Genomic DNA, 229,186 nt, shown 5'->3' with positions numbered 1-229,186 from the left:
GCTTCGGCTTCTTCGGTGGGGGCGGGGCGGGCCTGGTGTACGCGACCTGCGTCAACATGGTGGGGAAGTGGTATCCGGAACGGCGGGGCGGGAAGACCGGATTCGTCAACGGCGGCTTCGCCTACGGTTCGGTGCCGTTCATCTTCCTCTTCACGTCCTATATGGACCTTTCCAACTTTTCGGCTGTCCTGCTCGTGGTCGGTGTCTTCCTGGCGGTGGGGCTCGCGGCCAGCGGCTTCTACTTCCAGGACCCGCCGAAGAACTGGTGGCCATCGCACGTCGACCCGCTGAAGGTGTCCGAAGACCCGCGGGTCCGCCGATCGCTGCGAAAGAACCCGCCCGCGGTGAAGCAGTACACGCCCCGCGAGGCGCTCCGGACCGGGATGCTGCCGCTGATGTGGTTCTGCCTGCTGTGCACGGCCGGGGTGAACATCTTCGGCATCGCGATGCAGGTCCCGTTCGGCAACGAGATGGGTTTCGCGGGCGGGATCGTCGCACTGGCGATGAGCCTGAAGGCGATCATCAACGGCACCGGCCGCGGTGTGATCGGCTGGATCTCCGATCGCTACGGCCGTCGGCAGACCCTGTTCATGGTCTGTGTCGTGCTCGGCCTCGCGCAGTTCGCGGTGACCGGTGTTCGGCTCGATCGGCAGCATGCCGTTGTTCCTGCTGGCCTCGATGGTCTCCGGTTTCGGCGGCGGTGCGATCTTCCCGCTGTTCGCGGCGATGACCGCGGACTTCTACGGTGAGAACAACAACGCCAGCAACTACGGCCTGGTCTACAGTTCGAAGCTGATCTCGGGCATGGTCGGCTCCGGGGTCGGCGCGATGGTCGTGGTGGCGTGGGGTTACGGCGGCGCGTTTTTCCTCGCGGGCGGAACGAGCCTGTTCGCGGCCGGGCTCAGCCTGCTGCTGCATCAGCCAGGGCGTTCGCGGACACGGACTCCTCGGCGTGAGCAGGAATTGAATCCCGCTTAGCCCTCTTTCGGACGTTCGTGGAAGGCCAGCCTGGTGCGTTCGGTGTGCTGGTTCATGATCCGTTCGGCGGCGGTGGCGTCACCGGCGGCGATGGCCTTGATCAGTTCCTCGTGCTCCTGCCAGGCGTCGTGGCTGCGAGGACGGGCGATCGGCGTGTAGTACCAGCGGACCCGGCGATCGACCATGCCGATCATCTCGGCCAGGACGGTGTTCCCGGACAGCTCGGTGATGAACGCGTGGAGCGCGGCGTTGGCCGCGACGAGGCCTTCGGTGTCCTCGGCGGCCAACGCCTCCAGCCCGGTTTTCTGCAGTTCCCACAGGCGTTCGACGTGCTTGTGGTCGGCCCTGCCGGCGGCGAGACGCGCGGAGTGCGCCTCCAGCACCGTGCGCACGCTGAGCAGTTGATCGGCTTCTTCGTCCGTGGGCATGTGCACGAAGGCGCCTTGCGCGGGGCGGAGGTCGACCCAGCCTTCGCTTTGCAGGCGCTGCAACGCTTCCCGGACCGGCTGCCTGCTCACGCCCAGGAACTCGGCGAGGTCTGCCTCGACCAGGTGCTGTCCGGGTTCGAGGGTCCGGTTGATGATCAGCTCCGCGAGCGCGTCGTAGACGACCTGGCGCAGCGGCGCCGGCCGCTCGACGCGTTTGGCCGTCGCCGAGCTGAGCGTGCCCTTGGTGCGGCGGCCGGTGGGGCCGCGGTCGGGCAGGGGCGAAGCGGACTGGCTCACAGGACCTCCGGATGTCTTGTTCCTGTCCCAGGATACAGCTTTCTGTATGCAAAATCCCGACATTTCACCGCTTCGCCTCCGTAAGTCCCTCAAGGAGGCCTTCACGGACTTACGGAGGGGTGAGCGCCGGTATACCGGGCGTTGACCGACGAGGGGGAAGCGGGCTATTCTCGATATACGAAAGAAAAGTTCCGCAGAGCGAAATTGCAGAGGTTTCGATGGCTGATCTTGCGGGTTCGCGTCATGCGCTGCCCTACGTGCTGAACCTGTCGCTGGTCTTCACCGAGTTGCCGCTGCTCGACCGCGCGGAGGCGGCGCGCGCGGCGGGCTTCACCGCTGTGGAGTACTGGTGGCCGTTCGAGACGCCGGTGCCGGACGCCGCCGAGGTCGACGCGTTCGTGGCGTCGGTCGAGCGGGCGGGCGTCGCGGTGACCGGGCTGAACTTCTTTCCCGGCGACATGGCGGGCGGCGACCGCGGCCTGGTCACCTGGACCGGTCGCGAGGACGAGTTCGCCCGCAGCGTCGCCTCCGCGATCGAGCTCGGTGAGCGCCTCGGCTGCCGCCGGTTCAACGCGCTCTACGGCAACCGGATCGACGGCGCGGATCCGGCCGGGCAGGACAAGCTCGGCCTGTCGAATCTGGCGCTCGCGTCGGACGCGGCCGCGCGGATCGACGCGGAAATAGTCTTGGAACCGTTGTCGGGGGCGGAAAAGTACCCGCTCAAGACCGCGGCCGACGTGTGGGAAGTGCTCGACGAACTCGGGCAGGACAACGTGAAGCTGCTGGCCGACCTGTACCACCTGGCGGTCAACGGTGACGACCTCGACACGGTCACGACCGTCCACACCGGACGGATCGGCCATGTGCAGATCGCCGATGCCCCAGGGCGCCACCAGCCGGGGACCGGAACGCTGGACATCGAGGGTTACCTGGAGAAGCTGCAGACGGCGGGCTACCGCGGGCAGGTCGGGGTGGAGTACAAACCCGACGGGCCGAGCGCGGATTCGCTGTCGTGGCTGCCTTTCGAACGAAGGGGACTGGCATGACCAAGCTGGGATTCATCGGACTGGGGATCATGGGCGGGCCGATGGCGGGACACCTCGTCGCCGCCGGCCACGAGGTGAGCGGATTCGACACGAACGCGGACGCCCTCGCGAGGTTGGAGGCCGCGGGCGGCCGGGCGGCGAACGGGGTGACGGACGCCGTGGCCGGCGCCGAAGTCGTCATCACCATGTTGCCGAACCATCCGCAGGTCGAGGCGGTCGTGCTGGCGGCGGGCGGCGTGCTGGAGTCGGCGAAACCGGGCACCCTGCTGATCGACATGAGCACGATCCGGCCGGAGACCTCCATCGAGGTGGCCGAGCGGGCGGCCGAACGGGAGATCCGGGTGTTGGACGCGCCCGTTTCCGGTGGCCAGGCGGGCGCCGAGCAGGCCTCACTGTCCATTATGGCCGGTGGTGACGAGACGGACTTCGCCGCCGCGCTCCCGATCCTGGAGGCGGTCGGCAAGACGATCGTCCACGTCGGGCCGCACGGCGCCGGACAGGTGGTCAAGGCGGCCAACCAGCTCGTGGTCGGCGGGACCTACGCGTTGATCGCCGAAGCCATCGTCCTGCTGGAGGCCTCCGGCGTGGACGCCGGGGTCGGGCTGGACGTCCTCGCGGGCGGCCTGGCGGGCAGCCGGATCCTCGAACTCAAGCGGAAGTCCATGGTGGCGCGGGACTTCGCGCCGGGCTTCCGGATCGACCTGCACCACAAGGACATGGGCATCGCGCTCGCCGCGGCCAGGCAGGCCGACGTCGCGCTGCCGATCACCGGGCTGGTCGCCCAGCTCGTCGCCGCCGGACGGGCGATGGGCCACGGCTCGCTCGATCACTCCGCCCTGCTGAAGGTCGTCGAAACGCTGTCCGGCGCGGAAAGCAAGGAGTGAGGAATGCCCAGAATCCCCGCCATGCAGGCCGTCGTCGACGTCCTGGTCAGTGAAGGCGTCGACACCGCGTTCGGCTGTCCCGGCGCCGCGATCCTCCCGCTGTACCACGCGATGCAGGGCAGCGGCATCGAGCATCTGATCGTGCGCCACGAAGAAGGCGCCACCCATATGGCCGACGGCTGGGCGCGGACCACCGGCAACGTCGGCGTCGCGATCGGCACCTCCGGGCCTGCCGGGACGAACATGATCACCGGGCTCTACACCGCGCAGGCCGATTCGATCCCGATCCTGTGCATCACCGGGCAGGCCGACTCGCGGAAGCTGCACACCGAAGCGTTCCAGGCCGTCGACATCGTCGAGATCGCCAAGCCGGTGACGAAGTGGGCGGTGCAGGTCAAGGAGGCGGCCCAGCTGCCGTGGGTGTTCCGGGAGGCGTTCCGGATCGCGCGCTCCGGCCGGCCGGGGCCGGTGCTGATCGATCTGCCGATCGACGTCCAGCGGCAGGAGATCGAATGGGACTCCAGCATCGACTCGCCGCTGCCGGTCATCAGGGCGACGCCGTCCCCGGCGCGGGTCGAGCGGGCGCTGGATCTGCTGCTTGCCGCCGAACGGCCGCTGATCCTCGCGGGTGGTGGCGTCGTGCTCGGCGACGCGAGCGACAGGCTGCGGACCGTGGCCGAACTGCTCGGCGTCCCGGTCGGCGTGACGCTGATGGGCAAGGGGACCTTCCCCGAGGACCATGAACTGTTCGCCGGCATGGCCGGTATCCAGACGTCGCAGCGGTGGGCGAACGCGGCCTTCCTCGAAGCGGATCTGGTGCTGGCGCTCGGCGCGCGGTTCGGTGACCGGCACACCGGTGACCTCGACGTCTACCGCGGGAACCGGAAGTTCATCCACGTCGACATCGAGCCGACGCAGCTGGGCAAGGTGTTCGGGCCGGACCTCGGGATCGTCTCGGACACGGGCGCGTTCCTGGACGCGCTGATCGAGGCGGCGTCGAAGCGTTCCCTGGCACGGGATCGCGCCTGGCCGCAGCGGATCGGAGCACTGAAGGAGAGCCTGCCCCGGCGGGAGGATTTCGAGGATACGCCGATCAAGGCGCCGCGCGTGTTCAAGGAGATCAACGAGTTCTACGGCGAGGACGCCTACTTCGTCACCGCGATCGGGCTGTACCAGATCTGGTCCGGGCAGTTCCAGCGCGCGCACAAGCCGCGGCACTACCAGGTGTGCGGCCAGGCCGGGCCGCTCGGCTGGGAGATCCCGGCGGCGATCGGGGTCAAGAAGGCGAAACCGGAGGCCGAGGTCGTCGGCGTCGTCGGGGACTACTCGTTCCAGTTCCTCGTCGAGGAGCTGGCGGTGGCCGCACAGTACGACGTCGGGTTCGTGCTGATCATGCTGAACAACGAGTACCTGGGGCTCATCCGGCAGGCCGAGACCGGCTACGAGATGAACTTCGAGGTCGACATCCACTACGACAAGAACGGCACGGACAACGTGAAGGTCATGGAGGCCTACGGCTGCTCCGGCACCCGCGTCACCGAGCCGGGTGAGATCCGGGCGTCGCTGGAATGGGCGCGCAAGGAGGCCGAGCGGACCTCGCGGCCGGTGCTGGTGGAGATCATGATCGAACGCGAAGGGAACGCCGCGATGGGCAAGGCGCTCGACAGCGTCGTCGAGTTCGAGCCGATCGCGGGCTGATGACGGTGCCCGGCCGCCACCCCGCGGGCGACCGGGCACCGTCAGTTCGTCAGGCCTTGCCCTGGTCGTTGCTCAGCCACTTCTCCGGCCGGACGCGGACCAGCACGGAGTTGTCACTGAGCGCCCCGTCGACGTACTTCGTGCCCTCTTCCCCCGGCAGGTAGCGGTGCGCGATCTTCAGCGCCTGCTCACGGGTCGGCGGCGTGTCGTTGGCGATGACCGGCCCCTCGGCCGTCACGTACTTGTACGGGAAACTCTCGGACTGCGCGACCAGGCTGAGCCTGCCCGCCTTCTTGATCGCCTTGTCCTTGACCGAACCGCCGTCCATCCAGATCAGGAGTTCCCCGCCGGGCTCGTAGTCGTACCAGACCGGTACGGCCAGCGGGGCCCGTCCTTCCCGTTCCACGGCCAGGACCCCGATGTGGACCTCGCTCAGGAAGGCTTCCCGTTCTTCGGCGGTCATGACGAAAGACGACATCCGTGTCTCGCTTCTCTCGGTTGACGATCTACGAGAAGCGATAACGCGGCCCGTGTTCAGGACATTCCGGGCACCCGCTCGTCCACCTGTCCGTGAAGGCCTCCTTCCCTACTTTGAAGGTAGGCAAGGAGGCCTTCACGGACACCGGGGGTACGCGCTACGGGGTCGGAGAGGTGGAACTGGTCGGGGTCGAGGACGGCGCCGCGGACGTGCTGGACGGCGGAGGCGTCGTCGAAGACGGGGGCTTCGAGGAGGAAGGCGGCGTGGACGAAGGAGGGGTGGACGAAGGGGGCGTCGACGACGGCGGTGTGCTGGTCGGCTTCGAGGGCGAACTGCTGCTCGGCGGAGTGCTGCTGCTCGGCGGGAAGGACGTGCCGGGCAGCGGGGTCGGCGGCGCCGTCGTGCCGGGCGGGGGAGTGCCGGGCAGGGTCGGGACCGGGAGCTGGCCGCCGGGTGTGTCGGCGGCGACGTTCGAGGAATCGGGCGCGCCGACCGGGACCTGGCTGTCCGGGAACGTCGCGACACCGCCGCGATAGGCGACCGCCCAGCGGATCACGGTGTCCACATAGGACAGCGAGTGGTTGTAGCGGTACACGGCCACGCGCTGGGTCTGCTCGGACGTCAGGTCGACGCCGCCGGAGCAGAGGTAGCGGCCGGAGCCCAGCGTCGCGTCGTAGATGTTGTTCGGGTTCGACTCGCCGTCGCCGTTGCCGTCGGAGGCGTAGCCCTTCCACGTGGACGGGATGAACTGCGTCGGGCCGACGGCGCGGTCCCACACGGTGTCACCGTCGTATTTGCCGCCGTCGGTGTCGGGGATCGCGGCGAACGGTCCGGCTCCGTTGAGCTGCGGGCCGAGGATCGGTTCGAGGGTGTTGCCCTTCGCGTCGACATAGCCGCCGCGCGCGTGGTTGGACTCGATCCGGCCGATGCTGGCGATCAGCGCCCAGTCGATGTGACAGCCGGGCAGTTCCTTCGCGAGGATGTCGGCCGCGTTCTTGTAGGCCTTCATCATGCTCGCCGGGATGCCGAGCGCACCCGACGGCGCGAACGAGCCGCCGACGTTGCCGGCGCTGCCGGGAACGGTCAGCGGATCGGGATTGGGCGGCTCGGGGAGACTGCCGTCGACCGCGATCTCCGGGACCGTGCCCGCCGGCGGTTGCCAGGCCGCGGCCTGGTTCTGCGGTACGACGGGCTTCGGTGCGGCGATCGGGGCGTCGGGACCCGCCGACGCGGTGACCGCGGGCAGGACGGCGAGCGCGCCACCGGCGAGCGCGAAGGCCGTCCGGTGCCGGGCGGACAACCTGTCCGTCTGTCGAGGGCGGTGCTTCGGCATGTTCTCTCCCGCAAGGTCGACTCCGGGCAAAACTATCCGATGCAACCGAATTCCGGGGAGGACACAACGAAAAACCTGTGAACCTGTCGAGTTTTCGTCCGCCCGGCACAAGACCTTCGTAGTGAAGTTGTCAATTTCACGCTGAGTTCACCGAAACGTCAGCAGAATCTTCCGTCACTTCGGCGGTGTGGTCTGAACCGCGTGCAAAGAAATCTTTGCACAAGTGTCTTTGCATGGCTACCCTGGTGCCATGACCGGTCCGCCGACGCCCGAAGAGATCACCGATCCCGCCGTGCTGAAGGCGATGACGCATCCGTTGCGCCGCCGGATCATGGAGGCGCTGGGCCGCGAGCCCGCGACGGCGACGAAGCTGGCCAAGGAACTGGGGGAGAGTTCGGGCGCGACCAGCTACCACCTGCGGGAACTGGCGAAGTACGGCTTCCTCGACGAGGCGCCGGAACTCGCGCACGGCAAGGAACGCTGGTGGCGCGCCAGGTCACGCGACATCCGCTGGCCCCGGCACAGCGAGCAGAGCGACGAGATGCGCGCGGTGTTCGACGAGGCACATCGCGCCGCGTTCACCGAAGACCTGGAGCAGATGGCCCGTTTCGTCGAACGTCGCGGCGAGCTGGGTGAATGGGGCGACGCGCTGGTGTTCTCGCGCGGCGCCGTGTACGTCGACCTCGAAGAGCTCAAGCAGTTCTGGGAGGAGTACCTGGAGCTCTTGCGCCGCTATTGGCGGCCGGAACCCGGCCCGGACGCGCGGAAGGTGTTCGTGCGCTGGACGGCGTTCCCGGATCCGGACGGGGACTGAAGGAGGGGAGCTGAAAGACCGGTGGGAGAGCGGCCACTCGACCACCGGGATCGCGTCACCACGCCGGACGGCGTGTCTTCACGAACGACTCCACACACAAAGGGGGAGCAGCATGCTGCTCTGGAAAAGAATCGCGGCCATCGGGGCCGTGACGAGCCTGCTCGCGGCGGGGACCGCGACGGCCGCGCAACCGCCGGACGGGGCATCCCGCGCGGACGCCACCATCCGCTACACCGAGTACGGCATCCCGCATATCGTCGCGAACGACTGGGTGAACCTGGGTTTCGGGCAGGGATACGCGGCGGCCAAGGACAATATCTGCGCGATCGCGGACGTCGCGGTCACGACACGGGCCGAACGTTCCCGCTGGCTCGGCCCGGACGCGCCGCCGACGAGCGGGGTGAGCCAGGCGAGCACGAACCTCGCCAGTGACCTGTATTTCCAGGGCCTCAACGAAAGCGGCGCCGTCGAGCGGATGATGGCCGAGCCCGCGCCGCGCGGGCCGTATCGCGAGGTCCGTGAACTGATCCGCGGGTACGTCGACGGCGTGAACAAGTACCTGCGCGCCGGCGAGATCACCGACCCGGCCTGCCGGGGCGCCGGCTGGCTGAAGCCGATCACCGAACTCGACGTCTACCGGCACAGCCACGCGGTCGGGATGATCTTCGGCCAGGGCGGGGTCGCCGATTCCATCACCGCGTCCCTGCCGGGTGCCCCGCCCGCGGGCACCGGCCGTGAGCAGATGACCGGCGAGACCGGGATCGGCAGCAACGCGATCGCGATCGGCTCGGCCGCCTCGGCGAACGGACGCGGTATCTCGCTGGCCAACCCGCATCTGCCGTGGCAGCTGAGCGGGACCAGGCTGTGGCAGTCGCAGCTGAGCCTGCCAGGCAAGCTGAACGTCAGCGGCGCCGGTATCCCCGGTATCCCGCTGATGTGGCTGGGACACAACGAAACGGCCGCCTGGAGCGGGACGGCCACCGATACGACCCGCACGTACACGCTGTTCGAGCTGAAGCTCGTTCCCGGCTCGCCGACGATCTACCTGGTCGACGGGAAGCCCGAGCGGATGCGGCGTAGCGACGTGAGTGTCCTGTCACGCAAGGCAGACGGCACGCTGGAGCGCATCGTGCGTCCACAGTGGACAACCAGGTACGGGCCGGTGACCACCCGGCTCGGGCAACGGGAACTGCCGTGGACGGCGTCGAGCGCTTTCGCGATCGCGGACGCCAACGCCGGGAATCTCGCGATGACGAACTCGATGTTCGAGATCGCCCGCGGCCGGACGGCGGGGGAGATGATCGGCGCGGTCCGCGAGACGCAGGGACTGCCGTGGATGAACATCGTCGCCACCGACGATCGCGGCCGGGTGGAGTACAGCCAGATCCACGGGGTCCCGCACGTCACCGACGAGAAGGCGGCGCGCTGCAACACCCCGTTGGGCAAGGAACTGTTCGACGCCGACGGGATCGCGGTACTCGACGGCTCCAGGACGGCCTGCGCCTGGGGCCGCGACCGTGACGCGCTGCGGCCCGGCGTCTTCGGCCCGGCCAGCCTGCCGACCCTGAGCCGGGACGACTACCTGGCGAACTCGAACGACAGTTACTGGCTGTTCAATCCCGCCGAGCCGAAGACCGGCTTCCCTCGGATCGTGGGCCCGGTCCGGTACGAGCAGAACATGCGGACGCGGGGCGGTTTCGTCGAGATCGCCGACCAGCTGGCGAAGGGCGGCTTCACCGGCCAGGCCATGCGGGACCTGATGTTCTCGCATCGGGACCATGCCGCTGAACTCGTCCGGAGCGATGTCGTCGGGATGTGCCGAACGATGCCGGGGATGGACCCCGCGTGCGCCGTGCTGGCGGGCTGGGACGGGCGCTCCGACGCCGACAGCCGGGGTGCGCTGCTGTTCGACCGGTTCTGGTCCAGAGTGGACCGGTTGGAGCCGGGCCCCTGGAAGGTTCCGTTCGACGTCAAGGATCCGGTCCACACCCCGAACACCCTCGACACCGGGAACGCGGCGATCCGCAAGGCGCTCTCCGACGCCGTCGCGGAGCTGAAAGCGGCGAACATCCCGCTCGACGCGCCCTACGGTGACAACCACTACGTCGTACGCGGCGGGAAGAAGATCCCGCTGGGCGGCGGGACCGCCGGCCGTGGTGTTTACGACTCCCTCGGCGGGCCTTGGGATCCGGCCCGCGGCTACACCGAGATCGTGCACGGTGGGACATACCTGCACGTCGTCGCGTTCGACAGCACCGGATGCCCGGACACGACGACGCTGCTGACCTATTCACAGTCCGCGAACCCGACGTCCGCACATCACAGCGACCAGACGGAGCTGTACTCGCGCAAGCAGTGGGTCACCGAACGGTACTGCGAGAAGGACATCCTCGCGTCGCCGTCGCTCGAGGTGGTCCGGGTGAGCAGGCGATGATCACGGCCTTGTTCGCGGCTGCTGCCTTGGCGGTGTCTTCGCCGGCACCCGCCGCCGCGCCGTCCGGCGACGTCTCGTTCACCAGCCACGGCGTGACCTTGCGCGGAACGGTGGTCGCACCGGAAGGCGGTGGCCTGTCACCGGGGATCGTCATGGTGCACGGTTCGGGTGAACACGACCGGGACGACTACCGCGCCGAGGCCGAGGCCTTCGCCAAGGCGGGGATCGCGACCCTGATCTACGACAAGCGGACCGAAGGCTATTCGCTGTTCGAGCGGGACTACTCGGTCCTGGCCGACGACGCGCTCGCCGCGGTACAGACGCTGCGCTCGCGTCCGGGCGTGGATCCGGCCCGCGTCGGGGTGTGGGGTCTGAGCGAAGGGGGCTGGGTCGCGCCGTTGGCGGCGTCGAAGTCGAAGGACGTCGCGTTCGCGGTCACCGTCGGTGCCAATGGGGTCTCGCCCGACCGTCAGCAGTCGTGGGCGTTCGAGACCTATCTGCGGCACGGCGGTGTCACCGGCTCGATGGTGGACATGGTGGCGTCGACGAACATGCGGACCCTCGCCGGCGCGGGTGCGTTCCCCGAGGCCGGATACGACCCGGTACCGGTGCTGGAGAAGGTGCGGCAGCCGGTGCTCGGGCTGTGGGGTGAGCTGGACCGGCTGACCCCGCCCGGCGAGGCCGTCCGGATCTTCCGGGAAACCCTGGACCGGGCCGGGAACCGGCAGTACACGCTGAAGGTGTTCCCGCAGGCCCAGCACGGGCTGCGGCAGACCACGGACGGTTTCGACAAGCTCGACGGCTTCGCGCCCGGCTATCTCGATCTGGTCGGGACCTGGGTCAACGGCCTGAAGGACGAGCCGTTCGCCGACCCGCCGCCGGTTCAGGCGAGCCAGAGTGCCGCCCTTGCTCCGCTCGCTTGGTACGAGGCGCCGTGGGTGCAGATCGGGGTGTGGGCGTTGGCGTTGCTGGCGTTCGCCGCGTACCCGGTGACGGCGTTCCGACGGCGGGAGGTCGTACCGCTCGCCCGGCCCGCGCGCTGGCTGGCGTCGACAGGGTTGCTTGCCACCGTGGGGTTCCTCGCCTATTACGTCGTGCTGACGACGGGGGCGGCGATGGCGCCCGGCCCGGTCCTTTTCGGACGGACATTGCCGTGGCTCGCGCTGCAGCTGATCGCGGTCGGTGTCGTGGTCGCCGGTGTGGTCACGGTGGTTTCGTGGTGGCGGAGGAAGGAGCGCGGGGGAGTCCGGGTCGGGCTGCTGCTGGCCGGAGCCGTGCTGTTCGTGCCGTGGGCGGTCCACTGGGGACTGCTGGTGCCGTGAAATGAGCCTGGGTGCCGGGCGGCCACCCGGCACCCAGGCGAACGGAAGCCGCGTCACCACGCCCGAGGGCGTGTCTTCACGAACGGACCTCCGGATCTGAAGATACTCAGGACTTCGGGGTGACGGCGAACCGGCGCAGTTCCAGCGCCGGGTTCTTGGCGCGCACCTCGGAGATCCGCTCCGCGGAGACCTCGCCGGTCGCGGTTCCCGTGCGCTCGCCCAGCGAGGCGACGACGACGCCCATCGGGTCGACGATCATGCTGTGCCCCGAACCCGCCGGAGCCGCCTGTCCCGCCGCGACGAGGTAGATCGTGTTCTCGATCGCGCGCGCCCGGACCAGCGTGGTCCAGTGGTCCTCCTTGAGCGGGCCGGGCATCCACTCCGCCGGGAGCAGCACCGCGTCCGCGCCCGCGTCGACCAGACGGCGGGTGACCTCGGGGAACCTCAGGTCGTAGCAGGTCTGGAGACCGAAGGTGATCCCGTCGGCCTCGAACGTCTCCGGGGCTTCGATGTCGCCGGGGCGGACCAGTTCCGATTCGCGGAAACCGAAGGCGTCGTAGAGGTGCAGCTTGCGGTACAGCGCGGCGATCGCCCCGTCGGGACCGGCCGCGACGAGCGTGTTCGAGATCCGCTCACCGCCGGGGAGCGCTTCGTTGATGCCCGCGACCACGGTGATCTGCCGGTCCTTCGCGAGACCGCGCAGCTCGGTGACGAACGGGCCGTCGAGTTCTTCGGCCGAGGTCACGAATTCCCGGCTCATCGTCGGTACGGTGAACAGCGAGTACTCGGGCAGCACGGCCACCCGCGCACCGCGGTCCGCCGCCTCTCCCACGAGGGAGCCGACGCGGGCGAGGTTGGCCGCTTTGTCGTTGCCTGGCGCGAACTGCGCCACCGCGACGTGCACCATGGGACCCCTTCCAATCAGTGGAACTCTTGTATACATGATGGATACTTGACTGGTCCAGGTGTAGGGTCGGTCGCGGAAAGTAGCGGCATAGAGGGGGAACGAGATGACTGTGACCGCCGAAGGGGGCGGCCCGGCGCGCGAGCGGGTCTACACGTGGCTGCGCGACGGAATCATCTCGGGCGAACTGGAAGGCGGCCGCTTCCTCGACGAAATGTGGGTCTCCGGCGTCGTCGGGGTCTCCAGGACACCGGTGCGCGAGGCGTTCCACCGGCTGGCCGCCGAGCGGTTCATCAGTCTGCTGCCGCGCAAGGGCGCGCAGGTGCGCACGGTCACCGCGAGGGAACTGGAAGAGGTCTATCAGAGCAGGCAGCTGATCGAAGGCCACGCCATCGCGGCGCTCTGCGCGAACCGGGCGGGCGCTCCCGCCGAAATGACGGAACTGATCGAAGAGATGGCGCGCGCCGGCGCCGAAAGCGACTGGTTCGCCGTCTCTGGGCTGGACCGGCGATTCCATCGCGCCATCGTGAACGCCGCGGGGAATACCGTCCTGACCGAGTTGTACGACACGCTCCGTTCGCGGCAGCAACGGGTCACGGTCCGCGCGCTGGAGGCACGCCCGGAGCGGCTGACGGTGATCAACGACGAACACCGGGCGCTGGTCGCCGCGCTGAACGACCACGACGTGAAAGAGGCGTCACGGTTGCTGGCACAGCATTTGCGCCCGGTGTCCGAGGTGATGTCGGTGCTGCCTCAGGAAGGCTGACCCGGCTGGTCGTGCGTCGAGCAGTGGATCCCGCCGCCGCCCGAGGCGATGGTCGAGATCTTCACCGGCACGATCTCCCGGCCGGGGAACTGCTCGCGCAGGATCTGCTGGGCACGCTCGTCCGCCGCGGCGTCCCCGAACTTCGGCACGAAGACCGACTTGTTCGCGATGTAGAAGTTGGCGTACGAGATCACGCTGTCCTCGCCGTAGCCTTCCACCTTGTCCGGATCCGGCTGGACGAGGTCGATCACCTTGAAGGGTTTGCCGTCGGCGTCGGTCGCGCTCGCCAGCGCCGACCGTGCCTGATCGGCGGCGCGGGACCACGAGTCGGGCGGGGTACCAGGCGCCGCCTTGTCCAGGAGCACGACGCCGGGCGCGGTGAACCGGCCCAGGCAGTCGACGTGCGCGTCGGTGATGTCCTCGCCGCGGACGCCCTCGAACCAGATGACCTTCCGGACGCCGAGCACCTTCTTCAGCTCGTCTTCGATCTGCTGGCGGCTCTTGCCCTTGTTGCGGTTGTCGTTGACCAGTGAGCTTTCGGTGACCATCAGCGTGCCGGCGCCGTCGGTCTCGAACGAACCGCCCTCGGCGGTGATCCAGGTTTCGGTGCGGGCCAGACCGTACTTGCCGAGCACGGACCGGGCGACGGCGTTGTCCTTGTCGTGCGGTTTCTGTTTGCCGCCCCAGCCGTTGAAGTTGAAGTCGACGCCGGCGACCTTGCCCGCCTCTTCCACGAACACCGGCACGGTGTCGCGCGCCCACAGGTCGTCGACCGGGATCGGGACGACCTCGACGGTGTCACCGCACGCCTGCTGAGCGGCGTCGGCGTGCTCGGGCCTGGCAAGGAGCACCACCGGTTCGAAACCCGCGATCGCCTTGGCCAGACCGGCGATCTCCTCGCGAACGGCGGGCAGATCCTCGGCCCAGATGGACTTCGACGCGGGCCAGGACATGTACGTGCGCGCGTGGCTCTCCCATTCGGCACCCAGCTTGCGGGCGGCCGCTGCGGCGGGCTCCGGCGAACCGGTCGCCGGAGCGGGCGCGGCGGGAGTTCTCGACGGCTCGGAACACGCCGCGCTCCCGACGGCGACGGCGCCGACCGCTGTCAGGGCGCGCAGAACCGTACGGCGGGGCAGGGACGAATCGAACACTGTGCACTCCTTGGCTGAACGGGTGCCGACACGATAGCATCCTGACTGAAAATTCAGTCAGTATCGGACCGCTAGGGTGAACACTCGTGTTCGAACGTCAGCAGAAGATCTTGGAAGCGGCCGTGCGGGTGATCGCGCGCAGCGGTGTGAGGGGCCTGCGGGTCGAGAAGATCGCGGCCGAGGCCGGGATCTCGACGTCGCTGATCTACTACCACTTCACCAACCGGGCCGGACTGCTCCGGAAGACGCTGGAGTTCGTCAGTGACCGCGCCGCGACGTACACCGAAGCGGCCGCGGCCGAGGCGGCCGATCCGCGCGCCGAACTGGAACTCGTGCTGTTCGGGGAACTTCAGGACACCCAGGCGGTGCGGGAGAACAGCACGGCTTGGGGCGAACTACGGGCCAGCGCCGTCTTCACCCCCGAACTGCGCGAACCGCTGGCCGAGTCGACCCGGATCTGGGTGGACGAGGTCGCCGAAACGATCCGGCGCGTCCACGGCGCCGGGGTCAAGGCCGAGGATGCCGCGGAACGGCTCACCAGCCTTGTCGAAGGACTCAGCGAGCGCTGGCTTTCTGGTTCGATGGACCTCGACAGGGCACGGGACCTGTTGCGCGGCGCGATCGCGCTGGAACTGGACAGGGCGGGGACCTGAATGGGACTCGAGAAGGTCGTCGGCGCCATGCGGGACAACCTCACCGTCCGGCGGGTCTACGGCGAGCCCGTCGAGAAGGACGGTGTCGTGGTGATCCCGGCGGCGAGCGTCATCGGTGGTGGAGGCGGCGGGCACGGCACCGAACAGGCCAAGGAAGGCGAGGGCGGCGGATTCGTACTCGCCGCGCGACCTGTCGGCGCGTACGTGCTCAAGGGCGGCGACGTGCGCTGGGTGCCCGCGATGGACCTGACCTTCCTGGGGCTGGTCTTCGCCGTCATGGTCGCGACGATCCACAAGGCAAGACGGGCTCAGTCCCGTCCCTGAGCGGTGATCCCGGTCAGGATGAGATCGATCCCGGTGAGGAACTGCTCGCGGTCGTCGTGCTCGCGCACCTGGCCGGCGATCGATTTCATGAACGGGAACTCGCCGGAATCGAGGTCCTCCCACGCACTCGCCGCGGCGTGGAGGAACTCGGCACGGTCCACGCCGTCGAGCACGCGGACGTTCGCCGCGTTCTGGCCGGCGGCGCCGAAGATGTAGTGCGCCAGCGCCGAGGTCGCCGTGAACCAGGTGGCTTCGGGTACACCCAGCGCGCTGACCCGTTGCCCGATGCTCTCGAAGATCCGTGGTGTCACCGAGCCCCAGGGACTACGGGAAAGCTGGACGGCGAGTTGCGTGGAAAGCCACGGGTGCCGGGCGATCGCTTCGAACAGGCCCAGCGCGAGGACGCGGATCTCTTCCTCGGGCGAGCCCGTGGGGTCGACGGCCAACGCGTCCGAGATGAGGGAGTCGGTCGCGGCGTCGAGCAGTTCCGCCTTGTTCGCCACATGCCAGTAGATCGCGCCGGGACCGGTGGCGAGGCGTTCGGTCAGCGTCCGGAAGGTCAGCCCGCGCTCGCCCGCGGCGTCGAGCAGCTCGACGGCGGCCTCGACGATGCGCTCGCGCGACAGTGCGTCCTCGCGGGTCCGTTGTGCCATGCCGTCATCCTGGCAGTACCGAACGGACGCGGACCGGGCGCTTTCGGGTTAGTTTCCCTGTATGGCGAAAAGCTCGGCGGTGGAGATCGAGGTCGGCGACCGGACGGTGCGCGTCTCGAGCCCGGATCGCGTCTACTTCCCGGCGCGGGGTGAGACCAAACTCGATCTCGTCCAGTACTACCTCGCCGTCGGCGACGGGATCGTCCGGGCGCTGCGGGAGCGGCCGTGCATGCTGCACCGGTTCCCGTCCGGGGTCTCGGGGGAGAAGGTCCACCAGAAGCGGGTGCCGAACGGTGCCCCGGACTGGCTGCAGACCGTCCGTGTCGACTTCCCCTCCGGCAGGCACGCCTACGAACTGTGCGTCACGCATCCCGCCGACGTGATCTGGGCCGTGCAGATGTCGACCGTCGAGTTCCATCCATGGAACTCGCGTCGCGCCGACACCGAACGCCCCGACGAGTGGCGGATCGACCTCGACCCGATGCCCGACTGCCCGTTCTCCACCGTGCGGAAGGTCGCCGGCACCGTCCGGGAGATCCTGGGCGAACTCGGCATCACCGGCTGGCCGAAGACCTCCGGCGGCGCCGGCCTGCACGTCTACGTCCGGATCGAGCCGCGGTGGGGTTTCCAGGAGGTCCGGCGGGCGGCGCTCGCGTTCGCGCGCGAGGTCGAGCGCCGGATGCCCGACGAGGTCACCACCACCTGGTGGCGCAAGGACCGTGATCCCGCGAAGCTGTTCGTGGACTACAACCAGAACGCTCGCGACCACACGATCGCGAGCGCCTATTCGGTACGCGGTGTACCCGAGGCCGTCGTCTCGACGCCGATCAGGTGGGACGAGGTCGACGACGTCGAACCGCGCGAGTTCACCATCGCGACCGTGCCGGGTCGCTTCGCGGAACTCGGCGACCTGCACGCGGGGATCGACGACACCGCTTACTCGCTCGACACCCTGCTGGAGTGGGCCGACCGCGACGGCCTCGATGCCGAGGGTGAGTGATGCCCGCGGCCTCGTTAATGTCGCGAAAGCCACTTTCGGGACACCCGCTGCGAGCAGATACGCGAGCGGTCGAGCACGACACGTTTGCCTTGCCTCTCAATGGAACCATCTTTCCCGCTCACGAGGCCGGGGGCTGCGCGGGTGTCAGGATCGACGGTGAAGGAATTGGGACGTTGAGTGTCCAGATTCCTTCACCGTGGCGGGATCGCTCCGGTCTCGGACCTTGATCAACGGAGGTGTCTTGCTCGCTCGCCGCCGCGTCGGCTTCGAATGTCGCGAAAGCCACTTTCTTTCGGGACATTAGACGTCCTGAAAGTGGCTTTCGCAACACCTGCTGCCAGCAGATACGCGAGCGGTCGAGCACGACACGTTTGCTTTACCTCTCAACAGAACCATCTTTCCCACTCAAGAGGCCAGGAGGTCACTTGCCGACGTAGGCCGCCAGGTGCTCCCCGGTGAGCGTCGAACCGGTCGCCACGAGGTCGGACGGCGTGCCCTCGAAGACGATCTTGCCGCCGTCGTGACCGGCGCCGGGGCCGAGGTCGATGATCCAGTCGGCGTGCGCCATGACCGCCTGGTGGTGCTCGATCACGATCACGGACTTGCCCGCGTCGACGAGCCGGTCCAGCAGGCCGAGCAGGTTCTCGACGTCGGCGAGGTGCAGGCCGGTGGTCGGCTCGTCGAGGACGTAGACGCCGCCCTTGTCGCCCATGTGCGTCGCGAGCTTCAGCCGCTGCCGTTCACCGCCGGAGAGGGTGGTCAGCGGCTGGCCGAGGCTGAGGTAGCCGAGGCCGACGTCGTTGAGCCTGCCGAGGATCGCGGCCGCGGCGGGGATGCGTCCTTCGCCTTCGGAGAAGAATTCCACGGCTTCGGACACCGGCATCGCGAGCGCCTCGCTGATGTTCTTGCCGCCGAAGGTGTACTCCAGCACCGAAGCCTGGAACCGCTTGCCCTCGCACTCCTCGCAGGTGGTCGAAGTGCCCGCCATGATGCCGAGGTCGGTGTAGATGACGCCCGCGCCGTTGCAGTTCGGGCAGGCGCCCTCGGAGTTGGCGCTGAACAGCGCCGGCTTCACGCCGTTGGCCTTGGCGAAGGCCTTGCGGATCGGTTCGAGCAGACCGGTGTAGGTGGCGGGGTTGCTCCGCCGCGAGCCGCGGATGGGCGTCTGGTCGACCGAGACCACGCCCTCGGCGGCGGGGATCGAGCCGTGGATCAGCGAGCTCTTGCCTGAACCCGCGACACCGGTGACGACGCAGAGGACGCCGAGCGGGACGTCGACGTTCACCTTCCGCAGGTTGTGGCGGTCCGCGCCCCGGATCTCCAGTTTCCCGGTGGGCTTGCGGACGCTGTCCTTGAGCGCCGCCCGGTCGTCGAGGTGCCTGCCGGTGCTGGTGTCGCTGGCGCGCAGGCCTTCGACGGTGCCTTCGAAGCAGATCGTCCCGCCCGCCGTGCCCGCGCCGGGGCCGAGGTCGACGATGTGGTCGGCGATCGCGATCGTCTCCGGCTTGTGCTCCACGACCAGCACCGTGTTGCCCTTGTCGCGCAACTGCTGGAGCAGGTTGTTCATCCGCTGGATGTCGTGCGGGTGGAGACCGATGGTGGGCTCGTCGAAGACGTAGGTGACGTCGGTCAGCGAGGAACCGAGGTGCCGGATCATCTTCGTGCGCTGTGCCTCGCCGCCCGAAAGGGTGCCGGACGGCCGGTCGAGGGAGAGGTAGCCGAGCCCGATGTCCACGAAGGAGTCGAGCGTGTGCAGCAGCTTCTCCAGCAACGGCGCCACCGACGGTTCCTTGAGCCCGCGGACCCAGTCGGCGAGGTCGCTGATCTGCATCGAGCAGGCGTCGGCGATGTTGACCCGCTTGATCTTCGAAGACCGCGCGAGCTCGCTCAGCCGGCTCCCGTCGCATTCGGGGCAGACGGTGAAGGTGACCGCCCGGTCCACGAACGCGCGGATATGCGGCTGCATCGCCTCCCGGTCCTTGGACAGGAACGACTTCTGGATCGTGGGGATCAGACCCGAGTAGGTCAGGTTGATACCGTCGATCTTGAGCTTGACCGGCTCCCGGTAGAGCAGGTCGTCCAGCTGCTTCTTGGTGTACTTCTTGATCGGCTTGTCGGGGTCGAAGAAGCCGCAGCCGCGAAGGATGCGGCCGAACCAGCCCTCCATGGAGAAACCGGGGACCGACAGTGCGCCCTCGTTGAGGGATTTGGTGTCGTCGTACAGCGCGGTGAGGTCGATGTCGTTGACCTTGCCGCGGCCTTCGCATCGGGAGCACATACCGCCGGTGATGCTGAATTCGCGGCGTTCCTTCGTGGTCCGGCCCGCCTTCTCCGTGGTCACGGCGCCCGCGCCGGAGATCGAGGCGACGTTGAAGGAGAAGGCCTGCGGCGAGCCGATGTGGGGCTTGCCGATCCGGCTGAAGAGGATGCGCAGCATCGCGTGGGCGTCGGTGGCGGTGCCGACCGTGGAGCGGGGGTCGGCGCCCATCCGCTGCTGGTCCACGATGATCGCGGTGGTCAGGCCGTCGAGGACGTCGACCTCGGGCCGGGCCAGCGTGGGCATGAAGCCCTGCACGAAGGTGCTGTACGTCTCGTTGATCAGCCGCTGCGACTCGGCCGCGATCGTGTCGAAGACCAGCGAGCTCTTGCCCGAACCGGAGACACCGGTGAACACCGTCAGCCGGCGCTTCGGCAGCTCGACGGCGACGTTCTTGAGGTTGTTCTCGTTCGCGCCCAGCACGCGGATCAGGTCGTGGCTGTCGGCGGGGTGTTCCTCGGGCTGCTGCGGCCTGGTGGTCTTGCGCATCTTGTCTCCATCCTCATGTGGGCCGCGTGTACGGTCCGTCAGCCCCACCGGGCTCGATCTAACCAGTTTCGAGCCGTTCGTCCTCTCCGAACGTGCGGTGATCACGCTAGGTGCGTCCGGCGGCTCTTCGCTTCTCGATTCCTGACCGGTGGCGCCTGTTGAGGGTGAGGTGCGGGCAGGGGCGGTCGGGTGTGGAGGATTCGGGACGTTGGACGTCCCGAATCCTCCACGCTTGGCCTCGTTGGTGAAGCACGTTCTGAACCCTTCGTCGGTAGCCACCCTGCTTCGTCTCGGCGTGACGTGGAGCAGGGTGTTGGCTGCCCACTCGGTTGTCAGCCACAGGTCGTGATTGGCGCCCTTGATCAACGGAGGATCGGGGACGTTGAGTGTCCCGGATCCTCCGTTGATCAAGGACCGAGACCAGAGCGACTCACGCGACGATGAAGGAATCCGGACATTCGACGTCTCAATTCTTACATCGTCGGACCCAGCACTCACCTGAAACGCCACCTTCGCGCAAGTGCAGGTGTAGGTAGGCAAAGACCGGTTCGCCCTGACCCCGCTTACCACTCACGACCACCTGTACCGCACTAGAGCAGGGGAGCGAGCAGCTTCTCGCCTTCGGGCCACGGCCCGTGGGCTCCGGTGAGGTGCCCGACGGGGCCGGCGTCGGTCAGCCGTGCGCCCCAGCTTTCGCTGAACGAGCGTGCGCGGGCCGGGGTCATCCAGCGGTCGTTGCTGCTCGCGGCCACGATCGCGGGGAACGGGAGGGTGAGGCGGGGGATCGGCGCGATCCGGTCAGCACCTCTTCCCGGTTCTCCTCGACATCGGCGGGGGTGACGAACAGAGCGCCGCGCACGGGCCGGTCTCCTCCGCCCGCGAGCCAGTGCAGCACGGTCAGGCAGCCGAGGCTGTGCGCGACGAGAACAGGAGGTCCGTCGGTCTCCGCGAGCGCCTCGTCCAGCCTGGCGACCCAGTCTTCCCGGACGGGTGCGTCCCAGTTGTCCTGGGCGAATCGCTTCGAGCCCGGATACCGGTCACACCACACGGACTGCCAGTCACCGGGCTCGGGACCGAACCAGCCGTCGACGAAGAGCAGACTCATGACGTCCAGTATTCAGACGCTCCAGCCCTCGCTCTTGGTCGCCTTCAGGTAGTCCTCGACCGGCGGGCCGACCGGTCTGCCCTCGTACTGGGTCGACAGCACCACCGATGACCTGATCTCGCCGTGTTTGCCCAGCCGTTCGAAGAGACCTTCGAGATGCTCCAGCGACACGGCCCGCACCTTGAGCATGGTGCAGCGGTCGCCGCTGAGCCGGTGCAGTTCGACCACCTCGGGATAGTCCTCCGACTTGCTGGTGCGCAGCAGGCAGCTGCCGAGCGAGCAGCGCATTTCGACGAACGCCTGCAGGCCGTACCCGGCACGACGGGCGTCGACCTGGGCGCGGTACCCGGTGACGACGCCCGCCTCCTCCAGCCGCCGGACCCGTTCGGCGACCGCCGGCGCGGAGAGGTTCACGCGGCGGCCCAGTTCCTTGAACGAGAGCCGTCCGTCGCTCTGGAGCGTTTCGAGGAGCCGCCAGTCGAGGTCGTCCAGCGCTCTTTCCGAACGTAAGGTCATCGAGCCAGGATTCCTTTCATGATGCGCCTCGCACCCCCGCGAGGCCTTCGTCAGCCTATTCGCCGGGGCGGCCGGAATCCCTAGGTTTGAATCATGAAACCGATGCTCGCGCTCTTCATGGGCGTCGCCTGTCTCAGTACCGCCGTCGTCGGCCTGTCCACCACGGCGGCGTTGATCGTCGTCGAGCACGCCGGTGCCGCGTGGAGCGGGCTGCCGAACGCCGTGCTGGTACTCGGTTCCGCCGTGGGTTCGCTGTCTTCGGGCGTACTGGCCGCCCGCTTCGGCAGGCGGCTCGTCCTGGTGCTGATGTACGGCGCCGCGGTGGCCGGCGCGCTGATCTCGTTCGCCGGTGTGCTCGGCGGGTCCGTGGTCGCGCTGGTGGCGGGGATGCCCCTGATCGGTTTCGGCAACAGCGGGGCGCAGCTTTCGCGGTACACGGCCGCGGACCTGGCGCCCGAGCACCGCAAGGGTTTCGCACTGTCCACAATGGTCTGGGCGGGGACCGTCGGCGCGATCGCGGGGCCCGCCTTGATCGCGCCCGCCGCGGCGCGGGCGGAAGCCGCCGAACTGCCCGCGTTGTCCGGTCCGATCGCGGCGGGGGCGGTCGTCGTGGCCATCGCCGTGGTCGCCGTCGTCACCCTGCCGCGCAACCTCGCCGCGCCGGCGGAGAGGGCGCCGAGGCGGGAGCGCATGTCCGTGCGGAACCCGGTGATCCTCGGACCGCTCGTGGCGATGGTCGGCGCGCAGCTGGCCATGGTGGCGGTGATGACGATGACCCCGGTCCAGCTGCACGAGCACGGTCAGGGGCTCGACGTCGTCGGCTGGGTGCTGAGCGCCCATCTGATCGGCATGTTCGCGCTGGCGCCGCTGTCCGGCTGGATCACCGACCGCTGGGGCGGCCGCGCGGCCATCTTCGGCGGTATCGGCACGCTCACCGTCGCGGCGGTCACCGCGATCGGGGCACCCGATTCGCATCATGTGGGAATCCCGGTCGCGATGTTCCTGCTCGGCTACGGCTGGAACCTGGTGTTCGTCGGCGGCAGCGGCATACTCAGCCGCGATCTCCCGCCCGCGCAGCGAGCGAGGGCGCAGGGCACTGTCGACGCCTTCGTCTGGGGGACCTCCGCGGCGGCCAGCCTTCTCGCCGGGCAGCTGTTCGGCCTGGGTGGCTACGTTCTGGTCGCCATCGCGGGCGGTTTGTGCGCCCTCGCGCCGCTCGCGGTGATCGGCCGCCGGGCGGGCGCGGCCGAGCCCGTTGAAAAAGCCGGGCTCCACTGATCTGCGAAACCGGGGTCCTGCCGTCATACTGCTTCACTCCGACACGAACGAACCCGTGATGACGCAGATCACGTCGGTGACCGATTCGGAGGGTCCTAGGGTGAAAGCAGACAAGGTGCGGGAGATCGGGGGTGCACGATGAGCGAGTTCGCGGTGAATCTGCGGGACCGGGTACGGCAGGCGAGGGAAGACGTCCGGATCGCCAGGCGGGACTCGGACGACGATCGTGCCTCGGCCGTCGGCGCGGATCTGGCCAACCTGGAACGGCTGGCCGCCGAGCACGGGGTGGACCTGCCGGAGCAGACCTCGGACGACGCACGGGCGTGACCCCGGCTTCCGGGCCGGTGACCGGCCTTTGACACCCTGGGGCGCGTGACCGAAAGCCTGAACCGGATCCACGCCTTCCTGGCGGATCACGAGCCGCCGACACCGTGCCTGGTGCTGGACACCGACCTGGTCGCGGAGCGTGCGGCCGCGGTCTCGGCGGCGTTCCCGGACGCGCTGGTCCGGTACGCGGTCAAGGCGAATCCCGCTCCCGAGGTGCTCGACGCGGTGCTGTCGACGGGGGCGGGGTTCGACGTCGCAGGCACGGCGGAAATCGCGCTGTGCCTGTCCCGCGGGGCGCGAGCGGCGGAGCTGGCGTACGGCAACACGATCAAGAAGCCCGCGGACATCGCGTCGGCGTACGCGTGCGGCGTCCGTGAGTTCACCACGGATTCCGCCGGTGATCTGGCGAATCTGGCCGAGCACGCGCCCGGTTCGCTGGTGTCGGTCCGCCTGCTGACCGGCGGCCCGGACTCCGTGACGCCGTTCGGGCACAAGTTCGGCTGCGAGCCCGCGGTGGCCGCCACGCTGCTCCGCCAGGCCGTGGACGACGGCCTGCGGCCCGGAATCGCCTTCCACGTCGGTTCACAGCAGCCGGATCCGGCGGCGTGGGAGATCGGGATCGCGACCGCGGCCAAGGTCGCCGCCGACGCGGGCGTCAGCCTCGAGCGGCTCAACATCGGCGGCGGGTTCGCCACCGAGCACCGCGAATCCGTGCCGTCACTGCGGGATTACGCGGGGGTGATCCACGCCGCCCTCGCCGAGCATCTGCCGGGACCGGAGCTGCTGCTGGAGCCGGGCCGCGTGATCGTGGCCGACGCCGGGCTCATCCGGACCGAAGTCGTCCTGGTCACCACCCGCGCCGCCGCCGACGAACGCCGCTGGGTCTACCTCGACGTCGGCAGGTACAACGGGATGGCGGAGTGTGAGAACGAAGCTGTCGCGTATCGACTGGACGCCGTCGGCGTCAAGGGCCCGGAAGGACCGGTGGTCCTCGCGGGGCCGACCTGCGATGGTGACGACGTGCTCTACCAGCGGACGCCGTGCGCGCTGCCGATGTCGTTGAAGGCGGGCGACCGGCTGGACATACCGGGTACCGGGGCGTACACGGCCAGCTACTCGTCCATCGCTTTCAACGGAATCGAGCCGTTGCGCACCTATTGTGTGGGGAGGTTCGCCGATGCCGGGTGAAGAACCACTCGTCGGCCGGTTCGCCGGCCGCCACGTACTCGCGGAGTTCGAGGGGATCGAGCCGTCGCTGCTCGACGACGCCGAACTCCTGAAGAAGACCCTCGCCGACGCGGTGACCGAGGCGGGGGCGACGGTCTGCGAAGTCGTGTCGCATTCCTTCGCCCCGCAAGGGGTCACCGTGCTCGCGCTGCTGGCCGAATCACACGCGTCCGTGCACACCTATCCGGAGATCGGCTCGGTGTTCGTGGACGTGTTCACCTGCGGGGACCGGGCGGACCCGGAACGGGCGGTCGCACTGCTGGCGAAGATGCTGGGCGCCGGCACCGTCCGGATGTCCACCGTGGAACGAGGAGAGAACTGATGGCGCAACGAGTGATCGTCGAGCCGATGGGCGCGGGGCTCACCCGGAACTGGACCGTCGAGGAGGTTCTGTTCGAGGGGCGCACCGCGTTCCAGAACGTCCTCATCGGACGGACCGCGCAGGGGATCTCCCTGTTCTGCGACGACGAACGGCAGAGCACCGAGCTGAGCCAGCTCGTCTACCACGAGGCACTGATGATCCCGTCGCTGCTGCTCGCCGAACGCGTCGAGCGGGTGCTGATCATCGGCTCCAGCGAGGGCGTCGCCTCCGAGCTCGCGGTCGCCGCGGGAGCCGAGGTGGTCGACCACGTCGACATCGACGCCGAGGCGGTGCGTGCCTGCGCGGAGCACCTTCCCTACGGCTACACGCTCGGCGATCTGGCGCGTGCCGAGCGCGGCGAGGGGAAGATCCGCGTCCACTACCGCGACGGCTGGGAGTTCCTCGCCGAGGCGCGGGAACGCGGGGACTCCTACGACGTCGTCGTGATCGACCTGCCGGACGAGAACGACGATCCGTCGGCACAGCACAACCGGTTGTACGGCGCCGATTTCCTGGCCAGGTGCACGGCGCTGCTCGCCGAAGGGGGAGTGGTCGGCTGCCAGGGCGGCTGCCCGACGCTGTGGCGCAACCAGACGCTGGCCGCGTCTTGGCGCCGGTTCACCGAGTCGTTCGGCACCGTTCTCTACTACGGTTCGGACGAGCACGAATGGGCTTTCCTGAGCGGCAGGCCCGACGTGCTCGCCGATCCCGGCGCCCTCGTCGCGGAGAGGATCGGCAAGGCGGGAATCGGTGAGTCCACTGTGGACGAAGCCGCGCTGCGGGCGAACACGGTCCCGCCGATTTCGCTGCGACGCCACTGACCCGACGCCGGGACGGCTTTGCGTGGAGGATCCACCATCTGGGCGTTGCCGGGTGTCGCGGTAGGGGGCCAAAATCGCTCTGGTGAATTGCTGGTGCGAGGGGATCACCTCAGAGGTTGACAGGGAATCCGCGGTCTGTGCGGCGTTCGCGAGCCTGACCGCGAGTGTCATGGAAGACCTCGGTCCGGATCGGGTCGTGGACACTTTGTCCAGCGAATGCGCGCGGCTGCTGCCGATCGATTCCACGGAAGTCTTCCTGCCGGGCTTGAAACTCGAACGTCATCCGGCGGCGGTCGAGGAAGGGCCCGTGCTCGAGTCGTTCGAAACCGGGAGTGACATCGCCGTTCACGACCTTTCCGCCGAGGTCCGACGCTGGCCCGACTACGTGGCGAGAATGGTCGGACAGGGCTATTCCACGGTTTCCGCGCTTCCGTTGCGCGCGATGGATCAAACCGTCGGCTCGATCGCATTCCTGAGTGTCGAAAACGCGGTTCTGAGCGCTGAAGATCATCGGCTCGGGCAGGCGCTCGCCGACGTCGCGACCCAGTGTCTCCTGCAGCAGCGGGACTTGCGCCACTTCCGGACGCTTTCGGAGCAGCTGCAGACCGCGCTCGACAGCCGGGTGATCATCGAGCAGGCGAAGGGCATGCTCGCCGAGCGTGCTCATGTCGATGTCAGCGACGCTTTCCAGCGTTTGCGCGCCTTCGCGCGCAGTTCGAACAGGAAGCTTTCGGAGGTCGCGCACGAGTTCGTGAAGGGTACGCTGGACAACGAAAAACTTCTTCGGCCGCGGAATCGGTGACAACTGCCGAAAAAGCACCGGCAATTGCCGGTAGGGTCGTTGGTCACCGGAACCGGGGACTTGTCCCGGCGAACGCGCGACCGTGCGGCCCTAGGGCACGAGGACCCGATCGGAAAGGCTTCACGCAGAGAAAGGATGCGTGAGGGTCATGGCGCTGTTGGGAAGCCTACTTGGGAAGAGTCGTTCGGTGCGGCCGAGCCTGCTTCCGTTGCTGAAGTTGAGGTCGGCGGCATTGACGCTGCGGTCCGGGTACGGGCTGGCGCCGACAGGTTCGGGGACGGTCTGCTTCGTCGCCGAAGGCCGTCCGGGCGCGGGGACGGAGGCGGAGTTCATCGCCGGTCTCGCCGGGGATTCCGTCCGCCGCAACGTGGTCACCCATGACGCGCATGGGCGGACGATCGTGCGCTGCTGGCGGGAGAACGGCGATCTGGGCTGGCTCCTCGACGACCTCGTCGACGTCAACGAGAGGCTGGCTCAGGCCGGGTTCGCGACCTGGTTGCTGTACACGGCGGTCGACTTCGCCGAGTTACGGGACATGCGTCACCCGAGGCTGACCATGGTCTACCGGCGGGAACGCGGTGCCTTCTACCCCTTCGCCCCGCGCGGGACCCGTGGCCGGGACCGGGCGATGGAACTGAAGATCCGCTCGTCGCTGACCCGGATCGTGCCGATGGAGTCCGACATCGGCCGGTGGCGCCCGGTGTGAGGACGCTCCTCAGCCGGGCGCGCCGCTGAGCCAGCCGCGAAGTCGCTGGACACGCCGGTCCTGCGGACGCCAACGCGGGAAGTGGTACCGGCGCCGGGCCCGCTCGGCGGGGGCCGCGTCCTCGAGATTCCGGACGGCGGTCAAGACGTCGTCGATCAGCGGAGCGTGCGTCTCTGGTTTCGCCGCGACTCTCGGCAGCTTCTCGAGCTCGGCCGAGAGCAGTGTCCGGACGGAGCCGACGTACGCGCCGGGACGGCGGCGGGTCTCGCAGATTCTCGTGGTCACGTCCCGGTCACCATCCCATACGACGGGTTCAGTGGTTCGTCTCCTTCGACGATGCGGTATCGCGAACCGTTCCGGTCACCGCCGAAGGTTGTGCCATCGAGGGCACAAAGACCCCACTCGGTCGCCGTACGGGTACCGCGGGTCACAGGTCGGCGTCGAAACGACCGGCCCGCCGGACGCGGTGGGAGAATGCCCCGTTTCTCGTTCCGGGAAAAAGGACTTCATGCCCTGTGCCGTCGCCGCGCCGACGGGCAGGCTGTCGGCGGACGTCCGCCGGTTCCGGCGGCGGGACGGGAGGCCGGTGATGACCGGGAGCCAGCGGCGTGCCGCCGTGGTCGTCGGAGTGGACGCCTCGCAGTCGTCCCGTGCGGCGGTGCGCTGGGCCGCGGGAGAGGCGGCGAGACGGGACAGCACGCTGAAGCTCCTCCATATCGACGGTCGCCGTAGGGAGAGCGAAGCCGCGCAGGACAACCTCGCCGCCGCGAGTGTCGCGAGGGAAGCCGAACCTTCGGTGGCCACCGAACACGAAGTGAAACCCGGCGGGATCGCCGACGAACTGGTCGCGGCGTCCGGGGCGGCGTCGCTGCTGGTGCTGGGAACACACGGGTTCGGTGCCCTGCGCGGAGCGCCGATCGGCACGGTCGCCATGGAGGTGGCCGGGCACGCGAGATGTCCGGTGGTCGTCGTCCGCGGCCTGACCGCTCCACGCCGGGGCGAGGTGGTCGTCGGCGTCGATCCCTCCGGAGACAGCGAACGAGCCCTGGTTTTCGCGCTCGACCGTGCTTCCGCGCGGAACACCGACCTGGTCGTCGTCCATGCCTGGCACGACAGCGTGCTGGAGGCCGGTGCCGAGCTGGCGAGTGTCGAAGAGTCGGAGGAACGCGCACTGGAGGACCGGGTGGCGGCCTGGCGTGACAAGTATCCCGGCGTCGTCCTCCGGCTCGCTGTCGTCCGTGACCGCAACGTGGCCCGTGCGCTCATCCGGGTGGTCCCGAACGCGGGACTGATCGTGATCGGATCATCCGGTGGCGGGCTCGGGAGCACGGCGCAGGGGCTGCTGAGCCGCGCCCGGTGCCCGGTCGCGCTGATCGGGCGGGCCGCACGCGGGTGAATGCGGCCGCGGGCAGGATGGATTTCCGCGATTCTGCCGGACAATGGTCCGGCTGAACCACGATCGACGGAGAAGGTGCATGCCGAACCCGACCTCCCCGCAGCCCATGCCCCCGGCCGCGGCCCCGATCCGGGTGCTGCTCGTCGAAGACCACAAGATGGTGGCCGAGGCGCTCGCCGCCGCGTTCGAAGAGTTCCCGGAGATCGACCTGGTGGCGTCGGTGGAATCCCTCGCGCACGGGATGATCGCGGCCGGGAACCAGCTGCCCGACATCGTCCTGCTCGACCGGCGCCTGCCCGACGGCGACGGGATCGAGGCGATCGCCGGATTCCACGCGGTTTCGCCGTCGAGCAGGGTGCTCGTGCTGACCGGCGACGCGAACAGCGCCATCGCCGCCAGGATCCTCGAGGTCGGCGGAGCGGGCCTGCTGCTGAAATCCGGCCTCCTCGACGAGCTGATCACCGCGATCCGGACCGTCGCGGCAGGCGACGTGGTCATCGACCCGGAACTGCTCAGCGGCGCGCTGGCCATGTTGGCCGGGAGCGGCGACCGGCTCGGGCCGGTGCTCACCCTGCGGGAGCGGCAGGTGCTCGGGCTGATCGCCGAAGGCGCGGGAACCGACCGGATCGCCGAAGAGTTGCGGCTCGCGAGGAATACCGTGCGGAATCACGTGCAGCGGATCCTGGTGAAGACCGGAACGCATTCGAAACTGGAAGCGGTGGTGCACGCACGCAAGAATGGCCTCCTCGAACGGCCGTAGCGGGGAGACGTATCCGAGTGCCAAGCTGCACTATGGCCATGTTGCCATCGGAACAGGCGCCTGAACAGCGCAGCGCTGTGCTCTTCGAGCTGTTCGTGCACAGTGTCGTCGACTACGCCATTTACATGCTGGACGTCGACGGCCACGTGATCAGCTGGAACCCAGGGGCGGAACGGATCAAAGGATATTCCGAGCAGGAGATCCTCGGCCGTCACTTCTCCGTTTTCTACACCGAAAACGACATCGCCGAGGGCAAACCCGGCGAAGAACTGCTGATCGCGGCCGAGATGGGGAGTCATGAGGACGAGGGCTGGCGGCTCCGCCGTGGTGGTGAACGATTCTGGGCCAACACCGTGATCACCGCCTTGCGGGACGAGCAGGGTGCCCTCGTCGGTTTCGGCAAAGTCACCCGTGATCTCACCGAACGCCGGAAAACGGAGGAGGAAACGACCGGCAGGCGGCTGGCGTTCGCCCATTTCGTCCGCGCACAGGAAACCGAACGTCGCCGTATCGCGTGGGATGTTCACGACGATTCGATCCAATCGATGATCGCGGTGAGCATGCGGTTGCAGATGCTCGCCGCGCAACGGCGTGATCCCGCGTTGAAGCAACTCGACGACGCGATTCAAGGGGCGATCCAGCGGCTGCGGATCCTGGTCGCCCAGTTACGCCCGCCCGCGCTGAACGACAACGACCTGGTCACCTCTGTCCGCGACTATCTCGACGAGGTCGTCTCCGGCTGGGGTCTCGACTGCACGCTGCACCACGGTTTCACCGCCAAACCGCCTCCGGATCTCGTCATCACAGCCTTCCGGATCCTCCAGGAGGCCCTGGTGAACGTGCGGAAGCACGCGAACGCCTCCGCCGTCGTGGTCTCTTTGACGGGACAGGACGGCGGCCTGCTGGCGAGGGTCGTCGACAACGGCGACGGGATGAAGGTCGGCGGGGAGCGTTCCCGTGATGCGCTGTCGGGTGAGCACATCGGAATGGCATCGATGCGTGAACGCGCGGAAGCGGCGCAAGGATGGTTCCGGATCTCCAGCAAGCCTGGCGAAGGTACGTCGGTGGCCTTCTGGATTCCGCTGGGCCCTCCCGTGCCCCTGCGTGGATGACGGTAGCCCCCTGGACCTGCGGGGAGCCAGAACAAAGGAGGCATTTCGATGCCGGAACCGAGTGGAAAACGTGGGTCGCGAGACGCGGGGCGAGTGGGTGCCGCGCTCAAGGACGAAGGCTTGCAGCGGCTGTTGGAGGGATTGAAGGCGGTTCGCGACGGCGATTTCAGCACGAGGCTTCCCCAGGAGGACGACGTCCTGATGGACGAGATGGCCGTCGTCTTCAACGGGATGGTCGACCAGCTGGCGTTGTTCACCTCCGAGGTGACCAGGGTCGCGCGGGAGGTGGGGACCGAAGGCAAACTCGGCGGGCAGGCGGCGGTGCCCTCGGTTTCGGGGACCTGGAAGGACCTCACCGATTCGGTGAACGCGATGGCCGGCAACCTGACCGGTCAGGTCCGCGACATCGCCGAGGTCGCCACAGCGGTGGCGAAGGGTGATCTGTCCCAGAAGATCACCGTCGACGTCAAAGGCGAGATGCTGGAGCTGAAGAACACGATCAACACGATGGTGGATCAGCTGTCGTCGTTCGCCGACGAGGTGACGCGAGTGGCCCGCGAGGTGGGCAGCGAAGGACGGCTGGGCGGGCAGGCGGAAGTGCCCGGTGTGGCGGGGACCTGGCGGGATCTGACGACGTCGGTGAACTTCATGGCGGGCAACCTGACCGATCAGGTGCGGTCGATCGCCGAGGTCACCACGGCGGTGGCGAAGGGTGACTTGTCGCAGAAGATCACGGTGGATGCGCGGGGCGAGATCCTGGAGCTGAAGAACACGATCAACACGATGGTGGATCAGCTGTCGTCGTTCGCCGACGAGGTCACGCGAGTAGCCCGCGAGGTCGGAACCGAGGGCGCGCTCGGCGGACAGGCCCAGGTCCCTGGTGTGGCCGGGACCTGGCGGGACTTGACGACGTCGGTGAACTTCATGGCGGGCAACCTCACCGCGCAGGTGCGGTCGATCGCCCAGGTGGCCACGGCGGTGGCGAAGGGTGACTTGTCGCAGAAGATCACGGTGGATGCGCGGGGCGAGATCCTGGAGCTGAAGAACACGATCAACACGATGGTGGATCAGCTGTCGTCGTTCGCGGACGAGGTGACACGGGTGGCCCGTGAGGTGGGCACCGAGGGGCGGCTGGGTGGTCAGGCGGATGTCAAGGGTGTGTCGGGGACGTGGAAGGGGCTGACCGAGTCGGTCAATGTCATGGCCGACAACCTGACCGACCAGGTGCGCTCCATCGCCGAGGTCACCACCGCGGTGGCCAAGGGCGACCTCTCGCAGAAGATCCGCGTCGACGCGCGCGGCGAGATCCTGGAACTCAAGGACACCATCAACACGATGGTCGGCCAGCTGTCGTCGTTCGCCGACGAGGTGACCCGTGTCGCCCGTGAGGTGGGTACGGAAGGGCGGCTGGGTGGTCAGGCGGATGTCAAGGGTGTGTCGGGGACGTGGAAGGGGCTGACCGAGTCGGTCAATGTCATGGCCGACAACCTGACCGACCAGGTCCGCTCCATCGCCCAGGTCGCGACCGCGGTCGCCCGCGGGGACCTTTCCCAGAAGATCACCGTCGAGGCCAAGGGCGAGGTCGCCGCCCTTGCCCAGACGATCAACACGATGGTCGACACGCTGTCGGCGTTCGCGGACGAGGTCACGCGGGTGGCGCGCGAGGTCGGCACCGAGGGCATCCTCGGCGGGCAGGCCAGGGTGCCGAACGTCGCCGGCACCTGGAAGGACCTCACCGACAACGTCAACTCGATGGCGAACAACCTCACCGGGCAGGTCCGCAACATCGCCCAGGTGACCACCGCGGTCGCGCAGGGCGACCTTTCCCGCAAGATCGACGTCGACGCGCGGGGCGAGATCCTGGAGCTCAAGACCACCATCAACACGATGGTCGACCAGCTTTCCGCGTTCGCAGCCGAGGTCACGCGGGTCGCGCGCGAGGTCGGCAGCGAGGGACGGCTCGGTGGCCAGGCGGAGGTCGAAGGTGTTTCCGGTACCTGGAAGCGGCTGACGGAGAACGTCAACGAGCTCGCCGGGAACCTGACGCGCCAGGTCCGGGCGATCGCCGAGGTGACCAGCGCGGTGGCCACCGGCGACCTCACCCGGTCGATCTCCGTCGAGGCGCAGGGCGAGGTCGCGGAACTGAAGGACAACATCAACGCGATGGTCCAGTCGCTGCGCGAGACCACGCGGGCGAACGAGGAGCAGGACTGGCTCAACAGCAATCTGGCGCGGATCTCGGGCCTGATGCAGGGCCACCGGGACCTGCGGGTGGTCGCCGCGCTCATCATGAACGAGCTGACCCCGCTGGTCGGCGCCCAGCACGGGACGTTGTTCCTCACCGAGTCCGGCGAGGACGGCACCCGGCTGCGGCTGATCACCAGCTACGGGCGCAGCGACGACCCGGACACGCCGTTGGGCTTCGCGATGGGGCAGTCCCTGATCGGGCAGGCCGCGCAGACCAAGAAACCGATCGTCGTCGACCGGACACCGCCGGGCTTCGTGAAGATCTCGTCGAGTCTCGGCTCCGCCCCGCCGGTCACCCTGATCGTGCTGCCGATCGTCTTCGAGGACCAGGTGCTCGGTGTCATCGAACTGGCGTCGTTCGGCGAATTCACCGCGGTCCGCAAGGATTTCCTCGAACAACTGATGGAGACCATCGGCGTCAACGTCAACACGATCATCGCCAACGCGCGGACCGACTCCCTGCTGGAGGAATCCCAGCGGCTGGCCGCGGAACTGCAGGCGCGGTCGGAGGAACTCCAAGCCCAGCAGGCGAAACTCCAGGTGTCCAACGCGGAACTGGAGGAGAAGGCGGAACTGCTCGCCAGGCAGAACCGGGACATCGAAGTGAAGAACTTCGAGATCGAGCAGGCCCGGCAGGAAATCGAGGAACGTGCGCAGCAGCTCGCGCTGGCGTCGAAGTACAAGTCGGAGTTCCTGGCCAACATGTCGCACGAACTCCGGACCCCGTTGACCAGCCTGCTGATCCTCGCCGGGGTCCTGTCACAGAACTCGACCCAGAACCTGACCCCCAAACAGGTCGAGTTCGCCAAGGTGATCCAGTCCGCGGGCACCGATCTGCTGCAGCTGATCAATGACATCCTCGACCTGTCGAAGGTCGAGGCGGGCAAGATGGACATCCACCACGAGCCGTTCCCGCTGCGTCAGCTGCTCGACTACGTCGGCACGACGTTCCGCCCGCTGACCGCGGAGAAGGGACTGGACTTCCAGGTCACGGTGGAACCCAATGTGCCGGAACTGCTGTTCACCGACGAGCAGCGACTACGGCAGGTGCTGCGGAACCTGCTGTCGAACGCGGTCAAGTTCACCGAAGACGGCAGCGTCGAGCTGAGGGTGAAACTGGTCGACACCATCGTTTCCCCCTCCGCCACGGGTCACGAGTCCTTGGTCGCCTTCAGTGTCGCCGACACCGGGATCGGGATCGCCGAAGAGAACCTCGAGTCGATCTTCGGCGCCTTCCAGCAGGCCGACGGCACCACCAGCCGGAAGTACGGCGGCACCGGGCTCGGTCTCTCGATCAGCCGCGAGGTCGCCTACCTGCTCGGCGGTGAGATCCGGGCGGACAGTGTGCTGGGGTCGGGGAGCACGTTCACCCTCTATCTGCCGGTGGCCAGGTTCACCGCCACCGCGGGACTTGGTGAGTCCACTGTGGACAACATCGGGGCGGAGCGGCAGGTCCTGGTGGTGGAGAGTGAACAGAACAGCCTGCTGACCCTGCTCGCCCGCGGGGTCGCGGCGGACGTCGCGGACAGCCATGGCTCGGTCCAGGTGCGGGCGGTGGCCACTCCGGCGGAGGCGTTCGAGGAGTTGAAACGGGACAGCTACCGCTGCGTCGTGCTCGACACCAGCATCCCCGGAACGAGCGCGCTGACGTTCCTCAAACGGCTCGCGGAGGGCCCGGATCCGGTCAAGGCCCCAGTGCTGGCGTACGCGACCCGCAAGCTCAGTGCCGCTCAGGACCGGCTGCTGCACGCGCACGCACGGGTGCATCCGGTCGAACTGCTGCCGTCGCTGGACACCCTGCGGGAACGCATCATGCTGCACATCTCGGCCAGTGAACTCGAAGGCATCCTGCCGCTGATGCACCAGCCCGAAGAGCCTCCGGTGGCCGTCGAGGAGACGGCCGAGGTCGCCGATCCGCCGTCCGATCCGCCGTCCGGGCCGCCGCGGCTGCGAGGGCGCAAGGTCCTGCTCGTCGACGACGACGCGCGTAACGTGTTCGCGATCTCGGGGATGCTCGAACTGCACGGACTGTCCGTGGTGCACGCGCCGAACGGCCGCAAGGGCATCGACGAACTGCTGGCCGACGACGGCATCGACCTGATCCTGATGGACGTGATGATGCCGGAGATGGACGGCCACGCGACGACGGCGGCGATCCGCGAGATGCCGAGGTTCGCCGGCCTGCCGATCATCACGGTGACCGCGAAAGCGATGGAAGGGGACCGGGAGAAGAGCCTCGCCGCCGGGGCGAGCGACTACGTCACCAAACCCGTGAACGCGGAGGAACTGCTGGCTTGTATGGAACGCTGGCTCGCGGACTGACGTCCTGGCTACTCCGTCCCGTTGGCGCTGTTCGCGCAGAGGCGGCGGATGGCCGCGACGATCTCGGTGTTGGGGCTTCCCTTCACGAGGTACTCGGTGACGCCCGCCGACGCCATTTGGGCGATGGAGCGGGAGTCGCTGTGCGCGGAGAACGCCAGCAACCGGGTACGGGGCACCCGTCGCCGGATCTCCTTGGCCATCCACGCCCCGCCCCCGCCGGGGATCCGGACGTCCAGGATGGCGACCTCGGGGGACAGCAGTTCCGTGAGCTCGACCGCCTCACCCGCGTTCCCGGCCACGGCGACCACTTCGATGTCCGGTTCGGTCTCCAGAAGGGCGCGCAGGGCGTCACCGATGACCGGGTTGTCGTCCGCGACGAGCACCCGAAGTCTGGGGGGCGGCGTTCGGTTCATTGCCCAGTCCGAGCCCGCGGGGTCTGCGGCGCCGGTGGTGGTCGCGGGCCCCCCGCCGATCATGACGTGACTCAGCAAGAGACTCGTCGGTCGCCTTCGCTCGGCTGTTCGACGAGTGTCCTGGCTACGTCGTGGATCTTCATGTTGTTGTTGCGGCAGAACGACCGTAGCAATTCGAACGCCGCGCCGATGTCGATTTGGTAACGCTCGGCGAGAATTCCCTTGGCCTGCTCGATCGGCAGCCGGTGGTCGAGCGCGTACTGGAGCTGCTCGGCGCGAGTCCGGTAGAAGCGGATGCGGTTGCGCATGGCCACGACGTCGTCGGTCGGGTCGGAAGGGCCGGACGAAGTGGCCGGCGAAAGCGTGGTCTCGGACATGACGGGATCGTCGCAGCGGTGGAACTCTTCGGGGAAGAACAGAACGTCCTGACTCGAATGATGCAAATGAACCTGGTCCGGTCGGCGGCAGCCACTCGAACGGGTGCCGAACAGGGCCCTTTGGCCTGTCGCAGTGACCGGTCGTGCGCCGTACGCTCTCATCCGAGGAGGGAAACCGTGGAGGTCGGAATGCTCCGGGTGTTTCTGGTCGACGACCACGAGGTGGTCCGTCGAGGGGTCGCGGACATGCTCGAGGAGGACGCGGATCTGTGCGTCGTCGGTCAGGCCGCCACGTTTTCCCAGGCGGTGGCGAGGATCCCGGCGCTGCGGCCGGATGTCGCAGTGCTCGACGTGCGGCTGCCGGACGGCAACGGCGTCGAACTCGCGCGGGAACTGAGATCCAAGATCCCCGAACTGAAATGCCTGATGCTGACTTCCTACACCGACGAACAGGCGATGCTCGACGCGATCATGGCGGGCGCGAGCGGCTACGTCATCAAGGACATCCGGGGGATGGACCTGGTGGCCGCGGTCAAGGAGGTCGGCCTCGGCCGGTCACTGCTGGACACGCGGGCCGCCGCGACCCTGATGGCGAAGTTCCGCGACGACGCCGCCAAGAAAGGCCCGCTCGCCGGGCTTTCCGACCAGGAGCGGACGCTGCTGGAACTGATCGGCGAGGGCCTGACCAACCGGCAGATCGCCGAGCGGATGTTCCTCGCCGAGAAGACCGTCAAGAACTACGTGTCCCGGCTGCTGACGAAACTCGGCATGCAGCGGCGCACCCAGGCGGCCGTGCTGGCCACGGAACTGCGGCGGCAGTGAGGGTTCCTAGCGCTCATGCGGAGACGAGCGTGTCGAGCAGGACGTCGTCCAGCGGGCGCCTGGGTGTCCACGGCAGTGGCAGGCCGTAGCCGACGCGCAGCAGCACCTGTGGCCACACCCCGCAGCCGAGAAGGCTCCTGAGCTCGGCGCGGGCCGCGCGGACCATGACCGGCGGCGAGATGAACGACGCGTCGAGACCCGCGCCCGTCGCAGTGAGCAGCACCCGTTGCAGCGCCTGCCCCGCCTGGAGCCGGTCGAGCCGTTCGTCCGTCAGCGACCCGATCACCACCACCAGCGGATCAGGCAGAGCGGCGGTACTCGCGCCGCCGAATCCGTCGAGTAGCCAGCTTTCGTCGGCGGGGGAGCCCTCGGTCGCGTAGGACGGCACCCCGTCGCGAGTCCCCGCGCCCAAACCGGTCCAGCGGCCGAGTTCGGCGACGAAATCGGGATCGTCGAGCTGGACCCGGCGGGCACGGACGGTGAGATCACGCAGATGACGGCACTGTTCGGCGTCGAGGCTCGGCATCCATGCGTGCTCGAGTTCGGTGGCGTGGCGGAGCGTGGTGAGCGTGGACCGCGGGACGGCACCGGGCAGGAACGGACGCCGGTTGGTACGGCGGCGGGTGATCGCACGGGCGAGCCGGGAGACCTTCGGATCGGGGGTGCGTTCGGCGAGCGGGCGGACGACGGCCAGCAGGTCGGGGTCGGCGCGGCTCGGCATGAGGGTCGTCGCGGGATGGAAGCCCAGCGCGTGGATCGCCGTCCGGAGGGTGAAGAGGGCCGCGCCGCACGAGAGGACGAGTTCACGACCGTCCGGATCCGTGACCGGTAGAATACGGCGCGGATCGGCGTGTAGTTCGATCCCGGTGCCGGTGCACCGGAAAAGCCAAGGTTGGGTGTTGTGCGTCGACGGCGCCAGCGTGGCCGACCGGAGCACGGAATTCACCTGTTCGGAGTTCAAACGTCCGACCTTGGTGACTTGTAAGGTCATGGTTCCTCCCGCCGCTGCGCCACGGGCAATCCGGTTGTCTCGATGAGACGGTCCCCGCCCGCGGTGCAGGCCGAAAGAGGAGAAAGTCACCACGGCCGCGAGTCGTCCCGATCTTCGGAGGCGCAGCAGGATGTCGGGTCAGGACCGGCTCGGCGGAAGTGACGACCGGATCACCGGCGCGCTTTCCCAGCTGCGAGTTCGTGAGGTGCTGCGGGATCTCCAGGACCGCATCGAACGGCTCATCGGCACCCGCGACAAGATGGACGGCCTGCTCGAAGCGGTGCTGGCCGTCGCGTCGGGGCTGGAACTGGACGCGACACTGCGCCGGATCGTGCAGGCGGCGATCGATCTCGGCGAAGCCACGTACGGCGCCCTCGGGGTGATCGCGGACGACGGTTCGCTCGCGGAGTTCGTCTATCTCGGTATCGACGGCGAGACGAAACAACAGATCGGGCATCTCCCGAAAGGTCACGGCCTGCTGGGTTTCGTCATCGACGAGGCCAAACCGGTACGGCTGGCCGACATCTCGCGGCATCCCGCGTCGGTCGGGTTCCCGCCGTGCCATCCGCCGATGCGGTCCTTCCTCGGCGTGCCGGTGCGGGTGCGTGACGAGGTGTTCGGGAATCTTTACCTCACCGAGAAACGCGGGGAGAGTTTCACCGATGACGACGAGGTGGTCGTCCAGGCGCTCGCCGCCGCGGCGGGTATCGCGATCGAGAACGCCCATCTGTACGAGCAGGCCCGGATCCGTCAGCAGTGGCAGGCCGCCACCAGCGAGGTGACGACGGAACTGCTGGGCGGCACCGACCCCGTCGACGCGCTCAACCTGATCGCCGGCCGGGCGCTGGAACTGACCGGCTCCGACCTCACTTTGCTGGCCCTGCCCGGTCCCGGACGGCTCGACGTCAGCCCGGACGGCGAGGACGAGGCCGACGAACTCACCATCGCCGTCTGCGCGGGCGCACGGGCGATGGAGCTGACCGGGGTGCGGATCAGCGTCGCCGCCTCGTTGCCGGGTGCGGTCTACCGCGACCGGACCCCGCGCAGCGTGCCGGACCTGGTGCTCGGGCCCGAGGGGGAGTTCGGCTTCGGGCCGACGCTCGTGGTGCCGCTCCGGGCGCGGGAACGCACGTCCGGGGTGCTGATGGCGGTGCGGAATCCGGGCGCGGTCCCGTTCGAACTCGCCCAGCTGCCGGTGGTGGCCTCGTTCGCCGACCAGGCCGCGCTCGCGCTGCAGCTGGCCGCACAGCAGCGGACGGCGAGGGAACTCGATGTGCTCGCCGACCGGGATCGGATCGCCAGGGATCTGCACGATCACGTGATCCAGCGGCTGTTCGCGGTCGGTCTCGCCATGCAGAGCACACACCGCCGGGCTCATTCGCCCGAACTGCAACGGCGGATCGGCGACAGCATCGATCAGATGCACGAGATCGTGCACGAGATCCGCACGGCGATCTTCGACCTCCACGGCGGCGAGGCAGGCCAGCAGGGCGTGCGGTTGCGGCATCGCCTCTACGACTCGATCACCGAACTCACCGACGAGACCGCGATCCATCCGACGGTCAGCCTTTCCGGCCCGCTCGACTCGATCCCTTTCCCGTTCGCCGAAGACGCCGAGGCCGTGGTGCGGGAAAGCGTCGGCAACGTCGTCCGGCACGCTCAGGCGAGCAGTGTTTCGGTGAGCGTCGCGGTGAAGGAGGACGTCCTGCGGATCGTGGTCACCGACGACGGTGTCGGCTTCGTCGGCGAGCCCGGCGGCGTCGGCGGGCTGCGGAATCTGCGCGATCGCGCGGAAAAGGCGGGCGGGACGTTCCGGGTGGAGACACGGGAAGAGGGCGGGACCAGGGCCGAATGGTCCGCCCCCTTGCGCTGACCGTGGTCAGTTCGCCGACTGCCCGGCGAGGATTTCGTCGACCTCGATCGAGCGGGCGACATCGGAGGCGACGGTCTCCAGCAGCTCCGCGGTGAGGTCCGAAAGCGCCCGCGTCACCGCGAGATAGGAGCCGATCTGGGAGTTCGAACTCGCTCTCAGCCCGGCCTCCGCCAGCCCGACCCCGATGAACTCCCCGCCGTCCTCCACCCGGAGCAACGCTTCCGCGCGCACCCGGTACGGCTCGTGCCGCAGGGAAACGTCAATCGTCCATTTGTCCGTCATCGTCGGCTCCGTTCCGGTCATCGAGACTCCCATCGCGGCCGTCCGCGGCACAGGGTCCTAAGTCCTCGCTGCCCGGAATCGAGGGCGAAAGTCCTTGGAATTCGTGACCGGCGGCCGCTGCGGTCGCCGGATACCCCGGCCGAAGGTGGACCAACCCCATTCCCCCGGAGCCCACGATGAAGATCCCGTTACCGAACCACGTCGACCAGGCGGTGGCGGCGGCCATCCGCGCACCGTCCCCGCTCAACACGCAGCCGTGGCGATTCGTCGTCGACCGGGACCGGATCGAGGTGTGGCTCGACCGCACGAGGGTTCTCCGGATAGCCGACCCGGACGCCCGCGAGGCGCGGCTTTCGTGCGGCGCCGCGATCTTCAACCTGATCGTCTCCTTGCGATCCAACGGGAAGACGCTCTCGCTCCGGGCGATGCCGACGCCGGGGGAGCCGGACCTGCTCGCGGAACTCCTGATCGGCGGCGACCGGTTCTCCTCGCCCGAGGAACGGAAACTGGTCGAAGTCGTCTTCCGCCGTCACACGAACCGTCGTCCGTTCCTGGCCCGGCCGGTACCCGCCTGGGCACGGACTTCGTTGCGCGCGGCCGCGCTGGTGGAAGGCGGGCTGCTCGAACTGTTCGGCCGCGGTGACCGGGCGAACGCGGTCGCGCGCGTCCTGCACCGGGCCGACGCCGCGCAGGCGCGCAACGGCGCGTTCCAGGCGGAGGTCGCTCTGTGGACCAGGCGGACGGCCAACGCCCCGGACGGCGTCCCGGCGGCCACCCAACCGCCGTCACCGCACGGGATCCCCGCGCAGGAGTCGTTCTTCACCGCCGAACCCGAAGGCGGTGAGCCGGTGCTCGGCGCGGTGCTGACCGCGGACAGCGGGCCCGCCGCGGACCTGCGGGCGGGGATGGTGCTGCAGCGGGTGCTGCTGACCGCGACGGCGGCAGGACTCGGATCGTCGTTCGTCGGCAGGCCGTTCGAGACCCCGGAGACGCGGACCGCGATGGACCGGATCTTCGCCGACCTGGGCCGCCCGCACGCGGTGGTGCGCCTCGGGTACGGCCGCCCGACGCCGATGACGGCCCGCCGTCAGGTCAACGAGGTGCTGCTCCGGCGGTCCGAAGCTGCCCTCTGACCACGGGCCATCTCGTCGACACGCACGTTTCCGATCACCGCCACCGGCCCGTCATCCTGGGCGGATTCAGTCTCCGTATGAAGATCATGCGGAATTCCTTGGTGGCGCTGGCCATCGCGGGCCTTTCGGTCGCGGCGTCCGCGCCTGCCGTGGCGGACGCGGGTGCACGCGATCGCGGTTCGATCGTCATCACCGAGCAGGCGTCCAAGCGGATCCTGGTCCTGCCCGCCGACCGGGCCTCCTGGCGGGACCGGAAGGTGAGCTGGTCGTGGGCGCCGGGCGCCGCCAACGGATTGGCGGACCTGGCCGGATCGTGGAGCAACCCGAGCGACGCGAAGCTCGCCGAGCGAGGTGGCGAGAAGTACCTGCTCACGTCGGCTTCGGGTGGTTTCGCGGCCGTCGTGCCGTATCCGGCGGGGGACCGGGCGTACTGGGCGGCGAATGTCGGCGGTCCCGCCAATCCGCACAGCATCGAACTGCTGCCCGACGGCAACGTCGCGGTGGCCGCCAGCACCGGCGGCTGGGTGCGGGTCTACACCGCTTCGCAAGGGCAGCGCTCGACGACCTACGCCGAGTTCCCGCTGGTGGGGGCGCACGGCGTGGTCTGGGACGCGGGCCGGAACGTGTTGTGGGCCCTGGGCACCGACTCGCTCGTCGCGTTGGGTGTCGGTGGCACATCCGCCGCGCCGGTGATCACCGAGCAGCGGCGGGTACCGGTACCGAGCAAAGGCGGACACGACCTCCAGCCGGTCCCGCACCGGCCCGACCTGCTGTGGGTGACCACGGAAGCGGGCGTGTACCAGTTCTCGAAGACGAGCGGCGGGTTCACCCAGCGGTACGCGGGCGCGCGGGAGATCGACCGGCCGCACGTGAAGAGTGTTTCGACGAATCCCCGGACCGGGCAGATCCTGACGGCCTCGATCCAGGACGGGCACCTGTGCACCTGGTGCACGGACGCCGTCCAGCTGGCCTTTCCACGCGCCGAGCTGGCGCTGCACGGCGCGTGGATCTACAAGGCCCGCTGGTGGATCGGTTGAGCGGTGATTCCATGTCGGTACCGGCCGTTCGGGGGGCTGCCCGGCCGGTACCGACACACCAGAGAAGAGGGAACCCCGTCGCGAGAATGACGCCTGGCCGCGTCTTTCACCTGACCGAGTGAATCGGGCCGTTCGGCGGGCGACGTTGACCCGTTCGGGGTATATGCCTCACCCGAGGAAGGCCTGCAGTTCGTCGATGACGGTCTTCGGCTGCTCCTCGGCGACGAAGTGACCGGAACCGGAGACCTTCCGCACCCGGACGTCGGCGGCCTTGGACGGCAGGACCGCGGCGAGGTAGTCGTAGTTGAACTCCGAACCGAGCCCCAGCATCGGCACGGTGATCTTCCCGTAGGCTTTCTGATCCTCGATGTCCTTGCCGAACGCCTGATACCAGCCGTTCCCGGCGCGGATCGCGTCCGGGCGGTCGTACGCGGCGGCGTAGATCGCCCGGTCCCGGTCGCCGATCGACGCCGGGTCGGCCAGCAGGTGGTCGAACATCCAGTCGACGAGGAAGCGCGCGCGGCCGGTCAGCAGCTGTTCGGGCAGGGTGGCGACCTGGTTGAAGGCGAACCACCAGACGTTCACCGGCTGTCCGGGCGGGGCCAGCATCGGGATCTGGTAGAGGCTTTCGTCGGGGTGTGAGACGTCCATGAGCGTGACGGTCTTCGTCGCTTCGGGATGGTTGGCGGCGAAGCTGAACGCGACCATGGCGCCGATGTCGTGCCCGGCGATATGCGCCTGGCGGTAGCCCAGCGCGCGGACGAGTTCGAAGATGTCGCGGGCCATCGTCTTCTTGTCGTAGCCGCCCTGCGGCTTGCCCGATCCGCCCATGCCCCGCAGGTCGACGGCGATCACGCGGTACCGCTTCGCCAGCGTCGGCATGATGCGGCGGTACTGCCACCACGTCTCCGGCCAGCCAGGCAGCAGGATCAGCGGCTCGCCCCGGCCGCCGGCGACGTAATGCAGCCGGACCCCGTTGACCTGGGCGTACTCGCTGCGGAAACCGCCGGGCAGGGACCGGGCGAGCTCCGCGTCGCCGGGCGTGCCGGACTGGCCGGCCTCGGCGATGCCACCCGAGGCCACCAGCGCGGCCGCGGCACCCGCGCCGAGGGTGAGCATGGACCGGCGGTTGAGGAAGGAACGGCTGTCTTCGGTCATGTCGTTGATCGTGGCCCCGTCGCGCCCTCGACCGTGAGCGGTGTTTTCGCCATCCGGGGTCGGTTTTGAGCCAAGCCGGTCAGGCCAGCATGGGCTCCGGGACGCCCAGCCTGGTGCCGAACGTCTCCCGGTACGCCACCGGGGTGACCCCGACCTGCCGCCGGAAGTGCGGCCGGAGCGCGGCGGAGGAGGAGAACCCGCAGTACCTGGCGATCTCGTCGACCGGGAGGTCGGTGGATTCGAGCAGCTGCTGCGCGCGGATGATCCGCTGGTGGGTGAGCCACGTACCGGGCGCGGCGCCGGTGATCTCGCGGAACCGGCGGTCGTAGTTGCGCCTGCTCATATGCGCCCGCCTGGCGAGTTCCTCGACCGGGAGCGCGGTGTCCAGCCGGGTCAGCGCCCAGGCCATCGTCTCCGAGACCGGGTCGCCCTCGTCGAGCTCCGGCATCGGCGATTCGATGTACTGCGCCTGCCCGCCGGGCCGGTGCGGCGGCACGACCATGCCCTTCGCCAGCCGGTTCGTCACCTCCGCGCCGCACCACGAGCGGATGAGGTGCAGGCCGAGGTCCATGCCCGCGGCGCCGCCACCCGCGGTCAGGATGTCGCCGTCGTCGATGTAGAGCACCGATTCGTCGAGGCGGACGGCGGGGAACCGGGCCGCGAGCAGGGGCGCCATCGCCCAGTGCGTGGTCGCGGGGCGGCCGTCGAGCAGTCCGGCGGCGGCCAGCACGAAAGCACCGCTGCACAGTCCGGCCACCCTGGCGCCCCGGCCATGGGCCGCGCGGAGTGCCTCCAGTGCCGCTTCCGGCGGATCCTCCATCGGCGACCGCCAGTTCGGGACCAGCACCAGGTCGGCGTCCCGGACGGCGTCGAGGTCTTCGGGCACCGGGACGGTCAGGCCACCACCCCGCAGTGCGGCGCCCGGTTCCCCGCCGACGACCCTGATTTCGAGGTCGGGCAGCTCCCCGAAGGCCGCGGCCATCTCGAACACCCCGAACGCGAAGGACATCGCGCCGAGCGACGCCCCGTTGAAGACCACCACCGCCAGCCGTCTCATGGGCCGATTCTAGAACTCGTGAGCCGTTCGCATGGCCGGATCCGTGAAGGACTCCTTGAGGGACTCAGAGTCCCTCAAGGAGTCCTTCACGGACTCGACGATCGCACGTTCGGCTGGGGTGGTGGAGCTGGTTTCCGACTGTCCGAAGGGGACGGTAGATTCGCCGGAGAGCAGGCTCGGGGAAGGAAGCGTCGATGTCGTATCCACAGGGACCGCAAGGACCACAGTGGGGGCAGGGTCAACCGCAGCAGGGCTACCCGCAGCAACCACATCCCCAGCAACAGCAGTACCCCCAGCAGCAGTACCCGCAGCAGGGTTATCCGCCGCCGGGCTACGGCGGGCCGCAGTTCCCTGGGCAGCAGCCGCCGAAGAAAGGCAACGGCCTCTTGATCGGGCTGATCGCCGGCGGTGGCGCGCTCGTGGTGGTCGTCTTCGTGATCCTCGCGTTCGTGGCACCCGGTTTCCTGTTGAGCGACAAGAAGTCCTCGAATTCGGCGAGCGCGACCGAGACTCCGCTCAGCCTCGACTGGGGTCCGGTGCTGGCCGGTAAGTTCATGCTCGCGGTGTTCGGCGACGAGCCCGACAAGGCCGCCGAGTCGGCTTGCGCGGACGCCAAGGACAAGGTGCGGGAGGCGGCGAAGGCCTTCGGCGACAAGAACGCCTCGCTCACGGCCAAGGAGCCGAAGGAGGTGAGTCCGAACCTGCTCATGGTGACGATGTCCGGAAGACTGAACTACGAGTCGGACTTCACCGCGACGATGGAGGTCCGGCGGGAGAGCGGCGACAAGTACTGCATCTCCGCGGTCTACCCGTTGCCGCCGGTGAACTGAGTCAGGGGAGCAGGCAGGCTCATCACTGATCGATCGGCCAGGTCTCGTCCTTCAGCAGCCGCTTGAGCACCTTCCCGGTCGCGTTGCGGGGCAGCTCTTCCACGAAGTACACGTCGCGCGGAACCGCGAAGCGCGCCAACCGATGGTGGATGTACGCGCGGACGTCGTCCGCGCTCATCCGGGCGCCGCGTTTCGGGACGATGTACGCCGCGAACCGTTGCCCGAACTCGCGATCCGGCACGCCGATCACGGCCGCTTCGTGGACGCCGGGCAGCGCGACGATGGCTTCCTCGACCGGGCGAGGGGACACGTTCTCCCCGCCGGACACGATCATCTCGTCCGCCCGGCCGGTGACGAAGAGCCGTCCCGAGGCGTCCTGGTAGCCGACGTCGCCGGTCGCCATCAGTTCCGCCGCGCGTGGCACGCTCGCGCCGTCGGTGTAGCCCTCGAACAGCATGTCGTTGCCGACGAAGATCTGTCCCTCCCAGCCCGGCGGGACCCGGTTGTGGTCGTCGTCGAGGATGGCGACCCTGGTGCCGGGCGGGCAGCGGCCCGCGGAGGTCGGCGCGGCGCGGAGGTCCTCGGGCGTGGCGATGCTGGCCCATGAAACCTCTGTGGAGCCGTAGAAGTTGTAGAGAACGTCGCCGAAGGTGTCCATGAACTCGGTGACGATCGGCCCCGGCAGCGCGGATCCGCTGCTGGCGACGATCCGCAACGACGAAAGGTCGTACCGGGTGCGGATCCGCTCCGGCAGGTCGAGGATGCGCTGCAACATGATCGGGACGGCGAACAGCACACCGCAGCGATGTTCGGCGATGGTCCTCAGTGTCTCTTCCGCGTCGAACCGGCGGATCAGCGACAGCGACGCGCGTACGGCCATCCCGATCTGCATCCCGGCGAGCCCCCAGCTGTGGAACAGGGGCGCGGCCACCACGAAGCGGTCCCCGCTGTGGAGCGGGATGCGGTCCAGCATGGCGGCCGACGTCGCGAGGCCCTTGGGAGTCGGGCGGCGCGCGCTCTTGGGGGTTCCCGAGGTGCCCGAGGTGAGCACGACGAGCCTGCCGATCCGGTCCACCGGTTTGAGTTTGGTGGCGGGCACCCCGGCGATCAGCTGGTCGATCGTCGGGTAGCCGTTCTCGGTCTCCGGCCAGGTGGACAGCCGCAGGAAGTCGCCGGGGATGCCGGCGATGACCTTCGAGAACTCGTCGTCGGCGAGTACCGCGACCGGTTCGTGCAGGCTGATGACGTCCGCGACGGCGCCGGCGGAAAGCCCGGTGTTGAGCAGGATCGCGTCCACCCCGAGTTTGCTGCACGCGATCAGCGACTCGACCATCGTAGCGTGGTTGCGGCACAACAAGGCTATCCGGTCACGGGAGCGGACTCCGCGCGCCGCGAGCGCGTTCGCGAGCTGGTTGCTGCGATCCGCCGTCTGCTTGAACGTCCGGATGTCGCGTTCGTCGTGCAGCGCGACGTCGTCGGGCACACGGGCCGCATTGGCGGAGTAGCCGCCGGCGACGGTGGCGCCCCATTGCGACAGCGAAGTGAGCTGCCGGGCGATCTTGTCCGGCCGCGCGGCCGCGATCACCCCGGCCTTGATCAGGGTGCTCGCGGTGTGCAGCGTGGTGGCCTTGGTATGCGCCGGTTCCTCGTGAGGTGACGCCGCCTGGCCGGAAAGGTGCAGATCGATCCGCCGGGCCATCGCGCGGATGGTGCGTTTGAACGAAGCGGCGGACACCAGATGCGAATTCCTCGCCGGAAGCATCAGCTGCGCGACGAGTTCCGTGCCGCCTTCGGGAGCCTGTCGCAGCTCGATCGAGACCCAGTTGCCGTCGTCCTCGACGCCGCACCAGACGACGTGTTCGCCGGGCCGCCAGACCCTGGCTTCGATGTCACCGACGACCAGTGTCCCCGGCCGCGGTTCCAGGCGGACAAGGCATTTCGGGCCGCGCCCGCGTTCGGCGGGCTGCTGGATCTCGCACCAGCTGATCTCCGCGACGAACCTCGAGTAGGACTCGGGATCGCCGATGACTTCCCAAACCTGGCCGGGAGCATGCCCGAGAATCGAGCTCGCCTGGACCACATCGTCTCGCATGCGATTCGCCTCACCACGCGCGTTCGGGTGTTGACCGGGCAGCTGCCGGCGCCTCCTTCGTCGTTCGAGTTCGGCGAACCTACCAGCAATCGGCCGAACGCAATACTCCGAACGATCGCGGGTTCGCGCTCGCCCAAGGGAACCACTTCGGAAAGGGTAAGCGCTCGGGCACCGGGAAGCCGTCTGAGGAAAGCGTTGATCGCGACGTCCGATTCACGCCAGCCTCCGGGGCGAGACCCGGCGAAGCTGGCGAACGTGACAGCTACGACGTCGGCGGCCGAGACCGCGCACACCCGTATCGAGCCCGGAATTCTCTACTTCGGCACCCCCGTGGTGCTCCTCTCGACAGTCGACCGGACGGGTTCCCCGAACCTGGCTCCGATGTCGTCTGCGTTCTGGCTCGGGTGGCGCGGCATGCTCGGGCTGGGCGCGAAATCCAAGACCGCGCAGAATCTCATGCGCAACCGTGAATGTGTTCTGAATCTCCCTTCCGACGCCATGGCGGCCGCCGTCGACAAGCTGGCGCTGACCACCGGCTCGGATCCTGTCCCCGGCCGCAAGTACGAGCGCGGTTATCGGTACGAAGCGGACAAGTTCGGCAAAGCCGGGCTCACCCCGGTCGCTTCGGAAACGGTCGCGCCGCCGCGTGTCGCCGAATGCCCGGTGACGATGGAGGCCGTCGTCGAGGCGGTCCATCCGCTCGCCGAGGACGACGAGGCGCAACGCGGCGGGATCCTCGTGTTCGAGGTCCGCGTGCAGCGTGTCCACGTCCACGACGACGTGCGGATGCCGGGCACCGACGACCGGATCGACCCGGACCGGTGGCGGCCGCTGATCATGAGCTTCCAGAAGCTCTACGGCCTCGGCCCGCAGGTGCATCCGTCGACGCTGGCGAAGATCCCGGAGCGGCTCTACCGGGGACCCGACATCGAGCGTGCGCGGAATCAGTCTTCGCGGGCGAACGAGAACCGGCTCACCAGCGGCAACCAGCGTTGATAGGACGCGGCCTGCTCCGGCCACGAGCCGCCGGACAGGCCGCGTTCGAGCTTCGGCCGCAGTTCGTGGTCGTCCAGCGACGACATGACCTCGGCGGCGCTGTCGCCGGGGTCCGCCCCGGCGAGGGTGGCGAACCACGCGGAGGACTCCGGATTCCCGACGTGGAGCGCGAGCAGGACCAGTACCGCGCGAAACGGTGCCTCGCGGCTGCCGTCGGAGAGGAACTCGGCGAGGTCCTCCCCGGCGAAACGGGCCCGCAGGAGGCGATACAGGTTCAGGAGCCTTTTCGCGGCCCGCGGGGAGCGGATGAGCGAAGCGAGCGTCGGCAGGAAGTCCAGTTCCGCCGGTGAGATCACCAGACGGGGAGGTCGAGGGTCTGTTGTGGACTGTCCGGACGACGGTGGCGGTGCTTCCTCGTGCGGAGGAGGTTCGGTCGCGACCGGAGGGCGATCGCCGCTGGACCGCTCCGTTCCGTCGGGAACGGGCGCCGGTGTGGCGACCTGACCCTCTGCGGCGGCGAGCCCGCGCACGAGCCCCGCGAACCCTGGATCGTCCATGGGGGACAACGTGAACGGCACCTGGAAGATCTTCTCCAGGTAGCTCTCGGCGAAGGTCTCCGGATCGTCACCGAGCATCGCCTCGTAGTGCTGCTCGACGGCCTTCTTGAGCCATCGGGAGTCGACGCCCACCACGACGACGAACACCGGCAGCGCCAGCAGGAGATGGATGGCTTCGAGCACCTGGACGACGACCTTGGGCGGGCAGCGATCGAGGTCGTCGATGTAGAGCACGGTCCGTTCGATCTTCCCGGAACCGTGCGGCACCTCGGCGAGCATGGTCGCGAACGTCTCAAGATCCTTGCGCAGCAACGAGACCACGCCCAGATGCTCGACGTAGTCCGAGACCCGTGACTCGGCGAACGACACGAGGTCCAGCCCCGGAGCCAGATCGGTGACGGCCCTTTCGAGCCTCTCGGATTCGGCGTCCAGTTCGGCCAGCCGCCGCTCGGTCTTTTCGTCCTCTTCGGACGGACCGCCGAGTTTGTCGAGCGCCTGGTGGATCCGGCCCGCGCTGGCGCGCATCCGCAGGACGACGGTCAGCGCGGAACCCGCCACGGTGAGCACGCCGAGCACGCCGGAGATCTGCGACCGGCCGACGAGCAGCGTGACGACCAGGACCGTCAGCAGCCCGCCGATCAGGACCAGCAGCGGGAACGGATCCTGCCGCAGCCGTCGCCAGAATTCGGCGACGTCCGAACGCAGCCCTCCGGTCTCCTGTGCCAGCCGTTCGAGATCCTCCGCGGTCGGCCGGTCGACGCCGAGCCTGGACGCGATCCACGCCTTGTCCGTCTCGGTGAGGCTGTCGAAAACGGCATGGACGTACTCGCGCGGCTTTCGTCGCCTGCGCTTCGCTTGCTTCTGTTGCGCTGTCAGGGTTCTGCGTTCGAGCCGGACCGCGCTCAGCCTGCCGAGAAGGGTCTCCTCGGTCTTGCGGCGTTCGGCGAGCGCGTCGGCCTGGCGCTGGAGGTCGTTCTCGGCGCCGCTCGCGGCGAGGTTGTCGAAGATGTTGGTGGCGAGGCTGGCGAGGAGGTTCGATTCGCTGTAGTGCCAGGCGTTGAAGCTGATCTGGCGGACGCTCGAACAGTAGGAAGACACGGACTTCCCGTGTGTCCCGGCTGCTGTTTCGGCCTCCCGCGCGGAATCGGCGAGTTCGCGGACGCGCAGCTGCATCTGGCGCATGAAGAAACTCTTGCCGGAGCCCCAGCTGCCGAACAGGCCGATCGACAGGGGAGGGGTGATCATCCGGGAGACCACCAGGTCGGCGAGCATGCGCACGTCGGTGCCGATGCCGAGGCGGTCGATGCCGTCGTCGGTGTCGGGCCGGTAGTCGGCGACGTGGGCGGCGAAGAAATCGGCGACCAGCGGCGACGGCTGGAGGCCGGCGAGCTGATAGGCCCGGCGAAGAGAGCCCGATTCGGGGAACATCTGTTCCGCGGCGGCGCGCTCACCTCCGGAAAGATCCGTATGGAGCCGTACGATGGATGGGCTGAGGGGATCGAGCACCCCGCGCAGTCTCAGTTTCTCGTACTGGTCTTCCCGGACGAGCCCCAGGGCGCGGCGAGCGGTGTTACGCCCGAGCCAAGTCGCCAAGGCACGCGAAATGATGTCGAAGTTCCCGTCGAGCTCGCGATCCAGCCACACGACGGCGGTGGTCGGACCCCGTGGTTGAGCGAGACTGCTGCTCTGCGGCTTGGTGATCAGTTCGTGGTCGGGGTACATCTCCAGCAAGGCTTCATAGGCTGTCCGTCGCGCTCCCGAATTGCGCTCGTAGACGATCAGGGTGAACCGGGCGATCGACAGCGAGCGTCGGACGTCCGGATCGGCATCCCTCGGCAAGTACGGCTGCAGAGCTCCGCCGGGTGGTTGGTTCTTCAGCAGAATCGCCGGATCGACGTGGCGCACCAGCACCATCCGTGCTCCCCTCCCAAGGCCGAACGGAAAGGGCAGTCTAGAGGGCATCAGCTCAGCTGTGGGTGAAACTCCGCCTCCGTTCGGTCACCTCTCGCTACGTTGATCTCATGGCTGGGGAGAAGCTCGACGGTAGATACGTGAAGCTCTGGGCGGCGAGTACGACCTCCGCGTTGGGCAGCGGTCTCACGACGGTGGCGGCGCCTCTGCTGATCGCTTCCCGCACCGACGATCCGTTCGTCGTCTCGGGCGGGTTCGCGGTGGCGTGGCTGCCCTGGCTGCTCTTCGCGCTGCCGGGCGGGGTGCTGGTCGACCGGGTGGACCGGCGGAAACTGATGATCATCCTCGACTGGATCCGCGTGCCCGCCGTCGCACTGCCTGCCGTCGCGATCACGATGGGCGACGTCAGCATCGCCTTGCTGTACGCCGTCCTTTTCGTGATCAATTCGAGCGAGGTCGTGTTCCGGACGGCGGGTGGGGCGATGCTGCCTTCGATCGTCCCGAAGACGTTGCTGGAGCGGGCGAACGGACGGCTGTACGCCGGGACGACGCTGGCCCACGGCATGCTTTCCGGGCCGCTGGGCGGATTCCTGTTCGGTGTCGCGGCGAGCATCCCGTTCTACGTCAACGCCGGCACGTACGCGGTGAGCGCATTGCTGCTCGGCCTGATCGCGGGCGCCTACCGGTCGCGGCCCGAGGACGGCCCCGGTGAGCCGGTGAAGCGGCGCTCGATCCGGGCGGAGGCGGCCGAAGGATTCCGCTGGCTCGCGGGCCAGCGCCTGCTGCGGACCATGGTCGGGCTGATCGGCCTGCTGAACCTGACGCTGGTCGCGGCCACCTCGGTACTGGTACTGCTGGCGAAGGAGCGGCTCCACCTCGGCGCGGTCGGCTACGGCCTGCTCTTCAGCTGCATGGCTGTCGGCGGTCTGTTCGGCTCGGTCACGGGCGACCGGCTGATCGCCTGGTGCACGCCGACCTGGACGTTGCGGATCGGGCTGCTGATCGAGGCCGGGACCCATCTGGTGCTGGCGACGAGCACGAGCGCGACGGTGGTCGGCGTGACGATGTTCCTGTTCGGGGTGCACGGCGCGCTGTGGGGCATCGTCGGCAGTTCCCTGCGTCAGCGGCTCACCCCGCCCGACATGCTCGGCCGCGTCGGCAGTACCAGCTTGTTCATCGTCGCGGGCGGGAACTGCGTCGGCGCGCTGCTCGGCGGCGCGGCGGCGTCGAAGTTCGGGCTGACGACGCCGTATTGGGCGGGCTTCGTGGTGGCGATGATCGTTTCCGCGGTCACCTGGCGGGTCTTCGACCGCGCGGTCGTCTCCGCGGCCTACGCGGAAGAACCCACTGTCAGCCGTTGATGCCGGTGAGGGCGAAGAACTCCTGGCGCGAGCGGGCGTCCTCACGCAACGTGCCGAGCAGGGTGGAGGTGACGGTGCTCGAACCGGCGGCCTGGACACCGCGCAGGGTCATGCACGAGTGCTCGGCTTCGATCACCACGCCGACACCGCGCGGCTCGAGCTGCTCGTCGAGCCAGTCGGCGACCTGTTTCGTGAGCCGCTCCTGAACCTGCGGACGGCAGGCGAAGTGCTCGACGATCCTGGCCAGCTTGGACAGGCCGAGGATCCGTTCGCCGGGCAGGTAGCCGACGTGCGCGACCCCGACGAAGGGCAGCAGGTGGTGCTCGCAGACGGACCGGACCGGGATCCCCCTGGCGAGGACCAGTTCGTCGTAGCCCTCGTCGTTGGGGAAGGTCGTGAGGTCGAACGACCGCGGGGTGAACAGCTCGGCGTACGCGCGTGCCATCCGGCCAGGGGTGCCGCGGAGGCTCTCGGAGTCCAGTGAGATGCCCAGTGCGGTGAGGAGGTCCGCGGCGGCGGCCTCGGCGGCCTCCAGGTCCGGCCCAGGCCCGGTTTCATGCACGACACGCAAGGCGGGAGTGGACATGAGGCCTCCTAAGGCTGACCGCGATCCCCAGTGTTGTTCGACTAAGATTTTTGGGCTTTTTACCACCCGCCGGTTCAGCCTACATGGTAGATCCGCAGTTCAGGATGTTCCGCCGGTTGAGATGGGCGATATCGTGGTGTACGTGACAGTGTCCGATCCGGACGGCCTCGACGTCCCTTCCATCGCCGCCGTGGCGGCGCTCGACGACGACCTTCGCCGCGGCATGTACGCCTACGCCCGGCGCGCGCGGCGTCCGGTCACCCGTGACGAGGCGGCGGCCGCGGTCGGGATTTCCCGCAAGCTCGCCGCCTTCCACCTCGACAAACTCGTCACGGCCGGGCTGCTCAGATTCGGTTTCGCGGCGGGCCCGGTGGTGAAGGTGGGGCGCAGGCCCAAGGTGTACGAACCGGTCGACGAGGCCATCCAGGTGCAGCTGCCCGCCCGGCGGCACGAGATCCTGGCGGGCATCCTCATCGAGGCCGTGCTCGCGGAGGGATCCGGTGAGACCGCGCGGGACGCCGTCCGGCGGGTCGCGGGGGAGCGCGGGCACGCAGCGGGCGAGGAAGAACGCGCGAGGATCCGGCCGGGCAGGCTCGGCGTGGAACGCGCGCTCACCGTGGCCGAAGGGGTGCTTCGCCGCTACGGTTTCGAGCCGAGCCGTGACGCCAGGACCTGTGTCCGGCTGCGGAACTGCCCGTTCCATCCGCTGGCCGCCGAGGCACCGGAGCTGGTCTGCGGGATCAACCAGGCCTTCCTGGCCGGTTTCCTGACCGGCGTGCGCGCCGGGAACGTGGAAGCGGCCCTCGTTCCCGGCGCGGCCGAGTGCTGTGTGGAACTACGCCAGGCTCGCTAGGCGGCGCCGGCGATCTGCCGCGTGGCGACGTTGAGCCGGTTCCAGGTGTTGATGGCGGCGATCGAGAGGACCAGGCTGGAGAGCTGCTTTTCGTCGTAGTGACGGGCCGCCTCACCCCAGACCTCGTCGTCGACCGGGTCCGCCCGGTCCGAGATCCGGGTGAGTGCCTCGGCCAGCCCGAGCGCCGCCCGTTCGGCGCCGGTGAAGTAGGCCGTGTCACGCCAGGCGGCGACGGTGAAGATCCGCTCGTCGGATTCGCCCGCCTTGCGCAGTTCCTTGGTGTGCATCTCCAGGCAGCCGCTGCAGCCGTTGATCTGGCTCGCGCGGACATGCATGAGGTAGTGCGTGGAATTCGGGACACCGGTGTCGCCCGCCGACTCCGCCAGCGCGATCAGGGCCTTCAGTGTCGCGGGGTTCGCCATCGCCGGGTTCGGGATCCGGGTTTCCATTCGTTCTCCTCCAGGGTTTCCGTCTTTGCTTTCACCGCACTGACGGATCACGGGGCGGAGATGTGACCGGGCCTTACCAAGGCACCACGTTGCCGTGGAGATCCAGGAACTGAAGCCCCGGCGCACCGGCTTGGGCTTCGAGGACGTCGACGACGGCGGGCATGCTCTCCTCGGCGGTGAGCGGGGCGCCAGGACCACCGAGCGGCGTCTGGTTGTGGCCGGGGTGGATGAGAAGTTTGGTCTGCCCGTCGTCGGCGTACCGGGTGGAGTAGCTGCGCATCAACTGGTTGAGCGCGGCCTTGCTGGCCTTGTACAGCTCGAAGCCGGGCCTGGTGTTCAGCCCGACGCTGCCCTGCCTGGATGACATGATCGCGACGGTGCCGCCGGGTACGACCAGGTCGCGGAGGGCTTCGAGGGCGCGCAGCGGGCTCAACGCGTTGGTGATCATCACTTCGGAGAAGGTCTCGGTCGAGACGTCGGTGATCGGCAAGTTCCCGCGATCGATCGCGGCGTTGACGAAGAGCAGGTCGAGCGCGGTGCCGTCGAGGCGCTCGCGCAGCGTGGCCAGCTGCTCCTCGCTGGTCATCTCCAGCGTTTCGACCCGCAGCCGCCCGTTCGAGGCGTCGGCCTTCGCCTGCAGTTCGCCGCCGCCCTGCCGGGTCGTGGCGATGACCCGCCGTCCTCGCCTGCTGAGCTCCTCGGCGAGGACGAGTCCCAGGCCGCGGGAGGCTCCGATGACGAGTGCCTGCCGGTCGGATGTGGTGGACACGGAAATCTCCTTGGGGAATCGGGTTTTGTCTAGACGCGACGTTGCGTCTAGACAGTAGCACGGCACCTGACGGCCGAGCGCGACCCGGCGGACCGGTACTGTGGCCGGCATGCCCGCCGTGAATTCGCAGCCCCGCAGGGCGCGCTCCGGCAACCAGCGCGACGAGGCCGCCCGCCTCGCCGTGCTCCATGCCGCGGACGACCTGCTCGTCGAGCACGGGTTCGCCCGGCTGACCATCGAGGCGATCGCGCGCCAGGCGGGTGTCGCCAAGCAGACGATCTACCGCTGGTGGCCTTCGAAGGTCGAGATCCTTCTCGACACGCTCATCGAGGACAGTGAAAAGCGCTTCGCGGTCCCGGCGGAGAAGTCCACTGAGGACGTCATCCGCGGGTACTTCCGCGGCTACGCGCGGTTCGTCACCCGTGACCCGGCCGGCCAGGTCCTGCTCGCGCTCATCGCCGAGGCGCAGCACAATCCCGAGACGGCCAAGAGTCTCCACGACCGTTATCTCGGCCCGCGCCGAGAGCTGGAACGTGAGTTGCTCGCGCGCGGAATCGAGGCGGGCGAGGTCTCGACCTCCCTCGACCTCGACGCCACGATCGACGCCGTCGTCGGCCCGATCGTCTACCGGGCCCTGACGGGAGCGACAGTTCCCCGCGCCCTGGTGGACGCGCTCTTCGCCGGGCTGCTCAAGCCTTAGACGGTCGCGGCCACCGTCGCGCGGTCACGGAGTGAGACGTCGAGCTTGAAGCCCTTCGGCTTCAGTGTAAGCAGCTCCTGGACTTTCAGCCGGTAAGCCGGGTCGCCGCGCAGGTCGTACCGGCTCAGCAGCATGCCGAGCACCAGCGTCGCCTCGTGCAGGGCGAACTGCCGTCCGATGCAGGCCCGTTCCCCGGTGCCGAACGGTTTGTAGACGTGCGCCGGGCGGGCACGGTTGCGCTCCGGGCTGAAGCGGTCCGGGTCGAACGACTCCGGGTCGTCTCCCCAGACAGGATCGCGGTGCAGTGCCGGGATGAGCACGAGGGCCCACTGCCCCTTCCGCATCGGGTACTCGCCGCCGACGACGGTGTCGACCTGGGCCTGGCGCGCGAACGCCGGCGCTGTCGGCCAAAGCCGCAGGGCTTCGTCGAGCACCCGCCGGACGTAGCGGAGCTTGGCGACCTCCTCGTAGGAAGGATCCGGGTTCTCACCCCAGACCTTGTCCACTTCGGACTGTGCGCGGGCGAGGACGTCCGGGTGGCGGGCGAGGTAGTACAGGGCGAACGACAGCGCGCCCGACGTGGTCTCGTGCCCGGCCACGAGGAAGGTGATGATCTGGTTCCGGATGTTGACTTCGTCCAGCGCCTCGCCGGTGCTCGGCTGCGTGGTGTTGAGCATGAGCCCGAGCAGGTCTTCGGTGCTCGGATCGTCCCGCCGCGCCTCGATGACTTCGGCGACGACGGAGTGGAGGAAGGCCAGGTCGGCTTCGTTGCGCCTGTTCGCCTTCCGGCTGAGGAGCGGGCCGACGACCGGCGGCTGGATCGCCGTCCGCTGCGCGTGCCGCAGCGTGCGGACCATCGCGGCGACGAACGGATGCGGTTCGGCGCGTTCGAACGACGAGAAGCTGTAGCCGAATCCGGTCCGCCCGATGGTCTCCAGCGTCAGCTTCGTCATGTCGTCCGCGACATCGACCTCGCCGCCCCTGTCCCACGTGTCCAGCAGGTCTCGGGTGATCGCCAGCATCGTCGGGTGGTAGCGCTGCATGGCGTTGCGGCTGAACGCGGGCGCGAGGATCTCGTGCGCGCGCCGCCAGTTCGGCTCCTCGTTGCGCGCGGTGAACAGCCCGTCGCCGCCGAGCGGGCGCAGGTTCGAGATCGCGGGCGTGACGTGCTTCGCGAACCGCTTCTCGTCGGAGAGGTCGGCGACCATCCCGGCGCCGTGGACGAACACGATCCGCCTGCCGAACACCTTGCGTTCGAAGACGGGCCCCAGTTCGGTGGCGTGCCGCATCGAGTCCTGGACCGGGGTCTTCGGCGAAACGCCGAGCACGTCGCCGATCAGCGGGATCCGGCGCGGGGGATGGGGGAGTGCGGTGGCCATCGGGCCCCTCCAGGGTGAGCGCTGTTGAATCGACATCCAATAGTGAGCGTGGCCCGCTACTGAACTCGTGTCAAGTAAGTACGATGACAGGATGGCGCCGAGTACTTCAGGAAGGCCCCGCAGCAGGCTGAGCACCGCCGAGCGGCGGGAACAGCTGCTGCGGATCGGTGCCCGCCTGTTCGCGGAACGGCCGTACGACGACGTGTGGATCGAGCAGGTCGCGGACATCGCCGAGGTGTCCCGCGGGCTGCTCTACCACTACTTCCCGACGAAACGGGACTTCGTCACCGAGGTCATCAAGGCCGAAGGCGAACGCCTGCTCGAGATGACCCGGTCCGATCACTCGTTGCCGGTCGCGGAGCAGCTGATGGCGGGCCTCGACGCGTATCTCCGCTACGTCGAAGCCAACGAGGACGGCTACCGGGCCTTGCACTCGGGCACGGCCATCGCGGTCGAGGACGTCCGCGAGGTCCTCGACAACAACTTCGCCGAGCAGGGACGCCGGATCCTGGAGGTCCTGTGCCCGGACGGCGAACCGCCGGAGACCCTGCGGGTGACCGTCCGCGGCTGGCTGGCTTTCGTCGTCGCGGTCTGTCTCGACTGGCTCAAGTACCGGCGACTGACCCGTGACCAGACTCGCGACCTGTGCGCGAAGGCGCTGCTCGACATCGTCGCCGCGTCACCGGACGTCCGTATCGACCTGTAGGGGCCGTCTTGCCAGGGATGAAGGTGTTCGTCACCGGGGGAACGGGGGCGATCGGCGGACACGCCGTCCCCGCGCTGGTGGCCGCCGGACACGAGGTCACCGCGCTCGCCCGCACTTCGGCGAAGGCCGCCCTTCTCGGCGCGCAAGGCGCGAAGCCGGTGATCGTGTCACTCTTCGACCGGGACGCGCTCGCCGAGGTGTTCGCCGGGCACGACGCCGTCGTCAACCTGGCCTCGTCCTTGCCGTCGATGGCACGCTTCCTCTCCACCAAAGCGTGGGAGGCCACCAAACGGGTCCGCGCCGAGGGTTCGGCGGCGGTGGCCGGCGCGGCGCTCGCGTCAGGCGTGCCACGCCTGGTCCAGGAGTCGGTCTGCATGATCTACCCGGATCGCGGCGACGAGTGGATCCGCGAAGACGTTCCCGCCGAGCACTACCCGGCGGCACTGGGGAACCTGGCCGCGGAGGCGAGCGCGAACCGGTTCACCGAGGCGGGCGGGACAGGGGTCGTCCTGCGGTTCGGCTGGTTCTACGGACCCGGTGCGACCCACAGCGAACAGCTGCTCGACCAAGCCCGGCGCGGGATCGGTGCGGCACTCGGACGGCTCGACGGTTACGTGTCGTCGATCCACATGACCGACGCGGCCGGCGCCGTGGTCGCCGCGTTGCGCGCACCCGCCGGGACGTACAACGTCGTCGACGACGAGCCGCTGACCAAACGCGAGTACACCGCCGCGCTGGCCGCGGCGACCGGGAAACGCCAGTGGGTCCGCGGCCCCGGCCGGGCCGCGTTGCTGCTGGGTGACCGGTTGACCTCGTTGACCCGTTCGGTCCGGGTCAGCAACGCGGCGTTCCGCGAGGCGACGGAATGGTCTCCCCGCTATCCGAGCGCTCGCGAAGGCTGGCGCGCGACAGCGGAAGCGCTCGCCGCCCGCTGAAGCCCGCGCGCCAGCATGACCTCGGCGCGTTCCTCGATCAGCTTCATCCGCGCGAGGCGCTCCGCGTCGTCGTTGTGCGCGGCGGAAGCGGTGACCTGGCCGTCCCATTTCCGGTAGAACATGCCGCAGGTGGCGAGGAAGTAGCCGTCGGAGGAGGCGTTCGCGGCGAGGACCAGTCCGGTGTCCTCCGAGGCGGGCAGCGCCATCCAGCCGCCGAGGTCCAGCAGCAGTTCGCGGCGGATGCACAACGTCCCGGCCACCACCGACGACACGTAGCCGTTGCGCTGCCAGTACCGGAGGATCGCGCCGCGCTCGATCGGCCCCTCCTCGGGATCGCTGTCGACGCCTGCCGTGGTCCCGTCCGGGAAGAGGTCGAGCACCCGGCAGGTGGTCCAGCCGATGGCGGGATCCTCCAGCGCCGCGATGTCGCGCGCGAGCGCGCCGGGCGCCAGGAGGTCGTCCGCGTCGAGCGCCTTGATCAGGTCCCCGGAGGCGCGGGACAGCGCCAGCATCCGGGCGACCCCAGGACCGCCTCGGCGGCCCGAACCGGGCAGTACCCGTTCGTCCGCGGGGAGGACGCCGTCGAGCAGGCCGGTTTCGCCGTCTTCCTGCACCACCCATTCCCACGTCCAGCCCGGCGGGAGTTCCTGCGCGACGAGGGATCCGTACGCCTCGGTCAGGTACGGCAGGCTCGGCGGGTGGACCGGGGTGAGCACGCTGAGGACCGGCATGGACATCACGTTAGCCCGGACGGCGGGCCAAGATCAGCAGATGCTCCTCCGGCGGTGTCCCCGGCTCGTCGGCGGTGAAGATCTCCGAGTGCGTCCCGGTGACCTCGAGCCCGGCCGCCCCGACCCGCCGGACGAGGTCGTCCGGCGCGAAACTGGTTTCGAGGAAGGTGTGGCCGAAGAACTCCGCCCGCACGTCCTCGGCGTCCCGCGGCACGGTGACCAGCGCGAAAAGGCCACCGGGCACCAGCCAGCGGGCGATGTCGGCGAGCACGGCTTCGGTGTCCTTGCGCGGCATCTGCAGAAACGGGAAGAAGGCGCAGACCGCCTCCCATGACTCGGGCGGCGAGGTCCACTCGCGCACGTCGGCGTGGACGAAGGTGGCGGCGGGAACGTGCTCGCGCGCGAGGTCGATCATCACCGGCGACACGTCGAGCCCGGTCACCCGATGCCCGGCGGCGGACAGATCCTCGGCCGCCGGCCTGCCGGTCCCGCTGCCGATGTCGAGCACCCGCGACGAGGGCGGCAGCGTGTCCAGCAGATGCCGCAGCGCCTTGTCGACCACCGGAGCCCGTCCGAAGACGTCGTCGTAGGCGGAACCAATGGCGTCGAACAGTTCCGCCGCCGTGACCGGTCGGTTCATTTCGCAGCTCCCCGGATCGAGTGGACCTCCGGCGAATCTACCGGCTACCGCGTTCCGGCGTACTCCACTGTGGACGATTTCGGCCGTCCCGCGCCGCCTGTTTAGACTGTGACCGCCGGATTTCCTGGGGTTTGGGGTTGTGAACATGGGTGTGTCGAGTGACGAGTTCCACCGGATGCTGGAGGCGCTCGCCGACGTCGAGCGCTCCGACGCGAAGGAGTGGGAGTCGTTCAGCGTGCGCGGGAAGCGGTTCGGGTACTACTGGCCGCGAACGCAGACCGTCGGTTTGAAGCAGACGCTCTCCGAACAGGAAGCACTCGTGGCCGAACGGCCCGATGTCTTCGAGGTGCAGTTCACGGCAGGGGGATTCGGCTGGGTGGTGGTCCATCTCGACGGCCTCGAATCCGACGAGCTGACCGAATTGGTCTACGAGGCTTGGCGGTTGTCCGCTCCCGAAGAACTGGTCGACCTGGTTCCGCCGCCGTGCTGACCTTTGACGTGCGTCACTATCGCGCTGCGGAACATTTCGCGCGGTGGTGCGTTGTAGAGAGTGTCGGTACGGATGGTGCCCACGGGCCTCAACCTTCGCCTTCATGGAATACCGGTCCGGCCGGAGCCATGTAGTGCCTTTCGCCGAGAGGCGGCCCACCGTACCGACCTTGGCTCCCGTTCCCGCTCGCAGGTAACCCCCAGGCCTTCGCTGAGCGGGGACGGGTCTTTTCTTTTGCCCCATTGGTGTGTTGACGCGGGTCACAGCGAATCGGGCTCGATGCCGGGGAACATTTCGGACGGTGCTGCGTTGTAAAGAGTGTCGGAACGGATGGTTCCCCCGGCCACAAACTCCCGCTTCTGCTCGCAGGAACCCCCAGCCTTCGCTGAGCGGAAGCGGGACCTTTTTCTCGGCCCGTCACCGTTTATCGGTGACCCCCTTTGTCGCGCCCAGCGCGATAAAGGGGGCCTTCACGTATTCCAGGATCAAGACTCCACAAGTGCCCCATCGGCCAGCCGAATCCGACGGTCCACCTTGATCTCGCTCAGGAACCGCTCATCGTGGCTCACGACCACGAAAGCCCCTTGATACGCACCCAGCGCGCTCTCCAGCTGTCCGACGCTGACCAGGTCGAGATTGTTCGTCGGTTCGTCCAGCAGCAGCAACTGCGGGGCGGGCTCGGCGAACAGGACGCAGGCCAGGGTGGCTCGCAGTCGCTCGCCTCCGGAGAGCACGCCGACGGGAAGCTGGCTTCGCGCGCCTCGGAACAGGAAGCGGGCGAGCAGTGTCATCCGTTGTGACTCGGGAAGGCCGGGGGCGAACGCCGCGAAGTTCTCGGCGATGGTCTTGTCGAGATCCAGCAGGTCCAGCCGCTGCGACAGATACGCGATCCGGCCCTCGGCCCGCTTCAGCACACCACCGTCAGGGGCGAGGTCGCCGTTGAGTACCCGCAGGAGGGTCGATTTGCCGGTGCCGTTGCCACCGGTCAGCGCGATCCGCTCGGGGCCGCGGATCGTCAGGTCGACGCCGTCGCCCGCGAAGACGTTCCGGTCGCCGTAGCGCACTTGGAGGTGCTCGCCGTGGAACATCGTGCGCCCGGCGGGGACGTTCGTACCCGGCAGGATCAACGCGATCTTCTGGTCGTCGCGAAGAGAGCGTTCGGCCTCGTCGAGACGGTTCTTCGCGTCGCTCACCCGCGCGGCGTGCGTCTCGTTCGCCTTGCCCGCGGATTCCTGGGCGTTGCGTTTCATGGTGCCGGCGAAGATCTTCGGCAGTCCGGCGTTGCCGAGGTTGCGGGCCGCGTTGCCCGCTCGCCGGGCGGCCCGCTCGCGAGCCTGCTGCATCTCCCGTTTCTCGCGTTTGACCTCTTGCTCGGCGCTGCGGACGTTGCGTTCGGCGACCTCCCGCTCGGCCTTGACCGCCGCTTCGTACTGGGTGAAGTTCCCGCCGTGGTACCGAAGATCGCCGCGGTCGAGTTCGGCGATCCGGTCCATCCGGTCGAGCAGTTCCCGGTCGTGACTCACCAGCAGCAGGCAACCCGACCAGTCTTCGAGTACGCCGTAGAGCTTGCGGCGGGCGTCGAGGTCGAGGTTGTTGGTCGGTTCGTCCAGCAACAGGATGTCGGGCCGTTTCAGCAGCTGCGCCGCCAGGCCGAGGGAGATGATCTGCCCGCCGCTCAACGTGCGCAGGCTCCGGTCCAGCGAGATGCCGTCGAGGCTGAGCCTGTCGAGCTGGGCGCGGGTGCGTTCCTCGATGTCCCAGTCGGTGCCGATGGTGGTGAAGTGCTCGTCGCTCGCGTCGCCGGACTCGATGGCGCTCAGGGCCGCGAGCTGCGGCGCGATACCCAGCACCTCGGCCACGTTCAGCCCGGCGGTGAGCGGCAGCGACTGCGGCAGATACCCGAGGACCCCCTGGGCGGAGACCGTTCCGGAGACCGGCCGCAGCTCACCGGCGATCAGTTTGAGGAGCGTGCTCTTGCCCGCCCCGTTGGGTGCGACCAGGCCCGTGCGGCCACCGGGCACGGTGAAGGACAGGTCGTCGAAGACCGGGGTGTCATCCGGCCAGGTGAAGGACAGGGCGGACACGACGACGAAAGCGTCTGACATGGAAATGACCTCGTGAAAGACAGCGGGCGCATCGAAGCAGCACCGCGGTGGACGTGGCGTTGAGGGGACGACGAAATGGCCACTTCGGCGCTACCGCCGGTGGCCTGGCAACTCCGGCTCACCCGGAGATGTCGTCTTCACCTGCCACGTCTGGTCTCCACGTTCGTTGATCGGCTACCTGCCCACCATAACAAGACCTGCCGGAGCGGGGCCACCGGAATCCCTGCCGCCGGCTCCGGTAAAGGCAGGAATACGGGACGCCCGGTACGACTTCCGTTTTGATTCCCATTGTTCGCAATGATTCCCGATGATCGGTATCTGTGATGTGGATCATATTCATTGAGGGGTGGTGACGGCACTTCTAATGTTCGTCAGGTGACGGTTTCCGCGACTGGGAGATCACGCGATCCGTCACCACCCATTTCCTTGACCTGGAGGGTTTTTCTCATGATGCCGAGTGCGAGATCCCGAAGACGAGTCGCGACCACGGTGACCGCACTGGGGGCGTTCGCCCTGGTCGCTCCGCCCGCGCAAGCCGCCGAAATCGCCGTTCCCTGCGATCCGGCCGCGCTGGTCCAAGCGGTCGCCGATGCCAACGCCACTCCGGCGCCGGACACGCTGTCCTTGGCCGCGAATTGCGTCTACACCCTCACCGCGGTCGCCGATACGACCTGGAGTTCCGGGCTGCCCTCCATCGAGGGAAAGCTCGGTATCAACGGCAACCACGCCACTATCGGCCGGGCAAAGGACGCGCCCCAGTTCCGGATCATTTCCAATTGGGGTGATCTGACGCTCGACAAGGTCACGATCACCGGCGGCCACGCTCCTGACGGCGTCGGAACCAACACCTACGGGGACGGAAACCTGGGACAGGCGGGCGGCGGAATCCAGAACTGGGGCCCGCTGACCATCACCGACAGCGTCATCACCGGCAACATCTCCGGCGCGGGTGCTCCCGGCGCGGACGCGACGGCCACGGCCAGTGCCGGTCGTGGTGGTAACGGAGGATTCGGTGGTGGGATCGCCTCCTACGGTTCCGCTCAGAACACGCTGACGATCACCGGCAGCAGGATCATCGGTAACACCACCGGTGCCGGTAGCCGGGGTGGTAATGGCGTGGCCGCCAAACCCGGTGGCCGGGGTGGCTCCGGCGGTTTCGGTGGCGGTGTCGAGGTCATCAGCGGCACCGTCCTGCGGATCACCGGTGGCGACGTCACCGGCAACAGCACCGGGACCGGTGGGCAGGGTGGTTCGGGAGGTCCCGTGGGCGGCGGCGCCGGAGCCGGCGGTGACGGCGGCGTGGGCGCCGGCGTGTTCGCGTCGAGCAGGCTGGGTGTCCTGTTGAAGCCGGCCATCACCGGCACCTCGATCACCGAGAATCTCGCGGGCCGCGGAGGTGACGCCGGGGTCGCCGGGCCGGGCGGGTACGCCGGGGGCTCGGGAACCGGAGGTGCGGGTGGCGGAGTGAGCGTGTTCTACGACAACCTCACGCTCGACGGCGGGAAGGTCAGCGACAACGCCGTTGGTGAGCCGGGGGCGGGCTCCTACCCGTATCCCCGTTCCGGTGGCGGCATCTACACGCTCGACGGACGGGTCACGCTGGCGAACGGGGCCGTGGTGAGCGGCAACCGGCCGGACAACTGCTCTTCCGTGGCGGACGTGCCGGGCTGTGTGAACAGCCCCCTCGCGCGGCGTGCCGCCGGGGCGGACGGTCAGGACCGGAGTGCCGTCGACCTCGCGACCGCCGAGGCCGCGAGCACGCGCAACTAGAGGTCAGGAAGGGGTCGTTCAGGACGAAAACGCCCTGAACGACCCCTTCCTGCCGCTGGTCCGAGGCAGGCGGGTCAGCTCAGCCCGTTCAGGCTGATCGCACGGGAGTACCAGAGCGCGCTCCGCTTCGGCGTCCGCCGCTGGGTCGCATAGTCGACGTGCACCAGGCCGAACCGCTTGGCGTACCCCTCGGCCCACTCGAAGTTGTCGAGCAGCGACCAGTAGAAGTACCCGCGCAGGTCGACGCCCGCCTCGATCGCGTCGTACGCGGCGCGCAGGTGCGAGTCGAGGAAGGCGATCCGGTCGGTGTCCGCGACGTCCCCGCCGATGAGGGCGTCCGGATAGGAAGCGCCGTTTTCGGTGATGTACAACGGGATCGGCCGGTACTCGCGATGGATCCGCAGCAGGCATTCGGTGAGCCGCGATGGCTGGACCTCCCAGCCGGAGTCCGTGCGCGGCGCGGCCTCGTCGGGGACGAAATGCACGTCGGGGACGCCCAGCCAGTCGGCGCCAGCCGGTTCGCTGCCGGGCAGGGGAGTGCCCGCGACCTGGTAGCCGCGGTAGTAGTTGATGCCGAGCCAATCGACCGGGGCCGCGATCGTGGCCAGGTCGCCCTCCCGGACGAGCTCGTCGATCCCCAAGGGGGCGAGGTCGGCGAGCAGGTCCGCGGGGTAGGAGCCGCGAAGCACGGGGTCGAGGAAAAGCCGGTTCTGCAGGCCGTCGACCCGGCGCGCCGCTTCGACGTCCACAGTGGACGAAGGGTTGGCCGCCGACACCGGGTACAGGTTCAAGGTCACGCCGGACGACGCCGCGGGGGCGTGCCGCCGCAGGGCGTCCATCGCGAGCCCGTGCCCTAGCAGGAGATGGTGCGCGGCCGCCACGGCGGCCTGTGGTTCCCGCCTGCCGGGAGCGTGGATCCCGCGCGCGTAGCCGAGCATCGCCGCACACCACGGCTCGTTCAGGGTGGACCAGCGCGGCACCCGGTCACCCAGCCGTGCCGCCGCCGTTTCGGCGTACTCGGCGAACCGGAACGCGGTCTCGCGCGAAGCCCAGCCGCCCTTGTCTTCCAGCGCCTGAGGGAGATCCCAGTGGTACAGCGTCGCCCATGGCTCGACACCGGCTTCGAGAAGCCTGTCGACCAGCCGGTCGTAGAACGCGAGCCCCCGCGGATTCGGCGCGCCGCCGTCGGGCCGGATCCGCGGCCACGACAGGGAAAACCGGTACGCGCCGAGCCCGAGCCGCCGCATCAGGTCGACGTCCTCGGCGTAACGCCGGTAATGGTCCGCGCCCGGCTCACCGGTGTCGCCGCCGACGACGGCGCCGGGGCGACGGGCGAAGACGTCCCAGATCGAGTCGGTGCGGCCGTCGGCGGCCGTCGCTCCTTCGACCTGGAAGGCCGCGGTGGCTGCGCCCCACACGAATCCGGGCGGGAACAGCAGCGCGGTCTTCGCCCGGACACTGTCGGGATGAGCGGACATGGTCACCCTTTCACGGCACCTTGCATGATCCCGGCCACGATCTGGCGGCCGAGGAGGAGGAAGACGATGAGGATCGGGATGGTGGCCAGCGTGGTCCCGGCCAGCACCAGCGAGTAGTCGACGTAGTAGCCGCTCTGCAGCTTCTCCAGCGCCAGCTGGACGGTGGGGTTTCCGGCGTCCAGCACGACCAGTGGCCAGAGGAAGTCGTTCCACGACGTCATGAACGTGAACATCGCCAGGATCGCCGCCGCCGGGCGGACCGCGGGAAGGCAGACGTTCCAGAAGGTCCGGATCATGCTGCACCCGTCGACCCGCGCGGCCTCGATCAGTTCGTACGGCACCGCGTCGAGCGTGTACTGGCGCATCCAGAAGACGCCGAACGCGGTCACCAGGTTGGGCACGATCACCGATTGCAGCCCGCCCGCCCAGCCGAACTCCGACATCGCCATGAACAGCGGGATGATGCCCAGCTGGGTCGGCACGGCGAGGGTGACGACGATGAACACGAACAACCCGTTCCGGCCGCGGAACCGCAGTTTGGCGAACGCGAACCCGGCCAGCGCCGAGAACAGCACCGTGGTGAGGGTGACCGTGCCGGACACGATCAGGCTGTTCGCGAGCGCCTTCCAGAACGGCACCGTGTCGAACACCCGCGCCGCGTTGGCGAAGAAGTTCCCGCCGGGCAGGAACGGCGGGACCCGCTCGGTGAGCATCCCGCTGTCCCGGCTGGCCACCAGGAACGACCAGTAGAACGGGAAAAGCGAGCCCAGTACGAAGATCGTGAGCACGACGTAGGTCGCCCGGCGGGGTTTTCCCAGCGCCGAAACACTTTGCTTGATGGTGGTCATTTCTTCTTCACCGCCGCGAGCCTGCCGGTGAGGAAGAAGTTCACCAGCGCGATCAGCACGATGATCACGAACAGCACCCACGCGATCGCCGAGGCGTAGCCGAGTTCGTAGTTCTCGAAGGCCGTTTGGTACAGGTACAGCGTCACGGTCTGGAACTGGTTGGACGAGCCGCCGTTGTTCGACCCCGGCATGGCGTCGAACAGTTTGGGCTCGGTGAAGATCTGCAGCCCGCCGATCGTCGAGGTGATGGTGACGAAGACCAGCGTCGGCTTCAGCAACGGCAGGGTGATGCCGAGGAACCGGCGCGTCGCGCCCGCTCCGTCGATGAGGGCGGCTTCGTGCAGCTCTTTCGGAATCGCCTGCATGGCAGCCAGCACGATCAGCGCGTTGTACCCGGTCCATCGCCAGTTCACCATGATCGCGATCGCGACATGGCTGCTGAACCGGCCGGCCTGCCACTCGACCGGGTCCAGTCCGATCGTCTGCAGCAGGCCGTTGACCAGGCCGTACTTCGGCCCGAACAGGTTCGCGAAGATGATCCCGAGCGCCACCAGGCTGGCGGCGTAGGGCAGCAGGACACCGACTCGCCAGCCGGTCGCCCCGCGCAGCCTGGCGCTGAGCAACGCCGCCAGGAGTACCGCGATGATCAGCTGGGGAACGCTGGAGAGCAGGAAGATGCTGACGGTGTTCTCGAGCGCGTTCCAGAACTGCGTGTCGGCGAACAGTTCCTTGAAGTTGTCCAGCCCGATGAAGTCCGGATGGTCGTCACCCGCCTCCCAGCTGAACAGCGAGACGTACGCCGTGTAGAGCAGCGGGAACAAGCCGACGATCCCGAACACGAGGAAGAACGGGGCGATGTAGAGGTACGGCGAGACCTTGACGTCCCACCGGCTCAGGCGATGGCGGAGGGTGGGCCGGGGCGACGTGCGCACCCCGGCCCGGCGCTCGTCCGGCGCGATCTTGTCGACGACGGTCATCGGTCAGCGCGTGATCTTCTTCGCGGCGTCGAGCAGCTGCGTCCAGCCCGCGTCCGCGGACTTGCCCTGTTCGACGGCCTGCAGCGCGGGGCTCGACGCGTTCTCTTGGATCTGACCGTCGCCGGGGCCCTTGTACTGCGGTTTGGCGACCTTCTTGGCCTGCTCGGCGAACAACTGGCCGATCTTCGCGCCGCCGAAGTAGGCGTCGGTCTCGCTCAGCAGCGCGGGGTCCTCCAGTGCCTTGACCTGGCTGGGGAAGGTGCCCTTCGCCTGGAACGCCTTGATCTGCTGCTCGGGTGCGGTCAGCCAGGCGGCGAGTTCGGCCGCCTCCTTCGGATGCTTCGACTGCGTGGGCACGGTGAGGTAGGAGCCGCCCCAGTTCCCGCCGCCACCGGGGAAGGCCGCGGTGACCGCCCACTTGCCCGCGTTCTCCGGACCGGAGTGTTCCTCGATCACGCCGAGCATCCACGCGGGACAGACCTTCGTGGCGAAGGCGCCCTGCTTGAACCCGGAGTTCCATTCGTTGCTGAACGCGGTCAGCTTGGCCGACTGTCCTTTCGCGACAGCGCCGGTCACCTTGGTCCAGGCGTCCTTGATGCTCTGGTTGGAGTCCAGCGTCGGCTTGTCGTCGGGCCCGATGTAACCGGTGGGGAGCTGGTTGACCATGGCGTTGAAGTTCTGCGCCGCCGAGTCGAACCAGGCCTTCCCGCCGGTCTTGGCGACGTACTGATCGCCCGCGGCGAAGTAGCTGTCCCAGGTCGCGAACAACGGTTTGACCGCTTCGGGATCGGTCGGCAGGCCCGCCGCCCCGAGCATGTCCTCGCGGTAGCACATGGCCAGCGGGCCGATGTCGGTTCCGTAGCCGATGACCTTGCCGTCCTTGGTCTTGGCCGCGTCGTACTTCCAGCCGAGCCAGCGTTCGGGCGAGGCCTCCGCCGGGCCGATCTTGTTCAGGTCGTTGAACTTCGAGCCCTTGTCGAGGACGTTCGACAGATGCCCTTCCTCGACCGCAGTGACGTCGGCGAGGCCGGAACCCGCCGCCAGTTTCGTGATCAGATCCTGGTGATACGGCCCGCCCTGGCCGGTCTTGCGGTGCGTGATCTTGACGTTCGGGTGCAGCCGCTCGTACTCGGGAACGAGCGCCTCGTAGCCGAACTCGGTGAACGTCGCCAGTGACAGCTCGACCTTCGCGTTCGGATCCGACGCGGCGGGCGTGCCGCCGTCGTCACCGCCGCACGCCGCCAGGCCGAACGCCGTCATCGTGATGCCCAGTGCCAGCACCAGGCCGTTCCGGATGCTTCTCACGTCATTTGTCCCTTGCTGATGGGGTGAGGGAGAAAACTGGGAGCGCTCCCAGGGATGCGCAGAGTTTGTTCCCAAGGCGAGATCGTGTCAAGGGCTTGTAATGAGAGTGTTTCCGCCCCACGGGAGCGCTCTCAGTGCCGCCTGCCGTCGGACACTAAGCTGTCGGTGTCCGGATGACGCTGAAGGTGAAGGTGACGCGGGTGGGGGCTCGACCAGAGGAAGACGGCAGGCCGACGCTGGAAGACGTCGCCGCGTCCGCCGGGGTCAGCCGGTCGACGGCGTCCCGTGCGCTGAACGACGACGGCTACGTCAGCGCGCGCTCGCGGGAGAAGGTCCAGACCGCGGCCCGCGAACTCGGCTACTCGCCGAACCAGGCGGCGCGCTCCCTGGTGACCAGGCGGACCGGCGCGATCGCGGTCGTGCTGTCGGAGCCGGAGGCACGGCTGCTCGACGACCCGTACCGCACCGCGGTCATGCGCGCGGGCTATCGCGAACTCGCCGACATCGGCTGCCAGATGGTCTTGATCTTCAGTGACACCCGCGAAGACCTCGATCGCACGGTGCGGTTCCTGGACGGCGGGCACGTCGACGGGGTGCTGGTGTTCGCGCCGCACCGGACCGACCCGTTGCCCAAGGCGTTGCGGCAGCTGAGGATCCCGGTGGTCTACGGCGGGCAGGCGGCGGGGCTCAAACGCGGTGTCCACGTCGTCGACTTCGACAACGAGGGCGGCGCGAAGCTGGCTGTCGCGCATCTGGTCGAGTCCGGGCACCGCCGGATCGCCACGATCGCCGGACCGCAGGACCAGAGCGCGGCGATCGACCGGCTTTCCGGCTGGCGCAAGACTCTCCTCGACGCCGGGCTCGACCCGGCGGACCTGGCCGAAGAAGGCGACTTCACGCTGACCGGCGGGGCGAAGGCGATGGCGAACCTGCTCGCGCGGCGCCCCGACCTCGACGCCGTCTTCGTGGCCAGCGACATGATGGCCCTCGGCGCGCTCCGCACCCTGCATACCGCCGGACGGCGGATCCCCTCGGACGTCGCCGTCGTCAGCTTCGACGACAACGCGACGCTGGCACCGGAGATGGACCCGCCGCTGACGTCGGTCCATCAGGACCCCCGTGAACAGGTCCACGCGATGGTCGAGACCCTGCTCGCGGTGATGGACGACCGGGATCTCAAGCCCCGCCAGCGGATCTTGCCGGTCTCGCTCACGCGTCGCGCTTCGAGCTGAATTCGATCTCGGTCTTCCTCCCGGTGACGATTTACGAGATCGTCGAGGAGTCGGTCATCAGCCGACGGTCCCTCATCGGGAGGTAACACAGTGCCGCGCATACGCCTCATCGTCTTGAGTCTGGTGGTCGCCGCCGGTTCCCTGGCGGGCGCCGGATCGCCCGCCGCCGCCGACGGACCACCAGGAGATGTCCAGTCCTATCTCGACGATCCACGGAAGGTGGCGGAGGGACAGGAGCCACCGCACGCCTTCCTGCGTCCCTACGCGGACGTCTCCGCCGCCGCCCGCCGTGACGAGCGGAGCCCGTACACGCTGTCGCTCGACGGCAAGTGGCGGATCGCGATGGCAGACAACCCTTCCCAGGTCCCGGCGGGGTTCCATGACGACGGCTACGACGCGTCGGGCTGGCGCGAGGTGTCCGTGCCGCACACCTGGCAGACGGACGGCCTGGACCACCCGATCTTCCGCAACATCGCCACCGAGATCCAACCCGACGACCCGCCGCGCGTCCCGCGTGACGTCAACCCGACCGGCGCCTACGTCCGCGACTTCGACCTGCCCGCGGACTGGACAGAACGCAGGACGTTCCTCCGGTTCGACGGGGTGACGTCGGCCTACTTCGTCTGGGTCAACGGGCAGTACATCGGCTACGACCAGGGCGGCTACACGCCGGCGGAATTCGATCTCTCGTCCGCGCTGCGGCCGGGGCCGAACCGGATCGCCGTGCAGGTGCACCGCTGGAGCGCGGGTGCCTACCTGGAGGACGTCGACCAGTGGCGGTACTCGGGCATCTTCCGCTCGGTGACCTTGCATTCGGCGCCGGGGACGTTCATCCAGGACGTCGGGCTGACGACCGACCTCGACGCGACCTACACCGACGCCACCCTCAAGGCCGCGGTCGAGGTCGCCGCCAAACCCGGTGGAACGACGGGTCCGCATCGTGTCGGCTTGAGCCTGCGTGACGCGGCGGGCAAAGAGGTCGGGGCGGCGAGCGGGGCGGTCGACGCGGGTGGCAAGACTTCGCTGACCCTGCCCGTCCGCAACCCCGCGAAGTGGACCGACGAGACCCCGAACCTCTACACGGCCGTCCTCACGCTGACCGTGCCCGACGGCCGGGTCACGCACATCACCAGCGAGACGGTCGGATTCCGCGAGATCGAGATCCGCGACAAACAGTTGCTGGTCAACGGGAAACGGGTGCTGTTCAAGGGCGTCAACCGTGCGGAGACCGACCCCGATCACGGGAGGCACGTGCCCCGTGCCGCGCAGGAACGTGACGTCGCCTTGATGCGGCAGCTCAACGTCAACGCCGTCCGCACCTCGCACTACCCGTCGGACCCCTACTTCTACGAACTGGCCGACCGGCACGGGCTCTGGATCGACGACGAGATCGACATCGAGACCCACAACCACGAGAACTGCGCTAGCTACTGCCAGGCGAACGACCCTGCTTGGCGGGACGCGTTCTTCGACCGGATGATCGGCATGGTCGAACGGGACAAGAACCATCCGAGCGTCTTCCTGTGGGACACCGGCAACGAGGCCGGTCTCGGCGCGCATCACTTCGCACTGGCGGAATGGTTGAAGGCGAACGAGCCGACCCGGCCGATCTATCACCAGTCCAACAGTCCCGACGGTGACGCGCCCTTCGCCGACGTCTGGGGGCCGCGGTACCCGTCCCCGGAGAAGTTCGCCGAACAGGCGAAGAACACCACGAAACCCCTGATCTTCGGCGAGTACGCGCACGCGATGGGCAACAGCCTGGGGAACTTCCGGGAGTTCTGGGACACGATCCGCGCGAATCCGCAGACCCAGGGCGGGTTCATCTGGGACTGGGCGGAACAGAACATCCGGCAACGGATCCGGACCACGCCGGACTCGTCCGGCAACGACATCTCGGCACACGTGACCGGCAAACCGGATCTGGTCGACGGGCATCGCGGCAAGGCACTGGCACTGTCCGGATTGGACGATTTCGTCGAGGTCTACCGCGACCGGAAACTCGACATCACCGGCAAGGCGCTGACCCTCGACGCGTGGGTGAAACCGGGGAAATGGACCGGTGACTTCCGCATCCTCGGCAAGGGCGACCACCAGTACGCGCTCAAGATGAAGGCACAGGACACCCTGGAGTTCTTCATCCACAGTGGAACGTGGCAAGCGGTGCAGGCCAAGGTCCCCGCGGACTTCTACGGGAACTGGCACCGCGTGAGCGGCACCTACGACGGTACTGCCCTGAGGCTCTATCTCGACGGCAAGGAGATCGGGAGCAAACCGTTCACCGGCGCGATCGACCCGTCGTCGGCGGAGGTCAACGTCGGCCGCGACTTCGAGACGTCGTGGAACGACCCGTCGAGTATCGGCTGGATGGGACGCGGCGCCGTCGACGACGTGCGCATCTACGACAAGCCGCTGTCCGCGGCGGAGTTGTCCGGTGCGACTCCGGCGGGTGGCGCGGTCCTGGCGCTGGACTTCGACAGCGTCACGGATCGGGGAAGCCACCTGTCGTACGGCTCCAGTCTGTCCGGTGTGGACGGTCTGATCGGTTCGGACCGTTCGGCGCAGCCGGAGACCGCGCAGATGGCGTGGGCACATCAGCCGCTCCGGTTCGCCTACGCCGGCGGCGCGGTGTCGGTGGCCAACGAGCGGCAGTTCAAGGGCACTGACGAGCTGAACCTGCGGTGGCGGATCCAGGAAGGCTCCCGGATCGTTGCCCGCGGCGAGCAACCGTTGCGCGTCGGTGCCGGGACGACCGGACGCGTCGCCATCCCGGCTCCGTCGAATCCGGCGGACCGCGAGCGGTTCCTCACCGTCGAGGCCGTGACGACCCAGGGCGATCCCATGCTCCCGCGCGGGCATGTCCTGGCGCACGACCAGTTCTCCTTGGGCGGCAAGCAGGTTCCGGGGCTGGACCGGACGCCGCTCGGCGGGAAGTCCGTCGAGGTGGCCGAGGACACGGCTTCGGTGACGACGTCGGCGGCAGGCGTCACGTACCGGGTGGACAAGACCACCGGCGCGCTGACGTCGATCCGGCACCAGGGCAAGGAACTGCTGAGCGGCGGACCGAAGCTCGACGCGTGGCGGGCGCCGATCAGCAACGAGACCTTCGCCTGGGGCCGGGCGGAAGGTGAGGACTGGCGCAAGGCCGGGCTGGACCGGTTGAAGACCACGGTCACCGGCGTCCGGGTCGAGAAGGACGGCTCGCGAAGCGTGCGGGTGATCGTGGACAGCCGGGTCGCGGCGCCGGACGTCACCGGGGCGTGGTTCGACCAGACGATGACCTACACCGTCGACCGGACCGGGACGCTGAGCCTCGGCAACAAGGTGGTGCCGCAGGGGAGTGTGCGCACTCTGCCGTATCTGCCCCGGATCGGTGTCTCGCTGGCGGTGCCGGACCGATATGACCGCTTCGCCTGGTATGGGCGGAAATCCGAGAGCTACGTCGACCGCAAGGACGGGACCCCGATCGGCGTGCAGTCGAGCACGGTGGATCAGCAATACGTCGAGTATCACCGGCCGCAGGACCACGGCAACCACACCGACAGCCGGTGGGCGCTGCTCACCGACGGCCGGACCGGTGGCCTGCTGGTCGGGGGAGCGAACGACGTCAGCGTGACTCCGTTCGACGACCTCGACCGGGCGGCGTACCCGTTCCAGTTGCAGCGCAACAACGGCTGGTTCACGCTGCACGCGAGCCACGCGGTGACCGGGGTCGGGGACACGCCCAACCCGGTGCGGGAACGCAGTCAGGTGCAGCAGGACCGCACGTACGAGTACACGCTGTCGCTGCGGCCGCTGACCTCGCAGGAAGCGCTGGCCGGGCTGCCGACCGGCGGCTGACCTTCGGGCCTCGTGAGTGGTGAGGACGGTTCCAACCGTCCTCACCACTCACGACCGTCGCGAGGGCGGTTGTCGCGGTGTCCTGAAGGCCCCCTTTGAGACGTTCAACGTCTCAAAGGGGGCCTTCAGGACACCCGTGCATCTCTGGCTCGTTCACGTCCCTGCCCGGCTGACCCCGCGTCCAGTGAGGCCGGGCAGTGCCGCGAAAGCCACTTTCGGGACATCAGGCGTCGCGAAAGTGGCTTTCGCGACACCCGCGGCCGCGGACTCGCGTGACGGAAGGGACGACACGCGTGTCCAGATGGACGCCACGCGGCGTACCCCGTGATCAACCGCGGCCACGATCCAGTAGGCACCTAAGACACCCTTGGCCCTGACAAGCCTTGCCACTCAAGAGGGATGGGTCGCCGCTTTCCGGGTGATGTCAGGCCGGTCCCGGTTTCACCACCCTTGTAGTCGCTAGTCTCGATCTTCGACTGCAAGGGAGACTGAATACATGGCGGAGTGGGCCGATCTGGTCGCGTTCGTACGACACGAATATCGGGTGGTCAAGGACGAACCAGACGAAATTCGCATCCGGTTGTCCTACGGCGACGACGATTACGAAGAGCGGGCTCAGACCGTGGTCATCGCACGGGAGATCTTCGACCGCCGCGAGGACTGGGTCCAGATCGCGACGCCGTTCGCGCGGATCGACGAGGTCGACCTGGCGACCGTGCTGACCGAGATCGGCAACACGATCGTCGTCGGGGGGCTGGTGATCATGGGGGAACATCTGGTGCTGCGGCATTCCCTGCCGCTGGTGAACCTCGACATCAACGAGTTCACCGACCCGCTCGAACTCGTCGCGGGCTCGGCAGAGCTGTTGGAACAGCAGTTCACCGGCCGCGACGACTACTGAGGCAGGCGACCTCTTCGAAAGAGGTCACGCGTTCGCATTCCTCTTCGGTGAGCTTGTTGATCGCTGCCCGGTACGCCTGCGCTTGGGCCGTGCTGGGCAGTTCACCCGACAGGAGGACCGGAAGCCCGAGTTCGAAGCCGCACCTGGCACGCGCTCCGTAGCGGTGCCGGGTGCGGGCGACGGCGGTGGCGACCCGGAGCCCGTGCTCGGTGCCCGGCGGTGTCGCGGGTTTGTCGGTCTCGATGGCCGCGAACCGGAAACCGTCGGCCCGGTCGCAGTTTTCGCAGCCAGCCGGACCCGCGCCGAGCCCGTTGCCGCAGTCGGCGCAGGGCAACCGGTCGAGAGCGGCGTCCACCACCCGCCATTCGAACGCGGAGGTGTCGGCGACGACCATCTCGGCGAGGTCGGCTTCCTCTTTGGCTCCGGCGGTCACGCCATACTCCACGAGGAACGACCGCCAGCGGGTCTCGATGGTCGCTTCGACGGCAGACAAGGCCTTGGCGGGGCGGCCGCCGCGCGGAAGGGCGGTCATGAGCGAGACCTTAATCGTCACTGGCCGGACACCGCGAGGAGTTTGAACGGGCGAGGGTCCACGCCGTGCCTGCCGACTTCCGCGGTGACGTCGCCGAAGAAGGCCCGTCCGGAGTCCTCCGGGTTCTGCCAGCTCGGTGGGGCGGACATGCGAATCGTGTGGATGATCCGGCCGTCCTCGGTGAGGGCGCAGACATGCAGATTGTCCTCGAGCTGGGCGCAGGCCACGCGGGTCACGGTCTCGGTGGAGGCCGGGTTCATGACGCGCATGACGTCTCCCCACACCGCTTGCCAGCGCGAGGTCGCTCGGATCGTGTGCCAGATCTTCCCGTCGGCGACCACGCAGACGTGAAGCAGCGTTCCGATTCCGGCGACAGCGACGTCCCCTATGCGGCCAGGGTCGTTGAGGTGTACCCGTCTCACGTCGTTGAACGGCTGCCACGTGCTCGAAGACAGCTGCAGGGTGTGCCAAAGGGTGTTGCCGTAGTCGAGGGTGCAGACATGAAGGCTTCCGGCGGCGTCGTCGGCGGCCAGCCGGAGGAATTCGTTCATTTCGAACGGAAGCCCGCTTTCGATCGGGGTGAACGATTGTGGCCAGCCCGGCGGAGCGGAAGACCGGATCGCGTGATTGACCGGTGAACCTTTGGCGGGTGCCGGTTTGCCGTCACGACGTTGAATCGGTGCGAACACCTGGAGGTCCGTTCCCGCACCTGCCGTGGCGACACCGTCCGGCTGCCCGGTGCCGAGCCCGGCGGCCGCCCCGACGTCACCCCAGCTCGACTGCCAAACCCCGTCCGGGCGCCGGAAAGTGTGCAAGATCCGCTCGTCCTCGGTCAGACCGCAGATGTGCACCGAGCGATCCACCGTGGCGCAAGCGATCATGGTGAACGGGGAACCGGTTCCGCCGACGATCGCGGTGACATCCGTCCAGGGGGTCCAGTGATCGTGCAGGTAGCGGTTGCGGATGGCGTGGTAGACCTTGTTGTCGGTTCCGACGCCCACGACGTGCAACGGCATCGAGCACCTCCTGCGGTGAGAGTGGTGCGGCTTGGCCGCTTTCGAAGTCGCGACGATCTCGTTGGCCGTTACCTGTCGCCGTGTTGCGCGCCGGGAGAAGGCGCGGTTGGGCCAGTCTGGCGGTATGTCTTCGAAATGGGGTGGCCTCACCGCTCTGCTGGCAGGGTTCTTCGTGCTCCTGCTCGACACGACGATCGTCGCTGTCGCGAGCCCGAGGATCCAAGCCGATCTCGGCGGGGACGTCGCCGCGCTGTTCTGGGTGACGGCGGGCTACCTGCTCGCGTTCTCGGTCCCGCTGCTGGTCGCCGGCCGTCTCGGCGACCTCTTCGACCCGAAGCGCGTCTACCTTTTCGGCATGGGAGCCTTCGCGGTCTCCTCCGCGCTGTGCGGGCTCGCGCCTTCGATCGAGTGGCTCATCGCCTTCAGGATCCTGCAAGGCCTGGCGGCAGCCGCGATGTCCCCGCAGCCACTGACGCTGATCCGACGGCTGTTCGCCGAGGACGAGCGGGGCCGGGCGTTCGGCATCTGGGGTTCCGTCGCCGCCGCTGCCACCTTGCTCGGCCCGATCGTGGGCGGGCTGCTGACGGCGAGCCTCGACTGGCGCTGGATCTTCTTGGTCAACGTTCCCCTTTGCGGCATCGCCGTCGTCATGGGGATTCGCCTGATTCCTGGAAGCCGGGGAGGTGCGGCCAGGTTCGACCTGCTCGGTGCCATGTTGAGCACGGCGGGCCTGAGTCTTCTCGTGTGGGCCTTGCTGTCCTGGCGCGCCCTTTCCTTGCCTGCTGCCGCCATCGCCGTCGCGTTGCTCGTGGGCTTCTGGTTCCGGGAACGCGGCCAAGGAATCGACGCACTCGCACCCCTTCAGCTCTATCGCTCATCCGGCTACTTGTCCGCGAGCCTCGCCATGGCGTCCCTGGGCATGACGGTCCTCGCGATGGCACTTCCGACCATGTTCTATCTCCAAGAGCAGCGCGGTTTCGGACCGATCGAGGCCGCCGTGGCCCTCGCGCCGGACGCCGTCGTCGCGATCCTGCTGTCACCCTCGGCAGGCCGTTGGGTCGACCGCGTGGGCGGGCGACGACCGGCGATACTCGGTATGAGCCTGCTTGCGGTGAGTTTGCTGCTCATGGGCCTCGTGGTCGTGCTGCAGCTGAATCCTTGGTGGATCACGGCGGGAGCCGCGCTTCTGGGCGCCGCCAACGCGATGGCCTGGTCACCGCTGTCCGCCATCGCGATGGCGTCGGTGGATCCGGACGCCGCCGGTGGCGCATCGGGCCTGTTCAACACGGTCAGACAGGTGGGCGCGGTGGCGGGGGTGGCGCTGACCGGCGCGATCCTGACCGGGCTCGAATCGAGGCCCGCCTTGGCTTTCGGTGTCGTGTTCGGGTTCATTCTTCTCGTCGCCGTTGGTGGTGTCGCTGCCGCGGTTCGACTTCCCGTGAGGTCGCGGGAAGTCGAACCGGTTTGAATCACTTTCGCCTTTTGACGTATGCGCGATGTGTTTTCGGCCGAACTGCTCAGTCACTCTTCAGTGGGAATTGAGCGGTTTCGCAGTCACTTAAGGTTGCGAACAGGTGTTCGACAGTTGTGGTATTGTGAAGAAGTGCCCGAGACCTTTCTTCCCGAGTTGCCGCAGGAGTTGTGGCGCGCCGGCAAGCTGGAGCTTGCGCATGGCGTGCGGCAGTTCCTGCAGGTGATGAGGGTCGCCTCCGCGGCGCTGGGCCAGTACCTGGCGGAGGTGGAGTCTCGGGGCGCGAAAGACTTATATGGCTATGGGTCCACGATTACCTGGTTCGCTGATGTGGCGGGGTTGTCGTTCGGTGAGGCGCGGTCGGTGGTGAATCAGGCGATCGCGTTGAACCCCACGCGGGCGTTGGATGGCAGTGAGGTTGCGGCGTTCGCGCCCGCCACTGCCGCTGTGGCGGCGGAGGGGCTGGTCGGGCACGAGCGGATCCAGCAGATCCTGGACATCCTGAGAAGGATCCCTGCGGATACGTCTGCCGAGGATCGGGAGTGTGCGGAGAAGATCCTCGCGACCCTCGCTCGTGATGCCGGGCCTCGGCAGCTGGCGAAGGCCGAGCAGGATTTGCTCGGCTGGCTCGATCCCGACGGGAACGAACCGAAGGATCCCGAACCTGCCGAGCCTCGCCGCGAGGTCACCCTGGAACGCCGCAAAGACGGCTTCTGGAAGCTGAACGGGTTGCTGGATGACGAGCTCGGGGCCCGGACGGCGGCCGCGCTGGAGGCGTACGCGACACCGCGCCCGGTGGACGAGTTCGGCCAGGCGGATCTGCGGACCAAGGCCGAACGCCAGGGTGACGCCTGGGCCGAACTTCTGGATCTGGCGATCGCGTGCCCGGACCAGCCCGGCACCAGCGGGTATCGCACCTTGGTGCACGTCACCATCGGCCTGGATGAGTTGAAGTCCGGTCTCGGGACCGCGTGCCTGGATTTTGTCGGGACGATGACCGCCCGCGACGCCCGGATGGCCGCCTGCGACTGTCTCATGCTCCCGGTCGTGATGAGTGCCGCGGGCGAGCCGCTGGATGTGGGGCGTCTGCGGCGGTTCGTCACGCCGGGACAGCGGCGGGCGTTGAACATCCGCGACAGGGGCTGCGCCTTCCCTGGTTGTCATCGAAGACCCAAGAACTGCCATGCCCACCATATTGATCACTGGGCAGACGGCGGACCGACCGATCTCCGCAATCTGGTGCTGCTGTGCGGTTTTCATCATCGGTTGATTCATCACGGTGACTGGCAAGTCCGGATGGCGGCCGATGGGTTACCGGAGTTCATCCCGCCCCAGTACTTGGACCCGCTCCGAAGATCTCGGCGCAACACCCTCCACCGCGTCTGACCTTGCACGACCCCGAGGAGCCCGTCGGCCACACCGGCGACGGGCCCCTCACCATGCCTGGGATCAGCGGTGGCGGCCCGATCGGGTCACAGCAGCACAGGCCGATCCGGGACGTACGCTGTGCGCCGTGAGCGAGTCCATCATCGACCCTGATCTCGTGCTGGCGCTGCATGAAGCCGTACGGCAGGGCGCGCCGGCTTCGCGGACCGGCGTCCGGCTGACAGCGCGCGGCTGGGCTGTCGGAAGCTGGACCGGGGAGTCCGCGTACCCGGTCGCGCTGACCGGTGCCGATCTGCCCGACGAGGTGGATTTCGCGGTGGCGAATACGTTGTGCGTCCCGAAGGAGACGGACCGGTCTCACTACGGCGTCCCGGACGAGCAGGGTGATTTCTTCCCCGGTCCGGACGGTGAGGCCGTTTTCGTGACCGGCCGCCTGCCGTGGACCGGGGCGTGGTGGTTCGACCCGTCCACCGCGCGACGGGTCGTGCGTGATGAAGAGGTCGAGTCGCTTTGGTTGACCGCGGGCGGTGTCTACGTTTCCGAACGCGCGGGGGACGAGGTGGTGTGGGCCGAACTGAACGCCGACCAGGCCGTGCGCCGCGTGTACGCGGCGGGTGCTGAGCATGACGAGGACTGCTCCTCAGACCTGGTCCGCGCGGCACGGCACGCGCGGGACGCCGTGGCGACGCTGACCGGCGCGATCGCCGACCTGCCGGGGGCGGTCGCCGCCGCGGAGACCGCCGCGGCCTTGTCTGCTCTGGTGCGCACCATCATGGTCACCGACCTTCGGGCCGCCAGGGCCCATGCGGCACGCCATGTCTACGAGTTCACCGATCGCGACATGGGCCGCGCCGCCCCCTTCCTCCGGCTGGGCCGATCGGCCGCCGAAAACCTCATCAAGGAAGGGCTTCAGGCCGACACCTGAGCCGCCCCTTAAACCGAATGCCTCCGCGCGAGCGCCTCCGAACCCTGGGCCAGCAAAGTGACATCGGCGCCGACCAGAACGAACGAAGCACCGGCGTCGAGATAGCGCTGGGCCTGTGCGGCGTCGAACGCGTTGACCCCGACTGGCTTTCCCTGCTCGCGAACAGCCTCGAACGTGCCGAGGACGGCAGCGGTGACATCGGGATGCGTCTGCTGTCCGAGCAGTCCCATGGAGGCAGCCAGGTCGGAGGGGCCGACGAAAACCCCGTCGACGCCATCGACAGCGGCGATCTCGGCGGCGGCCGCGACACCCGCCGTCGACTCGATCTGGACGAACAAGGATGTGAACGCGTCGGCGTTCGTCAAGTAGCCCTCGACGCGGTTCCAGCGCGCGGACCGGGAGAGGGCGCTGCCGACGCCGCGCACGCCCCGCGGCGGATAGCGGACGGCCCGCACGACGGCCTCCGCCTCCTCCGCGCTGTCGACCATGGGCACGAGCAGGTTCTGCGCGCCCAGGTCGAGCAGTTGCTTCAGCGCGACGGTGTCGCCGGACGGGGCGCGCACCATCGGCGTGATCGGATAGGCGGCGATCGTCTGCAGCAGCGACTGCACCGTCTCCAGGCCGGTGGGGGTGTGCTCGGTGTCGATGAGCAGCCAGTCGAGACCGGACCCCGCGCAGATCTCCGCGACGACCGGGCTGCCCGACGTCACCCACATGCCGATCAGCGGCCGTTCGGACAACTGATCCCGGAACGGCGGGTCTAGACGAAGCGGCATGTGATCGCCCCCAGGTCCCGGTAGTCGGCGGTCACGGTGTCGCCGGGGTGCACCCACATCGGCCGGGTGAACGACCCGGCCAGCACGATGTCGCCCGGATCGAGTTTGTCGCCGTGCTGTGCGAGTTTGTTCGCCAGCCAGGCGACGCCGTTCGCCGGATGGTTCAGCACCGCGGCGGCGACGCCGGATTCCTCGATGGTTTCGTTGCGGTACAACAGCGCCGAAACCCACCGCAGGTCGACGGCGTCCACGGCGACCGGGTTGCCGCCGTAGACCATGCCGCCCATGGCCGCGTTGTCGCTGATCGTGTCCACGATGGTCCGCCCCGCCATCTCGATGCGCGAAGACAGGATCTCCAGCGCCGGCACGACGTACTCGGTCGCCCGCAGCACGTCGAACACCGTGGCGTCCGGCCCGGAGAGCGACTCGCGGAGCACGAAGGCCAGCTCGACCTCGATGCGCACGTTCGAGAACCGGCTGTGCTCGATCACGGAACCGTTCTCGAACACCATGTCCGCGAAGATGGCGCCGTAATCGGGTTCGGTGATCCCGGTGGCGGCCTGCATGACCTTCGAGGTGAGCCCGATCTTGCGGCCGACCGGACGTCGTCCCGCCGCGATACCCCGGCGCCGCCATTCGTTCTGCACGGCGTACGAGTCTTCGACGGTCATGTCCGGGTAGCGGGCCGTCAGCAGCGGGATCGTCTCCCGTGCCTCTTCCGCGGCCGCCAGCTCATCGGCGATCGCGGTGATCGTTTCCTGTTCGAGCATGTCCCCGCCTCAGAGCTGGTTGCCGAGTTTGTACTCGCCCTGTTTCCAGGCCGGCAGTTCCCCGTCTTCGTCACCCTTGCGGGTGTAGGAGAAGCCGTCGGCGCCGATGGTGACTTCCAGTTCGCTGTCGTCGGTCCGCGCGACCACCGGCTGCGGTTTGCCGTCGAGGTCGAGCACCAGTGACGCGTCGGTGTACCACGACGGGACCACCGGCGTGCCCCACCAGTCGCGGCGCTGGTTGTCGTGCACGTCCCAGGTGACGACCGGGTTGTCCGGGTCGCCGGTGTAGTAGTCCTGCGTGTAGATCTCGACGCGGTGCCCGTCGGGGTCGCGCAGGTAGAGGTAGAACGCGTTCGAGACGCCGTGCCTGCCGGGGCCGCGTTCGATATGGTCCGACATCCGCAGCGAGCCGAGTTTGTCGCAGATGGACAGGATGTTGTGCTTCTCGTGCGTGGCGAAGGCGACGTGGTGCATCCGCGGCCCGTCACCGCCGGTCATCGCGGTGTCGTGCACGGTGGGCTTGCGGCGCATCCATGCCGCGTAGGTGGTGCCCTGCTCGTCCTGGATGTCTTCGGTGACCCGGAAGTTGAGGTCCTCCATGTGCTTCACCGCGAGCGGGACGTCCGGCGTGACCTGGTTGAAGTGGTCGAGCCGCACCAGCGCGCCCGGCAGGTGCAGGTCGTACCGCCAGCCCAGGCGCTCGACGTGCTGGACGTCGTGGAAGAACTCGATCGGGAAGCCGAGCGGGTCCTGCACGCGCACCGAATCGCCGATGCCCTTGGTGTAGCCCTCCTCGCGGCGTTCGACCCGGCAGCCCAGCTCCGTGTAGAACGCGACGGCCTTGTCCAGATCCTCCGGCGAGCGCACCCGGTAGGAGAACGCCGCGACCGCCGCGATCGGGCCCTGGCGCAGCACGAGGTTGTGGTGGATGAACTCGTCGATCGTGCGGAGACTGACCGTGTTCTCGTCCTCATCGGTCACCGTCAGGCCGAGGACATCGGCGTAGAACGCGCGCGACCGCGCCAGATCGGTGACGACGAGTTCCATGTACGCGCAGCGCAGGACGTCCGGTGGTGGAGAGGACGGCGTAGGGATCGGGTTCATGACAACATCCTTTGTGGACGGGGGAGTGGGGGTCAGCCCTTGCCGAAGGCGGGGTTGTGCACCTCGCCGAGATTGATGTGCACCGCCTGCTGGTCGGTGTAGAAGTCGATCGAGCGGTAGCCGCCCTCGTGCCCCAGCCCGGACGCCTTCACCCCGCCGAACGGGGTGCGCAGGTCGCGGACGTTGTTCGAGTTGAGCCACACCATCCCGGCCTCGACGGACTGGGCGAAGTTGTGCGCCCGCTTGAGGTCGTTGGTCCAGACGTAGGCCGCGAGCCCGTACTTCGTGTTGTTCGCCAGCGCCAGTGCTTCGTCTTCACTGTCGAACGGGGTGATCGCGACGACCGGGCCGAAGATCTCCTCCTGGAAGATCCGGGCGTCCGGTTTGACGTCGGCGAACACCGTCGGCGCCACGTAGTTCCCGGTCGGGAAGCCGTCGGGGCGGCCGCCACCGGCGACGAGCCTGCCTTCGGTCTTGCCGATCTCGATGTACTTCATGACCTTGTCGTAGTGCTCGGGGTGTACCAGCGCGCCGACCTCGGTCTTGGGGTCGCTCGGGTCACCGACCACGACGCGTTTGGCCTGCGCGGCGTAGCGCTCGACGAACTCGTCGTAGATCGCGCGCTCGACCAGGATCCGGCTGCCCGCGGTGCAGCGTTCGCCGTTGAGCGAGAACACGCCGAAGATCGTCGCGTCGATCGCGGTCTCGAGGTCGGCGTCGGCGAAGACGATGGCGGGGGACTTGCCGCCCAGCTCCATCGACAGTCCTTTGAGGAACGGCGCCGCGTTCCCGAAGATCAGGCTGCCGGTGCCGCTCTCGCCGGTGAACGAGATCAGCGGGACGTCCGGATGCTTGACCAGCGCGTCGCCCGCGTCCTCGCCGAAACCGTTGACGAGGTTGAACACGCCCGGCGGCAGCCCGGCCTCTTCGAAGATCTCCGCCCACAGCGACGCCGAAAGCGGCGTGAATTCGGCGGGCTTGAGCACGACGGTGTTGCCGGTCGCCAGCGCGGGCGCGAGTTTCCACGACTCCAGCATGAACGGCGTGTTCCACGGCGTGATCAGCCCGGCGACGCCGATCGGCTTGCGGTTGACGTAGTTGATCTGGCGGCCGGGCACCTTGTAGGTGTCGTCGGCCTGCGCGACGATCAGATCGGCGAAGAACCGGAAGTTCTCCGCCGCCCGGCGGGCCTGGCCCAAAGCCTGCGAGATCGGCAGGCCGGAGTCGAAACTCTCCAGCGCGGCCAGCCGCTTGTCCCGCGACTCGACGAGGTCGGCGATGCGGTTCAGCACCCGCGACCGTTCGCGCGGCAGCAGCTTCGGCCAGGGGCCTTCGGTGAACGCCTTCCGCGCGGCGGCGACGGCGCGATCGATGTCGGCCTTCTTGCCCGCGGCGGCCTGGACGTAGACCTCGTTGGTCACCGGGTCGAGCACGTCGAAGACGGCGCCGTCGGCCGAGTCGACGAGTTCGCCGCCGATGTAGTGCCGGATCCGTTCCGGGACACCGTTCGGGATCGGCCGGGGAGTCGTGCTGGTCAAAGGTCCTCCTCAGTCAGCGCTTAGCGCGTTCTCGGGCGTCCAGAAAGGCCTGCATGGTGGCCCAGCGGTGATTGCGCGCGGCGAATTCGATGTCGAGCGGGTCGGCTTTCTCGGAGATCAGCCGGAGGATCTCTTCGTGTTCCTCGACCGACCGGTGCGCCCGGTCGGGGACGAACGCGAAGGTCGAGTCACGCAGTCCGGACAGCCGCGTCCAGCCCTGGTGGACGAGGTCGAGGATCTGCGGATTGGGGCAGCATGCGAAGAGCAGCGAGTGGAACTGCTGGTTCAGCGCGGTGAACTCGTGCGCGTCGAAATGATCCAGCAGCGCGATCATCCGCTCGTTCACCCGGCGCGCCTTCGCGATGTCCTCTTCGGACAATCCCGGCGCGGACAGCGCGGTGGCGACGCCTTCGACCACGCCGAGTGTCTGCATGGCGTGGACGTACTCGTTCTGGTCCACCATCGCCACGCGGGCGCCGACGTTGCGCTCGAAGGTCACCAGCCGTTCGGCCTCCAGCCGCCGGATCGCCTCGCGCACCGGGACGACGCTCATGTCGAGCGCGCCGGCGATCTCGGCGAGGACGAGCCGGTAGCCGGGCCCGTACTCGTGCCGGGCGATCCGCTCACGCAGCCACTCGTAGGCGAGCTCGGACTTGCTGGTCGTCTTCACTGCTTCTTCTGCCATGCCTCATACCTTTCCCGCCACAACGGGTTGAGCGGGAAGAGCCCCTCGATCGGGCGGCCCTGGCCGACCTGCTGGGCGATCCAGGAGTCTTCGTCCTCCTGGACGAGGGTCGCGTCGGCGATCTCCTCGGCGATCGACGGTGGGATGACGACCACGCCGTCGTCGTCGCCGACGATGATGTCGCCGGGCAGCACGGTGGCCCCGCCGCAGGCGACCGCGACGTCGGTGTCCCACGGCACGTGCTTGCGGCCGAGGACCGCCGGATGCGGGCCCTGAGAGAACACCGGGAGCCCTGTCTCCGCGACGGCGCCGAAGTCACGGACCCCGCCGTCGGTGACCACACCGGCGGCACCGAGGTACCGCGCCCGCAGCGCCAGGATGTCGCCGAGTGTGCCGGAACCCCTGTCGCCCCTGGCCTCGATGACGATCACCTCACCGGTGCCGACCGAGTCGAAGAGACGTTTCTGCGCGTTGTAGCCGCCGCCGTGGGATTTGAAAAGGTCCTCGCGGTTCGGGACGAAACGCAACGTCCTCGCCGTGCCGACGATCTTCGAGCCCGGCAGGTTGGGGCGGACGCCGTCGATCGCGACGTTGTTCAGCCCGCGCTTGCGCAGCTGGGCGGACAGCCCCGCGACAGGCGCGCGAAGGAGCTTGGCGCGAAGGTCTTCACTGAGCGCGGGAGCTTCCTCTGCGACCGGTTCGGCCGCGGGAGTGCCCCAGGCCTCGGCGCGCTGCTTGTCGTCGACCTCGGGCAGGCTGCCGATGTCCGAAAAGGACCGGATGCCCTGGGAAACGGTGGTGTGGAGCCGTCCGCTGCTGGCGGAGGTGCCGGGGACGTCCACCTCGACCACGACGACGTCGCCGGGGGAGACCACCGTCGAACCGGCCGGGGTGCCGGTGAGGATGACATCGCCGGGTTCCAGCGTGAAGTGCTGGGAGAGGTCGGAAACGAACTGCCGCAACGGGAAGATCAGCCCGGCCGTGGTGTCCTCCTGCACCAGGTCGCCGTTCACCCAGGTGCGGATGCGCAGTGACGAGGGGTCGACGTCGCGAGCGTCGATGAGGCCGGGGCCGAGCGGGGTGTAACCGTCGCCGCCCTTGGAACGGACATTGGAGCCCTTGTCCGCGGTGCGCAGGTCGTAGAGGCCGAAGTCGTTCGCGGCGGTGACCGCGGCGACGTGGTCCCACGCCTCGTCCGGTTTGACCCACCGGGCCGCGGTGCCGATGACCAGCGCGATCTCGCCCTCGAAGGCCAGCAGTTCGGTTCCGGCCGGACGTTCGACCGTGCCCCCGGACGCGCCGATCGAGCTCGACGGCTTGAAGAAGTACGACGGGTTCGCCGGACGCCGCCCGCGCTGCTCGGCCCGTGACGCGTAGCTGAGATGGACGGCGATGATCTTGCCCGGCCGGGTGCCCATCGGACCGGACTCGCGGCCTGACGGCGACGTTGCCTCGTAAGTGCCCATGTTCCCCTGAATCCTCCGACCTTGCTTCGTATCTAATAACGTATATGATTCCGTGCCACAGTGGCAAGGCGGTCACCGAGTGGCCTTCGCCTCGCCCGTGGATCCCCAGCGGGCCGCCACTCGCGTCAGGCCTACGTCAAAGGAGTCAAAGTGTCGAATCCAGCGCAGGATGAGCACGCGTCCGGCCGGACCGCCCCACCGTCCTCCGACCGGCGCCGGGTCGCGTTCGCGACCGTCGTCGGAACCACCGTCGAGTGGTACGACTTCTTCGTTTACGCGTCAGCCGCCGGTCTCGTCTTCGGCAAGCTGTTCTTCTCCGGGCTCGGGGCGAACAGCACCCTCGTCTCCTTCGCCACCGTGGGCGTGAGCTTCCTGTTCCGCCCGCTCGGCGCGTTCCTCGCCGGGCACTTCGGCGACAAGTACGGCCGCCGGGTGGTCCTGGTGCTCACCCTGATCCTGATGGGCGCCGCGACCACGCTGATCGGCGTGCTCCCGACGTTCGACCAGATCGGCGTCCTGGCGCCGGTCCTGCTGATCCTGTTGCGGGTGCTGCAGGGTGTTTCGGCGGGCGGCGAATGGGGCGGCGCCGTGCTGATGGCCGTCGAGCATGCGCCGTCGAAGCGCCGGGGGCTCTTCGGCGCGTCACCGCAGATCGGCGTCCCGCTCGGTCTGCTGCTGGCTTCCGGTGTTCTCGCGCTGACCAGCCTGCTCGTCCCCGGCCAGGCGTTCCTCGACTGGGGCTGGCGCATCCCGTTCCTGCTCAGTGTCGGGCTGATCCTGGTCGGCCACTATGTCCGGCGCCGCGTCGAGGAGAGCCCGGTCTTCCGGGAGATCGCCCAGCGCCGTGAGCAGACCAGGACACCGATCGTGCGGCTGTTCCGCAAGCACGCCGTGCTGGTCCTGGTGGCCGCGCTGGTGTTCGCGGGCAACAACGCCGTCGGCTACATGACCACCGGCGGGTACATCCAGAACTACGCGACCAATCCGAAGGGGCCGATCGGGCTCGACCGCGGTCCGGTGCTGTGGGCGGTGACCGCGTCGGCGGCGACCTGGCTGATCTCGACGTGGGCGGCGGGCGCGGTGTCCGACCGGATCGGCAGGCGGCGGACCTACGTCATCGGCTGGATCGCGCAGCTCGCCGGAGTCGCGGTGCTCTTTCCCTTGGTGGACACGGGGAACATCGTGTTCCTGGCGCTGGGCTTGATCATTCTCAGCATCGGGCTCGGGTTCACCTACGGTCAGCAGGCGGCGTTCTACGCGGAACTGTTCCCCGCGTCGATCCGGTTCTCCGGTGTCTCGATCTCCTACGCGCTCGGCGCGATCCTCGGTGGCGCGTTCGCGCCGACGATCGCCACCGCGCTGGTCGACGCGACCGGCACGTCGGTTTCCGTGGCCGTCTATCTGGCGGGGATGACGGTCGTCGGCCTCATCGCCACCTTGCTGCTGCGCGACCGGTCCGGGATCCCGCTCGGACCGGACCACGAAGCCGAGCAGGCGGTGAGCCCGCTTCGCTTCGGCAAGTAGACCCGCCGTCCGTGACGCTCATCCGCCGAGAGCGTCACGGACGGCCTTCGCCGCCGCCTTGAGCCGCTCCGCGAGCTCGGCGGGGGCGCGCGTGCTGGACAGATAGACGACCGCGAGTGCCGCGGGATCGTGGCCGCGCAGGGGGAGCGGCACCGCGACGGCGCTGAGGTTCTCGATCACTTCACCGTGGCTGTCCGCGTAGCCGCGGGCGGCCACTTCCTGTATTCCCTCCGGCCAGTCCTCCGACGGGAGCTGGGCGAGGATCGCCCGGCCGGGGGCGCCGACGGTGAACGGATGCCGGGACCCAGGGCGCTGCGCGACGGACGCGACGGCGTGCCGGGGTTCCACGCTGACCAGGGTCACGCATTCCTCGCGGTCCATCACCGCCACGAAACACGTCATGCCGAGTTCGTTCGCGACCGCCGTCAGTTCGGGCAGCGCGGCGGCCTGCAGATCGTGTTTGATCCCCGCCGCGAGCGCGGCCAAACGCGTGCCGAGTTCGAACTTCCCGGCAGGCTCCCGTGTGAGAAGCCCGTGGTCTTCGAGCGTGCGGATGAGCCGGTACGCGATCGAGCGGTGGACGCCGAGCCGTTCGGCGATCTGATCGACGCTGAGCGATTCCTGGGCGTCGGCAAGGACTTCGAGCACGCGGATGCCGCGGCTGAGTGTCTGGGACGCGCTCGAAGCCTTGCGGGAGTCCGAAACCATCGTATACGATCCATTTCGATAGTTGAACTGGCTGTTCGATTATAGAACAGGAACCGACGATGATGTCACGCGAAACCAGTTTTTCTCCAGGATCGAGCCTCTATCGGCCGCCCGCGCAGTTCTTCCGAGGCTGTCTCGGTCGCTTCGCGACCGGCGTCGCGGTGGTGACCTTCGACGCCGCCACGAAGCGGCACGGCCTGACGGTGAACTCCTTCACCGCGGTCTCGATGGACCCGCCGCTCGTGCTCGTGTCGATCCAGCGCGCCGTGAAGAGTCACGACCTGCTCGAAGGCCGTCCGTTCGCGGTCAACGTCCTCGGCGCCGAACAGCAGGCGCTCGCGATGAACTTCGCGGGCCGCCCGAGTCCCGAAGGCGCGCCTGTATGGGTCGAAGGCGGGCACGCGCCGCGGCTCGGCGGCGTCCTGAGCTGGTTCGACTGCACGCCGTGGGCCACCTACGACGGTGGCGACCACACCCTGTTCCTCGGCGAGGTGCGGGAATTCGACTACCGCTCCGGCGACGCGCTCGGCTTCGTCGACGGCCGGTTCTCGACGATCCACGAATCCGCGCAAGGCCACGAATCCCTGTTCTGACAAGAGAAGGAGCCCGACATGGGAGCCCGCACCGGACAGCAGTACCTCGACAAGCTCAACGCGATGACGCCGGAGTTGTACGTCGACGGCGAGAAGGTGACTTCGAAGGTCGCCGAACACGCGGCGTTCCGCGACAACGCGCTGACCTACGCGAAGCTGTTCGACCTCCAGCATGATCCGGCGCACCGTGACGTCCTGACCTACGAGTCGCCGACCACGGGGGAGCGGGTCGGAACCTCGTTCCTGGTGCCGCGAAGCGAAGAGGACCTCAAGCGTCGTCGCGCCGCCTTCTCCGTGTGGGCTGAGTATTCCAACGGTTTCCTCGGCCGCACCGGCGACTACATGAACTCTTCGCTCACGGCGCTTTCGACCGCGAAGAAGTTCTTTTCCCAGGCCGATCCCGTCTTCGGCGAGCGCATCGAGAAGTACTACGAGATGGCGCGCGAGAACGACCTTCTCGCGACGCACACCCTGATCCCGCCGCAGGTGAACCGCTCGGTGTCCGGGAGTCAGCAGGGTGGCGGCAATCTTTCGGCGAAGGTGGTCGAGGAACGCGAGGACGGCATCGTCATCCGCGGGGCGCGGATGCTCGCCACGATCGCGCCGATCGCCGACGAACTCCTGGTGTTCCCCTCGACCGTCCTGCGCGGCACGCCCGAGGACGCCCCGTACTCCTACGCTTTCGCCGTCCCGAACGACGCGCCGGGGCTGAAGTACTTCTGCCGTGCCGGGCTCGGCCACGGCCGGTCGACCTTCGACGAACCGCTCGCCTCCCGGTTCGAAGAGATGGACGCGGTCGTGGTCTTCGACGACGTGTTCGTCCCGAACGAGCGCGTCTTCCTCTTGGGGCACCCGGAACTGTGCAACGCCTGGTACTCCGAGACCGGGGCCGGCGCGCTCATGACCCACCAGGTCGTCACCCGCACCCTGGCCAAGACCGAGTTCTACCTCGGTCTCGCGAGCGAGATCGCCGCCGCGATCGGCATCGGCGGCTTCCAGCACATCCAGCAGGACCTGTCGGAGCTGATCTCCTACGTCGAGATCGAGAAGGCCGTGCTGCGCGCGGCGGAGGCCGACGGCAAGCTGAGCGAAGACGGCGTGTTCCTGCCGAAGTGGGAGGTTCTCAACGCCGCGCGGAACTGGTATCCCACCAAGGTTTCGCCGCGGCTGACCGAGATCATCCGCAAGTTCTCGGCGTCCGGCCTCATGGCCCTTCCGGGTGAAGCTGACTTCGAGGCCGATGGCCGTCCCGACATCGACACGTACCTCCAGTCGGCCACGCTGCCCGCCAAAGACCGCGCGCGGCTGTTCAAGCTGGCGTTCGACGCGTCGGTGTCGAGCTTCGCGGGGCGGGAGTCGCTGTACGAGTACTTCTTCTTCGGCGACCCGGTGCGGATGGCGGGGGCCCAGGTGAACGCTTACCCGCGGGAGGCGCTGCAAGAACGGGTGCGGGAACTGCTGTCACGGGACTAGCGCCGATGGGCGTGAGTCCACAAGGGACATTACTTCCCACTGAAGCGCCCGTTTTAGGCACTTTGCGCAGCTTCATGAGGTGGTCGTGAGTGTTAAAGAGGGTTAGAACTCTCTTTAACACTCACGACCCCGCGGGGAACAGGTCATACGGGCGCAAAACGGACGCCGACTCGCCGCTAAATGTCTCATGTGGACACTCGGAGTGTGGCGGCCGCTGTGACTGCTGGTGCGCTTGATGCGGATGTGGTGACCCCGAAGTCTGTGAAGGCCTCCTTCGCTACCCTCAGGGTAGGCAAGGGGGCCTTCACGGATGTGGCCCGCGGGCCGTCACGCACGGTCCGAGGTGAGACACGCCCGAGATCACGCGAACTTGATTCATTCCAGAAAATGGGCCAGACTGCGCCCGTGCCCACGACCCCGGACTTCGAGCGGATGCTGCGCGGGGCCTCCCTGCGTGTGACGCGTCCCAGGGTGGCCGTGCTGACAGCGGTACGCGATCACCCGCACGCCGACACCGACTCGATCATCGGTGCCGTGCGTACGGAGCTCGGAGAGGTCTCTCACCAGGCCATCTACGACGTGTTGCGGGCACTGACCGCCGCGGGTCTCGTCCGGCGGATCCAGCCGTCGGGGTCCGTGGCACGCTATGAGTCCCGTGTCGGGGACAACCACCACCACGTCGTGTGTCGATCATGCGGTGCCATCGCCGACGTCGACTGCGCCGTCGGTCCCGCACCCTGTTTGAGCGCGTCGGACGACCACGGCTTCGTGATCGAAGAGGCCGAGGTCATCTACTGGGGCCTGTGTCCCGACTGTGCGATCGAACCCCGTTCCTCGAGCCCTGCAAAGCTCTGATCCTCGGAAGGATTCCCGTGTCTGACAGCCCGGACGCCGTCGTCGGCGAAATGAACGAAGAGAGCGCGGGCGGCTGCCCCGTCTCGGCGGGGCGACGCAACCACCCCACCGAAGGCGCGGGCAACCGTGACTGGTGGCCGAACCAGCTCAACCTGAAGATCCTCCGGAAGCACACCGCCGCTTCCGACCCGATGGACGCCGGGTTCGACTACGCCGCCGAGTTCAAGACCGTCGACCTCGACGAGCTCGCCAAGGACGTCGACGCCGTCCTCACGACTTCGCAGGACTGGTGGCCCGCGGACTTCGGCCACTACGGCGGCCTCATGATCCGCATGGCGTGGCACAGCGCGGGCACGTACCGCATCGAGGACGGCCGCGGTGGCGCGGGCGCCGGAATGCAGCGGTTCGCCCCGCTCAACAGCTGGCCGGACAACGGCAACCTCGACAAGGCCCGCCGTCTGCTGTGGCCGGTCAAGAAGAAGTACGGCCGCAAGATCTCGTGGGCCGACCTGATGATCTTCACCGGCAACCGCGCCCTGGAGACCATGGGCTTCAAGACCTTCGGCTTCGCCGGTGGCCGCGCCGACGTCTGGGAGCCGGACGAGGACGTGTACTGGGGTCCCGAGCGCACGTGGCTCGGCGACGAGCGGTACTCCGGCGACCGTCAGCTCGAGGGCCCGCTGGCCGCCGTGCAGATGGGTCTCATCTACGTGAACCCGGAAGGCCCGAACGGCAACCCGGACCCGCTGGCCGCGGCCCGCGACATCCGCGAGACCTTCCGCCGCATGGCGATGAACGACGAGGAGACCGTCGCGCTGATCGCCGGTGGTCACACCTTCGGCAAGGCGCACGGCGCGGCCGACGCCGACAAGTACGTCGGTGCCGAGCCCGAGGGCGCTTCGATCGAGGAGCAGGGCCTCGGCTGGAAGAACTCCTTCGGCAGCGGCAAGGGCCGCGACGCCATCACCAGTGGTCTCGAAACCACCTGGACCTCCACGCCGACCCAGTGGAGCCACGGTTTCTTCCAGAACCTGTTCGGCTACGAGTGGGAGTTGACCAAGAGCCCCGCCGGCGCCCACCAGTGGCAGCCGAAGGACGGCGCGGGCGCGAACACCGTGCCCGACCCCGAGACCGGTGAGCTCAAGCGCCCGCCGACGATGCTCACCACCGACCTGTCGCTGCGGTTCGACCCGGTCTACGAGCAGATCTCGCGTCGCTTCCTGGACAACCCGGACCAGTTCGCGGACGCCTTCGCCCGCGCCTGGTACAAGCTGACCCACCGCGACATGGGCCCGATCCAGCGTTACCTCGGCCCGCTGGTCCCGCAGGAGACGCTGATCTGGCAGGACCCGGTGCCCGCCGTCGACCACGAGCTGGTCGGCGACGCGGACATCGCGTCCCTCAAGGAGAAGCTGCTCGCTTCGGGCCTGTCGGTCTCGCAGCTGGTCTCGACCGCGTGGGCGTCGGCCTCGACCTTCCGCGCCAGCGACAAGCGCGGTGGCGCGAACGGTGCCCGCATCCGCCTCGAGCCGCAGCGCGACTGGGAGGTCAACGACCCGCAGACGCTGGCCCAGGTGCTGCGGACGCTGGAAGGTGTCCAGGAGGCGTTCAACAGCGCCCAGACCGGCGGCAAGAAGGTCTCGCTCGCCGACCTGATCGTGCTGGGCGGCGTCGCGGCCGTCGAGAAGGCCGCCAAGGACGGCGGTCACGACGTCACCGTGCCGTTCACCCCTGGCCGCACCGACGCGACGCAGGAGCAGACCGACGTCGAGTCGTTCGCCCCGCTGGAGCCGACCGTCGACGGCTTCCGCAACCACCGCGGCAAGGGTCACCGTCTCCCGACGGAGTACCTGCTCATCGACCGCGCGAACCTGCTGAACCTGAGCGCGCCCGAGCTGACCGTCCTCGTCGGTGGTCTGCGCGTCCTCGGCGCCAACGCCCAGGAGTCGAAGCACGGTGTGCTCACCGAGACGCCGGGGTCGCTGACCAACGACTTCTTCGCGAACCTGCTCGACATGGGCGTGCAGTGGACCGCCGCGAACGGCGACCAGGAGACCTTCGAAGGCCGCGACACCGCGACCGGCGAGGTCAAGTGGACCGGTACCCGTGCCGACCTCGTGTTCGGGTCCAACTCCGAGCTTCGTGCGGTGGCGGAGGTCTACGCCAGCGACGACGCCAAGGAGAAGTTCGTCCGCGACTTCGTGGCGGCGTGGGACAAGGTCATGAACCTCGACCGGTACGACGTGGCATGATCCGAGCCTGAACCTGGCTTGACAGCGGGCCGGCCGCGATTCGCGGCCGGCCCGCTGTGTTTTCGCCGGACGAAGGGAGATGGGTCGCGTGTGGGATCTGCTGGCGGCGGGCGGCTGGGGCCTGCTGGCCGGGTCGGCGCTGCTGCTCGGGGCGATGGTCGGTTTCCTGGTCCGGATCCCTGGCAAGGCCGTGGCCAGCGTGATGGCCTTCGGCAGCGGCGTGCTCATCTCCGCCGTCTCCTTCGAGCTGATCGCCGAGGCGCACGAGAAGGGCGGCTTCCTGCCGACAGCCCTCGGCGCGCTGGGCGGCTCGCTGATCTACACCCTCGCCAACGTCGCGCTCGCCCGGCGAGGCGCCCGCCATCGCAAACGCTCGGGCGGGCAGCAGCCGTCCGAGTCCGAGCAAGCGGGATCCGGGACGGCCATCGCGCTCGGCGCCCTGCTGGACGGCGTCCCCGAATCGATGGTGATCGGCACCAGCCTGCTCGGCGGCGGAAGCGTCAGTGTGGTGACGGTGGCCGCCGTGTTCATCAGCAACGTCCCGGAAGGACTGTCCAGCGCCGCGGGAATGAAGCGGGCGGGCCGGAGCCCGCGCTATGTGTTCACGCTTTGGAGTGGTATCGCCGTGATCAGCGGGGTGGCGGCCCTGCTCGGTTACGGCGTTCTCGGCGGCGCCTCCGGCACTGTCCTGGCCGTGATCACCGCGATCGCGGGCGGCGCGATCCTCGCGATGATCGCCGACACGATGATCCCCGAGGCGTTCGACGACGCGCATCTCTGGACCGGGTTGATCACGGTCGCCGGCTTCCTCACCGCGTTCGGCCTTTCGCGCATCGAGGGCTGAGCGAGGGTGAGCCCGGACGGGCGTGCGGTGTCACGCGTTCGGCGTAGTCGAAAAGCACGAGCCCGGAATGATGGATAGCACTGGATGCGAAGGCCCTGGTGACGGACGATTTCGCTGCCGACGTACCACCGAACGCCTGGGAGCGAGTCGTATGAAGAACGAAACCACCGAGAACCTCCGTTTGCTCTTCTCCGGCCTCGGGATCGACACCACCAGGGCGGGCAGCGAGGTCGACCTCGTGATCGACCGCTTCGACAACTGGACCAACAAGGCACGGGTGGACGCCTTCAGATGCTTCACCGGGGCTTGCTGCGTCGTTCCACCTCTCGCCGAAGCCAAGTGACTCGCTGATCGCCTAGGACGGCGGCGGGATCGGCGCTCCGGCGCAGGACCCGCCGTCCGTCTTGCCGGTCGAGAAGAACTCGACGGCCTTGCTCGCGCAGGGGAGCGAGGACAGCGAACCGTGGTGGTCGTCCTCGATGGTGAGCAGGGCACCGCCGATCCGTTCGCGCATGGCCAGGGCCCAGCCGATCGGGGTCACCGGTTCGTAGGTGTGCCCGACCAGCTGCAGCGGACTCGTCCCCGAAGTGAAGTTCCACGGCTGGACCGGCAACGGCCAGCCCGCGCACCGGCCGTTCCAGAACCCAGGGGAGGCGACGGCCGGGTAGTCCCGGACACGATCGAGCCTGCGCTGCCAGATCGTCTCGAAGTCGCGAGGGCCTTCCGAGGCGTTGCAGAGGATCGCCGTCTGCTGGAAGGTGTTGGCCCCGTTCGGGTTCACTTCCCAGCCGAACCCGCGGCCCGGTCCGGAAACGGGTTTCGAAGCGAGAGGTTCACCGTCCCTAAGCGCCGCCAGTGCTTTGGCGGCGTTCGCCCACTCGCGGCGCGGACCGGCGAGGTAGTTCGTCACCGTCTCGCCGTGTTCGTCGCGGAGCTTCAGCAGCGCTTCGAGCACCGCGGGCTGCTTGTCGCCGAAGTGGTAGACCGCGTCGTAGCGGGCGATCCAGCCGGCGAAGTCCCTGGCCGTGACCTCGCCGGCCGCGACCATCGCGTCGTCCATCGCGCCGACGTCGAAGGTCGGCGCCATGACCGAGTCCAGCAGCATGCGGTCCACACGGGAGTCGAACGCCGTGCGGTAGGCGGCGCCGAGCGCGGTACCCCACGAGACGCCGTAGAAGCCGATCTTCTCCTCGCCCAGCGCTTCCCGGATCCGGTCCATGTCTCGGGCGACGTTCTCAGTGGTCAGATTGCGGACGAACTCGGGGTCTGCCGCGACGCAGCGCTGGTTCACCTTCGCGTCCCGTTCGAACACGAACCGCGCTTTTTCCTTGTCCGGCAAGGAAACCGGTGGCTCGGCGTCGTCACCGGGAAGTGACGGGCAGGCGACGTCGGCGCTGTAGTCGACGCCGCGCGGATCGAAACCGATCAGGTCGTGGTCCACGCCGATCCCGGCGGCCTTGCTGTCGGTGATCCACCTCGGCTCGTGGATCCCGGACTGGCCGGGGCCGCCGGGATTCAGCAGTACGACGCCTCGCCGCCGCGCGGGGTCGGCCGCCTTCTGCCGGGAGACCGCGATGTCGATCTTCCGGCCGTCCGGCTTCGCGTAGTCGACCGGGACGGGCACCATGGCGCATTCGGTGCGCCGATCGTCCGCGGGCTCCCAGCCCTTGGCGACGTCCTTGCAGAGTTTCCACTCGGGCGGTGCGGCTGCCGCCGACGCGAGTGCCGGGGTGACCAATGCGGCCATCGTCGTCGCGAGCAGCACGATCGCGACCCGGTTGCGGGGCATGGGCGGTTCTCCAAGGCTCGGCGGCGGGACTTCGCCAGCCTCGCCGCGCGTCCCGTCCGTCCACATCGGCCGATCGGCCGATGATCACCGGCCGTTGGTTCAGACGTCGCCCGACGCCAGAAGAGTCAGCAGCTCGGCGTGCCCGGCCTGGGTGATCAGGCTGGCGGCGTCGAAGTAGACGCGTTCGTTGGTGATCCTGTCCCCGTCGAAGAAGAACACCGCGATGATCGGCACGCGGAACGCCTTGCCGGTGGGCGGACGGCCGTAGAACTCGCCGAGATTGGTGCCGAGCAGGTCGAATTCGACGATGACCGACTCGTCGGCGAAGTGGTAGCGGACGTTGTCGTGCCGCTGGTCCGGGAAGGCCGTGCGGGTCATGCGGTAGTACCCCATGACCTCTTCGTCGCCGTCGAAGATCTGCCCCGTCGCCATGATCTCGTAGTGCGGATGGCCGTTGAAGGTGCCCAGCGTGCGGTCGAATTCCTGGGTCACCTCCGTGTCCATGTGCTCTTCGATGATCTTGTGGCGGCGTTCGCGCAGGTCTTCGCTGGTCACAGGTCCTCCGGGTCGTTGCTGGTGACGATCTGCGAGCCTACCGCCCGGAGTTTCCGGCGCGGACCCCGTGGATCCGCGCCGGAACGGGTGCTCAGCCGCAGGAAAGGGTGCCGGCCCGCAGTGCGTGGCCGCCTTCGTTCCCGTCGTCGGCCCAGACCACTTGCTTGCTCCCGGAGGCGCAGGTGGGGGAGATGGCGAAACCTTCGTTGTTGTAGTTCTTCATCGCGCTCGGCCGGTTGTAGGTGGCGGTCACGGCGAACTTGCCCTGCGCGCCGACGGCGAGCGTCGTCAGGTTGCCGTCGCAGTTGTCGTCGCAGACCGCCCACAGCTTGCCGGACGAAGCCTCGTACTCGAGCTCCATGATCGAGTCGAGTCCGCTCGCGAAACTCGCGACACGGGTGTACTTCCCGCCCGCCTGGTCGAGCGCGTAGGCGTAGATCATCCCGTTGCTCTCGAGTCCGACGAGATAGAGACCGGTGCCGTGGCCGGGATAGGTGGCCGGGTTGTACGCCGCTTTCGTGCGCTCGTCCACGAAGCCCTTCGCGGTGAGGGCGCTGTCCGGGATCCACGAGACGGCTTCGAGCCCGTCGTTGGCCGAGACCTTCGGCAGGTCCGCGGTCAGATCCCATTCGGCCTTGGCGGTGAGGGTCTTGGCCGAGCCGGAGACGTCGTAGCGGAGCACCTTGAGCGCGCTCTTCTTGTCGTTGTCGCCGTCGCGTTCGGTGGCCGCGACCACGCCGTCCGGGGTGGCGACGACGGCTTCGGCGTCGGGGTCGCCCTTGCCGCTGCGGTAGCGCAGCGCCTTGCCGGACGACCAGCCGTTGGCGGTGTCCGGCTTCCACTTCGTACCGTTGCGCACGAGGCGGTACAGCGTGCCGGGCCCGTTCTTCACCGCCCACAGGACGTCGGCGCCTTGGAAGGACAGACCGCTCATGTTGCCGCCCAGAACGTCCGAATCGTCGGCGTTCGACACGGCTGAACCGCCTGGCCAGGAGCTGGACGCCGCGGTGCTCGCGGTGGCGGTCGTGGCGGGCAGGACCAGCAGGGCCGCGGCGACGGTGGCCACGGCGGCGGGGCGGATCCGGCGAGGTGATCGGGGCATGCGCACTCCTTCGTGCGGACGAAGTGGATCGCGGCGTGTCGTCACAAGTTAAGTAAGTTTCCTTACAAATACAAGATATCGCCAACTTCTCACGAAATGAAGCAACGGCGGGTTTACAAATGGTGTCCACTTGTCGAACCGGGTGTACATCGCCTACAGTTTTGTAAACCCAGCCAACGGAGGAGGGTGCGATGAGCGAGATGACGGGCACGATCCCGGCGGGCTCGACCGAGCGGTGGACCGACCGCAAGCGATACCTGTGGCTGATCGGCCTGGTGGTGCCCTCGCTCGCGTTCCTGGCCATCGGGCTGCACGCGGCCACCGGATGGGGTGTGTGGTTCTGGATCGGGCCGATCGTGATCCTCGTGGTCGTACCGCTGATCGACCTGGTCGCCGGGCTGGACCGGGACAACCCGCCGGACGACGTCATCGAACGGCTGGAGAAGGATCGCTACTACCGCTGGATCACCTTCGCGTTCCTGCCCATCCAGTACGCGGGTTTCGTGGCCGCGTTCTGGCTGATCTCGCGCGGCGATCTGTCCGTTGTGGACAAGATCGGGCTGGCGATCTCGATCGGCTGCATCGGCGGCATCGGGATCAACACCGCGCACGAACTCGGGCACAAGAAAGAAAGTCACGAGCGCTGGCTGTCGAAGATCGCGCTGGCGCAGAGTTTCTACGGTCACTTCTACATCGAGCACAACCGGGGCCACCACGTCCGGGTGGCGACCCCGGAGGATCCGGCCAGCAGCCGGGTGGGGGAGAGCTTCTACCGGTTCTGGCCGCGCACCGTGTTCGGTTCGCTGAAATCGGCGTGGGGCCTGGAACGCAAGCGGTACGCGCGGCGCGACCGGCATCCGTTCCGGATCGGCAACGACGTGCTCAACGCCTGGCTGATGTCGGCGGTGCTGTGGACGGCGATGACCGTGTGGCTGGGCCCTGGGATCCTGCCGTACCTGGTGATCCAGGCCGTGATCGGCTTCTCGCTGCTGGAGGTCGTGAACTACATGGAGCACTACGGCATGCGGCGGCAGAAGGTCGGCACGCCGGAGCGGCGGCGCTACGAACGGGTGGATCCCAGCCACAGCTGGAATTCCAACAACATCGCCACCAACGTCCTGCTCTATCACCTGCAACGGCACAGTGATCACCACGCCAACCCGACCCGCCGCTACCAGACACTGCGCGATTTCGCGGAGTCGCCGGTCCTGCCGACGGGGTACGCCGGGATGATCGTGCTGGCGCTGTTCCCGCCGGTCTGGCGCCGCGTGATGGACCCGCGAGTGCTCGCGCACTTCGACGGTGACCTCTCCCGCGCCAACATCCAGCCGTCGAAGCGGGGCAAGATCCTGGCGCGCTACGGAACCCGTGTCACCGTGTCGTCCACGGCCGTCGACGACACGCGCGGCGACGCGACCGAAGGCGGGATGTGCCCTGGCTGCGGCTACGTCTACGACGAGAAACTCGGCGACCCGCGGGAAGGTTTCCCATCCGGAACGCCCTGGTCGTCCATTCCGGATTCCTGGTGCTGCCCGGACTGCGGGGTGCGGGAGAAGGTCGATTTCGTGGCACCGGGAAGGGTCGGAGCATGATGAAGATCGAAGCGGACCGCGCGAAATGCGACGGGCTGGGCATGTGCGAGGCGATGGCGCCCGACTTCTTCGAGGTGGGTGACGACGGCACGGTCGTGGTGCTCGACGAGCGGCCCGGCGAGGAGTTTCGTCAGGACCTGTCGGCGGCCGTCGACGCCTGCCCTGTCCTCGCCCTGAAACTGCGGGACTGATCATGGCACTGGTCGTCGTGGGAGCGTCGCTGGCCGGACTGCGCGCGGTGGAGGCCGCGCGCCGGGACGGGTACCGGGGACGGATCGTGCTGATCGGCGCGGAAGAGCATCCGCCGTATGACCGGCTTCCGCTGTCGAAATCGTTCCTTGACGCGGAGGGCCCCGAGCGGGTCGAGCCGTTCCACGGTGAGGCCGCGCTGCGGGACGAGTTCGGTGTCGAACTGCTCCTGGGCAACCCCGCGGACGGACTCGACACCGTCGCTCGCGAAGTGTCGGTGGCGGGTGAGACCGTTGCTTACGAAGCGCTGGTGATCGCGACAGGCGCCACCGCGCGGCGGCTGCCCGGAAGCGACGGAATCGCCGGGGTCCACGCGCTGAGGACAGCCGAAGACGCCCTGGCGATCCGGGCCGCGCTCGACAGCGGGGCGCGGACGGTCGTGATCGGGGCGGGGTTCATCGGCTCGGAGGTCGCCGCGGCGGCCCGGAAGCGCGGGCTGTCGTCGACGATCGTCGAGGCGCTCGACGTCCCGCTCGCCAGATCCGTGGGGGCCGAGGCCGGTGCGGTGTGCGCTTCGCTGCACTGGGAGGCGGGCACGGAACTGCGGTTGTCCGCAAAGGTCACCGGGCTGGAATCCGACGGTGGCGCGGTGACCGGTGTCCGGCTTGCGACCGGCGAGGTGCTGCCTGCGGATCTCGTGGTCGCCGGCATCGGCGTCACCCCGGCCACCGGCTGGCTGGCGGGGAGCGGGATCCCGCTGCACGAGAGCGATGGTGGCGTGGTGTGCGATGCCACGCTCTCGACCGGGGTGCCCGGTGTGTACGCCGCCGGGGACGTCGCACACGCCGAGAACCCGCTGTTCGACGGCGAACTGATGCGGCTGGAGCACTGGACGAACGCCGCGGAGCAGGGTGCCGCGGCCGCTCGCCACGCGCTCGCCCCGGAAACGGCGCGTGCCCTGGCTCCGGTGCCGTACTTTTGGTCGGACTGGTACGAGCACCGGATCCAGTTCGTCGGCACCCCGCGGGCGGACGAGGTGGTCGCCGTCCCGGCTTCCGATGGTTTCACCGCGCTGTACCGGCGCGGGGACCGGATCGTCGGCGCGCTGACCATCGACCGGCCGCGCGAGATCATGAAATACCGCCGTCACATCGCCGGGCGTGCTCCGTGGCCCGAGGCACTGGCGTTCGCGGCTGCTTAGAATGACGATCATGAGCGAGGCACCCTCAGCCGCGGCCACGGGTGGCCCGTACCGGCAGCCGATCGTCGCGTCGGCGATCGAGCTGACCGTGCGTTCCGGCTGGTCCTCGGTGACGATGAGCAAACTCGCGGAGATCGTCGGCGTCAGCCGTCAGACCGTCTACAACGAACTCGGCTCGAAGACCCAGCTGGCCGAAGCGATGATCTCGCACGAACTCGCCCGGTTCCTCTCGGTCGTCCGGGATGCCTTCGAGCGGCACCCCGAAGACCTCGTCGAGGCGATCCACGACGCCGTCCGCGGCGTCCTCGAACTCGCCGACGACAACCTGCTGCTGCGTGCCATCGTGTCGGCGACGCACGGCGCCGACACGGAGTTGCTGCCGCTGCTGACGGTCCGGGCGGGCAGCCTCCTGAGCGAAGCGACGATCATGCTGCGCGGCCGTGTCCGCGCCTACGGGCCGCCACTGGACGGCGAGCATCTCGACGTCGCCATCGACGTCGTGGTCCGGACGGTGCTGAGTCACATCATGCAGCCGTCGGACACCCCGGCCCGGACGGCCGACGCGCTGGCGTGGATGGCGTCGCGGGTGCTCGGCGCGACCACGAACCGCTCACTGCGGCATCCGTCGCAGGATTAGGGCCGCGGTCTCCGCCGGGCTCAAGCGTGTGTTGGGCTTGCGGTCCCACCGCCGCTTTCCCCGCCCCCGCAGACGTTGTGAAAGCCACTTTCGCAACGTTGAAGGTTGCGAAAGTGGCTTTCACAACGTCTGCGCACCGCAGTAGGTACCTAAGACACCCTAGGCTCTAACCGTCCCTACCCCGTCGCGGGTGCCGTGCGAGGCCTCGCGCTGGTGGCCGCTCTTCCCGTGCTGATCCCGGCGATGCGGGGAGCTACTCCTCGGTGAGCTCCGCCAGCTGATCCGCGGCGTCCTGGTTACCGCTTTCGGCCAGCCGTCGCAGCTCGTCCAGCGCACCCAGCTCGGTCGCCGTTTCGATCAGCTGGTCCGCCGCGTCACTGCTGCCGCCGTCGGCCAGCCGCCGGAGTTCGGCCAGGTCGCCGCGTTCCCCGGCGTCCTGGATCCGCTCGTCGATGGCGTCCTGGTCATCGCTCATGTCACCAGGCTACGGGCGGATCAGTGCCGGCCGCGTTCACCCCAGGTCGGACTTCGCCAGCTTCGACGGCCACCAGATCTTCCGTCCGACGTCCACCGAGAGCGCCGGTACCAGCAGCGACCGCACCAGCAGCGTATCGAGCAGGACGCCGAACGCGACGATGAACGCGAGCTGGGCCAGGAAGAGGATGGGCAGGACGGCAAGGGCGGCGAAGGTCGCGGCGAGTACGACTCCCGCGGACGTGATCACGCCGCCGGTGACGCGCAGCCCGCGCAGTGTCCCGTCCCGTGTGCCGATCCTGCCCGCCTCTTCGCGGACCCGTGTCATCAGGAAGATGTTGTAGTCGATCCCCAGCGCCACGAGGAAGACGAAGCCGAACAGCGGGACGACCGGATCGGCGCCGGGGAAGTCGAAGACGTGGTTGAACACCAGCGCCGAGACACCCATCGTCGCGGCGAAGGACAGCACCACCGTGCCGATCAGCAACAACGGCGCGAGCAGTGAGCGCAGCAGCAGGGCGAGCACGAGGAAGATCACCACCAGCACGATCGGGATGATCAGCATCCGGTCGTGTTCGGACGTCTCCCTGGTGTCGAGCAGGGTCGCCGTCGGCCCGCCGACCTTGGTCCCGTCGACGGGATGCACGGCTTCGCGGATCCGCTGGACCGTCGCGACGGCCGCGTCGGAGTCCGGGGGATCGGCGAGTACCGCGTCGATCTTCGCGAGCCCGCCCGCTTCGGCGCTTTGGCGGACGTCCGAGACGCCGGGGACTCGCGCCAGCGCGGCGACCGCCTGTGCCTGACCGGCGGGAGTGAGGATCACCGTCGGCGAGCCGGAGCCGCCGGGGAAGTAGCGGGAAAGGACTTCCTGGCCTGCCACGGAATCGACCGGCGTGAGGAAGACATCGGACTGTGCGGTGCCGGAAGCCTTGAGCTGCGGGAGGAACGCGCCGCCCGCGAGCAGGACGACGGTCGTGACGATCCAGACCGTGCGCGGCGCACGGGAGATCCAGCCCGCGACGCGGCCCCAGAGCCCGCCGGTCTCTTCCTTCGGCGGGGCCACCGCCGGGCGGAAGGGCCAGAAAGCGTTGCGGCCGCACAAGGCCAGGACGGCGGGCAGGAACGTGACGGTCGTCAGGAAGGCGGCGCCGATGCCGATGGCGGCGACCGGGCCGAGCCCCTTGTTGGAGTTCAGATCGCTGAACAGCAGGCAGAGGACACCGAGGATCACGGTTCCGGCCGATGCCGCGATCGGTTCGATGGTCGAGCGCCAGGCCGTCCGGAGCGCCGAGCGGGCGTCGTCGGTCGTCCGGAGTTCTTCGCGGTAGCGGGAGATCATCAGGAGCGCGTAGTCGGTCGCGGCGCCGAAGACGAGGATGAACAGGATTCCCTGACTCTGCCCGTTCAACGCCAGCACGTCGTGATCCGCGAGCAGGTACACCGCGAGACTCGCCGTTCCCAGCGCGAACACCGCCGACAACAGGACGAGCAGGGGGAGCAGCGGGCTCCGGTAGACGATGATCAGGATGAGCGCCACCACCGCGCCCGCGACCAGGAGCAGCAGCCCGTCGATCCCGCCGAACGCCTCCTTGAGGTCGGCGACCTGCGCGGCGGGACCGGTCACGAGCACTTTCAGCCCGTCAGGTGTGTCGCGGGCGAGCGCGTCCCGCAGGGCCTCGACGCCGTCGCCCGGATCGCTCTTGGCGTCGAGCAGGACGACTACCTGCGCGCCCACGTCGCTGTTCGGAGCGGGGACCAGCCGTGCGTTCGAGGTCCGGTCGGCGAGGAACCGCTTGTCGCCGTCGGTCAGGCCCGACGGCCGTTCGGCGACGACGATCGCCGGGATGACGGCGGCACTGGCGAACTGTTTCTGGAGCTCACCGACCTCGGTCGCTTCGGCTGACGCGGGCAGGAAACTGCTGCTGTCGTTCTCCGTGACCTGGCTCAACTTGCCCGCGTACGGGCCGCTGAACCCGCCGAAGATCAGCCAGGCGACCGCGACGAGGGCGGGGAGCAGCCACCGCAGACGTGACCGCGTGCGGGCGGGGCGTTCGACTTCCGAGATCATGGACGGATGGCTCCCGTGACAAGGCTATTTCGACGAGTGAATAGTTCGACCATCGAAATAGTAGAGTGGTCACCCGGACGGGGCAACAGGAGGGGAGGTTTCGGACATGGGCAAGGACGCTGAAGACGTCGAACAGGTCACGGACGACCTGCTCGTCCTCCTGCTGCGGCAACTGACCGTCGAGTCGGACCGGTTCGCCGAGATGTTCGGTGAGGCGCACGGCCTGCACCGGACCGACCTCAACGCGCTCGCGGTGATCATGGACGCGGCCAGGATGGGGACCCCGATGAGCCCGAGCAGGCTCGCGAGCGCCCTGCATCTGAGCGCGTCGGCGACGACGTCGGTCCTCGATCGGCTGGAGCGTGCCGGGCACCTCTACCGGGACCGGAGCGCGACCGACCGGCGCAAGGTCGAGTTGCGGATGCACGACCAGGCGCGGCGGATCGGCGCCGAGTTCTTCCTGCCCCTCGGCGAGAGCTACGCCGCCGCGTGGCGGGACATGGGGGAGGACGAGCGGCGGACGGTCGCCCGGTTCCTCCGGAGCAGCATCGCCGCGACCGTGGAGGTCAGGGGGCGGCTGGCCCCCTGACGGGGTCACTCGGACTGCGGGACGCGACTTCGCCGGGAACACTCGGGGAATGCGATGTGTGGTGCTCGGGGCGACGGGTTATGTCGGCGGACGGCTGGTGCCGCAACTGCTCGACGCGGGCCACGAGGTCCGGGTGGTGGCGCGCTCCCCGGAGAAGGTCGCCGAGGAGCCGTGGCGTGACCGCGTCGAGGTCGAACGCGGCGACGTCACCGATCCGGCCTCGATCGAGACGGCGCTGACCGACTGCGAGGTCGTCTACTACCTCGTGCATTCCTTGGCGCGCAAGGACTTCGTGGAGGTCGACCGGGAGGCCGCGCGGACGGTCGCCGGGGCCGCGAAGACGGCGGGCGCGCGGCGGCTGGTGTACCTGGGCGGCATCGTGCCGGACGACGAAGAACTGTCGCCGCATCTGGCGTCCCGTGCCGAGGTGGGCCGGGTCCTGCTGGATTCCGGCGTTCCGGCCCTCGTGCTGCAGGCCGCGGTGATCATCGGTTCGGGTTCGGCGAGCTTCGAGATGCTGCGCTACCTGACCGAGCGGCTCCCGGCGATGATCACCCCGCGCTGGGTGCGCAACCGGATCCAGCCGATCGCGATCCGGGACGTGCTGCACTACCTCGTGCACGCCGCCGAGCTGCCGTCCGAAGTGAACGGAGCCTTCGACATCGGCGGGCCCGACGTCCTGACCTATGTGGACATGATGCGCCGCTACGCCGTCGTCGCCGGTCTGCCGAGGCGAGCCGTCGTGCCCGTGCCGGTGCTGACCCCGTGGCTGTCCGCGCAGTGGGTCAACCTGGTCACGCCCGTGCCGAAGTCGATCGCCGTACCGCTGATCGAATCGCTCGTACACGAGGTGGTCTGCCACGATCACGCGATCGCCGAGCACATCCCGGACCCGGAAGCGGGCCTGACCCATTACGAACACGCCGTCGAACTGGCGCTGACCCGGATCCGGAACGCCGATGTGCCGACCCGCTGGTCGGACGCGTCGACCGCGTCCGCGCCCTCGGATCCGCTGCCGAGCGATCCGGACTGGGCGGGCGGGACCGTCTACGAGGACAAACGCGAGCAGCGGACGGACGCCTCACCGGAAGCGCTGTGGGACGTCATCGAGTCCATCGGCGGGGAACACGGCTGGTACTCGTTCCCGCTGGCGTGGTCGGTCCGAGGCTGGGCCGACCGGCTCGTCGGCGGTGTCGGGCTGCGGCGCGGACGGCGGGATCCGCGACGGCTGCATCTCGGCGAGGCCTTGGACTGGTGGCGTGTCGAGTACCTCGACCGGCCGCGGCTGCTGAGGCTGCGCGCGGAGATGAAGCTGCCGGGGCGGGCCTGGCTCGAGCTCAGCGTCGAGTCCGATGAGGACGGTGCGACGATCTACCGGCAGCGGGCGGTGTTCGAACCGCACGGACTGGCCGGGCACGCGTACTGGAAGGGGATCGCGCCGTTCCACGGCGTCGTCTTCGGCGGCATGGTCCGCAACATCACCGGTGCCGCCCAGGCCCCGTGAGCGGCGGGTCTGCTTTGTCCCGAGCGCCACGCTGGGGACGCTCAACGTCTCCAGCGTGGCGCTCGGGACCCTGTCCGGCGCGGTGATCCAGTGCGACCGGGCGGTATGGGATCGTGAGCGGATGAGGATCTTGCTCGTCGAGGACGAGCGACGGCTGGCCGAATCGCTGCGAGCGGGGCTGAGCGCCGAGGGCTACGCCGTCGACGTCGCGCACAACGGCCGTGACGCGCTTTGGTACGCCGCCGAACATCCGTACTCCGCGATGATCCTCGACATCATGCTGCCAGGGCTCAACGGCTACCGCGTCTGCCGGAAGCTGCGCGAACGCGGCGACACCACCCCGATCCTCATGCTGACCGCGAAAGACGGCGAGGACGACGAGATCGAGGCGCTGGACACCGGCGCCGACGATTTCCTGCCGAAGCCGTTCTCCTACGGTGTCCTGCTCTCCCGGCTGCGGGCGCTGATCCGGCGCGGGGGAGCGACCCGGCCGGGCACGCTGCGGCTCGGCGATCTCGAACTCGACCAGGCGAGCCACACCTGCCGCCGCGGCGTCGCCGAGATCTCGTTGACCACCAAGGAGTTCGCGCTGCTCGCGTACCTGATGAAACGCCAGGGCGAAGTGGTCACCAAGGCGGAACTGCTGGAGAACCTCTGGGACTTCGCGGCGTCGGCGACCGCGAACCTGGTCGAGGTCCACATGAGCGCGCTGCGGCGCAAGATCGACCTGCCGTTCGGGGCGGAGACGATCCGGACGGTCCGCGGCGCTGGTTACCACGTGGTGGGTTCCGGTGCCTAAGGCCTTGAAGTCGACCCGTTTCCGGGTCGCGCTGACGTCGTTCGTGACGTCGATCGTGGCACTCGGCGTGGTGTCGGCCTGGCTCGTGACCGACGCTCAGAGCCGGCTGGAGGACGGTGCCGTGCAGGTGTCGCGGGCGCGGGCGGCGGCGATCTTCCAGTTGCTCAACACCGGTGCCAAGCCCGCGGACCTGCGGTTGCTCGTACGGGACTCGATCTACGAAGTGGTCGGCCGCGACGGCAAGCGGGTGGCGTCGTGTCCGGGACTCCGCTCCGGCTCGCTCGCGCCCGATGGCGGATTCGTGCGAGGGGATCACGTGAAGACCCTTCGGCCGTACGACATCGACCTGTCCCTCCAGGAATCCGTCGGCTGCGCTCGGGTGCTCGGGGAGCATGCCGCCGACGAAGGATTTCGCGTGCACGTCATGGCGGAAACGAGCGGGGACAGCAAGTACGCGATCTTCGGTGCCGCGCGGGTCGACGACGCCGGGCAGGCTGCCCTGGATTCGGTGCGCGTGACGTTGCTGGCAGGCGTCCCGGTGATCGCTGTGCTGATCGGGGCGATCGCGTGGTTCGCGGTACGCCGGTCGCTGCGCCCGGTCGAGGCGATTCGCTCGGAGGTCGCGGAGATCGGCGCGCACGACCTCTCCCGCAGGGTCCCGGCGCCGGACAGCGCCGACGAGATCGCGAAGCTGGCGGAAACGATGAACACGATGCTCGCCCGCCTGGACACCGCTGTGACCCGGCAGAGCCGGTTCACCTCGGACGCGTCGCACGAACTGCGCACACCGCTGGCTTCCCTGCGGACCCAGCTGGAGGTGCTGCTCGCGCATCCGGACCGGCTGGACTGGCGCGACGCCTGCCGGAACGCGCTCCTCGACATCACCCGGCTGCAGGATCTCGTCGGCGATCTCGTACTGCTCGGCAAGCTGGACAATGCGGCACCGGAACGGCTCGCGCCGGTGCGGCTGTCCGAAGTGGTCGAATCCTGCCTGTCCGGACGGCCACGTGTCCGTGCGGAGATCGACGGCGATCCGCTGGTCCTCGGCAATCACGGCAGGCTGGAGAGATTGCTGCGCAACCTGGTGGACAACGCGCAACGCCACACCCGCACCGCTGTCGACGTCACTGTGTCCACAGTGGACGAATTCGCCGTGCTGACGGTCACCGACGACGGGCCCGGCATTCCCGCCGAGGACCGCGAGCGGGTGTTCGACCGCTTCGTGCGGCTGGACGACGGACGGGCGCGCGACGACGGTGGCGCCGGTCTCGGGCTGGCGATCGTCGCCGAGATCGCTCACGCGCACGGGGGCACCGTCGAAGTCGCCGACCACGACGGCGGCGCGCGCTTCGTCGTCCGGTTGCCCGCGGCGGATGCGGGAAGCTGAAGACGTCTTCAGCTTCCTTAAGCTTCGGTTCAGCGTCCGGGCCCGAACCTACGGGCCATGTCCGACCTCTCGCGCCGCTCCTGGTGGCAGCCGCTCGACCACACCGGCTACCTGGCCTCGTCGTGGTTCCCCGGCCTCACCGGCGTGCGCGCGCTCGCCGCCGTGGCCGTCGTGTTCTTCCACTACGGCGGCCCTGCCATGGACCGGCTTCAGGGCTGGATCGCCGTGCAGCTGTTCTTCGTGCTCTCCGGTTTCCTGATCACCACCCTGTCCCTGCGGGAAGAGGGCCGCGACGGCCGGATCTCGCTGCGCGGGTTCTACGTCCGCCGGGTCTTCCGGATCATGCCGGTGTACTTCCTGCTCCTGGCGCTGACGACGCTCGCGGTGCTGCTCGGCGGCACGTACCAGAGCAGCAGGCTCGCCGACGCCATGCCGTACTACCTCGTTTTCGGCAACGAACTCGTCGACTACAACACGCCCTATCCGACCTCGTGGTCGCTGGGCGTGGAGGAAAAGTTCTACCTGGTCTGGCCCGCGCTGCTGGTGCTCACGTCGTTCGCCCGCGGCGGGAAGACGGCGTTGCGCCTGCTGCTGGGCACGACGGTCGTCCTCGGGGTGGTGCTGTTCGCCTTGCCGCTGGCGCCGTCGCACACCTGGGCGAGCCTTTCGGTGCACTACTGCTCGCTGGTCATCGGCTGCCTGCTGGCGATGACCCTGCACCATCCCCGTGGGTTCGCCCTGATCCGGCCGCTGACCAGCCCTGCCGTCGCGACGATGATCGGCTGCGGGTTCATCGTGCTGCAGTTCTCCGTCGGCCCGCTGGCGAAGGCGCTCGGCGGTCACTGGCAGTTCGTGGTCCCGGTCTACGCGGTGGGTTCGGCACTGCTGCTCGTCGCTGTCGTCTCGCCTGGCCCGGTCCGGAACCTGCTTTCCAGCAGGCCGATGACCTTTGTCGGCGACCGTTCTTACGCGCTGTATCTCTCCCAGACCGGTGCGGCCGGGGTCACGGGCTGGCTGCTGCCCAGCGGGTTCGGCAAAGCCGCGGCGACCACCGGCGTCGCCCTGCTGTTCGCCTGCGGGTTGCGCCGATGGGTCGAACAACCCGCCATCGCCTACGGCCGGAAGATGCTGGAACGCCCGCCGGGCCTCCGGTGGAGGCCGCGGCGGGTGCGAGGGGAATCAGTGGTGCGCGGTCACCTTGGTGCCACTGGTGCTCTTCTTGACGAACAGCGAACCGACGAACGCGGCCACGCCGACACAGCCGGCGACCATGAACGTGGTGCGGATCCCCTCCGCGTCCGGGCTGGCCGCACCGGCCGTGATCGTGCTCGCGGTGGCCACCGCGATGAACACGGCGGTGCCGAGCGCGCCGGCGAGCTGCTGCAGGGTGGCGAGGATCGCGCTGCCGTGTGAATAGAGGTGTTCGGGCAGCGAACCGAGTGACTCGGTCATCAGCGGCGTCATCATCAGGCCGAGCCCGGCCATCAGGAGGACGTGGATGGCGATCACCGCGACCAGCGGCGAATCCGCGCCAAGCAGGGCGAACAGCCACAGCGAGACCGCCATCGCGCCCGCGCCGGGGATGACCAGCGGCCGCGCGCCGAAGCGGTCGTACAGCGCGCCGACCGGGCGGCCGAGCAGACCGAGGACCAGACCGCCGGGAAGCACCGCGAGCCCGCTGACGAACGTGGTCGTGTGCAGGACGGTCTGCAGGTAGAGCGGAAGCAGGATCGCCGCGGCGCCGAGCAGGCACATGAACAGCAGCGCCGTCAGTACCAGCGAGACGACGAAACTGCGATGCGTGAACGGGCGCAGGTCCAGCAGCGCGCGGTCTTCCTTCTGCAGGCGCAGCTGGCGCCAGGTGAACACCGCGAGCGACACGGCCCCGACGACGATCGGCACCCACGGCGGCACCGGCTGGTGCCCGCCCGCCGACTCGCCGAACGTCGAGAGGCCGTACAGCACGCCGCCGAAACCGAGGGCGGACAGGATCACCGACAGGACGTCCAGCGGCACCTTGCGGGTGTCACTGTCCAGCCGCAACTGCAGCGCGCCGACCGCCAGCGCGGCGAGCGAGAGCGGCAGCACGATCCAGAACATCCAGCGCCAGCCGAGCGAGGAGAGCACGGCACCGCCGATGGTCGGTCCGATGGCGGGGGCGACCGCGATGACGATGGTGATCGTCCCCATCGTGGCGCCGCGCTTCTCCACCGGGACCAGGCGCATCACCGTCGTCATCAGCAGCGGCAGCATGACCGCCGTACCGCACGCCTGGATGACCCGGCCGGTCAGCAGGAGCGCGAAGCCCGGCGCGAGCGCGCTGACCAGGGTGCCGGTGCTGAACAGGGTCAGCGAGGCGAGGAAGACCTGGCGCGGGGTGAACCGTTCGAGCAGGAACCCGGTGATCGGGATGACGACCGCCATGGTGAGCAGGAAGCCGCTGGTCAGCCACTGCACGGTGGTGGTCGGGACCTTGAGGTCGACGGTCAGGTCACGCAGCGCGACACTCAGGATGGTCTCGTTGAGGATCATCACGAACGCGGAAAGGACCAAGACCCCGATCAGGAGCCCGGCGCGCGCCGGTGCCCTTTCCTGGTCGTGGGTGGTTTCGGGCATGGTCTCGGTCATCTGCTTGGGGCTCCTGGAGGGGGCGGGGTTCCGCGTGGCCGCCTTCGGCGCGGGCAACGGTGACAGCGAAGGCTGAGTCTGCCGTCCAGTCTGCCTGTGCCGGTCGGTGTGTGTCACGTCGATTTCCGTAGTGAGTACGGTCACTACGCTGTCGGCGGACATCGGATCCGCACGGGAGCAGAACGGATTTCCCGCGTCGCGGCGATAAAATTCGTGCCGTGACCAGAACGATCACGGCTGATCAATGGCAATCGGTACGGCGCGCCTACCGGGTGACGGGCGCGAGATTCGCGGAAATGGTGTCCCGCGTCCCGGAGCCGGACGCGATGGTCACCGCGGAGTGGACAGTGGCCGACACCGTCGCCCACGTCGCGATGATCGCGAAGATGTACACCTCGCTGGTGCGGCCGGACAGTACGCCGATCTTGGACGCCCGCGGGCAAGGGCAGCTCAAGAAGACCACTGTGGACACAGTTTCCGTGCTGAACACCTTGGTGTTACGGGATTTTCGCGAACGTGACATCGGTGTGCTGGTGACCGGACTGCTCGCCGACATCGAGGAAGTGCTGAAGGCGACCGAAGACGCCGATCCGGCGACCCCGCTGGACTGGCTCGGTGACTCGAAGGTCCCGCTGGCCGGCGTCCTCGCGCACCTGGTCAACGAACTGCAGATCCACGGCTGGGACATCGCCGAGGCGCTGAAGCTGTCGTGGACGATCCCGCCGGGTGACGCGGCTCTGTTCTTCGATCTCTTCATGGTCGGCGTGCTGACCCACGACACCGGGCACCTTCTCGACACCGGCGAACCGCCGCGGGAACGACGTATCGCCGTGGCCTTCCGCTCGGCGTACACGGCTCCGGTCGTGCTGGTGTTGCACCGGGGGCAGGTCACGGTCGAAGAGCCCGGCGGGCCGGTCGACGTGCGGATCTCGTTCGATCCGCCGTCGCTGAACCTGATGATGTTCCACCGGGTCGGCAGGGTGCGTACCGCGCTGACCCGGAAGATCGTCGTGAGCGGTCCCCGGCCGTGGCTGCTGCCCGCCTTCCTGCGGGTCGTGCGGTTGCCTTAGCAGTCTGGTCTCGTGAGTGGCTAGGACGGTTAGAACCGCCCTAGCCACTCACGGGTGCTGCGGGCGGGTGTCGCGAAAGCCACTTTCGGGACGTCTGATGTCGCGAAAGTGGCTTTCGCGACGTCAGGTCGTGCCGGGGCGGGATCGTCTGAGTCGTGAGGGTGGTCGGTTGTGAAGGCCTCCTTCCCTACCCTCAGGGTAGGGAAGGAGGCCTTCACGGACTCAGGACCGCGAGCGCCGGCAACGGGGCGGTCCAGGTGGTCGTGAGTGGTAAGTGTCGTTAGAAACCGTCCTCGCCACTCACGAGCCCCAAGCGCACTGGAGCCTTAGAGGGTCAGTGACCAGGCGTCGAGAACACCGGTGTCGCCGGGGCCGTAGTCGGTGACTCGAAGTTGCCACTTCCCGCCTGCGGGCGACGACGCGCCGGGCACCGAGAACGTCCGCGCGCCGCTCCAGGCCGTGCACGCCGCACCGCCGCTGTACTTGAGCGGGTAGGCCTTGCCCTTGGGGTCCAGCAGTGTCACGCCGAGGTCCTCGGCGCAGGTGTGCCGGATCGTCACCGAGATCCCGAGCGACGTGGCGGCCTGTCCGGTGAGGGTCGAGGTCACCGGACTGAACACCTGCTGGTGGTCACGGATCGCGAAGTCGGTGTCGTTGCTCAGTGTCCGGACTCCGCCGGGCGCGGTTCTGGCGGACACGACACCGCTCGCGGGCGACACGTTCCCGGCCGCGTCGCGGGCCTTCACAGTGAAGCTGTACGAGGTGTCCGGGGTGAGACCGGTCACGGTGGCGCTGGTCCCCGTCACGGACGTCGCGAGCGCGGAGCCGTTGTAGACGTCGTAACCGGTGACACCGACGTTGTCCGTGGCCGCGTCCCAGGCCAGCGACACGCTGTCCGGCGTCGTGCCGGTGGTCCGCGCGTTGCCGGGCGCGCTCGGCGCCGTCGTGTCGCCGCCGCCTCCGGTCACCAGCGTGAGGTTCCACTTGTTCAGCGCCTCGACCACCGGCTGGAAGATCGACATGTCCCCGTCGCTCGGATTCTCCACGCATTTCGACGGGCCGCCGTCGTGCAGGCCGACCGCCTTGGTGCCGAGCAGCCAGCCGCCGCCCGAGTCACCGCCGAGCGAACACGCCGTCGTCCAGGTCAGGTCCTCGATGATCAGCCCGCCGCCGTAATCGACGGACTTGTGCGTGTACTTCACCTCCCCACATTTCCACTTCGACGTGTTGCCGGAGTGGCAGACCCGGTCGCCGACCATGGCTTCGGCCGAACCCGTGACGGTGACGGCGGGCTCGCCCCAGGTGTTGACCGCCGCCGAGAGTTCCCAGCCGGACTGTGTCACCGCGACCACGCCCATGTCGCCTTCGCGGGCGTTGACGCTGCGAGTGCCGCCGACGTTCGAAGTGCCGATCCGGTTCTGCTGACCCTGTGCGCCGTAAGCGGCCTGATCGCGGTCGTTGGTGCAGTGCCCGGCGGTGAGGAAGTGTTTGCCGCCCGCGGAATCGGTCGCGCCGAAGCCGACCGAACAATTGCTCTCGCCACCCGGCCACCACGGGCTGCCGGTCTGGATCGTGCCTGCCTGCTGAACCGGCGAAGACCCGGTTTCGGTGATCCGCACTCCGAGATCCCTTGCCCTGAAGAGAAAACTCTCGGTCTCGGCGGTCTTGCGGGAGCGATCCACCGAGATCCCGACCTCGTTGTTCTGGACGTCGACACCCCAGCCGAACACACCGGGGACACCGTCGCCGACGAGTGACCGGACGGCTTCGTCTGTCCGGTCGAGATCGGCTTTGCTCCGGGAAACCAGCCGCGGTTCGGCACCGGCGGCCCTGGCCGCGTCGGCGTCCGCCGCGTTCGTGACGGCCAAGGTCAGCTTGCCCGCGGCCGCGTCGAACCACTGCCCGGCTGAGCGGGCGCGCAGTCCGTCAGGGAGCGACGTGGCCAGCCGGTGGGCCTCGTCCTGCGCGGCCAGCTGGGATTCGGCTTCGGACACGGTCAGGCCGAACGCGGCGGCCACACCGTTCACTTCGGCGTCCGGATGGGCCGGTGCCGCGGCACCGGCCGCCGGGCTGAGCCCCAAGGCGGCCAAGGCCACGAGACTCAGACAAGAAAGGACTCGCATGCGCACTCCTCGAATCGAAAGAAGGTGCGCTGACGGTAATTCCCTCACCTCGCGAAGGCGTAGCCCCGCGAGTCGTTAACAATTAAGAGTCCCAGTCCCATTCGAAGCCGAACCGGCCAGGGCCGAAATTCAAGGCGACGCCGTGCACGGAATCTTCGCCAGGCAAGACGTCCGCCCACTCGGCGGATTGTCCGTCCTGTTCGGAATATCGTCGGCATCGTGCTGGAAGGACGCCGGGGGAGAAGCGTATCTCGAGCACGTATTCACGGGCGGGCAGGCGGAATTTGCGTTCGTAGCTCGTCGCGTGCGGAAACGGGCGCTCGTTCACCAGAGTGTGCTCGGTGATGACCGTTTCGCCTTTTGCGAGCGGCCGTTCGAAGAGCAGTTCCATCACCAGAAGTCCGTCTTCGGGGCGATGCACACTCCGGCCGGGGTGGCAGCCCCGGAGCGAGGTCACCTCGGGCAGCGGCCGGTCGTGCTCGTCGATGTGGACGATCATCACCCACCGGTCCGGGCCGTCGGCCTCGGCGCGGAGCACCTGCCGCGACCGGAACGCGAGCTCTTCCTTGCCGGGCCCGACGGAGACGACGTCGTGCTGGCTGATCCTCGTCAGCCGTTCGTCCCACCGGGTGTCGACCTCGCTGACAGCCGCGTCGATCCGTGTCCGGTCCGGCCAGAACCGGCCGATTTCCGGCAGGTCGTCCGCGCGGGCAGGCCATCGGCCGCGTGCGCGCGGCGGGCCGAGCAGTGTGGTCAGGCAGCCGGGCGGTACCTCCAGCACCTGTTCGAGGTGCCGCAGCGCGACCACCGAATCCCGGCGCTCCGGACGGCTGCGCCCGGACTGCCAATAGCTGAGCGTCGCCGCGGTGATCGAGATGCCGCGAGCGCGCAGATGGTCACGCAGGCGTTCGAGACTGAGGCCGCGCATCCGGATCGCCTCGCGCAGCGCGTCGGCGAAGGGCCCGTCGCGGAGCAACCGCTCGAACCCTGGCCGGTGTTCCGCTCCGCCGGAGGTCACGCGACGAGCATAGATCGCCGACAGCGGGTAATTGAACCGGTCGAAGCTCTGGCCAGGACGTTAACCGTTAACAGGCGCGTCGAACCGGTGACGGGAGTCTTCGATGTGGCCGAGGAACCGGTGGGTCCAGTCGCACATCCCGTCGACCGTCGCGCGCAGTCCGTGCCCCGCCTCGGTGAGGGTGTAGTCGACTCGCGGCGGCACGGTCGGATGCACCGTCCGCTCGATCAGGCCGTTGCGTTCCAGCATCCGCAGGTTCTGGGTGAGCATCTTGTGGCTGATGCCCTCGATGTCGTTCCGCAGTTCGGTGAACCGCCGGGTGCGATCGCCGATCATCTCGATGATCAGGAGGGCCCACTTGTTGGCGATGTCGGAGAAGATCTCCCGCGCCAGCGAGTCCGCCCGCATCAGGTCCGCGTCGTCGGTCTTGCCGCTGAGCTGCTTGGTCACCATCAGGTTCCCCAGTCACGAAAAGGTGCGTTCTTCCAGGTCGCCGCACACTCTCCTACAGTTCCTGGGTAACCACAAGTGACCAAGAGCAAGGAGTACCGATGAGCATCACCCTGGTGAATCCGGCGGGACTGCCGGAGATCCCCGCCTACCGGCAGGTGTCGATCGCGACGGGGTCGAAGCTGGTCTTCATCGCGGGACAGGTCGCCTGGGCCGCCGACGGTGCCACAGTCGGCGAAGGAGATCTCGCCGCCCAGGTCGAACAGTGCTACCTGAACATCGGCACCGCGCTCGCCGGGGCAGGCGCCACCTTTGACGACGTCGCGAAGATGACCGTCTACGTCGTCGACTGGACCCCGGACAAACTCGCCCTGTTCCTCGAAGGCGTGGACCGGGCCGCCGCCAAACTGGGCGGCACCCCGGTCCCGCCGGGCACGCTGATCGGTGTCGCGGCACTCGACGTGCCCGAGCACCTGGTCGAGGTCGAGGCGACCGCGGTCATCGACTGACGCTCACTGGCCGCGGGCGGCGCGCCAGATCGGGCTGTCGACGTAGTGGTTGTCGTACTGCTTCGACGACGCGGCGATCTCCGACGGGTCGGCTTCACCGCGGGCGACCCGGTCGAGGAGCCGGTAGTAATCGAAGCGGGCCATGCCGGGAGTGAAGGTCACCAGGACGTCGGCGTCCGAACCGGCCTCGGGCCCGAACGCGTGCGGCACCTGCGGCGGCACGGCGAGGAAGTCGCCCTTCTCCAGGGTGTGCAGGGTTTCATCGACGAGCACCTGGAGTTTTCCTTCGAGCACGAAGAAGAACTCGGTCGCGCGGGTGTGGAAGTGGGCCGGGGTACCGAAGACGCCGTCCTTCAGGGTCGCGCGGTTCGCGGTGAAGCCCCCGTCGGTGGTGTCCGAGTCGGCCAGCAGCGTGATGTCACTGCCCGGCGCGTCGCTGACGATCTCGGCGTCGGCGGCCCGGAGGAGGATGGGGTCGAACATGGTGGCGTCTCCTTGGTTTTCCGTGTTCAGCAGGCTCGCTGACAGGACAAGCATCTCCCGGCGGCAGGCCTTGATCAACGCGGAAAGCCGCACCGATCGATAATGTGGGGATTATCAATCCGCGCTTCCGGGTGGATCGGGGCTCAGGCGGCGAAGACCTGCGAGTCGTCGGCGAACGCCTTGAACTCCAGGGCGTTGCCCGCCGGGTCCAGCAGGAACATCGTCCACTGTTCGCCGGTCTGGCCTTCGAACCGGACGTAGGGCTCGATGACGAACGAGGTGCCCGCCGCGCGCAGCCGGTCGGCCAGCTTCCGGAACTCCGGCACGGTGAGGAGCAGGCCGAAGTGGGGGACGGGCACGTCGTGTCCGTCGACGGGGTTGTGGATCTGCTTCGGCCGGTCCGGGGCGACATGCGTGACGAACTGGTGGCCGTGGAGGTTCCAGTCGATCCAGGTGTCGGAGCTGCGGCCCTGTTCGAGGCCGAGGACTTCGCCGTAGAAGGTGCGCGCGGCGGCCAGGTCGTCGACGGGCATGGCGAGGTGGAAGCGCGGAATGGAGGAGTCGAGGATAGTCATGTCTGAATGTTAACATTAGGACAAAGCGTGGGCCGCTAAGATCGGGCCCTCCTAGGGAGGGTGACGATGAGCGAACCCGGCAGGGTTGTGCCGGCGCGTCGTCGCGGGCTGGCGGACGAGGTCGCGGACAGAGTCAGGGACGCCATCTTCGGTGGCGCCTATCCGCCTGGCGCGCAGTTGCGCGAGGTGGAGCTTTCGGAGGCACTCGGCGTCAGTCGCGGCCCGGTGCGCGAAGCGCTGCTCAAGCTGGAGCGCGAGGGGCTGGTCCGCAGCGAATGGCACCGCGGCGCGATCGTCACGACGCTGTCCGATGTGGACGTCGCCGAACTCGACAGTCTCCGTTCGGCGCTGGAACAACTCGCCGTCCGGCTGGTGGTCGCTTCCGCGTCCGAGGCGGAACTGGCCGCGATCGACGAGGTCGTCGAGCGGATGGACCGGGCTCGCGACGAGCACGAGATGGTGCGCTGCGACATCGACTTCCATGACGTGGTCTACGCGGCTTCCGGGCATCGGCGGCTCATCGAGGCGTGGCAGGCGATCCGGTCGCAGGTGCACCTGTTCCTGCTGACGCGGATCGGCGTGAACTCCGAGGGGTATCTCGCGAGCATTCCGGAGGAGCACCGGCGGCTGGCGTCGGCTCTTCGTGATCGCGACGGCGAGAGGGCGCTGGAGCTGTTCGCCGCGCACCGGGGACAGGCCATCGACGTGCTCACCGGAAAGTGAGCGTGGCGCCCGGCCGTCCCGGTCTGCGATGATCTCTCACGGGAATCGGGGCTGACCTGGTAATCGCTCACCTGCGATCGCCGGGTACCAATCGGCGTCCGGGTCTTGACGGCAGCGTTGTGTCTAGCCTTAACTCAAGCCCTGAAATAAGGCGTGTCACGGATCACAGCTCCGGACGCGGCTTGGCCACTCACCCCGAGGACCATCGATGCGAATCGGAAAGATCGCTCCCGCGCTCGTACTGGCGCTGGCGGCCGCAGCCACGACGGCGTGCGGCGGCGGCGACACGTCGTCCAGTGCTCCCAAGGAGCTCGTGTACTGGGCTTCCAATCAGGGCACCAGCCTCGACAACGACAAGGCAGTCCTGCAGCCCGAACTCGACAAGTTCGAGAAGGCCTCCGGGATCAAGGTCAAGCTCGAGGTCGTCCCGTGGACGGATCTGCTCAACCGGATCCTCGCGGCCACCACCTCCGGCAAGGGGCCGGATGTGCTCAACATCGGCAACACCTGGTCGGCCTCGTTGCAGGCGACCGGGGCGTTCCTGCCGTTCGACGACGCCGCGCTGGAGAAGGCCGGGGGCAAGTCGCGGTTCCTCGGCCCGTCGCTGGCGGCCACCGGGGCGAGCGGGCAGCCGCCGGTCGGCGTGCCGCTCTACGGTCAGGCGTACGGCCTGTACTACAACAAGAAGCTCTTCGCGGAGGCCGGCATCGCCAAGCCGCCTGCCACCTGGGAGGAACTCGTCGAGGACGGCAAGAAGCTCACCAAACCGGAGAAGGGCCAGTGGGGGCTCTCGCTCCAGGCCGGTCAGGTCACCGAGAACAGCCACCACGCGGCGATCCTCGGCGCCCAGCAGGGCGCGCAGTTCTTCACCCCCGAGGGCAAGCCGCAGCTGGCATCGGATCCCTCGGTCGCGGCCGTGCAGCAGTTCGTCGACCTGATGCAGAAGGACAAGATCGTCAACCCGGCCAACGCCGAATACGCCGACACCGCCAAGTCCCTCAAGGACCTTTCGGACGGCAAGGCCGCGATGTTCATGAACCAGGCGTCCGCGGGTTCGTTCAAGAACATCGGGATGGACATGGCGAACCTGGGGGTCGCGCCGATCCCGCTGCCCGCCGCCGCGCCGCCGAACGGCCGGAAGGTGAGCAGCTTCGTCGCGGGGATCAACATGTCGGTCTTCAAGGGCACCAAGAACCCCGACGCCGCACTGGACTTCGTGAAGTTCATGGTCTCGGCGCCGGAGCAGGCGCTGCTCAACAAGACCTACGGTTCGCTGCCGACCGTCCAGGACGCCTACAGCGACGCGGCGTTCCAGACCGAGGACGTCAAGGTGTTCCAGAACGTGCTCGCGAACTCGGCCGAGCCGATGCCGCAGGTTCCGCAGGAGTCGCAGTTCGAGACTCTGATCGGCACCGCGATGAAGGCGATGTTCGCCGACGTCGCCGCGGGCAAGCCCGTCGACGGCGCCAAGATCCGGGACCAGCTGAACCAGGCGGACCAGCAGATCGCGGCCGGTAGTTGATGCCGACCGCGCTCGACAACGCCCCGGCCGTGAACGCGGCCGGGGCGCCCGGACCTCAGCGGGTCCGGCGCAAGCGGCGCCGGGTCGCGCTGCCGTACCTGCTCCTGCTCCCCGCGATCCTGCTCGAACTGCTCGTCCACCTGATCCCGATGATCGCCGGGCTCGTGATGAGCTTCTTCAAGCTGACGCAGTTCTCCATCCGGGACTTCACCACCGCGCCGCCCGCCGGACTGGACAACTACAAGTTCGTCCTGGACTTCAACTCCGCGGCGGGGAAGTCGCTGCTCGGGTCGTTCTGGATCAGCGTTCTCTACACCGTCCTCTCGGTCGGGTTCTGCTGGCTCTTCGGGACCTCGGCCGCCGTGCTGATGCAGAAGAACTTCCGGGGCCGTGGCGTGCTCCGGACGCTGTTCCTGGTGCCGTACGCGCTGCCGATGTACGCGGCGGTGATCACCTGGTCGTTCATGTTCCAGAAGGACACCGGCCTGGTGAACGACCTGCTGGGCACCGATTCCTTCTGGCTCATCGGGGACAACAGCTTCTGGTCGCTGGTGGTGGTCTCGGTCTGGCGCAACTGGCCGTTCGCGTTCCTGATCGTGATGGCCGGGCTGCAGAACATCCCCGGCGAACTGTACGAGGCGGCGGCCATCGACGGCGCGGGCTGGTGGCGGCAGTTCCAGGCGATCACCCAGCCGATGCTGCGGCCGGTCAACCAGGTCCTGCTGCTGGTGCTGTTCCTGTGGACCTTCAACGACTTCAACACACCGTATGTCCTCTTCGGAGCGTCCGCGCCGAAGGAGGCGTCGCTGATCTCGATCCACATCTACCAGAGTTCCTTCGTGACCTGGAACTTCGGTCTCGGCTCGGCGATGTCGGTGCTGTTGCTGCTGTTCCTGCTCGTCGTCAGCACCGTCTACTTGGGACTGACCGCGCGAAGGAGGAACGCCGTTGTCTGAGCCTCGCTGGGTCCCGTGGGCCCGCCGGATCGTCCTCGGCTTCCTCACCCTGTTCACCCTGGTGCCGCTGTACGCCATGGTTTCGTCGTCGCTCAAACCACTCGGGGACGTACAGGGCAAATGGGAGTGGATCCCGACGACGCTGACCATCCAGCCGTTCTTCGACATCTGGGAGACCATCCCGCTCGCCGACTACTTCGTGAACAGCCTGGTCATTTCGGGGTCGGCGGCGATCCTCTCGGTCGTGATCGCGATCTTCGCGGCATACGCCCTGAGCCGTTTCCGGTTCCGCGGCAAGAACTTCTTCAAGCTGACGGTGCTGTCCACGCAGATGTTCCCCGGCATCCTGTTCCTGCTGCCGCTGTTCCTCATCTTCGTCAACATCGGCAACACCACCGGCATCGTCCTGTACGGCTCGCGGCTCGGGTTGATCATCACCTACCTGACCTTCTCGCTGCCGTTCGCCATCTGGATGCTCGCCGGCTACATCGACTCGATCCCCAAGGAACTCGACGAGGCCGCGATGGTCGACGGCACCGGGCCGCTCGGCGCGCTGATCCGGGTGGTCGTCCCGGCGGCCATGCCGGGCGTCGTCGCGGTGGGGATCTACTCGTTCATGACCGCCTGGGGCGAGGTCCTGTTCGCGTCGGTGATGACCGACTCGGGCACGCGGACCCTCGCCGTCGGGCTCCAGGAGTACTCCACCCAGGTCCAGGTGTACTGGAACCAGGTCATGGCCGCGTCCCTGATCGTCTCCGTGCCGGTCGTCGCCGGATTCCTGCTGCTCCAGCGTTATCTCGTCGCCGGTCTGACCGCCGGCGCCGTCAAATGACCCGCATCGCCGAAGAGAGGTCTGCCTTGAACCTGCACCTGCCCGCCGATTTCCTGTGGGGTGCGGCCACCGCCTCGTACCAGGTCGAGGGCGCCGTCGACGTCGACGGCCGCCTGCCGTCCATCTGGGACGACTTCGTCCGGGTGCCGGGTGCCGTCCTGAACGGCGACACCGCCGACGTCGCGTGCGATCACTACCGGCGCTGGCCGGAGGATCTCGGCATCATGAAGCAGCTGGGCCTGGACGCGTACCGGTTCTCGGTCGCCTGGCCGCGGGTGATCCCGACCGGCCGCGGCGAGGTCAACGCCGCCGGTCTCGGCTTCTACGACCGGCTGGTCGACGCGTTGCTCGAAGCCGGGATCCGGCCGTTCGCCACGCTGTTCCACTGGGACCTGCCCTCGGCACTGCAGGCGAACGGCGGCTGGCCCGAGCGCGACACGGCCTACGCGTACGCGGACTACGCTGCTGTCGTCGCGGCGAAACTCGGTGACCGGGTCAAAGACTGGAACACCGTCAACGAGCCGTTGTGCTCGGCCTGGCTCGGCTACCTCGAAGGCCGCTTCGCGCCGGGGATCAAGGACCTCGAGCAGGCGATCCACGCGTCACACCATCTCCTGCTCGCGCACGGCCTCGGCGTGCAGGCGATCACCGCGAACGCCGCCGAGCCCGCCAACGTCGGCCTGGTGGTGAACCTCAGCGGGATCGAGCCCGCGTCGGACGCCGCCGAGGACGTCGAGGCGGCGGCCCGGATGGACGGGCACGTCAACCGCTGGTGGCTCGACCCGTCGAACGGCCGCGGCTACCCGGCGGACATGATCGAGGTCTACGGCGTCGAGCCGCCCGTGGTCGGGGACGACCTCGAAGTGATCTCGACCCCGGTCGGCTTCCATGGGCTGAACTACTACTTCCGCCAGATCGTCGAGGCCGACCCGAACGGCCCCGTACCGCGTGCCAGGCAGGTGCCCGTCGAAGGGGCCGCCACGACCGCGATGGGCTGGGAGATCCACGGGCAGGGGCTCGCGGATCTGATCCACCGGCTCGCCGACGAATACGGCGCACGGGCCATCTACGTCACCGAGAGCGGGGCCGCCTTCGACGACAAGGTCGCCGAGGACGGATCGATCCACGACGCCGACCGCATCGCCTACCTGGAGGAACACCTGGGCGCCGTCGCCGGTGCCGCCGAGGCGGGCGCTCCGGTGAAGGGCTACTTCGCCTGGTCGCTGCTCGACAACTTCGAATGGGACAGCGGGCTGAGCAAGCGGTTCGGGCTCGTGCGGGTCGACTACGACACGCAGGTCCGGACGGTCAAGGCGAGCGGGCACCGGTACGCGGAGATCATCGCGGAGCACCGGAACCGCTAGCGACTCACTTGCGGTCTCGGGTGTCGCGAAAGCCACTTTCGGGACACCAGACGTCCCGAAAGTGGCTTTCGCGACACCGCCCGTGAGGCCGAGCACCCGGCGGTGGCTGCTGCTGACCTCCGGCCACCCAGTGACCCGGACGAGGAGTGGAAAGCGGTTCGTGCGGGCGGATGGACCCGAGGGCGCGGATTCGTCGCCCGGTACGAACGGACACCTGCCGAAACCTCCTAGGGTCGCCATGAACGAGGCGATCCAAGGAGGCGAAGCATGCGGACACTCTTGCGTGGCGGTCGTGTCATCGACCCGGCGACGGGGTTCGACGGCACGGCCGACGTGCTGGTATCCGACGGGGTGGTCACCGCCGTCGGGGAAGGTTTGACCGCCGAGCCGGGCGACATGGAGATCGACGTCACCGGGCTCGTCGTGGGGCCGGGTTTCATCGACCTGCACAGCCACGTGCACACCATCGCGGGCCAGCGGCTGCAGGCGATGGACGGGGTGACGACCGCGCTCGACCTCGAAGCCGGGCTGATGCCGATCGAGCGGGCGTACGCCGAGGCCGCGGCGGCGGGACGTCCGCTGCACTACGGGTTCTCCGCGTCCTGGGGTGCCGCGCGGGCGCAGGTGCTCGCCGGGATCGAGCCGGACGCGAATATCGACAGCGGTCTCGCCGTGCTCGGAAACCCGGTCTGGCAAAGGTCTTCGTCGCCGAAGGAACTGGCGGCCTGGCTGTCCCTTGTGGACGGTGAGCTGGCCGCGGGCGCGCTCGGCGTCGGCGTGCTCCTCGGCTACGCGCCCGACACCGACCCTGGTGAGTTCCTCGCGCTGGCCCGCCTCGCGAAGGAGGCCGGGGCGCCGACATACACCCACGTCCGTGAACTGGTCGAGGTGAACCCCGAGACACCCGTCGACGGCTCGGCGGAGATCGCGATCGTCGCGGCCGAGACCGGTGCCGCGATGCACCACTGCCACGTGAACAGCACGTCCGGTCACCAGATCGAGCGGGTGCTCGCGGCGCTGGAAGCGGGCCGCGCGGCCGGGTCGCGGGTGACCGTCGAGGCCTATCCGTACGGTGCGGGCAGTACCGCGATCGGCGCGGCGTTCCTCTCACCCGAACGGCTCAAGATGAAGGGGCTGTCGCCGTCCAGTGTGATCATGCTGGAGACGGGGGAGCGCATCGCCGACGAGGGACGCCTGCTCCAGGTGCGCGCCGAAGACCAAGGCGCGCCGTGCATCCTGGAGTTCCTCGACGAAAGCAACCCGCGCGACCTCGGTCTGCTGCACCAGGCGCTCGTGTTCCCCGACGCCATCGTCGCCAGCGACGCGCTGCCCGTGTACTGGAAGAACGGGACCAGTGAGAGCACCGAATGGCCGTTGCCGCCCGGCGGCGCGACGCATCCGCGCACGGCGGGGACGTACGCCAAGACGTTGCGCCTGATGGTGCGCGAGAGCAAGGCCTGGACCTGGCTGGAGGCGTTCCGTCGCTGCTCCTACTTGCCGGCGCGCGTGCTCGACGAGGTCGCGCCGGGGGCACTGGCCAAGGGAAGGCTCAACGTCGGTGCCGACGCCGACATCGTCGCCATCGACCCGCACGCCATCACCGACGCGGCGACCTACTTCGACCCGACCAGGCCTTCGGTCGGCGTCCGGCATCTGTTCGTTTCGGGCGTTCCTGTCGTCACCGACGGGAACCTGCGCACCGACGCCTTCCCCGGCAAGCCGCTGCGGGGTGAGCCGCGATGAGCGACCTGCTCGCCGACATCGAGACGCTCGTCCGCTGCGAGTCGCCGTCGTCGGATCACGAAGCGGTGGCCCGCAGCGCCGAAGTGGTGGCCGGAATGGGCCGGAGGCTGCTCGGCGTGGAGCCGGAGCGGATCGTCGTCGACGGGGTCACCCATCTGCGCTGGCGCTTCGGCGACGGGCCGCCTCGTGTCCTGCTCCTCGGCCACCACGACACGGTGTGGCCCCACGGTTCGCTGGAGACACATCCGTTCTCCATCCGGGACGGCGTGTTGCGCGGACCCGGATGTTTCGACATGAAGGCCGGGGTCGTGATGGCGCTGCACGCCGCCGCGACCGTGCCCGATCGCGGCGGACTGTCCATTTTGGTCACCGGTGACGAGGAGATCGGCTCGCCGTCGTCCCGTGCCCTGATCGAGGAATCGGCGGCGGGGTGCGACGCCGCGTTCGTGCTGGAGGCCTCGGCCGACGGCGGCGCGCTGAAATGCCGCCGCAAAGGCGTTTCCCATTACCGAGTCGAGGTGGTCGGGCGCGCCGCGCACGCCGGTCTCGAACCGGAGAAGGGGATCAACGCGGGAATCGAGATCGCCCATCAGATCCTCGCGGTGGCCGCGATCGCCGATCCGGCGGCCGGGACCAGCGTGACCCCCACCGTCGTCTCGGCGGGAACGACGGTGAACACCGTTCCCGCCGCCGCGGGTGTCGCCGTCGACGTGCGGGTGTGGAACGAAGCCGAGCAACTCCGCGTCGACAGGGCCATGCGGGACCTCCGTCCGGTACTGGAGGACGCCGAGGTCCGGGTGACCGGCGGGATCAACCGGCCGCCGCTCGAAGAAAGCTCGTCGGCGGGATTGTTCGAGCTGGCCCAGGACCTGGCAGGCCAACTCGGGCTCGGGGAACTGGCTTCCGCGTCGGTCGGCGGCGCCTCGGACGGCAATTACACCGCGGGGATGGGAATTCCCACCTTGGACGGTCTCGGCGCCGTCGGCGGCGGGGCCCACGCGGATCACGAACACGTCATCGTCGCGGAACTGCCGCGACGGACCGCTTTGCTGGCCGCACTCGTGGAAAACGTTCTCGCGAAGCGGGGTCCGTCCGGCGCGACGAATCCCGCGGGCGAATCTGGTGCGGCGCGACGGTGACTCGGCCACCGTGCCGGGAAAGGATTGTCCCGTGACGAATCTTGCGACGAATACGGAAAGCCCGTCGTCGGCCGAGGTGCGCGCCGAAGCCGTCGCCGCCGCGCGGGCCACGGCCGTGGCTTCGGGCGTCGAAATCCGCGAACTCACCGAAATCGCCGATCTGGCCGCCGTGGTCGGCCTGTTCGAGTCGATCTGGAAGTCCGCGCCCGGCTCCCGGCCGGTGAGCACGGAGCTGCTCCGTGCGATGTCCTCGGCCGGGAACTACGTCGCGGGCGCGTTCGAGGACGGCGAACTGCTGGGGGCCTGTTTCGGCTTCTTCGGCAACCCTGGGAAAGGCAGCCTGCACAGTCACATCGCCGGCGTCGCCGGCGCCGGCGTGGGGCGGGGGATCGGGCGCGCGCTCAAACTGCACCAGCGCGCCTGGGCGCTGTCCCAGGACGTCTCGACGGTCACCTGGACCTTCGATCCGCTGGTGCGACGCAACGCCTACTTCAACCTGGGGAAACTCGGCGCGCGGCCGATCGGCTACCTGCCCGACTTCTACGGTCCGATGGAGGACAGCATCAACGGTTCGGGTGACACCGACCGGCTGATGGTCGGCTGGGAGCTGGCGAGTCCGGAGGTCCGCGCCGCCGCTTTCGGCGATCCCGTCCTGATCGACGCGGAAGCGCTGGGCGCGGTGAAGGCGCTGTCGGTCGACTCCGACGGCGGTCCGAGCATCGGATCCGCGGACGGGCGGACCGTGCTCGTCGCCGTCCCGCCCGACATCGAACGGTTACGCCGCACCGATCCCGGTCGCGGCAACGCGTGGCGCGTCGCCCTGCGCGAAGTCCTCGGCGGACTGATGGCGGACAACGCCAAGGTCGCCGGTTTCGATCGTGCCGGCTGGTACGTGATCTCGAAGGAGCAGTCGTGAAACTCAGCGGTGTGGAACTGCGCCGGCTCCGGATGCCGCTCGTGGCCCCGTTCCGGACGTCGTTCGGGACGCAGTCCGAACGGGAACTCCTGCTCGTCCGCGCGGTGACCCCGGCGGGCGAGGGCTGGGGCGAATGCGTCACGATGGCGGCGCCGGTCTACTCGTCGGAGTACAACGACGCCGCCGAACACGTGCTGCGCAACCATCTGATCCCGGCCCTGCTGGCCGCGGACGACGTGACCGCGCACAAGGTGACGCCGCTGCTGGCGAAGTTCAAAGGCCACCGGATGGCTAAGGGGGCGCTGGAGATGGCCGTCCTCGACGCCGAACTCCGCGCGCATGAACGGTCCTTCGCGGCCGAACTGGGGTCCGTTCGCGACTCCGTGGCCTGCGGCGTCTCGGTCGGGATCATGGACTCGATCCCGCAGCTGCTCGACGTCGTCGGCGGCTACCTCGACGAGGGTTACGTCCGGATCAAGCTGAAGATCGAACCCGGCTGGGACGTCGAGCCGGTGCGGCAGGTGCGGGAGCGCTTCGGTGACGACGTGCTGCTCCAGGTCGACGCCAACACCGCGTACACCCTGGGCGACGCGCCGCTGCTGTCGCGGCTCGACCCGTTCGATCTCCTGCTGATCGAGCAGCCGCTCGAAGAAGAGGACGTGCTCGGCCACGCCGAACTGGCCAAGCGCATCCGGACGCCGATCTGCCTCGACGAGTCGATCGTCTCCGCCAAGGCCGCGGCGGACGCGATCAAGCTCGGCGCCTGCCAGATCGTCAACATCAAACCGGGCCGCGTCGGCGGCTACCTCGAAGCCCGCCGGGTGCACGACGTCTGCGCGGCGCACGGGGTCGCGGTGTGGTGCGGCGGGATGATCGAAACCGGCCTCGGCCGGGCGGCCAACGTCGCGCTGGCGTCGCTGCCCGGCTTCACGCTGCCGGGTGACACGTCGGCGTCCGGCCGGTTCTACCGCACGGACATCACCGAGCCGTTCGTGCTGGAGGCCGGGCAGCTGCCGGTGCCGACCGGACCGGGCCTGGGCGTGACCCCGATTCCCGATCTCCTGGACGAGGTCACCACCGGAAAGGTGTGGATCGGTTCGTAGCGCGCTACGAATTCCGAGGTTAGATTTGGTCGAGACGAACCAATCGGTTCGGCGAAACCGGGTTTAACTTCGGGGGGTGCTGACACCGGTGCCCAGCAAGCCGCATACGAGCTTGGGACGCGTCCTCGAGGACCTCGGGGACGTGCTCCTGGAGCCGATCGCGGTCGGCAGGACCACCCGTAAGCGGCTCGGCGGGGTGGTCATCCACGATCCGCACGACGAATCCGACATCCCTGGCGGAGCCGTCGTGCTCGGCGTCGGGGTGCGGGAGCAGGACGAGGTCGTCCGCCTTCTGCACGACGTGGGTGCGAGGGGCGCGGCGGCGCTCGTCGTCCGTTCTCCCGTCACCCCGGCGCCGGAACTCCGGCGAGCCGCGGACTCGTCCGGGGTCGCCCTGCTCGGGCTGGCGCGCGGCGCGTCCTGGGCTCATCTCGCCGCCTTGCTCAGGACCTTGCTCGCCGAGGACGACGTCGGTGAGGTTTCGCCGCAGACCCTCGGCGGGATGCCGTCGGGTGATCTCTTCGCGCTGGCCAACGCGATCGCCGCTCTGCTGGACGCGCCGGTGACCATCGAGGACCGCAACTCCCGCGTCCTCGCGTTCTCCGGGCGGCAGGACGAGGCGGACCCCTCCCGCGTCGAGACCATCCTCGGCCGCCAGGTGCCGGAACGGTTCACCCGAGGCCTGGAACGGGACGGCGTCTTCGAGAAGCTGCACCGCGACCACACACCCGTCTACGTCGACCCGCAGCGCTACGACGACATCGCCATCGCCATTCCGCGGGTGGCGCTCGCCGTCCGCGCCGGCGACGAGATACTCGGCTCGATCTGGGCAGCGGTCCGGGAGCCGCTCAGCGAGGAGCGGACCCAGGCCCTGATCGACGCCACCAGACTCGTCGCGCTGCACATGCTCCGGCTGCGCGCGGGCGCCGACGTCGAACGGCGGCTGCGCGCGGAGCTGGTGAGCACGGCGCTCGAAGGTGGCTCCGGGGCGCCGGAGGCCATCGCCCGGCTCGGTCTGCTCGGCCAGCCGTCGATCGTGCTCGCCATGGGCCTGCTCGGCGCGCCCGCGCTCGAAGACGACCTCCGCCTGATCGCGGACCGTCAGCGCATCGCCGACGCGCTGGCCATGCACCTCAGTGCCGTGCAGCCGCGTTCGGCCGTCGCTCTCGTGGGAGACGTCGCGTACGGCATCGTCCCGATGCCCGGCAGCCACGACGACTGTCAGGAGCGTTCGGTGCGGGTCGCGTCGACCTTCCTGGAACGCACCGGACGGCGCGCGGCGGCCGCGATCGGCATCGGACCGCTCGCGCTCGACGGTTCCGGCCTGCGCGCCTCGCGCGACGGCGCCGACAGGGCGTTGCGCGTGCTGCTCACCAACGCCGGCGGGAAGCGCGTCGCCACTTCCGACGACGTCCACGTCGACGCGCTCATGCTGGAACTGGCCGACCTCGCCGCCGCCAGGGGAGACGTCGCGACAGGACCTGTCGCGCGGCTGCTGGCCTACGACACCCAGCACCAGTCACAACTGGTGCACACCCTCCGGTGCTGGCTGGACGCCTTCGGTGACATCGGCGCCGCGTCCGCGGCGGCCTACGTCCACCCGAACACCTTCCGCTATCGCCTGCGACGTCTCGCCGAGGTCGGCGAGATCGACCTCGACGACGCGGGAGAGCGGTTCGCCGCCATGGTGCAACTGCGGCTGCTGCCCGGCGACGCGAGGACGGGTCCGCCGGGCGCCGAAGACTGACGTTGGTCAGCCCGGCCTGAAACGGCGGCGGATGTTCGTGAGATCGCACGAACTCCACCCGCCGGGCGCGTTTCAGAATGAGTGATCGGCGCCACCCTCGCCGTTCTCCTTCTCTCCCAACGTTTCCGCGGAGGCGCCATGACGACAGTGGTCAATGAGGACACCTGGACAGCGCGGCGGGTCAACCGGACGGCGCTCATCACCATGGTGGTGATGGTCTTCGCCTGGGCGGTCGACTACATCGACCGGTTCTCCATCGGGATGGCGCTGCCGATGATCGGCGCCGAGTTCGACCTCAGCAAGACCCAGCAGGGCTGGCTCGTGACCGTGTTCGCGCTCGTCTACATGGTCTGCCAGATCCCGGCGGGTTTCCTCGCCGACCGGTACGGCTCGCGAGGGCCGATGCTGGTGACGTTGCTGGCCTGGTCGGCGTTCACCGCGATGACCGGGATGGCGGGCACCTTCGGCATGCTGCTGCTCGTCCGCGGGCTTTTCGGCGTATGCCAGGGACTTTTCCCGGCCGCCTCGTTCAAGGCGATCGCCGAACGGACCACTCCCGGCAACCGTGCGACGGTGACCGGCGTGATGCTGTCCGCGGGCGGGATCGGCGCGGGGCTGGCGCCGCTGATCGTCGGCCCGCTGCTGATGGCGGTCGGCTGGCGGCACACGTTCTTCTGGATGGCGGGGATCGGCGCGATCATCGGCGTTGTCGTCTGGACGATGCTGCCCAAGGCGCTGCCGAAGTCGTTGAGCAGCCTTCCCCGCACCGAGGCGAAGACGCCGGAGGTGTCCCGCAAACAGGTGCTGAAGTCCTTTGTGGTCTGGAAGTTCACCCTGTTGTTCTGCGCCACCAACATGCTGAACTACGGCCTGATCACCTGGGTGCCCAGCTACCTGCTGGAGGCACGGGGACTGACGCTGAACCAGACCGGTGTCCTCGCGGCGATCCCGATGCTGGTCAGCATCGGCACGACCATCCTCGGCGGCTGGCTGTTCGACCGCTACTTCCACGACCACGGCCGCTGGTATCTCAGTTCGATCGCACTGGTCACCGTGGTGCTGCTGATCCTGATGGTGAACGCGGACAGCACGGCGGAGTTCACCCTTTACGAGACGCTGGCCCTCGCGGTGTTCGGCATGGCGACGATGGCCGTCTTCGGCCTGCCGCTGCGCGTGCTGCCCACCGCGGTCACCGGGATCGGCATGGGAGTGATGAACTTCGGCGGCCAGGTGGCAGGCGCGGTCGCCCCGGTCGCGATGGGCTGGCTCGCCGACGCCTTCTCCTACACCGCCGCGTTCGGTTTCCTCATCGTGACCACGTTCCTCACCGCCGTGATGGCGTTCTGGGTGCCGCAGAACCCGGCGCAGTTCACCTTCGCCACCGCGAGTCCCAGCTCGGCGGGGTCGTGAGTGCCGGTGGTTTGGTGCCGGCACCTCTCCGGCGAGGTCGCGAAAGCCACTTTCGGGACATCCCGTGTCGCGAAAGTGGCTTTCGCGACACGGCGGCCGGCGGCTGAGACGACCACCTCGGCCCGACGCTCACCTGGTGCGGTGGCGCGTCGGAAGACGTTGTGAAAGTGACTTTCGCAACGTTGAGGGTTGCGAAAGTGGCTTTCGCAACCTCGCTCACGGCCACAGCAGCTTTCCCCGGCCACTCACGAGACTCGCCACTCACAAGACAGGAGTCCCCATGCCCACCGCCGCTGAAGTCATCGAAACGATCAACGCCCGCGCGAAGGAGACCGGCGTCCGCGTCCGGCTGCACGCGGCCGAAATCGACGGCACCCGCCGGATCGGGATCGACGAGACCACACCCGTCGTCACGGCGTCGGTCTTCAAGCTCCCGGTCGCGCTGGAACTGGCCAGGCAAGCCGCTGACGGCGGGCTCGACCTCGGCGAGCCGGTCACGGTCCCGCCGGGGCATCCCACGCCGAGCCCGTACGGTCTCGCCACCTTCCGGCACGAGATCACGATGTCCTGGTACGACCTCGCGATCCTGATGATCGGGATCAGCGACAACGTCGCCACCGACCTGATCGTCGCCCGCGTCGGGAAGGCCGAGACGGAGAAAACGTTGCGGCGTCTCGGTTTCGAGCACACCACGGTCCCGCAGGACTGCGGCGAGGTGCTCGGAAGCATCGGGGAGGACCTCGGGATCTCCTACGAGGACGACGAGAAAGCGCTGTCCGAGCTGTCGATCGAGCAGATACAGGCGTTGCGCGCGTTGCAACCGGAGCACACCTGCGCCACGACGGCCGAAGAGATCACGCGGCTGCTCGCGCTGATCTGGCGCGACGAGGCCGCCTCGCCGACGGCGTGCGCGGACGTCCGGCGCTGGCTGGAGCTCCAGGTGTGGCCGCACCGGCTGCGGTCGGGGTTCCCGGACGACGGGATCCGCGTCAGCGGCAAGACCGGGACCCTGCCGTCGGTGCGCAACGAGGTCGGTGTGGTCGAGTACCCGGATGGGGGCCGTTACGCGGTAGGGATTTTCACCGACGCCGTCGACGGGCGGTCGCGAGTGCCGGAGCGGGACGCGTTCATCGGCTTCGCGGCGGCGCAGGCCGTCGAATGGCTCAGGCTTCCCGAGGCCGGGAGCGAATGATTCGTCCGCACGGATGAATTTTCCCGTCGCTCTCGTCGTTCCGCACGAACCGGTGACGCCCGTCACCGTCCTAGCATTCCGGGAACCGCCGGACCACCCTTTCCACGGACAAGGATGCCCATGTCGAAACTTTCCGAAATCGATACCTGGCTCGCGGAGAATCTTTCCCCGCTCCTGGCGAAGCATCAGGTGCCCGGCGCGGCCGTCGCGGTCTTCGCGAACGGCGAGGTGATCGACCACGCGGCAGGCGTCCTGAACAAGGGCACCGGCGTGGAGTCCACAGTGGACTCGGTCTTCCAGGTCGGCTCGATCACCAAGGTGTGGACGACCACCCTGGCGATGCAGCTCGTCGACGAGGGCAGGCTGGACCTCGACAAGCCGGTCCGCGACTACCTTCCCGAGTTCGTCCTCGCCGACGACGCCGCCGCGGCGCGGATCACCGTCCGGCAGCTGACCTGTCACACCTCCGGTTTCGAGGGCGACATCTTCACCGACACCGGGCAGGGCGACGACTGCGTCGCGAAGCTCGTGGCGACGCTGGCGGACGTCCCCCAGCTGTTCGAGCCGGGAGAGATGTTCTCCTACAACAACGCCGGGTACTGCGTGCTCGGCAGGATCGTCGAGGTCCTGCGCGGCAAGTCCTACGACGACTGCCTGCGCGAGCACCTCTTCGCCCCGCTCGGGCTGACCCACGCGGCCGCCGGGCCGTACGACGCGATCCGCTACCGCGCCGCGATCGGCCACATCCAGCCGACACCGGACGACGAGCCGGTGGCCGCGCCCGTCTGGGCGTTGACCCGGTCGAACGCCCCGGCCGGTTCACATCTCGCGATGCGGCCGCGCGACCTGCTCACCTTCGTGCGCATGCACCTCAACGAGGGCCGCGCGGACGACGGCACACAGGTCCTGAAGCCCGAAACCGCCCGCGCCATGTGGGAACGTCAGGTCGAACTGCCCTACCTCGGCCTGATGGGCGGGGCGTGGGGGCTCGGCTGGATGATCTTCGACTGGGACGGCGGCCCGGTGATCGGCCACGACGGCGGCACCATCGGCCAGTCCGCGTTCCTGCGGGTGGTGCCGGGCAGCAACGTCGCGGTGGCGCTGCTGACCAACGGCGGCAAGCCGATGCACCTCTACCGGGACATCTTCGGGAAGGTACTGGGTGACCTGGCGGGCGTCGAGGTCCCGCCGCTGCCCGAACCCGACGCCGCGGAGACCCCGGCCGACCCGTCCCGCTACGTCGGCGAATACTCGTCGCAGGTCGCGGACATCGTGGTCAGCCAGGACGAGGACGGCGAACTGTGGCTGGAGCGCACGCCGAAGGGGATCTTCGCCGATCTCGGAACGGGGCCGGAGAAGAGCAAGCTGCTCGGTTACAAGGGCGACACCCTGGTCGTCGAACACGACGGGCTCGGCCTGCACATGCCGCACGCGTTCGTCGGTGACGACGGCACCGGACGGGCGATGTTCGTCCACACCGGACGGGCCGACCGGCGGGTGAGCCGGTGACAGCGATATCCGACGAGATCGAAGCGGTCTTCGCGAACGCGGGGGCGCGCGGGTTCGTGCACGCGCGCGAGGTCGGCGTCCCCGACGGCCCCGAGGTCGGCGTCGGCGCGGACGATCCGGTCGTGCTGGCGTCGGTGTTCAAGATCCCGGTGGCGGTCGCCTTCGCCCGTGAGGTGGCGGCCGGGCGGCTCGACGAAACCGAGCGGACCCGCGTCACCGCGCGCTACCGGATCGGCGGCATCGGTACCGCCGGCTGTGCGGACGACGTCGAGATGAGCTGGCGCGATCTGGCGCATTTCATGCTGACGATGAGCGACAACGCCGCGACCGACCTCGTCTACCACCGGATCGGGCAGGACGCCGTCGACAAGGTCCTCACCGACCTTGGCCTCACCAGGACACGGCTGATCGGCTGTTGCGAAGACCTCTTCGCCTCGGTGATCGCCGATCTCGGCGCGAAACCGGACGACGACCTGGAGGCCGTCCTCGCCGCGGCAAGCGAGGAGCAGCTGTGGAAGCTCGCGGTGCTCGACCCGGAACGCACCACGTCGTCGACCCCGCGTGAGATCACCGAACTGCTCGACGCGATCTGGACCGACCGCGCGGGCGACCCGGCCGCCTGCGAACGCGTGCGGACGATCATGGCCCAGCAGATCTGGCCGCACCGGATCTCGTCCGGCTTCCCCGCCGGAGTCGGGATCGCGGCCAAGACCGGGACGCTTCCCGCCGTCCGCAACGAAGCGGGAGTGGTGACCCAGGTGGACGGGCGCCGGTACGCGGTCGCGGTGTTCACCCGCGCCGACTCCCTCGCCGACCGCCTGCCCGCGGTCGATTCCGCCATCGGCGAGGCCGCCCGGCTCGCCGTCGAACACCTCCGTGCGCAGACCGTGACCCAGTAGGAGAACCGCATGAAGAAAGCCCGGCTCACCGCCGCGATCGCGAGCGTGGTGGCCTTGACCGTGAGCGCGTGCGGGGGGACGTCGCAATCCGGGCAGGACCGGACCGCGAACCAGAAACTCACCGAAGGCAAGACCTTCACCATGGCGATCGGCACCGATCCGGGAGCGCTCGACCCGGCGATGACGGTGCTCTCGACCGCCCTGGAGATCGGCCGCTACCTCTACGACAGCCTGATCAACCTCGACGAGACCGGCAAACCGGTCCCCGGACTCGCCGAGAAGTTCGAAGCCACCACGACCACGGCGTCCTTCACCCTGCGGAACGGGATCACCTGCGACGACGGCACCCCGCTGACCGCGAGCGGCGTCGCCGCGAACATCAACTTCGTCGGGGATCCCGCCAACAAGTCCCCGATGTCCGGGCTCACCGTCGCGCCGGGGACCAAGGCGACCGCCGACGACGCGGCGCGGACGATCACGCTCACCAGCGGCGCGCCGGACGCGTTCCTGCTGCGCAATCTGGGCGGGATGCCGATCGTCTGCGGCAAGGGCGTGACCGACCGATCGGCGCTGGCCAAGGGAAAGTACGGCACCGGCCTGTTCACCATGACCGAGATCGTGCCGAACGACCACTACACCCTCACCCGGCGGAAGGACTACGCGTGGGGACCGGGGGACTGGCGGCCTGAGCAGCCCGGTCTGCCGGAGAAGGTGGTCTTCCGGGTCATCCAGAACATGACGACCACGTCGAACCTGCTGCTGTCCGGTGAGCTGAACGCCGCCCGGATCGTCGGCCAGGACCAGCAGCGCCTGCGTGCCCAGAAGCTGTTCCACGGCGAGCTGTCCGTGCCGATGGGCGAGATGTTCTTCAACCAGGCGCCCGGCCGGGCTGGCGGTGACCAGAACGTCCGCCGCGCGCTGGTGCAGGCTCTCGACCTCGCCCAGATCGGGAAGGTGCTCACCAGCGGTTCCGGGGCGCCGAGCCAGGGGATGGTCACCGTCGAACCCAAGGCCTGCGCCGGTGACGCGGTGAGCGGCAAGCTGCCGGCGTTCGACGTCGCCGCGGCCAAGTCCGCGCTCGACGCGGCGGGCTGGAAACCGGGACCGGACGGCGTCCGGGTCAAGGACGGCAAACGGCTCGCGCTCACCGCCATCTACGGCACCCAGCTCGGTCCGACGATGGCGCCCACCGCCGAACTGATGCAGCAGTCGTGGAAGGCGGCCGGTGCGGAAGTGACGCTCAAGGGTCTCGACAGTCCGGGGACCAGCCAGGTGCTCTTCAGCACCGGTGAGTGGGACATCTCGCTCGCACCGGTGACCCTGCTGCTGCCGAGTCAGATCAGCTCGTTCGTCTCCGGGCCGAAACCGCCCGGCGGCACGAACTTCGCGCATATCGAGAACGAGCGGTACACGTCGCAGGCCGCCCAGGCGGCGCGGCTGCCCGGCGACTCCGGCTGTGCGACCTGGCTGGCGGCGGAATCGGCGCTCATCGAGCGGCTGGACGTCGTGCCTTACGTCAACTCGGTCATCCCGATCTTCGGCAGCAACGCGAAATTCAAGGTCAACTTCGGCACGATCGACCCGTCGAGCATCCGGATGTACAGCTGATGGCGGTCGCGCTCGCCCCGGCCGGGTTGCGCGGCAATCCCTGGCTCTCGTTCGCCGCGCGTCGCCTCGGCCGGTTCGCGATTTCGCTGTGGGTCTTGGTCACCACGGCGTTCCTGATGATCCAGCTGATCCCCGGCGACCCGGTCCGGGCGGCGCTCGGCCTGACCGCACCGGTCGAGCTGGTGAACGCGCGGCGCGCGGCCCTCGGACTCGACGATCCGCTGTGGCAGCAGTACCTCCACTACCTCGGAGGGCTGTTCACCGGTGACTTCGGGACGTCGATGACGAGCGGGCAGGCGGTCTCCGAGGTGATCGGGGACCGCCTGCCCGCCACCCTGCAGCTCGCGTTGCCCGCCTTCGCGGTGGTCATCGCGGTGGCGATCCCGCTGGGGCTCCTGTTCGCGGTGCTGACCCGCGGTGGGCAGCGGCGGGGTACCGAACTGGCGTTCACCTCGACGACGGTGCTGCTCGCGGCCATTCCCGAATTCCTGGTGGCAGTCGCGCTGGTCGCGTTCTTCGCGGTCCAGCTCGGCTGGTTCCCGGTGGCCGGGAGCGAAGGCGCCGGTTCGCTCGTCCTCCCGATCATCGCGCTGGCGCTCGGCCCGGCCTCGGTACTCTCCCGCATCGTCCGGGTGGAGACGCTTTCCGTACTGGGCAAGGACTTCATCCGCACAGCGCGGGCGAAACGGTTGCCCGCGCGGATGGTCTACCTCCGGCACGCGCTGCCGAACGCGCTGACCGCGACCCTGACCATGGGCGGGCTGATGCTGACCGGGATGGTCGCCGGGACGGTGCTGGTGGAGAACGTGTTCGCCTGGCCCGGTCTCGGTTCGACCATCGCGCAATCGATCCTGCAGAAGGACTATCCGCTGGTGCAGGGGATCGTGCTCGTCTACGGCATCGGGGTGCTGCTGGTGAACCTGACGGTCGACGTGCTGCTGGCCGTCCTCGATCCGCGTTCGACGATCCGGGAGAACTGAGATGGCGAAATGGTTCGCGGCCCTGCGCACCCCGGTGGGCGCGTTCGCGGCGGCCCTGCTGTTCGTGGTGGTCGCGCTCGCCGTGCTGGCCCCGATCCTGTGGCACGACAAGGCCTTCGAGATCGACACCGAAGCGATCGCGCAAGGATCGTCGGCGGCGCACTGGCTGGGCACCGACGACCTCGGCCGTGACATCCTCTTCCGGGTCCTGGTGGCGACCCGGCTTTCGGTGCTGCTGGCCGTGCTCGCGACGGTGATCGGGGTGGTGGCCGGGTTCATCCTCGGCACGTTGCCCTCGTTGCTGCCGAGGCCCGCCGCCCGGCTGGTCACCTCGGCGGTGAACATCGCGGTCGCGTTCCCAGGGCTGCTGCTGGTGCTGTTCTTCTCGGTGATCTTCGGCGTCGGCACCCACGGCGCGGTGCTGGCGGTCGGGTTCGCGCTGGCACCGGCGTTCGCGCGGCTCGCGCAGACCCTGTCGGCTTCCGTGGCGGGCCAGGACTTCGTGTCCGCAGCCCGGATCTCCGGGGTCGGCCGGATCCGCCTGCTGGTCCGGCACATCCTGCCCAACATCGGCGAACCGCTGGTGGTGAACGCGACCATCGGCGCGGGCTCCGCGCTGCTGGCGTTCTCCGGGCTGTCGTTCCTCGGCATCGGTGTCCAGGCACCGGATTACGACTGGGGGCGGCTGCTCGGTGAAGGGCTCAACGGGATCTACATCAACCCGGCGGCCGCGCTCGCGCCGGGCGTCGCGGTGGTACTGGCCGGGCTCGCCTTCAACCTGGTGGGGGAGACCGTCGCCGGGGTGATCGGTGTCCGTACCGGAGGGCGCAAGCTCGCGCCGCGGCAGGTCACCCCCGCCAGGGAGGGCGCCACCGAGGAGCATGACGACGCCGTGCTGGTGGTGGAGAACCTCCAGGTGGCGTTCCCGCGTCCGACGGGCTGGACCGTCCCGGTACGCGGGGTGAGCTTCACCGTCCGCGCAGGCGAGGCGATCGGCGTCGTCGGCGAGTCGGGCTCGGGGAAGAGCCTGACCGGGCTGGCGGTGTCACGGCTGGTCGAAGCGCCGGCCGTGGTGACCGCGGACAGGCTCGACTTCGCCGGGAAACCGGTGCTGACGACCCCGGAACGGGATCTGCGCGAGCTGCTCGGCACGTCGCTGGCGATGGTGTTCCAGGATCCGATGACCTCGTTCAACCCGACCAGGCGGATCGGCCGTCAGCTGGCCGAGGTCGCCGAACAACATCAGGGGCTTCCGCGGGCCAAGGCGTTCGAACGGGCCGTGGACCGGTTGCGCGCGGTGCGGATCCCGGCGGCCGAACGGCGGGCGAAACAGTATCCGCACGAGTTCTCCGGCGGGATGCGGCAGCGCGCGATGATCGGCATGGGCCTGATGGGCGACCCGCGGCTGATCATCGCCGACGAACCGACCACGGCGCTGGACGTCACCGTGCAGCGGCAGCTGCTGCGCCTGCTGGCCAGGACCAGGAGCGAGCGGAACACGGCGATCATCCTGATCAGCCACGACATCGCGGTCGTTTCGCAGACCTGCGAGCGGATGCTGGTCATGTACGCGGGCCGGGTGGTGGAGGACCTGCCGTCGGACGGGACGCCGCGGCATCCCTACACGAAGGCCCTGCTGGCCGCGACGCTCGACCTGGAGACCGATCGCGACGCGCCGCTCGCGGTGATCCCCGGCCGCCCGCCGGAACCGGATCGCGTCCCCACCGGCTGCGCCTTCGCCGACCGGTGCCCTCTGGTGACCGACCGGTGCCGTCTCGAAGACCCGGTGCTGGAGCGGGTGGAATCAGGGCATCGCGTCGCGTGCTGGGAGACGTCTTCGTTGCCTGACAAGGAAACCGTGACCGCCGGAGGTGCGGAGTGAGCGATCTCGTCTTCGACGCGGTGAGCGTCCGGTACGGCGGACGGCGCGGGCTCACCGCTGTCGACCACGTCGGGCTGACCGTCCCTTCCGGACAGGTCGTCGGGCTCGTCGGTGAATCGGGCTCGGGGAAGTCGACGCTGGCCCGCGCCGCCGTCGGGCTCTCGCCGGTCACCGCCGGGCGGGTCCTGCTGGGCGGGGTGGACGTCCGGAAACTGCCCCGGCGTCCTCCGCTGCAGATGGTGTTCCAGGACCCGTATTCCTCTTTGGACCCCCGGATGAGCATCGGCGAGTCCATCACCGAGGCGATCCCGCGTGGCGTTCTTCCCGGCCGCGCCGCGCGTCGGGACGAGGTCGCCCGGCTCCTGGAACTGGTCAACCTCGACCCGGACCGCGCCGGGCACCTGCCGGGGCAGCTTTCCGGTGGCCAACGGCAACGGGTGGCGCTCGCCCGCGCGCTGGCCGGGCGGCCCGAGGTGCTGATCGCGGACGAGATCACCTCCGCGCTCGACGTCTCGGTGCAGGGCGCGGTGCTCAACCTCGTCCGGTCCGTGCAACGGCGGCTGGGTCTGTCGATGCTGTTCATCTCGCACAACCTCGCGGTGATCCGCTATCTCAGCGACATCGTCGCGGTGATGTACCTCGGCCGCATCGTCGAGGTCGGACCGGCGGAGCAGGTGCTCACCGATCCGCAGCATCCCTACACGCGGGACCTGCTCGCCGCGGCGCCGTCCGCGCACACCTCACTGCTCGACACCGGCGCCGACGAGCCGACCGCCGACGTCGAGCCCGCCGACCCGCATCACCCGCCCGCCGGATGCCGCTACCACACACGATGTCCGGTCGGCCCGCTCGTCCGCGCCGACCGCGGACTCTGCCTCCAGGCGGATCCGACCGAGGACGCGGCACAACGACGTCACTCGGCGGCCTGCCATTTCAGCGAAAACGAGAGCCACAAGCTCGCCATCCCCAGAGGAGCCAGCGCACCATGACCCGACGTCTCGGTCTCGACGACCTGTACGGAATCGCCGTCCCCAGCCAGCCTTCGCTGTCACCGGACGGCGGCCGGATCGTCTACGTCCTGCGCACCGCCGACCGCGACGAGGACCGGAACGAACACGCGCTCTGGGAGGTCGGCGCGACCACCGGCGAAGCCCGGCAGCTCACCCGCGGCACCGCCGACCTGGCACCGAGCTGGGCGCCGGACGGCACGCGGATCGCGTTCCTCCGCGCCAAGGACGGCCCGCCGCAGGTGTGGTTCCTGCCGTCGTCGGGCGGGGAGGCCGAACAGATCACCGAACTGCCGCTCGGGGCGGGCGGCCCGGTGTGGAGCCCGGACGGCGGCAAGATCGCGTTCTCGGCCGCGGTCGACCTGGCGGACGGCGAACCCGCGAACGCCCCGGTGGTGGCGGAGCGGCTGGACTTCAAGGCCGACGGCGCCGGGCTGATCAAGACCATCCGCAAGCATCTGCACGTCCTCGACGTCGCCACCCGCGAAGTCCGGCAGGTCACCTTCGGCGATTGGCACGCGGGCGATCCCGCTTGGTCGCCCGATGGCACGCACCTGGCGTTCTCCGCCGGACGGGACTCCGACGCGGACCTGACTTTCCGTTCCGGCGCCTACGTTCTCGACGTGACCACGAAGACCGCCGAGCCGCGGCTGGTCGGCTCCGGCGAAGGCATGGCGGGTCCGGTCACCTGGACCGCCGACGGCCGCGAACTGCTGGTCACCGGCCGGGGTGACACCGAAATCGGGCATCTCGGGCTGCTGCGGGTCCCGCTCGACGGCGGCGACTCCGTCGACCTGACGGCGTCGCTGGACCGCAACGTGATGGCCGGCGGCTCGGGCTACCCCGGCGCGCTCCCGAAGCTGACCGAGGACGGCGGTTCCGTGCTGTTCGGTCTCCGCGACCGCGGCTGCACTCATCTGTACCGAGTGGACACCGACGGCGGGAACCCGCGCGCGGTCCTCGCGGGTGCGGACCGGGTCGTGTCCGGAATGGACATCGCGGCAGGCACGGTGGTGGTCGTCCTGGCCACGGGCACCTCGTTCGGTGAGATCGCGGTCGTCGACGTGGTCACCGGCGCTGTCGACGTGCGCACGCGACACGGCGCTTCAGTCGCCGACGTCGAACTTTTCCGTCACGAGGAACGGGAATTCACCATCGGCGACGGCACCGTCGTCCACGGCTGGCTGCTGCGGGACCCTGCCCGGTCCGGCGCCGCGCCGCTGCTGCTCGACATCCACGGAGGCCCGCACAACGCGTGGAACGGCGCGGCAGACTCGATCCACCTCTATCACCAGGCGCTCGTCGCGCGAGGCTGGGCGGTACTGCTGCTCAACCCGCGGGGCAGCGACGGCTACGGCGAGGATTTCTTCACGGGCGCTCTGGGCGGGTGGGGCACCGCCGATTCCCGCGACTTCCTCGAACCGCTGGACCAGCTGGTCGCCGAAGGGACCGCCGACGCGGACCGTCTCGCCGTCGCGGGTTACAGCTACGGCGGGTTCATGACCTGCTACCTGACCAGCCGCGACAACCGCTTCGCCGCCGCTGTCGCGGGTGGCGTGGTCAGCGATCTGACCAGCATGGAGGGCACTTCGGACGCGGGGCACTACCTGGCGGTCGGTGAGATCGGCGGCAAGTCGTGGGAGAAGGCCAACGAGGAGTTCTCGCCGTTCGCCAAGGTCGCGCAGGTGCGGACACCGACGCTGGTCATCCAGGGCGCGGAGGACGAGCGGTGCCCGGTCGGTCAGGCCGAGCAGTGGTTCGGCGCTCTGCGTGCGAGGGGCGTCCCGGCCCGGATGGTGTTGTACCCCGGTGGCTCGCATCTGTTCATCCTCGAGGGTCCGCCCTCGCACCGTCTCGACTTCAACCGTCGTGTCCTCGACTGGGTCGAGCAGTACGCGGCTCCGGCGGACGGGGTGTCGCGGGTGCCGATCGAGGCGGCGCACTGGCGGCGCCGCCTGGCCGAACTGGCGCGCAAGTACCGTGTTCCCGGTGCGGCACTCGGCATCACGCGGATCGGTGACGACACCGAGGTCCACGCTTCCTACGGCGTGCTCAACACGGCGACCGGGGTGGAGGTCACCGAGGATTCGGTGTTCCAGATCGGTTCGATCTCCAAGGTGTGGACCTCGACCGTGGTGATGCAGCTGGTCGACGAAGGACTTCTCGATCTGGACGCGCCGATCGCCGACGTCGTCCCGGAACTGCGGCTGGCCGACCCGGACGTCGCCAAACAGGTGACCATGCGGCATCTGCTGACACACACCAGCGGGATCGACGGCGACGTCTTCACCGACACCGGCCGTGGTGACGACACGCTGGAGCGCTACGTCGAGATCCTCGACCAGGCCGCGCAGAACCATCCGCTCGGGGAGACGTTCTCCTACTGCAACTCGGGTTTCGTGCTGATGGGCCGGGTGATCGAGAAGCTCACCGGGCAGACCTGGGACGCCGCGATGCGGGATAAGCTGTTCGCCCCGCTCGGCCTCACCCACACCGTGACCCTGCCCGAGGAAGCGCTGATGTTCCGCGCCGCCGTCGGTCACGTCGACGGCGCGGACGACGAACAGCGGCCCGCGCCGGTCTGGGGACTGCCGCGGGCCATGGGCCCGGCGGGGCTGATCACCGCCACGACCAAGGACGTCCTCGGATTCGCACGGCTGCACCTGACCGGCGGCCTCACCCCGTCTGGTGAGCGGATCCTGACGACGGCGTCCGCCACCGCGATGGCGGAGAAGCAGACCGACATCCCCGACAAGCACTCGCTCGGCGACTCCTGGGGCCTCGGCTGGATCCGCGACGACTGGAGCGGACGGCGGGTCATCGGCCACGACGGCAACACGATCGGCCAGTCGGCGTTCCTGCGGCTGCTGCCCGATCAAGGACTCGCCGTCACGCTGCTCACCAACGGCGGAAACACGCGCGACCTGTTCCAGGAGCTGTACCGGGAGATTTTCGCCGAACTCGCCGACGTGGCGATGCCGCGGCCGCTGGAACCGCCGGCGACCCCGGTCACCGTCGACGGGGCCCGGCACGTCGGTGTCTACGAACGGGCGGGCGTGCTGATGGAGGTTCTGTCCGAAGGGGACGGACTCCGGCTCCGGCAGACCGTCACGGGTCCGCTGGCCGAACTGGTGCCGGAGAAGACGCAGGAGTTCGACCTGGTCCCGGTGGCCGACTCGCTCTACGTCTGCCGTGCGCCGGGTACCCAGACCTGGACGCCGGTCACCTTCTACAGCTTGCCGACGGGTGAGCCGTACGTGCATCATGGCGTGCGCGCGACGCCGAAGGTGTCCTAAAGCGCTTGGCCCGCCCGGAAAATTCTTCCGGGCGGGCTCAGCTGACGAGGTCGACGACCAGGACGACGGTTTCGTCGGACGGCCAGGACGAGGCGCCAGGCGGAAAAGTGTCCAAAGTGGACCAGAACGGGTGGTGCGGCGGGACGATGATGACGCGCCTGCCGCCGGGGCGCATTCCGGCGAGGCCGTCTCCGGCGCGGTGCCCCTTCAGGATTTCCGGCGCGGCCTGGAGGTTCCAGGTCGACCGGACCAGCTTTCCCGACCATGAGAGCGCTTCGGTCCTGATGTCGAGTTGGAGCCGGCCGTCGTCGCGGTCCGCGACCGGTTCACCGCGTGTACCGGTGGTGATGTCGTTGGTGACGAGCGAAGCGGGCGGCGCGCAGTCTCGGGGAATCGTGATGCCGGGCCGCTGGCCCGCCGCGCCGGAGACCTCGATCCAGTCGAGGTGACACGGTGGCTGAACGGTCGGTGACGCCGAAGGTTTCGTGGAGTCCGGTGCGGCGCTGTTCCGGTCATCGCCACCGGGCCACAGGATCGCCGCGGCGGTGACCGCGACGATGGAGGCCGCGGCAAGCCAGAGCAGGCGGGTCCGATGCCGCCGTGGGTGTCCGACGGAGTCACCGTCACGGGCGTGTTCGAGCAGGGCACGCGTGGCGTCGGCATCCAGCCGGGAGCGTTCCGGGGCCAGCAGGCCGGTGATGGCGTCGGCGAGCGGCCCGCGGGCGATGTCGAGCACGGGTTTCTCGGTGAGGACGGCGGCCATGGTGGCTTCGAGGTTGGCCCGCTGGAACGCCTGCCGCCCTTCGGCCGCGTAGAACAGGGTGGCGCCCAGCGCCCACAGATCGGATCCGGGTGTGGCGTCGTGGCCGTTGAGCCGCTCGGGCGCCATGTAGGCGGGGGAGCCGATCAACAGGCCGGTGCTGGTCAGCCGGGTGTCCGTGGCCGAGTGGGCGATGCCGAAGTCGGTCAGTTTGACGGAGCCCGCGGGCAGCATGACGTTGGCGGGTTTGACATCCCGGTGGACGATCCCGGCGGTGTGCGCGGTGGTCAGCGCGGACAGCAGGCCGAGCCCGATCTCGGCGACACGACGCGCGGGCAAGGGGCCGTGGTGTTCGACGTGGTCGGCGAGATCGGTGCCGTCCAGCAGCTCCATGACCACGTGCGGGACATCATCGTGCTCGAAGGCGTCGTAGACGGTGACGATGTGCGGGTCGCTGAGCTGACCGGCGAGGCGGGCTTCCCGGATGAAGCGCTGGGACGCGACGTGACCACTGTCGAGCGTGTGGAGCTGTTTGATCGCGACCTGACGCCCCAAGAGCCGGTCTTGGGCGAGCCACACGGCTCCCATTCCGCCGCGGCCGAGTTCCCGGACCAGAACGTACCGGTCCTGGAGCACCTCGTTCGTCATCCCGCACCCTTCGGCCATCGAATCGTCGCGCAGTTTAGGGGCAGCGGTGACCGTGTGGGTTCCCAAGGCCGCGTCCCGAATCTTTACGTCGAGCTGTGGACAGGAGCCCGTGAACATGTTGGGCTGAGACCCGGTCGAAGCTGGAGTGGTCGGCGATTTTCTGCCCTGCGACGTCGAGGAGCGGCGCCCTGAGCCTGTCGGAGTACCTCCGGGAGAACTGGATCGACGTCGTGAACGACGCGATCCTGCACGTGGATCTCACCCTGGCGGCGATGGCGCTGGCCGTGCTGATCGGAATGACGCTCGGCCTGCTCACCTATCGTCGGCGGTGGCTCGGCGCGATGGCGACCACGACGACGGCGGCGTTCCTGACCATCCCGTCGATCGCGCTGCTGGGCATCCTGATCGGCCCGTTCGGACTGGGACTGACGAATGTCCTGTTCGCACTGGTGCTCTACGCGCTCCTGCCGATCACGCGCAACACGATCGTCGGGCTGCGCGGCGTCGATCCGGCGGTGGTGGACGCGGCGCGTGGGATGGGGTTCGGCCGCGCGCGACTGCTGTTCCGCGTGCGCCTGCCGCTGGCCTGGCCGGTGATCCTTTCCGGCATCCGGGTCTCGACGCAGATCACGATCGGTATCGCGGCCATCGGCGCGTATGTCAAGGGCCCCGGCCTCGGCAACGAGATCTTCGACGGGCTCGGCCGGTTCGGCTCGGTCAACTCGCTGAACCAGGTCCTCACCGGAACGTTCGGGATCATGGTGCTGGCGCTGTTGTTCGACCTGGCCTTCGTGGTGGTCGGCAAGCTGACCACGCGGCGACGTCGCCGTGTCCCGCGAGCGGTGGCCCCGGCGGTGTCCGGGGAAGCATCAGCCGGAATGGGTGGTGAGACGATCGAGCTGCGGGACGTCAGCAAGCACTACCCCGGACGAGCGGTACCGGCGGTCGAAAACCTGACGATGCGGATCCCCGCGGGCGAGATCGTCGTGCTGACCGGTCCGTCGGGATGCGGCAAGACGACGACCATGCGGATGATCAACCGGCTCGTCGAGCCCACCGGGGGCGTCGTCACGGTCGGCGGCACCGACGTGTCGGCGCTCGACCTCGACGAACACCGGCGCAGCACCGGCTACGTCATCCAGCAGATCGGGCTCTTCCCGCATCTGCGGGTGGACGCCAACATCGGCGTGGTGCCACGGGTGCTCGGCTGGACCCGGCGACGCATCGCCGACCGCGTGCGTGAAGTGCTCGACGTCGTCGGCCTGACCCGCGAGCACGGCATCCGGTACCCGCGTGAGCTTTCCGGCGGTCAGCAGCAGCGCGTCGGGGTGGCGCGGGCGATGGCCGCGGACCCGCCGGTCATGCTGATGGACGAGCCGTTCGGCTCCACCGACCCGATCACGCGCGCCCGGCTGCAGGACGAATTCCTTCGCCTGCAACGGGAAGTGCGCAAGACGATCGTGTTCGTCACCCACGACTTCGACGAGGCGCTGAAGATCGGCGACCGGATCGCCGTGCTGCGGCCGCGATCCGTGATCGCTCAGTACGACACGCCCCAGGCGATCCTCGCCGCGCCCGCGGACGACTACGTCGCGAGCTTCGTCGGCTCGAAGCGGAACTTGAAGCGGCTCGCGCTGATCCGGGTGGGTGACCTGGACCTCCGGCAGGCGGACGGGCCGGACGAACTGCCTCCGGTCCGGCCCGACACCACCTTGCTGGAGGTGCTGGACGTGATGGTGCGGACCGGCAGCACCGCGGTCGTGGTCACCGAGGACAGCACCGTGCCGACGCTGGGCGTGTGCGACGTGCCGAGCCTCGTCGCCGCGCTCAGGCCCACCGACGAGGTACGTGCGCCCGCGATCCCGGACGCGGAGGAGGCACCTGGGCCGGACACCACGGTGCTCGCGCGGCCGCGCCGGCGGCGGCTCGGACTGCTGGTGCGCCCGGTCCTGCTGGCCCTCGCCTTGCTGTCGCTCTTCATGATCGTGCGCGCGCACCCGCTCGACTCGATCGAACAGCGTTTCCTCAACCCCGGCGAGATCCTCACCGAACTGGGCGCGCATCTGCGGCTCACCCTGATCTCGACGGTGTGCACCGTCGCCATCGCCCTCCCGCTCGGCATCCTGCTCACCCGTGACGGCGCCCGCTGGGCCCGGCCCATCGGCCTGGGGCTGGGCAACCTCGGCCAGGCGATCCCGTCGATCGGGCTCGTCGTGCTGCTCGCGCTCTGGATGGGCACGGGTACCGCGACGGCGGTGACGGCGCTCGTCGTCTACGCGACCTTGCCGGTGCTGCGCAACACGATCGTCGGGCTCGACGGCGTCGACCCGACCCTCGTCGACGCCGCGCGCGGCATGGGCATGGGCAAGACGGCCGTTCTGTGGCGGATCGAAGTGCCGCTGGCCGTCCCGGTGATCCTCGCCGGGATCCGGACCGCGCTGGTGCTCACCGTCGCGAGCGCGACGCTGGCGACGTTCATCGACGGCGGCGGTCTCGGCGGCGGGCTCGTCGCCGGGATCGGGCTGAACCGCCCGATCCTGAGCCTGACCTTCGGCATCATCGTCGCCGCACTGGCGCTCTTCGTCGACTGGCTGGGGCTGGTCGCCGAGGAGGTCCTGCACCCGCGCGGCAGGTAGCTCGACCGACTTCAAGGAGGACCACCCATGCGGATGCTCCAGCGCACGACCGCCGCCGTGCTCGCGCTCGTCGCGTCAGCGTCGCTCGCGGCAGGCTGCACGATCGGCAAGGACGAGACCGGCGCTCAGGTGGGCGCGGGATCCATCAAGAAGATCGACGCGCTGAACGGCGCCCAGATCCGCGTCAGCTCCAAGGAGTTCGACGAGCAGCTGCTGCTCGGCCAGATCGCCCTCGTCGCACTGCGGGCGGCCGGGGCGAGCCCTCAGGACAAGACCAACATCACCGGCTCGAGCAACGTCCGTCAGGCGCTCACCAGCGGCGCGGTCGACCTGTACTGGGAGTACACCGGCACCGCCTGGATCAGCTACCTCAACCAGACCAAGCCGATCAGTGATCCGCAGGCGCAGTACGAAGCGGTCAAACAGGCCGACACCGCCAACGGTGTCACCTGGTGGGCACGCTCGCCCGCCAACGACACCTACGCCCTCGCGGGCAACCCGGAGACACTGGCCCGGACCGGCGTCAAGACGCTGTCCGACTACGCGGCCCTGGTGAAGCGGGACCCGGCCGCGGCCTCGACCTGTATGGGCCCGGAGTTCAAGAGCCGGGACGACGGGTTCCCCGGCCTGGCGAAGACCTATGGGTTCACCCTGCCCGACCCGCAGGTGCACCTGCTCAACGACGCCGTCGTCTATCCGAGCATCGGCAAGGGGGACCCGTGCGGCTTCGGCTCGGTCGCCTCCACCGACGGGCGCGTGGCCGGACAGCACCTCACCGTGCTCGAGGACGACAAGCACTTCTTCCCGACGTACAACCCCGCCATCACGATCGCCACTTCGCTCGCCCAGAAGTACCCGCAGCTGGAGCAGGTCTTCACGCAGATCGCCGCGAAGCTCGACACCGCGACGCTCACGGACCTGAACAAGAAGGTCAGCGTCGACGGCCAGAAGCCCGCCACGGTCGCCAGTGACTGGCTCAAGTCGGCGGGCTTCATCAGCTGAACCGTCTGTGGTCTTCCGGGGGGTCAGGCCTTGCGTCGCGCCAGGTAGCGGATCACCAGAAGCGCGATGCAGACGACCGAGACGCCACCCGCGATCATGCGGTAAGTCCAGGTCATTCCCGCGAACTCGCCGATCGAGTTGGCGGCGGCGCTGGCGAGGAGGACGAGCCAGAGCGAAACGGTGACCAGTGCGCTTTTGCTGTTGTTCATGGGAAAGACGCTAGAAGCAGGCGAAGTGGGGAACCAGGGGAGTGACCCCCGAACGCGGGTGGTGCTGGCGCTACCCCGGAATCGGCTTCCCTCTTCGCATGGCGTCTGGTGGTGACGTGACGAGGTTGTAGCGGTCTGGGCTTGCTGGCCGATATCGATGATTGACGGCCGTGCGAAGTGAGGGGTTCGGTGTGCTCGAGTCGGTGGAGCTGGTGGTCGCGGCGTTGGCCGCCGGGGCGGCGGCCGGGACGCGTGAGACGGCGTCGACAGCGGTGAAGGACGCGTACGCGGGGGTGAAGACGCTGGCCCTGCGCACGTTGCGCCGTGGCGGTTCCGTGCCGCCCGCGGTGGTGGCGGCGGTCGAATCCGACGTGATCGCGCCGGGCGATCTCGAGACAGCGCTGACCGCGGCGGACGCGGGGGCCGATGAAGAGCTCGTGGCGGCGGCGCTCAAGGTCCTGGAGCTGACCGATCCCGCCGGAACCCAGGCGGGAAAGTACCGGGTGCTGCTGCACGGCAACAAAGGCGTGCAGATCGGCGACCACAACACCCAGACCAACACCTTCGGCTGACGTCGTCGCCGATGCCCTCGAACCCCTACGGTTCCGACGGAAAACCGTCCCCCGCCTACGAGTTCCGCGGCGTGCAGGTGGGAAACCACAATGTCCAGCACAACACCTACGCGCAGCACGTCCACGTACCCGCGGTCGTCACGCCGATGGAGAAGCTCGACGCTCCTGCCGGTCTGATCAACCTGCCGGAGCGGTCCGCGCTGTTCGTCGGCCGTGGCGGGGACCTGCGGCGGCTGCGGGACGCGCTCGCGGCATCGTCAGGGTCGGTGGTGGTGACCGCGGTGCACGGCTTGGGCGGGGTCGGCAAGAGCACGCTCGCCGCGCACTACGCCGAAACGCACCGCGCCGGCCACTCCCTGGTGTGGTGGATCACCGCCGACGCACCCACGTCCATCGAGAGCGGCTTGGCGTGCCTGGCGGTCGCGCTGCAACCCGCGGTGGGAACCCTGCCGCTGGAGCAGCAGACCGAGCACGGCCTGCGGTGGCTGGCCACGCACGGTGGCTGGCTGCTCATCCTGGACAACCTTCCCGGACCGAATGACGCGGCGACGTTGCTGGCACGCCTGCCTGGGGGCCAGGTGCTGATCACCAGCCGCCGCACCACCGGCTGGCACGACATCGCCACCACGCCGCTCTCGCTCGACGTCCTGGAACCCGGCCAGGCACACGAGCTGCTCACCAGGATCCTGACCCGGCACGACCCCGCCGCCGTCACCGACGGCGCGGACGCCGTATGCGCCGAACTGGGCCATCTGCCGCTCGCCATCGAACAGGCCGGCGCTTTCATGGCCGAAACCGGTACCTCCGCCGGCGAGTACCTGGACCTGCTCGGCCGCTACCCGGCCGCCATGTACGGCGAGACCGCCGAGGGCGGGGACACGCACCGAACCATGGCCCGGATCTGGCGCGTCACCCTCGATCGGCTCGCCGACACACCGTTGGCGGGCAAGGTGTTGCGGATGCTGGCGTGGTACGCCCCCGACGACATCCCCACGGCGCTGCTGAATGGTTTCGATGACGAACTCGCCGTGATCAAGGCGCTGGGACGCCTGGCCGCCTACGCCATGATCACCCGCGCCGGTGAGGTGATCAGCGTGCACCGGCTCGTGCAGGCGGTCACCCGCACCCCGACCCCGATGACCTTCACCGCACTCCGGTCGACGTCGCACACGCGCGCGACCACGCCACCCGCGCGCTGGCCCTGGCGCTCCGGCCGCTGAACCCCGAGGCGCCCCAGGACTGGCCGGGGCTGCGGTTGCTGATGCCCCACGCTCAAGCACTCATCGGCAGCACCGCCCCCGAGGAAGACACCGGCGACACCATCTTCGTCCTCGGTCACCTGGGCCGTTTTCTGGGGAACCAGGGGACAGTGGCGATGGCGGCGGGATACCTGGACCGGTGCCTCACCGGCTGCGTGCGGATGCTGGGTCCGGACCATCCCGGCACGCTGGCCTCCCGCGACAATCTCGCGGGCGCCTACGAGTCGGAAGGGAATCTCCGAGAGGCCATCCGGCTGTACAGGGCCGCTCTGGCCGATCGTGAACGAGTGTTGGGGGCAGAGCACCCGGACACGCTGACCTCCCGTAACAACCTCGCTTACGCCTACCGGTCGGCAGGGAATCTCGACCACGCGATCCCACTGCATGAAGCCACCCTCTCCGACCGTGAGCGAGTACTGGGACCCGAACACCCTGACACTTCGACCTCGCGCAACAATCTCGCTGCCGCTTACGCGTCGGCGGGGAATCTCCGGCGGGCGATCCCGCTGTACAAGGCCGCCCTTGCCGATCGCGAGCGGGTGCTGGGCCTCGACCATCCGGACACGCTGACCTCCCGCAACAACCTCGCGGGCGCGTACCGGGCAGCGGGAGATCCCGTGCAGGCCATTCCCCTGTACGAAGCCACCGTCGCCGATTTTGAACGGGTCCTGGGCCCCGACCACCCCAAGACGTTGACGTCCCGCAACAATCTCGCCGGCGCCTACGAGATGGCGGGGAATCTCCGGCGGGCGATCCCGTTGCACAAGGCCACCCTCGCGGACCGCGAGCGGGTCCTGGGTCCCGACCACCCCAGCACGCTGACGTCACGCAACAATCTCGCCGCCGCCTACGAGATGGCGGGAGAACTCGGGCAGGCGATCCCGCTCCATGAATCGACCGTCGCCGACTGTGAGCGGGTGCTGGGTCCGGACCACCCCGACACGCTCATGTCCCGCAACAACCTCGCCTACGCCTACTGGCTGGCGGGGGATCTCGGGCGGGCGATCCCTTTGCACGAGGCCACTCTCGCCGCCCGCGAACGTGTGCTCGGCCCCGGCCACCCGCATACGCTGTCCTCTCGGTACAACCTCGCCGGCGCCTACGAATCGGCAGGGAATCTCAGGCAAGCGATCCCCCTGTACAAAGCCACCCTCGCCGCTTACAAGCGGATGCTGGGGGCCGGTCACCCCGAAACCCAGGCCGTACGCGCGAGTCTCCGCCGCGCCCGTGGCCGGGCGTAACACGACCGCGGTACCCGACGACAGTTCACCACAAGCCAAGGTCGCGGCGGGTCGGCCCGGAATCGACGTGGGGGCAAGCCGTGACCGAACTCGTCAACGTGCGTACGGACGACGACCCGGTACTGGACATCGTTTTCGTGCACGGCCTCGACGGCGACGCCTGCAAGAGCTGGTCGGCGAAGCGGAAAGGTTCGTTCTGGCCGGAGTGGCTCGGGCGGGACATCGAGGGATTGTCCGTCTGGTCGCTGGGGTACGACGCGGCATCGAGCCGCTGGCTGGGCCACTCGATGCCGATCGAGGATCGGGCGATCAACCTGCTGGCCCGGCTGGAGAGTGACGGGATCGGGCAGCGTCCTTTGTGCTTCGTCACCCACAGCATGGGCGGGCTCGTGGTGAAGGAGATGCTGCTGCACGCGGCCGACGGCCGTGCCGACTACGCCGAGTTCGCCACCGCCACCCGTGGTGTGGTGTTCCTGGCCACCCCGCACACCGGGTCCGACATCGTCACCCATGCCGTGGTCAGGGCGCTGAGCGTCGTCTATCGCAAGACCCCGGCGGTCGACGCCCTCGAACGCAACAGCGCGCATCTTCGTCAGCTCAACACCAAATACCGCAACTGGGCCGCACATCCGGCGACGGATATCAAGCACAAGATCTTCTACGAGACCCAGGCGACCAAGGGGGTACATGTGGTCGACGCGGGCTCGGCCGACCCCGGCCTCCCCGGCCAGACACCCATTCCCGTGGACGCGAACCACATCGACATCTGCAAACCCGCCGCACCCGGCGACCTGGTGTACAGCCAGATCAAGCACTTCATCGCCGGAATCGCCACCACGCTGCGGACAAGCCCGGCTGACACCGCCCAGCCGGAGACAACCCGTAAGCCCCGGCCGGATGACTCCGGTACAGGCGGCCATAAGACGGCCCTTCCGACACCCTCGCCGACACACGTGCGTTCCGCTTCCCGTCGCAGACGGTGGTCACGGCTCACCATGGCGAGGCGGGCAACCGTCGCGGTGGCGGTGAGTGTCGCCGTCGCCGTATCGGTGTGGGTGGCTCTTCCGGACAGCGGCTCACCGGCACCTGGTCCACCGCAACCCGTGAAGATGTCCGCCGCGGTGTCGGACGAGTCCTACCGCTTGGTCTTCCCGGTGAACAACGCACTGGCGAGCGAACAGTCCGTGGAGAAGCTGCACGTGATCATCTCGTTCGACAGTGGCGTGGCCTGTGCCGAAGTGCCGCCCGTGGCCCTCTACGAGGTCGGTGACGTGGTTGTCGCAGAACCATCGGGCACGATCACGCAGGGAGCGGTATCGGCGGAGAGCGGGCCGGCGGCGGGATTCAAGGTGCCGGTTTCCGGGTTGATCAACTACGGCTGCGGGTGGAACCAGGTACAGCTCGACTTCGCCCCTCCCGGAGCGATACTGAACCGGCTCACCACGACACCGATCGCGATCGACGTCCCGCGAAAGATCGCCGTCTCTTACCGCAGGATGCCCGACAAAGGGCCGGTCGCGGAACGTCTCGCCATGCCGGCCCTCGAAGAGCTCAGCGAAGAACGGAGAGTGGCCTTCCGCGTCATAGCCGAGGTCGGCGATGCGAAGACGATCGAATCCTGCTTTCTTTTCGCTCGCTCGGCGTCAGGCCCCCAAGACTGTGATTACGAAGTCAAGGGCACTCCGGTGTTCTGGCGGCAGGTCGCGGTAAGCGAGGGAGAGGTCAGATACGAGCGATAGCTACTCGGGGAGGGTGCCGGTCCACTCGGCGTTGATCCCGGCGCCGGAGGGGTCGGCTTTCACCCCTGCTTCGCCGTCGGCCGGTTTCTTCTTCCCGCCCGTTCTTCGCCGAACTGGCCACGCGGGATGCCGTCGCCGCATAGGATCCACTCGGCGTGGCCGGACGTCTCGGCCTCCGGCGGAAAGTCGTGGAAGGCAGGCATGGCACCCATCACGTACACGATCATCGAGACCATCCCGCGTGCGTTGCTGCTCGTGGTGGGCCTGCTGGGCATGATCTTTTCGATCAAAGGCCGCTCCAGGGGAGTCTCCGGCCTGCTGGTGGCTGCCTTCGTCATCATGATCGTCACGACGGTGGCGAGCATCGTCTGGCAGTTCGTGACGGCGAACCTGTCGTCGTGGGCCGAAGGCCTCAGCGCCGACGAGATCCGATTGATCTTCATGGGGGTCGGCATCCCGCTCGACGCCGGCGGGGTGCTGTCCTGGCTCTTGGTCGCGATCGGGGTGGTCAAGAGCGGTCGTTCGCTTCGGCAATCCGGTCCCGCGCCGTACACGGGACCGGCAGGCTACCCGATGGCAGCGCAGCCGCAGCAGCCTTTCCCGCCCGCTCAGCAGCCGCCGGGCTAGCGTGGCGAAAGCCTGCTCAGTTCTTCCCGCTCAGGTAGGCGAGCACCGCCAAGACCCGGCGGTGCCCGCTGTCCTCCGGCAACCCGAGTTTCGCGAAGATGTTCCGGATGTGCTTGTGCACCGCGCCGTCGCTCACCACCAGCAACTCGGCGATGGTCGTGTTGTTGTAGCCCTCCGCCATCAGGCCGAGCACCTCGCGCTCGCGCGCGGTGAGTCCTTCGAGCGGATCGGTCGCCCGGCGGTGCGCCATCAGCTGGGTGATCACCTCGGGGTCCATGGCCGTCCCGCCCTTGACGACCCGGTCCAGCGCGTCGAGGAACTTCTCGACCTTCCCGACCCGCTCCTTGAGCAGATACCCGACAGCGCCCTTGCCGTCGGCCAGGAGTTCCGCCGCGTAGCCGGTTTCGACGTGAGCCGAAAGCACGAGCACGGGCAGGCCGGGGTACATCTTCCGCGCCTTGACGGCGGCACGGAGACCTTCGTCGGTGTGGGTCGGCGGCAGCCGGACGTCGGTGATCACCGCGTCGGGCCGGTCCTTGGTGACCAGTTCGAGGAACTCGTCCACGTCGTCCACCGCCGCGGCGACGTCGATGCCCGACGTGTTCAGCAGCATCACCAGGCCTTCGCGCAGCAGCGCGTCGTCCTCGACGATCACGACCCGCATGGCAACTCCACTTTCAGTACGGTCGGCCCGCCCTGAGGGCTGGACAGCTTCAAGGTCCCGTCGAACGCCTCGGCGCGTTTGCGGATACCGGACAGGCCGCTGCCGCCGGTTTCGTCGGCGCCGCCGCGCCCGTCGTCGCGGATTTCGATGAGCAGGGAGTCCGCCGCGCCGTCGAGGGTGACCCAGGCGTGCTCGGCGCCGGAGTGCTTGGTGATGTTGGTCAGCATCTCGGCGACGACGAAGTAGGCGGCCGCCTCGACGGCGGCGGGACGGCGGCTGTCACTGAGAACGGCCACAGTGCACGGAACGGGGCAGCGATCGGCGAGCGCGGTGACGGCGCCGTCGAGGCCGCGGTCGGTGAGCAGCGGCGGATAGATACTGCGGACGACGGTCCGGAGTTCGGCCAGCGCGCCGGTCGCGGTGTCCTGCGCCTTGCCCAGCAGTTCCCGTGCCTTTTCCGGATTGGTCTCGAAAATCGAGTCGGCGATCCCCAGCTGCAGCACCACCGCGGCGATCCTCGCCTGGGTCCCGTCGTGCAGATCCCGTTCGAGACGGCGGAGTTCGGCGCCGTGCGCCTCCAGCGCGGCGGCACGGGACGCGGCCAGTTCGACGACGCGGTCGGTCAGCACGACACCGGGCGCGGGTGAGAGCAGCTTGCGCGCCACGGAAGCCTGCCACCGCGCCACACCGGGGAACAGGAACATGATCGCGATCATGCCGACGCCGCTGATCAGGCTGAGCCCAGCCAGCGGCCAGGACGTCACCACGAACCCGAGTGAGCTTTCCATCCCGCCGGGCACCGTCTGCCAGACGAATGCCGTGACGATCTGCCGGAGGCCACCGAGCGGGAGTCCGATGGCGAAGATCCCGATGACGAATCCGGTGGCGCCGTGGAAGAGAAGCCAGCCCAGGTCCCGCCGCGAGGCCGGGTCGGTCACCGGGTTCCCGGACCGGTACGGCTCGGGGATCGGCTCGTCCAGCAGGCGGGCGGCCCGGCGGCGTTCGAAGTCGACCGGACGGCGGATCAGCCGGAGCGCGACCGGCAGCGCCGGGATCCCGACGCCGAAGGGGCACATCAGCAGCACGAAGAGCATGCCGACGAGGACGAACCAGGAAACCATCGACGAGGCCGCGCCGATCGCCAGGTACCGGATCGCGGACCAACAGGACCGCAGCCGGGTGATCACGTCACCAGTCTCGCATCCGGCCTGCGACGATGTCGCCGCAGGTACTGCTCGGGTCAGGGCCGCGAGATCCCCGTGTCTCGGATCACTCCGCGGCACCGTTCCCGGAAATCCCCGACATCCAGCGGATGGCCGCCATCGCCTGGTAGCGCGGCTCCGCAGCCTTGACGTCGGGCGCCAAGCCCTGACGCAGTGACCGCAGGAGCGTCCGCCCCTCCTCGTTCTGGACCTCCTCGCCCGCGAGCAACACGACGGGCCCCCACTTCCGGCTGTACTTGGACGGGTCGTTCAAAGCAGGAACATCGACCAGCAACCGGGGAAACGCGGCGATCGCGGGGATGAAGTCGTCGAAGTCCACTAGGCCTAAATCGTTCGCGTCGTGTGCCAGCGACACCAGCTCTTGGACAGCCTCGTATTCCAGCTGCCCGAGCCACCTCTGCAAGAAGTGGACCACGGCGTAGTAGAGGTCGAACCCACGCCAGTTGGACAAGCCTGGTTCGAGCCGGGCGTCCCTCAGGAGATCGAGGGGAAACTGGAGGTCGGGCTTCTCCCCGCCCCAAATGCTGTGGGCCACCGTCGAGAGCAGCAATCCAGTGACCTGAGTCATCTTGGGCCGGCGCAGCTCTTCGGCGTCCAGCCCCTGCAGTGCCAATCCGTTCGAGTGAGTGTCCAAGCCGCCTTTGTCATCGGTCATGCTGTAGTACGCCAGTTCGGTGGCCCAGCCCGGCAGCGCGGGCAGGCGCTTGACCGGCTTGCCTTCGCTGCCGAAGTCGATCACCTCGACCAAGGAGCGCCAGCCGGGCGCCGGCAGGCCCGCCCGCCACAGGCGCACCATCGCGATCCGTTCGGCGTCGTCGACAAAGGGGACGTCGTCGCCGGCCAACGCCAGGAGCAGCACCAGGTTCGCCGAATAGGCGGCCATCTCCCGGAGGTGGTCGACCGGGGTCGGCCGATAGCCCGCGAATCCCGTCCCGCCGCGCCGGTCGCGATACTCACCGGCGAGGTGAACCAGTGCTCGGGCGCAGTCGAAGCGTTCCTCTGCGGGAAGCCTCCGCAAGAGCGTGGTCAGGAAGTTGATGGTGGTCGCCCTGGTGGCGAGGGTCTGGTGGCTGAGCAACGCGAAGATCAGGTCGTCGTCGTACCGTCTCCCCGCCGGTGTCGATCGGCGAGTGCGCGCCACCTCACGCAGTACCCGGATCGTGTGGTGGGCGACGAGGTACTCGCCGAAAGTGGCGTGGAGGAACTCGTAAGCCCGCCGGACGTCCTCATCGCGGTGCCCGTCCGCCTCGTCGGTGTGGATGAAGAAGAAGCGCCCGATGATCCGCTGGCCGAGCCGATGCGGCTCCAGATCGGAGGAGGTTTGGGTGAGGACGCGGATATCGGAGCCGAGGTCGTGGTCGCGGACGCTCTGGCGGTCGCGGTTGAACATCGCGAACGCGGCGACACCCAGGCGCCACATCTCCTCGTCGACCGCGTCCTGGGCGACCTCCGGCCGGGCCTTGGCCAGTTCGCGGCGGACGAAGCTGGTGAGGATCCGCTCGTAGAAGACGTCCCTGGAGGTGCCCGCCTCCAACGGCTCGGCCTTCGGATCCGCCGAGTAGAGGGCCAGCATCAGCAGCAACAGCGGCTGAGCGGTCAGGTCGCTCAGCTCGGTGGCCACGTCGGGTCGAAGCTCGCCCATCCGGCCGGAGGTGATGGCGGGCAGGTTCTGGCCGCGCCAGATCTCCAGCCAGGAGAGCATCTGCTCCTCGGAGAAGTCCTCGAGCTTCACCACGGTGGTCCAGGGAGCGACACGCACCCGGTCGGCGACCACGGTCCGCGAGGTCACGACCACCACCACCGGATAGCCCAGGTCGGCTTCGGCGGCCTGGAACTCCGCGACCTGTTCCAGATAGTCCTTGCGCTCGGCGGTCGAGGCCTGCAACAGCTCGTCGAGACCGTCGAGGATGACGACCCTCGTCCGCTCCGGCGCCTCGTCCACCAGGTCGCCCCATTTGACGCGGTCGTTGACGAGGAGGTCCAGCGCCTCCTGGATCTGCGCGGGAACACGGGCGTCGGCGTTGACCCGCCGCAGCTCCACCCGCACGACGATGAAGTCCTTGGCGGGCAATCGTGCCGCGAGCACCTTGCTGAACAGGGATTTCCCCGCCCCTGGGTGCCCGAGCAGCAGCAGCGGGCTCTCCACGCTGCGTGGAGAGAACAGGTACGACCCCAGGAACCGGTCGAGATCGTCATGGACGTCCAGGCTCTCCCAGTCATAGTCGTTCGCGGGGACGTCGCCTGTCGTCACGACACTGCGGAAGCGCGGTGCTTGGTAGATGCGCCAGACCGCGGGCAAGGTGACCTGGTTGACCGCGCCGACACCGTCGGGGGTGATCGGCTTCGCCAGCACGGCCTGATTGCTCTTGGCCAGGAGCTTCGCGCCTGGAGTGAGGTCGTCGTCACGCTCGACGCCGCGCGCCAGCAAGATCTCGTTGAGGCGGTTCAACGCCCACGACTGGGCGTTCACGGCGGCGAGGACGGCCTGGCCGGTGTCCCGGATCTCCGCCAAGCCACCAAGGCGGGCCCACAAGGAGAACTCGGGCACATCGGCCGCCAGGTCGGCGAAGTAGGCCCGGTATCGAACGGTCGCTCTGTCCTTCAGCACGGAGATGGCCTCCTCGTCCATGCCGACGAGGTGGCCGAGATTGAGGTAGTGGAAGCTCAGTTGGGCATCACTCAGCAGACACCCTCTCCAGTACTGCAGCTCCAGCGCGGAATCGAACGCGGGCCCCAGCGAGCGCAGGTGATCTTTGGAGAGCTTGACCCCGCTCTCACGCGTGACGTCGAAGAAGGCGGACACCACGATCGTCGTGTGGGCGGCGTCGATGAGCTCGTAGCGTTCTTTGCCCTTGGCCTTCCCCAACCGCCGGATGCCCGCCTGGACCAGCTTGCGGATCAAACCCGAAGCCTCGTTCTTCTGGTCCACCAGATTGAACGCCCAGGCCACCGGCGTCACGACGCTGCCGAGGATGAATCCGCCGAGAACCGTGTCCAGCGCGTCGAGGAGAGAGTCGGAGCCATGCCCGAGGATCTTCAGCGCGCCCCGGTACGTGTACGGCGGATCTTTCGCCACGGTTGGTCCCCCTGCCCGATTCAAGTTTCGCCTCGATGAGCCGGATAGTCGCGCGGGAGGCGAGGGCTGTTACGCGCGTCGTCATGGTGGTGCCTGCGCTACCCCAAGTCTTCCCTCACGCGGGATCGATCGTGGCCTCCAGTGAACGTAGGTTTCTTCGAGAGAGATCAACACGCATAAGGGGAAAAGATGAACGCAGGGGGCACGTGCGCCTTGGCACTGGAATCCGTGAGCAAGGTCTACGGATCCGGTGACGGCGCGGTCACGGCTTTGAACGGGGTGACCGTCGGGGTGCGCAAGGGCACGTTCACCGCGGTGATGGGGCCTTCGGGATCGGGTAAGAGCACCTTCCTGCACTGCGCGGCGGGGCTGGACAAGCCGAGTTCGGGGCGGGTGCTGCTGGGGGACACGGAACTGAGCGGGTTGCGTGAGAAGGCGCTCACCGAGCTGCGGAGGACCCGGATCGGGTTCATCTTCCAGGCGTACAACCTGCTGCCGTCGCTGAACGTTTTGCAGAACATCACGCTGCCGATGCGGCTGGCCGGGCAGAAGCCCGATCCGCAGTGGCTGCGCGAGATCGTCGAGGGGGTCGGGATCGCGAAGCGGCTCGAACACCGCCCGTCGGAACTTTCCGGCGGCCAGCAGCAGCGGGTCGCGATCGCCCGCGCGCTGGTCACCCGGCCCGAGGTCGTCCTCGCCGACGAGCCGACCGGGGCGCTGGACACGCGCACCGCACGCCAGGTGCTCGACCTGCTCCGTTCCATTGTGGACACCATGGGGCAGACCGTGCTGATGGTCACCCACGACCCGGTCGCTGCGTCGGCCGCGCACGGCGTGCTGTTCCTGGCCGACGGCAAGCTGGCGGGGCACCTGCCGCAGCCGACGCCGGAACGCGTCGCCGAGCGCATGACCCACCTCGGGGAGTGGTGACGTCATGTGGGATTTGGCATGGCAGACGGCGAAGACCCGCTTGAGCGGTTTCGTCGGCGCGTTCGTCGCTATCCTGCTCGGCACGGCGCTGGTCGCCGGCTGCGGCATCCTGATGGAATCCGGCCTGCGGGCGGGTGTCCCGACCCAGCGTTACGCCGACGCGGCGGTCGTCGTTGGCGGGCAGCAGGAGGTCGACCCGCCCGGAGCCGGGCCACTCGAAGGTCAGCAGGTCGCGGAGCAGGCGTCGGTCCCGGTGTCGCTCGCCGGGGCGATCGCCGCGGTGCCGGGGGTCCGCGGTGTGGTGACGGAGCAGAGCTTCCCGGCGAACGTGGTGACGGCCGACGGCCGGGCGCTGAACGGGCCGGAGGGTGGCCAGTCGCTGGGCCACAACTGGGACGCCGCCGCGCTGGCGCCGTTCTCGCTGCGTGAAGGCAAGGCTCCCGCCGGCGCCGACGAGGTGGTCCTCGACGCGGAACTGGCTTCCCGGAGCAAGGCCACCGTCGGCGGGCACGTGAAGATCGCCGTCCGGTCGACGCCGGTGGACTTCGTGGTCTCCGGGATCGCCGCGCCGAAATCGGGCGACGGCCTCGCGCGGCAGTCCTCCGTGTTCTTCTCACCGGAGAAGGCCGTCGAACTCGCCGGGACACCGGGCCAGGCGCACGCGGTCGGTGTGCTGGCAGACCCCGGCGTCACGCCGGACGGTCTCGCCGACCGGATCCGGGAGGCGGTGGGTTCCGACAAGGTGACCGTGACGACCGGGGTCGAGCGCAGCACGGTCGAGTTCCTCGACGTCAGCCAGACACGCATGCTGCTGATGGCGCTCGCCGGCTCGTTCGGCGGGTTCGCGCTCCTCATCGCGGTGTTCGTCGTGGCCAGCACGCTGGCGCTGGTCATCAACCAGCGCCGCCGGGAGTTCGCCCTGCTGCGGGCCATCGCGGCGACCCCCCAGCAGATCCGCAAGCTCATCGGCGCCGAGACGATGCTGGTCGCGATCGTCGCCGGGGTGCTGGGCAGCGGTCTCGGCGTGGCGGTCGGCTTCGGGCTGAAGAACGCCTTCGGGGCCATCGGGGTGATCCCGCCGGACTTCGAGCTGGCGCTGAGCCCGATCCCGCTCGTCGCCGCGCTGGTGCTCGGGCTGGGCACCGCCCGGTTGGCCGCGTGGTCGGCTTCGCGCCGTCCGTCGTCGATCCGCCCGGTGGAGGCGCTCGGCGAGGCGGCGGTGGAACGCAAGGAACTCGGCCGGGCGCGTGTCCTCGTCGGCTGCGGGCTGGTGGCCGTCGGCCTGGGCGGTTCGCTGGTGCCGACGTTCGTGCCCGGCGAGCCGGGGATCGCGGCCGCGTCGATGGCGGCGCTGATCATCGTGATCGGGCTGGCCGTCCTCGGTCCGAAGGTCGTCGCGTTCATGACGCGGCTGCTCGCCCCGGTGCTCAGCCGGACGTCCAGGATCAGCGGCTATCTCGCCGCCGCGAACAGCCAGGCCAACGCGCGGCGCCTCGCCTCCGCGGTGACGCCGGTGATGCTGGCGGTCGCGTTCGCGCTCTCGATGTTCTACAGCCAGACCTCCGCGGCCGCCGCCAGGCAGGAGGAGACGGTGGCGTCGACCACCGCGGACCACGTGCTGGCGAGCACCACCGGCCACCTGTCACCGGAGGTGGCGGAAGCGGCACGGCGGATCCCTGGTGTCGCCGCGGCGACACCGGTCGTGCGCACCGAAGTGCTGAACACAGTGCAGGAGCAGGACACCGTGCGTACCGAGCGATACGGTGCTCAGGGACTGGACGGCGCGCAGGTCCGCGGGAGCCTCGACCTGGGTGTCGTGTCGGGCAAGATCACGGATCTCACCGGGAACACCGTCGCGATGAGCGAACGGGAAGCCGACTGGTACGAGAAGAAGATCGGCGACGAGGTCGAGTTCTACTTCGGTGACGGCGCTCCGGCGAAGCTGCGGCTGGTCGCCACCTACACCCACGACCAGGCTTTCGGCCGCTACGTGCTGCCCGCGGACCTGGCCAGGGCGCACACCGGCGACCGGATGGACGATTCGGTGCTGGTGCGGCAGCAACCCGACGCGGACCCCGAGACCGTGACGGCCGCGCTGCGCGACCTCACGGCGCGCTATCCGGGCCTGGTCGTCACGCCGGGATCGGTGGTGGCCGCGCCCGCCGGCGGCCAGCAGCAGGCCCAGTTCTACGTGAATCTGGTCGCGGTCGGCGTGATCCTCGGCTACGTGGTCATTTCGGTGGCCAACACGCTGGTGATGAGCACGGCGCAGCGCTCGCGGGAGTTCGCGCTGCTGCGGCTGATCGGCACCACGAAACGCCAGGTGGTGCGGATGATGCGCTTCGAGGCGCTGGCGACGGTGGGGGTCGCGGCGCTGCTGGGGACCGTGGTGGCGGCGATCCCCCTGATGCTGCTGAACCTCGGCCTGCGCGGGACACCGCTGCCGTCCGGCACGCTCGCCGTCTTCGGCGGGGTCATCGCCGGGGCGATCCTGCTCGGCCTGGTCTCGCTCGGACTCGCCACCCGTGTCGCGCTGCGGTCGAAGCCGATCGAGGCGATCGGCCTCCGCGAGTAGCGCGCTCCCCGTCGTCCGGTCAGCCCTCCGCGGCAGGCCGGACGGCGGGGATCTTCCCGCCGCGGAAGGCGTCCACGAACAATCGGTGGTCCTCCCGCGACTGCTCGGCGTAGGCCATCCCGAACTCGGTCAGTGTGCGGACGAACTCGTCCTCGCGGTCGCCGATCACTTCGGCGATGGCCGCTTCGCTCTGGAAATCGACCAGCGTCTGCTCGGAGTCCGAATCGGACACGCAGTGCATCTTCGCGGTGGCCCGGCCGAGATAGTCGAGGACCGGCCGCATCTCCGACGGCTCGGTCAGCTCCGACCAGTCCAGGTCGTCGACGTAGGGCGACAGTTCCGAGACGACGAACCCGGTCCCGTCGATCTCCGTGTACCCGAGCCAGGGATCGGCGTGCGCCTGCAACGCGCGCTGGGAGACGGCGGTGCGGTGCCCCTCGTTCGTGAAGTAGCCGCGGATGCGTTCCTCGGCCACGATCCGGCTCGGCGCCGCGACATTCCCTTGTTTCATCGACAGGACGACGTCGTTCTCGAGTGCCTGGGTCCGGCCCTCGACGAGGATGTTGTACGCGGGCAGCCCGGCCGAGCCGATGCCGAACCCGCTCCGGCCGACGATGTCCTTGACCCGGTAGGTGATACTGCCGAACCGCTTGTTCTCCGGAATGGTGTCCAAATAGGACTCGAAGGCGGCGATCGCGGTCTCGCGTTCGGCCTCTTCCAGTACCCGGACGCCCGGACCGCGCCGGAATCTGCGGTCGTAATCCTCCACCGTGGTGACCTCGTCGAGCAGGTCGATCCGCGTCTTGAGCCGGGCCCGGAGCAGGACGCCGTGCAGAACGCCTTCGGTGCTGTCCAGCTGGAGCCGGACGAGCTCGTCGCCGGGGCGCTCCGCGTACTCGCGGACCTGCTTCACATAGGCGCGCAGGTACGTGCCGATCAGCGTCTCGATGTCGTCGTCCGAGATCGCCTTGCTCCACGCCAGCAGCGCGACACTGGCCGCCAGCCGCTTGAGGTCCCAGGTGAAGCAGCCGAGGTAGGCCTCGTCGAAATCGTTGACGTCGAACACCAGCGTCCCGGACGAATCCATGTAGCTGCCGAAGTTCTCGGCGTGGAGGTCGCCCTGGATCCACACCCGGCTGGTCTCGTCGTTCGCCCACGGGTCGTCCTCGTCTGCCATGTCCGCGTAGAAGAGGCACGCCGAGCCCCGGTAGAAGGCGAACGGCGCGGCGGCCATCTTGCGGAACTTGCGGCGGAACGCGTCGGCGTCCGCGCGCATGAGGTCGTCGAAGGCCTCTACCAGCACCTCGACGATCCGCGCCTGCCGATCGTCCTCGCCCCGCTCGCGGATCCGTTCGACCACACCTGTCATCACGACCTCCAGACGTCTTTCACGGTGCCACAGGTCGGTTCGCCGGGCAGATCAGATCTTGCGGAAGCGTGCGTCCAGCAGCGCGAAGACCCCGAACGCGGCGATCCCGGCAGCGAGCGCCAGGAGCATCGGTCCGCCATAGGGCTGGGCGACGAGCGTCTTCAGCGCGGCGTCGAGCCCGCTCGCCTTGGCGGGGTCGAAGGTGACCGCGGCGATGACCGTCAGCACGCCGACGGTGCCGTACGCCACGGACAGCGCGATCCAGCCGATCTGACCGAGCCGGATCGTCGTGGTGCGGGTAGGCCCGGAGGCACCGCCGAACTCGAGTTCGCGCGTGAAGGTCTTCCGGAACCCGCGCTGGGCGAGGAACATCGCCACCGCGACGACGGCTATCCCGGTGGCGTTCACCAGAACCTGGCCGTAGGACTTCGCGAGGATCCCGGCGACCAACGACGTCTGGCCGTCGTCGGCGCCCGCGACGGCGATCTTCACCGCGCTGTAGGAGACGAGGCCGTACAGCACGACCTCGATCCCGCTGACGATCCTGCGCACCGTCCGCCGTCGCGCTTTCACCTGCCGGTGTCCGGTGATCGCCTCGCCGAGTTGCCACAACGCCAGTACGGCGAGCCCGGCCGCGATGAGCCACAGCAGCCACGCGCCTCCTTCGGCGACCACCATCTGCAGGGCGCCTGCCTTGTCCGCCTTGGCGGTGTCACCGAGGGCGACCCGCGCCGCGAGCCACGCGACGAGCAGGTGCACGACGGCGTAGCAGACGAGCCCACCGCGGGCGAGCAGGCCGAACGTCTTGCTGTCGCGCATCGGGCGATCCTTGCCGAGCGGGAGGTCGCTCACCAGGGCCGGCCGGAGCAATGTGCCCAGTCTCTTGAGAGGCGCCGGTGCCGGTGCGTCAAGTGTCCGTCCGCCAGGACACGTTTGCCTTGATAGAACGGACCGAGAGGGCCGAAAGTCCCGGTCCGAAAAGGACCACGGCCACTCCCGGTCCGGGCTTCCGCACGACAGGCTGAGAGGACCCCTCCGGCTAGGAGCCGCGATGATCCTCACTGAAGCACCGGTCGTCACCGCCGCGCTGGAGGCCGCCGTCCGGGCGCCGTCGCCGCACAACAGCCAGCCGTGGCTCTTCGAACTCGGACCGGACGTCATCGACCTCGTCCTCGACGAGGACCGCGTGCTGGAGGTCTGCGACCCGGACCGGCGGGAAGCACGGCTGTCCTGCGGTGCCGCGTTGCTGAATCTCGAACTCGCGATCGCCGTCGCCGGATGGTCCTGTGACGTGGAGTTCCTGCCACGGAAGGACCGGCCGGAACTGCTGGCCAGGATCGCGATCGGGCCGAGGCACCGGGCGACGGCGGCGGAGCAGAGCCTGGCGGCGTCGATCCGCGCGCGGTACAGCAACCGGCGGCCGTTCGCCTCGACCCCGGTCCCGGCCGGGGCCCGGCACGCGGTCCGGCAGGCGGCCAGGGAAGAGGGCGCGAAGCTGATCCTGCTCGACGAGGTCGGCCTGCTGGAGGCGGTCACGGGACTCATCCGGCGGGCGGACCACCTGCAGGCGCTCGACGAGGGCTTCCAAGCGGAACTTCGCGCGTGGACCAAGGAGAACGGGAGCCGCGACGGCGTCCCTGCCTACGCGGGCGGGCCTCGCCCCGACGGCGGGCTTCTTCCCGTCCGGCACCACGGGGAGAGCGAGCAGGCCAGGGAATTCGAACGCGACCCGGTCGTCGCGGTACTGGCGACACCGACCGACGGGCCGTTCGCCCAGCTCCGGGCGGGGCGGGCGATGCAGCGGGCGTTGCTGACGGCGACTTCGCTCGGCCTCAGCGCGTCGTTCTATTCGCAGCCCATCGAGATCCCGTCCGCTCGCGCCGTCCTGCGGTCACTGCTCGGCGAGAACGAGCACCCGCAGGCTGTTTTCCGCCTGGGCTATGGCTTCCCTGGTTCCACCACGCCGCGCCGTCCGGTCGACGCGGTCAGCCGGACGAGACCGGGGGAGGGCCACCGGTGAACGCGTCCGCCGTACTCGGCACGCATCAGTGGACGGCCGAGGAGACGCGGATCCTGGTGCGGGCCGCGCGCTGGGCACCACGGCGGTGGCTGCGCGGCGAATGGCCGCTGGAGGTCCGGGGCGACGGTGCCGACCTGGTCGAACGGCCAGGGCCCGACAGCCGGGGAAGGCTGATCGCGGGTGGCGCGCTGCTCGTCCATCTCGAAGTCGCGATGCGGGCGCTGGGCTGGCTCCCGGAGACCAGGTTGCCGCACGACGGCGGTGACTCGCGGCTGATCGCGCGGATCACCGCCGCCACCCGGAGACGTCCCGGCCCCGACGATCTCGCTCTGTTCGGGGCGATGTCCGGGCGCGCGTCGTACTCGTTCCACGGTCCGCCGACTCTGAGCACGGACGAGGAACCCGCCGACGGTGTCCGCGTGAAATCGTTTTCGCCGCGGCAGATCCGGTCGCTGCCGAGGATCGGCAGCGCGATCGCGCCACCGGGCGAGGAACCGGAGGAAGCGTGGTCGGCCTTCCTGGTCACCAGCGCCTCCGAGGCACGCCACCACCTGGTGCGGGCGGCCTGGTGGCGCAGCGGCTCCGGCTGGTGGCCACCGAATCCGGCCTGCGGTGTTCGACCGTCACCGAGCCGTTCGATCCACCGAAGGTCCGGGTCTCGCTGTTCGGGCTCACCGGGCTTCCCGGTATCCCGCAACTGGCGGTCGGCGTCCATCACGCTCGGCGGCGGTAGCGGGCGCGGATCCCGAAGGCCGCGAGCAGACCGAGGACGGCCAGCCCGAACGGCCGGAGCGTGACCGTCCACGGCCACGCCGCGCCACCGAGCGCGAGGTGATCGGTCCGGTACTCCAGTGTCCGGGCCGTCCATCGCGTGGTGGCGGTGTCCGTGATGCGCGCCAGGTCTTCCAGCACCGCGTCGAACGGGAACCCCGGCGCGGCGTGCAGGTACACCGGCGACAGCGCGGAGTACCGATCGGCCGCGTGCCTGGCTGCCGCGTCGGCGCCGGGCACGATCAGCCTGTCGAGGCCGTCCGCGGACGGCGTGCCGCGCGGGGCGAAGGTCAGTCCGTGCCGCGACTGGATCGGCGTGCCGTCGAGACCCAGCGCCGTCGTCTCGACCGCCAGCGACTGGCCGTAGGTGTCGAACACCGCGGCGAGTTCCAGTTCCCGGATCCCGTTGGTCAGCAGGACCCCGAGCGTCGGCTTGTCCCAGTTGAAGGCGGTGTTGAACCCGACGACGGTGTCCGCCGCCTCGAAGGTGTTCTGTGTCATCGGCGGACTGGAACCGGGGGAGTAGTGGGTCCAGCCGACCGCTTCGGCGGTTTTGCGCGCGGCTTCGGTGCCGGCGAACCGCTCGGTGAGCCGGAGCGCGCCGTCGACCCCGGACAGGATCCCCGCTGTGGTCACGATGTTCCCGTCGTCGACGTAGCGTGTGCCGCGAACCCAGTCCACGGCGGGGAATTCCTCGTCGAAGCCGCCGATGCGGATCCAGTGCGCGGTGGCTTTCCGCCCGTCGAGGAGACCCGCCGAGGCGAGGACGCCCGAGCCGTTGCAGACGCTCATGAGCAGCGAGCCCTTCGACGACTGCTGCTTCAGCCAGTCGGTCACCGGTCGCGTGGTCGGCTCACCGAGGTCCGGCAGCGCGGGCATCACCACGACCTCGGGGGCGGCGGACGCGAGCAGCCGATCCAGACCGGCGAAACTCAGGTCGGGGATCAGGTCGAGCCCGCCGGTCAAGGTGACCGGCCGGGCTTCCGGCGCGACGGTGTAGACGTTGAACGCGCCGCTCGCAGCCAGGATTTCGTAAGGGACGAGTGTGTCGGAGACGACGGCGCCCTGGTTGCCCACGACGATCACCGCGGTGGGCTTGGCGGGATCGTGTGCCCGGCGAACCGGTTGCGTCGAGACCCCCTCGGTTCTCGGCGCATAGCGGTTCTCGAAGCTGGCGCTGAGCGCGACAGCGCCGAGAGTGAGCGGCAGGGTCAGCGCGGCGACGGTGAACGCCAGCACGGTCAGCGTGACACGGAGGAAGGCGCGCATGTCAGGCTCCGTACTCGGTGCGACGGCGGAGCATGGCGACGAGCATCGCGGGAACCATCAGGACGTGCCCGGCCGTCATCAAGGTCGTCCCGGAGACCAGGCCGGTCCAGAAGAACGGCAGGACGAGGACGTACGGCAGGTACATCGCGACCGACATCTCCGCGATCGAAGCCCAGCCGTGGCGCCGGATCCGCATCCACAGCGCCATGCCGAGCGACATGTTCGTCGCCATCACCAGCGCGCTCGCGGTCACGTTCCTCGCCAGGTCCGGCCACAGGAACGACCAGACCGGTTCGAGCACGATCATCCCGGCCACCATCGCGAGGAGCATTTCCACCGCGTGACGGGTGAAGTGCAGGACGACCCGGTTGCGGGTCTTCGGTTCTGTCGCGTGCTTCATTTCCGGCTCCCTCGTTCGGTACGACGGGAGCAATGTTCGGTCCGGGCGGGGCACGAGGGCAGGTGCCGGAAGTCATGCGCGAGGTCATGTGACCGGGGTCAGGGCATCGGTCGGGGTACCGACGCCATCCGGCGCCCCGCAGCGTTGCGAAAGCCACGTTCGCAGCAGTCCGGGACTCCGTGCGTGCACGGACTTGGCCCTCGGCAAGGAGCGAAGCGGTCAGAACAGGCCGAGTTCCTTCGCGCGCAGGGCGGCCTGGGTCCGGTCCCGCACCTGGAGCTTGGACAGGACACTCGTCACGAGGTTCTTCACCGTGCCCTCGGCGAGGAACAGCGTCTTGGCGATCTCCCGGTTGCTGCGGCCGTCCGCCAGCAGCCGGACCACCTCCAGTTCCCGCTCCGAAAGCGGGGTCGCCGACGGCTGGGACCGTGGCGTCTCGGCAGGCAGCCGTGCCACCCTCGCGACCAGCTTCGCCGCCACCGACGGCTGAAGCACCGACTCGCCCCGTTTGGCCGCGACCAGGGCTTCCACCAGCCGTGTCGAGGAGACGTCCTTGAGCAGATAGCCGACGGCGCCCGCCCGCAGCGCGGCGAACACGTCCTCGTCGTCGTCGAACGTGGTCAGCGCCAGCACCTGGACACCGGGTTGCCCGGCTCGGAGCCGGGCGGTGGCCGCGATGCCGTCGAGCACCGGCATCCGCAGGTCCATCAGCGCGACGTCGGGGCGGAGTGCCGCGCAGAGCCGGACGGCCTCCTCGCCGTCGCCCGCCTCGCCGACGACTTCGATCTCCGGCTGGACCTCCAGCAACGTCGCCAGCGCCTCGCGGAACAGCGCCTGGTCGTCGACGATCAGGACACGGACGCTCATCCCGGCACCTCCACGGTGAGTGTCAGGCCGTGGCCTTCCGCCGAGTCGACCGCGACCCGGCCGCCGAGCCCGGCGACCCGCTCGCGGAGCCCCACGAGCCCGAAACCCTTGTCCGGCGGGGAATCCCCGGTGAGCCCGAGACCGTCGTCGCGGACTTCGAGCCGGACCCGGTCGGCTCCGGCGTAGTCGAGCACGACGGTCGCGGCCTTGGCCCGCGCGTGCTTGCGCACGTTGGTCAGCCCCTCCTGGGCGGCCCGGAACAGCGACTCTTCCACCTCGGCGCGTGTGTCCCGAGCCGTGCCCCTGACCTCCAGCCCGGTCGGCACCCCCGCCGCCGACGCCTCGTCCGCCAAGGCCCGCAACGCGTCCGCGAGCGGCTCCGGGCGCGGCTCCCGCAACGCCGACACCGACCGGCGGACCTCGGCGAGCGCCTCACGGGACTGGTCCTGTGCCTTGGCGAGCATCCCGTCGGCGCGTTCCGTGTCCCCGGTCCCGATCACCGCGCGGGCGGCCTGCACCATCATCTGCACGACCGTGAGGTGATGACCGAGCCCGTCGTGGATGTCGCGCGCGACCCGGTTGCGTTCCTGGATCGTGGCGAGCTCTTCGGCCTGCGCGGCTTGAACGCGAAGGCGTTCGTGTGCCTCCGCCAGCTCCTCCCGCGCCCGTCTCTCCCGGACGACCAGCTCGGTCACCACGGCGGCGAACACCATGACCGCCAGCGTCCCGAGTCCTTCCCGGAGCCCGTCGATCGGTGCCATCGGCAGATGGATCAGCGGGATCAGCACCGCGACCCCGAACGCCACGGGCAGCGGCAACAGCAACACGGTGTGGCAGACGAGGACCACGAGAAGCAGGACGGCCCCGACAGCGGCGCCCGAAAGCGAGAACAGGGTGAAGCCGAGCGGTAACTGAACGCAGACGTACGCGATCGCCCAGGCACGCCCGCGTTTCTGGACCCAGGGGAAGCCGGCGATCGCGATCGCCGCGTAGACCAGGCCGGCCACGAGTGTCGGCAGCACGAGCGTCTCGTATCTGGCCGAGCCGAGGGGCAGCGTCACGTACGCGACGACAGTCAGCACGGCCAGGGCCCGGTTCACGGACACACAATGCTCGACTCCCCGCGAAAACCGCAAGTAGTCACCTGCTTGCGGTGTCAGGCGACGGTGCTGTTCCGGATTTCGAGGGAGAAGGGGGTCTGGACGTCTTCGGGTTCGAGGTCGGTCCCGCCTGCGATGCGCCGCCGCAGCAGATCGACCGCCGTCCGCGCGATCGCCGCCTTGTCCGGGGCGATCGTCGTCAGCGAGGGGAGGCTGTACGCGCTCTCCTCGTTGTTGTCGAAGCCGACGATCGCCATGTCCGACGGCACCTGGACGCCGCGTTCGGCCGCGGCGCGAAGGGCACCGATGGCCAGGAGGTCGTTGAAGCAGAACACCGCGTCGGGCGGCTCCGGCAGCGCGAGAAGATGTGCCATCGCCTCGGCGCCGTTGGCACGGTGGTAGCGCAGCGCGGGCAGGACCAGTTCCGGAACGGGCCTGAGGCCCGCCTCTTCGAGCGCCGAGTGGTAGCCGTCGAGTCGTTGCGCGGCGGTGTGGCGCTGCGGATGCGCGCCGATCGCGGCGATCCGGCGGCGGCCCAGCGAGAGCAGGTGCCGCACCGCGATCCGAGCGGCCTGGACGTTGTCGATGCCGACGTGGTCTATCGGGACGTCGACGACGTGCTCGCCGAGCATCACCAGCGGAACACCCGGCGCCAGATCCTCGAAGTCGTTGGTGTGCAACGCTTCCGGGCTGATGATCGCGCCGTCGATCAGATGCGGGCCCAGCGCGGACAGCGTGTTGCGCTCCCGCTCCCTGGTGCCGAGGGTCTGCTCGATGAGCACGTTCCACTCGTGCTCCTGTGCCGCCTGCAGCACCAGGCCCGCCAGTTCGCCGAAGTACGGGATGCTCAGCTCGGGCAGCATCAGCCCGAGGAACCCGGTGCGGCCGCGGCGGAGGTTGCGGGCGCCGAGGTTGGGCCGGTAGCCGGTCGACGCCAATGCCTCCTCGACGCGCTTGCGGTTCTCCGGCTTCACGAAGTCGTAGCCGTTGACCACGTTCGACACGGTCTTGACGGAGACGCCCGCGATCTTGGCGACGTCCTTGAGCGTGGCCACCCTCGCTCCCCTCTGCAGTGGTCCGGCACAGATCCGGCACAGCCTAGCCGCGCGAACGGCGGATTTACAACGTTGTACCAACGATGTAAATCTGGCATCGTCCCTATGAGTGACATGGGTCACCGCAGACCCCTGTGCTCGACTTCCCCGAGGAGCGATCGATGTCCCTGCCCATCCGCCGCACCCTGCTCCTGGTGACCGGCCTCGCGCTCGCGCTGACGGCCTGCACCAGCCGTGAGACCCAGCAATCCGCCCCGTCGGGGGCGGGACCGGCCGCTTCGGCGGCGCCGAGCCAGGCCGCGACCGGACCGGGATGTGCCCGCGAGAAGACCGGCTACCCGCAGGTGGACGTGAAGAACGCGGTCATCGGCTTCTCCCAGTCGGAGAAGGAGGCGAACCCGTTCCGGATCGCCGAGACGCAGTCCATCAAGGACGAAGCCGCGAAACTCGGTTTCCCGGCGGACAAACTGCTGGTCACCAACGCGCAGAGCGATCTCAACAAGCAGGTCAGCGACATCAAGTCGCTGCTGGACCGGGGCGCGCAGCTGCTCATCGTGGCGCCACTGAACTCCGACGGCCTGCAGCCCGCCCTCGACGCGGCGAAGGCCAAGAAGGTCCCGGTCATCACGATCGACCGCAAGGTGACCTCGCAGCCGTGCGCCGACTACCTGACCTTCATCGGCTCCAACTTCGTCGAGCAGGGCAAGCGCGCGGCGCAGGAGATGGTGAAGGCGACCGGCGGCACCGGCAAGGTCGCGATCCTGCTCGGCGCGTCCGGCAACAACGTGACCACCGACCGCACCAAGGGGTTCAAGGACGAGATCGCCACGACCGCCGGCATCCAGATCGTCGCCGAGCAGACCGGTGAGTTCGACCGGTCCAAGGGCCAGGCGGTCATGGAGCAGCTCATCCAGAGCAACCCGGAGATCACCGCCGTCTACGCCGAGAACGACGAGATGGGCATCGGCGCGGTCACCGCGCTCAAGGCCGCGGGCAAGACACCGGGCAAGGACGTCAAGATCGTCTCTATCGACGGCACCCGCAACGCCGTCCAGCTCATCGCCGACGGCAGCTACAACGCGGTGATCGAGTCCAACCCGCGCTTCGGCCCGCTCGCCTTCTCCACCCTGGCGGACTTCGCCGCCGGCAAGGAGATCCCGCCGACCGTGGTCATCTCCGACGACCAGTACGACTCGGCGAACGCCGCGCAGAAGCTCGGAAACGCGTACTGACGATGGAACCGGTTCTCGAGGTCGAAGGCGTGACGAAGACGTTCGCCGGGGTGCGCGCGCTCGACGACGTGTCGTTCGCGCTGCGGCCGGGCGAGGTGCACGCGCTGGTGGGCGAGAACGGCGCCGGGAAATCGACGCTGATCAAGGTGCTCACCGGCGTGCACAAGCCGGATTCCGGCACGATCCACGCGCGGGGCGCGATCTCCACGATCTACCAGGAGGTCAACCTCATCCCGCTGATGAGCGTGGCGAGCAACGTGTATCTCGGCCGCGAGCCGAGGAAGAGGTTCGGGCTCGTCGACTGGGCGCGGATGAACTCGGACGCGGCGGCCCTGCTGGCGGACTACGGCATCGACGCCGACGTCCGCCGTCCACTCGGGACACTCGGTGTCGGCGCGCAGCAGATGGTCGCGCTGGCCCGCGCGGTGTCGGTCGACGCCGACGTCGTGATCATGGACGAGCCGACGTCCTCGTTGGAGCCGCGTGAGGTCGAGACGCTGTTCGAGGTCATCGGCAGGCTGCACGAGCGCGGGATCGCGATCGTGTACGTCAGTCACCGGATGGACGAGCTGTACCGGATCTGCGAACGGGTGACGGTGCTGCGGGACGGCAGGCGGGTCCACACCGGACCGCTCGCCGACCTGCCGCGCCTGGAACTGGTGTCGATGATGCTCGGCCGCAGTGTCGGCGACATCCGCGTCCACGGCGCGACGGCCTTCGATGGCGACCATCACGCGGGCCGGGAACCTTTGCTGCGCGCGGAGAACCTGACCAGCGGCAACCGGCTGAGCGGCGTCTCGGTGGACATCAGGCCCGGCGAGATCGTGGGGCTGGCCGGGCTGCTCGGCTCCGGCCGGACCGAGACCGCGCGGGCGATCGTCGGTGACCTGCCCCTGTCCGGCGGCACCGTCCTCGTCGGCGGAAAGCAAGTCCCGCAAGGGAATGTGTCGGCCGCGATGCGCGCGGGCGTCAGCATGCTCGCCGAGGACCGCAAGACCGAGGGGATCATCCCGCATCTCTCGGTACGGGAGAACATCGTGCTCGCCGCGCTGCCGAAGCTGTCCCGCTTCGGCCTGGTCAGCCGCGCCCGGCAGGACAGAATCGTCGACACCTTCGTGAAACGCCTGCGGATCAAGGTGTCCAGTCCCGATCAGAAGGTCGCGGAACTCTCCGGCGGCAATCAGCAGAAGGTGCTGCTGGCCCGCTGGCTGTGCACCGAGCCGAAGGTGCTGCTGCTCGACGAGCCGACCCGTGGCATCGACGTCGGCGCCAAGGCGGAGGTGCAGGCGCTGATCGACGAACTCGCCAAGGACGGCCTCGCCGTCCTGCTCATCTCTTCCGAGATGGAGGAACTCCTCGACGGCGCCGACCGGTTGGTCGTGCTCAAGGACGGCGCGGTGGTCGGTGAACTGGCGGGGGAGCAGCTGACCCAGGACCACGTGCTGGCCGCGATCGCTTCGGGCGGCGCGGAATGACCAGCACCCAGCGGAGAACAGAGGAACCGGGAACCACCATGACGGACACGGCGAAAACGGTGGACCGGACGAAGGTGGCCCGGTGGCTCCAGGAGTACGGCGTGTACGTCGCCGTCGTCGCGCTCGTGCTGTTCAACATCGGTTTCACCGCGAACTTCCTGACCGTCGGCAACTTCCGGACCCAGCTCATCCAGGCCGCGCCGGTGCTGGTGGTCGCGCTCGGGATGGCGCTGGTCATCGGCACCGAGGGCGTCGACCTGTCGGTGGGTGCGGTGATGGCGCTGTCGGCGGCGATCATCCCGTTGTACCTCGGTGCCGGGACGCTGCCCGCGGTCGCCATCGCGCTCGCGGCCGGGCTGGCCGCCGGGACGCTGAACGGTGTCCTCGTGGCCAGGATCGGGATCCAGCCGATCGTGGCGACACTCGCCTTGCTCGTCGGCGGGCGCGGGCTCGCGCTGGTGCTCGCCGACGGTCAGCTCGTCCAGCTGCACGATCCGGGCTTCCTGGCGCTGGGTACCGGCGAAGTGCTCGGGATCCCGGTGAGCGTGCTCATCGCGGCCGTCCTGGCCGTGCTGATGGCGGCGCTGGTCGGGAAGACGGCGTTCGGCAGGCGGCTGGTCGCGATCGGCGGCAACCGCCGGGCCAGTGTGCTCGCCGGACTGCCGGTCAACCGTGTCCTCATCGGCGTCTACGCGATCTGCGGGCTCCTCGCGGCGCTGGCCGGGGTGCTCTCCACCGCCCGGCTCGGCGCCGGCGACCCCGCGGACGCCGGGCTGCTGATGGAACTGTCCGCGATCACCGCGGTCGTGGTCGGCGGCACCCCGCTGACCGGCGGCCGCGTCCGCATCCTCGGCACGGTGATGGGTGTCCTGCTCATGCAGCTCGTCCGCGCCACGCTCATCAAGCACAACCTGCCGGATTCGACCGCGCAGATGATCCAGGCCGCGATCATCGTCGGCGCGGTGTACGTCGCACGGGAACGGAGCAGCCGATGACCGCGGCGCCCACGATGGCCGCGCAGGATTCCACCCGGCGCGAGCTGATGACCGGGGTCCTGCAGAAACAAGGCGCGGCGATCGCGCTGGTGCTCATGGTCGCCGTCGCGTGGCTGCTGTTCCCGCGCTTCGGCAGCCTGGACAACCTGCGCGACATCGCGTTGCAGAGCTCGTTCCTCGCGATCATCGCGCTCGGCATGACGTTCGTGATCATCACCGGCGGGATCGACCTCTCGGTGGGTTCGGTCTACGCGCTCGGCGGGGTCCTCGCCGCCTACGGGTCGCAGTGGGGTTTCCTCGTCGCGTTGCTGCTGCCGTTGGCGGTGTGCGGGCTGATCGGCCTGATCAACGGGCTTCTCGTCGCGAAGACCGGGATGGCGCCGTTCATCGTCACGCTGGCGACGTTGCTGTTCGCCCGCGGGCTGCTGCTCGCGATCACCACCGAGGGCGCGACGACGTACAAGATCCCCGAGGGCGAGGCGTTCGTCGAACTCGGGCGCGGCACGCTCTTCGGGTTCGGCTACCCGGTGTTCATCGCGGCGGCGCTGTGCCTGATCGGCGGGCTCATGCTGCGGCGGACCCGGTTCGGGCAGTCGGTCTTCGCGACCGGCGGCTCGGAGCAGTCCGCGAAACTGATGGGACTGCCGGTGGCGCGCACCAAGGTCACCGTCTACGTCATGAGCGGTGTCCTTTCCGGCCTCGCGGGCGCACTCACCGCGGCCTATCTGCAATCCGGTGTCACGGTGATCGGCGTCGGCCTCGAACTGGACGCCATCTCCGTCGTCGTCATCGGCGGCACCCTGCTGACCGGCGGGATGGGCACGATTCTCGGAACGGTCATCGGGGTGGGCATCCGAACGGTCATCCAGAACGTCATCAACCAGATAGGAACTCTCGACAGCAACTACCAGTCGGTGGTCAGCGGTGCGTTCCTCTTGGTGGTCGTTGTCCTGCAGCGGTCGCTGGCCCGCACGACCACCCGGAGATAGGGAGATCGCATGCACCGAAGAACCGCGCGCGCCCTGAGCGTCGTGGCCGGTCTGCTGGCCGCCGCGACGACACTCGTCCCCGTCGCCCAAGCCGCCCCCGTCCCGCTACCGACACCATGGACGAACCAGGTCTCGCCGTCCAACGCGCTGCCCGAGTACCCCCGCCCGCAGCTGGTGCGTTCGGAATGGCTCAATCTCAACGGGACCTGGGGGTTCACCGGTGCGCCGAACCTGAACTCGCCACCGATCGGGCGGCCGCTGAGCGAGAACGTCCTGGTGCCTTACCCGATCGAGTCGATGCTTTCGGGGATCAAACGGCATGAGGACAACATGTTCTACCGCCGGACGTTCACCGTTCCGTCCACTTGGGACGGTCGCAGGGTGAAGCTCAACTTCGGCGCCGTCACCTGGGAGACCAGGGTCTGGGTCAACGGGACGTCGATCGGCAGTCACACCGGAGGCTTCGACGCCTTCTCCTTCGACATCACCCCGGCGCTCAAGGCGGGGGAGAACGAGATCGTCGTCGGCGTCGCGTCGCCGGTCGACGGCAGCCGCTACCCGGTCGGGAAGCAGCGCAAGACACCCAGCGGCATCTTCTACACGGCGTCTTCCGGGATCTGGCAGACCGTCTGGCTGGAACCGGTCCGGGCCGAGAACATCACCCGGCTCGACACCACCCCCGACGTCCCCGGTGGCGCGCTCGACCTCGTCGTCCAGGGTACGGCCGGTCAGCAGGCGACCGCCGAAGTGCTCTCGGGCGGTCAGGTGGTCGGCACCGCCACCGGTGCCGTCGGAGCACACCTGCGGGTCCCGGTGCCGAACGCGCGGCTGTGGTCACCGGACGATCCGTTCCTCTACGACCTGCGGGTGCGCCTGCCCGGAGGCGACGTCGTCACCGGCTACTTCGGCATGCGCTCGCTGGGCAAGGCGATGGTCGGCGGCGTGATGCGGCCGCTGCTGAACGGCAAGTTCGTCTTCCAGATCGGCACGCTGGACCAGGGGTACTGGCCGGACGGCATCTACACCGCGCCGACCGACGAGGCGCTGCGGTTCGACCTCGAACGCCAGAAGGCACTGGGCTTCAACATGGTCCGCAAGCACATCAAGGTCGAACCGGCGCGGTGGTTCTACCACGCCGACAAGCTCGGGCTGATGGTCTGGCAGGACATGCCCGCCCTCGACTCGGTCGACGAAGTCCCGAACGGGCACGTGAACTACGAATCCGAACTGCGCCGGATGATCGATCAGCACAAGAGCATCACCTCGATCGTGCAGTGGGTGCCGTTCAACGAAGGCTGGGGCGAGTACGACGCGGGCCGGATCGTCGATCTGGTCCGCTCGATCGACGACACCCGGCTGATCAACCACAACTCGGGGTCCAACTGCTGTGTGTCCGATCCGGATCCTGGCAACGGCGACGTGATCGACGACCACGCGTACCAGGTCTCGACCGGCACCAGGCAACCCGACGCGAAACGGGTCGCGGTGCTGGGGGAGTACGGCGGCCTCGGCCGAACCGTCACCGGGCACGAATGGGAACCTGGCAAGGGGTTCGCGTACGGCGCGCTGTATCCGGACGAGACGTCGCTGACGAACCGGTACGTGGAGATCACCAAGCAGGTCGGGCGGATGGTGCACGGCCGCGGGCTTTCCGCGTCGGTCTACACCGAGCCGTATGACGTCGAGAACGAGGTCAACGGCTTCTACACCTACGACCGCCGCGTGCTGAAGATGACCGAAGCGCGGGTGCGCGAGATCAACCAGAAGGTGCTCGCCATCGCCAAGGGCACCGAGGTGGGCCGGGGCGAGCCGATTTCACTGCGAGTCACCACGGCGGGCTACACGGATCGCTATCTGCGGCACCAGGACGACTTCGTCAGGACGGACGTCCTCGGTGAAGGCAGCTCGGATCTCGCCAAGAAGGACGCGACTTTCTGGGTCCGGCAGGGGCTGGCCGACGCGTCGTGCCTGTCGTTCGAGTCGCGGAACTATCCGGGCCAGTTCCTGCGGCACACGTCGTCGCGGATCCGCAAGGACGCCAACGACGGCTCGGCCCTGTTCGCCGGGGACGCGACCTTCTGCGCTCGGGAAGGCGCCGGTGGGACGGCACTGGAGTCGTTCAACCAGCGTGGCGCCTACATCCGCCACTACGCCGAGACCGTCTACCTCGCGCGCAGCGGCGGGGCGAACCCGTGGGACACGCCAACGAGCTTCGCGGAGGACACGACGTGGGCGGCCTCTGTCCCGCTCTGGCGCAGCGGCGCCGACCTGCCGCTGGACCAGACACGGTCGTTCAAGGTGACCACACCCGGCTTCACGGATCGTTTCCTGCGGCACCGTGACGGCCTCGCGCGGACGGACGTGGTGAACGCGTCGAGCCCGGCGCTGCTGAAGGCGGACGCGACGTTCGTCGTCCGGCGCGGTCTCGCGGATCCGTCGTGCTACTCCTTGGAGGCGCGCAACTATCCGGGCCAGTTCCTGCGGCACGCGGACTTCCGGGTGCGGCTGGGCGCCAACGACAACACCGACCTGTTCCGGAAGGACGCGACCTTCTGCGCCCAGCCCGGTGCCGGTGGGGTGCGGCTCGCGTCCGTGAACGAACTGGGCACGAACATGCGGCACTACGCCGAGGAGGTCTTCGTCGCCGCCAGCGGCGGTGGTCACCCGTTCGACAACCCGGTCTCGTACGACCAGGACGTCACCTGGGCGGTCTCCGCAGCTTGGGCTCCGTAGCAGGGACGATGTCTCGAGCGCCACGCCCGAGACATTGAGCGTCTCCAGCGTGGCGCAGGAGACACCGGGTGGAGCTGGTGTTGTGAAAGCCACTTTCGCAACGGTGAAGGTTGCGAAAGTGGCTTTCACAACGCTGTCCAGCGGGCTGTGGCGGTCACCCCGACAGGACGGCTGAAAGACCCTAATCGCCATTCGTCGCACTAGGGCCGATGGGCTCACGAGGACCGGCCCCGGCGTGCTCAGCAGATACTCCCGGTAACCTTGCCCGCATGACCGGCCCGGAAACCCCCGCCTCCTTCAAGCTCGCGTACGTCCCCGGCGTGACGCCCTCGAAGTGGGTCCGGATCTGGGCCGAGCGGTCGCCCGACGTCCCGCTCGACCTCGTCCAGACGACCGCCGCCGACGCCGCGGCGCTCGTCCGCGACCGCGAGGTGGACGCCGTCCTGCTGCGTCTCCCGATCGACCGCGATGGCCTGCACGCGATCCCGCTCTACACCGAGACGACCGTGGTGGTCGTCCCCAAGGATCACCTGGTCGCCGCCGCGGACGAGGTCTCCGTCGACGACATCGCCGACGACGTCGTGCTGCATCCGCTCGACGACACCCTGGACTGGGACCGGCCGCCGGGGAAACCCGCGCTGGAGCGCCCCGCCACCACGGCGGACGCCATCGAACTGGTCGCCGCCGGGGTCGGGCTCCTCGTGGTCCCGCAGTCCCTCGCGCGGTTGCACCACCGGCGTGATCTGACCTACCGCCCGATCTCCGGCACACCCGAGTCGGGCGTTGCGTTGTCCTGGCCGGACGAGGAGAACAGCGACCTGATGGAGCAGTTCATCGGGATCGTCCGTGGCCGGACCGTCAACAGCACCCGCGGGCGGCAGCAACCCCAGGAAAAGCAGGCACCGGCGAAGAAGGCCCCGGTGAAGCCCAAGCGCCCCCAGGCCGGCGGCCGGAAGCCGCAGGCCGGGCAGCGCGGCGGCGCTCCCAAGGGCGGGAAGCGCCGTCGCCGCGGTTAGCTCTCGGTGCGGGTGGCCTTCAGCCGCGCTTCTTCCTTGCGGACCTCGGCCTGCGTCTCGCGCTCCCGCTTCAGCCAGTCGGGGTCTTCGGTCTTGACCGCGTCGATCTGTTCGGTGGTGAGGGCGTCGGTGATCCCGCCCCGCGCCAGGCCGCTGATGGAGATACCCAGCTTCGCCGCGATGACCGGACGCGGGTGCGGGCCGTTGCGGCGCAGCTCCCGCAGCCACTCGGGCGGCTCGGTCTGCAGCGCGTTCAGCTCGTCGCGGGAGACGACACCCTCCTGGAACTCCGCCGGGGTGGCCTCGAGGTACACACCCAGCTTCTTCGCCGCTGTCGCGGGCTTCATCGTTTGAGGGGTTTTGTGCGACGTCATTGCATCAGGGTAACGAGCGGCTCGGGCACCTCTGATCACACCCGGTGATCAGGCTCGCCCTGGTCTTCGAGGTGGTCCGGCAGCGGACGCCGCGGTTCGCGCACGCCGGCGGGGTCGCCGCCTCCGGCAATCCAGACGATCACCACGCTCCAGCGCGGCAGGCGCGTTCCCGGCGCGGGCAACTGCGCGACGACCACGCCGTTCAGGAGTGGATGCGGGCTGTCAGGATCGGAGCCTTGCAGCATGAGGCCCGCGTCGTACCCGGACAGCCAGGCATCGAGCGCTTGCTTCCCCACGAAGTCCGGCACCACGGCCATGAACCCTCACCCGTGGCCAGGATACTGTCAGCCGCCCTTGATCGGGAGGTTCACGACGCCGAATCCGGCGAGCACCCCGGCGACGGCGACCGCGGCGAGCACCAGCCAGGCGATCGGATGCCCGAGGTTGAGCGTCCAGTAGGTCCCGACCCGGCGGTGCACCAGCAGCGCCGGGTCGTTCCGGTTCAGGTAGACCATCCCGGCCGCGTACCAGTGGCGGTCGTCGTCGCGTTGTTCGTACCGGTTTTCGGGTTCGTCGGCGGTGGGGGACAGCCGGTGCCCGGCGTCGCCTGACCGCACGGAGAAGCCGATCCACGCGATGAAGGCGGCGAGAAGCGGCAGGTAGGCCACGATCGTGACCGGCACCGTCGTTTCGACGAGACCCCACAGTTGCAGCGAAACGACGAGCAGCGTCGCGTTGGCGCATCCGGCGGAGACCAGCAGCAGGCTGAGCACGCCGTGCAGGTACTCCCGGTACCGCGAAGCCGACCCCGACGGCCGTGCGGCGTCGATCTCGGGGCGTGCCCGTGAGATGGCGATGGCCGGCAGCGGAACCAGGACGACGAGGAGGACCTGTGCCAAGACCGTGGAGAAGTTCGCCATGCTCTTGACCAGGCCGATGACGGCCGTGACGACGGCCAGCGCCACCGCGGGCGCCAGAAGGATCCACTGTGGACGGACCGGGTCCGAGCGCAGTGAGGTGTCGGTGGCGACCGCCTGCCGGGTCCCGGCGTACCAGTCGCCGTCACGTTTCGCCGTGGCGATCGAACGATGCGCCAGGCTTCCGAACAGGGAGTACGCCACGACGAGACCGGCGATGACGAGGTCGATTCTCGTTGTCCAGCCGGTGAGAACGACGGCGCAGGCCACGACCGCACCTGCGGCGATGCCCCGGTTGTAGCGACGGCGCACGAGCGTGATGACGGCTTCTCCGGTGCGCCCGGCGGGGATCCGGACGCCGAAGGGGAGGGTCGGCCGGGCCAGCGCGGGTGCCGAGCCGAAGGCGGCCGCGATGAAGGCGATCAGCGCCAGCCGCAGCCAAACTGGCCAGATCATCGCCGGCTGCTCACCGCGAAGGAGTCCAGCACGGTTTCGCACCGGCTCGTCACCTCGCGCGGGCCCAGGCCGAGCGCGACGGCCTCGGCGAGCAGGGTGCGCAGGCGCTCCTGCCACTCGTCCGCGTAACCGTCCTCCGCCGGTCCGGAGGCCGCGTCCCGCCGGACGACGGCGCCGGTCTTGCGGTTGATCCGGATGAACCCCTGCGTCCGCAGCAGGTCGTAAGCCTTGTTCACGGTGTGGAAGTTGATCCCGAGGTCGGCGCCGAGCTGCCGGGTGGAGGGCAGGGAAGCGCCCTCGACCAGCTCACCGTCGGCGACGGCTTCGACGATCCGGTCGCGGATCTGCTGGTAGATCGGAACCTCGCTGTCGAGGTCGAGAGTCAGCAACACCAGCCAAGGATATCTGCTATACACTTGCTATAACAACTACATCAGCTAGCTGTCAGGGGAAGGTGGTCGTGATGGCGACGATGGACATCGCCGGTGGCGGAGTGCGAGTGAGGTTCTCGGCCTGGGAGAGGTTGGCCGTGTGGCGCGACGGAGTGGTCGTGCCGCGGGCGGCGATCACGGCCGTCGAACTCGTCGACGCGCCCGTGGGACGGGCGCGAGGGGGACGAGCCGGAGTGCTGGTCAGCGGAGTGCTGAAGGTGGGTTACTGGGGGCTGGGGACGGGAGTCCGCCAGCTGGTGTCGGTCCGCAGGGGAGTGCCGGCGGTGCGGGTCGCGATCGATCGTGAGGTCGCCGGGCTGCCCTTCGACGAGGTGCTCGTCAGTGTGCGGAACGCGGCGGAACTCGCGCTCGCGCTCGCGCCGAGCAACGTCTAGAGGTAGTCGAAGAACCGGTCCCACCATGACGGCGGCCGGTCCGGCGGGTAGAGGGCGTCGAAGCCGCTGATCCCGGTGTACTTGGTCCACAGCGGGTGTTCGGGGACGGGCAGGTAGCCGAGCGCTTCCAACTCGTCTTCGACCCGTCTTCGATCACGCGCCGGGAAGAGCTCCTGTTCCTCGTCTTCGTCGTAGCTGCCAGGATTCCCCAGTGTCACCGCGACGAGGCCGCCGAAATTGCTGACCGTGACCGTGACCTGGTCCTCCGCGGAGGTCGCGCCCGCCGGGATCACGATCCTGCCGAGATGGCTGGCGTCCTGGACGTGGCGGTCGACTTCGCAAGAGCAGCCGAACCGAAGGTCGAGCCGCTCCGCCAGTCGCTCGAAGCGCGCTCGTGCGGCCGGTCCGTCGAAATCGTGCGGCACTTCCCAGTAGCCGGGTTCGTCCAGCTCGCGCAGCATCGCCCAGGTCTGCTGCTCGTCGAGGGGCATCGTCGCCTCCCGGCCTCGGGTGGTCTAGTCCACTTATCGAACTGACTTTAGCGAGCCGCGTCCCGTGCGGACAATGGTGGGACGAATACTTGTTCGAAAAAGTTCCCGTGATCCGGGGTGGCGCCAGCGCTACCCCGGAATCGGCGGCCTGCACTCCTGATCTTCGTGCCCGATTCGACCAGTGTCATAGGTGTTGATCCGGTCGATGAAGGAGTGTGAATGACGGTACGCAAGGGCGTCGTGGTCCTGACCGCGGCGGGGCTGATGGGCGCTGCCTGGACCACCGCGGCGGACGCGGCCCCTGCCAAGGGGGCCGAAGTGCAGAAAAGCCTCGACTCGTTGGTGCGGCAGGAGAAGTTCCCGGCCGCGCTGGCCTACGTGACCGATCGAGGGCGCACGACGTCGCTGGTCGCGGGGTCTTCGCGGATCGATCGCCAGGTCCCCGTCCCGCGGGACGGTTCGGTCCGGGCGGGCAGCAACACCAAGACGTTCACCGCGGTCGTCGTCCTGCAGTTGGTGGCCGAGGGCAAGGTCGAACTCGACGCGCCGATCGAGAAGTACCTTCCGGGGATCGTGCGCGGCGAGGGCATCGACGGCACCAAGATCACCATCCGGCAGCTGCTGCAGCACACCAGCGGGCTGCCGGACTACGCCGAGTACCTCGGGCTGAAGGATTTCGAAAAGGTTCAGCACCGGTACGTCCCCACCCACGAACTGCTGGCCGCGGCGCTGAGCCATCCGGCGAAGTTCCAGCCGGGCACCAAATGGGCGTACAGCAACACCGGCTACCTGCTGGCGGGCATGGTGATCGAGAAGGTGACCGGACGCCCGATCCACGAGCAGATCACCGAACGAGTGATCAAGAAGGCCGGTCTGAAGCACACCTACTGGCCGCTGGCCGGCGACCAGACCATCCAGGGACGGCATCCGCAGGGATACGCCATCGGCAACGCCGCCACCGGCAAGGTGATCGACGTGACCGAGCTGGATCCGTCGTGGGGCGGCGCCGCCGGTCAGCTGATCTCGACGCCCAGCGACCTCGGCAAGTTGTTCCGGGTCCTGCTGGAAGGCAGGCTGCTGCCCGCCGCGCAGCTGGCCGAGATGCGCAAGACGGTCGACGCGCCCTTGTTCCCCGGCTCGAAGTACGGCCTCGGCCTGATGAGCAACCCGCTCAGCTGCGGCGGGGTGTACTGGGGGCACGGCGGGGACATCCACGGCTTCGAAACCCGCGGTGGAGCAACGGAAGACGGCCGCACGGTCGGGCTCGCGGTGACCGCGATGCCGGGCACCTTCGGTGACGCCGAGAAGGGCTCCAAGGCCGTAATGGCCACTGTGGACACTGCCTTCTGCAAGTGAGGAGAGTGCCAGGGCCGGAACGCGGCCCTGGCAAGCACCGGCTTCCGCCGAAAACCGGTTTCCGGTCCACTTCGGAGTGGCTACACTCGCCACGGATCATCCCGGCGAGGAAGGACAGGACCGTGCGTCATCACCACGCCGTCGTCGTCCCCTCGGCCCGCTACGAGGTGATCCTGGTGTCTCCGTGCTCCCGGTGCCTGCCGCGCGGCACGCACCGGCTCGCCTGACGAACGCCCGCCCTCTTCACCGTTGCCCCGCAACGGTGAAGACGCTTGCCCGCGTTCGTCGGAATCGCGCCGTCGGAGTTTCCGGAGTACACCTCGAAAGGCCCGTGCCATGCGCACCGACCCGCACCGCGTCCCCCTGTCCGCCGTCCGCAATCTGGGCATCCTTGCCCACGTCGACGCGGGCAAGACCACCCTCACCGAACGGATCCTGTACGTCACCGGCACCACCTACAAACGGGGTGAGGTCCACGACGGCACGACCGTGACCGACTTCGATTCCCAGGAGCGAGATCGTGGCATCACCATCTTCGCCGCCGCCGTCAGCTGTTCGTGGGACGGTCATCTCGTCAACCTGATCGACACTCCCGGCCACGTCGACTTCTCCGACGAGGTCGAACGATCGCTCCGGGTCCTCGACGGCGCGATCGCGGTGTTCGACGGCGTCGCCGGGGTCGAACCGCAGAGCGAATCCGGGTGGCGCCAGGCCGACCGGCACGGCGTGCCGAGGATCGCGTTCGTCAACAAGCTCGACCGCGCGGGCGCCGACCTGGACGCGGCCGTGGCGTCCATCCGGGACCGGCTGCATCCGCGCCCCTTGGTGATTCAGCTGCCGATCGGGGCGGAAGACGCTTTCGTGGGCGTTGTCGACCTGGTGCGGATGAGGTCACTCGTCTGGGCCGATGGTGCCGAGGCGGCCGAAGAGGGGCCCGTCCCGGAGTCCCTTGTGGACGAAGCGAACCGGCGTCGCCGATTGCTCGACGAGGCCGTGGCGGAAGTCCACCCGGCCGCGCTGGAGGAGTTCTGCGAGTCGTCGGCGGTTTCGGCGGAGACGCTGGTCACGGCGTTGCGCGAGCTCACCCGGACCGGCGACGGTGTCGTCGTGCTGTGCGGCTCGGCCTACCGCAACCGTGGTGTCGAGCCGCTGCTGGAAGCCGCGGTGGCGTATTTGCCCGCACCGTCGGATGTTCCGCCGGTCCGGGGCGAGTACGAAGGCGCGGTCCGCGAACGTCCCGCCGATCCGTCGGCGCCGTTCGCGGCACTGGTGTTCAAGGTGACCTCGACCGCCACCGGGCGGTTGACGTACCTGCGCGTGTATTCGGGCACGATCCGGACTTCGGAGGCGGTGATGGACGTGGGTGCAGGTCGTATCGAGCGCGTCGGCCGCATCCTGCGGGTCCAGGCGGACCGGCACACCAGGGTGGACAGCGCGGTCGCGGGCGACATCGTCGCGGTGGTCGGGCTGAAGTCGGCCCGTGCCGGAGCGACACTGTGCACGCCGTCGGAGCCACTCCTGCTCGAACCGCCCGGCACCGCCGATCCGGTCGTGTCGGTCGCCGTCGAGGCACGGACGGGAACCGACACGGAACGGCTGATGGCAGCGCTGGCACGGCTGGTCGAGGAGGACCCGTCGCTGGTCATCCGGACCGATCGCGAGACCGGTCAGACCCTCCTGTCGGGGATGGGCGAACTGCATCTGGAGGTGGCGGTGGAGAAGATCCGGCGCGACCACGGGCTGGCCGTCGGGGTCGGGCGGCCACGGGTCGCCTACCGCGAGACGGTCGCCCGCGGCGTGTCCGGTTTCGTGTACCGGCATGTCAAACAGGACGGCGGTGCCGGACAGTTCGCCCACGTCGTGATCGACACGGAACCGTTGGCGGAAGGGGAGTTCGAGTTCGAGTCCACTGTGGTCGGTGGCCGCGTGCCGCGGGAATACGTCCGCGCTGTCGAGGCGGGTTGCCGTGACGCGCTGGCCGAAGGCCCGCTCGGCGGGCATCCGGTCACCGGCGTACGGGTCACGTTGACCGACGGGGCGACCCACTCGAAGGACTCGTCGGAGATGGCGTTCCGGGCGGCCGGGCGGTTCGCGCTCCGGGCGGCTCTGGCGGCCGGAGCGATGACGCTGCTGGAACCGATCGCCGACGTGACCGTGACCGTGCCCGAGAGCGCCGTCGGCGTGGCGCTCGGCGACCTCGCCGCCCGGCGTGGCCGGGTGCTGGGGTCGGTGGTGCGCGCGGGAACGACCGTGGTCACCGCGACCGTGCCGCTGGCCGAACTGTTCGGCTACGCGACTCGGCTGCGCAGCCGGACCCAGGGCCGGGGCACGTTCACCGCCCGGCCGGCCGGTCACGCCCCGGCGCCGGAGGGGCAGCCGGTCCGGTAGCCGGACGCCTGCCCGCCCACGACACTCGTGGGCGGGCAGGCGCTCCATCCGCTCTCATCCGGCGATCGGGCGCCGGATGACAGCCGTCTTCACCCGGTCACGGCGCGGGGTGCGGCGGACGGCAGTTCTGCCTCGGCAGCGCGTGCGAGCCGTTGGTGTACACGCCGTCCGCGATCGTGTCCTCCATGATCGAGCGGTGATCGGTGGGGCGGGCCCACTGGTAGCAAAGGTGCTGGGCGAAATACCCGCCAGGTGCTTCGAAGGTGTCGAAGTGGCAGACGCCGTCGGTCTCGATGCAGTAGCGGATGAACGGGATACCGCCGAAATCGGTGCGGCCGGGCCCGAACGAGACGTAGCCGCCGAACGGCGACGGCGCCCCGGTGCCCGCCGGGAGCACCGCGCTGATCCCGCGTCCGGGCGGACCGACGGGCTGCATCGGATCGGCGAAGATCTTCGCCCTGAACCGGGACTTGTCGACGGCCAGCTTCCCGTCGGCGATGTCGTTCAGCACCTTGTTCGCGACCAGCGCGCCCTGCGAGTAGCCGACGACGACGAACTCCGCGCCGGGGTTCTCGTCGAAGGAGCTCTGGACGACACGACGGGCTTCTTCGTGCCCGCGCGCGACGCTCTGGTCCATCGGTGTCTGGTCGCAGTTGGGTGCTCCGGCGGCCCCTGCCGGGTAGTGGACCACCTTCTTGATCCCGCCCCGCAACCAGGCGTCGTTGTACACGGTCGCGGCCCCGTCGCAGGTACCGCCGATGAGGATGTAGTAGCGCGCCTGATCAGCCTGGGCCGACGGCGCGGTGACGCCGATCAGCCCGGCTGCCAGTGCGGCCACCGCCAGGACCCCCCTGAATTTCTTCACGTTCATCGTCCCTTCCGCTCGATTACGGTGCGTGTTCGAACGTTAGGGATGCGTCATGAAATTTTGATGAAACCCGCCGCCAGGCCCAACGCGTTCAGCCGAACGGCGTCAATGGGAGAGCACGTTGACCACGTGGCCGCTCGGATCACGGACGAAGAACCGCCGGACGCCCCACTCCTCGTCGGTCAGTTCGTGCACGATCTCCGCGCCTGAGGCCTTGGCCGCCGCGTACGCCTTGTCGACGTCGTCCACCTCGATCGAGGCGACCGGCACGACGGGCGCCGTTTCGTCATGGGTCATGAGGCTCAGCTGGACCTCCGGCCGATCCGGATCCGCCAGGGTCACGATCCACCCGTGGTCCATCACCACCTGGAAGCCGAGAACCTGTACGTAGAAGCTCTTCGCCTCCTCCATCGTCCGGGTTTCGAGGTCGGCCACCACTCTCTTGATCGACATGCGCAGATACTGACACAGGGGTCCGACGCTTTCGGGGGAGCAGGAGGGGCGTCGCCAGCATGAGCGCCCCGGCGATGCCGACCGCGGCCCGCGGCCCGGTGAACGCGGCGAGCAGTCCCCACAGCGCGGTCAGGGCCGCAGTGGTGAGCTTGCCGGCGATCGACCAGGCCGAAAGCGTGCGCGCGGCGCGGTCGAGAGGCACCAGTTCGAGCCTGCTGGTGGCGAGCACCGGGTTGAACACGCCGATGCAGGTGATCAGCGCGAATTCGACCACGATGACCAGGATCAGCCCCGGAACACCGGGCTGGACGAAGACCAGCCCGACCGGCCAGCAGACGCGCAGCCAGCCGGTGACGAACAGGACCCGGTCCCGGCCGTGGCGGGCGACCACGTGCCGGGAGATCCTCGATCCGATCAGCCCGCCGAGACACGGCACGGCGAAGGCCACCGCGTACTCCCACGGGGTGAAGCCGAGCTGCCCGAGCATCAGCACGGCCATCAACGGCGCGGTCGCCATGATCAGGCCGTTAACCACGATCGTGTTGACGAACAGGGGCCGCAGCAGCGGATGAGTGAGGATGAACCGCCAGCCTTCCCGCAGGTCGCGGCCGGTGAGCCGGGGCCCGTCGGGCTTGGCTGGCGGTGGTTCCGAACCGCCGACGGCCCGGATCCCGGCCGCCGAGAGCAGGTAGCTGACCGCGTCGGCGGCGATCGTGACCACCGGTCCGAACAGGCCGACGGCGAAACCGCCGAGCGGCGGGCCGAGCACGGTCGCCGTCCAGGTGGTCGATTCGAACCGCGCGTTCGCGACGAGCAGGTCCTCCCGAGGCAGCAACGTCTTCAGGAAAGCCCCGCTGGCGGCCAGGAAGGTGATGTCCGCCGCGGCGACGACGACCGAAACGGCGAGCAGCTGCCAGAAGCCGAGCAACCCCATCACGTACGCCAGCGGGACGGTCAGCAGCGCCGCGCAGCGGATCAGGTCCATCGCGATCATCACCGGCCGTTTGCGGCGGAACTCGACCCAGGGGCCGAGCGGCAGCGCGACCACCGCGCCCACGACGAGACCGGCGGCCGCCAGGAGCGAGACCTCGGTGGTGCCCGCCCCCAGCGCCACGATGGCGATGAGGCTGAACGCGTCGAACGCGAACCTCGTACCGAACGCGCTCGCCGCGTATGCCGCCCAAAGCCAGCCGAATCGTCGCCCCAGCGATCTCCCACTCACCCGCGAGATCAAAGCAAGCCGGGACCCGCAAGTCGAACAACGGGTCGTTGGCGGGTCACAACCGGGAGTTGTGCGACCCGCTCAGAGCTCCCCGAGTGCGATGACCGGCGATTCGACGCAGTCGGCGACGAACCGCAGGAAGCCGCCGGCGGTCCCGCCGTCGCACACCCGATGGTCGAACGCCAGCGTCAGCTCGCAGATCTTCCGCGCCACCAGCTCCCCGTCGACCACCCAGGCGCGGTCGATGATCCGGCCGACGCCGAGGATCGCCGCCTCCGGGTGATTGATGATCGCGGCGGAGCCGTCCACCCCGAACACGCCGTAGTTGTTCACCGTGAACGTCCCGCCGGTGAGCCCTGCCGGACCGAGTTTCCCTTCGCGGGCTTGGGTGGTCCGCTCGCCGATCGCGGCCGAAAGCTCCCTTGTGGACAGTGACCCCGCGTCACGGACGACCGGCACGACGAGACCGCGGTCGGTCTGGGCCGCGAACCCGAGGTTGATGTCCCGCAGCTGGACGATCTCGTCGCCGTCGACCCGAGAGTTCAGCTCGGGGTGCTTCCGCAGGCCCGCGACGGCGAACCTGGCGATGAGGCCGAGGAGGCTCACCGGCCGATCAGGAGCCGAGGCGTTGAGCGACTTCCGGGCGGCGACGAGTCCGGTCGCGTCGACGTCCACCCAGACCGTCGCCTCGGGGATCTGGCGCCGCGAGGTCGTCAGCTTGTCGGCGACCGCCTTGCGGACCCCTGTCAGCGGGATCCGTGTCTCGCCGTCCCGCCGCTCGGGGACGGTGAGCGCCGCTTCGACGTCGGCACGCCGGATGATGCCGCCCGGTCCGCTGCCGGTCAGTTTCGTCAGGTCGATCTTGTTGTCGGCGGCCATTTTCCGGACGAACGGCGAGATGACGCCCGGTGCTTTGGGCGGCAGTTCGACGACGGTGGTGCGCGTCCGGCGGCGCCGCGTCGTGGTGGTCGTGCCGTAGCCGATGAGGACGTTGCCGCTGCCCTCGCTCGCCGTGGTCACGCCGGGTTCGGTGAAGCCGGGGCCGATGGTGAGCAGGGGAGCGCCGACGGGCAGCGACTGGCCGGGTTCGCCGTGGAGCCGGGTGACGACCCCGGCGAACGGCACTGGCACCTCGACCGCCGCCTTCGCGGTCTCGACCTCGACGACCGCCTGGTCGACGCCGACGGTGTCGCCCTCCGCGACGAGCCAGGTGACGATGGTGCCTTCGGTCAGCCCCTCGCCGAGGTCCGGGAGCAGGAAGTCAGGCACCGGCCACCGCCGGTTCGTCGTTCCACTGCAGCCGGGCGACGGTGTCCAGGATCCGGTCGACGTCCGGCAGCTGGTGGCGTTCCAGTTTCGGCGGCGGATAAGGGATGTCGAGTCCGGTGACGCGCAGGACGGGCGCGTGGAGCTGATGGAAGCACTGCTCGGTGACGCGGGCGACCACCTCGGCGCCGTAACCGCCGAACCCGGCGGCCTCGTGGACGACGACCGCGCGCCCGGTGCGGCGCACCGAGGCGGTGACGGTCTCGTCGTCGAACGGGCTCAGGGACCGGAGGTCGACCACCTCGACGTCCCAGCCCTCGGCCTTCGCGGCTTCCGCGGTCTCCAGCGCGGTGGCGACCATCGGGCCGTACGCGATCAGCGTGACGTCCTTGCCTTCGCGACGCACGACCGCGCGGTCCATGGCCGCGCCTTCACGGGTGAAGGACACGGTTTCCTTCGACCAGTAGCGGCATTTGGGTTCCAGGAAGATCACCGGATCCGGGGAGTCGATCGCGTCGCGCAGGAGGTCGTAGGCGTCCTGGGGCGTGCCGGGGGTGACAACGCGCAGGCCGGGCGTGTGGGTGTAGTAGGCCTCGCTCGAATCGCAGTGGTGCTCGACGCCGCCGATCCCGCCCGCGTAGGGGATCCGGATGACCATGGGCAGCGACAGGGCGCCTCGGGTCCGGTTGCGCAGTTTCGCGACGTGCGAGGTGATCTGCTCGAAAGCGGGGTACGCGAAGGCGTCGAACTGCATTTCGACCACCGGGCGGAACCCGCCCATCGCCATCCCGACCGCGAAGCCGACGATGCCGGACTCCGCCAGTGGCGTGTCGAAACAGCGTTCCTCGCCGAAGTCGGCGGTGATGCCGTCGGTCACCCGGAACACACCGCCGAGCGGGCCGACGTCCTCGCCGAAGATCACCACACGGTCGTCGTCCTTGACGGCGTCGCGCAAGGCGGCGTTGAGCGCCTGGGCCATCGAGATCTCGGTCATCAGCCCTCCACGGCTTCCAGTTCGGCGGCGACCAGCGCCCGCTGGGTGGCCAGCTGACGGGTCGGAACGGCGTAGACGTGCTCGAACAGCGACATCGGATCCGGCTCCACGTCGGCGTTCAGGGTGTCGCGCACCCCGGCCGCGAAGGTCTCCGCTTCGACCCGGAATCGTTCGATATCCTTGCCGGACAACAGGTTCTCGTTGACCAGGTACGTCTCGAGGCGGCGGACAGGGTCGGCCGCACGCCACTTCTCGACCTCGGCCTGGTCGCGGTAGCGGGTGGCGTCGTCGGCGTTGGTGTGCGCGTCGATCCGGTACGTGTGCGCCTCGACCAGGACCGGCCCGAGACCGGCGCGCGCGTGCGCGACGGCGTCGTCCAGCACAGAGAGGACCGCGAGGGCGTCATTGCCGTCGACCTGCTCGGAGCGGACGCCGTAGCCGACGCCCTTGTAGGCCAGCGCGGGCGCGGCGCTCTGCTTCTCGAACGGCACCGAGATCGCGAACCCGTTGTTCTGCACGAAGAACACCACGGGCGCCTTGAACACGGCCGCGAAGTTGAGCGCCTCGTGGAAGTCGCCTTCGCTGGTGGCGCCGTCGCCGATGAGCGCGAACGCGACGGCGTCTTCGCCGCGGCGCCGCATCGCGTGGGCGAGCCCGGCCGCGTGAAGCGTCTGGGTGGCCAGCGGGGTGCACTGGGGAGCGACACGGGTCTTCGCGGGGTCGTAGCCACAGTGCGCGTCGCCGCGAAGCAGCGTCAGGATCTCGCCCGGTTCGAGCCCGCGGGCGACCAGCGCGACCGAGTCGCGGTAGGTGGGAAAGAGCCAGTCGGCTCCGGTGAGCGCCAGCGCGCTCGCGACCTGGCAGGCTTCCTGGCCGGCGCTCGACGGATAGACCGCGAGACGTCCCTGTTTGGTCAGCGCGGTCGCTTGCGCGTCGAACCGGCGCCCGAGCACCATCAGCCGGTAGGCCTCGACGAGCCGGTCGGACGGCGGCTCGGCGTAGCCGCCGTGCTCGTCGACGCGCGTGCCGTCCTCGGCGAGGAACCGCACCGGGACACCGGACGGCAGCAACGCGGCGGCAAGGGTCTCCCGCGACATGGCGCAGCACCACCTTTCACAGACATATGATGCTCAGATCGTGGTTTCCGGCGTCCCGGTGTTCAAGAGGTAGGCGAAATGAGCGACAAACTGTCCGAAGGATCGGTTCAGCCGACCCGAACGTCCAAGAGTGGCGTGGCTCACGGGCCGGATCCGGGACGAACGGTCCTTGCCCTCGACGACATCGACCGCGCGATCCTCGCCGAACTGTCCGCCGACGGCAGGCTCGCGGTCCGCGCGCTGGCGGAACGACTGCATATCTCGCGCACCAACGCTTACGCGAGGTTGGACCGGCTGATGTCCGAAGGCGTCATCACCGGCTTCGGCGCCCGGATCGACCCGCGCCGGGCCGGACTCGGGACGAGCGCGTACATCCTGATCACCGTCGAGCAGACGTCGTGGCGCACGATGTCTGCCGAGCTTCGGGAGATCCCGTTCGTCGAACACGTGTCGCTGGTCGGCGGCGACTTCGACATCCTGCTGCTGGTGCGGACGCCGGACAACGCGTCGCTGCGGGATGTCGTCCTGGTGCGGCTGCAGGAGCTGGACGGCGTGCGGTCGACCCGGACCTGGCTGATCTTCGAGGAACAGCAGGGCGGCGGTGTTCGCCTTTAGTCCTCTTGGTCCAATCCACCGGACAGGTCACTGAACAAACCTGGCCTCGCCGTTGGAAAATCTCATACCCTCCGGGGCAAGCCGAAGGGAGCTGACCTGATGAGGTGGACCTGGGTGCGTGCGACGGTGGCCTTGGTGGTCGCCGCGGCGAGTCTCGCGATCGTCCCGACGAGCCGGCCGAGCGCCGCCGAAGCCTCGTTGACACCCGCCGCGGCGGGCCGGTCCGCGATCTACGGCGGGGGACCGTTTTATCAGGACGGACAGGGTGTCATGGACACCCTTCGCGGGTCCGGTTTCACCACGGTCATCCTGTGGAGCATCCACGTCCACGACAACGGGGATCTGTACTACAACGACCATCTCGTGGTCTCGGGCGGCCGGTACGTCGGCGACGCCGGGTGGCCCGCGCGGCTGCGGACACTGAAGCAGGCGCCGACGTCGGTCAACCGCATCGAGGTCTCGGTCGGTGCCTGGGGCACGCCGGACTGGGAAGCCATCGACAAGCTGATCACCCGCGACGGCACCGGCAGCGGCACGATCCTGTACCGCAACTTCCTGGCGCTGAAGAACGCCACCGGCGCGGACGCGATCAACAATGACGACGAAGCGCACTACGACGTCGGCTCCACCGTCACCTTCGCGCGGATGGCGAACGCCATGGGCTACCGGAACTTCACCCTCGCGCCGTACACCGCGGTGTCGTACTGGCAGGGCGTGAAGAACGGCCTCGGCGGCCTGGTCGACCGCGTGTACCTGCAGGCCTATGCGGGCGGGAGCGGCAACGACCCGGCGACGTGGTCGCGGTCGCTCGGCATGCCGGTGGATCCGGGGCTGTGGAGCAAGAACGGCTCCGGCTGCACCGCGGGGGACTCGCCCGCGCAGGTGGAGAGCCGGATGCGGTCGTGGAAGTCGTCCGCGGGCATCCCCGGCGGCTTCATGTGGCTCTACGACGACATCAAGAAGTGCTCGGCGCAGGGCACGGCCGCCGCGTACGCACGGGCGATCAACACCGCCACCACCAGCTGACCCTTGCCGCGCCAGTGGGTCACGGGCGACGTGTCGTACACGTCGCCCGTGACCCTGTAACGCTCTCCGCCTCCCCGCCGAATACAGGCGGGTTCGATGGGCGGAGGCCGTGGCATCCTGGTGACGGAGAGGCAGCACTCCGCACCCCATTCGGGTGATAACGGTTCGGCATTCGCTGTATCTGAGCTGCACCCCATTGACACCTTCCTACGATCGCGGCGACTGGGTGGAGGAATGCGGTGACGGTGGAGGGCGCTGGTCAGGACTACCTGACACGGCAGATCGGGGCACTGCTCGAAGCGATTCGCGAGGAGGGGCCGGTCGGCGAGGGCAGACGCAGTTTCCGGCTCGCCGGGCATCTCGCCGCGGAGGGCGGGTTCCACCTCGGCGACATCCTCGCCGCGACCGCGCAACTGCTGGCGGTCCACGCCTGGAACAACGGCTACCTCGGCGCGGCGGAACTGCTGACGCGCCGCATGCGGGAGTTCGGTGCCGAGTCGGTCGAGCTGGTGCGATACCTGGTGCGGCTGGAGACCGGCTGTGAGCAGGGCTGGCTCCCGCACGCGGATCGCGACGAACTGATCGCCTACGCCCGGCGCGTCCAGCGCGCGGACATCGAGGAACGCGCGCAGGCCATCGAGGCGTCGTTGCCGGGGGTCACCGATCCCGAGCGTCCTGATCGGATGGCCAGTGAGTCGTGAGATAGTGCTCGGGATCCGCGAGGACACCCCGGATCACCGAGCCGGCCGCGCCGCGTACGGCGGCTCCCGTGCCGAGCGCCGATCGGATGACCCGCACCGGCGACCAGGCCGTGCTGGGCACTCGGCGCTCCAATTCGACGAGGAGTGGCTCACGAAGCCACGGCTCAAGCCGCGCGTACGTTCCGCCTAGCACCACGGCCGGGACGTCCATCAGATTGACCACGGTGGACAGTCCGATGCCGAGATGTCCCGCCGCGGTGGTGACGGCCGCGAGCGCCGCGGCGTCGCCCGATTCGAGGGCGGTGATCAGGGCGTCCACCCTCTCCGCCCCCGCGAGCCGCAGGATCTCCTCCTGTCCGGCCATCCGCTCCAGGCAGCCGTTCGCGCCGCAGGAACACGGCGGACCGTCGGGCGCCACCGGCAGATGGCCGATTTCGCCGCCCGCGCCGCGGACGCCCTCGAACAGGGCGCGGTCCAGCACGATTCCCGCGCCGATCCCGATCTCACCGGACACGTGGACGAAATCCGGCAACGCCGAGCCGTGCCAGAGTTCGGCGAGCGCGGCGAAGTTGGCTTCGTTGGCGACGGTGAAGGTCTCGCCGAGCCGGTCCGCGAGGTCGACGTCGCGCCAGCCCAGATTGGGAGCGAGCCGCACGAGACCGGATTCGACCAGGCCCGGAACCGCGACGCCGACACCGGCGACGGAGACGCCCAGCGCCTCCGCCTGCTTCCGTGCTTTGCGCAGGAACGCCGACACCCGCTGGAAAACGCGCGGTGTCCGATTGTCCGCGTATCGGACCTCTTCGGCCCGGACGGTGCCGGTCAAGTCGACGAGGCAGGACGCCAGATAGTCGACGCCGATCTCGATGCCGAGTCCGTGCGGGCCGGTGGGGGAGAGGGAGACGACGGTACCGCGCCGTCCGGGGCCGACGCGCTGTTCCGGCTCGCCTTCGGCCACGAGATCCGCCGCGATCAAGCGGTCGACCACGCTCGACACGGTCGCCTTCGTGAGGCCGATGGTGGCGGCGAGGCCTGCCCGTGAAACGCCGGGGCCGTCCGCGATCGCGCGGAGGACGAGGGCCGCGTTGTGCTGTCGCACGGTGTGCTGTCCCGCCGGGCGCGTGCCGATCATCGCGCGATTGTATTCGTTCGATGCCTGAACGAAAGCCTTGACCCGCCGGGGTACGCGTCGATAAGTTCAGGCATCAAACTAATTGGTGGAGGCGTGATGGTTCAGGCACCGACGCGTGCGGACAAGTTCAGCTTCGGGCTCTGGACCGTGGGCTGGCAGGCGAACGACATGTTCGGCCCGGCGAGCCGGGGACCGCTCGATCCGGTCGAGGCCGTGCACCGCCTCTCGGACCTCGGCGCCTGGGGCATCACCTTCCACGACGACGACCTCGTACCCTTCGGCTCGGACGACGCCGAGCGGGCACGGCAGCTGAAGCGCTTCCAGGGCGCGCTCGCCGAAACCGGTCTTGTCGTCCCGATGGTGACCACGAACCTGTTCAGCCACCCCGTCTTCAAGGACGGCGGCCTGACCAGCAACGACCGTGACGTCCGCCGCTACGCCCTGCGGAAGGTGCTGCGGAACCTCGATCTCGCCGCCGAGCTCGGCGCCTCGACGTTCGTGCTCTGGGGTGGTCGCGAAGGCAGCGAGACCGACGCCGCGAAGGACGTCCGCGCGGCGATGGACCGCTATCGCGAGGGCATCGACTTCCTCGCCCAGTACGTCATCGACCAGGGCTACGGGCTGCGCCTCGCGCTCGAGCCGAAGCCGAACGAACCGCGCGGCGACATCCTGCTGCCGACCGTCGGGCACGCGCTCGCGTTCATCTCCACGCTGGACAACCACGAGATCGTCGGCGTGAACCCCGAGGTGGGGCATGAGCAGATGGCCGGGCTCAACATCGTCCACGGCATCGGACAGGCCCTGTGGCAGGGCAAGCTGTTCCACGTCGACCTCAACGGCCAGCGCGGTCCGCGGTTCGACCAGGACCTCGTGTTCGGCCACGGCGACGTGCTGTCCTCGTTCTTCCTGGTCGACCTGCTGGAGCACGGCGGCTACGACGGCCCCCGGCACTTCGACTACAAGCCGCTGCGCACGGAGAACATGGACGGCGTCTGGGCCAGCGCCGAGGCCAACATGGCCAGTTACCTGCTGTTCGCCGAACGCTCGCGGGCTTTCCGCGCCGATCCCGAGGTGCGGGCCGCCCTCGACGCCGCGCTCGTCCCGGAACTGGCGACACCGACGCTCAACGAGGGCGAGACGGCCGCGGACCTGCTGGCCGACCGCGCGACCTTCGAGGACTTCGATCCGGACAAGGCCGCGGAACGTGGTTACGGCTTCATCCGCCTGTCCCAGCTGGCGCTCGAACACCTCACCGGGGCGCGCTAGATCGATTCGAAGATGTGGTCTCGCAGCAGCTCGTTCGTCCCGGCGGCGATCGTGCCCGCCATCGCGTCGCGGTACAGCCGCGCGGCGGTCGCGTCGTCGAGATAGCCGCGGGCGCCGTGGTACTGGACGCAGGCCTGGGCGGCCGTCACGGCGAGTTCGGTGGCGGTCAGCTTCAGCACGGACGCCGACTTCGTGTCCAGCTTCCCGAGACTCTGCCGGGTGGCCGCCTGGTACGCGTAGCCGTGGACCAGTTCCAGCTGGGCGTCCAGGTCGGCGATCCGGTGCCGGACAGCCTGATACGACCCCAGCGGAGTGTCTCCGACCCGGTGCGACCGCGCGAACTCCTTCAGCAGCCGCAGGCAGTACCGGACCCCGCCGACCGCGAGCAGGCCGGCGACGAGCCGTTCGAAGTCCAGCGCGCGCACGAGGTACAGGAGCGCCCGCTCGGGCTTGCCGATCAGCTGCCCGGCCGCGACCGGCACGTCGTCGAACTGGACCTCGGTGATGTCCGCGGCACGCCAGCCCAGCATCGGCTGCGGCCGTCGCGTTATCCCGTCGGCGTCGGCGTCGACGATCAGCAGACTCGCCCCCGGCATCCCGCCGGCGGTACCGGTGGCCTTGGTCCTGGCAAGCACGATGAAGTAACCGGCCTGGGAACCGTTGGCCACGAACGACTTCCGCCCTCGTAGCCGGTATCCTCCCGAGCCGTCGGCGTCGGCGCTGGTCGTCAGGTTCCGCAGATCGGTGCCCGCTTCGGGCTCGGTGATGGCCAGCGCCGCGATCTTGTCCCCGCGCTCGCCCGGCGGCAGCAGGCGCGCCTTCTGCTCGGCGTTGCCGAACAACCGCACATACGAGCTCGCCATGTACGCGTGCACCCCGACCGACGCCCGGATCCCCGCGTAGCCGGTGTTGCCCAGTTCGTCGAGGAACACTGCGCTGCGCAGGAAATCCACTCCGGTGTGCGGTAACGCGAGCAAGCCGGCGTCACCGAGTTCTCGCCATCCCGACTCGGAGATATGGCCTTGGGCCTCCCACTTCGACGCGTTCGGCGTCACGATCTTGTCCAAAGTGGACCGGACGGTGGCGCGGAAGTCCTCGTGGCCGCCGAGGTTCGTGGTCACGAGGAGGAGCCTCCGGACGGCAGCAGCGAGGACAGCAGGACCTGGCGGTCGACCTTTCCGTGCAGGGACAACGGAAGCGACTCGCGGATCTCGATGACCGAGGGGATCAGGTACGACGGCAGCCGCTGCCGCAGATAGGTGCGCAGGGCGTGCGGGGTGCAGCCGGGCGCGTCGGTGACCACGAAAGCCAGCATGGCCGCCTCGCCGATCTCCGGCCGGTCCACCGTGACGAACACCTGCCTGACCCCTGGGTGGGTGCCGAGCACGTGCCGGACTTCTCCCAGTTCGATGCGGTGCCCGTTGATCTTCACCTGGTCGTCGTCGCGGCCTTGGAACACCAGCATGCCGTCCGCGCGGAAGTAGGCGAGGTCCCCGGTGTGGTACAGCCGTTCCGGGACACCGTCGATCTCGTAGTCGACGAAACGTTCGCCGGTCGCGTCCGGCATGCCGAGATAGCCGGGCGACAGGCCGGGACCAGCCAGGCACACCTCGCCGATCTCCCCGGCGGCGCAAAGCCTGCCGTCACGTACGAGGTACGCGCGGGTGTTCTGGATCGGCTTGCCGATCGGCAACGCCAGCTCGTCGTGCCGCAGTTCGGTGACGGGGTAGTAGGTGGCGAAGGTGGTGCACTCGGTCGGGCCATAGACGCTGACGAGCTTTTCCGGGCCGTAGTGCGCCAGCGCCCGGCCGATATGGTGCAGGGAGTGCGCCTCGCCGCCGGTGAGGATCGTCTCCACGCTGCCGAGCGCGTCGAGGTCGTTGTCGACCAGGGTGTTGAACAGGGCCGTGGTCAGGAAGACGGTGGTCACCCCGTTGTCCTGCACCACATGCCGCAGTTCCGACAGCCGGACGAAGCTGCTCGGATACAGCACGCAGGTGCCGCCGTTGAGCAGCGCGCCCCAGATCTCGAAGGTGGCCGCGTCGAAGCTGACCGGTGCCAGTTGCAGCGTGACGGCGTGCTCGTCGAGCCGGGTGTAGTGCGCGCCGCTGACCAGCCGGGTGATGCCGCGGTGGCGGATCGGGACACCCTTGGGCAGTCCGGTCGAGCCGGAGGTGAAGTTGATGTAGGCCAGATCGTCCGCGCCCGTACGGGTGGCGGGATTCGTCGTTTGATCGTCCACTGTGGACGACTCGGTCATCGCGGGCGCCGGTACGACGTGGTGCAGCGGGAAGCGTCCGGCACACCGTTCGGGCCGGTCGGTCACCAGCCATTCGCATTCGGCGATGCCGAACATGACCTGCAGCCGATCGTCGGGCCAGGAGTCGTCGAACGGCAGGTACACCGCGCCGCATTTGAGCACCGCGAGCAGCGTCGCGATCAGCCCCGGTGAGCGGGCGACGGAGACTCCGACGACTTCGCCCGCTCGAAGTCCTTGTGCGAGAAGGTGAGCCGCCAGCCGATTGGCGTGCGCGTTCAGCTCACGGTAGGTCATCTTGCGGTCGCGATACACGAGCGCGACCGCGTCGGGAGCGGCCTCGGCGCGCTGTTCGAACAGGTCCTTCGCGCCGAGTTCTTCGGGATAGGGCTGCTCGGTGTCCACATTGGCCAGTGCGTGGACAGATCGTGCTTCGGCACTGGGCACGAGACGCTTCATGACTTCGTCGATCCTCCGGTCGCGGTCGTCACGGTCTCAGTGTGGGGTGGGGGCAGAGGCGCCTGCCCGGCACCAGCGGTGCCGGGCAGGCGGACTCGGTGCCTCCGGTCAGGCGGAGGCGCCGCTGTTGCTTTCGATGGTCGCCGCGATGTCGCGCAGCGTGCTCCTGCCGTACAGGTCCTCCGGTGGCAGGACGTCTTCGCCGAAGTTCTGCTCCGCCTTGGCGATCAGCTTCACCGCGGTGAGGGACGTGCCGCCCATCTCGAAGAAGTTCGCGTTCACGTCCTGGGCGGGCAGGCCGAGCTCCCGGCAGGTACCGAGCAGCCAGGCTTGTACGTCGCTCAGGCCGAACCCGCCGAGGCTGCCTTCCCTGACCGGGAATCGGTAGCCGTTCACGGTGGAATCGACAAAGCGGTTGTGCCCGTAGTTGTCCTGGCCGGAGACGAGCACGTTGCCGAACTTGTCCAGGCTGGCGCTGCCGCCGAACTCCGCCAGTGAATCGGAGTGGGGGTAGACGTGCACGGAGGTGGGCAGGTAGCGCCCGGCGAAACCCAGTCGCATGTTGTCGGTGAGTCCGAGATGTGGGTGAGAGGCGTGCATCAGGGTTGACCAGAAAATAATGAACTGTCCCTGGCGCATCACCTGGGACACCGCATTCGCTTCGTCGGGCGTCCAGTTCGGGTCCTTTTGCAGCTGCCGGTAGTCGTAGCCGAAGAAACCGCGCCGGACGCCGTCCTTGTCGACCTTGTTGATCAGGTCGGGGTTGTAGTCCATGCTTTTGGACTCGTCGTAGTTCATGGACTTGTGGGAACCGGGAATGAACTGCAGGCAGCCCATGTCCACCGACGCCTCGGTGAACGCCGTCCAGACCGTGATCGTGCCGCCGAACTCCGCGTCCTCCGGCCAGACGATCTGGGGGTGCTTCGAGCCCGCGACGTTGGAGAAGTTGTCCGCCTGGTGCCAGTCGGTGCCCTCGTCGCCGGGGTACTTGGGGAAGAACTCGGAACGCCAGCACAGGGTGTCCGGGCCGAGGATGCTCGAGACCCGGTCGACGATTTCGGGCCGGGTGATGTGCTCGGCCAGGAAGTCGATGTCGAGATGCCGGTCATAGTTCGACAGGTTCGTACTGCCCGATATGGTCCGGCCGCCACTGTAAATCGCGTTCTTGGTATTGAGCAGCTTCGGCCTCAGTGCCTGCAGATGTGCGGCCATCTCTTCGGGTTCATAAAGATCGAACGGTCCTATGTAGCCGTCGCGATGGAACTGGGCGAGCTCTTCCTTGCTCAGTTGCAAAGTCTTGCTTTCCTCGATCATATGCACCTTCTGCCGTCACGATGGTACGAGAATCTGCGGCGGAGTCGCCGCCAATAGCGATCACATTCAATTTTTTGTACACAAATCAAGGTGAGCGCGATGTGGATCAGAATCCCGCCGACCTGTGCCACTTAGCTGCTGCGGTGCGCCGGATGTCCGGTTCCATCCGGCCGAGAACATGTTGCACCTGCGGGCATCCGGTACCTAGCGGCCGGTGCGGTGGTTGCTGATCATGGTGCGACACGATCTCATGGACGCTCCCCAGTGGTAATTTCCACGGTCATTTGTGCCCTTTTCAGGGTTCTTCAACGACTGCCCCAGTGCTGGAAAAACCTGATGCCAACGTAACTTCGTGATCTCACCCTGTCAAGATTCTTCCCGGCTTGCGGAAGACACCAATGGTCCTTGTTCGGCTGACTCGATCCGTGTAACACTGACGGCGGAGACTCGTTTGGCGCAATCCGTGGTCGAAGGTCGCTGCCCAAACCACGCTGGGAGATCGAGTTTCGCAACTGGGGAAGGACGATCGAGGATGCCTGGGGGTTATTCCGTCGTGCGTGCCGCGCTATCCACGCCAATTCGCCTGTGGGGGAGGACGGCCGAGCTCGAGGCCTTCGACCACGCACTCGCCACGGTCACCGGGAACACCTGCAAGGTGCTGGAGATCGCGGGCGAGCCGGGGATGGGCAAGACCCGGTTGCTGGCCGCGCTGGAGGAGCGGGCGACGAGAGCCGGGGCCCGTGTCGCACACGGCAAAGCGACGGCCTCGCCGTTGACCAACGACTTCGCGCTGTTCGTCGACGCACTGGAAGATCTGCTCGCCGCGGACGGGAACGAGCTGCTGGCCGAGCTGGACCCGCGCGCGGCCTCTTGCCTGCCGGGGATCTTCCCGGTACTCCATCCGGCCGAGGGTGCTTCCGCCGAATCGCCGCAGCAACGTTACTGGGCGTACCAAGGGATCCGCTCGCTGGTGGGCAAGCTGGCCGACGGCAGGCCGCTCGTGCTGATCCTCGACGACGTGCACAACGCGCAGCCCGGCTCGATCGAAATGATCCTGCACCTGCTCAGGCGGCCGCTGAACGCGCCGTTGCTGCTGGTCCTCGCGCATCGCCCCCGTCAGTCGCCGGCGGAACTGCTCAGCGCGCTGAGCGTCGCGGTCGAGTCAGGTGTCGCGCGTTCGCTCGAGCTCGGGCCGCTGGACGCGGTGAACGCGCTGCGCCTGCTCCCGATGGGGATCCGGCCAGGTCTCCGCAGGCAGCTGCTCCGCGAGCACGGCGGGAAACCGGGTCTGCTCGGCGCGCTGGCGGCCGGACCGCCGGAAGACGTGGCGAGCGCCGATCCGGATGTGCTCCCACCCGGCCCGTTGTCGCATCCGGTGCTCGCCTCGGTCCGGCTGGACCTGCAGGCACTGCCCGCGCTCGCCCGGCAGGTGGCGCAGGCCGCGGCCGTCGTCGGCGACCGCTTCGACTCGGAGCTGGTGGCGGAGGTGGCCGAGCTCGGCCACGATCACACCCTCGAAGGCCTCGACGAGCTGATCGCGCACGACCTGGTGCGCGTGGGAATCGGGAACGACCGGCTGGTCTTCCGTGACCCGGTCGTCCGCTCGATCTGCTACCACCACGCGGGTGGCGGCTGGCGGCTCGGCGCGCACGCCAGGGCCTACCGGCTGCTGCGCGGGCGCGGCGCCCCGCTCGCCGAGCTGGCCCATCATCTCGAACGTGCCGGGAAACCGGCCACCGAAAGCGACGTCCGGACCCTGGTGGTGGCGGTCGAGCAGAGCGGGGACCGGACGCCGGCGACGGTGTCGGGCTGGCTGCGTACCCTGCTGCAGCTTCCGGGCACCGGCCCGGCCGAGCGGCAGCGGCTGGCCGCCCGGCTGGCGCGGTCGACGGCGTTGTCCGGTCTGCTGGCCGAAAGCCTTCCGGGACACCACGCCGCGTGGCAGCACCGCGCCGATCTCGACGACGCGGCTCTCGCCGATCTCACCGAGTCGCATCTGCGGGTGCTGCGGCTGCTCGGCCGCTTCGAGGAGGTGGCCGAGCTGGCCCGGCGACTCGACACCTCGGACGGGGCAGTCGCGGCGCGAGTGGTGCTGGGACTCGCGGAGACCTCGCTGGACAGCGGCGGAGACGTCGCCGGCTCCTTGGCGCGCGTCGAACGACTCGTGCCGGACGCCGAAGAGTCCGGTCGCATCGACGACACCGGTCTGCGGGCGCTGGCGATATACAGCGCCATGCTGGCGACCCTGGGCCGCGGTGTCGAAGCCACGGCGGCCGCGGACCGGGCGGCCGGTCACCTGAACGGCCTCGCCGACCCCGGCACGACCGTGGCCGTGGTCTGCGAGGCATTCGACTGGCTGGGCTGGGCGAATCTCTGGTCCGGGCGTACCGCGGAAGCGCTGGTGCACTACAACCGAGGTCTCGCGCTGGCGGAGCGTCACCGTCAGGTCCACGTCCTCGGCAGGCTCCACCTCGGCTTGGCCACCGCGTATCTGGCGGACGGCGCGCTCGGCGCGGCCGTCGAACACGCCGAAGACGCCAGCGCGCTCGCGAAGCCCTTCGGCAGCACCGGACTGCAGGCGCGGACGAAGCGGTTGTGCGCGGAGATCGGACACGTGATCGCCAGCGGTGGCGAAGGGCCGGAACCCGGCGACTCGGGATCGTTGTGCGCGATGCTGGCCGGGTTGAGCGCCGCTGTCGGCAGGCACGGTGACGCGCGGCTGTGGCACGCGCTCGACGAACGGCTGGGTTCCCGGCCGGGATTGGTCGACCGGTTCGGGCTGACCCTGCTGGCCGCGGCCTGCCTGCAGTGGGGCGCCGATCCCGGCCGGGCGTGGCGGACGCTGCGCGCCGCCGTGGTCGTACTCGGGGTACGCTCGTTCAGCGTGCTGGCGCCACTGGCCGGGCGGGCGTTCCACGCCGCCGACGAGTCCACAGAGGACAGTGCGGCGGAAGCCCGGCGGGAAGAGGCGGACTCGGGACCGGACTTCGACAAGGTCGTCCTGGCCCGGATGGGCCTGCTGAGCACCAGGGAGAACCAGGTGGCCGAACTCGTCGCGCGTGGCCGCACCAACCAGCAGATCGCGCGGGCTCTGGTGCTCAGCCACAAGACCGTGGAGACCTACCTGCGCCGCATCTTCGACAAACTCGAAGTCTCGTCGCGGTCCGAGGTCGCCGCGTTCACCGGCATCATGCCGCGAATGGCCTGAACGCCCGCGGGCGTTCAGGCCTTGGCGAGGCGCAGGCGGGTGCCGCCGCCGTCAAGGGCACGGGTGACCGGGTCTTCGGTCCGGCCGTCCGCGATGATCACGGTCTCGACGCCGCCGCGCAAAGCCTCTCGGGCGGCGATCAGCTTCACGCCCATCCCGCCGCCCATCTTCGGGGTTTCGTCGCCGAGCGCGTGCTCGGCGAGCAGGCTGGCGGGGTCGGCCGGATCGGCGAGCAGACCCGGCGCGGCGGTGAGGAACACCAGGGTCCGCGCCTTCAGTTCCACGGCAACGGCGGCCGCGATCCGGTCGGCGTTGGCGTTGACCGGGCGACCGTCCTCGGCGACCGCGGGCGGGGAGACGACCGGCGTCACGCCGTCGTCGAGCAGCAGCCGCAGCAGGCCGCCGTCGACCGAGGTGATCCGTCCGCTGTGGTCGTCGCGGACCAGCACCCGCCTGCCGTCGATGATCGCGCGGATCGCGGCGCGGCGTTCGGCGCGCAGCAGGTTCGCGTCGAGTCCGGACAGGCCGACCGCGCGGATCCCGGCCCGGCCGAGTTCGCCGAGCACCGCGGGCCGGACCTCACCCAGCAACGCCAGTTGCAGTACCCGTAGCGTCGCGGGGTCGGTGTGGCGGGTCCGCACCCCGCTGGCGGAGAGCAGTTCCCGTTGTGGCACACCGAGTGCGCCCGCGAGCTCGTCCACCGACGCCGAGCCGCCATGGGTCAGCACGATCCGCCGCCCCCGGTGGACCAGCGCCGCCACATCGGTGCATACCCGGCTCGGGTCGACCCCGGCGGCGCCGCCGATCTTGACCACCAGCAGCTCGTCCGTCATCGAGGCTCCTTCTCAGTACAGGACATGGTCTAAATCGGGTGCAGCCCGACGAACTCCAGGCCGGTCCGCTCCGGCCAGCCCATCCGGATGTTGAGGCACTGCACGGCATTGCCCGCGCCGCCCTTGACGAGGTTGTCCAGCGCGCCGATCGCGACCAGCCGATCGGAGTCGGGGTCGAGGGAGAACCCGACGTCGCAGTAGTTGCTGCCGATCAGGAGCTTGGGTTCCGGCAATCGGTACAGGCCGCGGCGCTGGGCGACGATCCGCACGAACGGCTCGTCCTGGTAGGCCGCCCGGTAGGCGCGGCGCAGATCCTGTTCACCGACACCGGGCTCGGTCGTGCAGTGGCACAGCACCTGCGCGCCGCGCACCGCTTCGACGCCGGTGGCCGCCATCCGTACCCGCAACCCGGTTTCCTGCGCGACCTCGGCTTCGTGCCGGTGGCCGTGCGGGGCGAACACCCGCATCGCCCCGCTGCGCTCGGCGTGCAGGTTCGTCGTCGTCGCCGAGGAACCCGAGCCGCTGGACCCGATCTTCGCGTCGATGAGCACGTCCGGCCGGATGAGGCCGGCGGCGGCGAGCGGCCGCAGCGCCAGGGTGGCCGCGGTGGCCATGCAGCCGGGCACGCTGATCCGGTCGGCGGTGCGCAACTGTTCCCGATGCCGCTCCGGCAGGCCCGGCGTGAAGTCCGCCGTCAGGTCCGCGGCGGGATGCGCGTCGCCGTAGTAACGCCGGTAGGCCTCCGGGTCCCGCAGCCGGAAGTCGGCGGTCAGATCGATCACGCAGGGCGCGTCCGGTCCCAGCGAGGTGACGTACTCGGCCGCTTTGCCGTGCGCCACGGCGATGAACACGACGTCATGGCTGTCGAGATCGGCCGGGTCGGTGAAGGTGAGCGGAGTGTGCCCGCGCAGGTTGGGGTGCACGCTGTCCACCCGCCTGCCCTGCTGGCTTGCCGAATAGACCTTGGTGACCTCGGCCTGCGGGTGGGGCAGGAGCAGCCGGAGCAGCTCGCCGCCGATGTAGCCAGCCGCTCCGATGATGCCGACGTTGATCACGTGAGCCCTTTCCGTTCGCCGGACCCGTGACGCAGCGCTCGCGCGGCCTCGACGATCGAGTCGGTGCTGACCCCGGTCGCGACCAGCAGTTCCTCTTCGCCACCGACCATGTCGAAGAATCCTTCCGGGACACCGATCCGGCGCACCGGGCACGGCACGGTCTCGGCGAGCACCTCGCAGACCGCGCCGCCCATCCCGCCCGAGGACACGTGATCCTCGACGGTGATGACCGCACCGGTTTCGGTGGCGGCGGCGATGAGCGCCTCGCGGTCGATCGGCTTGACGGTGTGCATGTTCAGCACCCTGGCGTTGATGCCGGCCGTGGCCAGCAGCTCGTGCGCCCGCAAGGCCATCACCACCGGGAACGGCCCGGTGGCGACGATGGTGAGATCGTCGCCGTCGCGCAGCCGGGTGGCCTTGCCGAGGACGAACTCGGCGGGCTTGTCGTGCACGAGCGGGGTCGCGGCCCGGCCGAGGCGCAGGAAAAGCGGGCCGGGCAGCTCGGCGGTGGCCCACACCGCTGCTTCGGTCTCGACGGCGTCGGCGGGTACCACGACCGTCATGTTCGGCAGGGTCCGCGCGATCGCGATGTCCTCCAGCGCGTGGTGGGTGGGGCCGTAGTGGCCGGCCGAGAACCCCGCATGGGTCACCACCACCCGCACCGGCAGGTTGTTGCCCGCGACGTCCACCTTGAGCTGCTCGCAGGCCCGGCAGGCGGCGAACGAGCTGATGGTGTTGGCGTAGGGCCGCAGGCCCATCGACGCCATGCCCGCGCTGACGCCCATCAGGTTCGCCTCGGCGATCCCGACATTGACGTACCGCTCGGGGAACTGGGCGCCGAAGCCGGTTTCCAGCCCGCCCATGTCGGAGTCGACACAGAACACGCGCGGATCCTTCTCGGCGAGTTCGGCCAGCGTGCTGCGGTAGATCTCACGGGTGCTCACCCGGTAGCGCTCTTGCCAGTCGACGCCGGCCTCGGTCCGCGTGGTGCCTTCCGCGAGGGTCATGACTGCCTCCTTGCCCGCGCCCGCAGCCCGCCCAGCGCGCGGGCGAGCAGCGCCGGGGTCAGCGTGACGTGGTGGCTCTTCTTCTTGTCCTCGAACAGCGGAACGCCCTTGCCCTTGACCGTGGTGGCCAGCACGGCCGTCGGCCGGTCCGGCTGCGACGGCACCTCCGCGAAGGTCCGGCGCAGTTCCTGGACGTCATGGCCGTCGACTTCCCGCACCGTCCAGCCGAAGCTGCGCCACCGGTCGGCCAGCGGCTCCAGCCCGAGATCCTCGGTGCGGCCGGTGATCTGCCAGCCGTTGCGGTCCACGATCGCGACGAGGTTGCCGAGACCGGCGGTGGGCGCGAACTGCGCCGCCTCCCACACTGAACCCTCCTGCAACTCCCCGTCACCCATCAGCACGAACGCGCGGGACGGCAGCCCGGACCGCTTGGCGGCCAGCGCGACACCCGCGCCGAGGGAAAGCCCGTGACCGAGTGAACCGGTCGGGAACTCGACGCCCGGCAGCCTCCGCAACGGATGCCCGGCGAGCCTGCCGCCGGTGACCGCGTAGTCGTCGCATTCGGACTCCGGCAGGAACCCGGCTTCGGTCAGCGCCGCGTACAGCGCCGCGCTCGCGTGGCCCTTGCTCAGGATGAACCGGTCGCGCGCGGCGAAGTCCGGATCGTCCGGCCGGACGTCGAGCACCTCGCCGTAAAGCACGGTGAGGATCTCGACGCACGACAGGCTCCCGCCGACATGGGTGCCCGACGCACTGGAACCCATGTGCAGGATCCGTTCCCGGATCCGCAGTGCCCGTGCCGTCAGCTCCGCCGGTACGTCGGTGGTTTCGGTGGGCACACTCATGCTTCGACCCTCTCCTCGGTGAACTCCGACCACGGCGGGCGGTGCTCGACCGATCTCGCGATCGGGATCAGCGTGTCGAGGTTCTCCCACACCTTGTGCATGGCCTCGGCGCAGCGCAGCAGCACCGGGCCGCTGTTCGGGTTGAGGTGCCAGCGTTGCAGTGTCAGGGAATCCTCGATGACCGCGGTGGTGACGGGGTAGTCCTCGGCCCGGTGTTTCACCGGTGCGACGTCGTTCAGCTTCCACGGGTAGCCGCCGAATCCGGCCCGGTCGCGGAACGCCTCCTGCCAGGGCAGCGGAACCAGCTGGTACTGCTGCAACGGCACGCCTTCCGCGCGCAGCGCCCGGTGCAGGATCGCGCGCAGCGCCCCCGGAGCGACCTCCGGGCAGCCCATCGCCACCGGGTCGAACCGCAGCCGCAGGATGTGCCAGGCGTGTGTGCGGTCCTCGGGCACGGCGGGCAGCAGCAGACCGGGCAGGTCCGCCAGATTGTCGAACATCGCCCGCACGTTGACCTGGCGCGCCGCGTCGTATTCGGCGAGCCTGTCGAGCTGGCAGCGGGCGAAGGCCGCCTGGACGGCGCTGAGTTTGGCGTTGCCTGCCAGCACCCGTGAGACATAGTCGCGTTCACGGCGGGTCAGGTCCTCGCCGAACTGGCGGTGCAGCACGACCTTGCGGTGCAGTTCCGGGTCGGCGGTGGTGATCAGCCCGCCCTCGCCGCAGGTCGGCAGGTTCTTGACCACGTTGAGACTGAACGTGGCGATGTCGCCGAGCGTCCCGGTGCGCTGCCCGCGATAAGTCGCCCCGTGCGACTGGGCCGCGTCCTCGATCAGCAGCAGACCGTGCTGATCGGCCAGTGCCCGCAACGCGGTCATGTCGGCGGGCAGGCCGTGCAGGTGCACCACCAGGATCGCGCGGGTGCGCGGGGTGATGAGTTCCTTGGCCGCGGCTGGAGACATGGCGAAGGTGACCGGGTCGATGTCGACGAACACCGGGACCAGCATCCGCTGCACGGCCCCGACCGCGCTGGCCACGAAACTCAGCGCCGGCACCAGGATCTCCGCTCCCGGTTCGATACCGGCCGCGGCCAGTGCCAGTTCGATCGCCGCGGTGCCGTTGGACACCGCGGCGCAGTGCGGCGCGCCGACGAACTCGGCCCATTCACGCTCCAGTGCGGCGACCTCGCCGCCGCCGGTGCTGTTGGAGGTGAAAGAACCGCTTTCGAAGACCCGCCGGGCGGACTCGTGCTCGGCTTCGGTGACGATCGGCCACCGGATCTGCTCGGCGGGCACACTGCCCCGGTCGATTGTCCGGCTGCCGCCGAACATGGCCAGCTTGGCCATCAGTGGTCCCTTCGGTCAGGTCTGGCTGGGGGTTCGGCCCAGGTGGCTGGTCGAAAGCGTGGCGAGCCCGGTGGCGAGCCGGTCGACCGCGCCGGTGAGGATCTCCGCGGCGAGCAGGTACTCGGACAGGAGGATGTGCTCGTCGGGGGTGTGGTCCTGGTGCGGGTCGCCCGGCCCGTAGGTGGCGATGGGCACCTGCCAGGCGGGGCCGAGCACGTTCATGTCGGAGGTGCCGAGCTTGACCTTGAACTCGACGTCGCCGGTGCGGTCCCGGATGGAACGGGCGAGCGCCTGTGCCACCGGGTCGGCGCGCGAGGTCCGTACCGCCGGAGTGTTCTCCAGGACGGTGATCTCGGTGCGCGCGTCGATGGTCCGGGCGAGTTCGGCGACGTCGGCGAGGAACGTGGTGGCGTCGAAGCCCATCGGCGTCCGGCAGGAGACGACCAGTTCGGCGTCGGTCAGCGTGCCGGACATCCGCACCAGGGTGGGGGAGAGCTGCCGGAAGACCGGGCCGTCCTGCGCGCCGGTGCCGGTGAAGTCCAGCAGCGACTGCCAGAACCGCGCGGCCACTTCGGACGCGGTGGGCTCCGGGCTGCTGGTGTGCGCCTGTGGCCGCCGTACCGAACAGGCGAAGCGCAGCACGCCCTTGTAACCGACGACGACCGTCCCGGCTCCGCTGGGCTCGCCGATCACCACGGCGTCCGCGCGGTGCGTCGCGACGATCTCGTGCGCGCCGACGGAGTCGCGTTCCTCGTCGACCACACCGACGACCATGATCCGCACGCCGTCGGGCCGGTCGGCGCGCGACGCGGCGACGATCATGGCAGCCAGAGGGCCTTTCGCGTCGACGGCGCCCCTGCCGTAGAGCCGGTCGCCGTCGATCCGGAGCGGCGGCCCGCCGGGCACGGTGTCCATATGCCCGAGCAGCATGATCGTCGGGGCGCCGTCGTCGCCCAGGGAGCCGATCACGTTGCCGACCTTGTCGCGGTGGGTGTCGAAGCCCAGATCGGCCAGCTGTCCGGCGAGGAACAGGCCGAGCTCGTCCTCACTCCCGGAGACCGACGCGATGCCCACCATCCTGCGCAGCAGCTCGACTGCCTCGGCGTCGGTGACGGCCGCGGCAAGGGCCCCTTCTCGCATCAGTTCTGCCCTTCGGCGGTCATGCTCCGGCTGTCGTCCCGGAGCCCCGGTGCCACCCCGGCCGGGCTGGTTCCCTTGGGGCGAATCCATTCCCAGTCTGTGGCTCAGCGGTCGGACGGACAGTCGGGGACTTTCCCGACAGGGCGGCCCGGCCCGCGATCTCGGCCCGGCCGGTGGGCGACGGCAGCGCCGCCCGATCGAGCTTTCCGCTGGGCAGCAACGGAAGCCGGTCGAGGACGAGGTACACCGACGGCACCATGTGCGCGGGCAGCAGCGCGGTGAGATAGGCGCGGAGCTCGGCGGCGGTGGGGCGCTTCTCCCCGCGAGGGGTCACGTACGCGGCCAGCTTGGGCTCGCCGCGACCGTCGTCGAAGGCGATGACCACCGGCTCGTTGACCGAAGCGTGCGTCGACAGTTCCGCCTCGATCTCACCGGGTTCGATCCGGAAACCGCGGATCTTGATCTGCTTGTCGAGCCTGCCGAGGAACTCGACGTCGCCGTTGGACCGGAACCGCGCGTGGTCCCCGGTCGCGTAGACCCGGCTGCCGGGCTCGGTGCCGAACGGGTCGGGCAGGAACCGTTGCGCGGTCAGCCGTGGCCGCCGCCAGTAGCCGCGCCCCGGTCCCGCGCCCCCGATGAACAACTCGCCGGGTACGCCGACCGGTGTCGGCCGTCCGTGCTTGTCGAGGATGTACACACGCTGGTTGGCATACGGCCTGCCCCACGGGACACCGCCGGGGTATGAGCGATGGGTGACGCGGTAGGCCAGGCTGCAATAGGACGACTCGGTCATGCCTGCCAGGTTCAGCAGGCGTACGCCGGGGATCAGCTCGAACAACCGGCCGGGCAGGGCCGGGGGCATCCGGTCACCGCCGAGACCGACCACCCGCAGCCGGACGCCGGGCATCCCGCCGCGCGTATGGGTGACGAGCGCGTCGAGCAGTGCGGGCGCGGAGCTCCACGCGGTGACCTGCTGACCGACCAGCAGATCCAGCAGCCGTCCCGGATCGACTGTCTCGGCGTCGCTGGGCACGATCACCGCCGCGCCTGCCGCGAGCGTGCCGAACACCTCGTAGACCGACATGTCGTAACTCAGCGAGGAGATCGCCAGCATCCGGTCGGCTGGCGTCAGCTCGTAGGCCTCGTTCACGCCGTGCAGGGTGTTGACCACTTTGGCGTGCTCGTTGGCCGAGCCCTTGGGCGGCCCGCTGGTGCCGGAGGTGTGGATCACGTACGCCAGCCCGGCACCCTCGGCGCCGGCATCGGGCCGCGCGGCGGGCGATGCCGCCACCGTCGCCCATTCGGTGTCCAGCCGGATGAACCGGATACCCGCGTCGAGCTGTTCGGCCGCGGTGACCGAGGAATGGGTCAGCACCACGGTGGCTTCGGCGTCTCGCGCCATGTAGTTCAGCCTGGCGGGCGGATAGCCGGGATCGAGCGGCACGTAGGCGGCGCCCGCCTTGAGCACACCGAGCGTCGCGATGATCATCAGCTCGGAGCGCGGCAGGCAGATCCCGACCAGCTGTTCGGCACCGACGCCCTGGGCACGCAGGAAATGCGCGAGCCGGTTGGCGCGCTCGTCGAGTTCCCGGTAGGTGAGGGTACGGTCCCCGAACACGACGGCGACACCGTCGGGTGCCTGGTCGACGGACCGTTCGAACAGACCGTGCAGGGTTTGCGGGCCCAGCGCGGTGACCTCGCCGGAGTGCCCGCTCAGCTCGGCGATCAGGCGGGTGCTTTCGGCTTCGGTGATCAGCGGCAGCAGCGACACCGCCTCGTCGGGATGGGCCGTGCCGCGCTCGAGGACCATCGCGAACGCGGCAGCCATCCGGCTCGCGGTGTCCCGGTCGAACAGGTCGGTGCTGAACTTCCAATGGCCGTCGAGGCCGCCGTCGGCGGGGGCGAGTTCGAGGGCGACTTCGCAGTTCGTCGTCACGGTGCGCGCGGGCAGCTCCTCGATCACCAGATCGTCGAGCCGCAGCCGCGCGGGCGGGGTGTCGCGCAGGGTCAGCGTCACCGACACCGGCGGGACCGCTCCGGCCTCGCCCGCCATCGGTTCGAACGGCACCGCCTGATGCGCCTCCGCCGCCTGGCATTCGTCGCGGGCGGCGTCGATCAGCGAACCGAACGCGGGGTCGGCGCGCAGATCCAGGCGCAGGGGCACGGTGGTGGCGAACAAACCGACCATGGACGTGGTCTGCGGCGCGGAGCGGCCGGTCTCGGTCGAGCCGACGAGTACCTCGGGCTGCCCGCTCCACCGCCACAGCACCACGGAGAACGCGGCGAGCAGGACCGCGAACGGGGTGGTGCCCGCGTCGGCGGCCCGCAGTTCGACGGCCGCGGTGACCTCGGGGGTCAGCCGGAAGCCGACCGCGTCGGCGCGCGCGGTCCGCACCGCGGAGCGGGACCTGTCGGCGGGCAGCACCAGCGCGGTCGCGCCCGCCAGGTGGTTCCGCCAGTACCGCCGGTGGTCGTCGAGTTCGCCGTGGCCGAGCCGTTCCCGTTGCCACACCGCGACATCGCCGTACTGGACCGACGGCTGCGGGAGCCGGGAGGCCGTGCCGTGGCGGCCGGACTCGTACAGGGCGGCCAGTTCGGCCAGCAGCACCCCGATCGACCGGCTGTCGCAGGCGACGTGGTGGATGTTGAGCAGCAGCACGTGTTCCCGGTCGCCGACGCGCAGTAAACCGGCGCGCAGCAACGGATCCGTGGCGAGGTCGAAAGGGGTGCCCGCCTCGCGCGCCCACGACTCGTCGATCGCGCGTTCGGGATCGGGCGCGTGGGTGATGTCGCGCACCGGGAGCGGCACCGGCGCCGGCGGGCGCACCACCTGCCATGGCGTGCCGCCTGACTCGACCAGGTTCGTCCGGAGCACTTCGTGCCTGCGCACGATCTCGTCGAGGCAGCGGCCCAGCGTGGGGATGTCGAGCTTGCCGGTGAACCGGACCGCGGCGAGGATGCCCGGCGGCGTCGTCGCGGGATCGGCCCGGTCGAGGAACCACAGCCGTTCCTGGGGCAGTGAGCAGACCAGTCTGCCTCCACTGCGGTCGGCTCGGGCGATCACCCCGTTTCCCGGCATGCCGGTCACTCCTCCCCGTGGACGTGCAGCTCCGCTGCGAGCATCACGGCGCCGGGAGACGGAGACAAGTCGGGCACTGTCCTGACTTAGCGGCTCCGCCGGGGGCGGCTTGGATGAGCGTATGAACGAGCGACCTCGGGTGATCGCGCTGTGGGCCGCACCGCGGTCCCGGTCCACGGCCTTCTTCCGTTCGATGATCCAGTTGGGCGGGCTCGTCACGCTGCACGAGCCGTTCTGCAACATCGTCGACTACGGCCGGACCGAGGTGCTCGGCGACGAGATCACCTCGCACCGTGAGCTGATCTCCCGGATCCGGGAGATCTCGGCCACCCGGACGGTGTTCTTCAAGGACACCACCGATATGCGGTACGACGAGGTCCTCGCGGACGAAGAGTTCCTGGCCGGCGGCCAGCACACCTTCCTGATCCGCTCCCCGGCGGAGGTCGCGGCCTCCTTCTACGCCGTCAAGCCGGACATGGTGTGCTCCGATCTCGGCTTGGAGCGGCTTTACGAACTCCACCAGGCGGTGCTGGCCGCCGGTGGCCGCGCGCCGGTCGTGCTCGATGCCGCCGACCTGGTGAGCGCGCCCGAGGCGATGCTGCGCGGCTACTGCGAGCGGGCCGGTCTCCCGTTCCGCGCCGAAGCCACGAACTGGGCGCCGGGATCGCGGCCGGAGTGGGAACTGTCGGGCCGCTGGCACACCGCGGTGAGCGAGAGTTCCGGCTTCGTCGACAAGACCACGGTGTACGCCGACACCGTGGAGAACAACGCCGAACTCAAGGCGTTCAGCGACCACCACGAGCCGTTCTACCACCTGCTGCGGGACACCCGCCTCGTGCCCGCCGCCTAGCCGTCCTGACCGCTCACGACCACCGAGAGACTGCGCAGGCCGCGTGTCGCGAAAGCCACTTTCGCGACGTCTGATGTCCCGAAAGTGGCTTTCGCGACACGATCGCCCACCTCACCCGAACACGACACCGCCACCCGCGCACCACAAGCAGGTACCTGAAACACCCTTGGCTCTAACGACCCGAATCACTCACGACTTGGCCAGCGCGGCCGCGAGTTCGGCGCGGAGGGCGGTGGCGGTGCCGTACCACTGGCCGTCGATGTGCGCGCGACGGTAGAACAGCTGCGCGTCGCAACGGTCGGTCATGCCGAACGCACCGTGCAGGTGCACCGACTCCTCCGCGCTGCGCCGGGCGACTTCGCCCGCCAGCAACGCGATCCGCGCGCCGGTCCGGGCGTCCGGGCCTTGTTCGGCGGCGGCGTCGGCCAAGGCCCGGACCGCTTCGGCCTCGGCGGCCAGCCCGGCGAGCCGGTGCGCGAGCACCGTCGACTTGGCCAGCGGCGCGCCGAAGGCGTTCCTCGACCGCAGGTACTCGCCGGTGAGCCGGACCGCCGCCTTGGCCGAGCCGACCAGGTAGGCCCCGTGCCTGACCCTGGCCCTGGCGAGCACACCGGGGTAGTCGTCGTCGACGTCGAAGACGCCGCCGGTGACCGCGGCCGACTCCAGCGTCACCGCGTGCAGATCGCCGGCCGCCACGTCGTCCTGACGGCGCACCAGGACTCCGGGCTGGTCGACCGCGACCAGCCCGGCGCACACCCGGCCGTTCGCCGTACCGAGTACCAGCAGATCGTCGACGTCGGTGGCGAACCCGACGAACTTCCGGACCGCGGTGACGGTCGTGCCGTCGGGGGAGACCCGCCACGGCGCCGGGCTCGCCGGATGATCGGTGCCGCTGGTCCGCAGCGCGAGCGCGACGGTCCGGCCGTTTTCGGTGATCCCGTCCAGCAGCGCGGTCTTCCCGCTGACGCCGAGCAGATCGGCGGCGGTGACCGTGTCGGGGAACGGGCTCTGGTACAGCGCCGCGCCCATCAGGTCGGCGACGTCCAGCAGCCGAGCGAAGGTCACGGGTTCGGCCGGGGACCGCAGCCCGGACAGGGCACCGAGCCCGGTCAGCGCCGACCACACCTGCCGCCGGGTTTCGGCATCGACAGGGTCGGGTGCGGCGTCGGCACCCGCCCCTCGCGCGCGTTGCCCGAGCCGTCGCAGCAACGGCGTGGTCTCGTCGTCGAACAGTGCCGTGAGATCAGCCGTCATGGTCATCAGAGAAGTCCCAGTCCACTCGCCGCGATCAGATAGAGCATCACCTCGGAGGTGCCGGAGGCGAGCCGGAGGCTGGGGCCGGTGCGGTAGGCGGCCTCCAGCACCCCGTCTTCGGGGGCGTCCTCGTCCCATCCCGACAGGGCCGCGTCGAGCCCGTCGACTTCGGCGGCGGCGCGCAGGACCGGCCGGGCCTGTTCCGAGGCGTACCACTTGGCCATCGCGGAACCGACCGGATCCGGCTCACCCCGCGTGAGGTTGCGGACCTGCCGCCAGGCCAGTGCCTCCGCCGCCGACAGCCGGGCGTCGAGCTCGGCCAGCGGGTGGGAGTAGGCCGGATCGTCGAGCTTCCCGCTCTGCGCGGCACGCCGGACGACCGTGTCGAACAGGACGCGGGCCTTGGCGTGGAAGTCGATGCCGGTGCGTTCGAGCAGCAGCAGGTCGTTCATCAGGGTCCAGCCGTCGTGCGGCGCGCCGACGACGGCGTCTTCGGTCAGCAGCAGGCCGTCGATCACCACCTGGGTGAACCGGTCGTTGCCCAGCGACGGCACCGTCTCGACATGCACGCCCGCGGAGGTCAGCGGCACGAGGAACAGGGTGATGCCGTCCATGCCGACACCGCTGTCCCGTGTGCGCGCGGCACACAGCGCCATGTCGGCGAACTGCGACTTCTGGTTGTAGATCTTCGCACCGCGCAGCCGCCAGCCACCGCCCTCCGGACTCGCGGTGGTGCGCAGCGCGGCGAGGTCGGACCCGCACTCGGCTTCGGTGAACAGCACCGTGGCCGCCCGCTCGCCACTGGCCAGTGCGGGCAGATGCGCCCGCTTCTGCGCCGCCGACCCGCTGTGCAGCAGGAACGTGCCGACGATGCCGATGCTGAGGGTGTGCAGATCGTCGGGCACGCCCGCCAGCAGCATCTCCTCGGTCAGCGCGGCCGCCTCGGCGGGCCCGAGGCCGAGGCCGCCGAACTCCACCGGCCAGTGCGGCGCGAGCCAGCCTCGTTCGCCGAGCAGGCGGTAGACCTCCAGCCGCCCGGTCTCCGCCGACGGCGGCAGCCTGCGCAGCTGTTCGACCTCCCGCCGCACCTGCTTTTCGGCGAAGAACTCCCGGAGCCGTTCACGGAACTCCGTGCCGGTCATGGCTTCGCCGCTCACCGGGTCGGCCCGCCGTCCGGATCGACCTCGTCGAGCAGCGCGGCCAGTTCGTCCGCCGACACGTCTTCCAGCTCGCGTTTCTCGACGAGCTCGGCCAGTTCGCCGAGGGTGGCGTATTGGAACAGCTCCCGCAGTTCCAGCCGGACGCCGAAGGTTTCGTGAACGCGGGTGGCGACCTGGGTGATCTTGAGGGAACTGCCGCCGATGGCGAAGAACCCGTCGCCGAGGGAGATTTCCTCGACGCCTAGGATCTCCTGCCAGATCGCGGCCACCGCGAGCTGCGTAGCCGTGCTCGGCGGCTCGGCGGCCACGACCACGGCGCCGGTGTCGAGACCGGGAAGCCGCGCGCGGTCGAGCTTGCCGCTGGCGGCGCGAGGCAGTTCCGCCAGGGTCACGAACTGGGTGGGCACGAGGTAGACGGGCAGGATGCCGCGCAGTTCGGCACCCAGCCGCGCGGAATCCAAGTCGTCGCCCGCGACATAGGCGACCAGCTGGGCCGAGCCGCCCGACCCGGAGACCACGACGGCCGCGTCGTCGACCCCGTCGATCGTCAGCAGGGCGTGCTCGATCTCCGTCGGCTCGATCCGCAGGCCGCGGATCTTGACCTGGCTGTCGATGCGCCCGATGAACTCCAGGTTCCCGTCCGCGCGGCGGCGGACCAGATCCCCGGTCCGGTACAGCCGCGCACCGGGGCCGCCGAACGGATCCGGCACGAACTTCTCCGCGGTGGGGCCCGGCGCGTCCAGGTAGCCCCTGGCCACCCCGACGCCGCCGATGAGCAGCTCGCCGGGCACCCCGGACGGGACCGGCTGGCCGAACCGGTCGACGACGTAGGCCTGGTAGTTCGCCATCGGCACGCCGATCGGCGGCATCGCGTCGTGATGCTCGTGCGGGCACAGGAAGTCCACGCAGGCGACCGTCGCCTCGGTGGGCCCGTAGCCGTTGTGGAACTGCCTGCCCTCGGTGTTCCACGCGTTGACCAGCTCGCCGGGGAAGGCTTCCAGGCCGACGAACAGCGCGCGCAGGTCGGGCAGGTCCTCGGGGGAGAGCAGGCGCAGCACGGCGGGCGGCAGGTCGGTGACGGTGACCCGCTCCGACCGCATCAGTTCGGTCAGCCGCACGGGATCCAGCAGTTCCGACCGCGGGGCCTGGACGAGCGTGGCCCCGCTGCACAGCGCGCCGAAGAAGTCGAACAGGCTGACGTCGAACGCCGGGTTGGCGAACTGCAGGACGCGGTCGCCTTCCCGGAGCCCGAACAGTTCGATCACGGCGGGCGCGAAGTTCGCGATCGACCGGTGCGAGACCTGCACGCCCTTGGGCCGTCCGGTCGAACCGGACGTGAAGATCACGTAGGCCAGGTTGTCCGGTGAGACCTCGACCGCGGGCCGGGTGGCAGGCAGGCTGTCGAGCGACGGATCGTCGACGCAGACCGCGCGGACGCCGGGCGGAAGGCTGCCTGCCAGCGCTTCGGTCGTCACGACGATCCCGGCGTGCGCTTCGGTGAGCAGCAGTTCCCGGCGCGCGGGCGGATGGTCGGGGTCGAGCGGCAGATAGGCCCCGCCCGCCTTGTGGATGCCGGTGAACGCGATGGGCAGGCCGGGTCCGCGTTCGAGCAGCACCCCGACGACCGTCTCCGGCCCGGCCCCGGTCTCGATCAGCCGCGCGGCGAGCCGGTTGGCCGCTTCGTCGAGTTCGCGATAGCTCAGCGAGACGCCGCCGAACCGGCTGGCCACCGCGTCCGGCACCCGGTCCACTGTGGACTCGAAGAGCTGGTGCAGGCAGAGCTCCGAAGTGCCGTAGTCACGTTCGGTCCGGTTGTCGTCGACGACGATGGCCTGGTACTCCGCCTCGCCGAGCAGCGGAAGCCCGCCCAGTCGCAGGCCCGGATCGTCGAGGAACAGCTCCAGCGCCCGCCGGTAGTGGTCGAACAAACCCCGGATGCGCGCGACGTCGAACAGTTCCGTGGAGTACTCCGCCCACAGCCGCAGGCCCCGCCCCGGTACCTGGGTGAGCTGGACGGCGAGGTCGAACCGCGCGGTGCCGACCTGGAAGGGATAGACCTCGGCCGCGAGCCCGCCGACGGTCGCCGACTCCGCATTCGAGTGCTGCAGGGTGAACGAAACCTGGAACAGCGGGTTGCGCCCTGGATCGCGGTCGGGGCCGAGCTCGTCGACCAGCTTGCCGAAGGGCAGGTCCTGGTTGAGGTGCGCCTTGATGACGGTGTCGCTGGTGCGGGCCAGCAGCTCACGGAACGTCGGGTTGCCCGCGGTCGAGACCCTCAGCACGACGGTGTTCGCGAAGAAGCCGATCAGCGGATCGATCTCGGGCCGGGTACGGCCGGAGAAGATCGAGCCGACGACCACGTCGGACTGGCCGCTGTAGCGCGACATGATCGCGGTGAACGTGGCCAGCGCGACGGTCAGCTCGGTGACCCGTTCGGTTCTGGCCACCTCGGTGAGCCGTCCGGCCAGCGCTTCCGGCAGCAGCACCTCCTCGGTCGCACCCGCCTGGGAACGCTCGGCGGGCCGGGGCCGGTCGGTGGGCAGGTCGAGCGTGGGCAGGTCACGGAGCTGCTCACGCCAATATTCGAGTTGAGCCTTCGGCGCCTCGCTCGCCAGCCAGCCGCGTTGCCACACCGCGTAGTCGGCGAACTGGACCGGGAGCGGCGCCGGGGCCGCGGCGCCGGTGGTGGCTCGCTGATAGCTGGTGACCAGCTCGCCCAGGACGATGGCGGTCGACCAGCCGTCCGTTGCGATGTGGTGCATGGCGAGCACCAGGACGTACTCGGCCGGTCCGAGCTTGGTCAGCGCGGGCCGGAAGACCGGTCCGGCTTCGAGGTCGAACGGTTCGCGAACCAGTCGTTCGACGGTGACGGCGGCCGCGGTTTCCGGATCCGGTTCGCCGGAGAAGTCGTGCACCGGCAACGCCAGTAGCTCCGGCGCCGGATCGACTTCCTGATACGCCACACCGTTCTCACTGGGATAACGGGTGCGCAGCACCTCGTGCCGCCGGACGACGTCGGTCAGGGCGCGCCGCAGCGCGTCGACATCCAGGTCCGCGCGCAGGCGCAGGACCAGCGGGGAGTTGTAGACCGGGCGGCCTTGCGCCCACCGGTCGAGAAACCACAGCCGCTGCTGGGCGAACGACAACGGCAGCCTTCGGTCCCGCGCGGCAGGCGTGATGCGGCCGGTCCCGGACTGGCCGAGGCCTTGCTGTCGTTCCCGCAGCGCCAGAACCGCTTTGCGCGCTTCGGCGAGGCCTGCGTGCGGACTGGCGTCGGGTCGTGCTGGCGGATTCGGCATCGACATGGTGATGGGGCTCCCCGGTGCTGGAGGGTTCCTCGCCCACGAGGCGGCTTTCACCATGTCCTTTTCGGGTGCGCGGACACGAGTCCGGCATTACCCCTACAGGTCCGGGAGGGCGAGTTCTGCGACATTCGGTCCGCAACCACCGAGCGTGAGGCGGGGATTGAGTGTCCACAGTGGATAGCTTGACGATCGCCGTCGAGACGCAGGTGAGCGGCGGACTCGCCCGGCGGGTGGCCGAGCTCACCAGCGCCGCCTACCGGTCGGGCGATCTCGTTCCAGGGCTTCCGGTCGCCGACGGCGCGAAGGAGGACGCGGCCGGCGTACTGGCCGACCTCGACGGCGGGCACCGGCTGTGGACCGCGACCGCGGGACCGGTCCTGCTGGGCACGGTCCGCGCCCTGCCGGACGGGCGGGCGTGGTCGGTGCGCAGGCTGGCGGTGTCCCCGCGGGCCCGTCGTCTCGGCGTGGGCAGACGGCTGCTGCGGGCCATCGAGGCCGACGCTCTCGCGGCAGGCGCGTCACACGTGGTGCTCGACGCGGTCGTGGAGCGGGGGAACCCGGTTTTCTACACCAGCGCCGGTTATCGCAGCGTCCGGCACTTCGCGGCCTCGGACAAGCCGCTGTCCGAGGTGCACATGGAACGCGTGCTCACCGAGCCGGTGCCGTCGCTGACCTATCCCGACGCCGCCGACCTCGCGGCGTCGCCACCGGGACTGGTCCGGTCGTGGTGGGAAGACCGGGCGGCCGGCGTCGTCCGCGTGACGGGCCCGGCTCCCGACGGCGTCTCCGCCGGGCTGGACCGGCACCGCGCCCTCGCCGGTGCGGCCGTGCTGCGCGGAGTCGACTGGGCGCCGGGCGCCGCGCCCGGCCCGGACACGGTGGAGCGCTTGCCGGGACGGGCCGGGTCGATCCCCGCCTACGCCCAGCCCCGCCTGGGTGATCCGGAGTTCCTCGCCTGGTGGCGGCTGCCTGCGCGTGGGTAAGGGAATTCCCTGACTGGTTGGGGGAACCCCGCGCCGGACAGGCTGCCAGGGGATGCGTGACGGTCATTTCCTCTGAGCGGGCGAGGAGCGCGATGCAGGAAAGCACTGAGGAGCGATTGGGACGGCTGAGCCCGGCCCAACGCGCGGCGCTGGTGTCCGAGCTGCGGGCGCGCCGGGCCGCTCAGCGGCCGGTCGACCGGGTGCCGGCGGTGGGCCGTGACGAACCACTCCCGTTGTCCTTCGCCCAGCAGCGGCTGTGGCTGCTGCACCAGTGGGCCGAAGGAAAGCCGCTCTACAACACCTCGCTCGGCCTGCGCCTGTACGGACCGCTCGACCCGGAGCTGTTGCGGCGCGCGGTGATCGGGCTGGTCGGCAGGCACGAAGCCTTGCGCACGCACTACTTCAACACGCCCGACGGTCCGCGGCAGCGGCCGGGCACGGTGGCCGACGACGATCTGTTCACGATCGTCGATCTGAGCGAGATCGACCCCGCCCAGCGGGAAAGCTGGGCCGCGGACGTGGTCACCAAGGCCGGACGGCGCGGATTCGATCTTTCCCGTGACCCGTCGCTTCGGGCCACCTTGGTCCGTGTGGCCCCCGACGACCACTTGCTCGTGCTGGCCGCGCATCACATCGCCACGGACGCCTGGTCCACCGAGGTCCTGACCAAGGAACTCATCGAGTTCTACACCGCGGGCCGGGCAGGACGGCCCCCGGTGCTGCCCGAGCTGCCCATCCAGTACGCCGACTTCGCGCACTGGGAACGCGGCCCGGTCGCGCAGGCGAAGCGCGACGCGTCACTCGACTACTGGCGCGACACCCTCGCCGGCCTGGACACCGTGAGCTTCCCGACCGACCGGCCGCGGCCGGTCGAGCCGAGCTGGGCGGGTGAGCAGGTCCAACGGCTGCTGCCCGCGAAGCTGCACCGCGAACTGCTCGACCTCGGCGGCCCTTCGACCAGGGTGCTGCCGCTGGCGCTCGCCGGTCTCGCCGCGGTGATCAGCCGTTACACCGGCCAGCACGACATCGTCGCGGGCACCACCTTCGCCGGGCGCACCCGGCCCGAGCTCGAACCGCTGATCGGCTACTTCGCCAACACCGTGGTGCTGCGGGTCTCCACCGCGGGCGGGCCCGGCTTCAGGGAACTGCTGGCCAGAGCGGGCGACACGGTCTACTCGGCGCACACGCACCAGGACGTCCCGTTCGACCAGCTCGTCAGCGAGCTGCATCCGACTCGCGACCTCAACACCAACCCGCTGTTCCAGGTGGCGTTGCTGCAGACCAACGAGCTGCTCAAGCCGGTACGGATGGTCGACGTCGACGTCGTGACGGTCCCCCTGCACAGCGGGACCGCGAGGTTCGACTTCACCCTCAGCGTCGCCGAGCGGTCTGCGGGCGGTATCGAGATGGGTGTCGAGTTCGCCACCGATCTGTTCGACCGGGCCCGGATGGAGCGGATGCTGGCTCATCTGGAGCGGCTTCTGGAGTCCGGGGTCTCGCGTCCCGACGCGCCCCTGCACGAGCTCGACCTGCTCACCGAGCCCGAGCGGATCCAGCTCACCTCGGGCTGGAACGACACCGCGACCCCGGCCACCACCGCCGAAACCTCGATCGGCGCGGCGTTCGACGCGCAGGTGCGGAAGACACCCGGCACGGCCGCGGTCAAACAGGGCGGCGCCGTGCTCGATTACGGCGCCGTGCAGCGTCGCGCCCACCAGATCGCCCACCGGCTGCTGCGGGCGGGCGCCGGGCCGGGCAGCCTCGTCGGCGTGAGCGTCAGCCGCACGGTCGACGTCGTCCCGGCGCTGCTCGGGGTGCTCAAGGTGGGCGCCGCGTACGTGCCGCTGGACCCGAAGTACCCGGCAAGCAGGCTCGGGGTGATCCTCGCCGACGCCGAACCCGTCGCGGTCCTCTGTGACGCGGTCAGCCGCGGCGTGATCGAAAGCGTGGTCACGGAGCCGGGCAGCGCGACGACCCTGATCGACCTCTCGGACGAGACCCTGGGCGATGAGCCCGACTCGGCGCCGCCGGTGCGGGTGACCGCGGGCATGCCGGCCTACGTCAGCTACACCTCCGGGTCGACAGGGAAGCCCAAGGGCGTCGTCGTCGCCCATCGCAACGTGCTCAACCTCTACACCGAACTCGACCGGCGCCTCGGTTCGGAATCGCCGGGGACCTGGCTCGCGGTCAGCAGTATTTCGTTCGACATCTCCGTGCTCGAACTGTTTTGGACGTTGTCACGGGGGTTCACCGTCGTGCTGGCCGACGCCGACCCGGCGACGTTGCTCGCGATGTCCCGCCGTAACCGCCGCGCGACCGCGACACCGGACTTCAGCCTGTTCTACTTCGCCAGCGACGACGACTCCGCCGAGCCGGGCAGCGACCGCTACCGGCTGCTGCTGGAAGGCGCGAAATTCGCCGACCGCAACGGGTTCTCCGCGGTCTGGACGCCCGAACGGCACTTCCACGCCTTCGGCGGCCAGTATCCCGCGCCCTCGGTCACCGCGGCGGCGCTGGCCATGGTCACCGACCGGATCTCGATCCGCGCCGGCAGCGTCGTGCTGCCGCTGCACCACCCCGTGCGCGTGGCCGAGGAATGGTCGGTGGTCGACAACCTGTCCAACGGCCGGGTCGGCATGGCGCTGGCGTCGGGCTGGCACCACGACGACTTCGTCTTCGCGCCGGAAAACTACGCCGAGCGCAAGAAAGTCATGCTCGAAGGCATCGAGACCGTGCGATCGCTGTGGCGCGGCGAAAGCGTCCCGATGACCGGGGGCACCGGGGCAGGGGTCGACGTCCGTATCCGGCCCGCGCCGGTGCAGGCCGAGCTGCCGATGTGGCTCAGCTCCGCGGGCAGCCCGGACACCTTCCGCGCCGCCGCGCGGGCCGGGCTGGGCGTGCTGACCCATCTGCTCGGCCAGGATCTCGACTCGCTCGGCGAGAAGATCGCCGCCTACCGCGAGACCTGGCGCGAACACCACGGCACCGACGGCGGTCACGTGGCGCTCATGGTGCACACCTTCGTCGACCCGGACCACGATCACGCGCTGGCGACCGCGCGCGGCCCGTTCACCCGGTATCTGGGCACCTCGCTGGATCTGTTGCGCGGCCTGGCCAAGGGGCTCGGCATGGAGTTCGACTCACTCGGCGAGGACGACCGCGCCGCGCTGCTCGACCACGCCGCGGACCGCTATCTCGGCACCGGTGGCCTGTTCGGCACCCCGGCCGAATGCGCGGAGTTCGCGTGGCGGCTCTCCGGGATCGGCGTGGACGAGATCGCTTGCCTGATCGACTTCGGCATCGACCCCGAGCAGGTGCTCGCGAGCCTGCCGCACCTCGACATCGTGCGGCGCGCGTTCCACACGCTTCGCGAGCAGCAAAGCGAAGACGCCGAGGACACCAGCTTGGCCGCGTTGATCCGCGAGCACGGCGTGACCCACCTTCAGTGCACCCCGACGCTCGCCGGGTTCCTCGCCGCCGATCCCGGCTCCGCCGACGCGCTGGCCGCGTTGCGCGTGCTGTTCGTCGGTGGTGAGGCGCTGCCCGCGGACCTCGCCCGGCGGCTCGCCGAGCTCACCCCCGCGGCGCTGCACAACATGTACGGCCCCACCGAGACCACCGTGTGGTCCACCGCGGAACTCGTCGGCGGCCTCGACGCCGAGGCGGGGTCCGTGCCGATCGGGCTGCCGCTGGCGAACGAGACGGCGTACGTGCTCGACAACGGGATGAACCCGCAACCCGTCGGCGTCGCGGGCGAGCTGTACCTCGGCGGTGACGGCGTCGCGGCCGGATACCACCGGCGCCCGGCGCTGACCGCGCGGCAGTTCGTCCCCGATCCCTTCGGCGGGCAGGGAAAACAGCTCTACCGCACCGGCGATCTCGCGCGCAGGCTCGCCGACGGCAGGCTGGAGTTCCTCGGCCGCCGCGACAGCCAGGTCAAGATCCGCGGGCACCGGGTGGAGCTGGGCGAGATCGAAGCCGTGCTGCTGAGCCATCCCGGCGTGCGCTCGGCCGCCGTCGCCATGCGGGGGGAGCCCGGCAAGGAGTTCCTGGTGGGCTACGTCGTGCCCGAAGACGGCATCGAGCAGCCCGACGACGCCGCGCTCCGCCTCCATCTGCGTGACGCGCTGCCGGAGCACATGGTGCCGGCGAGGTTCAGCAGGCTCGAGAGCTTCCCGATGACCCCCAACGGGAAAGTCGATCGCAAGAACCTGCCGGATCCCGGCGGCATCACGACGGCGGCAGAATACGAACCGCCCGCCACCCACGCCGAGCGCGTCCTGGCCGAGGTCTGGCAGGAAGTGCTCGGGATCGCGCGGATCGGGGTCCGGTCCGGGTTCTTCGACCTGGGCGGCAACTCGATCTCCGTGGTTCTGGTGGTGGACAACGCGAATCGCCGCGGGGTGCCGATCACCGCACGGCAGCTGTTCGCGCACCAGACGATCAGGGAACTCGCCGGGGTCGCCGAAACCGACGACCCGGCCGACCCGATCGTCGCGCTCCGGTCGGCGGGCTCGGCGCCGCCGCTGATCTGCCTCCACGCGAGTACCGGCTCGTCACTGCCTTACGTCGCGCTGAGCCAGGAGCTGGGACCGGACCGGCCCTGTTACGCCGTCGAACTGCCCGACGCGCTGCCCGGCGAACTGAGCGTGACGCGGCTCGCGGGCCTCTACGCCGACGCCATCGGCGCGCGATGGCCGGACGGGCCGCTCCATCTCGTCGGCTGGTCGCTCGGCGGCAGCCTGGCCGTGGCCGTGGCCGCCGAGTTGCGCGAAGCCGGACGCGAGGTCGGCCTGCTCGCGCTGCTCGACACCGCCGCACCCGCGGTGCCCACCGTCGAGGTGCCGCTGCCGGTCGCGATCGACGGTTTCGTGCGCAGCGTCGCCGAGGCCGCCGGTATCGACATCGCTTCGGACATCGGCGAACTGAGCGCGCTGGAGCCCGACGCGCAGTTCGCCGTCGCGCTCGACCGGCTGGACGCGGCAGGCCTGCTCCCGGCCGGGCAACGCGCCGAGATGCTGGCGCGTGCCCGCGTCTTCGTCGAGCTGACCACCGCGGTGTCGCGCTGGGAACCCGCGCCCTGCCGGGGCGAAGTGACCCTGATCCGGCCGGAGCGGTCCACCACCACCGTGGCCGCTTGGGAGTCCTTCGCGGACGGCCCGGTGCGGACCGTCACCGTGCCCGGCGACCACTTCACCATGACCAACGCCGCCAACGCCGCCGGCCTGGCCGCCGTGCTGACCGACCTGGCCGCCCGTGCCGAGGCGGCGACCGACCCGATCGCCCAGTCCGATGTGGAGGTTCACCATGCCCGATGAAGACGAAGACGACACCCGCTACACCGTGGTCGTCAACCATGAGGAGCAGTACTCGATCTGGCCGACCTACCGTGAGGTCCCGGCGGGCTGGCGCGAGGCAGGCGTGACGGGCACCAAAAGCGAGTGCCTTGCCCACGTGGAGACGGTCTGGACGGATATGCGGCCCTTGAGCCTTCGCCGCGCGATGGGGTCGTGAGCGGCCGGAAGTGACGACGACCGAGAGTTACGAGATCTCGCATCTCGACACGCTGGAAGCCGAGACGGTGCACATCTTCCGCGAGGTGGCGGCGACACTGGAACGTCCGGTGCTGCTGTTCTCCGGCGGCAAGGACTCGATGGTGATGCTGCACGTCGCGGTCAAGGCGTTCTGGCCGGCGCCGCCACCGTTCCCGGTGCTGCACGTCGACACCGGGCACAACTTCGACGAGGTGATCGAGTTCCGCGACCGGGTCGTGCGGGAGACCGGCGTCCGGCTGCTCGTCAGCTCTGTGCAGGACGACATCGACGCGGGCCGGGTGGTGGAGGAGACCGGTCCCGGCGCGGGCCGTAACCGCCTGCAGACCACCACCCTCATCCGCGGGATCGCCGAGCACGGTTTCGACGCCGTCTTCGGCGGCGCGCGCCGTGACGAGGAGAAGGCGCGGGCCAAGGAACGGGTGTTCAGCCTCCGTGACGAGTTCGGCCAGTGGGATCCGCGCACGCAGCGCCCCGAGCTGTGGGACCTCTACAACGGCAGGCACCGCCGTGGCGAGCACCTGCGGGTGTTCCCGCTGTCGAACTGGACGGAACTCGACATCTGGTCCTACATCCGCGACGAGCGGATCGACCTGCCGTCGATCTACTACTCCCACCGGCGCGAGGTGGTCGAGCGTGACGGGATGCTGCTGGCGCACACCCCGTACCTGACGCTGGCCGAAGGGGAACAGCCGTATCCGGCCACGGTGCGATTCCGCACCGTCGGCGACGCGACCTGCACCGGATGCGTCGAATCCACCGCGGGCACGCCGGAGGAAGTGGTCGCCGAGGTGGCCGCCAGCCGGGTCACCGAACGAGGGGCGACCCGCGCGGACGACCGGATCTCCGAAACCGGCATGGAGGACAGGAAGCGGGAGGGGTACTTCTAGTGCGGTCTCGGGTACAGCTGCTGCGACTGGCCACGGCGGGAAGCGTCGACGACGGGAAGTCGACCCTGATCGGACGGCTGCTCTACGACTCCAAAGCCATCTTCACCGATCAGCTGGCATCGATCGAACGGGCGGGCCGCGCTCGCGGCGCGGACCAGCTCGACCTCGCCCTGCTCACCGACGGACTGCGTGCCGAACGGGAACAGGGCATCACCATCGACGTCGCCTACCGCTATTTCGCCACGCCCCGGCGCCGGTTCGTCATCGCCGACACCCCTGGGCATCTGCAGTACACCCGCAACATGGTCACCGGGGCGTCGACGGCCGATCTCGCGCTCATCCTGGTGGACGCGCGCAAGGGGCTGCTGGAGCAGTCGAGGCGGCACGCTTTCCTCGCCAGCCTGCTCGGCATCGGGCATCTCGTGGTGTGCGTCAACAAGATGGACCTCGTGGACTGGTCGTCCGAGCGCTTCGAGCAGATCCGTGAGGAGTTCGAGCAGTTCGCGATGAAGCTTCGGGTCACCGGCGTGACCTTCGTGCCGATGTCGGCCCTGCACGGGGACAACGTCGTGTTCCCCGGTGCGCAGATGCCGTGGTACGACGGTCCTCCGCTGTTGCAGCATCTCGAACAGGTCCATCTCGCCGCCGCCCGCAACCTGATCGACGCCCGGCTGCCCGTGCAGTACGTGGCGCGGCACGGCGAGTTCCGCGGGTACGCGGGAACCGTCGCCGGTGGGGTGTTCCGCCCTGGCGACGACGTCGTCGTGCTGCCGTCGGGTGTCGGCTCGACCGTCGAAGCGATTCACGCCCCTGGAGGACAGGAAGCGGCGTACGCGTTCGCGCGGCAGGCGGTGACCGTGCGGCTGGCCGACGAACTCGACGTGCGCCGCGGCGACCTGATCTGCAAGGTGGGCAACCGGCCGGAGGTCGGGCGCGATCTCGACGCGATGGTCTGCTGGTTCAGCGACCGCGGCACCCTCACCGCGGGCTCGCGGCTGCTCGTCCAGCACAGCACCCAGCAGGCGAGGGCCACCGTGCACAGCTTGCGCTACCGGATCGACGTCACCACGCTGCATCGCGACGAGACGGCGGAATCGTTGTCCCTCAACGAGATCGGCCGGATCAGCCTGCACACCCAGACCCCGCTGGCCTACGACACCTACGAGCGGAACCGGACCACCGGCAGTTTCATCCTCATCGACGAGAACACCGGCGACACCGTCGCCGCCGGGATGGTCCTCCGCCCGGCCGAGGCCGCGCCGACCGTGGTGCCACACCGCGCGACGGTCACCAGGAGCCATCGAGCCACTCGTGGCTGCACGGTGTGGCTCACCGGCCTTTCGGCGTCGGGCAAGTCCACCATCGCCGCCGAGCTCGAACGGTCGCTGATCGACGACGGCAAGCCCGCTTACCTGCTCGACGGGGACAACATCCGGCTCGGGCTCAACGCCGACCTGGGCTTCAGCGCCGAGGACCGCGCCGAGAACGTCCGGCGCGTCGGCGAGGTCGCGCGGCTGTTCGCCGACTCGGGCGCGGTGGCGATCGTCGCGCTGATCAGCCCGTACCGGGCCGACCGGGACCGGGTGCGCGCGAACCACGACGAAGCGGGCCTGCCGTTCCTCGAAGTCTTCGTGGACACCCCGATCGCGGTCTGCGAGTCACGCGATCCCAAGGGCCTCTACGAACGAGCCCGCAAGGGTGAGATCCCCGGTTTCACCGGGATCAGCGCAC

195 protein-coding genes and 2 pseudogenes (2 of these 197 cut by a window edge) are annotated in these 229,186 nt (G+C 69.0%); 110 read left to right on the top strand and 87 right to left on the bottom strand.

All coding sequences use genetic code 11. From position 1 onward, the window contains the following. Nucleotides 1-749: the 3' portion of an MFS transporter gene (locus AMYAL_RS50555; RefSeq protein WP_245193223.1), read on the top strand. 136 nt of this gene lie to the left of the window's left edge; 749 of the gene's 885 nt are visible here — the last part of the coding sequence; its start codon lies beyond the left edge, outside the window; its stop codon occupies nt 747-749. Continuing rightward, nucleotides 655-978 (top strand): MFS transporter, encoded by a 324-nt coding sequence (locus tag AMYAL_RS50550; protein ID WP_342364865.1) that lies wholly within the window; start codon nt 655-657, stop codon nt 976-978. The genes AMYAL_RS50555 and AMYAL_RS50550 overlap by 95 nt, the downstream gene beginning before the upstream one ends. Here AMYAL_RS50550 and AMYAL_RS0134935 read toward each other — a convergent pair. Further along, nucleotides 975-1,703, bottom strand: a complete 729-nt coding sequence (locus AMYAL_RS0134935) for a GntR family transcriptional regulator (RefSeq protein ID WP_020635949.1) — start codon at nt 1,701-1,703, stop codon at nt 975-977. The genes AMYAL_RS50550 and AMYAL_RS0134935 overlap by 4 nt on opposite strands. 218 nt (nt 1,704-1,921) lie before the next feature. On the opposite strand from AMYAL_RS0134935, the gene AMYAL_RS0134930 reads away from it, so the two are divergent. From AMYAL_RS0134930 to gcl, 3 genes are read left to right on the top strand one after another with little or no spacing between them, the layout of a single operon-like run. After that, nucleotides 1,922-2,749 (top strand): hydroxypyruvate isomerase family protein, encoded by an 828-nt coding sequence (locus tag AMYAL_RS0134930; RefSeq protein WP_020635948.1) that lies wholly within the window; start codon nt 1,922-1,924, stop codon nt 2,747-2,749. Next, on the top strand, nt 2,746-3,633 hold the full coding sequence (locus tag AMYAL_RS0134925; protein WP_020635947.1) for a 2-hydroxy-3-oxopropionate reductase: 888 nt from the start codon (nt 2,746-2,748) through the stop codon (nt 3,631-3,633). Before AMYAL_RS0134930 ends, AMYAL_RS0134925 begins: the two co-directional genes overlap by 4 nt. A gap of 3 nt (nt 3,634-3,636) precedes the next feature. Further along, nucleotides 3,637-5,331, top strand: coding sequence for a glyoxylate carboligase (gcl, locus tag AMYAL_RS0134920; protein WP_084702206.1), 1,695 nt, complete (start codon nt 3,637-3,639; stop codon nt 5,329-5,331). Between the two features lie 49 nt (nt 5,332-5,380). On the opposite strand, the gene AMYAL_RS0134915 is transcribed toward gcl, so the two are convergent. Continuing rightward, entirely contained in the window at nt 5,381-5,809 is a 429-nt protein-coding gene (locus AMYAL_RS0134915; RefSeq protein ID WP_020635945.1) for a pyridoxamine 5'-phosphate oxidase family protein, read from the bottom strand. Between the two features lie 157 nt (nt 5,810-5,966). Next, the gene (locus AMYAL_RS0134910) at nt 5,967-7,142 is read right to left on the bottom strand and encodes a lytic transglycosylase domain-containing protein (RefSeq protein ID WP_020635944.1); all 1,176 of its coding nucleotides are present in this window, start codon (nt 7,140-7,142) and stop codon (nt 5,967-5,969) included. A 250-nt stretch (nt 7,143-7,392) separates the two neighbouring features. Between AMYAL_RS0134910 and AMYAL_RS0134905 the strand changes: the two genes are divergently transcribed. The 3 genes from AMYAL_RS0134905 (at nt 7,393) to AMYAL_RS0134895 (ending at nt 11,712) form a co-directional block, all read left to right on the top strand. After that, the gene (locus AMYAL_RS0134905) at nt 7,393-7,956 is read left to right on the top strand and encodes an ArsR/SmtB family transcription factor (RefSeq protein WP_020635943.1); all 564 of its coding nucleotides are present in this window, start codon (nt 7,393-7,395) and stop codon (nt 7,954-7,956) included. Between the two features lie 112 nt (nt 7,957-8,068). Then, nucleotides 8,069-10,390, top strand: coding sequence for a penicillin acylase family protein (locus AMYAL_RS0134900; protein WP_020635942.1), 2,322 nt, complete (start codon nt 8,069-8,071; stop codon nt 10,388-10,390). Continuing rightward, on the top strand, nt 10,387-11,712 hold the full coding sequence (locus AMYAL_RS0134895; protein WP_020635941.1) for an alpha/beta hydrolase family protein: 1,326 nt from the start codon (nt 10,387-10,389) through the stop codon (nt 11,710-11,712). The genes AMYAL_RS0134900 and AMYAL_RS0134895 overlap by 4 nt, the downstream gene beginning before the upstream one ends. Nucleotides 11,713-11,818: 106 nt before the next feature. Here AMYAL_RS0134895 and AMYAL_RS0134890 read toward each other — a convergent pair whose 3' ends face one another. Further along, nucleotides 11,819-12,619 carry a carbon-nitrogen hydrolase family protein gene (locus AMYAL_RS0134890; RefSeq protein WP_020635940.1) on the bottom strand — a complete coding sequence of 267 codons (801 nt, stop codon included), beginning with the start codon at nt 12,617-12,619 and terminating at the stop codon, nt 11,819-11,821. 103 nt (nt 12,620-12,722) lie between these two features. Between AMYAL_RS0134890 and AMYAL_RS0134885 the strand changes: the two genes are divergently transcribed. Further along, nucleotides 12,723-13,382: a GntR family transcriptional regulator gene (locus AMYAL_RS0134885; protein WP_020635939.1), complete on the top strand. Its 660-nt coding sequence runs from the start codon at nt 12,723-12,725 to the stop codon at nt 13,380-13,382. Here AMYAL_RS0134885 and AMYAL_RS0134880 read toward each other — a convergent pair. Further along, the gene (locus AMYAL_RS0134880; RefSeq protein ID WP_020635938.1) at nt 13,370-14,533 is read right to left on the bottom strand and encodes an agmatine deiminase family protein; all 1,164 of its coding nucleotides are present in this window, start codon (nt 14,531-14,533) and stop codon (nt 13,370-13,372) included. The two genes, AMYAL_RS0134885 and AMYAL_RS0134880, sit on opposite strands and share 13 nt — an antisense overlap. Before the next feature lie 86 nt (nt 14,534-14,619). Here AMYAL_RS0134880 and AMYAL_RS0134875 point away from each other — a divergent pair, with 86 nt between their 5' ends. Beyond that, entirely contained in the window at nt 14,620-15,186 is a 567-nt protein-coding gene (locus tag AMYAL_RS0134875) for a TetR/AcrR family transcriptional regulator (RefSeq protein ID WP_020635937.1), read from the top strand. Next, complete coding sequence (locus tag AMYAL_RS0134870) at nt 15,187-15,510, top strand: hypothetical protein (RefSeq protein ID WP_020635936.1); 324 nt, start codon at nt 15,187-15,189, stop codon at nt 15,508-15,510. Here AMYAL_RS0134870 and AMYAL_RS0134865 read toward each other — a convergent pair. Then, complete coding sequence (locus AMYAL_RS0134865; protein ID WP_020635935.1) at nt 15,495-16,163, bottom strand: TetR/AcrR family transcriptional regulator; 669 nt, start codon at nt 16,161-16,163, stop codon at nt 15,495-15,497. The genes AMYAL_RS0134870 and AMYAL_RS0134865 overlap by 16 nt on opposite strands. 61 nt (nt 16,164-16,224) lie before the next feature. Here AMYAL_RS0134865 and ligD point away from each other — a divergent pair, with 61 nt between their 5' ends. Next, nucleotides 16,225-17,163 (top strand): non-homologous end-joining DNA ligase, encoded by a 939-nt coding sequence (ligD, locus tag AMYAL_RS0134860; RefSeq protein ID WP_026467701.1) that lies wholly within the window; start codon nt 16,225-16,227, stop codon nt 17,161-17,163. 421 nt (nt 17,164-17,584) lie between these two features. Here the strand turns inward: ligD and AMYAL_RS0134855 are convergent, their stop codons facing one another. The 4 genes from AMYAL_RS0134855 to AMYAL_RS0134845 form a co-directional block, all read right to left on the bottom strand. Beyond that, on the bottom strand, nt 17,585-19,969 hold the full coding sequence (locus AMYAL_RS0134855; protein WP_020635933.1) for an ATP-binding cassette domain-containing protein: 2,385 nt from the start codon (nt 19,967-19,969) through the stop codon (nt 17,585-17,587). Nucleotides 19,970-20,559: 590 nt separating this feature from the next. Continuing rightward, nucleotides 20,560-20,694, bottom strand: coding sequence for an alpha/beta hydrolase (locus AMYAL_RS50990; RefSeq protein ID WP_020635932.1), 135 nt, complete (start codon nt 20,692-20,694; stop codon nt 20,560-20,562). Next, nucleotides 20,691-21,074, bottom strand: coding sequence for an alpha/beta fold hydrolase (locus AMYAL_RS46805; protein WP_051137586.1), 384 nt, complete (start codon nt 21,072-21,074; stop codon nt 20,691-20,693). The genes AMYAL_RS50990 and AMYAL_RS46805 overlap by 4 nt, the downstream gene beginning before the upstream one ends. A gap of 12 nt (nt 21,075-21,086) precedes the next feature. Continuing rightward, the gene (locus tag AMYAL_RS0134845) at nt 21,087-21,590 is read right to left on the bottom strand and encodes an Lrp/AsnC family transcriptional regulator (protein ID WP_020635931.1); all 504 of its coding nucleotides are present in this window, start codon (nt 21,588-21,590) and stop codon (nt 21,087-21,089) included. Between the two features lie 93 nt (nt 21,591-21,683). Between AMYAL_RS0134845 and AMYAL_RS0134840 the strand changes: the two genes are divergently transcribed. The 7 genes from AMYAL_RS0134840 to pspAB all read left to right on the top strand — a co-directional run bounded on the left by AMYAL_RS0134840 (nt 21,684) and on the right by pspAB (nt 27,112). Further along, a complete protein-coding gene (locus tag AMYAL_RS0134840) occupies nt 21,684-22,868 on the top strand; it encodes an MFS transporter (RefSeq protein WP_020635930.1) in 1,185 nt (394 codons plus the stop codon). A gap of 138 nt (nt 22,869-23,006) precedes the next feature. Next, nucleotides 23,007-23,195 (top strand): hypothetical protein, encoded by a 189-nt coding sequence (locus AMYAL_RS0134835; protein ID WP_020635929.1) that lies wholly within the window; start codon nt 23,007-23,009, stop codon nt 23,193-23,195. Nucleotides 23,196-23,240: 45 nt separating this feature from the next. Next, the gene (locus AMYAL_RS0134830; RefSeq protein WP_020635928.1) at nt 23,241-24,383 is read left to right on the top strand and encodes a type III PLP-dependent enzyme; all 1,143 of its coding nucleotides are present in this window, start codon (nt 23,241-23,243) and stop codon (nt 24,381-24,383) included. Beyond that, the gene (gene speD, locus AMYAL_RS0134825; RefSeq protein ID WP_020635927.1) at nt 24,373-24,744 is read left to right on the top strand and encodes an adenosylmethionine decarboxylase; all 372 of its coding nucleotides are present in this window, start codon (nt 24,373-24,375) and stop codon (nt 24,742-24,744) included. The genes AMYAL_RS0134830 and speD overlap by 11 nt, the downstream gene beginning before the upstream one ends. Continuing rightward, nucleotides 24,744-25,604, top strand: coding sequence for a spermidine synthase (locus AMYAL_RS0134820; protein WP_020635926.1), 861 nt, complete (start codon nt 24,744-24,746; stop codon nt 25,602-25,604). The genes speD and AMYAL_RS0134820 overlap by 1 nt, the downstream gene beginning before the upstream one ends. A gap of 169 nt (nt 25,605-25,773) precedes the next feature. Next, nucleotides 25,774-26,406, top strand: coding sequence for a GAF and ANTAR domain-containing protein (locus AMYAL_RS0134815; RefSeq protein WP_020635925.1), 633 nt, complete (start codon nt 25,774-25,776; stop codon nt 26,404-26,406). A gap of 148 nt (nt 26,407-26,554) precedes the next feature. After that, nucleotides 26,555-27,112: a PspA-associated protein PspAB gene (gene pspAB / locus AMYAL_RS0134810; RefSeq protein ID WP_026467700.1), complete on the top strand. Its 558-nt coding sequence runs from the start codon at nt 26,555-26,557 to the stop codon at nt 27,110-27,112. A gap of 9 nt (nt 27,113-27,121) precedes the next feature. Here pspAB and AMYAL_RS0134805 read toward each other — a convergent pair whose 3' ends face one another. Continuing rightward, entirely contained in the window at nt 27,122-27,397 is a 276-nt protein-coding gene (locus AMYAL_RS0134805; protein WP_020635923.1) for a hypothetical protein, read from the bottom strand. Nucleotides 27,398-27,620: 223 nt separating this feature from the next. On the opposite strand from AMYAL_RS0134805, the gene AMYAL_RS0134800 reads away from it, so the two are divergent. From AMYAL_RS0134800 to AMYAL_RS0134785, 4 genes are all read left to right on the top strand, one after another. Continuing rightward, nucleotides 27,621-28,508 (top strand): universal stress protein, encoded by an 888-nt coding sequence (locus AMYAL_RS0134800; RefSeq protein ID WP_020635922.1) that lies wholly within the window; start codon nt 27,621-27,623, stop codon nt 28,506-28,508. 79 nt (nt 28,509-28,587) lie between these two features. Beyond that, nucleotides 28,588-29,268 (top strand): response regulator, encoded by a 681-nt coding sequence (locus AMYAL_RS0134795; RefSeq protein WP_020635921.1) that lies wholly within the window; start codon nt 28,588-28,590, stop codon nt 29,266-29,268. 32 nt (nt 29,269-29,300) lie between these two features. Next, nucleotides 29,301-30,380, top strand: coding sequence for a PAS domain-containing sensor histidine kinase (locus AMYAL_RS0134790; protein ID WP_051137585.1), 1,080 nt, complete (start codon nt 29,301-29,303; stop codon nt 30,378-30,380). Nucleotides 30,381-30,428: 48 nt separating this feature from the next. After that, nucleotides 30,429-34,949 carry a HAMP domain-containing protein gene (locus AMYAL_RS0134785; protein ID WP_026467698.1) on the top strand — a complete coding sequence of 1,507 codons (4,521 nt, stop codon included), beginning with the start codon at nt 30,429-30,431 and terminating at the stop codon, nt 34,947-34,949. An 8-nt stretch (nt 34,950-34,957) separates the two neighbouring features. Here AMYAL_RS0134785 and AMYAL_RS0134780 read toward each other — a convergent pair whose 3' ends face one another. Beyond that, on the bottom strand, nt 34,958-35,332 hold the full coding sequence (locus AMYAL_RS0134780; RefSeq protein ID WP_020635918.1) for a response regulator: 375 nt from the start codon (nt 35,330-35,332) through the stop codon (nt 34,958-34,960). Nucleotides 35,333-35,433: 101 nt separating this feature from the next. After that, nucleotides 35,434-35,739: an ANTAR domain-containing protein gene (locus tag AMYAL_RS0134775; RefSeq protein ID WP_026467697.1), complete on the bottom strand. Its 306-nt coding sequence runs from the start codon at nt 35,737-35,739 to the stop codon at nt 35,434-35,436. A gap of 189 nt (nt 35,740-35,928) precedes the next feature. On the opposite strand from AMYAL_RS0134775, the gene AMYAL_RS0134770 reads away from it, so the two are divergent. After that, nucleotides 35,929-36,561 carry a response regulator gene (locus AMYAL_RS0134770; protein WP_026467696.1) on the top strand — a complete coding sequence of 211 codons (633 nt, stop codon included), beginning with the start codon at nt 35,929-35,931 and terminating at the stop codon, nt 36,559-36,561. A gap of 13 nt (nt 36,562-36,574) precedes the next feature. On the opposite strand, the gene AMYAL_RS0134765 is transcribed toward AMYAL_RS0134770, so the two are convergent. Next, on the bottom strand, nt 36,575-37,552 hold the full coding sequence (locus tag AMYAL_RS0134765) for an Acg family FMN-binding oxidoreductase (protein WP_020635915.1): 978 nt from the start codon (nt 37,550-37,552) through the stop codon (nt 36,575-36,577). A gap of 130 nt (nt 37,553-37,682) precedes the next feature. On the opposite strand from AMYAL_RS0134765, the gene AMYAL_RS0134760 reads away from it, so the two are divergent. Beyond that, nucleotides 37,683-39,425, top strand: a complete 1,743-nt coding sequence (locus tag AMYAL_RS0134760) for a GAF domain-containing sensor histidine kinase (RefSeq protein ID WP_020635914.1) — start codon at nt 37,683-37,685, stop codon at nt 39,423-39,425. Between the two features lie 6 nt (nt 39,426-39,431). Here the strand turns inward: AMYAL_RS0134760 and AMYAL_RS0134755 are convergent, their stop codons facing one another. Further along, the gene (locus AMYAL_RS0134755) at nt 39,432-39,728 is read right to left on the bottom strand and encodes a dsRBD fold-containing protein (RefSeq protein WP_039795974.1); all 297 of its coding nucleotides are present in this window, start codon (nt 39,726-39,728) and stop codon (nt 39,432-39,434) included. Nucleotides 39,729-39,883: 155 nt separating this feature from the next. On the opposite strand from AMYAL_RS0134755, the gene AMYAL_RS0134750 reads away from it, so the two are divergent. Together AMYAL_RS0134750 and AMYAL_RS0134745 are read left to right on the top strand one after the other, a co-directional pair. After that, on the top strand, nt 39,884-40,840 hold the full coding sequence (locus AMYAL_RS0134750; RefSeq protein WP_020635912.1) for an Acg family FMN-binding oxidoreductase: 957 nt from the start codon (nt 39,884-39,886) through the stop codon (nt 40,838-40,840). A 77-nt stretch (nt 40,841-40,917) separates the two neighbouring features. Continuing rightward, on the top strand, nt 40,918-41,877 hold the full coding sequence (locus AMYAL_RS0134745) for a DUF6528 family protein (RefSeq protein ID WP_020635911.1): 960 nt from the start codon (nt 40,918-40,920) through the stop codon (nt 41,875-41,877). Nucleotides 41,878-42,045: 168 nt separating this feature from the next. Here AMYAL_RS0134745 and AMYAL_RS0134740 read toward each other — a convergent pair whose 3' ends face one another. After that, on the bottom strand, nt 42,046-43,035 hold the full coding sequence (locus tag AMYAL_RS0134740) for an alpha/beta fold hydrolase (RefSeq protein WP_020635910.1): 990 nt from the start codon (nt 43,033-43,035) through the stop codon (nt 42,046-42,048). Nucleotides 43,036-43,114: 79 nt separating this feature from the next. Then, nucleotides 43,115-44,092, bottom strand: coding sequence for a GlxA family transcriptional regulator (locus AMYAL_RS0134735; protein ID WP_020635909.1), 978 nt, complete (start codon nt 44,090-44,092; stop codon nt 43,115-43,117). Between the two features lie 194 nt (nt 44,093-44,286). Here AMYAL_RS0134735 and AMYAL_RS0134730 point away from each other — a divergent pair, with 194 nt between their 5' ends. Next, nucleotides 44,287-44,922 (top strand): hypothetical protein, encoded by a 636-nt coding sequence (locus AMYAL_RS0134730; protein ID WP_026467695.1) that lies wholly within the window; start codon nt 44,287-44,289, stop codon nt 44,920-44,922. 22 nt (nt 44,923-44,944) lie between these two features. Here the strand turns inward: AMYAL_RS0134730 and AMYAL_RS0134725 are convergent, their stop codons facing one another. Next, nucleotides 44,945-47,014 carry an AMP-binding protein gene (locus AMYAL_RS0134725; RefSeq protein ID WP_026467694.1) on the bottom strand — a complete coding sequence of 690 codons (2,070 nt, stop codon included), beginning with the start codon at nt 47,012-47,014 and terminating at the stop codon, nt 44,945-44,947. Between the two features lie 255 nt (nt 47,015-47,269). Here AMYAL_RS0134725 and AMYAL_RS0134720 point away from each other — a divergent pair, with 255 nt between their 5' ends. Further along, on the top strand, nt 47,270-48,010 hold the full coding sequence (locus AMYAL_RS0134720) for a flavin reductase family protein (RefSeq protein ID WP_425332223.1): 741 nt from the start codon (nt 47,270-47,272) through the stop codon (nt 48,008-48,010). On the opposite strand, the gene AMYAL_RS0134715 is transcribed toward AMYAL_RS0134720, so the two are convergent. Beyond that, nucleotides 47,959-50,481 carry a P-loop NTPase fold protein gene (locus AMYAL_RS0134715; RefSeq protein WP_020635904.1) on the bottom strand — a complete coding sequence of 841 codons (2,523 nt, stop codon included), beginning with the start codon at nt 50,479-50,481 and terminating at the stop codon, nt 47,959-47,961. The two genes, AMYAL_RS0134720 and AMYAL_RS0134715, sit on opposite strands and share 52 nt — an antisense overlap. 107 nt (nt 50,482-50,588) lie before the next feature. Here AMYAL_RS0134715 and AMYAL_RS0134710 point away from each other — a divergent pair, with 107 nt between their 5' ends. After that, a complete protein-coding gene (locus AMYAL_RS0134710; protein ID WP_026467692.1) occupies nt 50,589-51,839 on the top strand; it encodes an MFS transporter in 1,251 nt (416 codons plus the stop codon). Here AMYAL_RS0134710 and folE read toward each other — a convergent pair. After that, the gene (gene folE, locus AMYAL_RS0134705; RefSeq protein WP_020635902.1) at nt 51,829-52,425 is read right to left on the bottom strand and encodes a GTP cyclohydrolase I FolE; all 597 of its coding nucleotides are present in this window, start codon (nt 52,423-52,425) and stop codon (nt 51,829-51,831) included. The genes AMYAL_RS0134710 and folE overlap by 11 nt on opposite strands. A 121-nt stretch (nt 52,426-52,546) precedes the next feature. Here folE and AMYAL_RS0134700 point away from each other — a divergent pair, with 121 nt between their 5' ends. After that, complete coding sequence (locus AMYAL_RS0134700; protein ID WP_020635901.1) at nt 52,547-53,278, top strand: helix-turn-helix transcriptional regulator; 732 nt, start codon at nt 52,547-52,549, stop codon at nt 53,276-53,278. On the opposite strand, the gene AMYAL_RS0134695 is transcribed toward AMYAL_RS0134700, so the two are convergent. Together AMYAL_RS0134695 and AMYAL_RS0134690 are read right to left on the bottom strand one after the other, a co-directional pair. After that, nucleotides 53,275-53,727 (bottom strand): carboxymuconolactone decarboxylase family protein, encoded by a 453-nt coding sequence (locus tag AMYAL_RS0134695; protein ID WP_020635900.1) that lies wholly within the window; start codon nt 53,725-53,727, stop codon nt 53,275-53,277. The two genes, AMYAL_RS0134700 and AMYAL_RS0134695, sit on opposite strands and share 4 nt — an antisense overlap. A 73-nt stretch (nt 53,728-53,800) precedes the next feature. Next, entirely contained in the window at nt 53,801-54,496 is a 696-nt protein-coding gene (locus AMYAL_RS0134690) for an SDR family NAD(P)-dependent oxidoreductase (RefSeq protein ID WP_020635899.1), read from the bottom strand. Between the two features lie 109 nt (nt 54,497-54,605). Between AMYAL_RS0134690 and AMYAL_RS0134685 the strand changes: the two genes are divergently transcribed. After that, a complete protein-coding gene (locus tag AMYAL_RS0134685) occupies nt 54,606-55,196 on the top strand; it encodes a TetR/AcrR family transcriptional regulator (RefSeq protein ID WP_026467690.1) in 591 nt (196 codons plus the stop codon). On the opposite strand, the gene AMYAL_RS0134680 is transcribed toward AMYAL_RS0134685, so the two are convergent. Next, a complete protein-coding gene (locus tag AMYAL_RS0134680) occupies nt 55,193-56,575 on the bottom strand; it encodes a cytochrome P450 (RefSeq protein WP_020635897.1) in 1,383 nt (460 codons plus the stop codon). The two genes, AMYAL_RS0134685 and AMYAL_RS0134680, sit on opposite strands and share 4 nt — an antisense overlap. A gap of 91 nt (nt 56,576-56,666) precedes the next feature. On the opposite strand from AMYAL_RS0134680, the gene AMYAL_RS0134675 reads away from it, so the two are divergent. After that, nucleotides 56,667-57,281 (top strand): TetR/AcrR family transcriptional regulator, encoded by a 615-nt coding sequence (locus tag AMYAL_RS0134675; RefSeq protein WP_020635896.1) that lies wholly within the window; start codon nt 56,667-56,669, stop codon nt 57,279-57,281. 17 nt (nt 57,282-57,298) lie between these two features. Next, complete coding sequence (locus tag AMYAL_RS0134670) at nt 57,299-58,216, top strand: NAD-dependent epimerase/dehydratase family protein (protein WP_020635895.1); 918 nt, start codon at nt 57,299-57,301, stop codon at nt 58,214-58,216. Here AMYAL_RS0134670 and AMYAL_RS46800 read toward each other — a convergent pair. Together AMYAL_RS46800 and AMYAL_RS0134660 are read right to left on the bottom strand one after the other, a co-directional pair. Beyond that, nucleotides 58,159-58,947, bottom strand: coding sequence for a glycosyltransferase (locus tag AMYAL_RS46800; RefSeq protein WP_020635894.1), 789 nt, complete (start codon nt 58,945-58,947; stop codon nt 58,159-58,161). The genes AMYAL_RS0134670 and AMYAL_RS46800 overlap by 58 nt on opposite strands. A gap of 10 nt (nt 58,948-58,957) precedes the next feature. Next, the gene (locus tag AMYAL_RS0134660; RefSeq protein ID WP_020635893.1) at nt 58,958-59,587 is read right to left on the bottom strand and encodes a class I SAM-dependent DNA methyltransferase; all 630 of its coding nucleotides are present in this window, start codon (nt 59,585-59,587) and stop codon (nt 58,958-58,960) included. Nucleotides 59,588-59,732: 145 nt separating this feature from the next. Here AMYAL_RS0134660 and AMYAL_RS0134655 point away from each other — a divergent pair, with 145 nt between their 5' ends. Then, nucleotides 59,733-60,077, top strand: a complete 345-nt coding sequence (locus AMYAL_RS0134655) for an MmcQ/YjbR family DNA-binding protein (RefSeq protein WP_020635892.1) — start codon at nt 59,733-59,735, stop codon at nt 60,075-60,077. 485 nt (nt 60,078-60,562) lie between these two features. Here AMYAL_RS0134655 and abc-f read toward each other — a convergent pair whose 3' ends face one another. Then, nucleotides 60,563-62,182, bottom strand: a complete 1,620-nt coding sequence (abc-f, locus tag AMYAL_RS0134650) for a ribosomal protection-like ABC-F family protein (protein WP_020635891.1) — start codon at nt 62,180-62,182, stop codon at nt 60,563-60,565. 489 nt (nt 62,183-62,671) lie between these two features. Between abc-f and AMYAL_RS50870 the strand changes: the two genes are divergently transcribed. Continuing rightward, nucleotides 62,672-63,952: a hypothetical protein gene (locus AMYAL_RS50870; RefSeq protein WP_020635890.1), complete on the top strand. Its 1,281-nt coding sequence runs from the start codon at nt 62,672-62,674 to the stop codon at nt 63,950-63,952. Between the two features lie 74 nt (nt 63,953-64,026). Here the strand turns inward: AMYAL_RS50870 and AMYAL_RS0134640 are convergent, their stop codons facing one another. The 4 genes from AMYAL_RS0134640 to AMYAL_RS0134625 are packed head-to-tail and all read right to left on the bottom strand — an operon-like array spanning nt 64,027 to nt 68,560. Then, entirely contained in the window at nt 64,027-65,436 is a 1,410-nt protein-coding gene (locus AMYAL_RS0134640) for a GH1 family beta-glucosidase (RefSeq protein WP_020635889.1), read from the bottom strand. Next, nucleotides 65,433-66,278: a carbohydrate ABC transporter permease gene (locus AMYAL_RS0134635; RefSeq protein ID WP_020635888.1), complete on the bottom strand. Its 846-nt coding sequence runs from the start codon at nt 66,276-66,278 to the stop codon at nt 65,433-65,435. Before AMYAL_RS0134635 ends, AMYAL_RS0134640 begins: the two co-directional genes overlap by 4 nt. After that, a complete protein-coding gene (locus AMYAL_RS0134630; protein ID WP_020635887.1) occupies nt 66,275-67,255 on the bottom strand; it encodes a carbohydrate ABC transporter permease in 981 nt (326 codons plus the stop codon). The genes AMYAL_RS0134635 and AMYAL_RS0134630 overlap by 4 nt, the downstream gene beginning before the upstream one ends. A gap of 3 nt (nt 67,256-67,258) precedes the next feature. Then, nucleotides 67,259-68,560 (bottom strand): ABC transporter substrate-binding protein, encoded by a 1,302-nt coding sequence (locus AMYAL_RS0134625; protein ID WP_020635886.1) that lies wholly within the window; start codon nt 68,558-68,560, stop codon nt 67,259-67,261. A gap of 185 nt (nt 68,561-68,745) precedes the next feature. Between AMYAL_RS0134625 and AMYAL_RS0134620 the strand changes: the two genes are divergently transcribed. The 3 genes from AMYAL_RS0134620 (at nt 68,746) to AMYAL_RS0134610 (ending at nt 74,533) form a co-directional block, all read left to right on the top strand. Then, nucleotides 68,746-69,792, top strand: coding sequence for a LacI family DNA-binding transcriptional regulator (locus tag AMYAL_RS0134620; RefSeq protein ID WP_026467688.1), 1,047 nt, complete (start codon nt 68,746-68,748; stop codon nt 69,790-69,792). Between the two features lie 90 nt (nt 69,793-69,882). Beyond that, nucleotides 69,883-73,632 (top strand): glycoside hydrolase family 2 TIM barrel-domain containing protein, encoded by a 3,750-nt coding sequence (locus AMYAL_RS0134615; RefSeq protein WP_020635884.1) that lies wholly within the window; start codon nt 69,883-69,885, stop codon nt 73,630-73,632. 496 nt (nt 73,633-74,128) lie between these two features. Then, a complete protein-coding gene (locus AMYAL_RS0134610) occupies nt 74,129-74,533 on the top strand; it encodes a hypothetical protein (RefSeq protein WP_007032203.1) in 405 nt (134 codons plus the stop codon). On the opposite strand, the gene AMYAL_RS0134605 is transcribed toward AMYAL_RS0134610, so the two are convergent. Continuing rightward, nucleotides 74,511-75,065 carry a hypothetical protein gene (locus tag AMYAL_RS0134605; RefSeq protein ID WP_020635883.1) on the bottom strand — a complete coding sequence of 185 codons (555 nt, stop codon included), beginning with the start codon at nt 75,063-75,065 and terminating at the stop codon, nt 74,511-74,513. The two genes, AMYAL_RS0134610 and AMYAL_RS0134605, sit on opposite strands and share 23 nt — an antisense overlap. Before the next feature lie 17 nt (nt 75,066-75,082). Beyond that, nucleotides 75,083-76,081 (bottom strand): PLL family lectin, encoded by a 999-nt coding sequence (locus tag AMYAL_RS0134600; protein WP_020635882.1) that lies wholly within the window; start codon nt 76,079-76,081, stop codon nt 75,083-75,085. Nucleotides 76,082-76,205: 124 nt separating this feature from the next. On the opposite strand from AMYAL_RS0134600, the gene AMYAL_RS0134595 reads away from it, so the two are divergent. The 3 genes from AMYAL_RS0134595 (at nt 76,206) to AMYAL_RS0134585 (ending at nt 79,863) form a co-directional block, all read left to right on the top strand. Further along, nucleotides 76,206-77,549 carry an MFS transporter gene (locus AMYAL_RS0134595; RefSeq protein WP_020635881.1) on the top strand — a complete coding sequence of 448 codons (1,344 nt, stop codon included), beginning with the start codon at nt 76,206-76,208 and terminating at the stop codon, nt 77,547-77,549. 135 nt (nt 77,550-77,684) lie between these two features. After that, nucleotides 77,685-78,938 (top strand): HNH endonuclease signature motif containing protein, encoded by a 1,254-nt coding sequence (locus AMYAL_RS0134590; RefSeq protein WP_020635880.1) that lies wholly within the window; start codon nt 77,685-77,687, stop codon nt 78,936-78,938. A 127-nt stretch (nt 78,939-79,065) separates the two neighbouring features. Beyond that, entirely contained in the window at nt 79,066-79,863 is a 798-nt protein-coding gene (locus AMYAL_RS0134585) for a hypothetical protein (protein ID WP_020635879.1), read from the top strand. Between the two features lie 8 nt (nt 79,864-79,871). Here the strand turns inward: AMYAL_RS0134585 and AMYAL_RS0134580 are convergent, their stop codons facing one another. The 6 genes from AMYAL_RS0134580 to AMYAL_RS0134555 are packed head-to-tail and all read right to left on the bottom strand — an operon-like array spanning nt 79,872 to nt 86,202. Further along, entirely contained in the window at nt 79,872-80,639 is a 768-nt protein-coding gene (locus tag AMYAL_RS0134580; RefSeq protein ID WP_026467687.1) for an HpcH/HpaI aldolase family protein, read from the bottom strand. After that, nucleotides 80,624-81,409 (bottom strand): 2-oxo-hept-4-ene-1,7-dioate hydratase, encoded by a 786-nt coding sequence (gene hpaH / locus AMYAL_RS0134575; RefSeq protein ID WP_020635877.1) that lies wholly within the window; start codon nt 81,407-81,409, stop codon nt 80,624-80,626. The genes AMYAL_RS0134580 and hpaH overlap by 16 nt, the downstream gene beginning before the upstream one ends. 9 nt (nt 81,410-81,418) lie before the next feature. Then, nucleotides 81,419-82,513, bottom strand: coding sequence for a 3,4-dihydroxyphenylacetate 2,3-dioxygenase (hpaD, locus tag AMYAL_RS0134570; RefSeq protein WP_026467686.1), 1,095 nt, complete (start codon nt 82,511-82,513; stop codon nt 81,419-81,421). 32 nt (nt 82,514-82,545) lie between these two features. After that, nucleotides 82,546-84,051, bottom strand: a complete 1,506-nt coding sequence (gene hpaE / locus AMYAL_RS0134565) for a 5-carboxymethyl-2-hydroxymuconate semialdehyde dehydrogenase (protein ID WP_020635875.1) — start codon at nt 84,049-84,051, stop codon at nt 82,546-82,548. A 13-nt stretch (nt 84,052-84,064) separates the two neighbouring features. Further along, nucleotides 84,065-84,736, bottom strand: a complete 672-nt coding sequence (locus AMYAL_RS0134560; RefSeq protein ID WP_026467685.1) for a GntR family transcriptional regulator — start codon at nt 84,734-84,736, stop codon at nt 84,065-84,067. Beyond that, on the bottom strand, nt 84,718-86,202 hold the full coding sequence (locus tag AMYAL_RS0134555; RefSeq protein ID WP_026467684.1) for a fumarylacetoacetate hydrolase family protein: 1,485 nt from the start codon (nt 86,200-86,202) through the stop codon (nt 84,718-84,720). The genes AMYAL_RS0134560 and AMYAL_RS0134555 overlap by 19 nt, the downstream gene beginning before the upstream one ends. Before the next feature lie 150 nt (nt 86,203-86,352). On the opposite strand from AMYAL_RS0134555, the gene AMYAL_RS0134550 reads away from it, so the two are divergent. After that, nucleotides 86,353-87,726 (top strand): MFS transporter, encoded by a 1,374-nt coding sequence (locus tag AMYAL_RS0134550; protein ID WP_020635872.1) that lies wholly within the window; start codon nt 86,353-86,355, stop codon nt 87,724-87,726. An 18-nt stretch (nt 87,727-87,744) separates the two neighbouring features. Here the strand turns inward: AMYAL_RS0134550 and AMYAL_RS0134545 are convergent, their stop codons facing one another. After that, complete coding sequence (locus AMYAL_RS0134545; protein ID WP_020635871.1) at nt 87,745-88,434, bottom strand: IclR family transcriptional regulator; 690 nt, start codon at nt 88,432-88,434, stop codon at nt 87,745-87,747. A 59-nt stretch (nt 88,435-88,493) separates the two neighbouring features. On the opposite strand from AMYAL_RS0134545, the gene AMYAL_RS0134540 reads away from it, so the two are divergent. From AMYAL_RS0134540 to AMYAL_RS0134515, 6 genes are all read left to right on the top strand, one after another. Then, the gene (locus AMYAL_RS0134540) at nt 88,494-89,027 is read left to right on the top strand and encodes a flavin reductase family protein (RefSeq protein ID WP_020635870.1); all 534 of its coding nucleotides are present in this window, start codon (nt 88,494-88,496) and stop codon (nt 89,025-89,027) included. Between the two features lie 18 nt (nt 89,028-89,045). Further along, complete coding sequence (hpaB, locus tag AMYAL_RS0134535) at nt 89,046-90,500, top strand: 4-hydroxyphenylacetate 3-monooxygenase, oxygenase component (RefSeq protein ID WP_020635869.1); 1,455 nt, start codon at nt 89,046-89,048, stop codon at nt 90,498-90,500. Between the two features lie 405 nt (nt 90,501-90,905). Next, complete coding sequence (locus AMYAL_RS0134530) at nt 90,906-91,355, top strand: Fur family transcriptional regulator (protein WP_039795972.1); 450 nt, start codon at nt 90,906-90,908, stop codon at nt 91,353-91,355. Between the two features lie 17 nt (nt 91,356-91,372). Continuing rightward, nucleotides 91,373-93,607: a catalase/peroxidase HPI gene (katG, locus tag AMYAL_RS0134525; RefSeq protein ID WP_020635867.1), complete on the top strand. Its 2,235-nt coding sequence runs from the start codon at nt 91,373-91,375 to the stop codon at nt 93,605-93,607. Nucleotides 93,608-93,695: 88 nt separating this feature from the next. Further along, nucleotides 93,696-94,451, top strand: coding sequence for a ZIP family metal transporter (locus AMYAL_RS0134520; RefSeq protein ID WP_020635866.1), 756 nt, complete (start codon nt 93,696-93,698; stop codon nt 94,449-94,451). A gap of 151 nt (nt 94,452-94,602) precedes the next feature. Then, nucleotides 94,603-94,794 carry a hypothetical protein gene (locus AMYAL_RS0134515; RefSeq protein WP_020635865.1) on the top strand — a complete coding sequence of 64 codons (192 nt, stop codon included), beginning with the start codon at nt 94,603-94,605 and terminating at the stop codon, nt 94,792-94,794. A 12-nt stretch (nt 94,795-94,806) separates the two neighbouring features. Here the strand turns inward: AMYAL_RS0134515 and AMYAL_RS0134510 are convergent, their stop codons facing one another. The 3 genes from AMYAL_RS0134510 to AMYAL_RS0134500 form a co-directional block, all read right to left on the bottom strand. Next, the gene (locus AMYAL_RS0134510; protein ID WP_020635864.1) at nt 94,807-96,240 is read right to left on the bottom strand and encodes an alpha/beta fold hydrolase; all 1,434 of its coding nucleotides are present in this window, start codon (nt 96,238-96,240) and stop codon (nt 94,807-94,809) included. A gap of 99 nt (nt 96,241-96,339) precedes the next feature. Then, on the bottom strand, nt 96,340-96,795 hold the full coding sequence (locus AMYAL_RS0134505; RefSeq protein ID WP_005161128.1) for an ester cyclase: 456 nt from the start codon (nt 96,793-96,795) through the stop codon (nt 96,340-96,342). Nucleotides 96,796-96,886: 91 nt separating this feature from the next. After that, complete coding sequence (locus AMYAL_RS0134500) at nt 96,887-97,897, bottom strand: SdiA-regulated/phytase-like domain-containing protein (protein WP_026467683.1); 1,011 nt, start codon at nt 97,895-97,897, stop codon at nt 96,887-96,889. A 191-nt stretch (nt 97,898-98,088) separates the two neighbouring features. Between AMYAL_RS0134500 and AMYAL_RS0134495 the strand changes: the two genes are divergently transcribed. From AMYAL_RS0134495 to AMYAL_RS0134480, 4 genes are read left to right on the top strand one after another with little or no spacing between them, the layout of a single operon-like run. Continuing rightward, entirely contained in the window at nt 98,089-99,489 is a 1,401-nt protein-coding gene (locus tag AMYAL_RS0134495; protein ID WP_020635862.1) for a fatty acid desaturase, read from the top strand. Further along, nucleotides 99,486-99,680: a ferredoxin gene (locus AMYAL_RS0134490; protein ID WP_005161139.1), complete on the top strand. Its 195-nt coding sequence runs from the start codon at nt 99,486-99,488 to the stop codon at nt 99,678-99,680. Before AMYAL_RS0134495 ends, AMYAL_RS0134490 begins: the two co-directional genes overlap by 4 nt. A gap of 2 nt (nt 99,681-99,682) precedes the next feature. Continuing rightward, complete coding sequence (locus tag AMYAL_RS0134485; protein ID WP_020635861.1) at nt 99,683-100,879, top strand: NAD(P)/FAD-dependent oxidoreductase; 1,197 nt, start codon at nt 99,683-99,685, stop codon at nt 100,877-100,879. Between the two features lies 1 nt (nt 100,880). After that, complete coding sequence (locus tag AMYAL_RS0134480) at nt 100,881-101,516, top strand: TetR/AcrR family transcriptional regulator (protein ID WP_020635860.1); 636 nt, start codon at nt 100,881-100,883, stop codon at nt 101,514-101,516. A 253-nt stretch (nt 101,517-101,769) separates the two neighbouring features. On the opposite strand, the gene AMYAL_RS0134475 is transcribed toward AMYAL_RS0134480, so the two are convergent. Next, nucleotides 101,770-101,991, bottom strand: coding sequence for a hypothetical protein (locus tag AMYAL_RS0134475; RefSeq protein ID WP_020635859.1), 222 nt, complete (start codon nt 101,989-101,991; stop codon nt 101,770-101,772). A gap of 36 nt (nt 101,992-102,027) precedes the next feature. Next, the gene (locus AMYAL_RS0134470) at nt 102,028-104,058 is read right to left on the bottom strand and encodes an MMPL family transporter (RefSeq protein ID WP_020635858.1); all 2,031 of its coding nucleotides are present in this window, start codon (nt 104,056-104,058) and stop codon (nt 102,028-102,030) included. Nucleotides 104,059-104,164: 106 nt separating this feature from the next. On the opposite strand from AMYAL_RS0134470, the gene AMYAL_RS0134465 reads away from it, so the two are divergent. The 5 genes and pseudogenes from AMYAL_RS0134465 to AMYAL_RS48710 all read left to right on the top strand — a co-directional run. After that, nucleotides 104,165-104,647, top strand: coding sequence for a MarR family winged helix-turn-helix transcriptional regulator (locus AMYAL_RS0134465; protein ID WP_020635857.1), 483 nt, complete (start codon nt 104,165-104,167; stop codon nt 104,645-104,647). Nucleotides 104,648-104,696: 49 nt separating this feature from the next. Then, the gene (locus AMYAL_RS0134460) at nt 104,697-106,151 is read left to right on the top strand and encodes an SDR family oxidoreductase (RefSeq protein WP_039794594.1); all 1,455 of its coding nucleotides are present in this window, start codon (nt 104,697-104,699) and stop codon (nt 106,149-106,151) included. Between the two features lie 121 nt (nt 106,152-106,272). Beyond that, complete coding sequence (locus tag AMYAL_RS0134455; protein WP_026467681.1) at nt 106,273-106,950, top strand: response regulator transcription factor; 678 nt, start codon at nt 106,273-106,275, stop codon at nt 106,948-106,950. Next, on the top strand, nt 106,943-108,337 hold the full coding sequence (locus AMYAL_RS0134450; RefSeq protein ID WP_026467680.1) for a sensor histidine kinase: 1,395 nt from the start codon (nt 106,943-106,945) through the stop codon (nt 108,335-108,337). The genes AMYAL_RS0134455 and AMYAL_RS0134450 overlap by 8 nt, the downstream gene beginning before the upstream one ends. Nucleotides 108,338-108,394: 57 nt before the next feature. Beyond that, nucleotides 108,395-109,303 (top strand): annotated as a pseudogene (locus AMYAL_RS48710) (acyltransferase family protein); the annotation flags it as partial. 213 nt (nt 109,304-109,516) lie between these two features. On the opposite strand, the gene AMYAL_RS0134430 reads toward AMYAL_RS48710, so the two are convergent. After that, nucleotides 109,517-110,965, bottom strand: a complete 1,449-nt coding sequence (locus AMYAL_RS0134430) for a DHA2 family efflux MFS transporter permease subunit (protein ID WP_026467679.1) — start codon at nt 110,963-110,965, stop codon at nt 109,517-109,519. Between the two features lie 218 nt (nt 110,966-111,183). Here AMYAL_RS0134430 and AMYAL_RS0134425 point away from each other — a divergent pair, with 218 nt between their 5' ends. Next, nucleotides 111,184-112,035 (top strand): maleylpyruvate isomerase N-terminal domain-containing protein, encoded by an 852-nt coding sequence (locus AMYAL_RS0134425; RefSeq protein ID WP_245193217.1) that lies wholly within the window; start codon nt 111,184-111,186, stop codon nt 112,033-112,035. A 326-nt stretch (nt 112,036-112,361) separates the two neighbouring features. Here AMYAL_RS0134425 and AMYAL_RS0134420 read toward each other — a convergent pair whose 3' ends face one another. The 3 genes from AMYAL_RS0134420 to AMYAL_RS0134410 form a co-directional block, all read right to left on the bottom strand. Beyond that, on the bottom strand, nt 112,362-114,158 hold the full coding sequence (locus tag AMYAL_RS0134420) for a fibronectin type III domain-containing protein (RefSeq protein WP_026467677.1): 1,797 nt from the start codon (nt 114,156-114,158) through the stop codon (nt 112,362-112,364). An 82-nt stretch (nt 114,159-114,240) separates the two neighbouring features. Further along, the gene (locus AMYAL_RS0134415) at nt 114,241-115,176 is read right to left on the bottom strand and encodes a helix-turn-helix domain-containing protein (RefSeq protein WP_020635846.1); all 936 of its coding nucleotides are present in this window, start codon (nt 115,174-115,176) and stop codon (nt 114,241-114,243) included. Between the two features lie 60 nt (nt 115,177-115,236). Then, on the bottom strand, nt 115,237-115,629 hold the full coding sequence (locus tag AMYAL_RS0134410) for a winged helix-turn-helix transcriptional regulator (RefSeq protein ID WP_020635845.1): 393 nt from the start codon (nt 115,627-115,629) through the stop codon (nt 115,237-115,239). 98 nt (nt 115,630-115,727) lie between these two features. Here AMYAL_RS0134410 and AMYAL_RS0134405 point away from each other — a divergent pair, with 98 nt between their 5' ends. Beyond that, nucleotides 115,728-116,135 carry a RidA family protein gene (locus tag AMYAL_RS0134405; RefSeq protein WP_020635844.1) on the top strand — a complete coding sequence of 136 codons (408 nt, stop codon included), beginning with the start codon at nt 115,728-115,730 and terminating at the stop codon, nt 116,133-116,135. A gap of 3 nt (nt 116,136-116,138) precedes the next feature. On the opposite strand, the gene AMYAL_RS0134400 is transcribed toward AMYAL_RS0134405, so the two are convergent. Continuing rightward, on the bottom strand, nt 116,139-116,618 hold the full coding sequence (locus AMYAL_RS0134400) for a cupin domain-containing protein (protein WP_026467676.1): 480 nt from the start codon (nt 116,616-116,618) through the stop codon (nt 116,139-116,141). 143 nt (nt 116,619-116,761) lie between these two features. After that, nucleotides 116,762-117,193, bottom strand: a complete 432-nt coding sequence (locus AMYAL_RS0134395; protein ID WP_020635842.1) for a VOC family protein — start codon at nt 117,191-117,193, stop codon at nt 116,762-116,764. 66 nt (nt 117,194-117,259) lie between these two features. Between AMYAL_RS0134395 and AMYAL_RS0134390 the strand changes: the two genes are divergently transcribed. From AMYAL_RS0134390 to AMYAL_RS0134300, 19 genes are all read left to right on the top strand, one after another. Then, complete coding sequence (locus AMYAL_RS0134390) at nt 117,260-117,916, top strand: GntR family transcriptional regulator (protein ID WP_020635841.1); 657 nt, start codon at nt 117,260-117,262, stop codon at nt 117,914-117,916. 208 nt (nt 117,917-118,124) lie between these two features. After that, nucleotides 118,125-119,438: an ABC transporter substrate-binding protein gene (locus tag AMYAL_RS0134385; RefSeq protein WP_020635840.1), complete on the top strand. Its 1,314-nt coding sequence runs from the start codon at nt 118,125-118,127 to the stop codon at nt 119,436-119,438. Continuing rightward, nucleotides 119,438-120,394 (top strand): carbohydrate ABC transporter permease, encoded by a 957-nt coding sequence (locus tag AMYAL_RS0134380; RefSeq protein WP_020635839.1) that lies wholly within the window; start codon nt 119,438-119,440, stop codon nt 120,392-120,394. Before AMYAL_RS0134385 ends, AMYAL_RS0134380 begins: the two co-directional genes overlap by 1 nt. Continuing rightward, nucleotides 120,387-121,226: a carbohydrate ABC transporter permease gene (locus AMYAL_RS0134375; RefSeq protein ID WP_020635838.1), complete on the top strand. Its 840-nt coding sequence runs from the start codon at nt 120,387-120,389 to the stop codon at nt 121,224-121,226. The genes AMYAL_RS0134380 and AMYAL_RS0134375 overlap by 8 nt, the downstream gene beginning before the upstream one ends. 26 nt (nt 121,227-121,252) lie before the next feature. Then, nucleotides 121,253-122,590, top strand: a complete 1,338-nt coding sequence (locus AMYAL_RS0134370; RefSeq protein WP_020635837.1) for a GH1 family beta-glucosidase — start codon at nt 121,253-121,255, stop codon at nt 122,588-122,590. Nucleotides 122,591-122,857: 267 nt separating this feature from the next. After that, nucleotides 122,858-124,333 (top strand): amidohydrolase family protein, encoded by a 1,476-nt coding sequence (locus tag AMYAL_RS0134365; RefSeq protein WP_020635836.1) that lies wholly within the window; start codon nt 122,858-122,860, stop codon nt 124,331-124,333. After that, entirely contained in the window at nt 124,330-125,472 is a 1,143-nt protein-coding gene (locus AMYAL_RS0134360; protein WP_020635835.1) for a M20 family metallopeptidase, read from the top strand. The genes AMYAL_RS0134365 and AMYAL_RS0134360 overlap by 4 nt, the downstream gene beginning before the upstream one ends. A gap of 31 nt (nt 125,473-125,503) precedes the next feature. Next, complete coding sequence (locus AMYAL_RS0134355) at nt 125,504-126,388, top strand: hypothetical protein (RefSeq protein WP_026467675.1); 885 nt, start codon at nt 125,504-125,506, stop codon at nt 126,386-126,388. Continuing rightward, nucleotides 126,385-127,491 carry an o-succinylbenzoate synthase gene (gene menC, locus AMYAL_RS0134350; RefSeq protein ID WP_020635833.1) on the top strand — a complete coding sequence of 369 codons (1,107 nt, stop codon included), beginning with the start codon at nt 126,385-126,387 and terminating at the stop codon, nt 127,489-127,491. Before AMYAL_RS0134355 ends, menC begins: the two co-directional genes overlap by 4 nt. A 76-nt stretch (nt 127,492-127,567) precedes the next feature. Next, complete coding sequence (locus AMYAL_RS0134345; protein WP_020635832.1) at nt 127,568-129,238, top strand: PucR family transcriptional regulator; 1,671 nt, start codon at nt 127,568-127,570, stop codon at nt 129,236-129,238. A 138-nt stretch (nt 129,239-129,376) separates the two neighbouring features. Next, on the top strand, nt 129,377-130,648 hold the full coding sequence (locus AMYAL_RS0134340; RefSeq protein WP_020635831.1) for an MFS transporter: 1,272 nt from the start codon (nt 129,377-129,379) through the stop codon (nt 130,646-130,648). A gap of 280 nt (nt 130,649-130,928) precedes the next feature. Then, nucleotides 130,929-131,840, top strand: a complete 912-nt coding sequence (locus tag AMYAL_RS0134335) for a serine hydrolase (protein ID WP_020635830.1) — start codon at nt 130,929-130,931, stop codon at nt 131,838-131,840. 120 nt (nt 131,841-131,960) lie between these two features. After that, entirely contained in the window at nt 131,961-133,349 is a 1,389-nt protein-coding gene (locus AMYAL_RS0134330; RefSeq protein ID WP_020635829.1) for a serine hydrolase domain-containing protein, read from the top strand. Further along, the gene (locus tag AMYAL_RS0134325) at nt 133,346-134,248 is read left to right on the top strand and encodes a serine hydrolase (protein WP_020635828.1); all 903 of its coding nucleotides are present in this window, start codon (nt 133,346-133,348) and stop codon (nt 134,246-134,248) included. The genes AMYAL_RS0134330 and AMYAL_RS0134325 overlap by 4 nt, the downstream gene beginning before the upstream one ends. Nucleotides 134,249-134,257: 9 nt before the next feature. After that, a complete protein-coding gene (locus tag AMYAL_RS0134320) occupies nt 134,258-135,856 on the top strand; it encodes an ABC transporter substrate-binding protein (RefSeq protein WP_020635827.1) in 1,599 nt (532 codons plus the stop codon). Beyond that, nucleotides 135,856-136,836 (top strand): ABC transporter permease, encoded by a 981-nt coding sequence (locus tag AMYAL_RS0134315; protein ID WP_020635826.1) that lies wholly within the window; start codon nt 135,856-135,858, stop codon nt 136,834-136,836. Before AMYAL_RS0134320 ends, AMYAL_RS0134315 begins: the two co-directional genes overlap by 1 nt. A gap of 1 nt (nt 136,837) precedes the next feature. After that, a complete protein-coding gene (locus tag AMYAL_RS0134310; RefSeq protein ID WP_020635825.1) occupies nt 136,838-138,718 on the top strand; it encodes a dipeptide/oligopeptide/nickel ABC transporter permease/ATP-binding protein in 1,881 nt (626 codons plus the stop codon). Continuing rightward, a complete protein-coding gene (locus tag AMYAL_RS0134305; protein WP_020635824.1) occupies nt 138,715-139,707 on the top strand; it encodes an ABC transporter ATP-binding protein in 993 nt (330 codons plus the stop codon). Before AMYAL_RS0134310 ends, AMYAL_RS0134305 begins: the two co-directional genes overlap by 4 nt. After that, complete coding sequence (locus AMYAL_RS0134300) at nt 139,704-143,021, top strand: serine hydrolase (RefSeq protein WP_020635823.1); 3,318 nt, start codon at nt 139,704-139,706, stop codon at nt 143,019-143,021. Before AMYAL_RS0134305 ends, AMYAL_RS0134300 begins: the two co-directional genes overlap by 4 nt. 37 nt (nt 143,022-143,058) lie before the next feature. On the opposite strand, the gene AMYAL_RS47955 is transcribed toward AMYAL_RS0134300, so the two are convergent. Then, a complete protein-coding gene (locus AMYAL_RS47955; RefSeq protein WP_020635822.1) occupies nt 143,059-144,429 on the bottom strand; it encodes a serine/threonine-protein kinase in 1,371 nt (456 codons plus the stop codon). 230 nt (nt 144,430-144,659) lie between these two features. Between AMYAL_RS47955 and AMYAL_RS51130 the strand changes: the two genes are divergently transcribed. Both AMYAL_RS51130 and AMYAL_RS0134285 read left to right on the top strand, forming a co-directional pair. Beyond that, nucleotides 144,660-147,065 (top strand): ABC transporter permease subunit, encoded by a 2,406-nt coding sequence (locus AMYAL_RS51130; RefSeq protein ID WP_020635821.1) that lies wholly within the window; start codon nt 144,660-144,662, stop codon nt 147,063-147,065. A gap of 27 nt (nt 147,066-147,092) precedes the next feature. Next, the gene (locus AMYAL_RS0134285; RefSeq protein ID WP_020635820.1) at nt 147,093-148,067 is read left to right on the top strand and encodes a glycine betaine ABC transporter substrate-binding protein; all 975 of its coding nucleotides are present in this window, start codon (nt 147,093-147,095) and stop codon (nt 148,065-148,067) included. Between the two features lie 23 nt (nt 148,068-148,090). Here the strand turns inward: AMYAL_RS0134285 and AMYAL_RS0134280 are convergent, their stop codons facing one another. Next, nucleotides 148,091-148,276, bottom strand: coding sequence for a hypothetical protein (locus AMYAL_RS0134280; RefSeq protein WP_020635819.1), 186 nt, complete (start codon nt 148,274-148,276; stop codon nt 148,091-148,093). 191 nt (nt 148,277-148,467) lie between these two features. On the opposite strand from AMYAL_RS0134280, the gene AMYAL_RS0134275 reads away from it, so the two are divergent. From AMYAL_RS0134275 to AMYAL_RS0134250, 5 genes are all read left to right on the top strand, one after another. Next, on the top strand, nt 148,468-148,848 hold the full coding sequence (locus AMYAL_RS0134275; RefSeq protein WP_039795969.1) for a hypothetical protein: 381 nt from the start codon (nt 148,468-148,470) through the stop codon (nt 148,846-148,848). Nucleotides 148,849-148,859: 11 nt separating this feature from the next. Further along, nucleotides 148,860-150,068 carry an ATP-binding protein gene (locus AMYAL_RS47950; RefSeq protein WP_026467674.1) on the top strand — a complete coding sequence of 403 codons (1,209 nt, stop codon included), beginning with the start codon at nt 148,860-148,862 and terminating at the stop codon, nt 150,066-150,068. A gap of 41 nt (nt 150,069-150,109) precedes the next feature. Further along, nucleotides 150,110-151,348, top strand: coding sequence for a tetratricopeptide repeat protein (locus AMYAL_RS47945; RefSeq protein WP_020635817.1), 1,239 nt, complete (start codon nt 150,110-150,112; stop codon nt 151,346-151,348). An 80-nt stretch (nt 151,349-151,428) separates the two neighbouring features. Then, nucleotides 151,429-153,087, top strand: a complete 1,659-nt coding sequence (locus AMYAL_RS47940; RefSeq protein ID WP_020635816.1) for an esterase/lipase family protein — start codon at nt 151,429-151,431, stop codon at nt 153,085-153,087. A gap of 201 nt (nt 153,088-153,288) precedes the next feature. Then, complete coding sequence (locus AMYAL_RS0134250) at nt 153,289-153,714, top strand: hypothetical protein (RefSeq protein WP_020635814.1); 426 nt, start codon at nt 153,289-153,291, stop codon at nt 153,712-153,714. A gap of 16 nt (nt 153,715-153,730) precedes the next feature. Here the strand turns inward: AMYAL_RS0134250 and AMYAL_RS0134245 are convergent, their stop codons facing one another. From AMYAL_RS0134245 to AMYAL_RS0134235, 3 genes are all read right to left on the bottom strand, one after another. Next, nucleotides 153,731-154,378: a response regulator gene (locus tag AMYAL_RS0134245; RefSeq protein ID WP_020635813.1), complete on the bottom strand. Its 648-nt coding sequence runs from the start codon at nt 154,376-154,378 to the stop codon at nt 153,731-153,733. After that, nucleotides 154,366-155,565, bottom strand: coding sequence for a sensor histidine kinase (locus tag AMYAL_RS0134240; protein ID WP_020635812.1), 1,200 nt, complete (start codon nt 155,563-155,565; stop codon nt 154,366-154,368). The genes AMYAL_RS0134245 and AMYAL_RS0134240 overlap by 13 nt, the downstream gene beginning before the upstream one ends. 82 nt (nt 155,566-155,647) lie before the next feature. Further along, nucleotides 155,648-158,677, bottom strand: coding sequence for an NACHT domain-containing protein (locus AMYAL_RS0134235; protein ID WP_020635811.1), 3,030 nt, complete (start codon nt 158,675-158,677; stop codon nt 155,648-155,650). 189 nt (nt 158,678-158,866) lie between these two features. Between AMYAL_RS0134235 and AMYAL_RS0134230 the strand changes: the two genes are divergently transcribed. Next, nucleotides 158,867-159,607: an ABC transporter ATP-binding protein gene (locus AMYAL_RS0134230; RefSeq protein WP_039794582.1), complete on the top strand. Its 741-nt coding sequence runs from the start codon at nt 158,867-158,869 to the stop codon at nt 159,605-159,607. 4 nt (nt 159,608-159,611) lie between these two features. Next, nucleotides 159,612-162,182 (top strand): FtsX-like permease family protein, encoded by a 2,571-nt coding sequence (locus tag AMYAL_RS0134225; protein WP_026467673.1) that lies wholly within the window; start codon nt 159,612-159,614, stop codon nt 162,180-162,182. Between the two features lie 19 nt (nt 162,183-162,201). Here the strand turns inward: AMYAL_RS0134225 and AMYAL_RS0134220 are convergent, their stop codons facing one another. After that, the gene (locus AMYAL_RS0134220; RefSeq protein WP_020635808.1) at nt 162,202-163,551 is read right to left on the bottom strand and encodes a DUF2252 domain-containing protein; all 1,350 of its coding nucleotides are present in this window, start codon (nt 163,549-163,551) and stop codon (nt 162,202-162,204) included. Nucleotides 163,552-163,602: 51 nt separating this feature from the next. Beyond that, a complete protein-coding gene (locus AMYAL_RS0134215; protein WP_084702203.1) occupies nt 163,603-164,370 on the bottom strand; it encodes a DUF1206 domain-containing protein in 768 nt (255 codons plus the stop codon). Between the two features lie 232 nt (nt 164,371-164,602). Between AMYAL_RS0134215 and AMYAL_RS0134210 the strand changes: the two genes are divergently transcribed. Both AMYAL_RS0134210 and AMYAL_RS46780 read left to right on the top strand, forming a co-directional pair. Then, complete coding sequence (locus AMYAL_RS0134210; RefSeq protein ID WP_020635806.1) at nt 164,603-165,571, top strand: Acg family FMN-binding oxidoreductase; 969 nt, start codon at nt 164,603-164,605, stop codon at nt 165,569-165,571. Beyond that, entirely contained in the window at nt 165,568-166,368 is an 801-nt protein-coding gene (locus tag AMYAL_RS46780; protein ID WP_051137584.1) for a hypothetical protein, read from the top strand. The genes AMYAL_RS0134210 and AMYAL_RS46780 overlap by 4 nt, the downstream gene beginning before the upstream one ends. Here the strand turns inward: AMYAL_RS46780 and AMYAL_RS0134195 are convergent. The 5 genes from AMYAL_RS0134195 to AMYAL_RS0134175 all read right to left on the bottom strand — a co-directional run bounded on the left by AMYAL_RS0134195 (nt 166,286) and on the right by AMYAL_RS0134175 (nt 171,033). Beyond that, on the bottom strand, nt 166,286-167,611 hold the full coding sequence (locus tag AMYAL_RS0134195) for a DJ-1/PfpI family protein (protein WP_020635803.1): 1,326 nt from the start codon (nt 167,609-167,611) through the stop codon (nt 166,286-166,288). The genes AMYAL_RS46780 and AMYAL_RS0134195 overlap by 83 nt on opposite strands. A gap of 1 nt (nt 167,612) precedes the next feature. After that, nucleotides 167,613-168,011, bottom strand: a complete 399-nt coding sequence (locus AMYAL_RS0134190; protein WP_020635802.1) for a hypothetical protein — start codon at nt 168,009-168,011, stop codon at nt 167,613-167,615. A gap of 219 nt (nt 168,012-168,230) precedes the next feature. Continuing rightward, nucleotides 168,231-168,878: a response regulator gene (locus AMYAL_RS0134185; RefSeq protein ID WP_020635801.1), complete on the bottom strand. Its 648-nt coding sequence runs from the start codon at nt 168,876-168,878 to the stop codon at nt 168,231-168,233. Further along, the gene (locus tag AMYAL_RS0134180; RefSeq protein WP_026467671.1) at nt 168,875-169,978 is read right to left on the bottom strand and encodes a sensor histidine kinase; all 1,104 of its coding nucleotides are present in this window, start codon (nt 169,976-169,978) and stop codon (nt 168,875-168,877) included. The genes AMYAL_RS0134185 and AMYAL_RS0134180 overlap by 4 nt, the downstream gene beginning before the upstream one ends. 56 nt (nt 169,979-170,034) lie before the next feature. Next, complete coding sequence (locus AMYAL_RS0134175; RefSeq protein WP_020635799.1) at nt 170,035-171,033, bottom strand: LacI family DNA-binding transcriptional regulator; 999 nt, start codon at nt 171,031-171,033, stop codon at nt 170,035-170,037. Between the two features lie 161 nt (nt 171,034-171,194). Between AMYAL_RS0134175 and AMYAL_RS0134170 the strand changes: the two genes are divergently transcribed. The 6 genes from AMYAL_RS0134170 (at nt 171,195) to AMYAL_RS0134145 (ending at nt 179,473) form a co-directional block, all read left to right on the top strand. Further along, nucleotides 171,195-172,265, top strand: a complete 1,071-nt coding sequence (locus tag AMYAL_RS0134170; protein ID WP_020635798.1) for an ABC transporter substrate-binding protein — start codon at nt 171,195-171,197, stop codon at nt 172,263-172,265. Nucleotides 172,266-172,267: 2 nt separating this feature from the next. Beyond that, a complete protein-coding gene (locus tag AMYAL_RS0134165; protein WP_020635797.1) occupies nt 172,268-173,740 on the top strand; it encodes a sugar ABC transporter ATP-binding protein in 1,473 nt (490 codons plus the stop codon). 38 nt (nt 173,741-173,778) lie between these two features. After that, complete coding sequence (locus AMYAL_RS0134160) at nt 173,779-174,735, top strand: ABC transporter permease (RefSeq protein WP_020635796.1); 957 nt, start codon at nt 173,779-173,781, stop codon at nt 174,733-174,735. After that, nucleotides 174,732-175,724, top strand: a complete 993-nt coding sequence (locus AMYAL_RS0134155; protein WP_020635795.1) for an ABC transporter permease — start codon at nt 174,732-174,734, stop codon at nt 175,722-175,724. The genes AMYAL_RS0134160 and AMYAL_RS0134155 overlap by 4 nt, the downstream gene beginning before the upstream one ends. A 9-nt stretch (nt 175,725-175,733) precedes the next feature. After that, nucleotides 175,734-178,457, top strand: coding sequence for an AbfB domain-containing protein (locus AMYAL_RS0134150; RefSeq protein ID WP_020635794.1), 2,724 nt, complete (start codon nt 175,734-175,736; stop codon nt 178,455-178,457). A 269-nt stretch (nt 178,458-178,726) separates the two neighbouring features. Then, nucleotides 178,727-179,473, top strand: coding sequence for a LysR family substrate-binding domain-containing protein (locus AMYAL_RS0134145; protein ID WP_020635793.1), 747 nt, complete (start codon nt 178,727-178,729; stop codon nt 179,471-179,473). Here the strand turns inward: AMYAL_RS0134145 and AMYAL_RS0134140 are convergent. The 4 genes from AMYAL_RS0134140 to AMYAL_RS0134125 form a co-directional block, all read right to left on the bottom strand. Further along, nucleotides 179,470-179,820, bottom strand: a complete 351-nt coding sequence (locus AMYAL_RS0134140) for a DUF5997 family protein (RefSeq protein ID WP_020635792.1) — start codon at nt 179,818-179,820, stop codon at nt 179,470-179,472. The genes AMYAL_RS0134145 and AMYAL_RS0134140 overlap by 4 nt on opposite strands. 62 nt (nt 179,821-179,882) lie before the next feature. Continuing rightward, nucleotides 179,883-180,164 (bottom strand): PASTA domain-containing protein, encoded by a 282-nt coding sequence (locus AMYAL_RS0134135; RefSeq protein WP_020635791.1) that lies wholly within the window; start codon nt 180,162-180,164, stop codon nt 179,883-179,885. Nucleotides 180,165-180,191: 27 nt separating this feature from the next. Next, nucleotides 180,192-181,220, bottom strand: a complete 1,029-nt coding sequence (locus AMYAL_RS0134130; protein ID WP_020635790.1) for a DUF5808 domain-containing protein — start codon at nt 181,218-181,220, stop codon at nt 180,192-180,194. Next, nucleotides 181,217-181,612, bottom strand: a complete 396-nt coding sequence (locus tag AMYAL_RS0134125; protein WP_020635789.1) for a GntR family transcriptional regulator — start codon at nt 181,610-181,612, stop codon at nt 181,217-181,219. Before AMYAL_RS0134125 ends, AMYAL_RS0134130 begins: the two co-directional genes overlap by 4 nt. Nucleotides 181,613-181,683: 71 nt before the next feature. Here AMYAL_RS0134125 and AMYAL_RS0134120 point away from each other — a divergent pair, with 71 nt between their 5' ends. Continuing rightward, nucleotides 181,684-182,046, top strand: a complete 363-nt coding sequence (locus AMYAL_RS0134120) for a hypothetical protein (protein ID WP_020635788.1) — start codon at nt 181,684-181,686, stop codon at nt 182,044-182,046. Here the strand turns inward: AMYAL_RS0134120 and AMYAL_RS0134115 are convergent. Beyond that, nucleotides 182,043-182,537, bottom strand: a complete 495-nt coding sequence (locus AMYAL_RS0134115; RefSeq protein ID WP_020635787.1) for a hypothetical protein — start codon at nt 182,535-182,537, stop codon at nt 182,043-182,045. The two genes, AMYAL_RS0134120 and AMYAL_RS0134115, sit on opposite strands and share 4 nt — an antisense overlap. 219 nt (nt 182,538-182,756) lie before the next feature. On the opposite strand from AMYAL_RS0134115, the gene AMYAL_RS0134110 reads away from it, so the two are divergent. Together AMYAL_RS0134110 and fusA are read left to right on the top strand one after the other, a co-directional pair. Further along, nucleotides 182,757-183,893, top strand: coding sequence for a serine hydrolase domain-containing protein (locus tag AMYAL_RS0134110; protein WP_020635786.1), 1,137 nt, complete (start codon nt 182,757-182,759; stop codon nt 183,891-183,893). Between the two features lie 336 nt (nt 183,894-184,229). After that, nucleotides 184,230-186,281, top strand: a complete 2,052-nt coding sequence (fusA, locus tag AMYAL_RS0134105) for an elongation factor G (RefSeq protein WP_020635785.1) — start codon at nt 184,230-184,232, stop codon at nt 186,279-186,281. Between the two features lie 97 nt (nt 186,282-186,378). Here the strand turns inward: fusA and AMYAL_RS0134100 are convergent, their stop codons facing one another. The 6 genes and pseudogenes from AMYAL_RS0134100 to pdhA all read right to left on the bottom strand — a co-directional run bounded on the left by AMYAL_RS0134100 (nt 186,379) and on the right by pdhA (nt 192,181). After that, nucleotides 186,379-187,152 (bottom strand): PE-PPE domain-containing protein, encoded by a 774-nt coding sequence (locus AMYAL_RS0134100; RefSeq protein ID WP_020635784.1) that lies wholly within the window; start codon nt 187,150-187,152, stop codon nt 186,379-186,381. Nucleotides 187,153-187,254: 102 nt separating this feature from the next. Continuing rightward, nucleotides 187,255-187,527: pseudogene (locus AMYAL_RS0134095) on the bottom strand (VOC family protein); the annotation flags it as partial. Further along, nucleotides 187,436-188,824 (bottom strand): MFS transporter, encoded by a 1,389-nt coding sequence (locus tag AMYAL_RS46775; protein WP_020635782.1) that lies wholly within the window; start codon nt 188,822-188,824, stop codon nt 187,436-187,438. The gene AMYAL_RS46775 and the pseudogene AMYAL_RS0134095, both read right to left, overlap by 92 nt. Before the next feature lie 81 nt (nt 188,825-188,905). Continuing rightward, nucleotides 188,906-190,093, bottom strand: coding sequence for a dihydrolipoamide acetyltransferase family protein (locus AMYAL_RS0134085; protein WP_020635781.1), 1,188 nt, complete (start codon nt 190,091-190,093; stop codon nt 188,906-188,908). Next, entirely contained in the window at nt 190,086-191,084 is a 999-nt protein-coding gene (locus AMYAL_RS0134080) for an alpha-ketoacid dehydrogenase subunit beta (RefSeq protein ID WP_020635780.1), read from the bottom strand. The genes AMYAL_RS0134085 and AMYAL_RS0134080 overlap by 8 nt, the downstream gene beginning before the upstream one ends. Further along, nucleotides 191,084-192,181: a pyruvate dehydrogenase (acetyl-transferring) E1 component subunit alpha gene (gene pdhA / locus AMYAL_RS0134075; protein WP_020635779.1), complete on the bottom strand. Its 1,098-nt coding sequence runs from the start codon at nt 192,179-192,181 to the stop codon at nt 191,084-191,086. The genes AMYAL_RS0134080 and pdhA overlap by 1 nt, the downstream gene beginning before the upstream one ends. Nucleotides 192,182-192,259: 78 nt before the next feature. Here pdhA and AMYAL_RS0134070 point away from each other — a divergent pair, with 78 nt between their 5' ends. The 3 genes from AMYAL_RS0134070 (at nt 192,260) to AMYAL_RS0134060 (ending at nt 194,523) form a co-directional block, all read left to right on the top strand. Next, nucleotides 192,260-192,796, top strand: a complete 537-nt coding sequence (locus tag AMYAL_RS0134070; RefSeq protein ID WP_020635778.1) for an Lrp/AsnC family transcriptional regulator — start codon at nt 192,260-192,262, stop codon at nt 192,794-192,796. 99 nt (nt 192,797-192,895) lie between these two features. Next, a complete protein-coding gene (locus AMYAL_RS0134065; RefSeq protein WP_020635777.1) occupies nt 192,896-193,822 on the top strand; it encodes a hypothetical protein in 927 nt (308 codons plus the stop codon). 239 nt (nt 193,823-194,061) lie between these two features. After that, nucleotides 194,062-194,523, top strand: a complete 462-nt coding sequence (locus AMYAL_RS0134060; RefSeq protein ID WP_020635776.1) for a hypothetical protein — start codon at nt 194,062-194,064, stop codon at nt 194,521-194,523. Here the strand turns inward: AMYAL_RS0134060 and AMYAL_RS0134055 are convergent. Beyond that, entirely contained in the window at nt 194,480-195,655 is a 1,176-nt protein-coding gene (locus tag AMYAL_RS0134055; protein WP_020635775.1) for an ROK family transcriptional regulator, read from the bottom strand. The two genes, AMYAL_RS0134060 and AMYAL_RS0134055, sit on opposite strands and share 44 nt — an antisense overlap. A 96-nt stretch (nt 195,656-195,751) precedes the next feature. Between AMYAL_RS0134055 and xylA the strand changes: the two genes are divergently transcribed. Beyond that, nucleotides 195,752-196,921: a xylose isomerase gene (gene xylA, locus AMYAL_RS0134050; RefSeq protein ID WP_020635774.1), complete on the top strand. Its 1,170-nt coding sequence runs from the start codon at nt 195,752-195,754 to the stop codon at nt 196,919-196,921. Here xylA and AMYAL_RS0134045 read toward each other — a convergent pair. From AMYAL_RS0134045 to AMYAL_RS46770, 3 genes are all read right to left on the bottom strand, one after another. Next, nucleotides 196,918-198,042 (bottom strand): acyl-CoA dehydrogenase family protein, encoded by a 1,125-nt coding sequence (locus AMYAL_RS0134045; protein ID WP_020635773.1) that lies wholly within the window; start codon nt 198,040-198,042, stop codon nt 196,918-196,920. The genes xylA and AMYAL_RS0134045 overlap by 4 nt on opposite strands. Beyond that, on the bottom strand, nt 198,039-199,637 hold the full coding sequence (locus tag AMYAL_RS0134040; protein ID WP_020635772.1) for an amino acid adenylation domain-containing protein: 1,599 nt from the start codon (nt 199,635-199,637) through the stop codon (nt 198,039-198,041). Before AMYAL_RS0134040 ends, AMYAL_RS0134045 begins: the two co-directional genes overlap by 4 nt. A gap of 108 nt (nt 199,638-199,745) precedes the next feature. Beyond that, nucleotides 199,746-200,951, bottom strand: a complete 1,206-nt coding sequence (locus AMYAL_RS46770) for a chlorinating enzyme (RefSeq protein WP_020635771.1) — start codon at nt 200,949-200,951, stop codon at nt 199,746-199,748. Between the two features lie 532 nt (nt 200,952-201,483). On the opposite strand from AMYAL_RS46770, the gene AMYAL_RS0134030 reads away from it, so the two are divergent. Next, nucleotides 201,484-204,159: a LuxR family transcriptional regulator gene (locus AMYAL_RS0134030; protein ID WP_084702201.1), complete on the top strand. Its 2,676-nt coding sequence runs from the start codon at nt 201,484-201,486 to the stop codon at nt 204,157-204,159. A 14-nt stretch (nt 204,160-204,173) separates the two neighbouring features. Here the strand turns inward: AMYAL_RS0134030 and AMYAL_RS0134025 are convergent, their stop codons facing one another. Genes AMYAL_RS0134025 through AMYAL_RS46760 form a run of 7 tightly spaced genes read right to left on the bottom strand, consistent with a single transcriptional unit; the run spans nt 204,174 to nt 213,461 of the window. Beyond that, nucleotides 204,174-204,992 carry a [LysW]-aminoadipate kinase gene (locus AMYAL_RS0134025; protein ID WP_020635769.1) on the bottom strand — a complete coding sequence of 273 codons (819 nt, stop codon included), beginning with the start codon at nt 204,990-204,992 and terminating at the stop codon, nt 204,174-204,176. A gap of 29 nt (nt 204,993-205,021) precedes the next feature. Then, entirely contained in the window at nt 205,022-206,047 is a 1,026-nt protein-coding gene (gene argC / locus AMYAL_RS0134020; RefSeq protein WP_020635768.1) for an N-acetyl-gamma-glutamyl-phosphate reductase, read from the bottom strand. After that, nucleotides 206,044-207,054, bottom strand: a complete 1,011-nt coding sequence (locus AMYAL_RS0134015; RefSeq protein WP_020635767.1) for a transketolase family protein — start codon at nt 207,052-207,054, stop codon at nt 206,044-206,046. The genes argC and AMYAL_RS0134015 overlap by 4 nt, the downstream gene beginning before the upstream one ends. Beyond that, nucleotides 207,051-207,899: a transketolase gene (locus AMYAL_RS0134010; protein ID WP_020635766.1), complete on the bottom strand. Its 849-nt coding sequence runs from the start codon at nt 207,897-207,899 to the stop codon at nt 207,051-207,053. The genes AMYAL_RS0134015 and AMYAL_RS0134010 overlap by 4 nt, the downstream gene beginning before the upstream one ends. After that, complete coding sequence (locus AMYAL_RS0134005) at nt 207,896-209,242, bottom strand: DegT/DnrJ/EryC1/StrS family aminotransferase (RefSeq protein WP_020635765.1); 1,347 nt, start codon at nt 209,240-209,242, stop codon at nt 207,896-207,898. The genes AMYAL_RS0134010 and AMYAL_RS0134005 overlap by 4 nt, the downstream gene beginning before the upstream one ends. A gap of 15 nt (nt 209,243-209,257) precedes the next feature. After that, nucleotides 209,258-210,382, bottom strand: a complete 1,125-nt coding sequence (locus AMYAL_RS46765) for a M20/M25/M40 family metallo-hydrolase (RefSeq protein WP_020635764.1) — start codon at nt 210,380-210,382, stop codon at nt 209,258-209,260. Between the two features lie 19 nt (nt 210,383-210,401). Continuing rightward, a complete protein-coding gene (locus AMYAL_RS46760) occupies nt 210,402-213,461 on the bottom strand; it encodes a non-ribosomal peptide synthetase (RefSeq protein ID WP_020635763.1) in 3,060 nt (1,019 codons plus the stop codon). A gap of 121 nt (nt 213,462-213,582) precedes the next feature. On the opposite strand from AMYAL_RS46760, the gene AMYAL_RS0133990 reads away from it, so the two are divergent. Beyond that, the gene (locus AMYAL_RS0133990; RefSeq protein WP_020635762.1) at nt 213,583-214,311 is read left to right on the top strand and encodes a sulfotransferase-like domain-containing protein; all 729 of its coding nucleotides are present in this window, start codon (nt 213,583-213,585) and stop codon (nt 214,309-214,311) included. Nucleotides 214,312-214,500: 189 nt separating this feature from the next. Here AMYAL_RS0133990 and AMYAL_RS0133980 read toward each other — a convergent pair whose 3' ends face one another. From AMYAL_RS0133980 to AMYAL_RS0133970, 3 genes are read right to left on the bottom strand one after another with little or no spacing between them, the layout of a single operon-like run. Then, on the bottom strand, nt 214,501-215,565 hold the full coding sequence (locus AMYAL_RS0133980; RefSeq protein WP_167336176.1) for an acyl-CoA dehydrogenase family protein: 1,065 nt from the start codon (nt 215,563-215,565) through the stop codon (nt 214,501-214,503). A gap of 5 nt (nt 215,566-215,570) precedes the next feature. After that, a complete protein-coding gene (locus AMYAL_RS46755) occupies nt 215,571-216,707 on the bottom strand; it encodes an acyl-CoA dehydrogenase family protein (protein WP_143268011.1) in 1,137 nt (378 codons plus the stop codon). An 11-nt stretch (nt 216,708-216,718) separates the two neighbouring features. After that, on the bottom strand, nt 216,719-220,030 hold the full coding sequence (locus AMYAL_RS0133970) for a non-ribosomal peptide synthetase (protein ID WP_020635758.1): 3,312 nt from the start codon (nt 220,028-220,030) through the stop codon (nt 216,719-216,721). A gap of 182 nt (nt 220,031-220,212) precedes the next feature. On the opposite strand from AMYAL_RS0133970, the gene AMYAL_RS47935 reads away from it, so the two are divergent. From AMYAL_RS47935 to cysC, 5 genes are all read left to right on the top strand, one after another. Continuing rightward, nucleotides 220,213-221,013, top strand: a complete 801-nt coding sequence (locus tag AMYAL_RS47935; protein WP_020635757.1) for a GNAT family N-acetyltransferase — start codon at nt 220,213-220,215, stop codon at nt 221,011-221,013. Between the two features lie 92 nt (nt 221,014-221,105). Beyond that, nucleotides 221,106-226,331 carry an LLM class flavin-dependent oxidoreductase gene (locus AMYAL_RS46745; protein WP_020635756.1) on the top strand — a complete coding sequence of 1,742 codons (5,226 nt, stop codon included), beginning with the start codon at nt 221,106-221,108 and terminating at the stop codon, nt 226,329-226,331. Then, on the top strand, nt 226,321-226,527 hold the full coding sequence (locus tag AMYAL_RS0133955) for an MbtH family protein (protein WP_020635755.1): 207 nt from the start codon (nt 226,321-226,323) through the stop codon (nt 226,525-226,527). Before AMYAL_RS46745 ends, AMYAL_RS0133955 begins: the two co-directional genes overlap by 11 nt. Before the next feature lie 10 nt (nt 226,528-226,537). Beyond that, on the top strand, nt 226,538-227,455 hold the full coding sequence (gene cysD / locus AMYAL_RS50165; RefSeq protein WP_020635754.1) for a sulfate adenylyltransferase subunit CysD: 918 nt from the start codon (nt 226,538-226,540) through the stop codon (nt 227,453-227,455). After that, nucleotides 227,455-229,186 carry the 5' portion of an adenylyl-sulfate kinase gene (gene cysC / locus AMYAL_RS0133945; protein WP_020635753.1) on the top strand. 95 nt of this gene lie beyond the right edge of the window, so only the first 1,732 of its 1,827 coding nucleotides appear in the window; the start codon lies at nt 227,455-227,457; its stop codon lies off the right edge, out of view. Before cysD ends, cysC begins: the two co-directional genes overlap by 1 nt.

This window comes from Amycolatopsis alba DSM 44262, assembly GCF_000384215.1.
Classification (GTDB): domain Bacteria; phylum Actinomycetota; class Actinomycetes; order Mycobacteriales; family Pseudonocardiaceae; genus Amycolatopsis; species Amycolatopsis alba.
Note: the sequence above shows the minus strand (reverse complement) of the source record. Positions and strands in the feature narration are given on the sequence as shown.

Excerpts from the sequence above, each read along its gene's own strand:
- AMYAL_RS50550 (WP_342364865.1), top strand. The coding sequence starts at position 655 with ATGCCGTTGTTCCTGCTGGCCTCGATGGTCTCCGGTTTCGGCGGCGGT.
- AMYAL_RS0134930 (WP_020635948.1), top strand. The coding sequence starts at position 1,922 with ATGGCTGATCTTGCGGGTTCGCGTCATGCGCTGCCCTACGTGCTGAAC.
- AMYAL_RS0134925 (WP_020635947.1), top strand. The coding sequence starts at position 2,746 with ATGACCAAGCTGGGATTCATCGGACTGGGGATCATGGGCGGGCCGATG.
- gcl (WP_084702206.1), top strand. The coding sequence starts at position 3,637 with ATGCCCAGAATCCCCGCCATGCAGGCCGTCGTCGACGTCCTGGTCAGT.
- AMYAL_RS0134915 (WP_020635945.1), bottom strand. The coding sequence starts at position 5,809 with ATGTCGTCTTTCGTCATGACCGCCGAAGAACGGGAAGCCTTCCTGAGC.
- AMYAL_RS0134910 (WP_020635944.1), bottom strand. The coding sequence starts at position 7,142 with ATGCCGAAGCACCGCCCTCGACAGACGGACAGGTTGTCCGCCCGGCAC.
- AMYAL_RS0134905 (WP_020635943.1), top strand. The coding sequence starts at position 7,393 with ATGACCGGTCCGCCGACGCCCGAAGAGATCACCGATCCCGCCGTGCTG.
- AMYAL_RS0134900 (WP_020635942.1), top strand. The coding sequence starts at position 8,069 with ATGCTGCTCTGGAAAAGAATCGCGGCCATCGGGGCCGTGACGAGCCTG.
- AMYAL_RS0134895 (WP_020635941.1), top strand. The coding sequence starts at position 10,387 with ATGATCACGGCCTTGTTCGCGGCTGCTGCCTTGGCGGTGTCTTCGCCG.
- AMYAL_RS0134890 (WP_020635940.1), bottom strand. The coding sequence starts at position 12,619 with ATGGTGCACGTCGCGGTGGCGCAGTTCGCGCCAGGCAACGACAAAGCG.
- AMYAL_RS0134885 (WP_020635939.1), top strand. The coding sequence starts at position 12,723 with ATGACTGTGACCGCCGAAGGGGGCGGCCCGGCGCGCGAGCGGGTCTAC.
- AMYAL_RS0134870 (WP_020635936.1), top strand. The coding sequence starts at position 15,187 with ATGGGACTCGAGAAGGTCGTCGGCGCCATGCGGGACAACCTCACCGTC.
- AMYAL_RS0134865 (WP_020635935.1), bottom strand. The coding sequence starts at position 16,163 with ATGGCACAACGGACCCGCGAGGACGCACTGTCGCGCGAGCGCATCGTC.
- ligD (WP_026467701.1), top strand. The coding sequence starts at position 16,225 with ATGGCGAAAAGCTCGGCGGTGGAGATCGAGGTCGGCGACCGGACGGTG.
- AMYAL_RS0134855 (WP_020635933.1), bottom strand. The coding sequence starts at position 19,969 with ATGCGCAAGACCACCAGGCCGCAGCAGCCCGAGGAACACCCCGCCGAC.
- AMYAL_RS50990 (WP_020635932.1), bottom strand. The coding sequence starts at position 20,694 with ATGACCCCGGCCCGCGCACGCTCGTTCAGCGAAAGCTGGGGCGCACGG.
- AMYAL_RS46805 (WP_051137586.1), bottom strand. The coding sequence starts at position 21,074 with ATGAGTCTGCTCTTCGTCGACGGCTGGTTCGGTCCCGAGCCCGGTGAC.
- AMYAL_RS0134845 (WP_020635931.1), bottom strand. The coding sequence starts at position 21,590 with ATGACCTTACGTTCGGAAAGAGCGCTGGACGACCTCGACTGGCGGCTC.
- AMYAL_RS0134840 (WP_020635930.1), top strand. The coding sequence starts at position 21,684 with ATGAAACCGATGCTCGCGCTCTTCATGGGCGTCGCCTGTCTCAGTACC.
- AMYAL_RS0134835 (WP_020635929.1), top strand. The coding sequence starts at position 23,007 with ATGAGCGAGTTCGCGGTGAATCTGCGGGACCGGGTACGGCAGGCGAGG.
- speD (WP_020635927.1), top strand. The coding sequence starts at position 24,373 with ATGCCGGGTGAAGAACCACTCGTCGGCCGGTTCGCCGGCCGCCACGTA.
- AMYAL_RS0134820 (WP_020635926.1), top strand. The coding sequence starts at position 24,744 with ATGGCGCAACGAGTGATCGTCGAGCCGATGGGCGCGGGGCTCACCCGG.
- AMYAL_RS0134815 (WP_020635925.1), top strand. The coding sequence starts at position 25,774 with ATGGAAGACCTCGGTCCGGATCGGGTCGTGGACACTTTGTCCAGCGAA.
- pspAB (WP_026467700.1), top strand. The coding sequence starts at position 26,555 with ATGGCGCTGTTGGGAAGCCTACTTGGGAAGAGTCGTTCGGTGCGGCCG.
- AMYAL_RS0134800 (WP_020635922.1), top strand. The coding sequence starts at position 27,621 with ATGCCCTGTGCCGTCGCCGCGCCGACGGGCAGGCTGTCGGCGGACGTC.
- AMYAL_RS0134795 (WP_020635921.1), top strand. The coding sequence starts at position 28,588 with ATGCCGAACCCGACCTCCCCGCAGCCCATGCCCCCGGCCGCGGCCCCG.
- AMYAL_RS0134790 (WP_051137585.1), top strand. The coding sequence starts at position 29,301 with ATGGCCATGTTGCCATCGGAACAGGCGCCTGAACAGCGCAGCGCTGTG.
- AMYAL_RS0134785 (WP_026467698.1), top strand. The coding sequence starts at position 30,429 with ATGCCGGAACCGAGTGGAAAACGTGGGTCGCGAGACGCGGGGCGAGTG.
- AMYAL_RS0134775 (WP_026467697.1), bottom strand. The coding sequence starts at position 35,739 with ATGTCCGAGACCACGCTTTCGCCGGCCACTTCGTCCGGCCCTTCCGAC.
- AMYAL_RS0134770 (WP_026467696.1), top strand. The coding sequence starts at position 35,929 with ATGCTCCGGGTGTTTCTGGTCGACGACCACGAGGTGGTCCGTCGAGGG.
- AMYAL_RS0134765 (WP_020635915.1), bottom strand. The coding sequence starts at position 37,552 with ATGACCTTACAAGTCACCAAGGTCGGACGTTTGAACTCCGAACAGGTG.
- AMYAL_RS0134760 (WP_020635914.1), top strand. The coding sequence starts at position 37,683 with ATGTCGGGTCAGGACCGGCTCGGCGGAAGTGACGACCGGATCACCGGC.
- AMYAL_RS0134755 (WP_039795974.1), bottom strand. The coding sequence starts at position 39,728 with ATGACCGGAACGGAGCCGACGATGACGGACAAATGGACGATTGACGTT.
- AMYAL_RS0134750 (WP_020635912.1), top strand. The coding sequence starts at position 39,884 with ATGAAGATCCCGTTACCGAACCACGTCGACCAGGCGGTGGCGGCGGCC.
- AMYAL_RS0134745 (WP_020635911.1), top strand. The coding sequence starts at position 40,918 with ATGAAGATCATGCGGAATTCCTTGGTGGCGCTGGCCATCGCGGGCCTT.
- AMYAL_RS0134740 (WP_020635910.1), bottom strand. The coding sequence starts at position 43,035 with ATGACCGAAGACAGCCGTTCCTTCCTCAACCGCCGGTCCATGCTCACC.
- AMYAL_RS0134735 (WP_020635909.1), bottom strand. The coding sequence starts at position 44,092 with ATGAGACGGCTGGCGGTGGTGGTCTTCAACGGGGCGTCGCTCGGCGCG.
- AMYAL_RS0134730 (WP_026467695.1), top strand. The coding sequence starts at position 44,287 with ATGTCGTATCCACAGGGACCGCAAGGACCACAGTGGGGGCAGGGTCAA.
- AMYAL_RS0134725 (WP_026467694.1), bottom strand. The coding sequence starts at position 47,014 with ATGCGAGACGATGTGGTCCAGGCGAGCTCGATTCTCGGGCATGCTCCC.
- AMYAL_RS0134715 (WP_020635904.1), bottom strand. The coding sequence starts at position 50,481 with ATGGTGCTGGTGCGCCACGTCGATCCGGCGATTCTGCTGAAGAACCAA.
- AMYAL_RS0134710 (WP_026467692.1), top strand. The coding sequence starts at position 50,589 with ATGGCTGGGGAGAAGCTCGACGGTAGATACGTGAAGCTCTGGGCGGCG.
- folE (WP_020635902.1), bottom strand. The coding sequence starts at position 52,425 with ATGTCCACTCCCGCCTTGCGTGTCGTGCATGAAACCGGGCCTGGGCCG.
- AMYAL_RS0134700 (WP_020635901.1), top strand. The coding sequence starts at position 52,547 with ATGGGCGATATCGTGGTGTACGTGACAGTGTCCGATCCGGACGGCCTC.
- AMYAL_RS0134695 (WP_020635900.1), bottom strand. The coding sequence starts at position 53,727 with ATGGAAACCCGGATCCCGAACCCGGCGATGGCGAACCCCGCGACACTG.
- AMYAL_RS0134685 (WP_026467690.1), top strand. The coding sequence starts at position 54,606 with ATGCCCGCCGTGAATTCGCAGCCCCGCAGGGCGCGCTCCGGCAACCAG.
- AMYAL_RS0134680 (WP_020635897.1), bottom strand. The coding sequence starts at position 56,575 with ATGGCCACCGCACTCCCCCATCCCCCGCGCCGGATCCCGCTGATCGGC.
- AMYAL_RS0134675 (WP_020635896.1), top strand. The coding sequence starts at position 56,667 with ATGGCGCCGAGTACTTCAGGAAGGCCCCGCAGCAGGCTGAGCACCGCC.
- AMYAL_RS0134670 (WP_020635895.1), top strand. The coding sequence starts at position 57,299 with ATGAAGGTGTTCGTCACCGGGGGAACGGGGGCGATCGGCGGACACGCC.
- AMYAL_RS46800 (WP_020635894.1), bottom strand. The coding sequence starts at position 58,947 with ATGCCGGTCCTCAGCGTGCTCACCCCGGTCCACCCGCCGAGCCTGCCG.
- AMYAL_RS0134660 (WP_020635893.1), bottom strand. The coding sequence starts at position 59,587 with ATGAACCGACCGGTCACGGCGGCGGAACTGTTCGACGCCATTGGTTCC.
- AMYAL_RS0134655 (WP_020635892.1), top strand. The coding sequence starts at position 59,733 with ATGGGTGTGTCGAGTGACGAGTTCCACCGGATGCTGGAGGCGCTCGCC.
- abc-f (WP_020635891.1), bottom strand. The coding sequence starts at position 62,182 with ATGTCAGACGCTTTCGTCGTCGTGTCCGCCCTGTCCTTCACCTGGCCG.
- AMYAL_RS0134635 (WP_020635888.1), bottom strand. The coding sequence starts at position 66,278 with ATGACCACCATCAAGCAAAGTGTTTCGGCGCTGGGAAAACCCCGCCGG.
- AMYAL_RS0134630 (WP_020635887.1), bottom strand. The coding sequence starts at position 67,255 with ATGACCGTCGTCGACAAGATCGCGCCGGACGAGCGCCGGGCCGGGGTG.
- AMYAL_RS0134610 (WP_007032203.1), top strand. The coding sequence starts at position 74,129 with ATGGCGGAGTGGGCCGATCTGGTCGCGTTCGTACGACACGAATATCGG.
- AMYAL_RS0134605 (WP_020635883.1), bottom strand. The coding sequence starts at position 75,065 with ATGACCGCCCTTCCGCGCGGCGGCCGCCCCGCCAAGGCCTTGTCTGCC.
- AMYAL_RS0134600 (WP_020635882.1), bottom strand. The coding sequence starts at position 76,081 with ATGCCGTTGCACGTCGTGGGCGTCGGAACCGACAACAAGGTCTACCAC.
- AMYAL_RS0134595 (WP_020635881.1), top strand. The coding sequence starts at position 76,206 with ATGTCTTCGAAATGGGGTGGCCTCACCGCTCTGCTGGCAGGGTTCTTC.
- AMYAL_RS0134580 (WP_026467687.1), bottom strand. The coding sequence starts at position 80,639 with ATGCCGCTTCGTCTAGACCCGCCGTTCCGGGATCAGTTGTCCGAACGG.
- hpaH (WP_020635877.1), bottom strand. The coding sequence starts at position 81,409 with ATGCTCGAACAGGAAACGATCACCGCGATCGCCGATGAGCTGGCGGCC.
- hpaD (WP_026467686.1), bottom strand. The coding sequence starts at position 82,513 with ATGAACCCGATCCCTACGCCGTCCTCTCCACCACCGGACGTCCTGCGC.
- AMYAL_RS0134560 (WP_026467685.1), bottom strand. The coding sequence starts at position 84,736 with ATGGCAGAAGAAGCAGTGAAGACGACCAGCAAGTCCGAGCTCGCCTAC.
- AMYAL_RS0134555 (WP_026467684.1), bottom strand. The coding sequence starts at position 86,202 with ATGGGCACTTACGAGGCAACGTCGCCGTCAGGCCGCGAGTCCGGTCCG.
- AMYAL_RS0134545 (WP_020635871.1), bottom strand. The coding sequence starts at position 88,434 with ATGGTTTCGGACTCCCGCAAGGCTTCGAGCGCGTCCCAGACACTCAGC.
- AMYAL_RS0134540 (WP_020635870.1), top strand. The coding sequence starts at position 88,494 with ATGATGTCACGCGAAACCAGTTTTTCTCCAGGATCGAGCCTCTATCGG.
- hpaB (WP_020635869.1), top strand. The coding sequence starts at position 89,046 with ATGGGAGCCCGCACCGGACAGCAGTACCTCGACAAGCTCAACGCGATG.
- AMYAL_RS0134515 (WP_020635865.1), top strand. The coding sequence starts at position 94,603 with ATGAAGAACGAAACCACCGAGAACCTCCGTTTGCTCTTCTCCGGCCTC.
- AMYAL_RS0134510 (WP_020635864.1), bottom strand. The coding sequence starts at position 96,240 with ATGCCCCGCAACCGGGTCGCGATCGTGCTGCTCGCGACGACGATGGCC.
- AMYAL_RS0134500 (WP_026467683.1), bottom strand. The coding sequence starts at position 97,897 with ATGCCCCGATCACCTCGCCGGATCCGCCCCGCCGCCGTGGCCACCGTC.
- AMYAL_RS0134495 (WP_020635862.1), top strand. The coding sequence starts at position 98,089 with ATGAGCGAGATGACGGGCACGATCCCGGCGGGCTCGACCGAGCGGTGG.
- AMYAL_RS0134490 (WP_005161139.1), top strand. The coding sequence starts at position 99,486 with ATGATGAAGATCGAAGCGGACCGCGCGAAATGCGACGGGCTGGGCATG.
- AMYAL_RS0134485 (WP_020635861.1), top strand. The coding sequence starts at position 99,683 with ATGGCACTGGTCGTCGTGGGAGCGTCGCTGGCCGGACTGCGCGCGGTG.
- AMYAL_RS0134480 (WP_020635860.1), top strand. The coding sequence starts at position 100,881 with ATGACGATCATGAGCGAGGCACCCTCAGCCGCGGCCACGGGTGGCCCG.
- AMYAL_RS0134475 (WP_020635859.1), bottom strand. The coding sequence starts at position 101,991 with ATGAGCGATGACCAGGACGCCATCGACGAGCGGATCCAGGACGCCGGG.
- AMYAL_RS0134470 (WP_020635858.1), bottom strand. The coding sequence starts at position 104,058 with ATGATCTCGGAAGTCGAACGCCCCGCCCGCACGCGGTCACGTCTGCGG.
- AMYAL_RS0134465 (WP_020635857.1), top strand. The coding sequence starts at position 104,165 with ATGGGCAAGGACGCTGAAGACGTCGAACAGGTCACGGACGACCTGCTC.
- AMYAL_RS0134460 (WP_039794594.1), top strand. The coding sequence starts at position 104,697 with ATGCGATGTGTGGTGCTCGGGGCGACGGGTTATGTCGGCGGACGGCTG.
- AMYAL_RS0134455 (WP_026467681.1), top strand. The coding sequence starts at position 106,273 with ATGAGGATCTTGCTCGTCGAGGACGAGCGACGGCTGGCCGAATCGCTG.
- AMYAL_RS0134430 (WP_026467679.1), bottom strand. The coding sequence starts at position 110,965 with ATGACCGAGACCATGCCCGAAACCACCCACGACCAGGAAAGGGCACCG.
- AMYAL_RS0134420 (WP_026467677.1), bottom strand. The coding sequence starts at position 114,158 with ATGCGAGTCCTTTCTTGTCTGAGTCTCGTGGCCTTGGCCGCCTTGGGG.
- AMYAL_RS0134410 (WP_020635845.1), bottom strand. The coding sequence starts at position 115,629 with ATGGTGACCAAGCAGCTCAGCGGCAAGACCGACGACGCGGACCTGATG.
- AMYAL_RS0134405 (WP_020635844.1), top strand. The coding sequence starts at position 115,728 with ATGAGCATCACCCTGGTGAATCCGGCGGGACTGCCGGAGATCCCCGCC.
- AMYAL_RS0134400 (WP_026467676.1), bottom strand. The coding sequence starts at position 116,618 with ATGTTCGACCCCATCCTCCTCCGGGCCGCCGACGCCGAGATCGTCAGC.
- AMYAL_RS0134395 (WP_020635842.1), bottom strand. The coding sequence starts at position 117,193 with ATGACTATCCTCGACTCCTCCATTCCGCGCTTCCACCTCGCCATGCCC.
- AMYAL_RS0134390 (WP_020635841.1), top strand. The coding sequence starts at position 117,260 with ATGAGCGAACCCGGCAGGGTTGTGCCGGCGCGTCGTCGCGGGCTGGCG.
- AMYAL_RS0134385 (WP_020635840.1), top strand. The coding sequence starts at position 118,125 with ATGCGAATCGGAAAGATCGCTCCCGCGCTCGTACTGGCGCTGGCGGCC.
- AMYAL_RS0134380 (WP_020635839.1), top strand. The coding sequence starts at position 119,438 with ATGCCGACCGCGCTCGACAACGCCCCGGCCGTGAACGCGGCCGGGGCG.
- AMYAL_RS0134365 (WP_020635836.1), top strand. The coding sequence starts at position 122,858 with ATGCGGACACTCTTGCGTGGCGGTCGTGTCATCGACCCGGCGACGGGG.
- AMYAL_RS0134360 (WP_020635835.1), top strand. The coding sequence starts at position 124,330 with ATGAGCGACCTGCTCGCCGACATCGAGACGCTCGTCCGCTGCGAGTCG.
- AMYAL_RS0134340 (WP_020635831.1), top strand. The coding sequence starts at position 129,377 with ATGACGACAGTGGTCAATGAGGACACCTGGACAGCGCGGCGGGTCAAC.
- AMYAL_RS0134335 (WP_020635830.1), top strand. The coding sequence starts at position 130,929 with ATGCCCACCGCCGCTGAAGTCATCGAAACGATCAACGCCCGCGCGAAG.
- AMYAL_RS0134330 (WP_020635829.1), top strand. The coding sequence starts at position 131,961 with ATGTCGAAACTTTCCGAAATCGATACCTGGCTCGCGGAGAATCTTTCC.
- AMYAL_RS0134320 (WP_020635827.1), top strand. The coding sequence starts at position 134,258 with ATGAAGAAAGCCCGGCTCACCGCCGCGATCGCGAGCGTGGTGGCCTTG.
- AMYAL_RS0134315 (WP_020635826.1), top strand. The coding sequence starts at position 135,856 with ATGGCGGTCGCGCTCGCCCCGGCCGGGTTGCGCGGCAATCCCTGGCTC.
- AMYAL_RS0134310 (WP_020635825.1), top strand. The coding sequence starts at position 136,838 with ATGGCGAAATGGTTCGCGGCCCTGCGCACCCCGGTGGGCGCGTTCGCG.
- AMYAL_RS0134300 (WP_020635823.1), top strand. The coding sequence starts at position 139,704 with ATGACCCGACGTCTCGGTCTCGACGACCTGTACGGAATCGCCGTCCCC.
- AMYAL_RS47955 (WP_020635822.1), bottom strand. The coding sequence starts at position 144,429 with ATGACGAACGAGGTGCTCCAGGACCGGTACGTTCTGGTCCGGGAACTC.
- AMYAL_RS0134285 (WP_020635820.1), top strand. The coding sequence starts at position 147,093 with ATGCGGATGCTCCAGCGCACGACCGCCGCCGTGCTCGCGCTCGTCGCG.
- AMYAL_RS0134280 (WP_020635819.1), bottom strand. The coding sequence starts at position 148,276 with ATGAACAACAGCAAAAGCGCACTGGTCACCGTTTCGCTCTGGCTCGTC.
- AMYAL_RS47950 (WP_026467674.1), top strand. The coding sequence starts at position 148,860 with ATGCCCTCGAACCCCTACGGTTCCGACGGAAAACCGTCCCCCGCCTAC.
- AMYAL_RS47945 (WP_020635817.1), top strand. The coding sequence starts at position 150,110 with ATGCCCCACGCTCAAGCACTCATCGGCAGCACCGCCCCCGAGGAAGAC.
- AMYAL_RS0134250 (WP_020635814.1), top strand. The coding sequence starts at position 153,289 with ATGGCACCCATCACGTACACGATCATCGAGACCATCCCGCGTGCGTTG.
- AMYAL_RS0134245 (WP_020635813.1), bottom strand. The coding sequence starts at position 154,378 with ATGCGGGTCGTGATCGTCGAGGACGACGCGCTGCTGCGCGAAGGCCTG.
- AMYAL_RS0134230 (WP_039794582.1), top strand. The coding sequence starts at position 158,867 with ATGAACGCAGGGGGCACGTGCGCCTTGGCACTGGAATCCGTGAGCAAG.
- AMYAL_RS0134225 (WP_026467673.1), top strand. The coding sequence starts at position 159,612 with ATGTGGGATTTGGCATGGCAGACGGCGAAGACCCGCTTGAGCGGTTTC.
- AMYAL_RS0134220 (WP_020635808.1), bottom strand. The coding sequence starts at position 163,551 with ATGACAGGTGTGGTCGAACGGATCCGCGAGCGGGGCGAGGACGATCGG.
- AMYAL_RS0134215 (WP_084702203.1), bottom strand. The coding sequence starts at position 164,370 with ATGCGCGACAGCAAGACGTTCGGCCTGCTCGCCCGCGGTGGGCTCGTC.
- AMYAL_RS0134210 (WP_020635806.1), top strand. The coding sequence starts at position 164,603 with ATGATCCTCACTGAAGCACCGGTCGTCACCGCCGCGCTGGAGGCCGCC.
- AMYAL_RS0134195 (WP_020635803.1), bottom strand. The coding sequence starts at position 167,611 with ATGCGCGCCTTCCTCCGTGTCACGCTGACCGTGCTGGCGTTCACCGTC.
- AMYAL_RS0134190 (WP_020635802.1), bottom strand. The coding sequence starts at position 168,011 with ATGAAGCACGCGACAGAACCGAAGACCCGCAACCGGGTCGTCCTGCAC.
- AMYAL_RS0134185 (WP_020635801.1), bottom strand. The coding sequence starts at position 168,878 with ATGAGCGTCCGTGTCCTGATCGTCGACGACCAGGCGCTGTTCCGCGAG.
- AMYAL_RS0134170 (WP_020635798.1), top strand. The coding sequence starts at position 171,195 with ATGTCCCTGCCCATCCGCCGCACCCTGCTCCTGGTGACCGGCCTCGCG.
- AMYAL_RS0134165 (WP_020635797.1), top strand. The coding sequence starts at position 172,268 with ATGGAACCGGTTCTCGAGGTCGAAGGCGTGACGAAGACGTTCGCCGGG.
- AMYAL_RS0134160 (WP_020635796.1), top strand. The coding sequence starts at position 173,779 with ATGACGGACACGGCGAAAACGGTGGACCGGACGAAGGTGGCCCGGTGG.
- AMYAL_RS0134155 (WP_020635795.1), top strand. The coding sequence starts at position 174,732 with ATGACCGCGGCGCCCACGATGGCCGCGCAGGATTCCACCCGGCGCGAG.
- AMYAL_RS0134150 (WP_020635794.1), top strand. The coding sequence starts at position 175,734 with ATGCACCGAAGAACCGCGCGCGCCCTGAGCGTCGTGGCCGGTCTGCTG.
- AMYAL_RS0134145 (WP_020635793.1), top strand. The coding sequence starts at position 178,727 with ATGACCGGCCCGGAAACCCCCGCCTCCTTCAAGCTCGCGTACGTCCCC.
- AMYAL_RS0134140 (WP_020635792.1), bottom strand. The coding sequence starts at position 179,820 with ATGAAGCCCGCGACAGCGGCGAAGAAGCTGGGTGTGTACCTCGAGGCC.
- AMYAL_RS0134135 (WP_020635791.1), bottom strand. The coding sequence starts at position 180,164 with ATGGCCGTGGTGCCGGACTTCGTGGGGAAGCAAGCGCTCGATGCCTGG.
- AMYAL_RS0134130 (WP_020635790.1), bottom strand. The coding sequence starts at position 181,220 with ATGATCTGGCCAGTTTGGCTGCGGCTGGCGCTGATCGCCTTCATCGCG.
- AMYAL_RS0134120 (WP_020635788.1), top strand. The coding sequence starts at position 181,684 with ATGGCGACGATGGACATCGCCGGTGGCGGAGTGCGAGTGAGGTTCTCG.
- AMYAL_RS0134115 (WP_020635787.1), bottom strand. The coding sequence starts at position 182,537 with ATGCCCCTCGACGAGCAGCAGACCTGGGCGATGCTGCGCGAGCTGGAC.
- AMYAL_RS0134110 (WP_020635786.1), top strand. The coding sequence starts at position 182,757 with ATGACGGTACGCAAGGGCGTCGTGGTCCTGACCGCGGCGGGGCTGATG.
- fusA (WP_020635785.1), top strand. The coding sequence starts at position 184,230 with ATGCGCACCGACCCGCACCGCGTCCCCCTGTCCGCCGTCCGCAATCTG.
- AMYAL_RS0134100 (WP_020635784.1), bottom strand. The coding sequence starts at position 187,152 with ATGAACGTGAAGAAATTCAGGGGGGTCCTGGCGGTGGCCGCACTGGCA.
- AMYAL_RS0134080 (WP_020635780.1), bottom strand. The coding sequence starts at position 191,084 with ATGACCGAGATCTCGATGGCCCAGGCGCTCAACGCCGCCTTGCGCGAC.
- pdhA (WP_020635779.1), bottom strand. The coding sequence starts at position 192,181 with ATGTCGCGGGAGACCCTTGCCGCCGCGTTGCTGCCGTCCGGTGTCCCG.
- AMYAL_RS0134070 (WP_020635778.1), top strand. The coding sequence starts at position 192,260 with ATGAGCGACAAACTGTCCGAAGGATCGGTTCAGCCGACCCGAACGTCC.
- AMYAL_RS0134065 (WP_020635777.1), top strand. The coding sequence starts at position 192,896 with ATGAGGTGGACCTGGGTGCGTGCGACGGTGGCCTTGGTGGTCGCCGCG.
- AMYAL_RS0134055 (WP_020635775.1), bottom strand. The coding sequence starts at position 195,655 with ATGATCGGCACGCGCCCGGCGGGACAGCACACCGTGCGACAGCACAAC.
- xylA (WP_020635774.1), top strand. The coding sequence starts at position 195,752 with ATGGTTCAGGCACCGACGCGTGCGGACAAGTTCAGCTTCGGGCTCTGG.
- AMYAL_RS0134040 (WP_020635772.1), bottom strand. The coding sequence starts at position 199,637 with ATGAAGCGTCTCGTGCCCAGTGCCGAAGCACGATCTGTCCACGCACTG.
- AMYAL_RS46770 (WP_020635771.1), bottom strand. The coding sequence starts at position 200,951 with ATGATCGAGGAAAGCAAGACTTTGCAACTGAGCAAGGAAGAGCTCGCC.
- AMYAL_RS0134030 (WP_084702201.1), top strand. The coding sequence starts at position 201,484 with ATGCCTGGGGGTTATTCCGTCGTGCGTGCCGCGCTATCCACGCCAATT.
- AMYAL_RS0134025 (WP_020635769.1), bottom strand. The coding sequence starts at position 204,992 with ATGACGGACGAGCTGCTGGTGGTCAAGATCGGCGGCGCCGCCGGGGTC.
- AMYAL_RS0134015 (WP_020635767.1), bottom strand. The coding sequence starts at position 207,054 with ATGACCCTCGCGGAAGGCACCACGCGGACCGAGGCCGGCGTCGACTGG.
- AMYAL_RS0134010 (WP_020635766.1), bottom strand. The coding sequence starts at position 207,899 with ATGAGTGTGCCCACCGAAACCACCGACGTACCGGCGGAGCTGACGGCA.
- AMYAL_RS0134005 (WP_020635765.1), bottom strand. The coding sequence starts at position 209,242 with ATGGCCAAGCTGGCCATGTTCGGCGGCAGCCGGACAATCGACCGGGGC.
- AMYAL_RS46765 (WP_020635764.1), bottom strand. The coding sequence starts at position 210,382 with ATGCGAGAAGGGGCCCTTGCCGCGGCCGTCACCGACGCCGAGGCAGTC.
- AMYAL_RS46760 (WP_020635763.1), bottom strand. The coding sequence starts at position 213,461 with ATGCCGGGAAACGGGGTGATCGCCCGAGCCGACCGCAGTGGAGGCAGA.
- AMYAL_RS0133990 (WP_020635762.1), top strand. The coding sequence starts at position 213,583 with ATGAACGAGCGACCTCGGGTGATCGCGCTGTGGGCCGCACCGCGGTCC.
- AMYAL_RS0133980 (WP_167336176.1), bottom strand. The coding sequence starts at position 215,565 with ATGACGGCTGATCTCACGGCACTGTTCGACGACGAGACCACGCCGTTG.
- AMYAL_RS46755 (WP_143268011.1), bottom strand. The coding sequence starts at position 216,707 with ATGACCGGCACGGAGTTCCGTGAACGGCTCCGGGAGTTCTTCGCCGAA.
- AMYAL_RS0133970 (WP_020635758.1), bottom strand. The coding sequence starts at position 220,030 with ATGTCGATGCCGAATCCGCCAGCACGACCCGACGCCAGTCCGCACGCA.
- AMYAL_RS46745 (WP_020635756.1), top strand. The coding sequence starts at position 221,106 with ATGCAGGAAAGCACTGAGGAGCGATTGGGACGGCTGAGCCCGGCCCAA.
- AMYAL_RS0133955 (WP_020635755.1), top strand. The coding sequence starts at position 226,321 with ATGCCCGATGAAGACGAAGACGACACCCGCTACACCGTGGTCGTCAAC.